Below are 168,475 nucleotides of genomic sequence, written 5' to 3' on the forward strand. Positions count from 1 at the left end.
CCGCGCCGGCACGCCGCCTGCGCCGTCTTCGCGCGGGCCAGCGTCGATTCTTCGCGCGAGAACATGCCGATGAGCTCCATGTTCCCCTGGATGACGTTCAGCAGGTTGTTGAAGTCGTGCGCGACGCCGCCGGTGAAGCGCCCGAGGAATTCGAGTTTCTGCGCCTGCGCCATCGCCTGCTGCGCGCGTTCGCGCTCCATGATTTCGGCCGTGAGCCGGTCGTTGGCCTGCGCCAGCGCCCGCGTGCGCTCCTCGACGCGCGCCTCGAGGTTCGCGTTCAGCGACTCGAGCTGCGCCAGCACCTCGCGCGCCTCGTACTGGCGCCGGCGCGCGCGCAGCGCGGCCCCTGCCGCCGTGGCCAGCGTGTCCGCGCTCAACGGCCGTTCGAGCAGGAGGACGTTGCCGAGGGCGGCGAAGGTCGCCTTCAGTTGCGCCGGCGCGGCGCCGTACCGTTTGGCCAGCAGGACGACGAATGGAAAATCCGACCACGGTTCCTGTTGCGCGAGCCACCCGGCGATGCGCGCCAGGGTGCGCGCCGACAGCGCCTCTTCCGCCACGATGGCCGCCGCCGCGCCCTGCCCGATCGCGTCGACCAGCGCATCGGCACCGGGAACGACTTCGCACCCGACGCCGTCGCGCTCGACGACGCCGGCGATCACGTCGGCGTCGCGCCCGTGCGGGGCGAGGACCAGGACGCGCTGTTCGCGATGATCAGGCATTGGCGTCGGATGCGGCCATCATGGGCGTCGAGCCGCGGTAGGTGGGCAAGCCCGTCAACACGCCTTCGAAGCCTGCGAGCGCGGCACCCACGTCGACGCCGTCAGGACCGAGCTGGAGCTCGTGGATGGTCAGCGCATGGTGCGCCGTCCGGCTCTTGGACACGGTGATCGCGCGGCGCAGCTTGCCGCCGGATTCGAAGTAACGCAGCAGGATCGCCGCATCGCTCAGGTAGCTGAGGTCGACGTCGCGGGCGCCCTCGCCGACGACGCCATGCTCGGCGAGGATCAGCGCCGTCGTCACGCCCTGCTGGTTCAGGTAGGCGAGCAGCTCGTGCATCTGCAGCAGCAGGAATTGCTCGCCGGGCATCGCCTGCAGGTAGGCGTTGAGGCTGTCGATGGCGATGAAGGCGGCACCGTCGATTTCGACCGCGTCGCGCAGCATCTGGGCGAACTGGCCCGGCGCCAGCTCGGCCGGATCGACATGGCGCACCGTCAGCAGCCCGGACTCCAGGTGCGGCGCCAGGTCCAGACCGAGGGTGGCCGCGCGCGTGAAGAACGTCCCCATGCCTTCGTCGAACAGGTAGTACGAGGCCTTCTCGCCCCGCTCCAGCGCCGCCAGCATGCAGCGGACCACGACGGTCGTCTTGCCGACGCCCGACGGCCCGACGAACAGCGTATTGGTCCCGGCAACGAGGCCGCCGCCCAGCAGCATGTCGAGTCCATCCGATCCCGTGGAGCGCGTCACCGGCGTGAACTTCGTGAAGTGTTCCGCCGCGACGAGCCGGGGGAAGATCCGGAGGCCGCCCGTGTCGAGGATGTAGTCGTGGTAACCGCCGCGGAACTTGATGCCCCGCATCTTCATGATATTGACGCGGCGGCGTTCCTTGCCGAACTCCTTCGCGATCTGTTCCAGGCTGATGACGCCATGTGCGATGCTGTGCAGGTGCTGGTCCGACTGGTTGGTCTTGTCGTCCAGCATCAGCACAGTGCACGCGCGCGACGCAAAAAATTGTTTGAGTGCAAGGATCTGGCGCCGGTAACGCAGTGGATTCTGCGCCAGCAGGCGCATTTCCGACAGGCTGTCGAACACGACGCGCACCGGATTGATGCGGTCGACTTCTTCCATCACGCCCCGCGCCGTTTCGCCCAGCTCGATCTCGGCCGGGTGCAGGATCGACTGCTGCGCCTCCGGATCGAGCGCCCCGTCGCTGGCCAGTTCGAAGATCGCCAGCTGGTCCAGCGACCAGCCATGGCTTTCCGCGACGGCATCGAGCTCATCCGCCGTTTCCGACAGGGTGATGTACAGCCCGGCTTCCCCCTTGGCAACGCCGTCGAGCAGGAACTGCATGCCCAGGGTCGTCTTGCCCGTGCCGGGAGTGCCTTCGACGAGGTACACCCGCTCCCCGGTCAGGCCGCCGCCGAGGATGTCGTCCAGCCCGGGTACCCCGGTGGAGACGCGGTACGCGGGTTTGCGTGAAGTGCGGCAGGATGGAAGCGGTTCGGCCATGCGGATACGTCCTGAAAGAATGCGCTCTGGATGAACGCAACGGCAAGACCATTATAGGACGAATCACCCGCCCGACAGCGCCCGGTCCACGAGCTCGATCCAGTGCGTCACCGGCGTCGCCGTCCCGGACTGCAGGTGCGCGATGCAGCCGACGTTGGCCGAGACGTATTCCCGCGCGCCCGTCGCTTCCAGGTTGGCGAGCTTGCGGTCGCGCAGGGCGTGCGCAAGCTCGGGATGCAGCACGGAATACGTGCCGGCCGAGCCGCAGCACAGATGGCTTTCCGCGCACAGCACGACATCGACGCCGGCCGCGCGCAGCACGCCCTCGACCTTGCCGCGGATCTGCTGGCCGTGCTGTAGGGTGCACGGCGGGTGGAACGCGACGCGCTCATGGATGCGGCCCGAAAGAAGCCGCGCGATCTCGCCCTCGAAGTCGCACATGATCTCGGACAGGTCCTTCGTCAGCGCCGAGATGCGCGCCGCCTTTGCCGCATACGCCGCATCGTGCGCGAGCAGGTGGCCGTAGTCCTTGACCGTCACGCCGCAGCCGGATGCCGTCATCACGATGGCCTCGACCCCGCCCTGCTCCACGTACGGCCACCAAGCGTCGACGTTGCGGCGCATGTCGGCCAGTCCCCCGTCCTGGTCGTTCAGGTGGAAGCGCACGGCGCCGCAGCAGCCGGCTCGCGGCGCTTCGACGAGCTGGATGCCGAGCGCGTCGAGCACGCGCGCCGTCGCGGCATTCACGTTCGGCGCCATCGCCGGCTGCACGCAGCCCGCCAGCACGAGCATCCTGCGCGCGTGGTCGCGCACGGGCCAGCGGCCGGGCGCGCGCGCCGGCTGCAGCTTGTCCTGCAACGCGGACGGCAGCAGCGGGCGCACCATCTGCCCCGCCCTGAACGCGGGCTTGAACAGACCGGTACGCGGCAGGAATTCCTTCAGCGTCGCGCGTTTCACCCTGTCCGCCAACGGACGCGCCACGCGTTCCTCGACCACCTTGCGGCCGATGTCGACGAGGCGCCCGTACTTCACGCCGGACGGGCACGTGGTCTCGCAGTTGCGGCACGTGAGGCAGCGGTCGAGGTGCAGCTGCGTCTTGCGCGTGGGCGTCTCGCCTTCCAGCACCTGCTTGATCAGGTAGATGCGGCCGCGCGGGCCATCCAGCTCGTCGCCCAGCAGCTGATAGGTCGGACACGTGGCGGTGCAGAAGCCGCAGTGCACGCAGGCGCGCAGGATCGCGTCGGCCTCGATGCCCTCGGGCGTGCCCTTGATGAAATCGGCGAGATTCGTTTGCATGGTCTCTCAATACATCCGGCCGGGATTGAAGATGCCGGCCGGGTCGAACCCGGCTTTCAGGCGCTCGTGGATGCGGGCGATGGCCGGCGCCAGCGGCTGGAACACGCTTGCGCGCCCGTCGCCTCCGCGGAACAAGGTCGCGTGGCCGCCGCACGCTGCCACGACCGCACGGATGCGTTCCGCCGTCGCCGCGTCACCCGGCGCGCGCAGCCAGCGCTGCGCCCCGCCCCACTCGATCAGTTGCGGGCTGCCCGGCACGATGGCGCCGACCGTCGACGGCACGGACAGGCGCCACAGCGGCATGTCCCCCGCGAAGAACGGATGCTGCTGTTCGCGCAGGCTGGCCCAGAAGCGGGCGCAGTCGGGCATCACGTCGCCGCCGAGCGTGCGGATGGCATTGTCGACGGCGGCATTCGCGCCGGACAGCCGCAGCGCCAGCATGCCGTCGTGCCAGCAGCTGGCGGAGACCGGAAGCGGCTGACCGGCCCATTCGTTCAGGCTGCGGATCGCGTCGACCTCGTTCACGCCCTCGAACACGAGCGTCGCTTCGCGCGGCGCGCGCGGCAGCACTTTTATCGAGACTTCCAGCAGCAGGCCCAGGGTGCCGAGCGACCCGGCCAGCAGGCGCGACACGTCGTAGCCGGCCACGTTCTTCATCACCTGGCCGCCGAACGACAGCACGTCGCCCTTGCCGTCCAGGAGCCTGCAGCCGAGGACGAAGTCGCGCACGGCGCCGCTGTTCGCGCGGCGCGGTCCCGATAAACCGCTCGCGATCGCGCCGCCCAGCGTGGCGTGCGCGCCGAAATGCGGCGGCTCGAACGCCAGCATCTGCCCACGCTCCGCAAGGGCCGCTTCGATCTCCGCCAGCGGCGTGCCGCAGCGCGCCGTGATCACGAGTTCCGTCGGCTCGTAGTCGACGATGCCGGTGTAATCGCGCGTATCGAGGACGTCGCCTTCGAGCCGCTGCCCGTACCAGTCCTTGGTGCCGCCGCCGCGGATGCGCAAGGGGCGCCCGTTGCGCACAAGTTCCTGAAAGTGTTCGACGAGATTCTGCATGGTCAGAAGCGCGGCAGATCGGAAAACGGCAGCACGCCGCCGCTGACGCGCATGCGGCCCAGTTCCGCGCAGCGGTGGAGTGTTGGAATGGCCTTGTTGGGATTGAGGAGCATGCCCGGATCGAACGCGCGCTTCACCGTGAAGAATGCGTCGAGTTCCCTGGCGCCGAACTGCACGCACATCGAATCGATCTTCTCGACGCCGACGCCGTGTTCGCCCGTGATGGTGCCGCCCACTTCCACGCACAGCGCGAGGATGGCGGCGCCGAAGGCTTCCGCGCGATCGAGCTCGCCCGGCTGGTTGGCGTCGAACAGGATCAGCGGATGCATGTTGCCGTCGCCCGCATGAAAGACGTTCGCGCAGCGCAGGCCGAACGTCGTCTCCATCTCCTCGATGCGCGCCAGCACGTGCGCGAGCTGCTTGCGCGGGATCGTCCCGTCCATGCAGTAGTAGTCGGGCGAGATGCGGCCGGCGGCCGGGAACGCGTTCTTGCGGCCGGACCAGAAGCGCAGGCGCTCGGACTCGGTCTGCGACACCGTGATCGCGCTGGCGCCGGCCTCGCGCAGCACCTCCGTCATGCGCGCGATTTCTTCCGCCACTTCGAGCGCCGTGCCGTCGGCCTCGCACAGGAGGATGGCCGCCGCGTCCAGGTCGTAGCCCGCCTTCACGAACGGCTCGACCATGCGCGAGGACGTCCGGTCCATCATCTCCAGGCCGGCCGGGATGATGCCGGCCGCGATCACGCTGGCGACCGCGTTGCCGCCCGTCGCCACGTCGTCGAACGACGCCATGATCACCTGCGCCTGCGCCGGCTTCGGCACGAGTTTCACGGTCACTTCGGTGACGATGCCCAGCATGCCTTCCGAGCCGATGAACACGGCCAGCAGGTCGAGGCCGGGCGCGTCGAGGGATGCGCCACCGAGCTCGATGACGTCGCCTTCGATCGTACAGACGCGCACGCGCAGCACGTTGTGCACGGTGAGGCCGTATTTGAGGCAGTGCACGCCGCCAGAGTTCTCGGCCACGTTGCCGCCGATGGTGCAGGCGATCTGCGACGACGGGTCCGGCGCGTAGTACAGGTCGAACGGCGCGGCCGCTTCCGAGATGGCGAGATTGCGTACGCCCGGCTGCACGACGGCCGTGCGCGCATACGGCTCCACGCGCAGGATGCGGTTGAGCCGCGCCGTCGAGATCACGACGCCGTCCGCCAGCGGCTGCGCACCGCCGGACAGGCCCGTGCCCGCGCCGCGCGGAACGATGGGCACGCCCAGGTCGCGGCATACCTTCAGGATCGCGAGCACCTGCGCCTCGTCGTCGGGGAGCGTCACGACCATCGGCAGCTGGCGGTAGGCGGCCAGGCCGTCGCATTCGTAAGGACGGGTGTCCTCGGCATCGGCGAGGACGGCGCGTGCGGGCAGGACGGCACGCAGTGCGGCGGCCACCTGCCGCCTCCGCCCGGGGTCGACTGGAATCGAGGGAATCATGGAACGATTGTAAGCACAATCCCAAGGATTTGGCGTATGCTCCGGCTATCTTTTTTCGTGGGCAGGATATCAGGATGGGCAATCGACTTTCGAAGATCGCGACCCGCACGGGCGACGATGGCAGCACCGGCCTCGGCGACGGCAGCCGCACCGGTAAAGACAGCGCGCGCATCGCGGCGCTGGGCGACGTCGACGAGCTGAATTCCTTCGTCGGCCTGCTGCTGTGCGAGGAAATGCCGGGCGAGCTGCGCGAGGAACTCGTCACGATCCAGCACGACCTGTTCGACCTGGGCGGCGAGCTGTGCATCCCGGGCTACCAGCTGATCAAGGACGAGCAGGTGGCGCGCCTGGACGCGCTGCTGGAAAAGTACAACGCCGACCTGCCGGTCCTGAAGGAATTCATCCTGCCGGCCGGCTCGCGCGCCGCGTCGCTCGCGCACGTGTGCCGCACCGTGTGCCGCCGCGCCGAGCGCGCCATCGTGACGCTGTCGAAGCTCGAAACGATCAACGCGCAGCCGCGCCAGTACGTGAACCGCCTGTCGGACCTGATGTTCGTGCTGGCGCGCGTGCTGAACCGCCACGCGGGCGGCAGCGACGTGCTGTGGCAGCACGAACGCAAGCGCACCTGACGGAGTGCGGATGACGGCAGCCTTCGACGTCCGCTTCCACGCGAATTCGTTCCACTTCCGGGGCAAGGGCCGGGTCGTCGTCGAACCCGACTTCGTGCTCGTGCGCGGCAAGATCCACAGATCGTTCCGCCTGGCCAAGCGTGCGGAACACCGGCTGCGCATGGTCGACATCGTCAACGTCCAGACGGACGGCGAAAACGTGATGTTCCACGTGCTGGGCGTGCGCGAGAATCTCGTCATCGGCTTTGCCATGAAAGACGCGGCGGCGGCGGTGCAGCTCGCCGCCCTGCTGCCGCAACGTCGCACCGAGGACTTCGCCATCGCCCACGCCGAGCGCGAGGAATTCCACGACCGGATCGATTACTGGAGTCCGTCGACGCCCGTGATCTGGACCTTGCTGGCGCTGAACATCGGCATCTACTTCCTCATGTGGCTCGTGCGCAGCAGCCTGCCCGGCGGCGTGATGGGATCGATGCTGGGCTGGGGCTGGAATTCGAACTACGATGCGGTCCTGCGCTCGGCCCAACTCGTCATCTGGGGCTCGAACCTGGGCGACAGGACGCTGCACGGCGAACCGTGGCGCCTCTTCACGTCGCTGTTCCTGCACGGCAGCCTGCTGCACCTCGCATTCAACATGATCGCGCTGTGGCAGGTGGGCCAGCTCGTCGAGCGCCTGTTCGGCAGCCTGCGCTTCAGCGCGCTGTACCTGGTCGCCGGCCTGTGCGGCGGCATCGCCAGCGTGATGTGGAATCCGCACGTGAACAGCGTGGGCGCGTCCGGCGCCATCTTCGGCATCGTCGGCGGCCTGTTCGCGTTCATGCGGCGCGAGAACAGCGGCATCCCGCCCACCGTCGTCAACGACCTGCGCGGCACGCTGCTGCCGTTCCTGGCGTTCAACCTGGCGGCAGGCTTTTTGTATCCGCACACGGACAACGCGGCCCACATCGGCGGGCTGATCGGCGGCTGGCTGGCCGGCCACCTGCTGGCCCGCTCGCTCCACGTGCCTGCGGAGCAAACCACATGAGCGACAATTTCATCGGCATCTACGACGGCGCCCTCACGCCCGGGCAATGCGCCCACATCCTCGACCGCTTCGAGGCCAGCGACAAGCACCAGCGCGGCCGCACGGGCATGGGCGTGGACGTGGCAAAGAAGGACAGCTGGGACATCACCATCAGCCAGCACAAGGAATGGCACGACGTGTGCAACCTGATGGCGACGGCCGTGCGGCGCCACCTGGTCGAGTACATGGACCGTTACCGCGCCCTGCTGCTGGGCGCCCTCGCGCCGACCGTCGCGCATCCCGCCACGGGCCAGCCGGTGGCGCTCTCGCTGGACAACTTCGACGAATGCGGCCGCCCGCACCTCGATGCGCTGGTCCAGGCGATGTACCGTCTCGGCGCCATCAACCTGCAGAAGTACCTGCGCGGCAGCGGCGGCTACCACCACTGGCATTCCGAGATCTATCCGCAGAACGCGAGCTGCGAAACCCTGCACCGCGTGCTGCTGTTCCAGTTCTACCTGAACGACGTGGCGGAGGGCGGCGAGACGGCATTCCTGTACCAGGGCCGCAAGGTCGAGGCGCGCCAGGGCCGGCTGGTCATCGCCCCGGCCGGCTTTACCCACACGCACAAGGGCCACGTCGCGACGAGCGGCGACAAGGTCGTGGCCACGTCGTGGATCCTGTACCGCCGCGCCGAGGACCTGTTCAAGTAGGGCGGGACGCGCCGGCCAGCGCGTCCCGCAGCGACTCGAGATCGATCGGCTTGACGAGGTGCCTGTCGAAACCTGCCTCCGCGGCGAGCCGGCGGTCGCTGTCCTGGCCGTAGCCGGTGATGGCGACGAGGAACGCGTGCGCGGTGGAAGGTTGCGCGCGCAGCTGCCGCGCCAGTTCATAGCCATCCATGCCCGGCAGGCCGATGTCGAGCAGGCATACCTGCGGCGCCTCCGTGCGCGACCGCTCCAGCGCGTGCAGCGGATCGTGCTCGATGCTCACGCGGTGTCCGGACGCTTCCAGCAGCAGGCCGAGCGTCTCGGCCGCGTCGACGTTGTCGTCCACGACCATGATCGACAGGCCGCGTTCCTGCGCCGCCTGCGCCTCGTCGCACGGCGCGGCCGGCGCGGCGCCTGCCGCGAGGAGCGGCAGGGTCACGGTGAACCGGCTGCCCTGGCCCGGCCCCGCACTCGCGCACGAGACGGTGCCGCCGTGCAGCTCGACGAGGCTCCGCACGAGCGCCAGGCCCAGTCCCAGGCCACCGGAGGCGCGGTCCGACGTGCGCTCGGCCTGGGCGAACAGGTCGAACGCGCGCGCCGCCAGTTCCGGTGCCATGCCGATGCCGTTGTCGACGACGTCCACCACGACCTCGTTGCCCCGCACCCTGGCCGCGAGCCGCAGCCGGCCGCCCTCCTGCGTGTACTTGGCGGCGTTGTTGAGCAGGTTGGCGAGGATCTGCACGAGGCGTTTCGCATCGCCCATCACCGGCATGGACTGCGCGGGGACGTCCACGTCCAGCTGCTGGTGCCGGGTACGGACGAGCGGCATCGCCTGCTCCACCGCGTCGGCCACGATGTCGCGCATGTCCAGCGCTGCCTCGTCCAGCTCGACCTGCCCGCGGGTGACGCGCGACACGTCCAGCAGGTCGTCGATCAGCTCCGTCATGTGGGCGACCTGGCGGCCGATGATCTCGCTCGTCTTGCGCACGAGACCTTCGTCCAGCCGCGCGCGCTGCAGCAGCGCGGCGGCCGCGCCGATGGGCGCCAGCGGGTTCCTGAGCTCGTGCGCCAGCATCGCGAGGAACTCGTCCTTGCGGCGGTCGGATTCCTTCAGCTTTTCCTCGGCCAGCTTGCGTTCCGTGATGTCGCTGGCGGCGCCGATCCATTCCTCGATGTCGCCGCGCGCGTCGAGCATCGGCACCGCGCGCGAATACGTCCAGCCCACGCTGCCGTTCAGGCGGCGCACGCGGTGTTCCAGCTCGAACGTGGACTTGGCGCGGGTCGCCGCGGCGATCGCCTGGTGAACGCGCGCCTGGTCTTCCGCCGGGATGTAGTCGTCGACCCAGTAGCGGCTCGCGTCGGCCGTGTCCTTCAGGAACCCGCGGCCATCGAGCTGGCGCAGCTGGCTCCAGTCGGGGCTCATGCGGTACACGACGTCCGCCGTCGCATTCGTCAATGCCCGGTAGCGTGCTTCGCTCTCGCGGAGTGCGGCTTCCGAACGCACCTGCTCGGTCACGTCGTTGGTCGTGTGCGAGATGCACAGGATGGCGCCGTCCGTGCCGAAGACCGGCGTGCTGACAGCGGTCCAGAACCGTTCCTCGTAGCCCGTCTCGCCGTTCGGCAGGACGACGGGAATCGGGTAGCGCTGGGCCGGCAGCCGGTCCGGCTGGCCCGTCGCCACGACGCGGGCGAGCGAACGGCGCAAGACCGTTTCGCCGGTGTCGGCCGGGTCGTCGGGGTTGCGCGGAAAGGCTTCGAACAGGCTGACGCCGACCAGCTCCTCGCGCGTGCGCCCCGACGCTTTCAAAAACGCGTCGTTGACGGCGAGGATGGTGGCCTCCGGCGTGGGCGACAGCAGGTAATGCCCGCTCGGGGAATGAGTGAAGACGGCTTCGAACAGGGCGGGGGAAAGCATGAACGGTGCTTTCGGAAGTCGATGAAGCGGAATTATAGGCTTCCCGCAACGGACGCGTCGGCCGATTCGCCATAGAAAAAAACGCCACCGCCGGACGGGCCGGGATGGCGTTTTTCAGAGGGGCAAACTGCGCAGGGTCAGGTGTTGTTGACCACCAGGCGCGGTTCGCCGATGCTGAAGCGTTCGCGGATCGACAAGGCTATGCCGTGCGCATCCAGGCCGACGGACGCCAGCAGCAGCGCCGGGTCGCCGTGGTCGATGAAACGGTCGGGCAGGCCCAGGATCAGCAGCGGCTTGGCGATGCCCGCCTCCGCCAGCGCCTCGGCCACGGCGGAACCGGCGCCGCCCATCGTGCAGCCCTCTTCCACCGTCACCAGGTAGTCGTGGTTCTGCGCCAGCTGCTTCACCAGTTCCACGTCCAGCGGCTTCACGAAGCGCATGTCGGCGACGGTCGCGTTCAGGCCGTCGGCCGCTTTGATGCTCGGCGCCACCATCGAACCGAAGGCCAGGATCGCGACGCCCTTGCCTTCGCGCCGCACGACGCCCTTGCCGATCTCGATGACGTCCAGCGCCGGCTCGATGGCCGCGCCGATACCCGCACCGCGCGGATAACGCACGGCGGCCGGGCCGTCGAAACGGTAGGCCGTCGTCAGCATCTTGCGGCACTCGTTCTCGTCCGACGGCGCCATCACGACCATGTTCGGGATGCAGCGCAGGTAGGCGATGTCGTAGTTGCCGGCGTGCGTGGCGCCGTCGGCGCCGACGAGGCCCGCGCGGTCCAGCGCGAACGTCACGTCCAGGTTCTGCAGCGCCACGTCGTGAATCAGCTGGTCGTAGGCGCGCTGCAGGAACGTCGAGTAGATCGCGACGACGGGCTTCATGCCTTCCGTTGCCAGGCCGCCCGCGAACGTCACCGAATGCTGCTCGGCGATGCCGACGTCGAAGTAGCGGTCCGGATATTCCTGGTTGAAGCGGACCATGCCCGAGCCTTCGCGCATCGCCGGCGTGATGCCGACCAGGCGCTTGTCGACATGCGCCATGTCGCACAGCCAGTTGCCGAACACCTCGGTGTACGTGATCCTGGTCGCCTTGGCGGGCTTGATGCCTTCGCTCGGATTGAATTTACCCGTGCCGTGGTACAGGATCGGCTCGGCTTCGGCCAGCTTGTAGCCCTGCCCCTTCTTCGTCACGACGTGCAGGAATTGCGGGCCCTTGAGCTTCTTGATGTTTTCCAGCGTCGGGATCAGCGAATCGAGGTCATGGCCGTCGATCGGGCCGATGTAATTGAAACCGAATTCCTCGAACATCGTGGCCGGGACGACCATGCCCTTCGCGTGTTCTTCCAGCTTCTTCGCCAGTTCCAGCATCGGCGCGGGCAGCATCGTCTTGCCGACGTTTTTCGCGGCCGCGTAGAACTGGCCCGACATCAGGCGCGCCAGGTAGCGGTTCAATGCGCCGACCGGCGGCGAGATCGACATGTCGTTGTCGTTCAGGACGACGAGCAGGTCGACGTCGTCCTCGACGCCCGCGTTGTTCAGCGCCTCGAACGCCATGCCGGCGGTCATGGAGCCGTCGCCGATGACGGCGATGGCCTTGCGTTTCTCACCCTTGATCTTCGCGGCCGTCGCCATGCCCAGGGCCGCCGAGATCGACGTCGACGAGTGCGCGGTGCCGAACGTGTCGTACTCGCTTTCGTCGCGCTTGGGGAAGCCGGACAGGCCGTTCAGCTGGCGCAGGCTCGGCATGCGCTCGCGCCGGCCCGTGAGGATCTTGTGCGAATAGGTCTGGTGGCCGACGTCCCACACGATGCGGTCTTCCGGCGTGTTGAACACGTAGTGCAGCGCGATCGTCAGCTCGACGGTGCCGAGGTTGGACGACAGATGGCCGCCCGTCTTCGACACGGAATCGAGCAGGAACTGGCGCAGTTCATGGGCCAGCGGCGTGAGCTGGGTGCGCGGCAGCTTGCGCAGGTCGGCCGGGTCGTTGATGGTATCTAGCAGTTTCATTTATGCCTTCCGCTGCACGATCAGGTCCGCGATCTCGCGCAGCCGCAGTGCTTGTTCTCCGAACGGCGCGAGCGCGTCGTGCGCCTGCTGCCGCAATTGTTCGGCCAGCGCCTTCGACGGCGCCAGCCCAAGGATCGACACATAGGTCGGCTTGTTGTCGGCGGCGTCCTTGCCGGCCGTCTTGCCCAGCGTGGCCGAGTCGGCGGTCGCGTCGAGGATATCGTCCACGACCTGGAACGCGAGGCCGATGGCGCGCGAGTACGCGCCCAAGGCTTCCTGCTCGTGCGATGCGAGGTCGCGGCCGGCCAGCGCGCCCAGCAGCACGGACACGCGCAGCATGGCGCCCGTCTTGAGCTGGTGCATGCGTTCCAGCTGCTCGAGCGTGAGGCTGAGGCCGACGCTGTCCAGGTCGATCGCCTGGCCGCCGCACATGCCCTTGCTGCCGGCCGCTTCGGCCAGCAGGCGCAGCATCGTGACGGTGCGCGCGGCCGGGACGGTCGTCGTGCCGGCCAGCACCTCGAAGGCCTGCGCCTGCAGCGCGTCGCCCACGAGCAGCGCCGTCGCTTCGTCGTACGCCACGTGCACCGTCGGCTTGCCGCGGCGCAGGGCGTCGTCGTCCATGCACGGCATGTCGTCGTGCACGAGGGAATACACGTGGATCATCTCGACGGCGCTGGCGGCGCGCGCGAGCGCATCCGCATCCGCGCCGAACAGCGCGCCGCTCGCATGCACGAGCAGCGGACGCACGCGCTTGCCGCCGCCCAGCGCCGTGTAGCGCATCGCTTCGTGCAGCTTGGCCGGCACCTGGCTCTCAGCCGGCAGGAAGCGGTCGAGGGCAGACTCCGCGTCGGCCTGCACGGCCTTCACCCAGGCCTGGAAATCCGGCGGCGCGCTCATACGTCGTCCTCGCCGTCGGCGCTGAACGGCTTGAGCATCTCGCCTTCCAGGACCTTCACCTGGGATTCGACTTTTTCCAGCTGGGCCGCGCAATAGCGCACGAGCTCGGACCCGCGTGCATAGGCAGCGACCGAGGCTTCCAGGGGCAATTGCCCACTTTCCATTTGCGTCACGAGTTGGGCCAGTTCGGCCATCGCCTGCTCGAAGGACTCCGGAGGTGCGGGCGCCGCTGCGCTCATCGCGGCGGCCGGTGGTGCGGCGCTCTCCGCGTTTGTTTTATTTGGCATAATGAGTTTGATCGATTCGGGGCTGGGCGACACCATACGCAACCCGTGCGCGGCATGCCAGTCTAATCGCTTATTCTAAACAATCCTGTTTCGACATGAACGGTGCGCCTGTCGCCGCCAACTTGCAAGCAAGGATACATTTTATCGCAAAGCGCCCCGGGATTCATGAAAACGATGCCGTTTAGGCAATTTTTGAACACCCACGTACCACAACCACGAGCCGGCCCGGGACTGGAGGGGCGTTTACAGGCTATAATCTCCGGTTCTGTCTCCGAAATACCGTATTCCGCTCTTTAAAGGAGCGAGAACTCCGAATTTGCGGCAGCACTGTTGGTCGGGATGCGACGCCTCGAGCGCGCCCGCTCGACCACGTTGCTGCTCGCCCTGGAAATCTCGATGCTCCCCTAAAAATACTGGTTCTCGGATTCTTTCTCTTCTTTGGCTGAAATTCTGTAAAGGGGGGTTGGGATGTCCGATCTGGCTACCCACGCCAAGCTGGCGCGTTCGCTCGCCCAGCTTCCGGTAAATGTCTACTTCGACGACGCGCTGTTGCAGCGTGAATTGCAGCAATTGTTTCTCAAGGGGCCCCGCTACGTCGGGCACGAGTTGATGGTTCCCGAGAAGGGCGATTTCGCGACCCTGAAATCGGAGAACGAGGGTCGCATGCTGGTGCGCAACGCACAGGGCATCGAGTTGATGTCGAACGTCTGCCGCCACCGCCAGGCGCTGATGTTCAATGGCCGGGGGAACGCCAAGAACATCGTCTGCCCGTTGCACCGCTGGACCTATGACCTCAAGGGCGAGCTGATCGGCGCACCGCATTTCGCGGACACGCCCTGCCTGAACCTGTCCAGGACGCCGCTGCAGAACTGGAACGGCCTGCTGTTCGAACAGAACGGCTACGACGTGATGGACAAGCTGAAGCACATGTCCGTGACGAAGGACCTGGATTTCTCGGGCTATATGTTCGACCACGTCGAGGTGCACGACTGCGACTACAACTGGAAGACCTTCATCGAGGTCTACCTGGAGGATTACCACGTCGAGCCGTTCCACCCTGGCCTGGGCAACTTCGTCAGCTGCGACGACCTGCGCTGGGAATTCGGTCCGGACTACAGCGTCCAGACCGTGGGCGTGCATCGCGGCCTGCAGAAGTCCGGCTCGCCGGCCTACAAGGCATGGCAGGAACAGGTCTTGAAGTTCAACAACGGCCAGGCACCGAAATACGGCGCGATCTGGCTGACCCTGTATCCGAACATCATGGTCGAGTGGTATCCGAACGTGCTGGTCGTGTCGACCCTGTGGCCGCTGGGTCCGCAGAAGACGCGCAACGTCGTCGAGTTCTACTACCCGGAAGAATTCGTGCTGTTCGAGCGCGGCTTCGTGGACGCGGAACGCGCCGCCTACATGGAGACGTGCGTCGAGGACGACGAGATCGCCCTGCGCATGGACGCCGGCCGCAAGGCGCTGATGGAGCGCGGGGTGACCGAGGCGGGCCCGTACCAGTCGCCGATGGAAGACGGCATGCAGCACTTCCACGAGTGGTATCGCAGCAAGATCGACAATATTCCTCCGGGGATGTGATGGTTAGTCGCTGATGGCCCCACTCTGGATGTTGTTCGCCAGCTTCCTGTTCGCCGCCATGGGCGCGGCAGTGAAGCTGGCTTCCTCGCTCTACTCGACCTCGGAAATCGTGATGTACCGGGGTCTCATCGGCGCCCTGCTGCTGTTCCCGATGATCCGCCTGCAGGGCGGTTCGTTCAGGACCGCCTTCCCGAAAGAACACCTGTGGCGCAGCGTCGTCGGCGTGGTCTCGCTGTGGATGTGGTTCTACGCGATCGCCAAGCTGCCGCTGGCCACCGCCGTCACCCTCAACTACATGGCGCCGATCTGGCTTGCCGCCTACATGTTCGTCACCGGCTGGTGGCGCGGCAAGGGCTTGCCCGAATGGCCGCTGGCCCTCGCCATCGCCATGAGCTTCGTCGGCGTGACGCTCGTGCTGCGGCCGGCCGTCGAGACGCATGAATGGGTCGGCGGCCTCGTCGCCATCGGCTCGTCCGTGATCGCCGCGATGGCCTATATGCAGGTGCGCCGCCTCGGCCAGATGGGCGAGCCGGAATACCGCGTCGTGTTCTATTTTTCCGTCACGATGGGCCTGGCGGGCCTCGTCGGCTCGCTGCTCGGCAACGGCATGAATACGTTCCGCCCGCAATCGTGGCACGGCATGGGCCTGCTGCTGGCGATCGCCGCCAGCGGCCTGGGCGCCCAGATCGCGATGACGCGCGCCTACCGCATCGGCAAGGTGCTCGTCGTCGCCAACCTGCAGTACACGGGCATCGTCTTTTCCAGCCTGTGGGGCATGATGCTGTGGGGCGACGTGTTCGACTGGCATGTCTGGCTGGGCATGGGCGTGATCCTCGTCTCGGGAATCGCCGCGACGTTCTACAATACGACGCGCACGGCGCGCGGCGCCGTCGTCAAGGAAACCGATCCCATCGCCAGCGAATAAAGGAGTGCCATGTCCAGCTTCACGACCCTGATCGAACCCGCCGCACTGGCCGCACACATGAACGACTCGAAGTGGGTCGTCGTCGACTGCCGCCACGACTTGATGAACCTCGCCGCCGGCCGGGACGCCTATGCGGCCGGCCACATCCCGGGCGCCGTCTTCGCCGACATGGAAACGCAACTGTCGGGCGCCAGGCGCGACGCCGCCGGCAATTTCCGTGGCCGCCATCCGCTGCCGGAACAGGACGCGTTCATCGAGCTGCTGCGGGGCTGGGGCGTGGACGACGACACGCAGGTCGTCGCGTACGACGCGCACGGCGGCATGTACGCCGCGCGCCTGTGGTGGATGCTGCGCTGGGTCGGCCATGGCGCCGTCGCCGTGCTGGATGGGGGCCTGCCCGCCTGGCAGGCGGCGGGCCAGCCCGTCGTCACCGACGCGCCGGTCGCGCGCGCCCGCGGCAGCATCGCTTCCCGTCCGGCCCTCGTGACGACGGTCGACGTGAACGCGATCCTGCACAACGTGGAACACGGCGGCAAGACGATCGTCGACGCGCGCGCGCCCGACCGCTTCCGCGGCGAGAACGAAACGATCGACCCGGTCGGCGGCCACATCCCGGGCGCGAAGAACCGCTTCTTCAAGGACAACCTGCAGGCGGACGGCCGCTTCAAGGCGCCGGATCAGCTGAAAGCGGAATTGAAAGTGGCGGTGGGCGATCCGCAGGACGCCATCATGCAATGCGGTTCCGGCGTGACCGCGTGCCACAACCTGCTGGCGCTGGAAGTGGCCGGGATGCCGGGTGCGGCGCTGTATCCGGGATCGTGGAGCGAGTGGACGGCGGATCCGCGGCGGGCGGTGGCGACGGAGACGGCCTGAATGTTCAGCTAAGCCGTCGTTCCCGCGAAGGCGGGAACCCAAGTTTCACGCGTAGTGGCAGCGCTTGCAAAATCGGGCCCCTGCCTTCGCAGGGGCGACGTTCATGGGCCGCGTCAATTAATGACTGAAGTCGTACGGGGCGGGCAAAAAGTCCGCCAGCGTGAACAACACGACCGACAGCACGAGGGCCACGACCACGTAGGCGAAGCGCGACGGCTTGTCGCGCAATGCTGCAATCCATTCACTCAAGAGCTTCGCCATACCGGCCTCCGTTCAGCTAACGGCCCAGCATAGGTCGCAAGGAATCGCCCTGTCAACCGCAGGGCGCAGCGTTTAGTATCTTAATGGCCGTGCGTCAGGACCAGCACGATGACGACGCCCAGGCCGATCAGCAGGACCTGCGGAATGGATTCGCGCACGGTGGCCCGGCGCTGCATCTGCGGCATCAGGTCGCTCACGGCAATGTAGATGAAGCCGGACGACGCGAACACCAGCACGTAGGGAATCAGGTCGCTGGCGCGGTCCAGGGTCGCGTACCCGAGTATCCCGCCCAGCACGGCCAGCAGGCTGCACAACAGGTTGAACACGTAGGCGCGCACGCGCGAGAAGCCGGCGTTCAGCAGCACGATGAAGTCGCCGATCTCCTGCGGGATCTCGTGGGCGATGATGGCCACGCCCGTGACGATGCCCAGTTGCGGATTGGCGAGGAAGGCGGCCGCGATCAGGATGCCGTCCGTGAAGTTGTGCATGCCGTCGCCGATCAGGATCATCCAGCCCGCGCGGCCGGCCTGGCGCGCGTCGTGGCCATGCGCGTGATGGTGCCCATCGCCCTCGTGGTGGTGCGAATGGCGCAGCAGCGCCACCTTCTCCAGCAGGAAGAACGCGAGCAGGCCGCCCAGCAGGGTGGCGAACAGCGCATGCGTGTCGGCCTTCGACTCGAACGCTTCCGGCAACGCATGCAGCAGCGACGTCGACAGCATGATGCCGACCGACAGGCTGACCATGCGTTCGACGACCTTCGACAGCAGCGTAAAGGAAAACACCGCGGCGGCCGTGATGCTGACCACGCCCGCCAGGCCGGTGGCCAGCAGGATGGAGATGAGAATCGGGTCGATCTGGAAGCCTCTTCTTTTTCTGGGGGCGTGCGGACGCACACGCCCCGGGCGCAAACCGTTGATTGTAACCCGACGGGCGTGCCGCCGTCAGCCGACGCCGTGTTCGCGGAACCAGGCCAGCGCGCGCGCGAAGCCGTCGCGGGCATCCTTCGCGTTGTAGCTCGGGCGATAGTCGGCGTAGAAGGCGTGGCCCGCGTCCGGGTAGACGACGATCGCGGAATCGCTGGTCCCCTCACCCAGCGCGACCGTCATCCGTTCGACCGTGGCGACCGGGATGCCCGTGTCCTTCGCGCCGTACAGGCCGAGCACGGGCACGGTGAGCGTGGACGCGACGTGGATCGGGTGCTTCGGCTGGCCCGGCGGATTCGGATCGGCCACCAGCTTGCCGTACCACGCCACGGCTGCCGTCACGCGCGGGTTGTGCGCCGCGTACAGCCACGTGATGCGCCCACCCCAGCAAAAGCCGTTGACGCCGAGCCGGTCGATATCGCCGCCGTTCTCGCCGGCCCACGCGACGCAGGCGTCGATGTCGCCCATCACCTGGGCGTCCGTCACCTTGCGGATGATTTTTGCCAGGATCGTGGCCATGTCGGGGAGCGTGGACGGATCGCCCTGGCGGATGAAGAAGTCGGGGGCCAGCGCGAGATAGCCTTGTTTGGCAAAGCGGCGCGCGACGTCGACGATGTGTTCGTGCAGGCCGAAGATCTCGGACACGACGATCATCACCGGGAGCTTGTCCTGCCCCGCCGGACGGGCGACATAGACGGGCACTTCCTGGCCGCCGACGGCCAGGCGAATGGTGCCGACGGCCAGGCCGTCGGACTCGGTGTGGATCACGGACTGCGCCGCGATGGGTTGGGCGGCCGCCGCGAAGCCGCTTGCGTTGTCGTTCATCGCCTTCCTTCGTTGGGTCTTGAAAGGCTTGCTATCTTAGCAGCGAGGAAAAAACCCCGTGTGACGCCACGCTTCTAGATATGTTTGACAACATAATATGGCTGAGTATTCTGCATGGCACTCACCCACTTGCGAGGACCACCATGAATACTTCCATCACCGTCAACGGCATGCAGATCCACGTGGAAGAACACGGCAGCGGCAAGCCGCTCGTGCTGCTGCACGGCGGGATCATGGCCAGCGAAGCGTTCGGCCCGAACATCGCCGCGCTGGCCGAGGGCCGCCGCGTGATCGCCATCCACCTGCAAGGCCACGGCCACACGCCGGACGTGGACCGCCCGCTGCGTTTCGAAACGCTGGCGGACGACGTCGCGGGCGTGATCCTGGAACTCGGCCTGGGCAAGGCCGACCTGCTGGGGTATTCGTTCGGCGGCGGCGTCGCGCTGCAGACGGCGATCCGGCATCCGGACGTCGTCGACCGGCTGATCGTCGTGTCGGCGGCAGCCAGCCGGGACGGTTTTTATCCGGAAGTGCGCACGGCCTTCGACCACATGGACACGCAGGCCGCGCAGATCGGCGCGCACGTTGCGCAGTCGCCGCTGGGCAAGCTGTATCCGGCCGTGAACTGGGAAACGGCTTTCCGCAAGATGGGGGAATTGCAGAGCCGCGACTACGACTGGATGCCGCAGGTGAGTGACATCCAGGCGCGGACGATGCTGGTGTTCGCGGATGCGGATGCGATCACGCTGGAACACATCGCCGGGTTCTACAAGGCGCTCGGCGGCGGGCAGCGCGACGCGGGGCTGGATGGGTCATTGCGCGCCGCCGCCCGGCTGGCCATCGTGCCGGGGACGACGCATTACAACCTGCTGGCGACGACGGCGGTCGCCCAACTGGCCGAGGAATTTTTGGACGCGTAGGGTGGGCGGCCCTCCGCCCACGCGAACACTGGCGATATGCCAGCGTCACGCGTGGGCACGGGGTGCCCACCCTACTAGTGGGCCTCTTCCCAGTTCGTTCCAACACCGGTTTCGGCCACCAGCGGCACCTTCAGCGTGGCGACGCCGCCCATCAGTTCCGGCAGCTTCCGCTTGACGAGTTCCAGCTCCTCCTGCGGCACTTCCAGCACCAGTTCGTCGTGCACCTGCATCACCATGCGGGTGCGCAGGGCGTCTTTCTCGATCCAGTCCTGCACGGCGATCATCGCCAGCTTGATCAGGTCCGCGGCGGTGCCCTGCATCGGCGCATTGATCGCGGCGCGTTCGGCGCCGGCGCGGCGCGGGCCGTTCGGCGAGTTGATCTCCGGGAGCCACAGGCGCCGGCCGAACACCGTTTCGACATAGCCCCGCTCCTTCGCGAGCAGGCGGGTCTCGTCCATGTAGCGCTTGACACCCGCGAAGCGCTGGAAGTAGCGCTCGATGTAGTTGCTCGCGGCGCCCCGTTCGATGCCGAGGTTCTGCGCGAGGCCGAACGCGCTCATGCCGTAGATGAGGCCGAAGTTGATGACCTTCGCGTAGCGCCGCTGTTCGCTCTGCACTTCTTCCGGCGGCAGGCCGAAGATCTCGGCGGCGGTGGCGCGGTGGATGTCCTCGCCGGCCGCGAACGCGCGCAGCATCGCCTCGTCTTCCGAGATGTGGGCCATGATGCGCAGCTCGATCTGCGAATAGTCGGCCGACACGATCACGCTGCCCGCCGGCGCCACGAACGCTTCGCGGATGCGCCGGCCTTCGCTCGTGCGCACGGGGATGTTCTGCAGGTTCGGATCGTTCGACGCGAGGCGGCCCGTGATGGCGACGGCCTGCGCGTAGTTCGTGTGCACGCGGCCCGTCTTCGGGTTCACCATCTTCGGCAGCTTGTCGGTGTACGTCGACTTCAGCTTGGAGAGGCCGCGGTGCTCCAGCAGGATCTTTGGCAGCGGATAGTCTTCCGCCAGCTTTTGCAGCACTTCTTCGTCGGTGGACGGCGCGCCGGTCGCCGTCTTCTTGATGACGGGCAGCTGCAGCTTGCCGAAGAAGATCTCGCCGATCTGCTTGGGCGAGCCGAGGTTGAATGGGCCGCCGGCCAGTTCGTAGGCCTGCTGCTCCAGTTCCATGATGCGCGCCGCCAGCTCGTTCGACTGCGCCGCCAGCTTGTCCGCGTCGACCAGCACGCCATTGCGCTCGATCTTCTGCAGCACGACGGACGTCGGCAGCTCGATGCTGCGGTAGATATAGTCCAGGCCCTTGTCGCTTTCCACGTGGCCGATCATCGCGTGGTGCAGGCGCAGGGTGATGTCGGAGTCCTCGGCCGCGTACTCCGTCGCGCGGCCCAGCTCCACCTGGTCGAAGCAGATCTGGTTCACGCCCTTGCCGCACACGTCGACGAAGGGAATCGTCGTGTAGCCCAGGTGGCGCAGCGCCATCGTGTCCATGTCGTGCGGCTTGTGCGATTCGAACACGTACGACTGCAGCAGGGTGTCGTGCACGATGCCGCGCAGTTTCACCCCGTGGTTTTCGAAGATGTGGCTGTCGTACTTGAGGTTCTGGCCCAGCTTCGGCTTGTCCGGATTTTCCAGCCACGGCTTCATGCGCTCGAGGACCTCTTCGCGGTTCAGCTGCTCCGGCACGCCGGCGTAGCGGTGCGCGAGGGGGATGTACGCACCCTTGCCCGCCTCCACCGACAGCGAGATGCCGACCATCTCGGCCGTCATCGGGTCGAGCGACGTCGTCTCCGTGTCGACCGACGTCAGCTCGGCTTTATCGATCAGCGCCAGCCAGCGCTCGAACTGCTCCTGCGTGGTCACCGTCTCGTACTCGCCTTTGATGATCGGCATGCCCGGTTGGGTACCCGCCGCGCCTTCCGGCGAATTCAGCGCCGGCGCACCGGACGCGCCGGGCATGCCGTACTTGCCCGCGTTGCCGGGGCCGATCTCGCGCAGCATCGTTTTGAAACCGTAGCGCTGGAAGAAGTCACGCAGCGCGTCCTTGTCCTCGGGACGGCCGATGAGGGTCTCTTCGATCGACACCACGTGACCCGCCAGGTCGCAGTCCGTCTTCACGGTGATCAGTTCGCGGCCTTTCGGCAGCCAGTCCAGCGCGGCGCGCAGGTTCTCGCCGACGGCGCCCGTGATCGACGCCGCGTTCTCGATGACGCCGTCCAGCGAGCCGTGCAGGGTCAGCCACTTGAGGGCCGTCTTCGGGCCGCACTTGGTGACGCCGGGGACGTTGTCGACGGTGTCGCCGATGAGGGTCAGGTAGTCGATGATGCGGTTCGGCGGCACGCCGAACTTGGCCAGCACGCCCGCTTCGTCGAGCTTTTCGTTGCTCATCGTGTTGATCAGCATGACCTTGTCGTTGACGAGCTGGGCGAGGTCCTTGTCGCCCGTCGAGACGACGGTGTTCAGGCCGCGTGCCGTCGCCTGCGCCGCGAGCGTGCCGATGACGTCGTCCGCTTCGACGCCCTCCACCATCAGGATCGGCCAGCCCATGTGGCGCACGACTTCGTGGATCGGCTCGATCTGCCTGGCCAGGTCTTCCGGCATCGAGGCGCGCGTCGCCTTGTATTCGGGATACAGGTCGTCGCGGAAGGTCTTGCCCTTCGCGTCGAACACGCAGGCGATGTACGCGGCCGGGAAGTCCGCGCGCAGGCGGCGCAGCATGTTGACCATGCCGTGCATCGCGCCGGTCGGGTAGCCGTCCGGGCTGCGCAGGTCGGGCAGTGCGTGGAAAGCGCGGTAGAGATAGCTGGAACCGTCGACGAGAAGCAGGGTGTTGTCCATAGGGCAGAGTAAAAAGTGGGCCGCGGCGGCACGGCAAAACGTGCGCCATTATCGCAGAATCGGGAATGGAGAAAAGCTGGGCAGGCGATGTCATCCAGATGGGGACGAAGCCACACTTTTCACAGAGAAGTGGCGCCGTTTGTTACAATGAACTAAACGACAAAGGTGATCATCATGCCGCGTACCCCTATCCACCTCGCCACTTTCGCGCTGTTCCTGACTTGCCAGGCAGGATTGGCCGTGGCCCAGCAGCAGACCACGCAGCCGACCCCGAGCCCGGCACCGCCGAAACTCGAGCGTATCGAGCCGGGCAGCGACGTCCCCGCGACCACGATTCCGCCGAAGCGCGGCACCCAGATCAAGGAAACGCGCGACGGCGGCCAGGTCACCGAAGTCGAAGTCACCACGCCCGGTGGCAGCCATTACTACATGAAACCGAACACCCAGCCCGGCAACGCGCAGACCAATTCGATCCGCGCGCCGCAGTGGAAGGTGGGTGAATTCGACCTGTCGGGCAAGCGGAAAGCCACGAGCGAATCCGGTACCAACGCCCCGACGACGGCCGACGCGCCGCCTCCTCCTCCCATGCCGGCTACCGCCGAGCCAGAGAAGAAGTAACCAGCCCGGTCGCCCGCGGCGACCGCACCCGCGACTTTTCCTACTTACACAATGGCAGTCTTCACCCCGGTCACGCTGGATGACCTCTCCCAGTGGATCAAGCAATTTCCTCTTGGCAAAGCGCTCGCGCTCAAGGGCATCGCGAGCGGTATCGAAAACAGTAATTTCTTCCTGACGACGGAACGCGGCGAGTACGTCCTCACCATCTTCGAAAACCTGAGCTTCGAGCAACTGCCCTTCTACGTGCAGCTGATGCGCCACCTGGCCGAGCGCGGCATTCCCGTGCCGGCGCCGGTGGCGAACGACGCCGGCGAGCTCGTCGTGGCATTGCACGGCAAGCCGGCCGCCATCGTCAGCAAGCTCGACGGTAGCTCGCAGATGGATCCGCAGCCCGTCCACTGCGCCGAAGTGGGCACGATCCTCGCGAAGATGCACCTGGCCGGCCGCGACTTTGCGCTGCGCCAGCCGAACCTGCGCGGGCTGGACTGGTGGGTCGAGACGGTGCCGAAGGTCCTGCCGTTCCTCGACGCGGAGACGGCCGCGCTGTTGCAATCCGAACTCGCATTCCAGCGCGACTTCGCGGCTGGCTCGACGTATGCCGAGCTCGAGCGCGGCCCCGTCCATGCCGACCTGTTCCGCAACAACGTGATGTTCGTCGGCGAACGCCTGTCCGGCTGCTTCGACTTTTATTTTGCCGGCTGGGACACTTGGCTGTTCGACCTTGCCGTCACCGTCAACGACTGGTGCATCGACCTGGACACCGGCCGCCTCGACGAGGCACGCGTCGTGGCGCTGACGCGCGCCTACCACGCGGTCCGTCCATTCACGGCGGCCGACCACGCGGCATGGCTGCCGATGCTGCGCGCAGCGGCGCTGCGTTTCTGGCTGTCGCGCCTGTATGATTATCACCGTCCGCGCGAAGCCGAGATGCTCACGCCGCACGATCCGACCCACTTCGAACGCGTCCTGCGCGAGCGCATCGCGCTAGGCGCCCCCGACCTCACAGCATGAACGATTTACCCGCACGTACCGGATGGGAGTGGCTGAAACAAGGCATGGGCCTGTTCCGCAAACAGCCTGCCGCCCTGACGACGCTTCTCTTCGCCAATATCCTGTTCAGCATCGGCCTGTCGGCCGTGCCGATCCTGGGTTCGGTACTTGCGGTCGTATTGATTCCGTCGTTCACGATGGCGTTCATGCAGGCGTGCCTGATGATCGAGAACGGCGACCGGGTCACGCCGGCCGTGCTGCTGACGGGCTTCCGCCAGCCGGCGCTGGCCGCGCTGTGCAAGCTGGGGCTCGTCTACCTGGCCGTGTCGCTGCTGATGATGGTGATCACCCGGCTGGCGATTCCGCCCGAGGTGATCATGCAGATGATGCCGCGGCCGGACGCCAAGACGCCGCCGAACGTGCAGACGTCGCACATGCTGGCCCTGTTCGGCGTCTTTTTGCTGGACGTGGCCGTGCTGGTGACGCTGTGCTTCGCCGCCCCGCTCACCTACTGGAAGCACATGGGACCGGGCAAGGCCACGTTCTACAGCTTCTTCGCCGTCATCCGCACGGCGCGCCCGTTCCTCGTGCTGCTGGCGGCGTGGTTCGGCATCTTCTTCGGCGTGTGCATCGTCGCCGCGCTGGTATTCGGCGACGCGGCGCTGGGCCGCGTCGTGCTGATGTGGCTGATCTTCCTGTTCATGCTGCTGCTGCAGTGCGCGATGTATGCCGGCTACCGCACCATTTTCGGCAAGCCGATGGAAAAGGCACCGCAGCCTGCGTGATACGTTCGCGTGGGCTCGGGGAGCCCACCCTACGGCTAAAATGGCGATCAGGTAGCCGTAGGGTGGGCGGCCTCCGCCCACGCGGACGTTTGCACGCCGCATACGTCCGCGTGGGCACGTGATCGATGCCCCCGGCATCGATCACCCCACCCAACGACCGGTTATCGGCCGATCCGTTCCAGCTTGGCCACCGACAGGTCGAGCACCTTCATCCCCGCCGCGCCAAAATTGATCTGCGCGCGCGCGTTGCTGCCGCCGCCTTCGATGTTGACGATCACGCCCTCGCCGAAGCGCGCGTGGCTGACCGATTCGCCGATGCGCCAGCCGGTGCCGTTGCCGCCGGCCGACTTTTGCGCGATCTGCCTGGCGATATGATTGTCGCTGCCGCCTTCGCGGAACTCGGCATCGTCCCACGCCGTCGTCGACTTGCGGCCCGCGAACCAGTTCGTCTGCACGCGCGGCGTCAGCCATTTCAGCGCGTGCTCCGGCAGCTCGTCGAAGAAGCGCGACTTCATGTTGAAGCGCGTCTGGCCGTGCAGCATGCGCTGCTGCGTAAAGCTCATGTACAGGCGCCGGCGCGCGCGCGTGATCGCCACGTACATCAGGCGGCGTTCCTCGTCCACGCCATCCATCTCGCGCGCGCTGCTCTCGTGCGGGAACAGGCCCTCTTCCAGGCCCGTGATGAACACGGCGTCGAATTCCAACCCCTTCGCCGAGTGCACGGTCATCAGCTGGATCGCTTCCTGGCCGGCCTGCGCCTGGGCATCACCGGCTTCCAGCGACGCGTGCGCGAGGAAGGCGGACAGCGGCGACATCACCGCCGCCAGCGGCGCATCGCCATCGAGTACCTCGACGCCGTCGCCGTCGACGATCGCCGTGCCGCTCGCCGCGACCGCCTGCGGGCCGAGGTGGGCAGGCGCATGCGTGCCGAAGCCTTCTTCCTGCACGAACTGCGTGGCCGCACCGACCATCTGCTGCAAGTTCTCGATGCGTTCCTGGCCCTCTTTCTCGTTGCCATAGTGCGCGAGCAAGGTACTACGCTCGAGCACGACGCGCACCATTTCCGGCAGCGGCAATTGCTGGGTCTCGAAGCGCGCGCTCTCGATCAGCTTCACGAAGTTGCCGAGCGCCGTGCCGGCCTTGCCCGTCATGTACGGGACCGCCGCGTACAGCGACACGCGGTACGACTCCGCCGCCATCTGCAGCTGCTCGATCGAGCGGGCGCCGATGCCGCGCGTGGGGAAGTTCACGACGCGCAGGAATGCCGAGTCGTTGTGCGGGTTGTCCATCAACTGCAGGTAGGCGATGGCGTGCTTGACCTCGGCACGCTGGAAGTAGCGCAGGCCGCCGTACACGGTGTACGGGAGGCCGGCCGCGAACAGCGCGTGCTCGATCACGCGGCTCTGCGCGTTGGAGCGGTACAGCACGGCGATCTCGCTTTTCGACACGCCTTCGGCCATCAGGCTCTTGGCTTCGTCGATGATCCACTGCGCCTCTTCCAGGTCGGACGACGCTTCGTAGATGCGCACCGGCTCGCCCAGCCCCGCGTCCGTGCGCAGGTTCTTGCCGAGGCGTTTCGCGTTGTTCGAGATGAGGTGGTTGGCGCTGTCGAGGATATTGCCGTGCGAGCGGTAGTTCTGCTCCAGCTTGATCAGGTTCTTCACCTCGAAGTCGCGTTCGAACGCCTGCATGTTGCCCACGTTCGCACCGCGGAACGCGTAGATGCTCTGGTCGTCGTCGCCGACGGCGAACAGGGCGCCGCCGCGCTGCTCGCCGTGGCCCGCCAGCAGCTTCAACAGGTTGTATTGCAGGTCGTTGGTATCCTGGAACTCGTCGACGAGGATGTGGCGGAAGCGCATCTGGTAATGCTGGCGCAGCGGGTGATTGCGCTGCAGCAGCTCATAAGCGCGCAGCAGCAGCTCGGCGAAGTCGACGACGCCTTCGCGCTGGCATTGCTGGTCGTACAAGTCGTACAGCTCGGCCATGCGCTTCTGCACGTGGTCGTATGCCTCGACCTCGTGCGCGCGCTGGCCCCGGTCCTTGGCGTTGTTGATGAAGTACATCAGGTCCTTGGCCGGGTACTTCTCGTCGTCCACGTTCAGCGCCTTCAGCATGCGCTTGATCATCGACAGCTGGTCTTGCGAATCGAGGATCTGGAACGTCTGCGGCAGCGCGGCGTCGCGGTGGTGCGTGCGCAGCAGGCGGTTGCACAGGCCGTGGAACGTGCCGATCCACATGCCGCGCGTATTCACCGGCAGCATCGCCGAGAGGCGCGTGAGCATCTCCTTGGCGGCCTTGTTCGTGAAGGTCACGGCCATGATGCCGGCCGGGGACACCTGCCCGGTCTGGATCAGCCAGGCGATGCGGGTGGTCAACACCCGCGTCTTGCCGGACCCGGCGCCCGCGAGAATGAGGGCGCTCTGGGACGGCAGCGTAACGGCCGCCAGTTGTTCGGGGTTCAGATTGTCGAGGAGATTCATGCGGACATTATAAAACGTCGGGACGCCCTCGGCATCGCCGCGGCAGGATTTTTACTGATGATATATACAGTGTCACTGTTTCCGCAAGGCTCGCGAGCGCCGTGTTCATCACTTTTGACGTACTTTTGACGACAGATGCGGTCCAGCTCCGGATGCGGGCATGGACCGGTTTTGTGTAACGCAAGCGAACGCTATGGCATAAGGAGGTAACAAATGCTGAACCGTGTAGTGACGGTCGCCGCGCTGGCCGTCGGCGGCATGATGCTGTCCAAAAAACTCAAAGGCAATAAATCGGGCATGGGCTCGTCGATCATCGAAACCATCGAGGTCAACGTCCCCGTGCGTACCGCCTACAACCAGTGGACCCAGTTCGAGGACTTCCCGCAGTTCATGGGCAGCGTCCACGAGATCCGCCAGCTGGACGACAAGCGGCTGCACTGGAAGGCCAACGTGGCCGGCGAGGAAAAGGAATGGGATGCCGAGATCACGGAACAGATCCCGGACAAGCGCATCGCCTGGCGCAGCACGAGCGGCGTGCCGAACGGCGGCGTGGTGACCTTCCACAAGCTGTCCGACGACGCCACACGCATCACCCTGCAGATGGATTATGAGCCGGAAGGTCCGATCGAGAAGATCGGCGACGCCCTCGGCGCCGTCCGCCTGGAAGCCCGCGGCAACCTGCAGAAGTTCAAGGACCTGCTCGAGAAGCGCGGCAAGGAAACGGGCGCATGGCGCGGCAGCATCGCGCAGCACTGAGCACGACGCCTCTCATGAGCGCCGCCCGCCGGGCGGCGCTTTTTTTTGGCAGGCGGACGTTGCGGACACGACCGACGGTGCGTTACCTAACACGGTACATGGGCGACCGGGGAGTAGGATGAAACCCTGACGGCATATCGGAATATGCCGGGCAACCGTTGAGGAGAAACCCATGGCAACGACAGACGACCCCGTACGGTCGAGGACGCAGGACGCGTTCCCCGTCGACAATCCCGTTCAGGCCCTGCTGCGCGACCACGACCTGGTACGCAAGCTCGCTGACGCGTACCGGAACACGCAAAGCGCCGACGTCCGGAAGCAGGCGGCGACCCAGCTGATCCAGGCGATCCACATGCACTCGCGCCTCGAGGAAGGCGTGTTCTATCCCGGCGTGCGCCGGGTGGACCCGAACCTGATCGCCCGCTTCGAGGAAGACCACCTCGCCGTCGACGACCTGCTGGCCACGCTCCAGGGCATGTCGCTGGACGAAGCCCGCACCGAGCCGCTGGTACGCGAACTCATCGATGCCGTCCTGAGCCATATCCGCCAGGAAGAAGAACAGCTGTTCCCCGAACTCAAGCAGGCCGCGCTCGACCTGACGTCGATCGGGCTGGAGATGCAGGCCTTCGAGGCCAATCTCGTGCATATGCAGGCGCAGCTGAGCGATCAGGCCTCGCGGCGCTAGCGTCGTCGCCCCCGCGAAGGCGGGGGCCTAATTTATGTGCAAGCCCGCTCAGTACTTGGGTCCCCGCCTGCGCGGGGACGACGTGCTTAAGCCAACAATATTTACCAAACCCTGCAGCGCTTTTCCTTCACCATCGGCTGCCCCGCCTTGCACTGGAACGCCTGCTGGAACTGCGGCATGTTCACCATCAGCCCGTTGACGCGGTAACGCCCCGGCGAGTGCGGGTCCGTCATCGCGCTCACGCGCAGGTTTTCCGGACGATTGTTTTCGCAAGCCCATTGCGCGTAGCCGACAAAGAAGCGCTGCTCCGGCGTGAGGCCGTCGCGCAACGGCTGCGGTTGCGCCTTCTGCGGCATCGCCGCCATCTCCGTTTGCCACGCCATCCAGCCGAGGATCAGCCCGCCCAGGTCGGCGACATCCTCGCCCAGCGTGAGCTTGCTGTTGATCTTGATGTCGTCGACGACCGTGTACTGCGCGTACTGGTCGACGATGCACTGGGCGCGCTCCTCGAACGCCTTGGCATCCTTCTTCGTCCACCAGTCCTTCAGGTTGCCGTCGGCGTCGAACTGGCGGCCTTCGTCGTCGAAGGCGTGCGTCAGTTCATGGCCGATGGTGCCGCCCGTGTTGCCGTAGTTCGGTGCGTCGTCCATCTTCGGATCGAACAGCGGCGGCTGCAGCACGCCGGCCGGGAAGTTGATGTCGTTCATCTGCGGATCGAAGTACGCGTTCACCGTCGGCGGCGTCATGCCCCACTCCGAACGGTCGAGCGGCTTGCCGATCTTGGCCAGCTCGCGCCGTGCCTCGAACCGGTTGCCACGCTCGACGTTGCCGGCGAAATCGCCCGCCTTCACGACGTAGGCGCTGTAGTCGCGCCACTTGTCCGGGTAGCCGATCTTGTTGACGATCGCGGCCAGTTTATTCTGCGCCTGCCGTTTCGTCTCCGCGCTCATCCAGTCGAGTTCGTCGATGTCCTTCTTCATCGCGTCTTCGATCTGGCGCGTCATGTGCAGCGCCTTGTCCTTCAGCTCGGGCGCGAATGCGCGGCCGACGAATTCCTGGCCCAGCGCCTCGCCCAGCTGGTGGTCGACGAGCGCCACGCAGCGCTTCCAGCGCGGTTGCTGCTGCTGCACGCCGCGCAGCGTCCTGCTGAAGAAATCGAAGTGCTCGTTGTCGAAGTTCGACGCCAGCACCGGCGACATGTTGCGCGCCACGTGCCAGCGCAGGTAGGTGCGGGTGGCGTCCGCGCCGTTCGTCGTCCACATCTTGCCGAGCGCCTTGAAGAACGCGGGTTCGGTGACGTTGAACCTGCCCAGGCTGCCCTCGCCCAGCTCGTCGAGGTAGGCGTGCCAGTCGAAGCCCGGCGTCAATGCCTGCAGGCCTTGCGCGTCGACCTTGTGGAACAGTTTATGCGGGTCGCGCTTGTCGACGGCCGACAGCGATGCCTTCGCCAGCGTCGTCTCCATCCGCATCACGCGTGCCGCGTTGCGCTGCGCCACCGCGGGCGTATCGCCCAGCAGCTTGAACGTGTTCGCGATGTGCGCGACATATTTGGCGCGGATTTCCTTCGACTTGGCGTCGGTCTTGAGGTAAGAGTCGCGGTCCGGCAGGCCCAGGCCGCCCGCGACGGCGAACGCGATCACGCGCGAGGAGTCCGCGAAATCCTGGCTCGACGAGAAACCGAAGAACAGGCCCGGATCCGCGAGCGCCAGTTGCAGGCGCGCGAGCACGCGCGGCAGGTCGCGGTTCGACTGGATGGTCGCGATCTCGTCGAAATACGGCGTCAGCGGCGCGGCGCCGCGCGCTTCGATCGCCTTCTCGTCCATGCAGGCGCCGAAGTAATCGCCGATCTTTTGCTGGTTCGCGTTACGGCCATCCTGGCGCTGCGCGAGGTCTTCGAGGATGCCCCACAGGTAGCGGCGGTTGTCCAGCGCCAGCTTGCCGTACACGGACCAGCGCGCCTGGTCGGCGGGGATCGGATTGTTCCTGATCCAGCCGCCGCACGCGTACTGGTAAAAATCGACGCAGGGGTCGGCGCTGCGGTCCATCGAGTTCACGTCCAGGCCCGGCGTGTACGGGAACGACGTGGCGGGACGCTCGGCCGGCGTCTGGGCGGTGGCGATGGAGGCGCATCCGGCCAGGACGGCACAGACGGCAAGACGAAGGGACAAGCGCATGAATATTCCTGGTAAGAATGACCCCTCATGCTGCCATGCTGTGATCATTCATGCAATGCGATATCGCGGATCGCGTAACCCTCCGGCAAGGCGAACGTGGACGCCGGGACGTCGCCGAACTTGAGGTTGTCGACATGCGAGACGATGTCGCCAAACTCCGGCATGTTCAACTGGAGGTACACGACGGTCGCCAGATCGGTCGAAAACCACGTTTCGACCTTGTGCACCAGGGGCTTCTCGTTGCCCTGGGCGCCGGCGGGCACGGTGAATTCCGAACGGCTGCCGTTCGCCTTGACGCCGGCGATCACCTTCTCGCCCAGGTCGGTCGTCGCGCCCGGCGCGACGGGCGGCTGTACGGGCGCCGCTTCGTCCAGCGCGGCCCCCTGCAGGCGCAGGACTTCCTTGCGCTCCGGGCAGACGAGGTAGACCGCATGTTGCGTCGGATCGGCGATGACGATGCGCTCCAGCCCGAACGACGACGACACCGTACGCGAGCGGCCATCCTTGTCGTAAGCATACGACGTCTTCGTTTGCGACTTTTGCGCATTGCCGCCGGCGAGCGCGATGCTCGTGTCCGTCACGTAATCGTAGGTGTACGCCAGCGGCTTGCCGGCGCCGGCAAGGATCCTGAGCCTGGCGACGGCAGCGTTGTACTCGACGCGGAGGCGTTGGGGGCTGAATTGATCGGCATGATGCGCCTGCATGATGCCGGTGACGTCGGGCCGCGTCATGTCGCCAGTCTGGGCAGCGGCGGGCAGGATCTGGCACGCGACCAGCAGGCTGAACAGGATTGCGGAAACTTTCATGGTCTTCCCTTTCGTTGGTAAGCAATCAGCGGCGCACGATTTCGCGCACCGTATAGTCGGCCGGCACGGCAAACAGGGCCGTCGGCGGTTCGAGGCGGTAGAGGTTCCGCACGCGCATCACGCTGTCCCCCATGAACGGGTTGGACATCCTCATCTCGAGGGGAATCCACAGGTCGCGCGCGATCCACACTTCCGTCGTGCTGATCATCGGCTTGACGTTGCCGCTCGCCCCCGCCGGCACGGTCACGGTCGTGTGGGTGCCGGTGGCCGTCAATCCCTCGATCTGCTTCGTGCCGAGCGAACGCGACTGGGCTACCGTGCCCGCCGCGTCGACGTTCAGCGCCGGCGCCAGTTGCTCGGCCACCTTCGCGGCACCGGGCACGGATGCCGCCGGACCGGCGGGCGCCGCGATGGCCATCCGGTAGCCCGTCTTCGTGTCCGGATACAGGCGGTAGCTCATGCCCCCGACCGGATCCTGGATCTGCACGAGCGGCTTGCCATTCCATTCCGATTCGACCCGGGTGCGTCCATCGCTGTCGCGGTACAGCTTCTCCGTGTTGCGCCGGACGATGCGGTTGCCGTCGGCCAGCACCTTGACCGTTTCCGTCACGCGCTCGGCGGAATACGGCAGGCTGCGCACCGTGCAATCGTCGGTACAGCGGGTCGACGCGCTGGTCTGCAGCAGCATCAATTCCAGCGCTTCATTCGCCGCCCCGCCCTGCTGCGCATGGGCCAGCGGCGCCAGCGCAAGCAAAGCGAGGCCGGCGGACAGGAAAGTCCGTTTCATCACTCCTCCTTGGAAAAAACTTCAGTTCACGGCCAGCCGTATCGCCAGCGGTTCGCCCGTCCCCGCCACCAGCAGTTCCGCGTGGACCAGTTCCTGCGGTGCGTCCGCCACGATCGGAATCCCCATCTGCACGAGGGCCGCGCGCGGCAGGTTCGCCTGCTTCAATTGCGGATTCGGCGCGGCCGCCATGCGCTCCGGCGGCACGAGCGGCACGAACCCGACGTCGGCCGCCGCCAGCACGCGCACCACGCGGGGCGATGGCGCTGCCGTGGGCAGCAAACTCATGCCGGCAATGGCCAGCGCACACGCCGCCGCGCCGATGCCGGCCCAGGACGCGACCGCATCGGCGCTCCACCGGCGATACCACGGCAGCGGCGCGTGGCGTTGCCTGAAAGCGCGCAGCAGCGCCTGTTCCACACGGTCCGGCGGCGCCGCCTGCGCGAGCACGCGGCGCGCGTCCCGCCATGCCGGCGCCGGAGCCTTGCCATTCCCGTCTTCGAATTCCAACCTGTTCATGCGATGTCCTTTGCGATGGCCCGGTACGGCGCGAGCGCCTGCGCCAGCGCGGCACGGCCGCGCGCCAGGCGCGATCTCACGGTGCCGATCTCCAGCTGGCAGATCTGGGCAATTTCCTGGTACGACTTTTCGTGCAGCTCGAACAAGATCACCACGTCGCGGTAATGCGGCGCCAGCACGGCCAGTCCGCGCCGCAGCTGCTCGACCGCTTCGTCGTCGAGCAGCTTGCCCAGCGGCCCCGCCGCCGGATCGGCCACCTCCCAGCCGTCGTCCTCGTCGCCGTCGCCCGCGGCCTGCACCCAACGGCTGTTCTGGCGCGCATGGCTCAGCACGAGGTTGCGGGCCACGCCGTACAGGAAATTGGCGAGCATGCCTTTCAACGGATCGAAGCCATAAATGTCGTTCAGGAGGCCCATGAACACGTCCTGTACGACGTCCGCCGCCACGTCCGGCGCGCCGCTGTGCAGCAGCGCGAAACTGTACAAGCCGCTGCGGTGGCGCCGGTACAGGGTCTGGAATGCGGCCTCGTCGCCCTGTCGGATCGCGCGCAGCAGTTGTAAGTCGTCGGTCTCGTTCACGTCGGGTTCGTTCGTTCTTTTCTTTTATTTGAACGGGGCGAGGGAAAAGTTCCAGAATATTTACAGGAAATGAAAATGTAGTATTGCTACTGTTTACTAAGCATTAATTATGTAGTTCAATAACAAGAACAACACCAAGAATGCCCGATGCACATCGCCCGCGACGCCGATCCCGCCCTGCTCCCCGCTCTCGCCGCCGGCGGCGTGCGCTTCGTCTTCGATGGCCCGGCAGACTTGCGCGCCGTCGCGCTGGCCGGCACCTTCAACAGCTGGGTGGGCGATGCCCGCATGCTCGAACGCGTGACGCCGACCCGCTGGACCTGCACCCTGCCGCTGCCGCCCGGCCGCCACCTGTACAAATTCGTGCTGGACGATACGCACTGGATCGCCGATCCCGCCAACCCGTGGATGTCCGAAGATGGGCAGGGCAATTCCTGCGTCACCGTCTGCCTGGACGGCACCGTGTTCCTGCGCCGGCGCGGCCTGCGTGCGGAAGCGCCGGGCGCGCTGTACCGGAATCATCAAGCGTTGACGAGCCTCGCGTGGCTGCCCGACGCCGTGGTCTACCAGCTGTCGGTACGCGCGTTCGGCGGCGACTTCGACGGCGTGCGTGCGCGCCTCGGCCACCTTGCCGACCTGGGCGTGAACACGATCTGGATGATGCCGATCCACCCGATCGGCGTGGCCGGCCGGCGCGGCACCCTGGGTGACCCGTACGCGGTGCGCGACTTCGAGGCCATCGACCCGGCGCTCGGCGACGAAGGCGGCCTGCGGTGGCTGGTGGACGCGCTCCACGCGCGCGGCATGCGCATCGTTATTCGACTGGACGCTGAACCGCAGCAGCGCCGACCATCCGCTGACGGTGACTCACCCCGGCTGGTTCCAGCGCGACCGCGCAGGCAAGGTGATGTATGCCGTGCCGCACCGCGAGTATTTTGCCGGCTTCGATTTCAGCAATCCCGACCTGCGCCGCTACCTGGTCGATACGATGTGCCGCTGGGTCGAACGCTTCGGCCTGGACGGCATGCGCTTCGACGATTCCGACATCACGCCGACGGATTTCCTGGACGAGATCCGCGCCGCGCTGGCCGCGGTGCGGCCCGACATCGCCCTGATCTCGCAGGCCTACGACGAATTCCACCACCTTGCGGCCTGCGACCTCACCTACGAAGGCGGCACGCGCGAGATGCTGCGCCGCGTGGCGCACGGGGAAGCGGGCGCGCGCGAGTTCGCGCAGTACTGGAACGAATCGACGTATGGCTTTCCGCGCGGCGCGCTGCGCCTGCGCTGGCTGGAAGACAAGGAACAGCCGCGCGCCGGCGCCGTGTTCGGCCACGACGCGCACCTGGCCGCGGCAAGCGTGCTGCTGACGATGGACGGCGTGCCGCACATCCTGATGGGCCAGGAATTCGGAGACAGCGGCTGGCGCGACTGGACCGTGTTATTCGAAGACTGGCGCCTCGACTGGTCGAAGTTCGACCACGCCGCATTCGCCCACTTCAGCGCCCTGATCAAGCTGCGCCGGCGCCACCCTGCCCTGCGCCGCGGCGCGACCGACTTCATCGACGACTTGCCGGACGGCGTGATCGGCATGGTGCGCAGCCTGGACGGCGAGCGCATTGGCGTCTATGCGAACCTGGCGTCGACGACGGCCGCCCTGCCGGACGGCATGGGCGTGCCGCTGTACGCCCGCGGCTGGGACCAGGACGCCGGCAGCCTGGATGCCCACGGCTGCCTCGTCGCGCCGCTGCGCTGATCGATTGCACTTGCGGCGCCGGCTGCGCCAGCACGGCGGGATCCCGCACGACATACCGGCCGCACGAAACGCGGAACAGACGGAAGAAACGTGGGCGCTGCCGCCCACGCGGACGTTGGCGGGATCAGAACACCACGACCGACCGGATCGACTCGCCCTTCTTCATCAGGTCGAAGCCATCGTTGATCTGGTCGAGCGTCAGGTGATGGGTGATGAGATCATCGATATTGATCTTGTTTTCCATGTACCAGTCGACGATCTTCGGCACGTCCGTACGACCGCGCGCGCCGCCGAACGCGGAGCCTTTCCACACGCGGCCCGTAACGAGCTGGAACGGACGCGTCGCGATTTCCTTGCCCGCTTCCGCCACGCCGATGATGATCGATTGGCCCCAGCCCTTGTGGCAGCACTCCAGCGCCTGGCGCATCGTCGTGACGTTGCCGATGCATTCGAACGAGTAGTCCGCGCCGCCGTCCGTCAGCTGGACGATGGTGTCGACGACATTCTCGACTTCCTTCGGATTGACGAAGTGCGTCATGCCGAATTTACGGGCCATCTCTTCGCGGCCCGGGTTGAGGTCCACGCCGATGATTTTATCGGCGCCGACCATCTTCGCCGCCTGGATCACGTTCAGGCCGATGCCGCCCAGGCCGAACACGACGACGTTCGCGCCCGCCTCGACCTTCGCCGTGAAGATCACGGCGCCGATGCCCGTCGTGACGCCGCAGCCGATGTAGCAGATCTTGTCGAACGGGGCGTCCGAACGGACTTTCGCCAGCGCGATTTCCGGCACCACGATGTAGTTCGAGAAGGTGGACGTGCCCATGTAGTGGTAGATCGGCTTGCCGTCCAGCGAGAAGCGCGACGTCGCATCCGGCATCAGGCCGCGGCCCTGCGTCGAGCGGATGGCCTGGCACAGGTTCGTCTTTTGCGACAGGCAGAATTTGCACTGGCGGCATTCCGGCGTGTACAGCGGGATGACGTGGTCGTCTTTACGGAGGCTCGTCACGCCCGGGCCGACGTCGACGACGACGCCCGCGCCCTCATGGCCCAGGATGGCCGGGAAGATGCCTTCCGGGTCGGCGCCGGACAGTGTGTAGTAGTCGGTATGGCAGATGCCCGTCGCCTTGACTTCGACGAGCACCTCGCCCGCCTTCGGGCCCTCGAGTTCGACCTCTTCGATCGTCAGCGGTTTCCCTGCCTGCCATGCAATCGCGGCCCTGGTTTTCATGTTTACGGTCCCTGGAAGATGATGAAAGAATGTTCGGCATGATACCAAGCCGGCACAAAACCTACTTTCCCTTCAACCGTCCCGCGAACGCCCCGTGCAGGCCGTTAAGTAATTCCTCCGCCGCCACGAGCTGCTCCGCCACTTCGTTGACCTTGCGCCGGCTCGAGCGCGCATGGTCGCGCAGCACCTCGAACGCCGTGTTGCGGTCCGTCTGGTAGCGCGCCATCAGCAGCCCCACCGCCAGGCTCGTCTCGCGACCCGCCGCCAGCGCGGCGTTCAGGTTCGCTTCGGTGCGGCGCAACTGGCGGATCTCGTCGGCGCGGGCCAGCGCGGATTCGAACGCGGGAATCAGGCGCGCGGCATCGACCGGCTTCACGACGAAGCCGACGGCCCCGTGGCTGGCGGCCTGGCGCGCCGTCTCGGCATCGTCGACCGACGACAGGAACATGAACGCGACCGACGTGTGCTCCCTGAGGCGGAGCGCCAGGTCGAGGCCGGACATGCCGGGCATGCTGATGTCGAGCAGGGCCAGCGCGATGTCGGCTTCGCGCTCGGCCACGCGCTGCAGCGCTTCGACGGCCGATTCGGCCGTCATCGTCTCGTAACCGGAATGGTCCAGTACGGTTTTCAGGTAATCGAGCAGGAGGGGATCGTCGTCGACCAGCAGGATCAGCCGGCGGGGAGGCAGGTACGCGCTCATTGTTATGGTTCTCGCAGCGAGAGGTTGCACGCGACCGTTGCGGCGCGCGGTCGCATGGGCGCCTGCGGCGCGCCAAAAATATAGCACGTTGACAAGCCGTCTCGTCAAAGAAATTCACAATCTCTGCGCTTACGCAACAACTGTTGCGCACGATTGAAATCCGATTGCATATGCATAACTTCTCAAAATAAACTGATTTTCGCTGCCCAATACGGGTAGCGGACAACCAAAAAGCATGCGGTCCACAAGGCCAGCTGCAATACATATTTTCTTAGACGGAGAAAACACCGATGAATCAGAAATACACTCGCGCATCGAAGATGGTCCCGGTCCTCGGGCTGTGCGTGGCGGCCCTGGCCGTCGCGTTCTCGGGCAGTGTGTCGGCCGCGCCCGACACGACCCGCGTGATCGTCGCCTTCAAACCCGGCGCGGCTGCCAACATCAAGTCCGCCGTCGCGGCCGCCCGGGGCACGGTCAAGCAGGACATCTTCAACATGAACGCGATGGCCATCGAAGTGCCGACGGCCGCGCTGCAGGGCCTGCAGCACAATCCGAACGTCGAGTACGTCGAGGAAGACGTGATCCGCAAACCGTTCGCGCTGATGACACCGTCGACCGGCGTACCGTACACGTCCGGCCAGCTGGTGCCGTACGGCATCAAGCAGGTGCAGGCCGACCAGCTGTCCGATGCGAACACGAGCAACCGCAAGATCTGCATCATCGACTCCGGTGTCGATTTCAGCCATGAAGACCTGAAGGACAACGGCGCCAACGTCACCGGCGAATACGATTCCGGCACGGGCTGGTGGTACACGGACGAAACCCACCACGGCACCCACGTGTTCGGCACCATCGCGGGCGTGAACAACGGCCTGGGTGTCGTCGGCGTGAACCCGAACAAGCAGCTCAAGCTGCACATCGTGAAAGTGTTCGGCAAGGATGGCGCGTGGACGTATTCGTCGACCCTGGCCAATGCCGCCAACAAGTGCGGCGCGGCGGGCGCGAACGTCATCACGATGTCGCTGGGCGGCGGTGCCAGGAGCATCACCGAGCAGCGTGCCTTCGACAACCTGCAGACCAAGGGCGTCCTCTCGATCGCGGCGGCGGGCAACGACGGCAATTCGACGACGTCGTACCCGGCCGGCTACACGAGCGTGATGTCGGTGGCGGCCGTGGACGAGAACAAGGTCGTCGCCTCGTTCTCGCAATACAACAAGGATGTCGAGATCGCCGGTCCCGGTGTGGCCGTGCTGTCGACCGTCCCGATGGGCACCGGCGTCGACACCGCGCTGACGGTCGGCTCGACGAACTACGCCTCGTCGGCGATGGAAGGCTCGCCCGTCAAGACCGCGACGGCGCCGCTGGCCGACTTCGGCATCGGCGACACCGTCAACTCGTCCGTCTCCGGCAAGGTCTGCCTGATCCAGCGCGGCACCGTCGACTTCGCGACCAAGGTCGCCAACTGCCAGAACAGCGGCGGCGTGGGCGCGATCGTCTACAACAACGTGGCGGGCGCATTCGGCGGCACGCTGGGCACGACCGTCACGACGATCCCGTCGCTGACCGCCTCCGACACGGACGGCGCCGCGATGAAGGCTCAGCTGGGCCAGAGCGCGACGGTGGCCGTGAAGGCATCGAACTACGCCTACTTCGACGGCACCTCGATGGCCACGCCGCACGTGTCGGCCGTCGCCGCACTGGTGTGGAGCTACTTCCCGACCTGCACGGGCGCCCAGATCCGTACGTCGCTGGACAACAGCGCGCTCGACCTGGGCACGGCCGGCCGCGACACGAAGTACGGCTACGGTCTCGTGCAGGCCAAGGCGGCGTACGATCGCATCAAGGCGCTGGGCTGCGGTAAATAGCCCATCATTCGCGTCTCGTTTGCCGTAGGGTGGGCTCACCGAGCCCACGCTCAGCTATGCAAGATGCGAGCGTCCGCGTGGGCGGCGGGCCGCCCACCCTACAAATTCTCGCCGGCTCTGCCGGCGCAGGCCGTTCGCCGTCATCTATAATGGTCGTTTTCGCATTTTCAGCCCATACAGCCACTACAGCCACATCATGGAATTAGCCAAGTCTTTCGAGCCAGTCGACATCGAACAATTCTGGCGCACGGAATGGGAACAGCGCGGTTACTTCGCCGCGTCAATGGACGACGGCAAGCCGTCGTTCAGCATCCAGCTGCCGCCGCCGAACGTGACGGGCACCCTGCACATGGGCCACGCCTTCAACCAGACCGTCATGGATGGCCTGACCCGCTACTACCGCATGCGTGGCTTCAACACCGCGTGGATCCCGGGTACCGACCACGCCGGCATCGCCACCCAGATCGTCGTGGAGCGCCAGCTCGACGCGCAGAAGATCTCGCGCCACGATCTCGGCCGCGAAGCCTTCGTCGAGAAGGTCTGGGAGTGGAAGGAAAAATCGGGCAGCACCATCACGGGCCAGATGCGCCGCCTGGGCGCCTCGGCCGACTGGAACCGCGAATACTTCACGATGGACGAGCCGCGCTCGAAGACCGTCACCGAAGTGTTCGTGCGCCTGTTCGAGCAAGGCCTGATCTACCGCGGCAAGCGCCTCGTCAACTGGGACCCGGTACTGGGCACGGCCGTCTCCGACCTCGAAGTGGTGTCGGAAGAAGAAGACGGCTCGATGTGGTACATCCAATACCCGCTGGCGGACGGCAGCGGCCACCTGACGGTCGCGACGACGCGTCCGGAAACGATGCTGGGCGACGTCGCCGTCGCCGTCGACCCGACCGACGAACGCTACACGCACCTGCACGGCAAGATGCTCAAGCTGCCGCTCGTCGGCCGCGAGATCCCCGTCATCGCCGATTCCTACGTGGATAAAGCGTTCGGCACCGGCTGCGTGAAGATCACGCCGGCGCACGACTTCAACGACTACGCCGTCGGCCAGCGCCATAACCTGCCGATGCCGTCGATCATGACGCTCGAGGCGAAGATCACGGACGACGCGCCGGCAGCCTACCGCGGCCTGGACCGCTTCGAAGCGCGCAAGAAGATCGTCGCCGACCTCGAAGCGCAAGGCCTGCTGGAACAGGTCAAACCGCACAAGCTGCAGGTGCCGCGCGGCGACCGCACGGGCGTCGTGATCGAGCCGATGCTGACGGACCAGTGGTTCGTCGCGATGAGCAAGCCGGCGCCGGAAGGCACGCACAACCCGGGCAAGTCGATCACCGACGTGGCGCTGGAAAAGGTCGCGAGCGGCGAGATCAGGTTCGTCCCGGAGAACTGGACGACCACGTACAACCAGTGGCTGAACAACATCCAGGACTGGTGCATCTCGCGCCAGCTGTGGTGGGGCCACCGCATCCCGGCCTGGTACGGCCCGAACGGCGAAGTCGTCGTCGCCCGCAACGAGGAAGAGGCGCAGCAGAAGGCGCTTGCCGCCGGCGTCCAGGGTGAACTGAAACGCGACGACGACGTGCTGGACACGTGGTTCTCGTCCGCGCTCGTGCCGTTCTCGACGGTCGGCTGGCCGGAACAGACGAAGGACATGGAGATGTTCCTGCCCTCCTCCGTGCTCGTCACCGGCTTCGACATCATCTTCTTCTGGGTCGCGCGCATGGTCATGATGACGGCGCACTTCACCGGCAAGGTCCCGTTCAAGACCGTGTACGTGCACGGCCTCGTGCGCGATTCGTCGGGCCAGAAGATGTCGAAATCGAAAGGCAACACGCTCGACCCGATCGACCTGATCGACGGCATCGACGTGGAATCGCTCGTCGCCAAGCGCACGACGGGCCTGATGAACCCGAAGGCCGCCGAGAAGATCGCCAAGGCGACGCGCAAGGAATTCCCGGACGGGATCCCGGCCTTCGGCACGGACGCCGTGCGCTTCACGATGGCGAGCTACGCGTCCCTCGGCCGCAACATCAACTTCGACCTGGGCCGCTGCGAAGGCTACCGCAACTTCTGCAACAAGCTGTGGAACGCGACCCGCTTCGTGCTGATGAACACGGAAGGAAAGGACTGCGGCAAGCCGGATGCCGCCGACTACTCGCAGGCCGACCGCTGGATCATCTCGCGCCTGAACCGCGTCGAGCTGGACGTCGCGAAGGGCTTCGAGGACTACCGCTTCGACAACATCGCGAACAGCATCTACAGCTTCGTCTGGGACGAGTACTGCGACTGGTACCTGGAACTGGCGAAGGTGCAGGTCCAGCAGGGCACGGAAGCGCAGCAGCGCGCCACCCGCCACACCTTGCTGCGCGTGCTGGAAGTCGTGCTGCGCCTCGCGCATCCGATCATCCCGTTCGTCACCGAAGCGCTGTGGCAGGCCGTCGCGCCGCTGGCCGGCAAAGGATCGGGCGACAATCGCGACACCATCATGCTGCAGCCGTACCCGATCGCCGACGAGTCGCTGATCGACGCGGATGCGGAAAGCTGGATGGAGCAGTTCAAGAAGGTCACCGACGCGACCCGCAACCTGCGCGGTGAAATGAAGCTGTCGCCGTCCGTGCGCGTGCCGCTGATCGTCGAACCGGCGAACGATGCCGACCGCGCGGCCGCACAAGGCTTCGCGCCGTACGTCGCGCTGCTGGCCAAGCTGTCGGAAGTGCAGATCGTCGACGCGCTGCCGGATTCGCCGGCCGCCGTCGCCATCGTCGGCACGACCAAGCTGATGCTGAAGGTGGAGATCGACGTCGCCGCCGAGCGCGAGCGCCTGAAAAAGGAGATCGCGCGCATCGAAGGCGAGATCGCCAAGGCGAATGGCAAGCTGTCCAGCGAAAGCTTCGTCGCCCGCGCACCGGCAGCCGTCGTCGCGCAGGAACGCGAGCGCCTGGACAACTTCAGTGCCACCCTGGCCAAGCTGAACGAGCAGTTCGCCAAGCTGCCGCCGGCATGATGTCGCACGCTCTTCCATGAACGACGCGCCGGCTCGACACCGGCGCGTTTTTTTTATCGGATCACGCTCATGACGATTTCCCACTTCGCACAACTGGCCACCTACAACGAATGGATGAACCGGAAGCTGTACGCCGCGGCCGCCGCGCTGCCGGCGGAGCGCCTGCATGAGGACCGGGGCGCGTTCTTCGGGTCGGTCTTCGGGACGCTGAACCACCTCGTGATCGCGGACCTCATCTGGTTCAAGCGCATCGCGGCCGGCGTGCCGGGCCTGGCATCGCTGCAGTGCCTGGAGGAGCTGCCCCGGCCGGCGTCGCTGGACGCGCGCCTATGCGCGACCTTGCCCGAACTGGACGCGTTGCGCAGGCAACTGGACGCCGCCATCCTCGCGTTCAGCGCCGAAGTGACGCCCGCCCACCTGGATGGCGCGTTCACGTGGACGTCGATGAAGGGCATCGCGAGCACGAAGCGGCTGGGCGACGTCCTGCTGCACGTGTTCAACCACCAGACGCATCACCGGGGCCAGGCCACGACGCTGTTCTCGCAGATGGGCATCGACGTCGGTCCGACGGACATCCTCCTGCTGTTGCCGGACGTGGCTTGACGCGGATGGCGCTTACGCGGCGGCAGTCCGGCCAGTCCCGGGAAAATCGAACGTGCGACGGCCGACGGCCGTCCACGCAAGCAGTGCAAGAATGCGCTGCGGCGGCATATTGATGCTCGCCGCATAACCTGCGCGCACCTACGCCATCAGAACGTTTCCCACGCCTCGTCCTCCACCGCGGTCGTCCGCTTCACGGCGGACGGCGCACCCGCGCCGGTCGCGCGCCGCGCGGGCGCGGACAGTGCGCGCACCGGGGCGTCCGGCTTCGTTCCCGGACGCGTGGCGGACGCACGATGAAGATCCCGCTGGCCCGGCACCTCGTCCAGCACGAACACGTCCACGACTCCGCTCAGCGCACCGACCTGGTCCAGCAGCGAAGTGGCGGCGGCAGTGGCTTCCTCGACCAGGGCCACGTTCTGCTGCGTGATCGAATCCATCTGGCCGATCGCCTCGTTGATCTGGTCGAGCCCGGAAGTCTGTTCCTGGCTCGCCTGGGTGATTTCGCCCATGATGTCCGTCACGCGCTGGATGCCGCTGACGATCTCTTTCATGGTGACACCGGCCTCGTCGACCAGGCGCGCGCCGCTGTCCACCTTGCTGACGGAATCGCCGATCAGTTGTTTGATTTCCTTCGCGGCGCCGGCCGAGCGCTGGGCCAGGTTGCGCACCTCGGACGCGACGACGGCGAAGCCACGGCCCTGCTCGCCGGCCCGGGCCGCCTCCACCGCCGCGTTCAGCGCGAGGATATTGGTCTGGAACGCGATCCCGTCGATGACGCCGATGATGTCCACGATCTTGCGCGAGGACTCGTTGATCGAACCCATCGTGTCGACCACTTGCGCCACGAGGCCGCCGCCGCGCACCGCCACTTCCGACGCCGATACCGCCAACTGATTGGCCTGGCGCGCGTTGTCGGCGTTCTGGCGTACCGTGCCGGTCAGCTCTTCCATCGACGCGGCGGTCTGTTCCAGCGAACTGGCCTGGCCACAAGTACGTTCCGACAGGTCCATGTTGCCGGCCGCGATCTGGGAGGAGGCGCTGGAAATGGTGTGGGTACTGGTGCGCACTTCCGCCACGATACCGGCCAGGTTGGCTTTCATCTGGGATAGCGCCGCCAGCAAGGTGCCGATTTCGTTGTTGCCGCGCACCTCGATCCGTCCGGTCAGGTCGCCCGCGGCAACGCGGGACGCGATGGCGGTCGCTTCGCCAAGCGGCGCCGAGATCCCGCGGATCATCGCCGCGCCCACGGCGACGCCGACCAGCGCGGCCAGCAACAGCACGCCCCCCGCAAAATACGCGGTGTGGCGCAGGCTGTCGGCGACGTCCGCCTCGTTGGTGGCCGCGCGCGCCTCGGACGCGTGCGTGAGCGCCGCCATGGCTTCGTCACCGACCCGGTACGACGGATTGATCTTCTTGATCAGGATTGTTTCCGCACCGTCCCAGTCACCCGCCCGGATCGCGTCGGACGCCGCCTTGATATGCGCCACGCCCAGATTATCGCTCTTGGCGAACCATTCGTCGGCCAGGCGCTTTTCCGCGGCATTGCTGATCGACCCGCTGTACTTCGTCCACTTCTCGTTCGTGGCGTTCGCCAGGGCGTCGATCTGGGTGAAATGCACGGTCAGCGGGTGGTCATGCAGCTGCGACCAGGACAGCGTCGGGTTATGCTGCAAGGCCTGGAGGATCTGGCTGCGCGCCAGTTCCATGTCGAGGCGGATCGACTTTTGGTCGTACGCGCTTTTCTGGTCCGCCAGGATCACGTGGCGGATCAGTCCGACCGACCGGTCCGCGCCGTACAAGCCCATGACACCAATCACCAGCATCATCGCGACGAGCAAGCTCAATGCCGTCACGACGAGCGTCTTAATCTTCATATTGTTTAACATTTTCATTCCTCGGCGTTCTTAATCGTTTAGCGCGCGGCTCGATACGCCATCGAAGCGGCGGCTGTTGAAAAACTGGTGGATGGACGCGCGCAGCTCCTCCACCTCGTCGAATTCGACGTACGTCACGTCGACCAGGTCCTCGAGTTCGCGGATCAGGGTCGTCTTGATCGGTGCGCCTTTCCACACAAGGAACAGCACCGGGGTGCGCCGTCCCTTGAAGATGTGGTAACTCAGTTCGAAGGCACTGCTTTCGCTCATGCCGACGCGGATGTTGACCATCACGTCCGCGTGGTCCAGCAATCCCAGGCGGTGATTGCGGAAGTTCCGGGGCGTGAACGGCATGTGCTGCTCGCGTTCGAAGGAGTGCTTGAACGTGAGGGCGCTTTCGGCCTGCGTGCCGGTCAGGTAATCGAACGCATGCGGTGCCCCGTTGGCGCTGTCGATCAGGTGCATGATGTCGCTGATCACGCGCTGCTGCCGCGCGTCCGATTCGGTGAACGGCTGGCGGATGAACACCTTCAGCGGCTCGGCACCCGCCGCGCGCTTGCGCTCGTGCCGGCGGCGCTCGGGAATCGTGGCCGCGGCCGCCGTCAGGTCGGCCTCGGTCGGCGCCAGGCGGCCGCGCGCGGACGGCGTCGCGGGGGTCTCGCCGTGCAGCGTACGCAAGGAATACAGGCCATAGTTGTCGATGTGGCGGATTCCCTCCAGCGCCGCTTCGGCGCCGGCGATGGTGGTGTAGCACGGCGCACCGCATGCCAGCGCGGCCACGCGCAGCGCGCTCGACGCGTAGATGGCGGCGCGCTTCTCGTCCACGGTCAACACGACCAGGGCGATCTCGCGAGCGCGCATCAGATCGAGCACCTCGGCGTCGTCCACAGTCGCGACGGGAATGTCGGCCGCCGCGATCACGGTCGCGGTGACGTGGCTGGCGCACAGCGTGAAACCGGCCGCGTGCAACTGACGGGCCAGCGCCACGGCGCGCGCCTGGTCGCCGCGCTTGACGCGCATGAAGACCCGGCCTGCGCGCGGCAGGCGTACGTTGGCCGCCAGTTGCGCCTTGTGGAACGCTTCACCGAACGTGGCTCCCACGCCCATCACTTCGCCGGTCGATTTCATTTCCGGGCCGAGGATGGTATCGACGCCGGGGAATTTCGCGAACGGGAACACGGATTCCTTGACGCAGAAGCGGGACGGGACAGCTTCTGCCGTCACGCCCTGGCTCGCCAGCGACTGCCCCGCCATGCAGCGCGCCGCGATCTTGGCCAGTTGCAGTCCCGTGGCCTTCGACACGAACGGCACCGTGCGCGAGGCGCGCGGGTTCACTTCCAGGACGTAGACATGGTCGCGCAGCCTGCCGTCCACCTTGACCTGCTGGATCGCGAACTGCACGTTCATCAGGCCGACGACGTTCAGGCCGCGCGCCATCCGGGAGGTCTGGCGCTTGAGTTCCGCGATCGTCTCCGGCGCCAGCGAATACGGCGGCAGCGAACAGGCCGAGTCGCCCGAATGGATGCCCGCCTGCTCGATATGTTCCATCACGCCGCCGATCACGACGTCAGTGCCGTCCGCGACGCAGTCGACGTCGCACTCGATGGCGTCGTTCAGGAAGCGGTCCAGCAACACCGGCGAATCATGCGACACCTTGACGGCTTCGCGCATGTAGCGTTCGAGGTCGGCCTGTTCATGCACGATCTCCATCGCGCGCCCGCCCAGCACGTACGATGGGCGCACCACCAGCGGATAGCCGATTTCCTCCGCCATGCGCACGGCGTCAAGCTCGGTACGCGCGGTGCGGTTCAGCGGCTGGCGCAGTTCCAGCCTGTTCAGCAGCTGCTGGAAGCGCTCGCGGTCTTCGGCCGCGTCGATCATGTCGGGCGACGTGCCGATGATCGGCACCCCGTTGGCCTCCAGCGCCAGTGCCAGCTTCAGCGGCGTCTGCCCGCCGTACTGGACGATCACGCCTTCCGGCTTTTCCAGGGCGACGATTTCCAGCACGTCTTCCAGGGTGAGCGATTCGAAGTACAGGCGGTCCGACGTATCGTAGTCGGTCGAGACGGTCTCCGGATTGCAGTTGACCATGATGGTCTCGTAACCGTCTTCGCGCAGCGCCATGGCGGCATGGACGCAGCAGTAGTCGAATTCGATGCCTTGGCCGATGCGGTTCGGGCCGCCGCCCAGCACCATGATCTTGCGCTTGTCGGTGGGTTCGGCTTCGCACTCGTCGTCGTAGGTCGAATACAGGTACGCGGTGCGCGTGGCGAATTCGGCGGCGCAGGTGTCGACGCGCTTGTACACGGGGCGCACGCCCAGCTGGTGGCGGCGCGCCCGGACCTCGTCTTCGTGGGTCTTCAGCAGCGCCGCCAGGCGGCGATCCGAGAAACCCTGTTGCTTCAGCCTGCGCAGGATGGGTTCGTTCAGGGCGCCGAGGCGCTGGGTCTCCAGCCACAGTTCGACCTCGACCAGGTCCTGGATCTGCGCCAGGAACCACGGATCGATGCCCGACAGACGATGCACGTCGTCCAGCGAATATCCCTGGGCGAACGCGTCGCCCACGAACCAGATTCGCTCCGGACCGGGCGCCGCGAGTTCCGCATCGATCACCTCGGTGTACGATTTCCTGCGCCGCAGCCCATCGACGCCGATGTCCAGGCCGCGCAACGCTTTCTGGAACGACTCCTGGAAGGTGCGGCCCATCGCCATCACTTCGCCCACGGATTTCATCTGCGTGGTCAGGCCTGTGTCGGCACCGGGGAATTTTTCGAAAGCGAAGCGCGGAATCTTGGTGACGACGTAATCGATAGCCGGCTCGAACGAGGCCGGGGTCGCGCCGCCGGTGATCTCGTTGCGCAGTTCGTCGAGCGTGAAGCCGACGGCCAGCTTGGCCGCCACGCGGGCGATCGGAAAGCCGGTGGCCTTGGAAGCGAGCGCCGACGAACGCGACACGCGCGGATTCATCTCGATGACGATCATGCGGCCATCGGCCGGGTTGACCGCGAACTGCACGTTCGAGCCGCCCGTGTCGACGCCGATCTCGCGCAGCACGGCGAGCGACGCGTTGCGCATGATCTGGTATTCCTTGTCCGTCAGCGTCTGCGCCGGCGCGACGGTGATCGAGTCGCCCGTGTGCACGCCCATCGGGTCCAGGTTCTCGATCGAGCAAACGATGATGCAGTTGTCCTTCTTGTCGCGGACGACCTCCATCTCGTATTCCTTCCAGCCGACGAGCGATTCCTCGATCAGCAGTTCGGAGGTGGGCGACAGTTCCAGGCCGCGCGCGCAGATGGCGTTGAATTCACGCGCGTCGTGCGCGATGCCGCCGCCGCTTCCTCCCATCGTGAACGACGGGCGGATGATGACGGGGAAGCCCAGCTTGGCCTGCTCGGCCCAGGCCTCGGCCATGTCGTGGGCCACGCCCGAACGGGCCGAGCCCAGGCCGATCTTCGTCATCGCCTCCTTGAACCGGGAGCGATCCTCGGCCTTGTCGATGGCGTCCGGCGTCGCGCCGATCAGTTCCACGCCATGCTCGGCCAGCACGCCGTGGCGATGCAGGTCGAGCGCGCAGTTGAGCGCCGTCTGGCCGCCCATCGTGGGCAGGACGGCGTCCGGTCTTTCGGTGGCGATGATGCGCGCCACGACTTCCCACTGGATCGGCTCGATGTACGTGACGTCGGCCATGTCCGGGTCGGTCATGATCGTGGCGGGATTGCTGTTGACCAGGATGACCTTGTAACCCTCCTCGCGCAAGGCCTTGCAGGCCTGGGCGCCCGAGTAGTCGAATTCGCACGCCTGGCCGATCACGATCGGACCGGCGCCGATGATCAGGATGCTGTTGATATCAGTGCGCTTGGGCATGGCCTGCCTCCATCAGCGAGATGAAACGGTCGAAAAGGGTGCCCAGGTCGTGCGGACCGGGGGAGGCCTCGGGGTGGCCCTGGAAACAGAAGGCCGGCCTGTCGGTACGCTCGAAGCCTTGCAACGAACCGTCGAACAGCGACACGTGGGTTACCCGGCAATTGGGCGGCAGCGTGGCCGCGTCGACCGCGAAACCGTGGTTCTGGGAGGTGATCATGACCCGGCCGCTGGCCAGGTCCTGCACGGGGTGATTGGCGCCGTGGTGGCCGAACTTCATCTTGACGGTCTGCGCGCCCGAAGCGAGCGCCATGATCTGGTGGCCGAGGCAGATGCCGAAGGTCGGCACGCCCCGCTCGATGATGTCGCGCGACGCGGCGATCGCATAGTCGCACGGGGCCGGATCGCCGGGGCCGTTCGACAGGAACACGCCGTCCGGATCGAGCGCCAATACCTCCGCGGCACCGGTTTGCGCCGGCACCACGGTCACGCGGCAGCCGCGTTGGGCCAGCATGCGCAGGATGTTGGCCTTGATGCCGAAGTCGTACGCCACCACGTGGAAGCGCGGCGCATCCTGGACACCATGACCTGCGCCAAGGCGCCATTCCGTTTCGCGCCACTCGTAGCGCTCACGGACACTGGCGACCCTGGCCAGGTCCATGCCCCCCAGGCCTTCGAAGCCGCGGGCCAGCGCGACCGTTTCCTCGGCGGACAAGCCGACGGCGATGGCGCCGTTCTGCGCCCCCTTGCTGCGCAGGATGCGCGTGAGCTTGCGGGTGTCGATGCCGGCGATGGCGACCACGCCCTGGGCCTTCAGGTAATCCGAGAGTGCCTGGGTCGAGCGAAAGTTCGATGCCAGCAGCGGCAGATCCTTGATGACCAGGCCCGCGGCGTGGACCCGCGCTGCGGGACCATTGGACGATTCACCGTCTTCCGGATTGACGCCGGTGTTGCCGATGTGCGGATAGGTCAGCGTGACGATCTGGCGCATGTAGCTGGGATCGGTCAAGATTTCCTGGTAGCCAGTCATCGCGGTGTTGAAGACGACCTCGCCAGTGGTGTGACCGGTTGCGCCGATGCCATGTCCGCGAAAGATGCTGCCGTCCGCGAGGGCGAGTATCGCCCGGGTTTCCGTGCCCGGCACTCGGTCGAGAGGGTGTTTCATGGAGACTCCTCGCATTACTATGTAGTGAAGCGCGCGATGGAAAACCCGCTGCGCATGTGTAGCCTGATGCCAGTTTCCTGCTTTGCAGAAACGACGAGAATCGGAACATTAGCGCAATTTTTTTGGTGCCGCACGGAAATTTTTTTGTAAAACGAAAAAAACGACACTTCGCATATCGATTTACAAGCGTCCTTACGGAACCGTCCGGCTGCGGTTGCCGCCCGATGTGACAATGTGAGTCAATACAGCGCACGCGCTTCGCTATACTCGTCCGGACTTCATCCATCGAGAGGACGCATGAAACGCCGGATCCCGCTGTTGTTCGCCTTTGCATGGCATGTGTCCGCCCACGCGGCCGATCCCCTGCCTGCCCACGTCGCCGGCAGCTGGGGCGCGGCGCAAACCGTCATGTACCTGCAGGCCGACGGCGATGGCCTGATGGCCGGCTCCGCACCGCCGGCCACGGAGGCAGGCAACGCGCGCCCCATCATTGGCTTCCCGGTCCGCGCGGCGCTGGACGGCGACACGCTGCTGCTGCGGCCCTACCTGCCGAAAGGCGCGCCGGCGACGGACGTCGCGATGACCTGCCACTACGACGCGTCCGCGCCCTCCTTCACGTGCACGGGCCCGGACAAGACGCCGTTCGTCCTGCACCGCCTCGGCGCGACACTGCCGCCCGAAGCCACCTCGACGATCGCCGGCCTGAAAGCCCAGCAAAACGGCTCCTGAGGCCACGCTGTCGTTTACCGAACGACCGTGCAGTTTGCTACACTGGCAGAGCACGCAACCATATTCCAACAGGAGACACAATGCGCCATCTCGCCCACGCCGCCATCCTTACGTTTGCCGCCGCTCTCGCCGCCCCGCTCGCCTGGGCCCAGGACGCTTCTCCCGTCGGACTGTGGAAGACCATCGACGATGCCTCCGGCAAGCCGACCGCCCTGATCCGTATCACGGACAACCAGGGCGAACTGCAGGGGAAGATCGAAAAACTGTTCCGCACGCCGGAAGAGGACCAGAACCCGAAATGCACGCTGTGCCAGGGCGCACGCAAGGACCAGCCGATCGTCGGCATGACCATCGTGTCGGGCCTGCGCAAGAACGGCGACGAGTACACGGGCGGCGAGATCCTCGACCCGAAGAACGGCAAGGTCTACAAGAGCAAGCTGAGCGTCCACGAAGGCGGCAAGAAGCTCGAAGTGCGGGGCTATGTGGGCGTGCCGATGTTCGGGCGGTCGCAGGTCTGGCTGCGCCAGGAATAACGACATTCGTAAATACAACAGGACGTGTCGTGCGCGCCACGTCCAGTGCCGCTATGCTAATCTGATGAATGTTTCATTCAACCAATTGGCATTCACATGATCTTCCTGCGGCTCCTGTCGTTCCTGATCGGCATTGTCATCCCGATGGCGCTGCCCCTCGTGCTCTCCGATGTCAGCACCCGCGGCATGCCCGGCTGGCCCGTGCTGGGCGGCCTGTTCGGCATGAGCCTCGTTTCCGGCAGCTTCCTGTACATCGCCCTGCTGGGGTCGCGCATGCGCCGGTCCATCATCCTGCGCATCCTGGGTGGCCTGCTGCTGCTGCTGCCGATGGCCGCCAGCATTGCCGTCCTCCTGACGCGTACCCAGGAAGAGATGCTGTTGGCCGGCGGCGCGCTGCTCGCGGCCGCGGTGCTGATGTTCATCAGCTTCGTCTTCCCGGGCTTCCCTGAAAGCCAGCGCCCCATGCGCAAGCGCGACCGGCAGGAGCCGGCGCTGCCCTGACGTGAACTAGGCAGGCGGGAGGTTGTCCCACAGGTCGCCGGTCGGGCTGATGCGCGGCGCGGCGACGCCGAAATGCCGGTAGGCCAGCGGCGTGGCGATGCGCCCGCGCGGCGTGCGCTGCAGATAACCCTGCTGGATCAGGAACGGTTCCAGCACGTCCTCGATGGTATCCGCCGCTTCGCCGATGGCGGCCGCCAGGTTGCCGATGCCCACCGGGCCGCCGGCGAACTTGAACAGCACCGCTTCCAGCAGCTTCCGGTCCATCACGTCGAAGCCGACCGTATCCACGTCGAGCATGCGCAGCGCGCGGTCGGCCATCTCGCGCGTGATCTCGCCATTGCCCTTCACTTCCGCATAATCGCGCACGCGGCGCAGCAGGCGGTTGGCGATGCGGGGCGTGCCGCGGGCGCGCTTGGCGACTTCGCGCGCGCCCTCTTCGTCGGTCGGCGCCTCCAGCAGCGCGGCGCTGCGGGCGACGATCTTCGTCAATTCCTCGACGTTGTAGAATTCCAGCCGGGCGACGATGCCGAAGCGGTCGCGCAGCGGATTCGTCAGCATGCCCGCGCGCGTCGTGGCGCCGACGAGCGTGAACGGCTGCAGGTCGAGCTTCACGGAACGCGCGGCCGGGCCTTCGCCGATCATGATGTCGATCTGGTAGTCTTCCAGCGCCGGGTACAGGATCTCCTCGACCACGGGCGACAGGCGGTGAATCTCGTCGATGAACAGGACGTCGTTCGCTTCCAGGTTCGTCAGCAGCGCGGCCAGGTCGCCGGGGCGCTCCAGCACGGGGCCGGACGTCTGACGCAGGTTGACGCCCATCTCGCGCGCGATGATGTGCGCCAGCGTCGTCTTGCCGAGGCCCGGCGGGCCGAACAGCAGCGTGTGGTCGAGCGCCTCGCGGCGCTTCCTGGCCGCGTGGATGAAGATTTCGAGCTGGTCGCGGATCTTTTCCTGGCCGACGTATTCGTCCAGATGCTTGGGACGCAACGCGCGCTCGATCGCCTCCTCGTTGGGCGAGGCCGGCGCGGCGTCGATGATGCGCTGCTCGGTGAAATTGTCGGTCTGGATGCTCATTACATTATCTTAAATGGTGCCGGTGTCACGTAGGGTGGGCGGCCTCCGCCCACGCGTTACGTTTGCGGACCGCGGACGTCCGCGTGGGCACGTGGTGCCCCCTGCCAAATTACGCCTTGGACAACGCCTTCAACGCCAGCTTGATGCCGTCGGACACGCTGGTCCCGGCCGGCATGTTCTTGATGGCGATGAGGGCTTCCTTGTCAGAATACCCCAAAGCCAGCAGCGCATTGAGCACGTCTGCCTGCGCATCGTCGTGCGGCGTGCCGGCCGCGACGCCGATGTCGGCGCCCAGCTTGCCCTTCAGTTCCAGCAGCAGGCGCTCGGCCGTCTTCTTGCCGATGCCCGGCACCTTGACCAGGCGCCCTGCTTCCTGCAACGTCACGGCCTGGGCGAGATCGTTCACAGTCATGCCGGACAGGATGGACAGCGCCGTGCGCGCCCCGACGCCGGTGATCTTGATCAGCTGGCGGAACACGGCGCGCTCGTTCGCCGACCCGAAGCCGAACAGCAGGTGCGCATCCTCGCGCACGACGTAGTGCGTGAACAGGGTGACCTTCTCGCCCGTGTGCGGCAGGTTGTAGAACGTGCTCATCGGTACGTCGACTTCATAGCCGACGCCCTGGCAATCGACGAGCACTTGCGGCGGGTTCTTTTCCAGCAGGACTCCGGAGAGACGACCGATCATGGTGACCTTTCAATAATTAGACGAGGCGGCCGCGCTTCATGTGCAGCGTCGGCTTTTTCGGATTGCCAGGTGCGAGCGTGCCGATCAGTGCCAGCGCATCCTGGCTGTTGGCATGGCAGATGGCAATGCCGAGCGCGTCGGCCGCATCCGCGCCCGGCAGGCCCGGCAGCTTGAGCAGGCGCGCGACCATGTCCTGCACCTGCGCCTTGACGGCCTTGCCCGTGCCGACAACAGCTTGCTTGACCTGCGTGGGCGTGTACTCCGCCACGTCGAGGTCGGCGCCGACGAGGGCCGTGATCGCGGCGCCGCGCGCCTGGCCGAGCAGCAGGGTCGACTGCGGATTGACGTTGACGAAGACTTTTTCGATGGCCGCGCAGGCCGGCTGGTAGGTGGCGACGATTTCGCTGACGCCGGTCAGGATGACTTTCAGCCGCGGCGGCAGCGCGCCCTCGGTGCCCGTCTTGATGGTACCGGACGCGATGTAGCGCAACCGGTTGCCTTGCTTTTCAATGACGCCGAACCCTGTCGTACGCAGGCCCGGGTCGATGCCGAGAATAATCATTATCGAATGTTATACCGGCGCGGGTGTTTCGTGGGAAAAATACTGTGCAAAAACACAGGTCGATGGCAAAACCATCGCGTGGGCACAGGGTGCCCACCCTACGATCACCCACCGGCGTAGGGTGGGCTCCCCGAGCCCACGCGAACGTCAACGCAATGCCAACGTCGGCAAATCAGTGGCGGAAGTGACGCGTACCAGTATAGAGCATGACCACGCCACGTTCATCCGCCGCGTCGATCACTTCCTGGTCGCGCATCGAGCCGCCCGGGTGGATGACGCAGGTCGCGCCCGCGTCAACGACGACGTCCAGGCCGTCGCGGAACGGGAAGAACGCATCCGACGCCACGGCCGAGCCCACCAGCGACAGCCCGGCGTTCTGCGCCTTGATCGAGGCGATGCGCGCGGAGTCGATGCGGCTCATCTGGCCGGCGCCCACGCCGAGGGTCATGCCGCCGGCGCAGAACACGATCGCGTTCGATTTCACGTACTTGGCCACGCGCCACGCGAACATCAGGTCCTGCATCTGCTGCGGAGTCGGCTGCTTTTTCGACACGACGCGCAGGTCGCCCATGCCGACGTTCTTCGCGTCCGGCGACTGCACGAGCAGGCCGCCACCCACGCGCTTGACGTCGTACACGTTCTGGCCGTCGCCCAGGGCGATTTCCAGCAGGCGCACGTTCTGCTTGGCCGACATGATCTGCAGCGCTTCGGCCGTGAACGCCGGGGCGATCAGGACTTCCACGAACAGCTTGGCGATGGCTTCCGCCGCCGGGCCGTCGACCGGCACGTTGAAGGCGATGATGCCGCCGAAGGCCGACGTCGGGTCGGTCTTGAGGGCGCGCTGGTAGGCGTCCAGCGCGTCGGCGCCGATCGCGACGCCGCACGGGTTCGCGTGCTTGATGATCACGCAGCCGGCCGGCATGTTGAAGCCGCCCAGCGACTTGACGCATTCCCAGGCCGCGTCCGCGTCGGCGATATTGTTGTACGACAGTTCCTTGCCCTGCAGCTGGCGGTAGTTGGCCAGGCTGCCGGCGGCCGGCACGAGGTCGCGGTAGAACGCGGCCGTCTGGTGCGGGTTTTCGCCGTAGCGCATGTCCTGGACTTTTTCGAAGTGCAGGTTCAGCGTCTGCGGGTAGGCGGCGCGGTTCGTGTGGTCCTTGTCCGGGCCAAGGCTCGTCAGGTAGTTCGTGATGGCGGCGTCGTATTGCGCCGTGTGCGCGAACACTTTCTTGGCCAGGCGGAATTTCGTCTCGTAGCCGACGCTGCCGGCCGCTTCGCCGGTACCTTTCATCTCGGCCAGCACCGGACCGTAGTCGGCCGGGTCGACGATGACGACGACGTCGCGGTGGTTCTTGGCCGCCGAGCGCAGCATGGTCGGGCCGCCGATATCGATGTTCTCGATCGCGTCTTCCAGCGAGCATTGCTCCTTGGCGACGGTGGCCTGGAACGGGTACAGGTTGACCACCACCATGTCGATCTGCGGGATGCCGTGCTCTTCCAGCTTGGCAACGTGTTCCGGGAAGTCGCGGCGGGCCAGGATGCCGCCGTGGACCTTCGGATGCAGCGTCTTCACGCGGCCATCGAGCATTTCCGGGAAGCCAGTGTAGTCTGCGACTTCGGTGACCGGCACGCCATTGTCCTGCAGCAGTTTAGCGGTACCGCCAGTGGACAGGATGTTCACGCCGAGGGCGGACAGCGCACGCGCGAAATCGAGGACGCCGGTTTTGTCGGAAACGGAGATGAGTGCTTGTTTGATCATGGGAGTGGCCTGTTGAAAAAAATCTGGACGGGCTCGCGCACGCCGGACAAAGGGCCCGACGCACGCCTGCACGCCCCGGCCCCTCCGCCGGCGCTTACAGCAGCCCGTGCTCCTGCAACTTCTTGCGTAATGTATTGCGATTAATGCCCAGCATCTGGGCGGCATGCGACTGATTGCCCTCCGCCCGCGTCATCACCACTTGCAGGATCGGTTTTTCGACGGTCAGGAGCATCATGTCGTAGATGTTCGTCGGTTTCTGCTCGCCCAGGTCGTTGAAATAGTCTTCGAGGCTTTTTTGAACGACTTCCTGGATACTTTCTTTGCTCATGGTTTACAGCTTCATCCTGGTTAAATGCTGCTTTTGGCAGCGTTTGTCTCCGACGTTCTTCTAATTGTTGTTTAAAGGAGTCTCGGAAACCGTCGCGAGCGGCAGTAATTTTGTTCGAGAAGCACAGCTGTACGCCAGTACAGCGAGCATCGCAGGACCAAATTGCAACGCGCAGCAGGTTTACGGGCCTCCTTTTAGGCGGCAATCGCGTCATCGTCAGGATGCGCGGGCCGGTATTGTAACCGGTCGCCATACCGGTGTTGCGATTTAAAAAACTCATCGACGGCGGATAATTGTTCAGCGGTCGATTCCAAACGGTTCATGCGCTGGCGGAATTCTTCGCCGCCGGGCAGGTCTTCGACATACCAGCCGATGTGCTTGCGCGCCGTGCGCACGCCCAAGTATTCGCCGTAAAAGGCGTAGTGGGCCGGCAGGTGTTCGTGCATCAGCTCGCGCACCTCTTCGACCAGCGGCGGCGGCAGGTACGCCCCCGTGCGCAGGAAGTAATCGATTTCGCGACAGATCCAGGGACGGCCCTGGGCGGCGCGGCCGATCATCACCGCATCGGCGCCGGTGTAATCCAGCACGAACTTCGCCTTGTCCGGCGTCGTGATGTCGCCGTTGGCCACGACGGGTATCTTCACGGCGGCCTTGACGGCGGCGATGGTGTCGTACTCCGCATCGCCCTTGTAGCCGTCGGCGCGGGTGCGGCCGTGCAGGGTCAGCATCGCGATGCCGGCCTCCTCGGCCATGAGGGCGATCGTCAGCGCGTTCTTGTTTTGGCGATCCCAGCCGGTGCGGAATTTCAGGGTGACGGGCACGTCGACGGCGTTCACGACGGCGTCCAGGATGCGCTGCACGAGGTCTTCGTGCTGCAGCAGCGCCGAACCGCACCAGTTATTGCACACCTTCTTGACCGGGCACCCCATATTGATGTCGATGATCTGGGCGCCGCGCTCGACGTTGAACCTGGCGCATTCGGCCAGGTCGTGCGGGTCGGCACCGGCGATTTGCACGGCCTTCGGCTCCATCTCGCCCGCGTGGTCCGTGCGCCGCGACGATTTCTCGCTGGCCCACAGGCGCGGATTCGACGCGGCCATCTCGGACACCGCATAGCCCGCGCCGAGCGTCTTGCACAGCTGGCGGAACGGACGATCGGTCACCCCGGCCATCGGGGCGACGAAGACATTGTTACGCAGCGTATAAGGACCAATTTGCACGGCAGAAAATTCACGGGAAGCGACGGGAACTCGCTATTTTACCCGAAGCGCTGCTCAATTTATCAGCACATTTTTTTATGGGATTGTTGCGCACGCGCCAGAAAACGCTTGCCAAGCCCACCAGCATGCCTTTTAGGGAAGCTCGTCGAGCACGGCCGGACGCAGGTGATCGACCTCGCCCCAGCTGCCCAGGACGAGGCTGCGATCGGCCGGGTCGAAGCGGAAACGGTTGATGCTGGCGTTGTAGACCTTGAAGTCGCGCGGCGTCTCCAGCGGCAGCCCGCGCGCCAGGCGGTAGGCACATTCCAGCACGCCGCCATGCGCGACGAGCGCGATCGTCTTGCCGGGATGGTCCGCCGCCAGCGCGAGGATGGCGCCGGTCGCGCGGTCGAAGAACGACCGGAAGCTCTCGCCCACGTTGCGGCCCGGCGGCAGTTGCGCATCGACGTCGCGCGCCTGCCAGGCGGCGAATTCACGTGGGAAACGTTCTTCGATCTCGCTGTACAGCAAGCCTTCGAAGCCGCCATAGCCGCGCTCGCGCAGCGCCGGGTCGATGGCCACCGTCAGTCCGCGGCGGTCGGCCACGGCCTGGGCGGTCTGGTGGGCCCGGCGCAAGTCGCTCGCGACGATGAGGTCGAGAGGCTCGCCCGCGAGCGCGCCCGCCAGCAGTGCGGCCTGGCGCTCGCCTTCGTCGTTCAGTGGAATGTCCAGGTGGCCTTGCAGGCGGCGTTCGGCGTTCCAGGCCGTTTCGCCGTGACGGATCAGGAGGATGTCGGTGGGTGCTGCGGATGCGTTCGTTGTCGTCATGCGGATGCGCCGCTCCGCACCGCGGAGCGATCATTCAAGCGTAGCTTGTCAAAAAAATCAGGAAGGCTGGCCGATCAGGTTGCCCGTCACGTCCGGGTTCAGCGAGTACACGCCGAAGATCTTCGCCTCGTCCAGGATGTGCCCCGTGATGGCCAGGCGCACTTCCTTGCCCGTGAAGCGGCCTGCCAGCGGCAGGCGCGGGATGTCGAGGGCGTACAGCGTAAAGACATAGGTGTGCACGCGTTCGTCGTTCCATGGGGGGCACGGGCCGTCGTAGCCATAGTATTCGCCCGCCATGTCGGGATCGTTCGCGAACCAGCCCGTGTAATCGTTGACGCCGTGGCGCAGCTGGTGTTCCGTGCCGTTCTTGATCGTGAACGGCACCAGCGGCCCGCTCTTGCCGCCCGGCGTGACCATGTCCGAGAACTTGCCCTCGGCGAAGGATTTCAGGCACACGGGAATGTCGACGAGGGACCAGTGATAGAAGTCCGTGCGCGGCAGCGCATCGGGCACGCTCCGGCCCTCCTTGTTCACGTCCGTGCCGTCCGTCGGCACGTCGATGTCGTGCACGAGCAGGACCAGCGACTGCGTACCGGCCGGCACGTCGTCCCAAGCGATGTGCGGGCTGCGGTTGGTCGACAGCTTGATGTGGTTGCCGGGGTCCATCTCGGCGAACGCACATCTGGGCGGAATCATGTCGCCCTCGGTAAAGGAATCGCTCCAGATCTTCATGTTCTTTCTCCCTGCATCCTTAGCCTCAGACTCTCGCCGCGGCGCGCGGTTTCCGGTTTCAGTGCGCGACACGGGGTGGATCAATGCGCAGCCAGAACGTCACCGGTCCGTCATTGATCAGCGCCACCTTCATGTCGGCGCCGAAACGGCCGGTTTCGACGATACCGTGACGCTCGCGCGCCTGGCGCACGACATGGTCGAACAGCCGGCGTCCGTCCTCGGGCGCGGCGGCGGGCGAAAACGACGGGCGGGTGCCGGAGCGGGTGTCCGCCGCCAGCGTGAACTGCGGCACGAGCAGCAGGCCGCCCGCCACGTCCGTCACGCTGCGGTTCATCTTGCCGGCGTCGTCGGCAAACACGCGGTAGGTCAGCAGTTTCGCGAGCAGCGCGTCGGCTTCCCGCTCGGTGTCGCCCTTTTCCGCGCACACGAGCACCATCAGGCCGCGCCCGATCGCACCCGTGACCTCGCCGTCGACCGTGACGCTGGCCTCGCCGACCCGTTGCAGCAGGCCGATCATGCGCTCAACGTCACGCGGGCGAACTTGCGCTTGCCGACCTGCAGCACGAACGTGCCGGCCTGCACCTGCAGCGCCTTGTCGGAGACGACCGTGCCGTCGATGCGCACGCCGCCCTGGTCGATCATGCGCATCGCTTCCGAGCTGGAGGCGCACAAGGCCGTCTGGCGCAGCAGTTGCGGCAGGCCCAGCGGTGCGCCCGAGACGGCCACTTCCGGCACGTCGTCCGGAATGCCGCCCTTGGAGCGGTTGACGAAGTCGGCCAGCGCATCCTCGGCCGCCTGCTGCGAGTGGAAGCGGGCCACGATTTCCTGGGCCAGCGCCACCTTCGCATCGCGCGGGTTGCGGCCGCCCTCGACTTCGGCCTTCAACGCGGCCAGGTCCTGGATCGAACGGAACGACAGCAGCTCGTAGTACTTCCACATCATCACGTCCGAGATGCTCATCAGCTTGCCGAACATCGTGTTGGCCGGTTCCGTGATGCCGATGTAGTTGTTCTTGGACTTGGACATCTTCTCGACGCCGTCCAGGCCTTCCAGCAGCGGCATCGTCAGGATGCACTGAGGTTCCTGGCCGTAATCTTTCTGCAGCTCACGGCCGACCAGCAGATTAAATTTCTGGTCCGTTCCACCCAGCTCAAGATCCGCTTTCAAAGCGACGGAATCATAGCCCTGCATCAAAGGATAGAGGAACTCATGGACCGAGATCGGAGTCCCACTCTTGTAGCGCTTGGTAAAGTCGTCGCGCTCCATCATGCGGGCCACGGTGTAGCGCGAGGCGAGCTGGATCATGCCGCGCGCGCCGAGGGCGTCGCACCATTCGGAGTTGTAGCGGATTTCCGTGCGCGCCGGGTCGAGCACGAGCGATGCCTGCTTGAAATAGGTGGTGGCGTTCGCTTCGATCTGCTCGCGGGTCAGCGGCGGACGGGTCGCGTTGCGGCCCGACGGGTCGCCGATCATCGACGTGAAATCGCCGATCAGGAAGATCACCTGGTGGCCCAGGTCCTGCAGCTGGCGCAGCTTGTTCAGCACCACCGTGTGGCCCAGGTGCAGGTCGGGCGCCGTCGGGTCCAGGCCCAGCTTGATGCGCAGCGGGGTGCCGCTCTGTTCCGAACGGGCCAGTTTCTGGGCAAATTCGCTCTCGATCAGCAGCTCGTCCACACCGCGCTTGGTGATGGCGAGGGCTTCCTGGACGGCGTCGCTCAGGGGCAGAGGAGCCGGACCGGCTGCTGGCGTTGCAATTTTTGCATTACCAGAAATTTCTGGAGAAGTCATAAAAAATTTGTAGGAAAAGGACTAAAGCGGTTGTAAGACCCGGTATTTTGATATAATTCGCGATCCCGTCAATCTTGCCGCACGAAAAGTTTCAACGACAACACTAATAATAACGACAAAAAAATCACGGTGTCTTGGGCTGTTCAAGCGGTAAATTTTAACTGATTGCATGAACCCATTACAGAAAATCGCCGGCAAGCGCTGGTTTGGTCTGGCTGAAACGAGCCGCAAAACCCGCATCGTAGCCGGGGGTGCCGCAGCCCTGGCACTGTGCGCCTTCGGCGCCACCGCAGTCGCCCCGATCGCTCCGGACGCGTCGGACATGCCGGTCAAATCAGTCGCGCAAGACCTGCAACTGCCGAACCTGGCAGACCAGATCGCCGCCCTCCAGCAAGACCAGCAGCAATTCATCCACGAAGAACGCATCCGTGCCGGCGACTCGCTCGGCACCGTGTTCAACCGCCTCGGCATCGAAGACCAGCAAGCCCAGGCCTTCGTCCGCAGCGACAAGACCGCCCGCTCCATCCTCTCGCTCAAGACCGGCAAGCGCATCCAGGCCGAGACCGACGAGAACGGCCTGCTGCTGACCCTGCACGCGACGATCGCCGACAAGGACCAGTTCAAGACCGTCACCATCACGCGCAAGGGCGACAAATTCGTATCGAATTCCGCGCCTGCACAGCTCGAGCGCCGCGTTGAGATGCGTTCGCGCAACATCAACAGCTCGCTGTACGCCGCCACCGACGATGCCGTCGACGGCAGCCAGATCCCCGATTCCGTCGTCAACCAGATCATCGAGATGTTCTCGACGAGCATCGACTTCCGCTCGGACCTGAAGCGCGGCGACCGTTTCAACGTCGTCTACGAAACCTTCTGGCTGGATGGCGAGATGGTGCGCACGGGCCGCATCCTGGCCGGCGAATTCGTCAACCGCGGCGTCGCCTACCAGTCCGTCTGGTACGAAGACCCCGTCACCCACCAGGGCGGTTACTACAGCCTGGACGGCAAGTCGCTGAAGAAGGCATTCCTGAAGTCGCCGGTGGCGTTCAACCGCATCTCGTCGGGCTTCTCGATGCGCGTGCACCCGGTGTTCGGCACCTGGAAGAAGCACGAAGGCGTCGACATGGCCGCACCGATGGGTACCCCGATCAAGGCATCGGGCGACGGCGTCGTCGAATTCGTCGGCACCCAGAACGGCTACGGCAACTTTGTCGTGCTCAAGCACTGGTCCAACTACAGTACCGCGTACGGCCACATGAGCCGCTTCGCCAGCGGCCTGCACCGCGGCCAGAAAGTGTCGCAGGGCGACGTGATCGGCTACGTGGGCACGACGGGCTGGGCAACGGGCCCGCACCTGCACTACGAATTCCGCATCGGCGGCCGCGCCACCGACCCGATGGCAATGAAGAACCTGCAGCAGCAGCCGCTGACGCCGGGCGAAATGACCCGCTTCAAGATGGCCGCGGCCGAGATGTCGCACCGCTTCTCGCTGCTGTCGCCGGCCGGTAACGCGATGGCTGCGCGCTGATCCTTCAGCGTCGTTCAACGAACGCCTTGCACGTCGACATGCGTGCAAGGCGTTTTGCTTTCAGGAGTCGATAATGGCATCCACTCTCTACATCGGGCTGATGTCCGGCACCAGCCTGGACGGCGTCGACGGCGTGCTGGCCGATTTCAACGGCCGCGGCATCCGCACGCTGGACGCTGCCTTCACGCCCTTCCCGGCCGACCTGCGCGCCGAACTGATGGCCTTGCAGGCCGCCAGCGCCAACGAACTGGAGCGTGAAGCGCTCGCCGCCAACGCGCTGGCCCGTTGCTACGCCGAGTGCGTCAAGACGCTGGCCGCCGCGGCGCCGGGCCCGGTCCGCGCTGTCGCCGTGCACGGCCAGACGATCCGCCACCGCCCCGAACTGGGTTTTACCCGCCAGACCAATAATCCGGCGCTGCTGGCCGAGCTCACCGGCATCGACGTCATCGCCGACTTCCGCAGCCGCGACGTCGCCGCCGGCGGCCAGGGCGCCCCGCTCGTCCCCGCGTTCCACGAAGCCCGGTTCGGCAAGCGCGACCAGGTGCGCGCCGTCGTCAACATCGGCGGCATCGGCAACATCAGCGTGTTGCACGGCGACGGCCGCGTGAGCGGCTACGACACCGGCCCCGGCAACGTGCTGATGGACTTGTGGATCGCACGCCACCAGGGCAAGGCCTACGACCAGGACGGCGCCTGGGCCGCGACGGGCACCGTCGACGCGCCCCTGCTCGACCTGCTGCTCGACGAACCTTATTTCCGCCAGCCGCCGCCCAAGAGCACGGGCCGCGACCTGTTCCACGCGGCGTGGCTCGATGCGAAGCTGGCGCAGCGGCCGGGAGCCTCACCCGCCGACGTGCAGGCCACCCTGACGCGCCTGACGGCCGTGACGATCGCCCGCGCCATCCAGGCGGAGGCCGACGCGCAAGCCGTCTACGTGTGCGGCGGCGGCGCCTATAACGGCGTGCTGCTGCGCGACCTCGCCGACGCGCTCGGCGGTACTATCCCGGTCGCGTCGACGGCGACGCTGGGCGTCGCGCCGAACCGCGTGGAAGCCCTCGCGTTCGCGTGGCTCGGCTACCGCTTCCTGCGCCGCCAGCCGGGCAACCTGCCGGCCGTGACGGGCGCCGCCGGGCCGCGCATCCTCGGCGCGCTGTATCCGGCCTGATCCCTCAAGAAATTCCTGCGTGGCCCGCCGCCAGCATGTCGATCAGCGCGCGCGAGGCGGCCGACAGGCTGCGGTGGGCCGGATAGATCAGAGAGAATGTCCGCGTGCGCCCGCCCAGGCCGGGCAACACCTCGGTCAGGCGGCCTGCGGCCAGGCTATCCTCGGCAAAGATGCGCGGGCACAGCGCGATGCCCATCCCCTGCTCCGCGAACCACACGACGCCCATGACGTCCGTGGCCACCGTGACGGCGGCCGGCGGCATCCAGTCGATGTCGCGCCCGTCGTCGCGCAAATGCCACGGGATCACGCGTCCGGTGCTGGGACGGATGAAGGCGATGCAACGCTGGCGCGCCAGGTCGGCGAGGCCGCACAACGGTCCCGCCGCCTCCAGGTAGTCCGGCGCGGCGACCAGGCACAGCGGCGACACTTCGAGCGGACGCGCCACCATGCTGCTGCTGGGGAGCGGACCGGAACGGATGGCCAGGTCGAACCCTTCCGCCACCAGGTCGACGTTGCGGTTGCTGATGTCGACCTCCAGTTCGACCAGCGGATAGGCGCGCGCATAGGCGGCGAGCAGCGCGGGCAGGCGTTGCCTGCCGTAGCTGGTGGGCACGCTCATGCGCACCTTGCCGCTCAGTTGCACCGTCGTGCTGCGGATCGTGCGTTCCGCCTGCTCGATCTGCGCGAACGCGCCGCGCACCTCCTCGGCGTAGCGGCGGCCGGCATCGGTCAGGCTCAGGCTGCGCGTGCTACGCCGCAGCAACTGTGCGCCCAGGCGGGTTTCCAGCCGCGAGATGGCGCGGCTCAGTACCGACGCCGTGGTCGACAGCACCACGGCCGCGGCGCTGAATGACCCGTGTTCGATCACGCTGAGCAACACCTCCACATCCGACAAGTGATCGAACTTGCGGGCCATCTTCACCTTTCGCGAACAAATCATTTGCTGATCGCCTAGTTTATTGCACCGCGAGGAGAAAATACAATGTCACCACTCACCACTCATAAGGTCACTCATGGAATTACTGAATAAATTGCAATGGCGCTACGCCACCAAGGCAATGGATCCGACCCGTCCGGTCGCCCAGGACAAGATCGACCGCATCATCGAGGCCGCCCGCCTGGCGCCGACGTCGTCCGGCCTGCAGCCCTACGAGATCCTGGTCATCAAGAATCCGGCACTGCGCGCGCAGATCCGTGAAGTGGCGTGGAACCAGGCACAGGTCACGGATGCGTCGCACCTGCTGGTGTTCGCCGCCTGGGACGACTACACGCCGGAACGCATCAACCACATGTTCGACCTGACCAACGAAGTGCGCGGCTTCCGCAACGAAGGCTGGGAAGCGTACCGCCAGCAACTGCTGTCGACCTATCCGGGCCGCGGCGCGCAGGTGAACTTCGAGCATGCCGCACGCCAGGCCTACATCGGCTTCGGCGCGGCCGTCATCGCGGCGGCGTTCGAGGAAGTCGACGCGACGCCGATGGAAGGCTTCGACCCGGCCGCCGTCGACGCCATCCTGAAGCTGCGCGAGCAACACCTGCGCAGCGTCGTCATGCTGCCGCTGGGCTACCGCAAGGCCGAGCAGGACTGGCTGGTCAACCTGCCGAAGGTGCGCCGCCCGCTCGACCAGTTCGTCACCGAAATCGACTGATCCCGCGGCGGCAGGTCGTTTGTAACAAAACCACGTTCGCCTTCTCAGCGGCACACGGCACTTGTACCATTGCGTTATCCAATGTGCTTAAGAAAGATTTCGCAATGACCTACACGAATTTCACCCGTGCGCTCGCCCTGGCGCTGGCCGCCGCCGCCGTGGTGTCCGTACCCGCTCAAGCCGACAGCTTCGCGTCGTCCGCGTCCAGCGCGGGTTCCGCATCGTCGGGCAGCATCTCCGATTCGATCGGCGGCTCCAGCAACAGCTCGAGCGGCGACAACAAGCGCGCGGAGACCGGCCCGTACCGCGTGATCGACGTCGCCGTGGCACCGGCCAAGGCGGGCAAGGAAGCAAGAACGCGTATCACGCTGCGCGCCGTCGCGGGCGATGCCGCCACCCAGTTCTGGGTCGACGTACCCGACCGCGCGCTGGCCGAGCGCCGCGTCGCCAAGGATGAAGTCGTGCAAGTGAACGAGCGCGTGTACGGCTACGAATTCGCGTACGGCGACACGAAGCAGCCGTTCTTCCTCGCGCTGCAGGACGACTGGTACCGCGACCTCGCGTCGCGCAAAGTGACGATCTGATGTTCCGGCGGTTCCTCGCGGCCGCGCTGCTGCTGTGCGCGAGCGCGGGGGCATCGGCCGGCATCCCGACCTTCTGCGACCGCACCGGCAAGGTCACGGCCGCGGACCAGGACCGCGTGCTGCGCTTCGCCGCCGCGGTGAAGGACGAATTGGCGCGTTCCGGCAGCAGTCTCGCCCTCGTCGCGCGCGCGGGGCTGGACCTCTCCCGCTTCGGCCTGCTGTATTCGCACGCGGGCATCGCGCTGAAAAACAATCCCGGCGGACCGTGGGCCGTGCGCCAGCTGTATTACGCGTGCGACGAATCGCGTCCGCGCCTGTTCGACCAGGGCATGTCCGGCTTCGTGCTCGGCGCCGACGCGCCCACGCATGGCCACGTCGCCCTGCTGTTCCCGCCCGAGCAGGACAGCGCGCTGCTGGAGCAGGCCGCGCTCGACAAGCCGCTGGCCCTCGCGCTGCTGGGCACGCGCTACAGCGCCAACGCGTATGCGTTCGGCACGCGCTACCAGAACTGCAACCAGTGGGTGGCGGAGCTGATCGCATTCGCGTGGGGCCGCCTCGATCCGGCCGATCCCGCGCGCGCGCGCGCACAGGCGTGGCTGCGCGCGCAAGGCTATGCGGACACGCCCGTCCGCATCCCGTCGCACTGGCTGATGTTCGCCGGCCAGTTCGTGCCCCTCGTGCACGTGGGCGACCATCCGCTCGACGACATCCACGCGCTCGCGCTGCACATCAGCGTGCCGACGGCGATCGAGGATTTCGTACGGCGGGAGTCCCCGCATACGCGCCGCGTGGAACTGTGCCACGACGAGCGCCACATCGTCGTGCACCGCGGCTGGGAACCACTGGGGCCGGGCTGCGAGCCGCTGCCGGGCGACGATGTGATCGCCCTCGCGCCCTGATGTAAGATGACGCCTCGTCAACTTATCCGACCACCCCATGTCCAGCCAACTGCTCCGCCACGTCGTCCTGTTCGCGTTCAAGGACGACGCCTCGTACGACGACGTCGACGCCATCGTGACCGGCTTCGCCGCCCTGCCTGCGGCCATCCCCGGCATCACGGCCTACGAATGGGGCACGAACGTGAGCCCGGAAGGCCTGAACGACGGCTTCACGCACTGCTTCACGTTGACGTTCGCTCAAGCCGAAGACCGCGACGCCTATCTCGTGCATCCGGCGCACCAGCGCTTTGTCGAGATGCTCAAGCCTTCTCTCGCCAAATCGCTGGTGCTGGATTACTGGGCCAGATAACGCATATGTCCGCGTGGGCACGTGGTGCCCACCCTACGCGAAATAATGCCCGGTAGGGTGGGCGGCCCTCCGCCCACGCGTGACGTACGCATGATGCCGGCGTCCGCATGGGCACGTGGTGCCCCACCCGACGCGAAACAAAGCCTCGGTAGGGTGGGCGGCCCTCCGCCCACGCGTGACGTACGCATGATGCCGGCGTCCGCATGGGCACGTGGTGCCCCACCCGACTCGAAATAATGCCTCAGTCTTTGTGGACGGCGCTCCAGGTCATCTCCGGCAATGTCACGTCCACCGAGACCGGCAGGTCGTCCGCCGCCTGCCCGAACAGCACGCGGTACGTGCCCGCGCGGACGCGCCAGCTGTTGTCCGCGACCTCGTACGTCGCCAGCAGGCGCGGATCGACGGCCTGCGTGAACGTGTTCGCGCCACCGGACTTCAGATCGAGCTTGTGGAACGCGACGAGACGCTTCGGTGCTTCCCAGCCCGACGCATTCACATCCGCCGGCGCCACATACACCTGCACGACACCCTTGCCCGCGAGCTTGCCCGTGTTGCGCAGCGCGGCACCGACCGTCAGCGCGCCATTGGCGACGCTGGCCTTCGGATCGGCGACCGCGAAGCTCGTGTAACTGAGGCCGTGGCCGAACGCGAATAACGGTTTATACCCTTTCGCGTCGTACCACTTGTAGCCGATCGCCGCGCCTTCGTGATACGTGATGTGGACGGGGATGCCGTCCGGCTTGCCGAAGCCCGGAATCTGCGCATGGGCAAGTTGTAGATTCGATGCGGGGAAGCTGATCGGCAGGTGCCCGGACGGATTCACTTTACCGGTCAGGATGCGCGCGATCGCCTGGCCGCCGCGGATGCCCGGATAGAACGCCTCCAGCACGGCCGGCACCTGCGGCAGCCACGGCATCAGGATCGCACCGCCCGATTCCACGACGACGATTGTCTTCGGATTGGCGCGCGCGACGGCGGCGACCAGCGCATCCTGGTTGCCGTCCAGTTCCAGCTTGCCGTCGAAGCCCTCGCCCATCCACTGCGTCACGAACACGACGGCGACCTCCGATTGCTTCGCCAGCGCGACGGCCGCGTCGATGTCCTTGCCGCTCGCGTACGCAACCTTCGCCTTCGGCAGTTCGGCTTTCAACGCCGCCAGCGGCGCCGACGGCATGTAGATCACGGGGCCGGGCCACTTCGTCGGCTCCAGGTTCGGCACGGCATTGCCGCCGACGGGCGTCACGCCGGACGAACCGCCGCCCGCCAGCACGCCCTTGTCCGCATGGCCGCCGATGACGGCCACCGACTTCACGTTCGCCAGCGGCAGCAAATTGCCCTCGTTCTTCAGCAGCACGAGCGATTCCTCGGCGGCGCGCTGCGCGACGGCGGCGTTTGCTGCGAAATCGATCTTGCCGACTTTCGGCGGATCGTCGAACACGCCGGTCTGGAACAGCGGCCACAGGATGCGCTGCGCCATGTCGTCGAGGCGGCGCATCGAGACGTCGCCCTTGTTCATCGCCTCCTTGAAATTCTTGGCGGAGTAGAACGGGCCGTGGTGGTTGCAGCACGGGTAGCCCGTGAACTGGTCGAGCCCATAGTTGGCGGCGTCCGCCGTCGAGTGGACGGCGCCCCAGTCGGCCATCACATAGCCCTTGAACTTCCAGTCCTGCTTCAGCGTCTTGTTCAGCAGGTATTCGTTCTCGCATGCCCAGCGGCCGTTCACGAGGTTGTACGAGCACATGACGGAGCCCGGTTTCGACAGGTCATTGACGATCTCGAACGCGAGCAGGTCCGACTGGCGCATCGCTTCCGGCGAAATCGTGACGTCGACCGTCGTGCGCTGGCTTTCGTGGTCGTTGACGGCGAAGTGCTTCATCGTCGACACCACGTGGCGCGCCTGGATGCCGTTGATGAGACCTGCCGCCATGCGGCCGGCCAGCAACGGGTCCTCGCCCACGTATTCGAAGTTGCGGCCATTGCGCGGCTCGCGCGCCAGGTTCGCGCCGCCGGCCAGGAACGTGTTGAAGCCGGAGGCGCGCGCCTCGTCCGCGATCATGCGGCCGCCCGCTTCGGAGACGGCCGGGTCGAAGCTGGCCGCCGTCGCCAGCGAAGACGGCAGCGCCGTGCGCTCCATGCCGCCCACGCGCACGCCGATCGACGCGTCGGTCTGCCACTGCGCCGGGATGCCCAGGCGCGGGATGCCCGGCACGTAGCCGGCCGAGCCCTCGATGTGGTGTGCCGCGACGTCGGCCTTGATTGCCGGCGGCACGATATCGTCCGGCTGCTTCGCCAGGTCTTTCTTGTCCGTGTAGCTGACGATCAGCAGCAGTTTTTCGTCGAGCGTCATCGCGGCGACGGCGGCGCGGGCGCGTTCGTCGGCGGATTTCGATTTGTCGAACCACGCGCGGTCCTGCGCCTGCGCGCCCATCGCCGCGCAGGCGAGAAGGACCGCGACCGCAGTTTGTTTCCTCTGTTTCATCATGCTTGTCTCCTTGTTATTTGTGGGGCGCATCGATCACGCGGAATTCGCCGCCGAGATGCATCATGCTCATCAGGTACAGCATGCCGTCGAAGTAGCGCTGCTCGCCGCTGGGCACGGGCGTGGCCCACAACGCGCGCAGGAAGTCGTCGGATGCCTGCCCCGGCGTGGCCGCCAGGCTGCCGACGGCCGCTGCCGCCAGCATGCCGGTCGAGTGGCGGTCGGACAGCGGCTTGCCGTCCAGCGTGTAGCGGTCGGCGAAACGGTCGATTCCCTGGCCCGCGAGGAACGTCTGGACGCGGTCGGAAAGCGCCTGCTGGCGCGGATCCTTGTTCCACCAGCTGCGGTCGACGGACCAGTTGCTGATCGTGCGCCAGCTGTCGTAGCCGAACGACCCCGGGCTGCCGTCCCAGTTCTTCAGCGGCGTGCCGTCGAAGTCGGCGCGGTCGGGGCCGAGGCCCGTCGCGGGGTCGGCCGTCTTCACGAAGAAGTCGCGGCTGACGCTCGCCGCGCGCGCCCAGAACGCGCGGTCCTCGCGCGGGCCCCAGCGTGCCCACAGCTCGTAGAACGCGGGCAGGTGGTAGGACGGGTCGGTGCCGGGGATGAACGTCTCCGGCACGAAGCGGACCATCGCGTGGGCCTCGTCGACCATAGTCCCGACGGTGACGGCGCGCGGCGCGCGGTGCGGACGCTGCGGCGGCCACGGCTTGCCCGCTTTCTGCGCCTGTTCCTGTTCGCGGCGGTTGTTGGGGCTGGGCCAGGGCGTGGCCGGCTCGACGAACGGCTGATCGCCGGGGTGGATGCGGAACGGCGGCGTGGCGGTCACGACGGGGTGGTGGCGCATGCCGCGCAGGATGGTATCCGCTTCTTTCTGGTAGTCGTAGATGCCCTTCCCGTTACCCCAGCGCCGCGCCGCGAAGTACAGCGCCATCGCATAGTATTCCTCGCCGTCCGGCGCGGCCCCGGTGGCGCGCGGCGTGCCGTCCGTGCCCATCGACCACGCGAAATAGCCGCGCGACGGGTTGGCGGGATCGGTCGTGAGCATGTATGTCTTCGACCAGTTCCACAGCGCGTCGAATTCGCGCTTCTTGCCGAGCTGGACGGCGATCATCATGCCGTAGCTCATGCCCTCCGTGCGGGCGTCGTTGTTGGCCCAGTCCGTGATGTACGCGAGCGTGCCGTTGGCGTTGGCGCCCGTCTCGAAGTAGACGCGCTCCTCCTGGCCGTCGCCGTGGAACAGCCGCTGGAAGGCTTGCTCGATCTTCGCGTGCGTCTCCTGCGGGCTGCGCCCCAGGCGTTCGGCGAACAGGTTGCGGTAGCGCTGCGTGCGGTAGGCGCCGGTGCCGTCGTCGGTCGCTGCCATGGTGGTGGCGGCTTTGTCGGTGGATGGTGCTTGCGCTTGGGCGGCACCGGCCCAGGCGAGGATGATAGCGGTAACACGGCAGCGTAAAGTTGGTGCCCTCGACATTGTTTTTCTCTCGTTACAGGGGTTATGTGTCTCCTTGCCGCCACGTTCGTGGAGCGTGGTCAGTGTACTACGCGCGTGACTGTTAGCAATGTTAATGGATTGTCATTACGGCGGCATCCAACACTTCGTACGGACAAAAAAAAACCGCCCCGGCAATGCCGAGGCGGCTTTCGATGTCGAGGCTGGTATCGCTTACATCGAGAACGACGAACCGCAACCGCAGGTCGACTGGGCGTTCGGGTTCTTGATGACGAACTGGGCGCCTTCGAGGTCGTCCTTGTAGTCGATTTCGGCGCCGACCAGGTACTGGTAGCTCATCGAATCGATCAACAGCTGAACGCCGTTCTTTTCCATCGTCGTGTCGTCTTCGTTCACGATTTCGTCGAAGGTGAAGCCGTACTGGAAGCCCGAGCAACCGCCGCCCTGCACGAACACGCGCAGTTTCAGGTCGGGATTGCCTTCTTCCTCGATCAGTTGAGCAACCTTCTGGGCAGCGCTGTCGGTGAAATTGATGGGCGTGGGGATCGTGTCTTGTGCGTTTTGCACTTCGGCGACTGCATTCATGGATAAACTCCTGATTGGATTCGGATTTCGTCCATTATAGACCGTTGGCGCCAGTCATGCTGAAGCCCCTTCGGCCGCCACGCCGAGGTGGAAGACGGGTTCGGCGGCCGCCACCGGCTCGGCGTGATGGGTCAACTTGCCGGTGACGAGGGCACCGCCGTGCATTTCCAGCAGGCGGTAATGGACATCCCCATGTATGCGGCCTTTCGGCTGCAATTCAAGGAGTTCGGACGAATACACCGTGCCCGCGATATACCCGTTGACGACGAGGTTGGAACAGCGCACCTCGCCTTCGATGCGCGCGTGTTCGGAAACGATCAGCACGCTGTCGTTGCCGTCCGCGGCCATCACGTTGCCGTGCACCTCGCCGTCGATGCGCAGCCCGCCGGTGAATACGAGATCCCCTTCGATGCGTGCGGAAATGCCGATCAGGCTATCGATTTCGCTTTTTGCGTTACGACCGAACATGATTGTCCCCTGTGCTTGGCGTTGGTACTGTCCAACGGTCAATGTACCGTTGCCAACACAGGTCGCCTTGATCTGTGTCTTGTGACCAAGCCTTGCGAGAGGACGTGTTTACGGCAGCAGCGCGATCTGCTTCAGGCCGGTGCTTTCCGGCAGGCCGAACATCAGGTTCATGCACTGCACGGCCTGGCCGGACGCGCCCTTCACCAGGTTGTCCTGCACGACGAGGATGACGACCGTGTTGCCGTTGTCCGGACGGTGCAGCGCGATGCGCAGCATGTTCGAACCGCGCGTCGAGCGGGTTTCCGGGTGCGAGCCGAACGGCATGACGTCGACGAATTCCGCATCCTTGTACTGCTCTTCGAACAGGGCTTGCAGGGCTTCGTTCGTGATGTCCTGCGTGAGGCGCGCGTACAGCGTCGAATGCATGCCGCGGATCATCGGCACGAGGTGCGGCGTGAAGATCAGGCCGACCTTCTGGTCCGTGTAGCGCTGCAGCTGGGCCGACGTCTCCGGCGTGTGGCGGTGGCCATGCACGCCATAGGCCTTGAAGTTGTCGCTCGCTTCCGAGAACAACGTGCCGATCTCGGCCTTGCGGCCGGCGCCGGACACGCCCGACTTGGCGTCGGCGATCAGGTTGCCTGCGTCGATGATGCCCGCCTTCAGCAGCGGATAAAAGCCCAGCTGCATCGTGGTCGGATAGCAGCCCGGATTGGCGATCAGGCGCGCCTTGCTGATATCTTCGCGATTCAGTTCCGGCAGGCCATACACGGCCTCTTCCAGCAGGTCTGGCGCGCTGTGCGGGATCTTGTACCACTTCTCGAACGTGGCCTGGTCCTTCAGGCGGAAGTCGGCGGCGAGGTCGATCACCTTCACGCCGGCGGCGATCAACTCGGGCGCCTGGGCCATGGCGACGCCGTGCGGGGTCGCGAAGAACACGACGTCGCACTGCTTCAGGTCGGCCTTGTCCGGGCTCGAGAACGCGATGTCGACGTGGCCGCGCAGCGAGGGAAACATGTCGGCGACGGGCAGGCCGTCTTCCTTGCGCGAAGTGATGGCGGTCAGCTGCGCCTCGGGGTGGGCAGCAAGCAGGCGCAGCAATTCTACGCCCGTGTAGCCGGTGCCGCCAACGATGCCAACTTTGATCATGTCTGTTTCCCCTTGATAAATGGATACGTTCCGTACGAGCCCGCAATTTTAGCAGGCTGTCCTCGCATGTGCTGCATTGCCGCATGGCTAAAGTCTACATTCGGGGTCAGAGCACATTATTTTAAAGATTCGGGGTCAGAGCACATTTCCTGACAATTGCATCAGGGATAATGAATTTTTCTCCCGCAGAGGAGAAACGATCGGGTGACGACATCCGCCGAGGCGCAGAGACCTCGATCCAACACAGCGAAAAAATGTGCTCTGACCCCGAATTTGGGAAACAAAAAAGCCGCCGGCTTTGCAGCGGGCGGCTTTTCGTTTCGGCAGCAGCGCAAAAGCGCTGCAGATCCGATTAACGCTTCGAGAATTGCTTTGCGCGACGTGCTTTGCGCAGACCAACTTTCTTACGCTCGACTTCACGGGCGTCACGGGTGACGAAACCGGCACGTGCCAGGTCGCCCTTCAGGCCTGCGTCGTAGTCGATCAGTGCACGGGTGATGCCGTGGCGCACTGCACCTGCCTGGCCGGACTCGCCGCCGCCATGCACGTTGACCTTGATGTCGAAACGCTCGACGTTGCCGGTCAGTTCCAGCGGTTGACGGATGACCATCAGGCCGGTTTCGCGCGAGAAGTATTCGGCGGCCGGTTTGCCGTTCACGATGATCTGGCCGGTGCCAGCCTTGATGAACACACGGGCCACTGCACTCTTGCGACGGCCGGTGCCGTAGTTGTAGTTACCGATCATGTCAGTTCCTTACTTAGATTTCGAGTGCTTTGGGTTGCTGGGCAGCGTGCGGGTGCGTAGCTTCCGCATACACTTTCAGCTTCTTGATCATTGCGTAGCCCAGCGGGCCCTTCGGCAGCATGCCTTTGACGGCTTTTTCCAGGGCGCGGCCCGGGAAACGCTGTTGCATTTTCAGGAAGTTGGTTTCGTAGATACCGCCCGGGTAGCCCGAGTGACGGTAGTACTTCTTGTCGTTGGCTTTGGTGCCGGTCACGCGCAGTTTGCCTGCGTTGACGACGACGATGAAATCACCGGTATCGACGTGCGGAGTAAATTCCGGCTTGTGCTTGCCGCGCAGTCGGAGTGCCACTTCGCTGGCAACACGTCCGAGGACTTTGTCCGTCGCGTCAATCACGTACCAATCGCGCTGGACTTCATGGCCCTTAGCGGAAAAAGTTTTCATGTTGACTTCCTATGTATAGGGAATTAATGCTCGAATGGTGGTTCCGCGGGCGATGCTACATCGCGGACTCTGCCTTATTGTCTTTTCCCGAGCAAATGGAAAGCCCACGACTATAGCCGATTCCTCACCCGACAGTCAAGCCGCACCAGGCTCGAGCCAACGCAAAGACCTCCGCGCTGAATCATGCAATTTTGCAACTCTTATTTGCAAGAAATATTTGACCACGAAATCGATGTCAAATTAGTATGACCCGCATCGAAGAGGAGACTACTTGTTGAAATCGATCCTGCTCCTGGGCGCATGGCTGGCGGCCACGATCCCGGCCGCGGCGACGCCCGCCACGCCGGCACCAACGCGCAGCTGCCACCTGCCCGGCGTCGAGGAAGCCCTGCGCTGCCTGACCCTGCCCGTCCCGCTCGAACCCGGCAAACCCGCCACCCTGAACCTGCACGTGACGATCGCCCCCGCCCTGCGCCAGGGTGCGCGGCCGGATCCGCTGTTCGTGCTGGCCGGCGGTCCCGGCGAAGCGGGCAGCGACGTGCTCCCCCTGTTGTCCACCGCCTTCAAGCGCGTGCGCGCCACGCGCGACATCGTGTTCGTCGACCAGCGCGGCACGGGGTTGTCCGGCAAGCTGGAATGCCCATCCGACGCCGACGCGGATGCGCAGCTGAGCGATGCCGACGCCGACGCCGCCCTGCGCCGCTGCATCGCGGCCAGCAAGGCGCCGTTCGCCGCGTACACGACGGCCGCCGCCGCGCGCGACATCGAATCCGTGCGCCGCGCGCTGGGCTATGACAGGATCAACCTGTGGGGCGGCTCGTACGGCACCCGCCTCGCGCAGGCGTATGCGCGCGCCTACCCAGCGGGCACGCGCGCCCTGCTGCTCGACGCCGTTGCCGCGCCCGACCAGGTGATCCCGGCCGGGGGCCGCGACAGCCAGGCCGCGCTCGACCAGCTGTTCGCCCAGTGCGCCAGGGATGCCGCCTGCGCCCGCGCCTATCCGAACCTGCGCGGCGAATTCGATGCCCTCGTCGGCAAGCTCAATGCCGCGCCGTTGACACTCAACCTGCCCGACCCGCGCACGGCGCGCCAGATCGACGTCACGATGACGAGCGCGCGCCTGCTCGACACCGTGCGCAACATGCTCTATGCGCCGGCCGACGCGCGCCGCCTGCCGTTCCTCGTGCACAGCGCCAGCGCGGGCCGCTGGCAGCCGTTCGTCGCGCGCCGCAACCTGGCCGCCGACTTTTCCCCCGACGGCTCGCCGGCCACGCTGCTGCACCTGGCCGTCGTCTGCGCCGAAGACATGCCGCGCTTTACGCCCGCGCTGGCCGCGAGCGATGCGAGTCCGCTGACGCGCACCCTGGCCGACCGCCTGCGCGGCCTGTGCCGCGCCATGAACGTGCCGGCGGTGCCGGAGACGCCCCCCACGCGCATCGCCGCGCCCGTGCTGCTGCTGTCCGGCGCACTGGACCCGGTCACGCCGCCGCGCCGCGCCCAGGACGCCGCCCGTTTCATGGACCATGCGCAGCTGCTGACGGCGCCGAACGTCGGCCACGGCGTGTCGCAACTGGGCTGCGCCCCGCGCCTGTTGCGCACCTTCCTCGACCGGCCCGACGCGAAAGTCGACGGCGCCTGCCTGAACGAGATCCCGGCCCCGACCTTCCAGCTCGGCAGCGCCGGACCACAACCCTGAACACAGGCCTCTCCTTATGATCGAAGCACAAGAAGTCCGCAAGCACTTCGGCGCCGTGCAGGCGCTGGGAGGCGTCAGCTTCACGGCGCGCGACGGCCAGATCACCGCGCTGCTGGGTCCCAACGGCGCCGGCAAGACGACCCTGCTGCGCACCCTCGTTGGGATGCTCAGGCGCGACCACGGAACGATTGCCATCGACGGCATCGACCCCGAACGCGACCCGCTCGCCGTGCGCGCCAACATCGGCTTCCTGACCGACCAGTTCGGACTGTACGAGCGCCTGTCCACGCGCGAATACCTCACCTATTTCGGCGAATTGAACGGCATGGACGAACGCGCGCTCGCCGCGCGCATCGACGAGGTCGCGGAAATGCTCGCGATGGACGACATCCTGGAACGCCGCAGCAAAGGATTTTCGCAGGGCCAGCGCATCAAGGTGGCCCTCGCGCGCGCGCTGCTGCACCGTCCGCGCCACCTGCTGCTGGACGAGCCCACGCGCGGCCTGGACGTGATGAGCACGCGCGCCGTGCGCCATGCGCTGTCCACGCTGCGCAAGGAAGGATGCTGCGTCGTGATGGCCACGCACGTGATGCAAGAGGTGAGTCACCTCTGCGACGACGTGATCGTCATCGCCAGGGGCCATACGGTGGCCCAGGGCACGCCGGACGACCTGTGCCGCCGCACCGGCATCGCCAACCTGGAAGACGCGTTCGTCCGCCTGGTCGGCACCGACGAGGGGATCGTCTCATGAACCGCCCGCATCAAAAACTCAAATTCCTGGTCGTCTTCAAGAAGGAATTCCGCGAATCGCTGCGCGACAAGCGCTCGCTCGGCCTCCTCGCCCTGTTCACGCTGATGTACCCGGTGCTGCTGGGCGTCCTGCTGCACCAGTGGATCGACCGCGCGACGAAACCCGAGCGCGAAGGCATCGTGCTGGCCGTGATCGGCGGCGCGCAGGCGCCCACATTGATGGCCCAGCTGAAGCAGAACAACGTCACCGTGCGCGACACGCCGCCCATGGACGAAGCCGCGATCGGCGACCTGCTGCGCGCCCACAAGGCCGCCGCCGTGCTGCGCCTGCCCGGCAAGTACGCGAGCGACTACGCGGCGATGCGGCCCGCGCGCATCGAGCTGTGGTTCGACTCGTCGACCGAGCAGGATGGCCGGCGCGACGTCGAGGACGTGCTGAACGCCTACGGCGCCAACATCGCCAGCGCGCGCCTGCTGGCGCACGGCGTGTCGCCGGCCGCGCTGTCGCCCGTGCAGGTGCAGCGCTACGACACGGGCACGACGGCCGCGCGTTCGGCCGGCGTCATCGGCGGCATCCTCGGCTTCCTGTTCTTCCCCGCGTTCATCTGCGGCCTGTCCGCCGCCGTGGATTCCACGGCGGGCGAACGCGAACGGCGCTCGCTCGAAGTGCTGATGGCGCAACCCGTGCGCACGTGGGAGCTCGTCGCCGGCAAGTGGCTCGCCGCCGCCGCGCTGGCCGTCATCGGCATCACGCTGGAGCTGATGCTGGCGCATGCGATCCTGTCGTGGATGCCGCTGGAAGAAATCGGCATGAGCTGGCGCGTGGGCTGGGGACGGCTGCTGCTCGTCTGCCTCGCCTCCGTGCCGCTGTCGCTGTTCGCGGCGGCCATGCAGATCGCGGTGGCGATGAACGCGCGCTCGTTCAAGGAGGCCCAGAGCGTGCTGTCGATCGTGATGCTGGTGCCGATGCTGCCGGGGCTCGCCGTGTCGATGCTGGAGCTCAAAACGGCGTCCTGGATGTACCTCGTGCCGATGCTGTCGAACCAGACCCTGCTCCGCGAGACGGCGAAGGGCGGCGACATCGGCCTGCTGCCGTTCGTGCTGACGTTCCTGTGCTCCGCGCTCGCGGCGTGGGCGGCCGTCGCATTCGCCGCGTGGCGCATGAAGAGCGAGCGTTACGTGCTGGCCGTCTGAAGCCGCGTCAGCACGGACCGCCGCGCTGGCTTAGAATGGTCGTCTTTACCTGTCAAACGAAGCGGAGAAATCGATGGAAGTCAAAGTCAGCTGGAACGGACCCGCCGGGATGAGCTTCCGGGCCGAAACCGGCTCCGGCCACCTGGTGAACATGGATGGCGCCCCCGAGGGCGGCGGCCACAACCTGGCACCGCGCCCGATGGAAATGGTGCTGCTGGGTACCGGCGGCTGCACCGCCTACGACGTCGTGCTGATCCTCAAGCGCAGCCGGGAAGACGTGCGCGGCTGCGACGTCACGCTGAAGGCCGAGCGCGCCGAGACGGATCCGAAGGTGTTCACGAAGATCCACTTCCACTTCACCGTCACGGGCCGCAACCTCAAGGAGGCGACCGTCGAACGCGCGGTCAACCTGTCGCACGACAAATACTGCTCGGCGTCGATCATGCTGGCCAAGACGGCCGAGATCACGCATTCCTTCGAAATCGTAGAGGGCTGATTTCGCGGCGACGCATGGTGGGCACGGGGTGCCCACCCTACGAAATTGCCGTAGGGTGGGCGGCCTCCGCCCACCATGCATATCGAAACATTAAATGTAGTACGCCGTCGTGGTCATCACCTTGGCCATGGCGCGCATCGCGGCCTTGACCGGCAACGGCATCTCGGCCGCGCCCATTTCCTGCGCCTTCGCACCATGTTCGATCTCGTCGTCGCGCATCTGCGTGACGATCGCGCGCGACTTCGCGTCTTGCGGCGGCAGCTCGTCAAGGTGGCTGTTCAGGTGCGCCTCGACCTGGCGCTCCGTCTCCACGACGAAGCCGAGGCTGACGGCGTCGCCCAGGCGCGATGCAACTGTCCCCAGCGCATAGGCGCCGGCATACCACAGCGGATTGAGGAGGCTCGGCTGCGAACCCAGTTCGGCCAGGCGTTCGGCCGTCCAGGCCAGGTGGTCTTCTTCCTCGCGTCCGGATTTGGCGAACTGCGCGCGCATGGCCTGCGTCGACGCGCGGCGGCCCTGCGCGTCGTACAGCGCCTGGGCGCACACTTCGCCCACGTGGTTCACGCGCATCAGGCCAGCGCTGTGGCGCTGTTCCTGGGTATTCAATTCGCAGTCCGGGGCAGAGACGCCCGGATTCGGCCGCGCGGCCTTCGCCACGCCGCCCACGACGCGCAAGGCCTTGTCGAAGCCGACGATCAGGTGGTCAAGAGGGTTGATGGTGCGGGTTGTCATGAGGGACCTTCTTCCAGCTTGTTGTTCGATAACCCGAATTATATGCCCTCGCCCGTACGCTTCCGCGCCTCCAGCCAGTCGTGCACGGGCCCGTCCACCTCCAGCTTCGAGATGTTCTTCGCGACGCCCAGGTTCAGTTCCAGCAGGAACGGGATCGAATCCGGCGGCACGTCGGTGCACGTCGTCCTGAACGCGGTCATGAAGCGCTCGGATTGCACGACCGGCAACACATCCTTGCCGCTCATGAATTGCAGGACGCTCGTGATCGTGTGTCCGCCGCCGATCGTGTGGTAGATGAACCGGTTGAACTCGCGGTCCACGGTCTTGAAATCGATGGTTTCCTTCGTCATCAGGTTGGCCAGGTAGTACAGGCCGACGGCGACGCGGAACCAGTCCGTCGACTCGGCCCGGGTGCGGCCCTGGCGCGTCACGGCCAGGATGTTGTCCTTGTTGATGAGAGTATCCATAAAGCCATTATGCATGTTCTTGCCCGGCCGGGATATCACCGGCAATGTTGCCAGAATAGACATGAGTCATTCCACGTTGTATGCTGGCCTGCATCCTGCTCCCGCTTTTCTGCACTCTGGACTTGTGAAAACGCCGTGTGTCGCACCGCTGCTGCCGGGTCGGCTCCTTTTTAATACAATGCAACAGTCATGAAATACGTGCATTGTCACGAGCAATGGAGTCTCCATGGAATTACAAATCCGCAACTTGTCCAAGACCTATGCCAATGGCGTGGTCGCGCTGGACAGGGTCTCGCTGAGCATCCCGCCCGGGATGTTCGGCCTGCTCGGTCCCAACGGCGCCGGCAAGTCGACCCTGATGCGGATCCTCGCCACGCTGCAGGAATGCGACAGCGGCTCCGTGTTCCTGGACGACATCGACGTGCTCGACGAAAAGGATGACGTGCGCCGCCTGCTGGGCTATCTGCCGCAGGACTTCGGCGTGTACCCGAAAGTGAGCGCGTACGAACTGCTCGACCATTTCGCGCAACTGAAAGGCCTGTCGCAGCGCCACCGCCGGCGCGAAGTCGTCGACGCGCTGCTGCAGCAGACCAACCTGTTCGAGGTGCGCAACCAGAAGATGGGCACCTTCTCCGGCGGCATGCGCCAGCGCTTCGGCATCGCCCAGGCGCTGCTCGGCGACCCGCAGCTGATCATCGTCGACGAGCCGACGGCCGGCCTCGACCCGCAGGAGCGCGTCCGCTTCCACAACCTGCTGTCCGACATCGGCGAGGACAAGACCGTGATCCTGTCCACGCACATCGTGTCCGACGTGGCCGACCTGTGCGCCAACATGGCGATCATCAACAAGGGCCACGTGCTGCTGTGCGGCGAGCCGGTGCGCCTCATCGAAGGCATCGAGGGCAAGATCTGGGCGCGGGTCGTCAGCAAGGCGGACCTGCCCGCGTTCCAGAAGCGCCACACCGTCATCTCCACGCGCCTCCTGTCCGGCCGCACGCTGATCCACGTGTACGCCGACCGCTATCCCGGCGACGACTTCGAGCCGATCCACCCGACCCTGGAAGACGTCTATTTCGCCACCATCGCCGGCCGCCACAACGACATGGCCGGGAACTGCTGATTCATGGGCGCGCTCCTCGCCATCGCCGGCTTCGAGGCCCGGCAGCGCCTGAAGCTGCTGTCGACCTGGGTGTATTTCCTTGCCTTCTTCGCGCTGGCCCTGCTGTGGATGGCCGCCGCGGGCGGCGTGTTCAAGGAAGCCTTCGTCTCGTTCGGCGGCCGCGTGCTGATCAACGCGCCGCGCCAGATCGCGCTGAGCGCCGCGTTCCTCGGCTCCCTCGGCGTCATCGTCGTCGCCGCGATGATGGGCCGCTCGGTGCAGCAGGACTTCGAATACGAGATGCACCACTTCTTCTTCAGCGCCCCGATCCCGAAGTACGCGTACGTGTTCGGACGCTTCCTCGGCGCGCTGGCGACGCTCGCCGTCGTGTTCTCGGCCATCCTGTTCGGCACCCTGCTGGGGGCCGCGCTGCCCGGCATCGATCCCGATCGCCTCGGGCCGTATTCCGTCGCGGGCTACCTGCTGCCCTACTTCCTCACCCTGCTGCCGAACCTGTTCATCTTCGGCGCCATCTTCTTCGTGCTCGCGGCGCTCACGCGGCGCATGCTGCCTGTCTACGTCGCCAGCGTCGTCATGCTGATCGGGTACATCGTCGCCCCGTCGCTGGCGCGCGACCTCGATTACAAGACGCTCGCCGCGCTGATCGACCCGTTCGGCACGACGGCGCTGATCCGCCTCACCGAGTACTGGAACCTCACCGAACGCAACACGCTGCAGGTCCCGTTCGCAGGCGTCTATCTGATCAATCGCGCCATCTGGTCGCTGTTTTCGCTCGTCGTCCTGCTGCTCGGCTACTGGCGTTTCAGCTTCGTGTCCACGCCGGCCGGCAGGCGCGGCCAGGCGCGGCCCGAACCGGAAAGCGCGCCGCAAACGCCGGCCGGCATGGCCGGCATGCACGAGCCGCCCGACTTCGCCGCGCGCAACCTCGCCGTGCTGCTGGCCAGGTCGAGCTGGATGAATCTGCGCGAGGCGGTCAAGAACGTCTACTTCGCCGTGATCGTCCTGGCCGGCATGCTGACCCTCGTCGTCAGCTCGCTGGACCTGGGCGCGATCTACGGCACCAGGACCTATCCCGTCACCTACATGGTGCTGGAACTCATACGCGACGTGTTCGCGCTGTTCGTCCTCATCGTGACGACGTTCTATGCGGGAGAGATGGTGTGGCGCGAGCGCGAGGCGCGCATGGCGCAGATGATGGATGCGCTGCCCGTCCCGAGCTGGCTGCCGCTGGCCGCCAAGACCATCGCCCTCGTCGGCCTGCAGGCCCTGCTGCTGCTGGCCGCGATGGTGTGCGGCATGGGCATCCAGCTGGCGCACGGCTACCTGACGCTGGAACCGGGCCTGTACCTGACGACGCTGTTCGGCATCCTGCTGCCCCGCTACGTGCTGCTAGCCGTGCTGGCGATTGCCGCCCAGGCCATCCTGAACCATAAATACCTCGCGTACTTCGCGCTGGTCACCTATTACGTCGTCACGCTGTTCCTCGGCGGCTTCGGCTTCGACCACCCGATGCTCGTGTACGGCGCGCTGCCGGACATCACGTATTCCGCAATGAACGGCTTCGGCCACTCCCTGCCGCTGCAGCGCACCCTGCAAATCTACTGGGGCGGCGCGGCGATCGTCCTGTTCACCATCGCGCTCGTGCTGTGGCCGCGCGGCGTCAGCGACAGCTTCGCCGAACGCCTGCAGCTCGCCCGCCAGCGCCTGACGCCGGGCGTGCTCGCCGGCTTCGCGGCCGGCATCCTCGTGTTCGCGGCCAGCGGCGGCCTGCTGTGGTACAGCCTCGTCCACCTCGGCACCTACCAGACCGCATGGCACAAGGAACAGGTGCGCGCCGACTACGAGCTGCGCTACAAACGATTCGCCAAACTGCCGCAGCCGCGCATCACCGACGTCGGCCTGCAGGTCGACATCCATCCCGACACGCGCACGCTGAAGGTGCACGGCTTCTATCAACTGGAAAACCGGACGGCTTCTCCGATCCGCGACATCGTCCTGTACCAGAAGCCTGGCCCCGACTTCCGTCCGCGCTTCGCGCAGGCGGCGCGGCTGCTGCGCGCCGATCCGCAGCACGGCTTCTATCACTACCTGCTGGCGTCTCCCCTGCTGCCGGGCGCGCGCACGGCGCTGGAATTCGACCTGCTGGACGCGCCGGGCGGCGTGCTGGGCCTGGGCCGCGACACGGCTGTCGTCGGCAACGGCACCTTCTTCAGCAATGAGGTGCTGCCGCACGTGGGCTACCAGCGCACGGTCGAGCTGGAAGACGACCGCGACCGCAAGCGCCACGGCCTCGCGCCGCGCGAGCGCATGGCCGCGCACGAGAACGAAGCGGCGCGCGCGAACAGCTACGTCGCCAACGACGCGGACTGGATCCGCTTCGACGCCGTCGTCAGCACGAGCCCGGACCAGACCGTGGTCGCGCCGGGCATGCTGGAACAGGAATGGATGAGCGGCGGCCGGCGCTGGTTCCATTACAAGGCCGACAAACCCGTCCTGAATTTTTATACGTTCCAGTCGGCCCGCTACGAAGTGCGCCACGACCGCTGGCAGGACGTGACGATCGACGTCTACTACCACCCCGGCCACGAATTCAATGTCGACCGCATGATCCGCGGCGCCAAGGCGGCGCTGGAATACGGCACGAAGCACTTCAGCCCCTACCAGAATCGCGAGCTGCGCATCGCGGAATTCCCCCGCTACGCGTCGTACGCGCAGGCGGCGCCGGGCACGATCCCGTTCTCGGAAAGCGTCGGCTTCATCGCCAAGGTCGATCCGGACTCGCGCAAGGACATCGATTACCCGTATTACGTGAGCGCGCACGAGGTGGGCCACCAGTGGTGGGCGCACCAGATCGTCGGCGCCGACATGCGCGGCGCGACCGTGCTGTCGGAAAGCCTGGCCGAATACACGGCGCTGATGTCGATGAAGAACACGCTGGGCTCCAGCAAGATGCGGCGCTTCCTGCGCTACGACCTCGAGGAATACCTGATGGGCCGCGCGCGCGAGAACAAGAAGGAGCTGCCGCTCGCGCAGAACGAGAACCAGAGCTACATCCACTACCACAAGGGCAGCCTCGCGATGTATCTGCTGCAGGACCTGGTCGGCGAGGATGCCGTCAACGGCGTGCTGCACGGCCTGCTGCTGGAGTATGCGTACAAGGGGCCGCCGTATCCGACCGTGACGACGCTCGTCGAGCGCCTGCGCGGCATCACGCCGCCGGACAAGGCCTACCTGATCGACGACCTGTTCGAGTCCATCGTCCTGTACGAAAACCACGTCGACGGCGCGACGGCGCGCCGCCGCCAGGACGGCAAATACGAGGTCGAGATCCGCGCCACGGCCGGCAAGGTGCGCGCCGGCGACCAAGGCCAGGAACAGCCGCAACAGCTGCGCGACTACATCGAATTCGGCGTCGACGACGAGGCGGGCAACCCGCTCGCGCGCGAGCGCAGGCTCGTGACGCAGGCCGACCAGCGGGTCGTCCTGGTGGTCGCCGGCCGGCCCGCACGGGCCGGTATCGACCCCGACAACAAGCTGATTGACAGGAAACCGACAGACAACATGCAGCCTGTCGACATGCACTGAACTTCACGTTATGATCTGGTCACAATATCCTGCTAGGAGACCTTCATGCCTATCGTCGCCGAACTGGCCGCCCAGATCCAGCAACTGTCCGCGCAGGACAGGCACGAGCTGTTGCGTCTGCTAATGGTGGGCAGCGACGACGGCGACCAGGATGCCGACGAAGCGTGGCGCAACGAGATCGTGCGCCGCGTGAAGGCGATCCGCAACGGCGAGGCGGCCATCCGCGCGCTGCAGGACGACTGGCGCGAGTAACACTGGCGCTGGATGTAAAAAAACCGCGATGCCGGATGGGTCGCGGTTTTTTTACGTCGTCATTCCCGCGCAAGCGGGAAACCATACTGAGTTCCGGAACTCGATGCATTCGCAATAAAGCAGATGCTTCGAATTCTGTACGTCAGCATGGGTCCCCGCTTTCGCGGGGTCGACGTGAGGTCTATTCGCCGGCGACCGCCTTCTTGGACGCCGTCGCGCGCTTCGCCGGTGCCTTGCGGGCCGCGGCCGTCTTGGCCGGGGCTTTGGTCGCAGCAGCCTTGGCCGCCGGCTTTGCCGCAGCCTTGCGCGCGGCCGGTTTGGCGGCCGCCGTCTCCGCGCCGCTGTCGGCACCGTCACCCTCGTCCTTCGCCTTCGCGCCCGGCTTGGCCTTGCGCTCCTCGAACTCGAAGCTGATCTTGCCGTCCTTGCCACGCACGAGGAAGGCCTTGAACGACCGGCGGGTGCGCTGCGACACGAAGCCCGGCAGCAGATCGGTCTTGCCGTCGTTCAGCAGCTTGGCCATCTGCTCCGGCAGGATTTCCTGCTGCAGGATGATGCGGCTGCTGCGGAAATCGCAGGTCTTCGGCTTGGCCACCGTGTGCTCGCAGACGTACGCGAGGCCCATCTCGTAGACGTTGCCGGTGCATTTCGGGCACGGGCCGAGCGGCGTCTGGCCGGTGAAGTCGACGCCCTCGCCGTCCTCGCCCTCGTCCTGGTCCTGGCCGAAGTCGAATTCCAGCTTGTAGTTGTGGATGTCCTCGTCGCGCACGATGCGCAGGATCGCGGCGAACGGCCGGCCCATCTTCGAGCGGAAGCCCTGCAGCGGGCCGATCGTGCGGTTGGCCAGCAGTTCCTCGACTTCCTCGATCTCGAACTGGCGTCCGCCCGGCACCTTGCTCATCGAGAAATCGCACTTGGTGCACGCGAAGCGGCGGTAGTTTTCCTTGACGACGCCGCCGCAGTTCGGGCACGGCGTGCGCAACGTCGCGTACTCGCCCGGGATCGTGTCGTTGTTGTACTCCTTGGCGCGCTTGACGATGATCTCGGTCATCTCGGCGATCTCGCGCATGAATTCTTCGCGCGAAATCTGGCCCTTTTCCATCTGCGACAGCTTGTATTCCCACTCGCCCGTCAGTTCCGGCGCCGTGAGTTCGTTGACGCCGAGGCCGCGCAGCAGGGTCATCAGCTGGAACGCCTTGGCGGTCGGGATCAGCTCGCGCCCTTCACGCAGCAGGTATTTTTCCGTCAACAGACCTTCGATGATCGCCGCGCGCGTGGCCGGCGTGCCGAGGCCCTTGCCGGCCATCGCGTCGCGCAGCTCGTCGGAATCGACCAGCTTGCCGGCACCTTCCATCGCCGACAGCAGCGTCGCTTCGTTGTAGCGTGCAGGCGGCTTGGTGACGAGGCCGTTCGCGTTGACCTTTTCGGTGAGCACCTTCTCGCCCTTCGCCACCGGCACGAGGCTGGCGCCGTCCTTGTCGTCGCCCGTCGTGTCCTTGCCGTACACGGCCAGCCAGCCGGGGTTCGTCATGACCTTGCCCTCGGTCTTGAACTGGTGGCCTTCCACTTCCGTGTAGCGGGTCGTGACGAGGAATTCCGCGGCCGGGAAGAACACGGCCATGAAGCGGCGGGTGACGAGGTCGTACAGCTTCTGTTCCGGCTCGGACAGGTTCTTCGGCACGACGCCGGTCGGGATGATCGCGAAGTGGTCCGAGATCTTGCTGTTGTCGAAGATGCGCTTGTTCGGCTTGACCCAGCCCTTGTCCAGGATCTGCTTGGCGAACTGGTGGTAGTTCGAATTGCCTTTCAACACTTCCAGGGTCGACTTGACGGTGTCCAGGTAGTCTTCCGGCAGCGCGCGCGCATCGGTACGGGGATAGGTCAGCACCTTGTGCTTTTCGTACAGCGCCTGGGCCAGGCCCAGCGTGTTCTTGGCCGAGAAGCCGAAGCGGCCGTTGGCCTCGCGCTGCAGCGACGTCAGGTCGAACAGCGCCGGCGCCATCGACGTGGTCGGTTTCGATTCCTCGGTGACATTACCCTGCTTGCCCATGCAAGCGGCGACGATCGCTTCCGCGTCGACCTTCGACCACAGGCGCTCGGCGCGTTTTTCCGGATCGGCGTCGTCCTTCTTGAACTTCGTGTCGAGCCAGCGGCCTTCGTACATGCCGGCCCCGGCGCGGAATTCCGCGCGCACTTCCCAGTAATCGCGCGGGATGAATTTCTTGATCTTCTCTTCGCGCTCGACGACGATCGACAGGGTCGGCGTCTGCACGCGGCCCACGGTCGTCAGGTAGAAGCCGCCTTCCTTCGAGTTGAACGCGGTCATCGCGCGGGTGCCGTTGATGCCGATCAGCCAGTCAGCTTCCGAGCGGCAACGTGCGGCATCGGCGAGCGGCAGCATTTCCTTGTCGCTGCGCAGGTGCGCGAAGCCGTCGCGGATCGCGGTCGGCGTCATCGACTGCAGCCACAGGCGCTTGACGGTCTGCTTGGCCTTGGCGTTCTGGGCGATCAGGCGGAAGATCAGTTCACCTTCGCGGCCCGCGTCGCATGCGTTGATCAGGGTATCGACATCCTTGCGCTTGATCAGCTTGTTCAGCACTTTGAGGCGCGACTCGGTCTTCGCGATGGGATTCAGCGCGAAGTACGGCGGAATCATCGGCAGGTGCGTAAAACTCCATTTGCCGCGCTTGACGTCGTATTCCTCGGGCACCGCGATTTCCAGCAGGTGGCCGACGGCGGACGACAGGACGTATTCGTCGGATTCGAAATACTCATCGTGCTTGGTAAAGCCGCCGAGCGCCTTGGCGATGTCGTTCGCCACGGAGGGCTTTTCGGCAATGATGAGGGCTTTGGTCATAGGGTTCCTAAGTCGGGCGGCAATGTAAGCCGGCCGTTTGATAGCTTATTAGTAACAACTGGCAGATAGCGGCCAATGATAAGCGGGTTGCCGCGCAATCCGCAAGTAGACTCTGCCTGCGTGCGCCTTGATGCAACCCGGTCATGCCGCCTTGAAAAATACGCTTGATCTTGCTTTGCCGCAAGAAAAAACGGGGCCGCAGCCCCGTTTCACTATGTAGATGATAGCACCGTCAATGCAGCAGGCGCGGCGCCGCATCTTCCTCGTCCGACCCGAACAGGTCGTCGAACATCAGCGCGTCCGGCTCCTTGCCCTGGCTCCACAGGAGCATCAGGACGATGATCTTCAGCTTGCCCAGCGTGACAGGCGATTCGTCCAGCGCCAGCGCGCGTTCGATGACGATCTCGCGCTGCGACGCGGTCAACAGGCCGGCCAGCTCCAGGAACTGGATAAAGCCGACGGCGGCACTGCCGAGCGCATCGACTTCCTGGGCAATATAAAAGCGGGTACCGCTCGATTCGAGGGCGGGGTTGGTGGTCCCGGCCATTTCTGTCAGGCCATTCAGCCAGTCCAGTGCCTCGGAAATTTCGACATCGTCGAAACCGACGGCAGACAGCTTGCGTGCCAGGGCAGCCGGCTCAGGGCAGGCATCGGGACGATAATACGTCTCGTAAAGATAGACTAGGATGTCGAACATGGTGACGCTACTGTAGCAGCTAAGCTCCGTGCGGCACAAGTGCGTCACGAACTCCACTTCCACCCGGAATCATCATCGTTGTTTATCGGCCTTATCGGCTTTGCCAGCCGTGTTCCGTGCATTATCGTCTGGATGAGGCCTCCCGGCAGCCGTTCGAGTCGCCCCGACAACTCCAGCACGAGCAGGCGCGCGGCCAGTTCTCCCGGGCTACAGCCGAGGCGCGCCAGCAATATGTCGGGTTCGACGGGGTCGTGGCCGAGGGCGTCCAGCAGCGCGGCGTCCGCCGGTGCGCTGGGATGCCCGGCGGCACTGTTATCGATCTTGGTATCTGTTAACGACATATCTGGCGGGGGTAGCCGGGCCGCTTGCCGGGCCACCAGCGGCGACAGCGCGAGCGCTTCCAGTACGTCCCGCGCCGTGTCGACGAGCTTCGCGCCTTCGCGGATCAGCATGTGGCAGCCCTTGGCCAGCGCGGCGTGGATCGAGCCGGGAATCGCGAACACGTCGCGCCCCTGCTCGGCCGCCTGGCGTGCCGTGATCAGCGAGCCGGACTGTACCGCCGCCTCGACAACGAGCACGCCGGCCGCGAGGCCGCTGATGATCCTGTTCCGTTTCGGGAAATTGCCCGGCAGGGGCGGCGTGCCGACAGGATACTCGCTGACGATGCAGCCTTCGTGCGCGATGCGCTCGCACAGGTCGCGGTTGCGGGCGGGATAGGCAATGTCCGCCCCGGTGCCGACGACGGCGACCGTCCCGCCGCAGCGGCGCAGCGCGCCCTCGTGCGCGGCCGCGTCGATGCCGAGCGCGAGGCCGGACACGATGCACAGGCCGGCACCGGACAACGCTTCCGCGAACGCCAGCGCATTCGCCCTGCCCTGCGCGCTGGCATTGCGGCTGCCGACGATCGCCAGGCACGGTCCATCCAGCACCTGGGGCAGCCCTCTAATATAAAGAAGCAAAGGCGGATCGGGGATCCGGGCCAGCAGGTCGGGATAGCCGGGCTCGCCCAGCGCGACGGCGTGGTGGCCGGGCAGCGCAAGCCAGTCCAGCGTGGCATCGAGCAGTTTGCGGGTGGCATCGGACGGCGGTTGCAGCAGCGCGTGCGCCTGGGCCGCGTTCACGTGGGCGGCCAGTGCCGAATAGTCGGCGGCGAACACCGCGTCCGGGCTGCCGAACGCGTCCAGCAGCACGGCGGCCGTGCGCGGGCCGATGCCGGCGGTGCGCTCCAGGCGGAGCCAGGCTGCCAGGGAAGAGGATCGTGCAGGCGCTGCGGAAAGGTCCGTGTCCTGCACGGTGGATTCACTCCGGTGATCGTGCGACGTCGCCGACCTGCACCGGCTGCGTCACCTGCATGACCAGTCCGTAAGAGACGTGGTCGAAAACCCGGAAGATGAACAGGTCGCCGTATTGCTCGTCCGGGAGCCTCAGTTTCGCCTTGCCGAACCCAAGGAAACCTTTGCTTTCCGGGTCCGTCACGGTCTGCCCGAGATGATAAAGCTGCAGCACGGCGCCGACATCGAGTCCGTCAAACGTGCCCCGGTTGACAGTCACCACCTGGTTCTGCGACGCGTAATTCGATTCGGACGCGAGCGCCATCACGCGCGCCGCCACCGGCCGCGCGGGCGCGTGCGGGACATAGTTGCGCACCGGCGTGGGCGGCGTCGGCAACAGACGATCGCCGACGCCCATTTCCTTCACGGAGCGGGTGACGGCGAACGTGTGGACGTCCGTGCCCGGCCCCGCTTCCTTCACGAGGCGGGCCGTGCCGACATACGCCGCTTCGTGGGCAACGACCTTGCCGGACTCCGGATCGACCAGTTCCTTGCCCGGCCGGAAGACCTGGAAACTGGTGGCGCCGTCGAGCGCGCCGCGCACATAGACGCGGTCGCCCTCGCCCAGGTACAGCCGGTCTTCCTGCGCGGCGACAATGCGCGCGGCATTCGCCAGTGCCTGCGCCTCGACGACGAGCGGCTGGGTCAGGAACGGTTCGATCGCGCCGGCGGGAATCGCGGGCACGGCATTGTCCTGGCCAAGGTTTTCCGTGCGCAATTGCGGTGAGAGACGCACGAGGGGCGGCTGGCCGGCATCCGTGTCGCTGCCCGGCTTGTTCAGGGTCAGGCGGCCGCGGGCGCGGTCGAAATAGACGACCTGGCCCGGATAGATCCAGTGCGGATTGCGGATCTCGTCGCGGTTCATGCCCCACACCTGGGGCCAGCACCACGGGTGCTCGAGGAAGGCGCCGGAAATGTCCCACAGGGTATCGCCCTTGACGACGACGTGCTGGTCAGGGGCATTCGGGCGGAACGCGCAATTCGTGGCGGCCTGCGCGGAACCGGCGGCGCTGGAGACGAAAAGGGCCGCGGCGGCGGCGCGGATCGCGAGCGACCGGGCAACGCCTGTGCTAAAATTTTTCATTGGAGAGTCCGTAAAGTGCCGTATCGACACGGGTGCTACGCCACCTCGGCCGGCAACAACGCAGGAACCAGACGACTCTTCGACCGCGCAGCGGATCATGAAGGGTCGCAATAGTTGCCTTACTGAATCAAATTCTGCCGAGAAATCCCTGAACTAGCAAGACAAACCGCACCCGGCAGCGGGGGCGGCGTGTTGCGTTTATGCCCGCGCGGCCCAATATACCGATTACTGATTGATTTCGAATACACAGCCATGGCCTTACTGAACATTCTCCGCTACCCCGACCCGCGCCTGCACAAGGTTGCCAAGCCGGTCACCGAATTCGGCGACCGCCTCCACACGCTGGTGGCGGACATGGCCGAGACCATGTACGACGCCCCGGGCGTGGGCCTGGCCGCCACGCAGGTCGACGTGCACGAGCGCGTCGTCGTCATCGACGTGACCGAGACCAAGGACAACCTGCTGGTCTTCGTCAACCCGGAAATCGTCTGGTCCAGCCCGGACAAGCAGGTCTATGACGAAGGCTGCCTGTCCGTGCCGGGCATCTATGACGGCGTCGAGCGTCCGTCGCGCGTAAAAGTGCGCGCCGTCGACCAGTTCAACAAGCCGTTCGAGCTCGAGGCCGACGGCCTGCTGGCCGTGTGCATCCAGCACGAACTGGACCACTTGATGGGCAAGGTCTTCGTGGAATACCTGTCGCCGCTGAAGCGCAACCGCATCAAGACGAAGCTGCAGAAGGAAGAACGCGACATGCAGCGCTCGTCCGCCCGCCGCGCATGAGCAGGGAGAAAATGCGGGTCGTCTTCGCCGGCACGCCGGAATTCGCCGCCGTCGCCCTGCGCGCCCTGCTCGACGCGGGATTCAATGTCCCGCTCGTGCTGACCCAGCCGGACCGCCCGGCCGGCCGCGGCATGCAGTTGCAGGCGTCCGCCGTGAAGCAGGTCGCCGTCGCGCACGGTATCGACGTCTTGCAGCCGCTGTCGCTGCGCATGGATGCGAAGGATCCGCAACGCGCGGCCGAAGCGAAGGCCGCGCACGAGCGCCTGCTGGCCACGGAGTACGACGTGATGGTCGTCGCGGCCTACGGCCTGATCCTGCCCCGCTCCACGCTGGACATCAAGCCGTGTATCAATATCCACGGCTCCATCCTGCCCCGCTGGCGCGGCGCCGCCCCGATCCACCGCGCGATCGAAGCGGGCGATGCCGAGACGGGCGTCACGATCATGGAGATGGAAGAAGGCCTGGACACGGGCCCGATGCTGCTGATCGAGCGCATCGCCATCGGCGCTACCGACACGACCGGCAGCCTGCACGACAAGCTGGCCGCGCTCGGTGGCCGCATGATCGTCGAAGCTCTGCAGAAAATGGCGCAGGGGCAACTGGAAGCCGTCCCCCAGCCGCAAGACGGCGTGACCTATGCGGCCAAGATCGGCAAGGAAGAAGCGAAGCTGGACTGGACGCTGCCCGCCGTCGAGCTGGCGCGCAAGGTGCGTGCGTTCAACCCGTTCCCGGGCGCGCATGGCCAGGCGGGCGCGACCACGATCAAGATCTGGAACGCCCAACCGGCGGACGGTCACGGCCAGCCGGGCCAGGTGCTGCAGGCGGATGCGCAGGGCATCGTCGTCGCGTGCGGTACCGGTGCGTTGCGCCTGGCCGAGTTGCAAAAGCCGGGCGGCAAGCGCCTGGCGGCGGGCGAGTTCCTGAAAGGCTTTTCGTTCGACGGGCTCGCGTTCGCGTAACAACCTGCAGCAATAATGAAGAAGGGCATCAACCGGTTCGCGCCGGGTGATGCCCTTTTTGCTTTCTGTCGGATGGCATGCCGTTCCGGCATCAGGTCTGCAAATCAGGTCTGCAAATGAGCGGAGCGCTGTGCCCCGACCATCAGGACATGAGAGGAATCAGTGCTGCTCGCCCTGAGCACGCACGCGATTCGCTTCCATGTATTCACGCAGGACCTGGTTGATGCGGGTCTGGTAGCCGGGGCCAGCCGACTTGAACCATTCCAGCATGTCCACATCCAGGCGGATGGTGACGATTTGTTTCACGCCGGCGACAGCGTGGGTCTTGGCCGGGGTGTTGTCTTCGTTGCGGACTGCCGACTGGTCCCACTCAGGCTCATATTCTTTATTCATTTGCAATTCTTCCCATTTTGGCGGCGGAGCGACGGTCCGCACTTTCCGTTGATTGGACTGATACAGATCAATGAAACCGCGCCAGCGGCGGTCTCAATGGGATTTATTGTCACCTCTGTATGTATCCGGGAAATTGCTAATATGGGACAATTTGTATCCCAATGTAACAATACGACGGTTGAAACAATACGTTACAAGCGTCTTTACATTCGCGTCCGATTTCGAGCGAACCGTAGCCCTTGGGCCGCACCAGGAACAAACTCGGCCAGTAACGGTATAATCACAGACCAGCCTCATATTTATCCAGCCGCTCTCAGGAAAGCCCTACGATGAACACCGCCGCCCACGCCATGTCCCCCGTCGAAGCCCAGCTGCGCGAAGCCCTCGCCCAACGCATCATGATCCTGGACGGCGCGATGGGCACGATCATCCAGCAATACAAGCTCGACGAACAAGCCTACCGCGGTGGCCCGACGGGCCGCTTCATCGATTTCGCCGCACCGGCCGACAGTGGAGCACGCGAGCTGTTCGTCAAGGGCAATAACGAATTGCTGAACCTGACGCAGCCGCAGATCATCCAGGAAATCCACGAACGCTACCTGGCCGCCGGCGCCGACATCATCGAGACGAACACGTTCGGCGCCACCAGCGTCGCCCAGGACGACTACCACATGGCCCACCTCGTGCGCGAGATGAACGTGGCAGCCGCGAAGCTCGCCCGTGCCGCCTGCGTGAAATACTCGACGCCGGACAAGCCCCGCTACGCCGCCGGCGCCCTCGGCCCGACGCCGAAGACGGCCTCCATTTCGCCGGACGTGAACGACCCGGCCGCGCGCAACGTGACGTTCGACCAGCTCGTGACGGCGTATTACGAACAGGTCGATGCGCTCGTCGAGGGCGGCGTCGACCTGCTGCTCGTCGAGACCATCTTCGACACGCTGAACTGCAAGGCCGCGCTGTTCGCCATCGACCAGTACTTCACCGAGCATCCGGAAACGCCGCGCGTGCCGCTGATGATCTCCGGCACCGTCACCGACGCGTCGGGCCGCATCCTGTCCGGCCAGACCGTGTCCGCGTTCTGGAATTCCGTGCGCCACGCGAAGCCGCTGACGATCGGCCTGAACTGCGCGCTGGGCGCCGCCCTGATGCGCCCGTACGCCGAAGAACTCTCCCAGATCGCCGATACGTTCGTCTGCATCTATCCGAACGCCGGCCTGCCCAACCCGATGAGCGACACGGGCTTCGACGAACTGCCGTCCGACACCTCGGCCCTGCTGCGCGAATTCGCCGACGCCGGCTTCGTCAACATCGCCGGCGGCTGCTGCGGCACGACGCCGGAACACATCCAGGCCATCGGCGAGCTGCTGAAGGACTGCCCGCCGCGCACCGTGCCCGAGATCCCCGTCGCGCTGCGCCTGTCCGGCCTGGAGCCGTTCGTCGTCGACGACACCTCGCTGTTCGTCAACGTCGGCGAGCGCACCAACGTCACGGGCTCGAAGGCGTTCGCGCGCATGATCCTGAACGAGCAGTTCGACGAGGCGCTGTCCGTCGCGCGCCAGCAGGTCGAGAACGGCGCCCAGGTCATCGACATCAACATGGACGAGGCGATGCTCGATTCGCAGGCCGCGATGACGCGCTTCCTGAACCTGATCGCATCGGAACCCGACATCTCGCGCGTGCCGATCATGATCGACTCCTCCAAATGGAGCGTGATCGAGGCCGGCCTGAAATGCGTGCAGGGCAAGGCCATCGTGAACTCCATCTCGATGAAGGAAGGCGAAGAAGAATTCCTGCGCCAGGCCTCGCTGTGCCGCCGCTACGGCGCCGCCGTCATCGTGATGGCCTTCGACGAGAAGGGCCAGGCCGACACGTTCGAGCGCAAGATCGAGATCTGCGCGCGCGCGTACAAGGTATTGACAGAGCGAGTGGGCTTCCCGCCGGAAGACATCATCTTCGACCCGAACATCTTCGCGATCGCCACCGGCATCGAGGAGCACGACAACTACGCCGTCGACTTCATCAACGCCACGCGCTGGATCCGCGAGCACCTGCCGTACGCGAAGGTGTCGGGCGGGGTCTCCAACGTGTCGTTCTCGTTCCGCGGCAACGACCCGGCCCGTGAAGCGATCCACACCGTGTTCCTGTACCACGCCATCAAGGCCGGCATGACGATGGGTATCGTCAACGCGGGCATGGTCGGCGTGTACGACGATCTCGATCCGATACTCCGCGAGCGCGTGGAAGACGTGGTGCTGAACCGCCGTCCAGATGCCACCGAGCGCATGATCGAATTCGCCGGCACCCTGAAGGCCGGCGGCGCGAAGCAGGAACAGAACCTCGAGTGGCGCAACGCGCCCGTCGGCAAGCGCCTGTCGCACGCGCTCGTGCACGGCATCACGCAGTGGATCGTCGAGGACACGGAAGAAGCGCGCCAGCAGATCGCCGCGGAAGGCGGCCGTCCGATCCAGGTGATCGAAGGCCCGCTGATGGACGGCATGAACGTCGTCGGCGACCTGTTCGGCCAGGGCAAGATGTTCCTGCCGCAGGTCGTGAAATCGGCGCGCGTGATGAAGCAGGCCGTGGCCCACCTGATCCCGTTCATCGAGGAAGAAAAGGCGGCGGAAGAAGCGCGCACTGGCATCGTCGCGAAACCGAAGGGCAAGATGGTGATCGCCACGGTGAAAGGCGACGTGCACGACATCGGCAAGAACATCGTCTCCGTGGTCCTGCAATGTAATAACTTCGAGATCGTCAACATGGGCGTCATGGTGCCCGCGTCCGAGATCCTCGCGAAAGCGAAGGCGGAGAACGCGGACATCATCGGCCTGTCCGGCCTGATCACGCCGTCGCTCGAAGAGATGGCCCACGTCGCGCGCGAGATGCAGCGCGACCCGTGGTTCCGCGACCGCCGCATTCCGCTGCTGATCGGCGGCGCGACGACGAGCCGCGCGCACACCGCCGTCAAGATCGCGCCGCACTACGAAGGCCCGGTCGTGTACGTGCCGGACGCATCGCGCTCCGTCTCCGTCGGCCAGTCGCTCGTGACCGTGGATACGCGCGACGGCTACGTCGCCGAGATCGCCGAGGACTACCAGCGCATCCGCGAACAGCACGCGAACAAGAAGGCGCTGCCGATGGTGAGCCTGGAGCAGGCGCGCGCCAACAAGGCGCAGCTCGCGTTTTCGCCCGTGAAGCCGAAGTTCGTCGGCCGCCGCGTCTTCAAGAACGTCGACCTGGGTACCCTCGCACGCTACATCGACTGGGGCCCGTTCTTCCAGACCTGGGACCTGGCCGGCCCGTACCCCGCGATCCTGACGGACGAGGTGGTGGGCGAAGCGGCGGCGAAGGTGTTCGAGGAAGGCCAGGCGATGCTGAAGAAGATCATCGACGGCCGCTGGCTCACCGCGAACGGCGCCATCGCGCTGCTCCCGGCGAACACCGTGGGCGACGACGACATCGAGATCTACACGGACGACACCCGCAGCGAAGTCGCCTTCACCTACTACGGCCTGCGCCAGCAGGGCGTCAAGCCCGTCGTCGACGGCGTGCAGCGTCCGAACCAGTGCCTGGCCGACTTCATCGCGCCGAAATCGTCCGGCATCGCCGACTACATCGGCATGTTCGCCGTGACCGCGGGCATCGGTGCCGAGAAGATCGAGAAGCGCTTCGAGGCCGAGGGCGACGACTACTCGTCGATCATGGTCAAGGCCCTGGCCGACCGCCTGGCCGAAGCCTTCGCCGAATACATGCACGAGCGCGTCCGCACGGACCTGTGGGGTTATGTCGCGGACGAGAAGCTGTCGAACGAGGCCCTGATCAAGGAAGAATACGTGGGCATCCGTCCGGCGCCGGGCTATCCGGCATGCCCTGAGCACACCGTCAAGGCGGACCTGTTCAAGACCCTGCAGGCCGACGAGATCGGGATGCAGCTGACGGAATCGTTCGCGATGTATCCGGGAGCCGCCGTGTCGGGCTTCTACTTCTCGCATCCGGAATCGAAGTATTTCGTGGTCGGCAAGATCGGGCAGGATCAGCTCGAGGACATGGCCAAACGCCGCGGCATCGCCAAGGACGAGTTGGAACGCTATCTCGCGCCGAATCTCTGATCGAACTGCGCGTGGGCACGGGTGGGGCCCCCCCCCCCACCCTGCCGTGGCCCGATGCGTAGAGTGGGCTCCCCGAGCCCACGCGTATTCAGCCGCGACGAGGCCGCGACGGTGCGGCTACATCAAGCTGGTTCAGATGGCGTAACGAACCACGGAATCACTCCACTGGAATGCCGACATCTCCAACTCGATCATGTCGTCGCCCGAGATCTGCAGTTCCTTCAAGGTGGGCAGCACGAGTTCCGTGTTTTCGTCGGCCTGCTCGATGCTCTCGGAGAGCTTGAGCAGCTCGCCGAAGAAACCGGCGCGGCCCACGAGGGCTTGCCGCACTTCGTCGCTGACGGGGATTTGTTCGACGATCTCGGTCATCGGGATGCCAAACAGGACGTCCATCAGCGACATGATGCCGACCGTGAACGCGATGTCCGCGACGGCCCGCTGGCCGGGACGCAGGCGCTGGGCCAGCAGCTCCATCAGGCGGCCGCGCGTCGTGGCCAGCATCAGCAACGGCGTCTGGTTGTGGCCGCGCGTGGCCGGCTCCGCATACAACATGATCTGCAGCCAGCGCTGCAGCTGGCGCCGGCCCAGCACGAGCAGGGCCTGGCTGACGGAATCGATGCGCTGCGTCGCGCCCACGGCCGGCGTGTTCACGAGGCGCAGCAGGTTCAGCGCGAGCGTCACGTCGCGCTTGACGGCCTTTTCGATGGCGGCATTGTCCGCGTCCGACATCACGAGGTTCATCAGGTCGACGACGGCCAGCTGCGACGGCGACAGCTTGCGGCCGCCCAGCACGGACGGACGCGCGAAATAATAGCCCTGGAAGTAGTCGAAGCCGAGGTTCATCGCGGCCTGGTAGGTGTCGCGCGTCTCGACCTTTTCCGCGACCACGGTCTTTTCCATGCCGTGCAGGCGGCGCACGAGGTTCGGCAGCTGCGCGGGCGGCACGCTGCGCAGGTCCAGCTTGACGAAGGCGGCCAGCGGCAGCAGGCGTTGCAGGCGCAGGCTGTCGCCGTCGACGCCGTCCAGCGCGAAGCGGAAGCCGTGGCCCTCGAGCGCGCGCATGCGCGCCAGCAGGTCGTCGTCCGGCACGACGTCGGACACGATCTCGAGGATCGTCCGGTCGCGCGGCAGGAAGGCGAAGATGTCGCTCGCGAGGACTTCGGCATCCACGTTCAGGAAGCAGGTGGCGTCGCCGATCGCGCGCGCGAGGCCCAGTTGCGCCGCATGGGCGATCACGGCGGCCGTCGCGGACAGGCCGGTCTCGTCGGCCTCGCCCTGGCGCGCGCTGGTGCCCGCGCCTCGGAACAGCAGCTCGTAGCCGTACAGGGCCTGGTTGCGGTCGAGAACGGGCTGGCGCCCCAGGTAGAAGTCACGCACGCGCAGGGGATAGTTCGCGTGGTCCAGGCTCGCGGCGGTATCGGTCATCATGGACTCTTGTAGCAGGGGAACGTAGCTACTTTAACGCATTCCGCCGCCCGGTGACTATGTGAAAATGATTTCCTGTAAAAAACTTTGTCAGGATTGCGGCAGGCCGTCCACGAAAACCTTCAGTTCACCCGGCGCGAATTCCGTCCACGTTTCGTTGGTCGTGAGCGGCGTCGTGACGATGATGGCCACGCGGTCATTCGGCGTCGTCACCTGGGAAAAATCGACGGACAGGTCTTCGTCGGCGAGGCAGGCGGCCGTGAACGGATACTTGCGCACGACGTAGCACAGCTTCGTCGAGCAGTGCGCGAACAGCGCCGTGCCGTCGGACAGCATCATGTTGAACGTGCCGTGGCGGGCAATGATGGCGACGAGGTCGGCGATGGCGGCGCGCAGCACGGGCATGGCGGGGGGCGTGGCGCCGAAGCGCTCGCGCAATTGCTGCAGCAGGAAGCAGAAGGCCCGCTCGCTGTCGGTATTGCCGACCGGGCGGTACGGCCCGTCGAGGACGGGCTCGAACCCCTTGAGGTCGCCGTTGTGGGCGAACACCCAGTAGCGGCCCCACATCTCGCGCACGAACGGATGGCAGTTTTCCAGCGCCACCTGGCCCTGCGTGGCCTTGCGGATGTGGGCGATGACGTTCAGCGACTTGATCGGGTAATGCTTGATCAGTTCCGCGATCGGCGACGCGATGGCGGCCTGGTGATCGACGAAATGGCGCACGCCGGATCCCTCGAAGAACGCAATGCCCCAGCCGTCGTGGTGCGTGTCCGTGCGTCCGCCCCGATGGGCGAAGCCGGTGAAACTAAACACGATGTCCGTCGGGACATTGCAATTCATGGCGAGTAGCTGACACATGGGTCAAGCTTACCATGCGCGAACACAAAGCCGGTATGGGGAGAATGTGATTGGAATGCGGATGGTGCCCTGCGTCGCCGGCCCGAACAAGGCTGCGTAACGCAGGTGCGGCAGAGCAGTGGCCGGACGTCCTGTCCGGCCCGGGGGGAGACTCAGTGCAGGACGACGGGCTGGCTCATGAGGGTATCGTACGAACCCAGGAAATCGTCGATTTCCTCCATGGTCGGCTCGCTCGCGATCAGGTTGTTGACATCTCGCCGGAACGCTTGCGCCAGTTTGCCGCCGATGAACGCCTCGCGCCGGCCGGACTTGTCGACGATCTCGTAGCCGCCGAAGCGCAGGGCCTCGAGGTTGTGATCGACGCCAAATTCGACAACGCTGTACTGTTCGCTGTTATAGATCATGTTCATGATGACTCCTTCACTCGATCAGATGGGTGCAAGGGCCGCCCGGCGGCGGACGGCTCTTTGCTGGCCTTTCCACTTTCGTTCCACTTCAACTACGAGGTGGGGCCACGACGAACCGAATTCAAGAACCTCTACAACTTGTTACGAATGCCATCAACACGCTGCGGAAGATTCAGGCCTTCAGGTCGGAAGTCAGCCGTAACAGCTGATCGTATGGCTCGGACTGCAACCACGATCGCAACTGATCAAGATGCCCGCTGTCCGCGACACCGATGAAGATACGGCGGGGTCGTTGGCGCAGCAGTCGATTCAATGTTACACGCAAAACGAGATTGCCGGTGCAGCACAGGCAACCGGGCGCGATCCGCGCAAGCGTCTGCCCGGGAGGAAGGTCGTCGAGGGGGGAACTGCCGGACGCGAGGCCTTCAAGGACGATGGCCTGCGAGATGGGATGCACCCGGTCTTCATGCAGATCGGAAAGGTGGGCGGCGATGGCCGCTTCGCGCGCGGCGGCGCCGGGACCGGTGACGAGCGTCAGGACGGTGCGTGCATCGTCCTGGTCGCCGGGATTACTGTGCACTCTTCTTGCCCAGCTTGCCCGGTTCGACGCCGAGCTGCTTGAGCTTGCGATACAGGTGGGTCCGTTCCAGGCCCGTCTTTTCGGCCACGCGCGTCATGGACCCGCCTTCGCGGCCCAGGTGGTGTTCGAAGTACATACGCTCGAAGGCGTCGCGCGCCTCGCGCAGCGGCAGGTCGAACGACAGCGTGTAGCCGTGCGCATGCGCCTCGCCGTTGCTGACCGGACGGGCCATGCCCATCGACGCCCCCATCGCCCCGCCCTGCGGCTGCGGTGCATACATCGGCTGCGCGACGGCGCTCGGCTCCGGCACGGGCGCGGAGACGGAGGCGACGGTCGCCATCGGACGCGGCGCGATCGCCGGGGCGCGCGCCACTTCCTGGCCGCGCTGCAGGCCCTGCTGCACCGCTTTCAACAGTTTTTGCAGGGCGATCGGTTTTTCCAGGAAATTGAGGGCGCCGATGCGGGTCGCTTCCACGGCGGTGTCGATGGTGGCGTGGCCGGACATCATGATGACCGGCATCGTCAACAGGCCGTCGCGCTGCCACTCCTTGAGGAGGGTGACGCCGTCGGTATCGGGCATCCAGATGTCGAGCAGCACCAGGTCGGGGGTGCCCTGCTGGCGCGCCTGGCGGGCCTGCTGCGCGTTTTCCGCCAGCTGGACCGCGTGTCCCTCGTCGCCAAGGATTTCCGAGAGCAGCTCGCGGATGCCCATTTCATCGTCAACTACGAGTATGTTCGCCATCTTGTTATGCCTTTTATGATCTGACTCTCTCCGTGCACGTCGAAAAACCTACTGCGCGTTGCACTGCGGTCCTGCGATGCTCGCTGTACTTTCGTACAGCTGCGCTTCTCGAACCGCATTGCGGCCGCTCGCGACGGTTTTTCGAGGCGCCCGTTCCAGCCAAGATTTTATGCGCGATTCACGCTTCGGCCAAGTTCGCCTCTGGCGCTAACTTTAACAGCAAAATCGATACCGAAGCGCCACTTCCGTCGGCGCGGTTGGCGACGTCGATCCGGCCGCCATGTTCGTCGACGATCTTCTTGACCATCGGCAGGCCCAGGCCGGTGCCGCGCGCCTTCGACGTGACGTACGGTTCGAAAGCCCGCGACAGGATCTTCGACGCGAAACCGGGCCCGTTGTCGACGATCGCCAGGCGCACCGCGGTGCCCGTGCCGCCGTCGGCGCCGACATAGTGGATGGCTTCCGTCACGATGTCGATACGGGGCGGGTCGTCCCGCCCCGGACGGTCGGCCAGCGCGTCCTGCGCGTTCTGCAGCAGGTTGTGGATCACCTGGCGCAGCTGGGTCGCGTCGCCCATCACGCGCGGCAGGCCGGGGGCGAGCGACGGGTGGATCACGTCGGAGCCATCCTCGGACAGGTACAGGTTCAGGATCTCGTCGATCAGGTCGTTCAGGTCCAGCGGGTGCAGCACGGCCGGCGGCGTCCGCGCGTAGTCGCGGAAGTCGTCGACCATGCGCTTCATCGCGGCCACCTGGCTCACGATGGTGTCGGTGGCCTTGTTGAGGAGTGCCGCCGCATCCGGGTCGACGCGGTCGGCCAGCTTCATCTGCAGGCGTTCGGCCGACAGCTGGATCGGCGTGAGCGGGTTCTTGATCTCGTGCGCGAGGCGGCGCGCGACCTCGCCCCAGGCGACCGAACGCTGGGCCGAGATCACGTCGGAGATGTCGTCGAACACGACGATGAAGCCGCTGCCCGCCCCCACCGGCAGGCGCGAGCCGCGCGCGAGCAGGGTGAGGTCGTGGTCGTCGTCGGTGCCGGGGCGGCGCGGGATCTCGATCTGCTGCTGCCAGTGCGCCCGTCCGCGCCCGCGGCCCGCGGCCGATTGCGCGCTCTGCGCCGAGAAGGCGCGCGTGACGGCGCCCGCGAACACTTCCAGCCCCTCGATGGCGTCGAGCGGACGGCCGGCCAGCGACGCGACGTCGACCGGCAGGATGCGGTGCGCGGCATCGTTCGAGTTGACGACGACGCCATCGGCATCCATCACGATCACGCCCGCCGACATGTTGGCCAGCACGGATTCCAGGTGGGCCTTGGCGCTTTCCAGCGCGGCGCGGTTGCGTTCGACGGCGGAGCGCGCTTCGAACAGCTGGCCCGTCATCGCATTGAACGATTGCGTGAGCGTGCCCAGTTCGTCGTTCGTCTCGACGATCGGGCGCGGCGACAGGTCGCCTTCCGCGACGGCGCGCGTGCCCTCGGCCAGCACGAGCAGCGGCTGCGCGAGGTTGCCGGCGATGAGGAACGACGCGCCGATGGCGGAAAAGATCGCGAGCAGCAGGGTCAGGGTGAGCTCGCCGACATACATCTTGTTCAGGCCGCGGCGCGCCGCGAAGCGCTCCTGGTATTCGCGGTAGGCGGTGCGCAGCACGGTGGAATTGGACGCCAGGTTGACGGGCACCGACTGCGTCAATTGCAGGTAGCGCGGTTCCATGCCGGGCGGCTCCGGCACGGCCACCACGACGCGCAAGCGCAGGTCGGTGGCCGCATCGAGGGCGTTGGGCGACTCGTCGTGCGCGTCACGGAAGTCGTCGTCGATACCGCCTTCCGGACGCGCGTAACCGCCCGGCATCGCGGCCTGCTTGAGCATCTGCGGCGTGGGCAGGTCGGCGGTCTCGACGGCACGGCGGTCCTCGGTGGCGCTGGCGACCGGCTTGCCGGCCGCATTCAACAGCAGCGCGCTCTGCATGCCGTCGCTGTCGTCGAGCGCACGCATGAGGATCGTCTGGGCCTCCTGTTCGCCCTGCCCCGCCAGCGTGGCGGCAACGGTGCCCGCGTTGGCGTTCAGGTCGGCCAGCGCCTCGTCGAGGGCGGCGCGGGACAGGTTCAGGCCGGAGTCGAGCGCGGCCTCGATCTTGACGTCGAACCACGATTCGATCGAGTGCGAAACGAACTGCACCGACACCATGAACACGACGACCCCGGGCAGGATGCCGATCCCCCCGAACAGCACCATCAATCGCACCATCAGCCGCGAGCCGAACTTGCCGGCCCTATAGCGCGAATAAAGGCGCCAGAACGCGACCAGCACGAGCACGAACAGCGCGCCGGCGACGACGACGATCAGGCCGAACAGCCAGGCGAAATTGCGGGCGAAGAAGCCCGTGTTGCTGGATGCGGAGGCGAGAAGAAAAACGAGGATCGACGCGATCGCGCTGCCGATCACGAGGGCATAGCGCAGGGCCCGGATCACGGCTTACTCCGCACGGTAGGTGAAGGTCTTCTTGTGCGAGGCCAGGCGCCAGTCGGAATTATTCAGGGCATCGACCTGAAGCGGTTTCAACAGGTATTCGCGGTCCATGAACATGCGCACGGTAACGTTATAGGTCTCGCCCGGCTTCAGCGCCCCCGGCTTGGCGATCAGCCAGCGGGTCGGCCGGCGGATCGCGAGCAACGCCTCGTCGAGCGTGTCGAAATTCTGTTGGATGCTGCCGAGGGCGGACAAGTGATAGACCCGGAACAGCGGGTCGTAGTTCAGCTTGACCGTGCGGCGCGAGGAGACGGCGTGGTCGTCGGTCCACCACCAGCGCGGCCGGGTCAGTTCGATCTCGGTGGTGAACGACAGCGGCACGCCGTGCTGGATGGCCTGCTCGAGGCCGGGCGTCAGGTCGAACGAATAAGCGGCCTTCAGGCGATAGCCGTCGTCGGAGGCTTCGATGCTGGCAAAGGTGATTTCGATCCCGTCGGCCGCCTGCGCCGTTGCGCATGCGAATGCCAGCAAGAGCTGGCAGGCGATGAGGCGGAAAAATCGTACAGTCACTAGGGCCAGAGCCTTAAAAAGCGTTGTCGGGATTGCTCACGCTCCGGCCTTCTGGAACAAGGCGTAGAACAGACCGTCATGATCCTGCCCGGCGCCACTTCGAGGAAGCAGTTGGCCCGGCGCGTCGAGACGGACCGCACCGTGGCGCGCCGCGAAGGCGGCGGCCTGCGCTTCCGATTCCTGCGGCCAGAGCGAACATGTCACGAACAGCAATTTACCATCGGGCCGCAGCATCTGCCAAAGATTGTCGAGTATTTTGCCGGAAAGTGTTGCAAGTTGGTGGGTGTCACTCTTGCGTCGTAACCAGCGGATATCCGGGTGACGGCGGACGATGCCGGACGCCGTGCACGGCACGTCGGCGAGGATACGATCGTATTGACGGCCATCCCACCAATCCGTCGCTTCCGCCGCCCCCGCCTTGACGGTCGCGGACAGCCCCAGGCGCTGCAGGTTCTGGTCCACGCGCACGAGGCGGCGCGCGTCGGCATCCAGCGCCGTCAGGTCGACGTCGGCCGTCTCCAGGATGTGTCCGCTCTTGCCGCCCGGCGCCGCGCACGCATCCAGCACGCGCATGCCGTCGTGGAGGTCGAGCAGCGGCGCGGCCAGCTGGGCACCGGCATCCTGCACGGACACGAGGCCGTCGGCAAAGCCGGGGACCTGCGCCACGTTCACGGCCTGCGCCAGGCGCACGGCGCTTGGCCCCACCTGCTCCGCGCGCATGCCGGCAGCAAGCAGCGTCTTCAGATAGGTGTCGACGTCCGTCTTGCGGCGGTTGACGCGCAGGGTCAGCGGCGGCTGGCGGTTGCCCGCCTGGAGGATCGCCTGCCAGTCGTCCGGGTACGCCGTACGCACCGAGTCGATCCACCATTGCGGGTAATTCCACTGGGCGACCTGGTCGCGCAGCGCGGCGCCGACCAGTTGCTCGCGCTCGCGCAGGAAGCGGCGCAGCACGGCGTTCACCATCGCCCTCGCGTGCGCGAAATCCGGATGGGCGGAGCTGGCGAAGACGGCCTGGTCGACGACCGTGAAGGCTTCATAAGGCGGCTCGCTGCCTTCGGGCGGGTCGAGCAGCGCCAACGCGCATTCCAGCAGGCCGGCCAACATGGCGGGCTCGGGCGCCTTGCTCGTCATCAGGCTCAGCAGGATCTCGTTGCGCCCCAGCTGGCGCATGGCGCGGTAGGCGATGTCCTGGATGGCGCCGCGTGCCTGCGGCGGGGCGTCATACGCCTGGAACACCTCGGCCAGCGCGTGGGGGAGCGCGGTGCCGGCACGCACGCGCGCAAGGCTGCTCGCCGCGCCCAGCAGGGCGAACGCGAGGGAATCGGTGCGCAGGTCGGGACTGTAATCGAGCTGGACGTGGGCCTTGACCTCGTGGCTGTGACGCAGGCGCGCGCCCTCGTCCTTGGGACGGGACGACGCGTAGCCAGCGTCGCGCGGGGCCGGCTCGACCTGTTGCGGGCCGCGCGGCGGCGTGCCGCCGGGGCCGCGCGGGGCGGTCTGCCCCTTGCCAGGTGCGCCACCCGGCCGGGCCGGGCCGGCCTTTTTGCCGCCGTTGCGGCCGCCGGCCTTGGGTTTGAGAGTGAGCGTCGGGCGCTTTTCGGTCATGGCAAATCGATCAATGCATAAAGACGCTCATTGTAACGGTTACGCGTTGCGCAGGCTTAAGCGAGGCTTGTGCCCGTGTCCCCGGATGGTTTGCGCGTTGCGGCAAACCAGTATAATGATCGCTTAGCCTGCCGGTGGCACCGCCACCGCGCCGCACCGACCACGCCGCACCGACCATTATTTTTTCGACCACAGTTCATGCTCGCCCAACAAAAACAAGAGATCGTTGCCCTGTTCCAGGCCGCATTGGCCCCCATTGTCGCCGGCAGCGACCTCAGCCCTAACGTCGTCCTGGAGCGCCCGCGCGATCCGTCGCACGGCGACATCGCCTGCAACATCGCCATGCAGCTGGCCAAGCCGCTGAAAACGAACCCGCGCGACCTGGCCACCCGCCTGGTCGCCGCGCTGCTGGCCGATCCGAAGGCGGCGGGTCTCGTGGAATCGGCCGACGTGGCCGGCCCGGGCTTCATCAACCTGCGCGTGGCAGCCAGCGCCAAGCAGTCGGTCGTGAAGACCGTCCTGCAGCAGGGCGACGCCTTCGGCCGCGGCGACTCGGGCCATGACCACCACGTGATCATCGAATTCGTGTCCGCCAACCCGACCGGCCCCCTGCACGTGGGCCACGGCCGCCAGGCGGCACTGGGCGACGCGCTGTCGTCGCTGTTCGAATCGCAGGGCCACCAGGTCACGCGCGAGTTCTATTACAACGACGCCGGCGTGCAGATCCTGACCCTGGCCAACTCGGTCCAGGCCCGTGCGCGCGGTTTCCGTCCGGGCGATATCGAATGGCCGGAATCGGCCTACAACGGCGATTACATCCAGGACATCGCCGACGATTTCCTCGCGAAGAAGACCGTGTCGGCCAGCGACGGCCAGCCCGCCACCGCCAGCGGCGACACGAACGACATCGAATCGATCCGCCGCTTCGCCGTCACCTACCTGCGCAACGAGCAGGACCAGGATTTACAAGCGTTCGGGGTCAGGTTCGACAACTATTATCTCGAGTCCTCGCTGTACACGGACGGCAAGGTCGAGGCGGCCGTGCAGGCCCTGGTCGACGCCGGCGTGACGTACGAGCAGGACGGCGCGCTGTGGCTCAAGACGACGGACTACGGCGACGACAAGGACCGCGTGATGCGCAAGTCCGACGGCACCTACACGTACTTCGTGCCGGACGTGGCGTACCACATCCAGAAATTCAAGCGCGGCTTCGACCAGGCCATCAACATCCAGGGCAGCGACCACCACGGCACCATCGCCCGCGTGCGCGCCGGCCTGCAGGCCGTGAACATCGGCATCCCGCAGGGCTATCCCGACTACGTGCTGCACAAGATGGTCACCGTCATGAAGAACGGCGAGGAGGTCAAGATCTCCAAGCGCGCCGGTTCGTACGTGACGGTGCGCGACCTGATCGAATGGTCGGGCAACGGCGACGTGACCCGCGGCCGCGACGCCGTGCGCTTCTTCCTCATCTCGCGCAAGGCCGACACGGAATTCGTGTTCGACGTCGACGTCGCCCTCGCCACCAACGACGAGAACCCCGTCTACTACGTGCAGTACGCCCACGCGCGCATCTGCTCGGCCCTCGCGAACTGGGGCGGCGACGTGGCGCAACTGGCCAACGTCGATCTCTCCCCGCTGACGAATGCGCACGAATCCGGCCTGCTGGCCAAGCTGTCGTCGTACCCGGAGATGCTGCAGCGCGCGCTCGTCGAGCTGGGCCCGCACCAGGTCGCGTTCTACCTGCGCGAACTGGCCGGCGAACTGCACAGCTATTACTTCGCGCACAAGTGGCTGCTCGACGACGACGAGCCGACCAAGCTCGCGCGCCTCGCGCTGGCGGCCGCCATCCGCCAGGTGCTGCGCAACGGCCTGGCCCTGATCGGCGTCTCGGCGCCGGAGAAAATGTAAGCGTTTTAACCATACCGTACTACATGACCGCTTTCCGTAATCGCTCGCAATCCTCCTTCACGCGCCAGCGGGGCAGTACGCTCACTGGCCTCATCATCGGCCTGATCGTCGGTCTGGGCATCGCGGTCGCGGTCGCGCTGACGATCACCAAGGGCGCCTCGCCGTTCACCGACAAGACGGTCAAGGCGGGCCGCCCGGCCGATCCGGCGCCAGGCCAGGCCCAGGACCCGAACAAGCCGATGTACGCCAACCGCGACGCCGCGCGCGTGGCGAACAAGGAGATCACGGAAAAGGCGGCCGCGCGTTCCGGCGGCACCGATGCCGCACCGGCACCGAGCGCCAAGCCGGCCGACGTCGATCCGCTGGGCCAGGCGATCGCCGCGATGAAAGAGCCGGCACCGGCCAGGGTCGAGCCGAAGCCGGAGACGCGCGTCGCATCGGCGGCCCCCGCGGCACCGGCAGCCGCCCCTGCCGCCGCCGCCGCCGGCGAGTACATCTACTATCTGCAGGCGGGCGCGTTCCGCGACCTGTCGGATGCGGAAGCGACCCGCGCCAGGCTCGCGCTGCTCGGCTTCGAAGCGGCGATCAGCGACCGCACGAGCGACAGCGGCGTGCTGCACCGCGTGCGCCTCGGCCCGTACAACCAGGTCGAAGCCATGAACAAGGCGCGTGCCAAGCTGCTCGACAGCGGCGTCGACGTCGCCATCGTGCGTAACCAACGATAAGGGGTCGCGATGTCTCTGACGCGCCGTCTGTTCTGCACCGCCCTCCTCGGCCTCGCGGCCGGATCCGCCACGCTGTCGGCATCGGCCGCCGAGCCGCAGGCAGGGTCGCAATACCTCGTGCTGCCTTCCGTGCAGCCGACCGATACCGGCGCAAGAGTCGAAGTCATCGAGTTCTTCGCCTACTACTGCCCGCACTGCTACGCGTTCGAACCCGCGCTCGAAGCGTGGGTCAGGAAGCAGGGCGACAACATCGTGTTCAAGCGCGTCCACATCCAGGGCGGCGCCAGCGTGCTGCCGCAGCAGCGCCTGTTCTACACGCTGGATGCGATGGGCCTGCTGAACCAGTACCACCAGAAGGTGTTCGACGCCATGCACCAGCAGCACCTGCGCCTGTCCAGCGACGAGCAGGTGTTCGACTGGGTGGCGCAAAATGGCATCGACCGCGCGAAGTTCGTCGACACGTACCGCTCGTTTGGCATCCAGGCGAAGCTGCGCCGCGCTGGCGCGATGATGGATTCGTATGGCGTGGACCGCTGGCCGCTCGTCGTCGTCGACGGCCGCTTCGTCACGTCGCCGTCGCACGCGGGCGCGGGCGCGCCCGAGGGCACGACGGAAGCCCAGCAACAGCAGGCGGCCCTGCAGGTGATGGACTTCCTCGTCGCGAAAGCGAAAGCGGACAGGAAATGACCGCGGCGCGGAGCCGCCGGCTGCGCGTATTCATCACGGGCGCGTCCAGCGGCATCGGTGCCGCCCTGGCGCGCGAGTACGCGGCGCGCGGCGCCGTCCTCGGCCTGCTGGGCCGCCGCGCGGATGCCCTGCACGCGCTGCCCTTCTCCGCCGGTCACCACATCTACACCGTCGACGTGACGGACCATGCGGCACTGGCTGCGGCCGCCTTTGATTTCATCGCGCGTGAAGGCGGCGCCGACATCGTCATCGCCAGCGCCGGGGTCTCGGCCGGGACGCTGACGGAACGGCCCGACGACCTGTCCCAGTTCGCCCGCATCTTCGCCATCAACGTGACGGCCACCGTCGCCACGTTCGCGCCGTTCGTCGAGACGATGAAACGCAGGGAAGCCAAGGACCGCGGCCCGCGCCGCCTCGTCGCCATCGGCAGCGTGGCCGGCATCCGCGGCATGAAAGGGGCCGGCGCGTACTGCGCGTCGAAGTCCGCCGTGCACACCTATGCGGAATCGCTCCGCCTCGAATTGCAACCCCACGGTATCCGGGTCGTGACCATCGCGCCCGGCTACATCGACACACCGATGACCCGCCAGAACCGTTTTCCCATGCCCTTCCTGATGCCCGTGGACCGCTTCGCGGCCGCGGCCGCCCGCGCCATCGACGCCGGCACGAGCTACCGCGTGATCCCGTGGCCGATGGGCGTCGTCGCCAAGGTCCTGCGCCTGCTGCCCAACGTCCTGTTCGACGCGCTGTTCGCGCACGCGCCGACCAAGTCCGGCAAGGCGGCGCCATGAACGCCGACCGCATCATGGCGCTGTCGCGCGCCGGCGTCGCCGTCGAGGTGGTGGCGGAAACGGGATCGACGAATGCCGACCTGCTGGCGCGCGCGCCGCGGCTGACGGCACCCGTGCTGCTCGTCGCCGAACACCAAACGGCGGGACGCGGCCGCGCGGGCCGCAGCTGGCTGTCCGAACCGGGTCACTCGCTGACGTTCTCGCTCGCGTGGCGCTTCGCCGGGGGGCTGCGCGGCCTGGCCGGCCTGCCGCTCGCGATCGGTGTCGCGCTGGCGGAAACGCTCGGCCAACTCGGCCAGAGCGTGCAGCTGAAATGGCCGAACGACGTGCTCAAGGACGGCGACAAGCTGGCCGGGATCCTCGTCGAGACGCAGGTGGCGGCGGACGGCGCCGCGTGGACCATCGTCGGCATCGGCGTGAACCTCGTGATGCCGGACGCACTCGAAGACAGGATCGGCCGCAGCGCCGCCGCGATGCCGTGGCTCGCGCGCATGGACCGCGACGAGCTGATGGCCATGCTGCTCGACGGCCTGGCCGAGGCGCTGGCGCTGTTCGCGCACGCCGGGTTCGCCGCCTTCGTCGCGCGCTGGAATACGCTGCACGCGTGGCAGGGCCGGCCGGTCGTCCTGCTCGACCGTGGCGAGGTGCGGCACGAGGGCCTTGCCGCCGGCGTGGACGACACGGGGCGGCTGCTGCTCGACACCGCGGCCGGCCGGGTGACGATCGTGGCGGGCGACGTGTCGCTGCGCACGAAGGATTGATGTCCGGGAGGTCAAATGCTGCTGCTCGTCGATGCTGGAAACACGAGGATCAAATGGGCCATCGCGGCCCCTGACGCCGCGCCGGGCGACTGGACCGCGCATGGCGCCGTGCCGCATGCGGAACTGGAGCGCCTGCAGGCCGCGTGGGCGGGCCAGGGTCTTGCGCGCGCGATCGTCTCGAACGTGGCGGGGCACGCGATGGCCGCCCAGCTGACGGCCCTGCTCGCCCCGCTGCTGCCCGCGCCGCCCACATGGTTCACGTCGCGGGCTGAACTGAAAGGCATGCGCAACCGCTACCGCAATGCCACGCAGCTGGGCAGCGACCGCTTCGCCGCCGCCCTCGGCGCACGCTGCGTCGCCCCCGGCAAGAACCTCGTCGTGGCCACGTGCGGCACGGCGACGACGGTGGACGCCGTCAGCGCCGCCGGCGACTTCCTCGGCGGGATGATCCTGCCGGGCCTGGGCCTGATGCTGGGCGCGCTGGCACGCGGCACGGCCCAGCTGCCGCAGGTCGCGCCGGGTGCCTCTCCGCCGACCTTCGCGGACCACACGAGCGACGCCATCCTGTCCGGCTGCCTGGCCGCGCAGGCCGGCGCGATCGAACGCGCCTGCGCGGCGCTGCCGGCCGACCTGTGCATCGTCTCCGGCGGCGCGGCGGCCAGCGTGGCCCCGCTCCTGTCCGTCCCGCACTGGATGCTGGATAATATTGTGTTGGTGGGCCTGCATGCGGCCGCACCCTTCCTTGCTACCGACTCCGCTCCCGCTTGAGGACATGCTCGTGCTACGACTCGCCTTCTGGTCCCTGCTGTTCCTGAACGCCGCCCTGTTCGCGTATGCCCAAGGCCTGCTCGGCACGGCCAGGAGCAACGAGCACGAACCGACGCGCCTGAAGCGCCAGTTCAACACGGCCAAGATGACCCTGCTGACGCGCGACCAGGCCGAGGCCGCCGCGAAGGCTGCGGCGCCGCCGGCCGGTGGCGATGCGGCGGACGTCACGCCGTCGGCAAGCGCTGCGGCAAGCGCGCCCGCACCTGCCGGCGCGCCGCCGGCCCCGGCCTTCGCGTGCACGGAAATCGGTCCGTTCAATTCCACCGACGCCCGCCGCTTCGAAACGCGCCTGGCCGCGCTGGACCTCGGCGACCGCCAGTCGCGCCAGACCATCCAGGCCCAGGACGTCAGCAGCTGGCTCGTGCACATCCCGACGCAAGGCAGCAAGGAATCGGCCGACCGCAAGGCCGCCGAACTACGCAACCTGGGCGTGACCAATTTCTACGTCTTGCAGGGCGACTCGCCCTTGAAATACGCGATCTCGCTGGGCGTGTTCAAGACCGAGAGCGGCGCCCAGGCGATGCTCGCGCAACTGGGCAAGCAGGGCGTGCACTCGGCGCGCATCGCACCGCGCGGGCCGCAAACGACTCACTACGTCTACCGCGTACGCAGCCTCGATGCCGCGACCCGCAAGCGCATCGAAGGCTATGCCGAGCGTTATGACGGAGCGGACGTCAAGAGCTGCGGGTAAGCGCGGACGCATCGCGGGATGACTGTCCCGCCTGCTCGCCCCCCAGCACCTTCACCGCCCGCTCGAGCGTCTTGATCTTTTCCCGCATTGCCGACAGGTTGCGCAGCAGCGCCGCGTTGCGTTCCCATTCCGCATTCGGCGCCATCGGATAAAACCCCGTGTAGCGCCCCGGTGCCGTGATCGAGTTCGGCACCAGCGTGCCGGCCGTGACGTGGACGTTGTCGACGATGTCGATGTGGCCGTTGATCATCGCGGCGCCGCCGAACGTGCAGTGCCGGCCGATGTTGGCGCTGCCCGCGACGCCCACGCAGCCGGCCATCGCCGTGTGCGCGCCGATGCGGCAGTTGTGGCCGATCTGGATCAGGTTGTCGAGTTTTACGCCGTCTTCGATCACCGTGTCGTCCAGCGCGCCGCGGTCGACCGCCGTGTTCGAGCCGATGTCGACGTCGTCGCCGATGACGACGCGGCCCGTCTGCGGAATCTTGATGTAGACGCCGCCGTCCACCGCGAAGCCGAAGCCGTCGCCCCCGATCACGGCGCCGGAGTGGACGATGCCGCGCGCGCCGATGACGCAGCGCGCGTGGAAGGTCACGTTGGCGAAGAAATGCGTGCCCTCGCCCACGCTGGCGTCGCGGCCGATGTAGCAGCCCGCGTCGATCACGGCGCCGGGCCCGATGGCCGCGCCCTCCTCCACCGTGACGTGCGGACCGAGAAAGGCAGTCGGGTCCACGCGCGCGCCCGGGTGCACGGCGGCTGTCGGGTGGATGCCCGGCACGGGCGTATGTCCGGGCGCGCACAGGTATTGCGCCGTGCGCGCGAAATACGCGTACGGGTTGTTCGTGACGATGCGCGCGCCGGCGTACGTGGCCGCAACCGCCGGCTCGTCGAGCGGCGCCAGGATCAGCGCCGCCGCGCGGCTGTGCGCGGCCACGGCGCGCAGCCGGCTGTTACTGAGAAAGCTGATGTCCGTGGCGCCCGCGCGGTCCAGCGGGGCGATGCGCGCCACTTCGATGTCCGGGTCGCCTTCCAGCCGGCCGCCGAAGCGCGTGACCAGCTCCACGAGTCGTGCCCCCATCCCCTGCCTCCTGTCGCGTCGTTGCGTCGATATGCGGTTCGACAGGGACGCCAGGCCGGCAGTTCCGGACCCTAGGGGGAAAACGGAAGCGGTGTGAGCTACCGCAAAAGAAAAAGCCCCGCTTGCAACCGGCGCGTTGCATGCCGGTCGAAAGCGGGGACAGGGGACGTAGAAGGTACTGCCGCGCGGTCAGAACTTGCCGCGGATGCCCAGCTGGAAGGTGCGGCCCGGATCGAACGACGTGAACTGTGCGTTCGGGAACTGGAAGTAGCCTTCGCGCTTGGCCTTGTTCAGGTTGACGATGTCGAACGTGATCGTCGGCCAGTTGTCGCGGTTCAGCACTTCTTCCAGGTCCACGCTGGACGAGAAGTCGGCCTGCTTGTACGAGCGGCCGTACAGTGCCGCCAGCGTCACGCCGCTCTGGTTCGCGTTGGCGCTCTGGCTCCCCTGCTGGTACTGGTGCGAGATGCGCGCCATGTAGCCGTGGTTCTCGTAGTAGAAGCCGAAGTTGTTGCTCTTCTTCGGCACGTTCAGCGCCACGAAGCCGTTGGTGCCCTCGCCGCTCGCGCTCTGGTTGATCAGGGTCGCGGTCTCGCTGAAGCCGAAGCCCTTGATCGGCAGCAGCTTGTCGAGCGGCTGGACCCAGCCGATCTCGAGGCCGCGCACGGTCAGGATGCCGCCGGCGTTGCGTTCCTGGCTCATCACGACGGTGGCCACGTCCGGACCGCCGCGCGAGTTGATCGCCACCTGCTGCGTCGGGATCAGGTTGTTGTACGTGATGCCGTAGGCGGCCAGGGCGGAGAACGGCATCGTCAGGTTGTCGATGACGGTGAAGCCCTTCACCTTTTTCTGGAACACGGTCAGGCTCACATAGCCTTCGCGGCCGGTGTACCAGTCGATGCCCAGGTCGATGTTGTTCGACAGGTAGGGCTTCAGTTCCGGGCTGCCGATCGTGCCGACGTCGGCCGACGTGCCGCTGAAGTTGATGCCCGGACGCAGCGAGTTCGGATTCGCACGGGTCATCGTCTTCGACGCCGCGATGCGGGCCACGATGTCGCTGCGCAGCGTGATGGCCGCGGTGGCCGACGGCAGCGTGTTGTTGTAGGTCGTGTCCTGATAGACCCACTCGGTCTGGTTCGGGTACTTCGAACCGTTCAGCGTCAGGTTGGCGTTGCGCGGGTCGCTGAACGAGTTCAGGGAGCCCACTTCCTGCTTGGTGCGGACATAGCGTACGCCGGCGTTGTAGCGGACCGGGAAGCTGAACAGCTTGGTTTCGCCGTTGAGCTCGGTGTAGAAGCCGGTGGAGCGCTCGCGCACATAACCCGAGCTGGCGCCCGTCGACGAGCTCGTGGAATCCGGCGCGCTCGAGTTGTATGCGTCGTAGTTCGAATCCTTGCGGAAGCGGTCCCAGTCGACGACGAGGCGGTCGTGCGGGCCCTGCACCAGGTAGGAGGCCAGCTTGTTCAGCGGGATCAGCGAACCCTGGTAAGTAAGCGGTGCCGTCTGGCCGGCCGTGTAGCCGGTGCCGTAGCCCGGGTACAGCGCGGCGGCGCTGGCGCCCGGCGTGCTGGCGCCGTCGCACGGCGGCGCGCCGTTCGGTCCCTGGATGAAGACGCTCGGGTTGTTGCCGCAGACGGCGGCCTGCCACGCGGCCGAGTTGTCCTGGCCACGGATGCGGCGGTCGATGTCGTCGTAGGCGAGACCGGCCTTGACGCTCAGCTTCGAATCGCCCCACGTCAGGTCGGTGTGGAAGCCCTTCGTGCTCGTTTCGCGCAGCTCGTTCTGGATGTTGACGCGGCCGCCGGCCCAGACGAAGTTCGCCGGGTCGTTGACGTCCTTGTTGAACGAAATGCTCGGCACGCCGCCGTTGTTCTGGAACGTGGTGACGAGGCCGCTGCCGGCTGCCGTGATCGGCATGATGGTCGGTGCTTCGTGCGAGAACGTCGACTTGGTGGCGTTGGCCTGGGCTTCCAGTTTCAGGGTCGGGGTGATCTTCCACTCCATGCCCGGGTTGATGCCCTTCAGGTCGGTACGGTCGCGGCGCGGGCCGAATTCGATGAAGTAGGTCGAGTTGGCGTACGTGCCCGACGTGACCGTGCAACCCGTGGTGCAGTCGCTCTTGTCGACCTGCATGTTCAGCGGGATCGCTGCATTGTTGCGGACCGCCCAGGTGTAGGCGATGCGCTGCATGTCGTCGTCCTTCTTGCTGTACAGCGTGTCGACGTAGAAGTGCAGGTTTTCCAGCGGACGCCATTCGGCGCTGAGGATGGCCGAGCCCTTGTCGCGCGTGCCGAAGTAATCCATGAAGCGGCCCAGGCGCGGCACGAGGGCGTTGTCGATCTGGTCGATCGTCAGGCCCGGGTTGTGCGCCAGCAGGAACGCCTGGTCGATCGGCGTGCCCGCCACGAGGCCGGCACCGGCGCCGGCCGGAACGGTGGCCGGGATCGTCCAGTTGCCGCCGCCGGTGCTGTTGCGGGTCGGCGAGGAGCTCTGGGCTGCCGTCAGGTTCGGGTTCGTCAGGCCGACGGTCTCGTAACCGGTCGTGCGCGACTTCTGGCGGTTGACGGCGATGCCGGCCAGGATACCGAACTTGTCGCCCCAGGTCTTGCTGGCCACGATGGAGCCGCGGCCGCCGACGCCGTCGGCGATTTGCTGCTTCTGCGCCGTGCCGCTGTACGAAACGTGGGTGCCCGGGTTGTCGAACGGGCGCGCGCTGCGCATGTTGACGACGCCGGCGGCGCCGCCTTCGATCAGGCCGGCCGTCGGGCTCTTGCTGACGGTCAGCTTGGTGAACAGGTCGGTCGGCAGCAGGTCGAGGTCGACTTCGCGGTTGGTGCTCGCGCCGTCGATCGGGCCGGACGACGCCACGGCGATCTGCGCATTGTTCAGCAGGATCTTGGTGAAGCTCGACCCCAGGCCGCGGATCTGGATGTTCATGCCCTCGCCCGTCACGTCGCGGGCGATTTGCACACCCGGCACGCGGCTCAGCGATTCAGCGATATTCTTGTCGGGGAATTTACCGATGTCTTCGGCGCTGATGGTGTCCTGGAAACCAACGGACTCCTTTTTATCCTTCGCCGACGAAAGCAGACTGGCGCGGTAGCCGGTCACCTTGACGACGGCGGTATCGGCCTGGACGGCCGGCGCGGCCTGGGCCGGCGCCGCGGTATCTTGCGCATATGCTTGCTGGATAAGGCCTGCGAGCACGCTCAGGCCAAGCACGACTTGCCGGCGCTGGCGGCGCCGTTGTACGGACTTCTCGATCATTGCTGTCTCCTGTGTTTTTCTATGCCTGGGACGTCCCGACGGGCCGTCTTTATGGCTGGCAAAATCAGTGTAGGAGCACAATGTTAACGGTGTCAATCCCGCAAACATAAATGTTATGCGCAAACATCGGCAGGAACTTTGCATTTATCAGGCAGTTTTCGATAAATTGCCTTTTTATGTTTGGGAAGATCACGAATTGCGTGCGCAAAAAATGGTAGCGCATAGCAAAACCAAGAACGTTGTAGATGTCTGACATCTGATGATAAAACATGCAGAAAGCATTGCTTTAGGCCATTCCCGCACAAAAATACAGCATGTGACATGAGAAATTGTCGGGATTACGGGAAGAACTGCCATGGACATTGATCAGACGTTTGATGTCTATGGAAGCTGGGCAGTAGACGCGCGCGGCCTACCCTGCCGCTCAGCGCCGTACGACGATGGGTTTCAGGCCGAGTCCAGCCGGCAGCGCACGCGCCGCTTCCTGCGCGAGGGCGCGGGATTCGAAGGGGCCGCCGTACAGGCGGTTGACGCTGCCCGAACGGACGACTTCGACCGCCAGGTCGACGCCGGCCTGCTTGAGCTTTTCACCCATTTCCTCGGCCTTGCCGTAGCGTCCGTAAGCGCCCAGTTGCAGATAGAAACCTGGCGCCAACGCAGCCTTGTCGGCCGAGGCCGAAGCCGCTGTCGAGGCCGAAGCCGCTGTCGAGGCGGCAGGCGCCTGTGCGCGCGCGACGGCGGCGCTGTCCATGTCGACACGGTCTTCCAGCATGAGGGCGGCGATGGCGGGCGGTGCCGGCACGGCCTGCGCCTCGGATGCGGCGGCGCGGCGCGCGGACGCGAGCTGCATCACGTCGCCCGGGAACAGACGCTCGACCTGGACCTGGTGGCTGCCCTTCCCCAGCAGCCCCAGCTTGAGGGCGGCCGTGTACGAGACGTCGATCACGCGGTCGGAGTGGAACGGTCCGCGGTCGTTGATGCGCACGACGACGGACTTGCCGCTCTCCAGGCTCGTGACGCGCGCGTACGAGGGAATCGGCAGGGTCGGGTGCGCGGCCGTCATCTTGTACATGTCGTAGGCTTCGCCCGACGACGTGCGCTGGCCGTGGAACTTGACGCCATACCAGCTGGCCACGCCGCGCTGGGTGAACGGTTCGTCGTTGATGAGCGGGGTGTAGGTCTGGCCGAACACGGAGTACGGCTTGTTGGCGAACTTGGCGTAGGGCTCGTACTTGACGACGGCGTCGGGGGTGTCCAGCAGGCCCGGCGGCGGATTCGCGCCGGGGCCGTCGTCCTGGTAGTAGCCGCCGCGGCCGGAACCGGCCGGCGGCAGGTTCGGAAGCTTCGGATCCACGCGGGTGACCTTGTGCTTCCACGGCAGGGGGATCAGGCTTTTGTGTTCGCCGTTCTGGTCCGTGGTACTGCACCCCGCCATCATTGCCAACATCGCAATGACCGCTGGGAGCGACCTCGGAACGGCCTTCGCGTTCTCTTGCATATCAGGTCTGCACCAGTTTGCGGTGTCGTTGAATACTCATCAATATACCACTGCAGAGGCCCAAAGTAATCAGCGCGGTTCCGCCATAGCTCATGAAAGGAAGCGGAACTCCGACCACGGGCAGGATGCCGCTGACCATGCCCATGTTGACAAAGGCATACACAAAAAACATCATCGCGACCGATCCGCCCAGCAGGCGCGTGAACAGGTTCGGTGCATTGGCCGCGATCATCATCGCGCGCCCGATCAGCAGCAGGTACAGGAACAGCAACACGAGATTGCCGACCAGACCAAACTCTTCGGAATATACCGAAAAAATGAAGTCGGTGGTACGTTCCGGAATGAATTCCAGATACGCTTGCGTCCCCTTCATATAGCCTTTGCCGGTCAAGCCGCCCGAGCCGATCGCGATGGTCGACTGGATGATGTGGAAACCCTTGCCGAGCGGATCGGACGTGGGATCGATCAGCGTCATCACGCGTTCGCGCTGGTAGTCGTGCATCATCGACCACGCCACCGGCAGGCCCGCGCAGCCGGCCGCGAACAGCGCGCCGAGCGCCTTCCACGACAGGCCGGCCAGGAAGATCACGAAGAAGCCGGAGCCGCCCACGAGCAGCGCCGTGCCGAGGTCGGGCTGCTTGGCGATGAGGCCGAATGGTATCAGGAGCAGCAAGGCCGCCACCGCGAACGACTTCCAGTTGAGGATGCCCGCCCGGGTCTGGAAATACCAGGCCAGCATCAGCGGCGTGGCGATCTTCATGATCTCGGACGGCTGGATGTCCACGCCCACGTGCAGCCAGCGCCGCGCGCCCTTCTTGATGATGCCGACGGTCGCCACCGCGAGCAGCAGCGCGACGCCGAACGTATAGACCGGCACGGCGAGGCGCAGCAGGGTCTGCGGGGGGACGATCGCGGCGGCCCACATGAACACGAAGGCCGCGATGATGTTGCGGATCTGGCCTTCCAGGCGGCCGGGGAAGTCGTGGCCGGCCGAGGACAGCGTGACGAGGCCCGTGCACAGCAGCAGGAACAGGATCAGCGACAGGGCCGGATCGAAGACGGTGAAATACGGTTTGAGGCGCCGGCTGAGCGAGCGGCGTTCGGGAAAATGCGCCATGGTTCAGTCCTTGTTGCCGGGGGTCTCGCCGCCCGGCCTGAAATCGGCGCCGGCCGTGGGCGCCACCTGGTCTTCGTCGGCCGGGACCGGGTCGACGGGTTTCGGCGCCGGCTTGTCCGCGTCGCCCGGACGCTTGCCGAGCAGGTAGTAATCGAGCGCCTTGCGTGCGATCGGTGCCGCCACCGCCGCGCCGAAGCCGGCGTTCTCCACGACCAGCGCGAGCGCGATGCGCGGATGGTCGGCCGGCGCGTAAGCGATGAACAGCGCGTTGTCGCGCAGGCGTTCCGGGGTCGCGGCGGCATTGTACTTCTGGCCCTTCAGGCCCACGACCTGCGCGGTACCCGTCTTGCCGGCCACGGTGTACTGCACGTTGCGGAACGGGATGAAGGCGGTGCCGCTCTGGTCGGCCGTCACGCCGACCATGGCGCGCTTGACGACGTCGATGTTCTCCTGCTTGAGCGGGATGCGGCCGGATTGCTTCGCCACCGTCGGCGTGCGTGCATGGTTGCCGCCGTCCTCGAGCAGCTTGACGAGGTGCGGCCGCATGATGACGCCGTCGTTGGCGAGCGTCGCCACCGCGTGCGCCATCTGCAGCGGCGTATAGCTGTTGAAGCCGTTGCCGATCGAGATCGAGATCGTGTCGCCGCCGACCCACTTCTGCGCCGCGCGGTTACGCTTGAAGCGCTCGCGCTTCCATTGCTGCGACGGCAGCACGCCCGTCTTCTCGTGTTCGAGGTCGATGCCGGTCTTTTCGCCGAAGCCGAACGGCTGCATGAAGTCGTGCAGGCGGTCGATGCCCATCTCGTTGCCGAGCTGGTAGTAGTAGGTGTCGCACGACATCACGATCGACCGGTACATGTCGATGTAGCCGTGGCCGCCGCGCTTGTCGTCGTTGAAGCGGTGCCCGCCCAGCATGAAGAAGCCGGGGTCGTTGATGCCGTACTCGGGGCGGCGCAGGCCCAGCTCCAGCGCGGCCAGCGCCATGTACGGCTTGAACGTGGAGCCGGGCGGGTACGTGCCCGACAGCGGACGGTTCATCAGCGGCTTGTCGAGCGACGTGTTCAGCTCCGTCCAGCTCTGGGTGTCGATGCCGTCGACGAACAGGTTCGGGTCGAAGCCGGGCCGCGACACGTACGCGAGCACGTCGCCCGTCGCCGGCTCGATGGCGACCAGCGCGCCGCGGTAATCGCCGAACGCCTGCTCGACGACTTTCTGCAGCTCGATGTCGATCGACAGGATCAGGTTGTTGCCCGGCGTCGGCGGCGTGCGCGACAGGGTGCGGATCGCGCGGCCGCCGGCCGAACGCTCCACTTCCTCGTAGCCCGTCTGGCCGTGCAGCTGGCGCTCGTAGCTCTTTTCCAGGCCTTCCTTGCCGATATGGTCCGTGCCGTTGTAGTTGGCGGCATCGTCGCTGGCGTCGATGACCTTGGCCTCGGCCTGGTTGATGCGGCCGATGTAGCCCAGCACATGCGAAGCGACTTCGCCCAGCGGATACTGGCGGAACAGGCGCGCCTGCACTTCGACGCCGGGGAAGCGGAAGCGCTGCGCGGTGAAGCGCGCCACCTCGTCGTCGGTCAGGCGGGTGCGGATCGGGACGCTGGAAAAATTCCTCGACTCTTCCATCAGGCGCTTGAAGCGTTTGCGGTCTTTCGGTTCGATCGTGACGAGCTTCGCGAGTTCGTCGATGACGGAATCGAGGTTCGCTTCCAGCTTGGACGGCGTGATCTCGAGCGTGTAGGCGGAGTAGTTGCTGGCCAGGACGACGCCGTTGCGGTCGACGATCAGGCCGCGGTTCGGCACGATGGGAACCAGCGCGATGCGGTTGTCCTCGGCCTGCGCCATGTACTGGTCGTGCTTGACGACCTGCAGCCAGACGAAGCGCGCGACGAGCAGGCCGAAGCAGATGAAGACGAACAGCACCATCGCCGTCAGGCGCATCCGGAACAGGTGGATCTCGCGATCGCTGTCTTTAATCTCGGTCATTCGGGGAGGCGATGAATAAATGCTTCAGATCGGACGCGTATGGTCCTTGTCGACCGCGCGGCGCTGCGGCGCCAGCAGCAGCCACGTGATGACGGGCCACAGGGCGACGGCGATCACGCTTTCGATGAACACGAGCGCGCCGGGGAATCGGCCCGTGACGAAGAAGCGCACCATCACCTGGATCGCCTGCGTGAGCAGCAGCAGCGGGAACACGTGCATCGCCTGCGTGACGAGCGGGAACCACAGCACGCGGCGGTGGATCATGATCGCCAGGTACGACAGCAGCGTGTACGCGAGGGCGTTCTCGCCCAGCAGCGTGGCGTCGTGCACGTCCATCAGGAGGCCCATGCAGAACGCGATGCCGATGCCGACCTTGCGCGGCTGGTGGATGCCCCAGAACACGAGCACCAGCGCGACGAAGTCCGGCGCGCCGACCCAGCGGCCCCACGGCAGCAGGTTGAGCATGAACGCGCAGACCAGGCTGAACGCGATGAACAGCGGGCTGACCGGCAGCAGGATGTAGTGCGGACGGTTCGTCGTCGGCATCAGGTGCCCTCCTTCGGCCGGGCTGCGGTGTTGGCTGCGGCCGGCGCTCCGGCGGCCGGCACAGGCGCGGCCTGGGTCGGCGCGGCGGTGGCCGGCGCCCGCGTGGCGGCCTGTGCGGCGGTGGCCGGTGCGGCGGTGGCCGGCGCCCGCGTGGCGGCCGGCGCGGCTGCGGCCGGCGCGGCGGTGGCCGGCGCCCGCGTGGCGGCCGGTGCGGCTGCGGCCGGCGCGGCGGTGGCCGGCGCCCGCGTGGCGGCCGGTGCGGTCGCAGCCGGGCTGCGCGTCGCGGATGCAGCAGCAGCGGGGTTCGCACGCGCGGGCGCGGCCGGGTTCTGGTTCGCAGGCGCCGTGGCCGGACGCGCACCGGCGGCCGCGGGCGGCGCGACGGCAGGCGCCAGCGGTTGCGGCGGCAGCGGCAGCGGCGGCACGGGTTCCATGCGCGGCAGATTCTTGCGGGACGTGGTGTTGGCGTTGGCCTTCGGCGCTTCCGCGGCCGGGCGCGGCGGCAGCGGCTGGTCGGACATCACGATCAGCAACTGACGGTGGCGGTCGATGCCGGCCAGCGGCTGGCACACGACGCGGCCAAAGGCGCCCTGCGCCAGGTTCTCGACCTGGATGACTTTCGCGACCGCGAGGCCGGCCGGGTAGATGCCGTCCAGGCCGGACGTCACGAGCACGTCGCCGACCTGGATGTCGGCATTCGGCGCGACGAAGCGCAGGTCGAGAAGGCCCGACTGGCCGCGGCCGTACGCGACGCTGCGCAGGCCGTTGCGCAGCACCTGCACGGGGATCGCCTGCTCCTTGTCGGTGAGGAGCGTGACTTCGGACGTGAACGGGAACACGCGCGTGACCTGGCCGACGACGCCGGCGTTGTCGATCACGGGCAGGCCGAGCTTGACGCCGCTGCGGGTGCCGCGGTCGAGCACCACGCGGCGCGTGGACGGGTCGCGCGCGTCGTACAGGATCTCGCTCATCTGGGAGCGTACGGGCAGGTGCTCGCGCGCGTCCATCAGGCGGCGCAGTTGCGCGTTCTCGGCCATCTGGAGCTGCGCCTGCTGCATGACCTGGGCCATCGCGACCTGCTGGCTCTTCAGGTCGCGCACTTCCTTCTGCAGCGCGGAGATCGAGGAAAAATACGTGCCCATGTTGGCCAGCGCGTCGCGCGGGGCCAGTGCGGCCATCTGGAACGGGTACAGGACCGTTGCCGCCACCTGGCGCACGGCGGTGAGCGCGTGCAGGCGGGCGTCGACCACGAGCAGCGCGATCGACAGGAGAGCGAACACGGTCACCTTGACCCTTGCGGGGGCGCCTTGCTTGAACAGCGGCGGAGGACTGTATTCCATGACTTCCAATAATGCGGGGCCTGTGGCGCCCGCGTCAATCCAGACGCCCGCAGCGGGATGGCGACAAACGGGCGACACCAAACGCGGACGGCGCGTGCCATCCCGGGATCGCCGGAACGGTCACACGCCCTGTCCGCGCAGCCACGGCCGGGTTACTCGTACGAGAAGATCGAGCCCAGCTTGTCCATGCGCTCGAGCGCCATGCCCGAACCGCGCACGACGCACGTCAGCGGATCCTCGGCCACCAGCACCGGCAGGCCGGTCTCTTCCATCAGCAGGCGGTCCAGGTCGCGCAGCAGTGCGCCGCCGCCGGTCAGCATCATGCCCTTCTCGGCGATGTCCGCGCCCAGTTCCGGCGGGGTCTGCTCGAGGGCGTTCTTGACGGCCGAGACGATGTTGTTCAGCGGGTCGGTCAGCGCTTCCAGGATCTCGTTGCTCGAGATGGTGAAGGAACGCGGGATGCCTTCCGACAGGTTGCGGCCCTTGACCTCCATCTCCTTGACTTCGGAGCCCGGGAAGGCCGAACCTATTGCCTTCTTGATCGACTCGGCGGTCTGTTCGCCGATCAGCATGCCGTAGTTGCGGCGGATGTAGTTGACGATGGCTTCGTCGAACTTGTCGCCGCCCACGCGCACGGAGCCTTTATAGACCATGCCGCCCAGCGAGATGATGCCGACTTCCGTCGTGCCGCCGCCGATGTCGACGACCATCGAGCCGGTCGCCTCGGACACCGGCAGGCCCGCGCCGATCGCGGCCGCCATCGGTTCTTCGATCAGGTAGACCTGCGACGCACCGGCGCCCAGCGCCGATTCGCGGATCGCGCGGCGCTCGACCTGGGTCGAACCGCACGGCACGCAGATGATGATGCGCGGCGACGGACGGAAGAACTTCGAGTCGTGCACCATGCGGATGAACTGCTTGAGCATCTGCTCGGTGACGGTGAAGTCGGCGATCACGCCATCCTTCATCGGACGGATCGCTTCGATGTTGCCGGGAACCTTGCCGAGCATTTGCTTGGCTTCCTTGCCGACCGCCTGGATCGTCTTTTTGCCGTTCGGACCGCCTTCCTGGCGGATCGCGACGACCGAAGGCTCATCCAGCACGATGCCCAGGCCGCGCACGTAGATCAGCGTGTTGGCGGTACCCAGGTCGATGGCCAGGTCGTTCGAGAAATAGCTACGTAAAAAACCAAACATGTGTGTCCTGATATGCGCAATAGGGTGCGCCTAACATTAATCGGGGAATCCTCGCCGCGACTGCCGAATCCGCCTCGCGGGCTTTTCATGCGTGGAAGCGGGGCTGGTTTCGCCCGGAGAACGCATTAGCCCGCCATTCTACCTTATAATTTACCGATTAAACGCTGAAAAACGGGTGGTTTCGTGCCCATATCAGCCTGTGAGATCGACGGTATTAGAAAGCTTTTATCAGCTTTAGCGCGCCGTTGTCCAAATTTCATTATCTACACACTCATCTTTTAACGCGGTGCCGAGCCGCGCCTTTTGCCATGTCCCTGACACTTTCAGACGTAAAACGGATCGCCAACCTGGCCCAGCTCGATATGGACGAGGCCCATGCCGAAATCGCCTTGAACGAGCTGAACGGGATCTTCGCCCTGGCCGACCAGTTGCAGGCTGTCGACACCACGGGTGTTGCGCCGTTGTCGCAACCGCTGGCCAGCGTGCTCGCCCTGCCCCTGCGCCTGCGCGAGGACGTGGTGACGGAAGACAACCACCGCGACGATTACCAGGCCCCGGCCCCGAAGACCCAGGACGGCCTGTACCTGGTGCCGAAAGTCATCGCCACCGAATAACCCGCAGCGAACGTCGACCATCATGATGCATCAAAAAACCATCAAGGAGCTGTCCACGCTCCTGCACTCGAAACAAGTCTCGGCGACGGAGCTGACCCGGCACTACCTCGACCGCATCGCCGCCAGCCAGCATAACGCGTTCCTGGACGTGAATCCGGACCTGTCGCTCGCGCAGGCGCAGGCCGCCGACGCCCGCATCGCGGCAGGCAACGCCGGCCCGCTGACCGGCATTCCCATCGCCCACAAGGATATCTTCGTCACGCAAGGCTGGCGCTCGACTGCCGCCTCGAAGATGCTGGGCAACTACGTCAGTCCGTTCGACGCGACCGTCGTCACGAAATTCGCGGACGCCGGCATGGTCACGCTGGGCAAACTCAACTGCGACGAATTCGCGATGGGCTCGTCGAACGAGAACTCCGCGTTCGGCGCCGTGAAAAACCCGTGGGACGCGCTGGCCGTGCCGGGCGGTTCGTCGGGCGGCTCGGCCGCCGCCATCGCCGCGCGCCTCGCGCCGGCCGCGACCGGCACCGACACCGGCGGCTCGATCCGCCAGCCGGCCGCGTTCTGCGGCATCACCGGCATCAAGCCGACGTACGGCCGCGTGTCGCGCTTCGGCATGATCGCGTTCGCCTCGTCGCTCGACCAGGGCGGCCCGATGGCCCGCACGGCGGAAGATTGCGCCCTGCTGCTGAACGAGATGGTCGGTTTCGACGAGCGCGATTCGACGAGCCTCACGCCGGAACAGGGCAACGCGCGCGAAGACTTTACGCGCGACCTGAACCAGCCCCTGACCGGCCTGCGCATCGGCGTGCCGAAGGAATACTTCGGTGAAGGCCTGGCCGCGGACGTCGAGCAGGCCGTGCGCGCCGCGCTGGACGAATTCGTGAAGCTGGGCGCGACGCTGGTCGAGATCTCGCTGCCGAAGACGTCGCTGTCGATTCCCGTGTACTACATCATCGCGCCGGCGGAAGCGTCGTCGAACCTGTCGCGCTTCGACGGCGTACGCTACGGCTACCGCGCCCCGGAATACACCGACCTGCAGGACATGTACAAGAAGACGCGTGCGCAAGGCTTCGGCAAGGAAGTCCAGCGCCGCATCATGGTCGGCACGTACGTGCTGTGCCACGGCTACTACGACGCCTATTACGTGCAGGCGCAGAAGATCCGCCGCCTGATCGCCGACGATTTCCAGGCCGCGTTCCGCGACAAGTGCGACGTGATCATGGGCCCGGTGGCCCCGAGCGTCGCGTGGGACCTGGGTTCCAAGGCGAACGACCCGGTGGCGAACTACCTGGCCGACATCTTCACCTTGTCGACGAGCCTTGCCGGCCTGCCCGGCATGTCGATCCCGGTCGGTTTCGGCCAGGGCGAGAAGCATGCAAAACGCCCGGTGGGCCTGCAAATCATCGGCAATTATTTCGCCGAGGCGAAGCTGCTGAACATCGCGCACCAGTACCAGCAGGCGACCGATTGGCACAACCGCGCACCGGAAGGTGTGTGATGCATACGCGTGGGCACAGAGTGCCCACCCTACGGCAGGCGACAACATCGTAGGGTGGGCTCCCCGAGCCCACGCGTGACGCACGAACGAACGACAAGAGAGAACACTATGCAATGGGAAGTCGTCATCGGTCTTGAGAACCACGTCCAGCTCACGACCAACTCCAAAATCTTCAGCGGCAGCTCGATCAAGTTCGGCGCCGAGCCGAACACGCAGGCGAGCCCCGTCGACCTGGCGCTGCCGGGCGTGCTGCCCGTGATGAACAAGGGCGCCGTCGAACGCGCCATCTGCTTCGGCCTCGCGGTCGGCGCGAAGATCGCGCCGCAATCCGTCTTCGCGCGCAAGAACTATTTTTATCCCGACCTGCCGAAGGGTTACCAGATCAGCCAGTTCGAAGACCCGGTCGTGCAAGGCGGCAGCCTCACGTTCGCGTTCGAGAAGGACGGCAAGCTGGAGACGAAGACCGTCAACCTGACCCGCGCCCACCTCGAGGAAGACGCCGGCAAGTCGCTGCACGAGGACTACCACGGCATGAGCGGCATCGACCTGAACCGCGCCGGCACGCCGCTGCTGGAGATCGTCTCCGAGCCGGAAATCCGCAGCGCCGCCGAAGCCGTCGCCTATGCGAAGGCGCTGCACGGCCTCGTGATGTGGCTGGGCGTCTGCGACGGCAACATGCAGGAAGGTTCGTTCCGCTGCGACGTCAACGTGTCCGTGCGCCCCGTTGGCCAGCAGGAATTCGGCACCCGCTGCGAGATCAAGAACCTGAACTCGTTCCGCTTCATGGAAGAAGCGATCCACTACGAAGTACGCCGCCAGATCGAGTTGATCGAGGACGGCGGCAAGGTCGTGCAGGCCACGCGCCTGTGGGACCCGGACCGCAAGGAAACGCGCGAGATGCGCACCAAGGAAGACGCGCAGGATTACCGCTACTTCCCGGACCCCGACCTGCCGCCGCTCGCGATCTCGCAGGACTGGATCGACCGCGTGAAAGCCGGCATGCCGGAACTGCCGGCCGCGATGCGCGAGCGCTTCATCGGCGACTACGGCCTGCCGGAATACGACGCGCTGATCCTGACCTCGTCGCAGGCGATGGCCACGTATTACGAAGCCGTCGTCGCCAAGGCCGGCAAGGAAAGCGCCAAGGCGGCCGCGAACTGGCTGATGGGCGACGTGTCGTCCGCGCTGAACCGCGCCGACGTCGCGATCGAGAACTCGCCGGTCGAAGCATCGCAACTGGCCCTGCTGCTGAAGCGCATCGCCGACGGCACGATCTCGAACAACGCGGGCAAGAAGGTCTTCAGCCTGATGTGGGAAGCGCAGTCGGGTGACGAAAACCTGGCCGATACGATCATCGAGCGCGAAGGCCTGAAGCAGATCTCGGACACGGGCGCGCTGGAAGCGATCGTCGACGAAGTGCTGGCCAACAACGCGAAGTCGGTCGAGCAGTACAAGGCCGGCAAGGAAGCCGCGATCAACGCGCTGATCGGCCAGTGCATGAAGGCGTCGAAGGGCAAAGCGAACCCGGCGCAGGTGACCGAGCTGCTGAAGAAGAAGCTGGCGGCCTGATCCTTTTCCCCCAACGAAAAACCGGAGCACGCTCCGGTTTTTTTTCGCCCTCCAATTGCCTAGAACCGGGGTCAGAGCCCGGTTTTGGGCAAAGTTTGCCGGGAAATTGCCAAAAAAAGGGCTCTGACCCCGGTTTTATTCGTAGCGAAGCGCGTCGATCGGATCGAGCCGCGCCGCCTGGCTGGCCGGGACGACGCCGAACACGACGCCCACGCCGCCCGAGAACAGCACGGACAGCGCCACCGCCCACCACGGCACGACGGCCGGCGGGAAGTCCGGGATCATCGCGGCAATGCCGACGCCCAGCGCGTAGCCGATCACGAGGCCCAGCAGCCCGCCCAGCAGCGACAGGGTGACGGCCTCGATCAGGAACTGCAGCAGGATGTCGCGGCTGCGCGCGCCGATCGCCTTGCAGATGCCGATCTCGCGCGTGCGCTCCTTCACCGACACCAGCATGATGTTCATGATGCCGATGCCGCCCACCAGCAGCGCGATGCCGACCACGCCGCTCATCACGAGCGTGACGGTACCGCTCAGCTTCTCGAACGATTTCGCGATCTGGTCGGCCGATTCGATCTCGAAATCGTCCGTGTCGTCGGGCTTCAGGCGGTGCGCCTGGCGCATGACCATGCGGATGTGGCTGCGGGTCGCGTCCAGCCGGCCCAGGTCGCGCACGGCCACGGTGATCTGCAGCTGCGGGCGCGTGTTGTTGCCGATGATGCTCTGCCCCGTCTTGAACGGGATGATCATGTAGTTGTCCTGCGACATACCGAAGATCTCGCCCCGCTTTTCCATCACGCCGACGATCTTGAACCACTCGTTCGCGTACAGGACGAATTGCCCGACCGGGTTCGGCGGCAGGTGCAGGTCCTCGATCAGCTTCTCGCCGATGACGGCCACGCGGCGCGCGCCGGCGTCGTCGGACGCGCTGAGGAACCGCCCCAGCCGCGCATAGCGGCCGTTCACTTCCTGGTAGCTGGCCGTCGTGGCGAACACCTGCGCCGTCGCCGACATGCCCGTGAAACGCACCTCGGAAAAGCCGGGCGTGAACACGGGACTGAGGTTGCGGATGCCGTCCACGCGCAGGCGCAGCTGCTCCACGTCGTCGAAGCGCAGGTAGTTCACCTTGCCGCGCATGACCTCCTTGAACTCGTTGTGCGGCCGCACCGTCAGTCCGTTGCCGCCCAGCCCCTCGAACTGGTCGGTGACGCTTTTCGACAGGCCCTGGATCAGCGAGATCACGGTGATCACCGACGCCACCCCGATGATGATGCCGAGCGACGTGAGGAAGCTGCGCAGCCGGTGCGCGCGGATCGATGCCAGTGCCGAGCGCAGGCTTTCGAGAAACAGGTTCATGCCGCGTTCTCCGCATCATTCCTCGTGTCCGACACGATCCGCCCGTCGCGCAACCGCACGACGCGCCGGCACTGCGCCGCGATCTCGGGCTCATGCGTCACCATGACGACCGTCTGCCCGCCCGCATGCAGTTCGCGGATCAGCGCCAGGATCTCTTCGCTGGTGGCCGAATCGAGGTTCCCCGTCGGTTCGTCGGCCAGCAGGATCGACGGCTTGCCCACGAGCGCACGGGCGATCGCGACGCGCTGCCGCTGGCCGCCCGACAGTTCGTTGGGCCGGTGATGCAGCCGTCCGCCGAGGCCCACGCGCTGCAAGGCCTGTTCCGCCAGCGCGAGACGTTCCTTCAAGGGGATGCCGCGGTAGATCAGCGGCTGCGCCACGTTGTCGAGCGCACTCGCGCGCGGCAGCAGGTGAAAGCTCTGGAAGATGAAGCCGATCTCCTGGTTGCGCACGCGCGCCAGCTCGTCGCCGGACATCGTCGCGACCTCGCGGCCGTTGAGCCAGTACGCGCCGCTGCTGGGCCGATCGAGGCACCCGACGATGTTCATCATGGTCGACTTGCCGGAGCCGGACGCGCCGATGAACGCGACGAATTCATTGGCCCGGATGTGCAGGTCGACGCCCTGCAGCGCATGTACGGTCTGGTCGCCCATCGTGTACTGCCGCGTCACGCCTTCCAGCCGGATCACGGATGCGCTCCTTCCGCGACCTTCACGTCGGCCTTCTTCGCGACCACGGCATCGCCGTCGTGCAGCTCGCGCAGCAGGCGCGCGGGGCCCACGGCGATCGTCTGGCCGGCCGCCACGCCCTTCGTCACTTCCTGGTTGGCGTCGTCCGACAGGCCCAGTTCCACCGTCGTCTTTTTCACTTTCCCGTCCTGCACGACGAACACGTAGCTGGTGTTCTTCACCTTGTCCTTCGCGCCCGGGATTTCCTCGCTCAGCACGGCCTGGATCGGCACCGCGGCGCGCGCGGCACCATTGCCGACGACGATCTCGACACGGCACGTCATCCCCGAGCGCAGCGCCAGTTTCGCGTCGTCGAGGCGCAGCTTGACGACGTAGCTGCGGCCCTGCGTCTGCGCGCCGAGGACGGTCTTCGGCGCCATCGCCACGCTTTCCACGCGGCCCGTCACGGGCTGGTCGGGGAACGCGGCCGGGAACACCTTCGCCTGCTGGCCGACGCCCACGCGCGCGATGTCCGCTTCGTCCACGTTCACCTCGGCCATGATGGAGCCGACGTCGGCGATCGTCATCAGCGACGATCCCGCGATGCCGGTGGCGCTGGCGACAGCCGTCTCGCCGATCTTGATCGGCACGGCCGTCACGGTGCCGTCGATGGGCGCGCGCACTTCCGTCTTGGCCAGGTGCTCGCGCGCCTGCGACAGCAGCGCGCTGGCCTGCTCGAGCGTCTCGCGGCTGGCGCGCAGCTCGACCTTGGCGAGATCGACCTGGTGCACGGCGTCGTCGTACTTGGAGATGTCGATGTACTTCGCCTTGTACAGCTGGCCCGTGCGGTCCAGGTTGCGCTGCTGGTTCGCGAGGTTGATCTGGGCGCGTTCGATCGCGATGGCGGCGTTGCGGCGGTTCGCTTCCTGCTGCGCCACCTCGGCCAGGTACACGGTCGGATCGAGCCGCAGCAGGATATCGCCGCGGGTCACCTGGTCGCCTTCCTTCACGAGCACGCCGGCCACCTTGCCGATGACCTCCGCCGACAGCTGCACCTCCTGGCGGAACACGAGGTTGCCGGTCGCGAGGATGGCCGGGTGGATGGCCAGCTTTTGCACGGTCGCCAGCTCGGCCTCGCGGCGCGTCTGCTTGCCCGCGAACTTCACCGCCACGGGGACGATGAAGAACGCCGCGACGACGGCCGCGCCTATCAGTTTCTTCTTCATGCGCTTATCCGAGGAAGGCGATCTTCGCGGCCCAGATGCCGTAGACGACCGCGTACGGCAGCACGGCGACCGTCACGCAGGCGGCGGTCGAGCGTCCCGTCCAGGCCTTCAGGCCGAGCACGGCCAGCGCGATGGACCACACCGACGTCAGGTCGAGATTGGTGGCGAAGCCGAACCAGGGACTGGACATGGGCACGTGCAGCAGCAGGTAGTTGAGCGACACCATGTTCATGTCTTCCGGCGCCAGGCGGCCGCCCGACGTCAGGATCTGCAGCACCGACAGGGGTACCGTCAGCAGGCGCGGGATACTGGTCCAGACGGCGAAGCCGAACCACTTGCCGTAGCCGATGCCGGTGCCCATCGCCTTGCCCGCCAACAGGTAGTACAGCGCCACGACGGCGCAGATGAGCGGCGTGCCCACCACGGCACCGATGCCGGAGCTCCACATCATCGTCTTCGGCGTCATGAACTGCGCCATCGCGGCGCGCGCTTCCGGTTTCATGGGGCCCTGCGCCGCCAGCATGTGCTCGCGGAACCAGGCGAAATCGAGCGACGAGACGTACCAGCAGCTCACGGCCAGCGTCAGCAGGATCAGGACGAGCAGGGGGATGAAGGGGCGAGGCTTGTCCTTCAGCCGTGCGAAGGTGGGCGAAGGCGCGAGGATGACGTTTCCGATGTCGAAGAGCGGCTGCGTGGCCATGTGTTGACTCCCTGATTATTGTGATCGGGTAGCACCTGCTACCCGGTGCCAAGCAGTCTAGGGTGTTTACGCCGCGAAAAACTCACCAATTGTCATGACACCGGGGGCACGCCCGAATTTATACGCGGCGTTTACATCGCTTCCAGCAACGCCAGCGCCTGCGTCCTTGCCGCCGCCCGTAGCGAGCGGCGCAGCGCCGCATCGTCCGTGGTCCGCGCCAGCACCATCCCGCCCACGCACAGCGCGACGATGGCCTGCGCGCGCTGCTCGCCGTCGGTTTCGTGCTTGAGCGCGCCCGCGTACACGTGCACGAGATTGCGGATCAGCTGCGTGTACGCCTTCTGCGGCGACAGCCCCGCGCGCGCCACGTCGCCCGGCAATGCGTACAACGGACAATGCGCCTCGATGTTGTCGAACACCTCGTCGCTCAGGTAGATGTCGACCAGCATGCGCGCCAGTTCGCGCGGCGCGGGCGGCGGCGAGTCCTTGAAATCGGGCTTGAACGGATTGCACGTGCTGAAGCTGGCGACGGCCGCCGCGTACAGATCGTCCTTGCTGTCGAAGTGGTGATAAAAGCCGCCGCGCGTGAGGCCGGCCTCGGACATCACGCGGTCGATCGACACCTGTTCGAAGCCATGGCGGTTGAACAGCCGGCGCGCCGCATGCACGATGCGTTCGCGGGTCTGGGCCTTGTGTTCGCTACTGTAGGGCATTCGCGTCTCCTTTCGAGAACGGCATTATGCGCGTATTCACATTATGTTCTTGAACATATTATGTGGCCGCGTATTCTGGTTTCCATTCACCACAAGGAGACGACACATGTACACGCTGACCACCTTCCGTTCGGTTCCCTCGTTTGCCGTGGGCCACGTGCGCGACCTGCGCGTGCGCTGGGCCCTCGAGGAAGCGGGCCAGTCCTACGACCTGCGCCTGATCGGCTTCGAGGAGAAGGAAGCGCCCGCCTACCGCCGCGAGCAGCCGTTCGCCCAGGTGCCCGTGCTGCACGACGGCGACCTGGCACTGTTCGAAACCGGCGCGATCCTGCTGCACCTGGGCGAGCGCCATCCCGTCCTGCTGCCGCGCGATCCGGCCGCGCGTGCGCAGGCGACGATGTGGATGTTCGCCGCGCTGAATTCGGTCGAGCCCTACGTGGGCAACCTCGCCAACCTCGTCGCGTTTTCCATGGACCAGCCGTGGGCCGAGGCGCAGCGTCCCGCGCTCGAGGAGATCGCGCTGAAGCGCCTGGGCCAGGTGGACGACTGGCTGGAAGGCCGTGATTTCCTCGCCGGCGAGTTCGGCGCGGCCGACATCCTCATGACGACCGTCGTGCGCCTGCTCGACGGCATGGGCTACGTCGAACGCTTCGCCCGCCTCGCGGCCTGGCGCGACCGCTGCACGGCGCGCCCCGCCTACCGCAAGGCGCTGGCCGCGCAGGTGGCGCAGTACGTGGTCGCGCCCGCGGTCGCCTGATTCAGTCGGTCGCGGGTACCAGCGGTATCGTGGCCGGCCCGCGCCGGCGCGCGAAGTCCGACGCGATGCCGGCGCGGATCGCTTCGAGCCGGCGGCCGTCGCGGTACAGCAGGTTGTAGCTTTCGAACGGAACGAGGCGGCCGTCCGGCAGCGCGAAGTGGATGCACGATTTCTTCAGCGCGCGCACGTCCAGCGAATACGCATCCATGAACTGCACGATCAATACGCGGAACACGTTGTCGTAGCGAAGCGCGGACGGCGCGCTGACGAGCGGCAGGCAGCACATCAGCTCCGACAGGCAATTGGCCTGCGATTCCGGCGAGTGGTTCGTCGAGAACAGTTCAAAGATGCGGTTCTTCACGGCGCCGTGCAGCGCGGGGTCGCGTTCGAACACGATCGTGTTGCCGCTGCCTTCGACGAGCGTCTGCGGATCCAGCCAGCGCGTCAGCGGCACGGTGCCCTCTTCCGTCTTGATCGCGTACGCCATCGCCAGCGTGTCCGGATTGCACGGCACGGGCACCACGTCCTCCAGCGTGAACAAGCCGCTTTGCTCGGCGATGCGGCGCCGGATCTCCGACACCGTCAAACGGTGCAGGCGCGGATCGTAGTCTTCGACGCGGCCGGCATCCTGGATCGGCTGCAAGGTCACGCCGCGCACGCAGGGCTGCTGCAGCGCGAAGTCGATGATCGCGCCGATCTCGCCGTCGTTCAGGCCTTTCTTGAGCGTGACGACGAGCGTCGTCGACAGGCCGGCTTCATTGAGGTTGTCGAGCGCTTGGCGGCGGATGCGCGTGAGGTCGGCGCCGCGCAATTCGCGATGCACCTCCGCGCGCAGCGAATCGAACTGCAGGTAGACCTCGACGCCGGGCGCGTAGCCGGCGAGGCGCTGCACGAAGCCCTTGTCCCGCGCGAGCACGATGCCGTTCGTGTTGATCATCACGTGCTTGATGGGGCGCGCTTTCGCGGCGTCGAGGATGTCCCAGAACTCCGGATGCAGGGTGGGCTCGCCGCCGGACAGCTGCATCACGTCCGCCTCGCCTTCGTTGGCGACGACGGCGTCGAGCATGCGGATCACTTCCACCAACGGACGATGCCGCTCGCGGTGCGTGCCGCTCTCCGCATAGCACACGGGGCAGTTCAGGTTGCAGTTGTCCGTGATCTCGACGACGGACAGGCAGGAGTGCTGCATGTGGTCCGGGCACAGGCCGCAGTCGTACGGGCAGCCGTACTCCATCTTCGTGTTGAACCGCTGCGGCATCTCCGGGTGCTTGACGAAGACTTCGCGGCACAGGCGGTAGTACGCGACGTCGTCGCTGACGAGCACGCGCTCGGTGCCGTGCGCGCCGCACCATTTGTCCATGTAGACCTTATCGTCCTTGAACACGATCTTCGCTTCGACCGGGTGCAGGCAGGTCGAGCAGACGGAGGTCGTCGTGTCGTAGAACAGGTAGGGGCGGGATTTGCGGGTCATGCGACCTCCCTGCGTAATTGTGCGAAGACGAGCGGCAGGTAGCACGCCAGCGCCACGATGCACACCCACTGGATGCCCGACAGCCCGAACGCATACGCATACGGCACCGGCTTGATGCCATCGACGACGAGCCGCCAGGCCAGGTAGGACGCGAGATACAGCTTGAACGCGAGCCCCGGACTGCGCGCGAGCGGCGCGCGCCAGCGCCACAGCAAGCTGCCCACACCCAGCACGAACAGCATGTCGTAGACCTGCGTGGGATGGCGCGCGATGCCGTCGCCGAAATCGACGCCCCACGGCAGCGCGGTCGGTACGCCGTACGTCCCGTCATGCAGGCCCGCGAGGAAGCAGCCGATGCGGCCGACGACCGTGCCGGCGACGAGGGGCAGGATGAACTGGTCGCCCGTCGAGCGGCGGATACCCGTGAGCTTCTTGGCGATCTCCACGCCGATGAGGCCGCCCAGCAGTCCGCCGACGATCGACTGGCCCGACGCGATCAGGCGCCAGTCCGGCACCATGCCCTGCCACAGGTGCGGCATCTCGATCCAGAACACGAGCTTGTTGCCGATGGCGGCACCGAGGATGCAGCCGACGACGACGGCGAAGGAGCCCGGCTGCAGCAGCGCGGGTTGACGGGCGCGCCGGCGCTGCCAGCGGTACAGCTGCACGCCGCCGGCGAGGGCCAGCCATTCGAATACGAGGTGAACCCACTGCGCGGTCGCAGCGGACAGGACGGGACCCTTCATGCGCCGCCGGGCGGACGCTTGCGCCACAACCTGATGACAATCCAGCCGCACACGAAGGCGATGCCGAGCCCGATCAGGCCGAAAACGAGCGCGACCGACGAGAAGTTCTCGGGCCCGGGCGAGGACAGGCCGGCCAGCCCGCTGAAAGTGCCGACGGCGCCGCACAGGCCGAAGCCCGCGAGCGCCAACGAGAGAATGGCAGTCAGAAACCCGCGCGCGACGTTGTTCATGGCAGCTCCCAAATAGTTGCCGCCATTACATCACATTCCGCCGGCTCAGGCCACGCCGTATTGCTCGCGGTACGCCGCGACGGCATCCTTGTGCTGGGCCAGCGACGGATCGGCCTCGAGGTAGCCGAACAGGTCGGCCAGGCTGGCGATCGAGATCACGGGGATGCCGTAGGTCTGGCTGACTTCCTGCACGGCCGACAGCGGCGACAGCACGCCGTCCTTGCCGCCCCGTTCCATGCGGTCGAGCGCGATCAGCACGGCGGCCGGTTCGGCGCCGGCGGCGCGGATCATCGCCACCGATTCGCGCACCGAGGTGCCGGCCGAGATCACGTCGTCGATGATGACGACCTTGCCCGCCAGTTTGGCGCCGACGATGGTGCCGCCTTCGCCGTGGTCCTTGGCTTCCTTGCGGTTGTAGGCGAACGACGTGTTGCGGCCTTTCGCGGCCAGCGCCACGGCGGTCGCGGAGGCGAGCGTGATGCCTTTATAGGCCGGGCCGAACAGCATGTCGAATTCGAGGCCGGAATCGAGCAGGGTCTGGGCGTAGAAATCGGCCAGCTTGCCGAGCGTGGCGCCGTCGTGGAACAGGCCCGCGTTGAAGAAGTACGGCGACTGGCGGCCCGCCTTGGTGATGAACTGGCCGAACTTCAAGACTTCGGCTTCGACTGAAAACGCAATGAACTGTTGGCGCAGATTGTCCACGACACGACCCTCGAACTGTGAAAACCGGTATTGTAATCCGCCCCGCCCCCGCCCGCGAAGCCGGTGTTCCACCACCCGCGTGAGACGGTGCAGGCGCCGTTCCGTGCGCGGCGCCCGCAGCGCCCGGCCGACCATGGCGAGGAATGCGTCCTCGGCGCGGCGGACGCCGTCCAGTTCGGCCTGCATGCGCACGTGTTCGGTCGTGTCGCGCACGAAGCAGCGGGTGTAGCGCAGGCGGCCGTCCTCGAAACAGGCGTTCGCGCGGATGACCACGTGCCGGATCGAACCGTCCTTGCAGCGCAGGCGCGCCGGCTGGTCCACCACCGTTTCGCCGGCCGCCAGCCGCGCCAGCATGTCGGCGGCGACGGCCGGATCGGCGTGGAACCGGGCGGCATGGTGCCCGACGTATTCTTCCCAGCGGTAGCCGAGCATCTGCAGCTCGGCCTTGTTGGCCCACAGGATCGTGCCGTCGGTGCCGACCTGGTGCAGTCCTTCGGCCGCGTTCTCGACCATGTCGGCGAACTCGCGTTCGCGCCGCAGCAGGTCGCGCTCCGCCCGGCGCCGCCGCGCCGCCTCCGCGTGCAGCGCATGCACTTTCTGCTCGAGCCGGACCAGGTTGATGTCGACGGGTTGCCCGGACGGCAGCGGCGCCGCCACGTCGGCGCAGGCGTGGTCGTGCCCCGCGCAGACCTGGCGGAACACGTGCGCCGCGTCGGACGCGGGAAACAGGGTCCAGGGATAAGCGCAGAACAGCGAGAAGTCGAGCTTGCGCGCCAGCTCGTTCCACAGCCGCTCCAGGTGCAGGGCCGCGTCGTAGCGGCCGCGCGCGCACAGCAGCGCCACCATCTCGCCGAACGCGTGGACGGGCGCGCCGCCGGCGCAGGCTTCGGCCACCACGCGACCCACCTCGTACTCGAAACGGGCGCGGTCGGGCCAGCCGTCGACCATCAGGCGCGCCAGCGTCGTCTCGGCGTCGAACCACGCGACGTCGCGCGACGGCGGGGCGGAACGCCCTTCCGCGCGCGCCAGCTCGTCCAGGCGCCGGCGCAGCGCATCGGTGTGCGCGCCGGTGGCGATGACGATGGCCCGTCCCCGCGTCCGCAATGCCCGCTCGATGAAGAACGCAACCTCGTCGAGCAGCGTGTCGCTGTCGTCGTAAAAGCGCACGAAATGCCCCGTCTTGCCGTGTTTGCCGGACAACAGGTCGTCGGTCTTGATCAGCATGGGGGTTTCTAATGGATGAAAGATGTAATTCTATCCACATCAAGCGCGATCAAGACGGCGGCGGCTGTTCATGTCACAGTTGTATTGACATAAATCAAAACGTCAGACGTTTAGTCGGTGCCCGCAGCCAACCGCACGACGAGATCGGGATTGACCGGTTTGACGAGATGCGTATCGAAACCGGCCCGGGCGCTGTGCTCGCGGTCGGCGGGCAGGCCGTAGCCGGTCAGGGCGACGAGCCGGCACGGGTGGCCGTCCAGCAGCGCGCGCAGGCGGCGCGCCACCTCGTAGCCGTCGAGCACCGGCAGCCCGATGTCCAGCACGGCCAGGTCGGGCAGGAAGTCCGGCGCGGCGGCCAGGGCGGCCACCGGTTCGTGGAAGACCCGCACGTCATGGCCGTGCGCGGCCAGCAGGCGCGCGAGCGTGTCGGCGCCGTCGACGTTGTCGTCCACGACCATGATCCGCCGCCGGACGGCCGCCGGCGCGTTCGCAGGCGGCGCCACGTCCGGCATGGCGCAGGCGGCCGGGGTACGCCGGGGGAGCAGCACGACGAATTCGCTCCCCATGCCCGGCCCGGCGCTATGCGCTTCCACGTGGCCGCCATGCTGGCCGACGATGTTCCTGACGAGCGCGAGTCCAATGCCCAGGCCGCCCTCGGCGCGGTCGATGGCGCGCTTTCCCTGGAAGAACAGGTCGAATACCTGGGCGCGCAGTTCCGGACTCATGCCGATGCCGGTGTCGCTGACCGCGAGGCGCACCCGTTCGCCGTCCACGCCATGCGCGCGCAGCACGACGCGGCCGCCGGGCGGCGTGTAGCGCGCCGCGTTCGTCAGCAGGTTCGACACCACCTGGGCCAGGCGCATCGGATCGCCCTCCCAGGCCAGGTCGGGTTCGATGTCGACGTCGAGCCGGTGGCGGCGCTGTTCCAGCAGCGGCCGGGCCATCTCGATGGCCTTGCCCAGGGGCTGCGCGAGGTCAACCCGTTCGCACTGCAGCTCCACCTTGCCGCGGGTGACGCGCGAGATGTCCAGCAGGTCGTCCACCAGCCGCACCAGGTGCTGCACCTGGCGTTCGATGATCTCGCGTTCGCGCGCGAAGCCGGTCTCGCCGCGCATGCGGATCAGTTTCAGCGCGCTGACGATCGGCGACAGCGGATTGCGCAGCTCGTGGCCGAGCATGGCGAGGAATTCGTCCTTGGCCCGGCTGGCGGCCGTCAGTTCGGCCAGCAGTTCGGCGCGCTCGGCGTGGGCGTGCTCGATCTCCTGGCGGGTGCGCACGTGCTCGGTGACGTCGACGGCCACCACGATCATGCCGCGTTCCTCGCCCTCTTCGACCGCCAGCGGTTCGACGCTGAACTTGAGATAGCGCCCATGCACGTGCAACTCTTCCACGCGGGCCGCGCGGCCGGTGGCGTGGACGTGTTCGAGCAGATGGTGGATCTCGCCGCCGCGCAGTTCGGGAAAGGCACGCAGCAGCGGCTGCCCTTCGATGCCGTCGCGGCCCACCAGTTCGCGGTAGCAGCGGTTGGCCAGGCGGAACACGAAGTCCGGCCCCATCAACAGGGCCGCCGCCACCGGGGCGTCGAGCAGCATGCGGTCGCGCTGCTTGAGCGCGATGTCGCGCTCGCGCCTCTCGGTCGCGTCGCGCGTGAAGCAGCGCGTGTAGCGCAACTGGCCGTCTTCGAAGCTGCCGTTCGAGTGGATCAGCACATGCCGGATCGAGCCGTCCTTGCAGCGCAGCCGGGCCGGATAGTCGTACAGCGTGTCGCCGCACGCGAGGCGGGTGACGATGTCGTCGATGACCGGGCGGTCGACGTGGAACTCGGCGATGTTGTGGCCGACGTATTCCTCCCAGCCGTAGCCGAGCATCTGCAGCTCCGCGCGGTTGGCCCACAGGATGGTGCCGTCGGCGCCGACGCGGTGCAGGCCTTCGACCGCGTTCTCGACGAAGTCCGCGAGTTCGCGCTCGCTGCGGCGCAGCACCTGTTCATTGTCCTTGTACCTGCGCACCTCCGCGCGCAGCGCCCGGACCTCCTGCTCGAGCCGGATGCGGCCGATGTCGGCGTCGCCCTCGGCCGGCAGGGCCAGCGCCGTGTCGGCGCAGGCATGATCGTGTTCGGCGCACACGCGGCGGAACGCCTGCGCCAGCTCGGGCGTGGGGAACGCATCCCAGGGATAGGCGCAGAACAGCGAAAACACGTGGCGCCGCGCCAGGTCGTTCCAGAGTTCCTCGAGCCGCAGCGCCGCATCGTGGCAGCCGCGCGCGCACAGGAGCGCCACCATTTCGCCGAACGCATGGACGGCGGTGCCGCCGGCGCAGGCCGCGGCCACCGCGCTGCCCACCGCGGTCTCGAAACGCGCCGGCTCGGGCCAGCCGTCGACCATGAACTGCGCGAGCACGGCGTCGGCGTCCATCCACGCGACCCGCACGGCCGCCGCCGGACCGAGGCGCCGGCGCAGCACGTCGATGTGGTCCGGCGTGGCGATGACGATGCCCTTGCCGCCCATATGCACGGCCTGCGCGAGGAACGTCGCGACTTCGTCCAGCATGACGTCGCCCTCGTCGTAGAACCGTACGAAATGTCCACTCCTGCCGTATTTCCCCGACAGCAGATCATCCGATCTGATCAGCACGTCAACTCCTTGTGCGGGGTAAAAGCGCCCGGCCCCCGGGCACAATGGACCAGTTTAACATACCGGACCGGGCGTTTAACGTTTGTTTAACCGCCATGGATGTGTTGATGGAAGTCAAAACGAGCTACACTATCGCCCTTGGCCCACCGCACTTTTGTCCAGATCCATGCCACGAATTATCTCCGCCAACCTGAACGGCATCCGTTCCGCCCACAAGAAGGGTTTCTTCAACTGGATGGCCAGCCAGGACGCCGATTTCATCTGCGTCCAGGAGCTGAAAGCCCAGCAGGCCGACATGACCGAGGAATTCCTCGCGCCGCACGGCTACCACGGCCATTTCCACTATGCCGAGAAAAAGGGTTACTCGGGCACGGGCGTCTACAGCCGCACGAAGCCGGATGCCGTCAGGACGGGCTTCGGCTGCCTCGAATTCGACAACGAAGGCCGGTACACCCGCGCCGACGTGGGCAACCTGACCGTCATTTCCGTCTACTGCCCGTCCGGATCCTCGTCGCCGGAGCGCCAGGAAGCCAAGTTCCGCTTCATGGAAGTGTTCCTGCCGCACCTGCAGGAGCTCAAGGCCGAGGGCCGCGAGATCGTGATCTGCGGCGACTGGAACATCGCGCACAAGGAAATCGACCTCAAGAACTGGAAGGGCAACCAGAAGAATTCCGGCTTCCTGCCGGAAGAACGCGCCTGGATGACCCGGATCTTCGACGAACTGGGCCTCGTGGACGTGCACCGCGGCATCGACCAGCGCCCCGAGCAATATACGTGGTGGAGCAACCGCGGCCAGGCGTGGGCGAAGAACGTCGGGTGGCGCATCGATTACCACGTCGCCACCCCGGGCATCGCCGCCAAGGCGCACGCCGTCTCGATCTACAAGGACGAACGGTTTTCGGACCATGCGCCGCTGATCATCGATTACCACCTCTGATAATTCCCCCCGGCAAGGGGGAATCCAGCCAGATATGTCGTAAAAACATCAACTTACCCACTTCCAAGGTGGGTTTGTTGATATGATCGTTTACTAAGTTTTCCTTGTGGAATCTTTTTCCACGACGTCAAACACTGTCCGCGAACGATCATGCCCACCCAGACCCCTCTTTCCTTCGTGCCGACGTTACTGGCGCCCCCTACGCCAATCTTCACGCCGGGCCACATGAGTATTACCCTGGATTTCAGCACCGACATGGCGGCTGGGAGCGGGTCGGTCATCATCACGGACGGTGCCATACAGACCGTGATCGACCGCGTCACGGGCGAGCCCACGCTGCGGGTGGTCGGCGCGACCGACACGCACACGATATCGGCATCCAGCCTGGACATCACGGGCACCCAGGTCAAGCTCGACGTGGCCGGGCTGCTGCCCGATCACACCTACAGCCTGGTCATGGGCGCGGATGCGCTGCAGTCGATAGCCCATGTGGCATTCGGCGGCGTACGCTCGACTTCGCAAGTGCCGATCATCACGCCGGACGCGCCGGACACGCTCGGCCCGCAGTTACTCAAGATCGGCACCGACGGCAGCGTCCTGAAAGCGGGGGGCAGCATCGTCGTCACGTTGACGTTCTCCGAAGCCGTCGACGACCTGCCGGCGGATGCGTTGAGCGCGCAGCACGCGGAGATCACCAGCCTGGCCAGGAGCGACGGTGGCCTCACGTGGACAGTGCTTCTGACCGCGCCGAAAGACGCCACCACGGCGCCCGGCAACGTCCTGAGCCTGGACATGGCCAAGGTGCTCGACGCGGCCGGCAACCACGGCAGCGGCACGAGCAACCTCGCCAGCTACACGGTCGACACGCAGGCCCCCACGGCCACCGTCACGCTGGACAACGCGCTGCTCGGCGGCGGCCACGATGCCGTCGCGACCATCACGTTTTCCGAAGCCGTCACGGGCCTCACGTCCGCCGCGCTGAACGCCGGCCACGCGACCGTCTCGAACCTGCACACGACGGACGGCGGCACGACCTGGACCGCCACGCTGAGCGGCACCGCGGCCACCAGCGCGGGCGGCAACGTCCTCGCCGTCGACCTGGGCCAGGTGAAGGACCTGGCCGGCAACGCGGGCAGCGGCAGCGCGGTGTCGGCGGCCTACACGGTCGATACGCAGGGACCGAACGCCGTCGCCATCGCCCTCGACGGCGCCACGCTCGCTGCCGGCAAGCCCGTCCATGCCACGTTCACGTTCGCGGAACGCGTGCAGAACCTGGCGCCGGAGGCGATCACGGCACCGCATGCGACGGTGTCCGATCTCGCCAGCAGCGACGGCGGCAAGACCTGGACCGCGACGCTTACCGCGGACGGCACCGGCACCTGGACCGGCAACGCCGTCAGCGTCGACCTGGCCAAGGTGGCCGACCTGGCCGGCAACGCGGGCAGCGGCACGATCGCAAGCAGCGCCTACGCCGTCGACACGCAGGGGCCGACCGCCACCTTGGCACTGGACGGAACGGCCGTGCACACGGGCGGCACCCTGGGCCTGACGCTGCATTTCAGCGAGGCCGTGAAAGACCTGACGGCGGCCGCGCTGCAGGCGCCCAATGCGGCGCTCGCCAACCTGCAGCACTCCGGCGACTACCTGACGTGGACGGCCACGCTCACCCCGCAGGGCGGCGTCACCGACGCGACCAATGCCGTCATCCTCGATCTCGCGAAGGTGCACGACGCCGCGGGCAATGCCGGCAGCGGCGGCACGGCCTCCGGAAACTACGCCATCGACACGCACGGCCCCGGCGCCGTCGCCATCGCGCTGGACGGCGCCACACTTGCCGGCGGCAAGAGCATCCACGCCACGTTCACGTTCGACGAAGCCGTGCAGGACCTGCCGCTCGCCGCGATCGGCGCGCCGCACGCGCACGTGGCCGGCCTCGCGAAGGCCGACGGCGGCAAGACCTGGACCGCGACCCTGACCGCGGACGGCAGCGGCACCTGGGCCGGCAATGCCGTCTCCGTCGACCTGACGCAGGTGAAGGACCTGGCCGGCAACGCGGGCAGCGGCACCTTCACCGGCGCGGCCTACGCCGTCGACACGGAAGGCCCGACCGCCACACTGGCGCTGGACAGCACGACCCTGCACGGCGGGAGCAGCGCCACGCTGACGATCCGGTTCAGCGAAGCGGTGACGGACCTGACCGCGGCCGCGCTGCAGGCCCCGAACGCGACGCTCACGAACCTGCAGCATTCGGGCGACGGGCTGACGTGGACGGCCACGCTGACGCCGGCGAGCGGCATCGAGAATGCGGTGAATACCGTGACCCTCGACCTCGCGAAGGTGCACGACGCGCTCGGCAACGCGGGCAGCGCCAAGGCGACCTCCGACAACTACGCCGTCGACACGCAGGGCCCGACCGCTACGCTGGCGCTGGACAGCACCGTGCTGCACAGCGGCGGCGGCGCCACCCTGACGATCCGGTTCAGCGAAGCCGTGACGGACCTGACGGCGGGCGCGCTGCAAACACCCAACGCAACGCTCACGAACCTGAAGCATTCGAGCGACGGATTGACGTGGACGGCCACGCTCACCCCGCAGGGCGGCGTGACCGAGGCGGACAATGCGGTCAAGCTCGACCTCACGAAGGTGCACGATGCGCTCGGCAACGCCGGCCGCGACAGCGCCATCTCGACCGCCTACAAGGTCGACACCGTGGCGCCGACCGTGACCCGCATCGATCTCGACAACACGAACCTGGACGCCACCCACGGCGCCACGCTGACCATCCGCTTCAGCGAAGCCGTGGCCGGCCTGGACACGGACGCCATCAGCGCGCCGCACGCGGCCGTCAGCGGCCTGCACATGGCGGACGGCGGCCTGACGTGGACCGGCACGCTGGCCAGCAACGACCTGGCGCCCAGCAGCGGCAACGTGCTGTCCGTCGACCTGACCAGGGTGCACGACCTGGCCGGCAACGCGGGCAGCGGCAGCGCCCAGTCGGAGGGCTATGCGGTCGCGGGCATCGCCAACACGCTCGCCATCGCCCTCGACGGGACGAGCCTCGACGCGGCCCACACGATCCAGGCCACGTTCACGTTTACGCAGGCCGTGCCGAACCTGCCCCTGGCCGCGATCTCGGCGCCGCATGCGAGCGTCTCGAACCTGGTGGGCAGCGCAGACGGCAAGACCTGGACCGCGACGCTGTCGGCCAACGGCAGCGGCGACTGGACCGGCAACGTCGTCGGCGTGGACATGAGCAAGGTGCTGGACGCGAACGGCCATGCCGGCACCGGCAGCGCGTGGAGCGCCCCATACGCGGTCGACACGATCGGCCCCGCCGGCGCGACGATCCTGCTTGCCGCCGGCATGCTGAACGCGGGCGGCACGATGGACGTGACCTTCGCGTTCGCCGAGAGCGTGGGCACGCTGCCGGCAACCGCGATCAGCGCGCCCGGTGCCACCGTGAGCAACGTGCACGCGGCCGACGACGGCAAGACGTGGATGGCGACGTTGACGGCCCAACCCGGCGTGGAGACGGGCGGCCTGCACGTCGTGCTCGACCTGGCCCAGGTCGTCGACGCCCACGGCAACCGGGGCGGCGGCTCCGTGGCCAGCACGGCCGCGTACGCGATCGACAGCAAGGCGCCCGTGGTGGCGGACATCCTGTTCGACGACACGACGATCGGCCCGTCGCACGGCATCGGCTTTTCGATCTCGTTCTCGGAAAGCGTGAGCGGCCTCACGGCCGCCGCGCTGCAGGCCCCGCACGCGACCGTGAGCGGCCTGGCGATGGCGGACGACGGCAGGACGTGGACCGGCACCCTGAACGCCGAGGCCGGCGCCGAGAGCAGCACGGGCAACCAGCTGCGCGTGGACCTGACCCAGGTGCATGACGCGGCCGGCAACGCGGGCAGCGGCAGCGCGGCGTCGCTGTCGCACTACAGCGTGAACACGGATGCGCTCACCGCCACCGTCGCGCTGGACGGCGGCGCGCTGGTCAGCGGCGGCAGCGTCGGTCTCACGGTGCGCTTCTCGGCGGCGGTGACGGCGCTCGACGCCGCGGCCCTCGACACGCCGCACGCCGCGCTCACGAACCTGCACCACTCGGACGACTACCGGACGTGGTATGCGACCCTGTCCGCGGCCGACGCGGGCATCGTCGACAACACCAATACCGTCGGCGTCGATCTGACGAAAGTGCACGACACGCTCGGCAACGCGGGCAGCGGCACGGCCAGCTCCGGCAACTACACGTACGACACGACGGTGGCGGCCTATATCTCCGGGATCTACATCAGCGACCAGGGACCGTACGAGGACGACGGCATCACGAACAGCGACGGCGATTCCGTTGCTGGCTATTTCATCGGCTCGCTGACCGGCACCCAGCACGTGAAGGTCACGCTCGACGGACAGGACGTCGAGGTGGTTGTGAACTCACCGGAGGGCAGTCTGACGTACTGGTATAACCAGACCGATGCCCGCCTGTCCCCGGGCGTGCACACGTACACCGCGAGCATCGTCGACGCCGCCGGCCATGCCAGCGCCACGGTGTCGAAGCAGTTCACGATCGACCTGACGGCGCCGAACGTGACCAGTTCGCCCGACGGCAGCACGGCGTTCGACATCGCGGGCGACCTCGTCCTCACGTTCGACAAGCCCGTGTACTGGACGAACGGAGAGAGCAGCTCCGACGGCGTGCAACTGTACGACCACGACGGCGCCAGCATCTACATCGGCCTGACGGAAGCGAACTTCTCGAGCGACCACAAGACCCTCACGCTCGCTGCGGACGAGCTGCACCTCGGCTCGGGCAACGACTATTCCCTCTACCTGCCCTACGCGCTGACCGACCTGGCCGGCAACCAGGTGGCGGAGCACAGTATCGTCTTCCACACGGCCGGCACCTACGTCGACGTGACGGCGCCGCGGGCGATGAACCTCCGGGCCGACGTGAGCGGAGGCGACTACGGCGTCGGCGCAACCATCGGGATCCGCGTGACGTTCAGCGAACCGGTCGACGTGCGCGGCGACCCCGGCCTCGAACTCAACAACGGCGCCGTGGCCCGGTTCCGCGGCATGAGCGACGACCACCGCAGCGCGCTGTTCGAGTACACGGTGGCGGCCGGCGACAACGACGTGGGCGGTCTGAACTTCGTCACGAAGGACAACCTGGCGGACCATTTCGCGGACGGCGCCGGCAACGTGCTCGACCTCGCGCACATCACGTACGGCTCCCTCGGCGACTCCGACGGCTACGGCGGCACGATCCGGATCGACACGCACGCCCCGGACGCCCTGCCCGCGCCGACGCTCGCCGCCGCATCCGATACCGGCACCGCCGGCGACAACGTCACGAGCGTCGTGGCGCCCACCTTCACGGGCAGCGGCGCCGATGGCTGGGCCCAGATCGAACTGTACGTGGGCGACCGCCTGGTCGGCAGCGGCTGGGCCGACGGCAACGGCCACTGGAGCATCGACGACGTCCTGCTGGGCACCAACGGCACCTACACGGTCAAGGCCGTCCAGTACGACGCCGCGCACAATGCGAGCGCGCCGTCGCAGCCGCTGACGATCACCGTCGCCGGCTCGACCGCCGCGGGTGCGACGTTCGCGCCGGGCTCCGACAACGGCCTGTCCTCCAGCGACACCATCACGAGCTTCGCCGCGCCGGGACTGACGGGCACCGTGGCCGCCGGCACCGAGGTGACAGTGTGGGACGGCGACAAGATCCTGGGTTCCACCACCGCCGGCGACAACGGCGTATGGCAGTTCTCGCCCCTGTGGGACCTCGCGAACGGCCAGCACACGATCACGCTGGAACTGCAGGATACCGGGGGCAACGTGACGCCGCGCGACCTGTCGGTCCCGTTCACGTTCACGGTCGACGCCATCGAACCGGACGCCCCGGGCCAGCCGGTACTGGCGGCGGCGAGCGACACGGGCGTCTCGTCCTCCGACGGCATCACGAACGACACGATGCCCACGCTGACCGGCCTTGCTGCCGAAAGCGGCGGCCGGATCCTGGTCTACGACGGCGCGTCCCTCGTGGGCGGGGCCGACGTCGGCAATAACCGGAGCTGGACGGTCACGCTCGGCGGCGGCGGGCCGCTCACGGACGGCGTGCACACGTTCACCGTGGTCCAGGAAGATGCGGCCGGCAACCAGGGCGCCGCATCCGCGCCGTTGTCGGTCACGATCGACACGACGGCACCGACGGTGGCATTGACCCAGTCGACCAGCAAGGCGGGGGCGAACTGGCACAGCCTGACGTTCAGCGAAAAGATCGTGTTCGCGCAGAACGGCACGGTCGACGTGCTCGACAGCGGCAATCACGGGCGCTCGCACCACGCGTGGGACGTGTTGACCAACTGGGACATCGCGCACGGGAACACGCTGGAACTCAACCTGGGCACGCTGCACGGCGTCTACCACCTCACGGTGAACGGCAGCGCGATCGAGGACGTGGCGGGGAACGTCGCCATCATCGGCAACTCCACCTTCGACGTCGGACTGACGGCCTGACGTCTCGACCCTACGCCGTTCCCGCGAAGGCGGGATGCCGCTCTGCGTCATCCCCCCAAGTCTTGCTTGCGTCGCCGCAGCTTGACGAACTTGGGCCCCGGCCTTCGCCGGGGCGACGGTTTCAAGCCGGCCACTCCAGCGCGCGGCCGCTTGCGAAGCTGCGTGCTGCTCCCGTGAGAGGATCGTCGAACGCGATGGACCGCGCCAGCAGTTGCAGCGGCGCGGAGAAATCGTCGCCCTTGCACGGCAGCGCGACGGGATAGAAGGCGTCGTTCAGGATCGGCACGCCCAGCGACGCCATGTGCAGGCGCAGCTGGTGCTTGCGGCCCGTGTGCGGATGCAGGCGGTAGCGCGCGACGTCGCCGCGCGTTTCCAGCAGCTCGACGAACGTCTCGGAATTCGCCTCGCCCTCTTCTTCCCGCATCACGAAGAACTTGTCGCCGTCGACCATGCGGCTCCGGTAGGTGAACGGGAAGTCGCGCCCGTGCAGCACCGGTGCCAGCGCCTCGTACACCTTGCGGATGCTGCGCTTCTGGAACATCGACTGGTACGTGCCGCGCGTGGCCAGGTTGTGCGAGAAGATGACGACGCCGGCCGTCTCGCGGTCGAGGCGGTGGATCGGCGTCAGGTGCGGCAGGTCGAACTTCTGTTTCAGCCGCACGAGCAGGGTCTCGCGCAGGAAGCGCCCCGTCGGGATCATCGGCAGGAAGTGCGGCTTGTCGACGACGAGCAGGTGCTCGTCCTGGAAGATCACGCTTTCCTCGAACGGAATCGGCGTCTCGTGTTCCAGCTCGCGGTAATACCAGATGCGCATGCCCTGGCGTACGTGGCTTTCCGCCTGCAGCGGCGTGCCCTGCGCGTCGACGACGTCGCCGCGGACGAGGCGCTCGGCCCAGGACGGGCCGGCGATGGCGGGAAAACGCGCCTCGAGGAAGGCCAGCATGCCGCCGGTCCGGGTTTCCGTGATCCACAGATAGCTGGGCGCCACGCCGTCCCGCACCGGCAGCGGCACGACGGCGTTGGCCGCGGCCTGGTGGCCCTTCCTGACGAATCGTGCCATCCCGCCTCTTAACGCTGCGCGACGTTGCTGCGGTAAGGCGGCAACCGGTTGACCGACACGCCCTTGCTGCGCGCATACAGCGGCAGCAGCACGTTCATGTGGCTGTCGATCTGCTCGATGCGCTCGCTGCCGCCCGGGTGCGTGGACAGCAGCTCGATCGGCGCGCCGCTCTGGTTCAGCGCCGCCATCTTGTTCCACAGCGCGATGCCGGCGCGCGGGTCGTAGCCGGAGCGCGCGGCGATGTCCAGGCCCACGAGGTCGGCCTCGCGTTCCTCGTCGCGCGAGAATTTCAGCACGAGGAGCTGGCCGGCCGCGTTGGTCGCGCCGCGCACGTCCACGCCGAGCCAGGCCGACAGCGCGGCGCCGCCCAGCTGGCTCGCGAGGCCCGTCGCCGCCGCCTTGCTCTGGCGGTCGCGCCCGTGCTCGCGCAGCGCGTGCGCGATCTCGTGGCCCATCACGGCCGCGATCTCGTGGCCCATCACGGCCGCGATCTCGTCGTCCGTGAGGCGCAGCTTGTCGATGATGCCCGTGTAGAACGCGATGCGCCCGCCCGGCATGCAGAACGCGTTCACCTCGCCGGACTGCAGCAGGTTGACCTGCCACTTCCACTGCTGCGCATCCGGGTTCCAGCGCGCCGTGTTCGGGATGATGCGTTTCGCGATGGCGCGCAGGCGCTGCACGCGCGGGTCGGATTCCGGCACGAGCGCGCCTTCCTGCTTCGCCTTGCTCATCAGCGCCAGGTATTGCTGGGCCGACTGCTGGTTGATGGCTTCCTCGGGCGCCGCGATGTCGCGCCACACGCCGCCGATCGAATTGCGTTTCAGTGGCTTGACGGCGATGCCGTCCTGCACGACCTGGTCCTGGTTCGGGCGGTCGTCCTGGGCAGCCGTGGCGACCGCGCCGTGCGTGGCGGCGGAGAGGGCAAGCAATACGGCCGCGCCATGCTTGTAGAGTCGATTCATGGTGTTCTCCTGCTGGGTTCTGGACACATGATGCCCGCGCCGCGTTCGTAAGTACAACACGATACGCATAAGCGGGCAGCGACTTGTCAGGCCTTGCTCACGAGATCGCGCTTGCGCAGGCGGAACACCGCCAGGCTGCCGCGCAGGTTCGGCAGGAACGACACCGGCTTGCCCTCGGCCAGCGCGACGTATTCCAGCACTTCGAGGCCGCATTTCTCGGCCAGTTCCTTGAAATCGTAGATCGTCGCGCAGCGCAGGTTCGGCGTATCGAACCACTGGTAAGGCAGGGTGCGCGACACCGGCATGCGTCCTTTCAGCAGCGCCACGCGGTGCGGCCAGTACGCGAAGTTCGGGAACGACACGATCGCTTCCTTGCCCACGCGGACGATGTCGCGCAGGCGCGCCTCCACGTGCTGCATCATCTGCAGCGACGACAGGCACAGGACCATGTCGAACGCGTCGTCCGCGAACAGGTCGAGGCCCTGCTCCATGTCGTGCTGGATCACGCTGATGCCGCGCTGCGTGCTTTCCAGGACCTTGTCGTCGGCGATCTCGACGCCATAGCCGGTGCAGCGCTTGGCCTGCTCCAGGTAGCGCAGCATGGTGCCGTCGCCGCAGCCGACGTCCAGCACGTGCGCGCCGTCGCCCACCCAGTGGGCAATGAACGCGAGGTCGGACCGCAGGGTCAGGTCTTCGTATTTCATGCCGCCTCCTTCTGCTCGCCGGCGATGCGCTCGAAGTAGGCACGGACGATATTCATGTAGCGCACGTCTTCGAGCAGGAAGGCGTCGTGGCCGTGCGGCGCGTCGATCTCGGCATAGGTCACCTTGCGGCGGTTGGCCAGCAGCGCTTCCACGATCTCGCGGCTGCGCTCCGGCGAGAAGCGCCAGTCCGTCGAGAACGACGCGACGAGATATTGAGCCTGCGTGTTTTCCAGCGCCTTGGCGAGGCTGCCGCCATGCTCGCGCGCCGGATCGAAATAGTCGAGCGCCTTGGTGATCAGGAGGTACGTGTTGGCGTCGAAGTATTCCGAGAACTTGTCGCCCTGGTAGCGCAGGTACGATTCGATCTCGAAGTCGATGCCGAAGTCGAATTTGTAGTCGTTCCTCTCGGCCGCGTTGCGCAGCTTGCGGCCGAATTTTTCCGCCATGTCGTCGTTCGACAGGTACGTGATGTGGCCGACCATGCGCGCCACCTTCAGGCCGTTCTTCGGCACGACGCCGTGTTCATAAAAATCGCCGCCGCGGTAGTCCGGGTCGGTGAGGATCGCCTGGCGCGCCACGTCGTTGAACGCGATGTTCTGCGCCGAGAGTTTCGGCGTGGACGCGATCACGATGCAGTGGCGCAGGCGCTCGGGGAACATGATGCTCCACGCGAGGGCCTGCATGCCGCCCAGCGAACCGCCCATCACGGCCGCGAATTGCCGGATGCCGAGACGGTCGGCCAGCAGCGCCTGCGCAGCGACCCAGTCTTCCACCGTCACGACGGGGAACGTCGCGCCGTACGGTTTTCCCGTGGCCGGATTCGTGTGCATCGGGCCCGTGGACCCGAAGCAGGAGCCGAGGTTGTTGACGCCGATGACGAAGAAGCGGTCGGTGTCGACCGGCTTGCCCGGCCCCACCATGTTGTCCCACCAGCCCGCGCTCTTCGGCTGGTCGGCGTAGTGGCCGGCGACGTGGTGCGACGCGTTCAGCGCGTGGCAGATCAGCACCGCGTTCGATTTGTCGGCATTCAGCGTGCCGTACGTTTCATACATCAGCGTGTAGTCGCCGATCGCCGCGCCGCTTTGCAGGCGCAACGGTTCGGCGAAGTGCATCGCCTGGGGGGAGACAATTCCGATCGATCCCATGAAGACTCTTAAGTTGTAACTAGACGGACTGCAGCTGCTCCACCGCTTCGGCGATGGCCGCCGGTTCCATCGCGCGCAGGATGCGCTTGGTGCGCGGCACGAGCCGCGCCAGGTCGCTGGACAGGATTTCCTGCTTGACGGCCAGGAGCTGGGCCGGATGCATCGAGAACTCGCGCAGGCCCATGCCCAGCAGCAGGCGCGTGAGCTTGACGTCGCCCGCCATCTCCCCGCACACGGCGACGTCGATGCCGGCCTTGTGCCCGGCCTCGATCGTCATCGCGATCAGGTTCAATACCGCCGGGTGCAGCGGATTGTACAGGTGCGCCACCTCGTAGTCGACGCGGTCGATCGCCAGCGTGTATTGAATCAGGTCGTTGGTGCCGATGGACAGGAAGTCCAAACGCTTGACGAACATCGGCAGCGCCAGCGCGGCGGCCGGGATTTCGATCATCGCGCCGACTTCCACCGCCTCGTCGTACTTGATGTTCTGCTCGCGCAGCTGGGCCTTGGCCTGCTCGATCATGCCGAGCGTCTGGTCGATCTCGAACGCGTGCGCCAGCATCGGGATCAGGATGCGCACCTTGCCGAATGCCGACGCGCGCAGGATCGCGCGCAGCTGCGTGAGGAACATCTGCGGCTCGGCGAGGCAGTAGCGGATCGCGCGCAGGCCCAGTGCAGGGTTCAGCGCCGTGTGTTCGGTCTGGTCGAGCGGCTTGTCCGCGCCCACGTCGAGCGTGCGGATCGTGACCGGACGGCCCTTCATCGCCAGCACGGCCTTGCGGTACTGCTCGAACTGCTCGTCCTCGCCCGGCACTTTCAAACCCTGCGCGCCGCGGCCCATGAACAGGAATTCGGAACGGAACAGGCCCACGCCGACGGCGCCCGCCTCCAGCGCCGGGCCGCAATCGTCCGGCAGCTCGATGTTGGCGAGCAGCGTGATCGGCGTGCCGTCCTTCGTCACGGCCGGCGTCTTCTTGAGCTTGAGGAGGCGTTTTCTCGCCTTCATCAAATTGGCCTGGCGCGCGCGGTACTGCTCCATCACGAGCGCGCTCGGATTGCAGATCACGACGCCGGCATCGCCGTCGACGATCACCCAGTCGTCCTGCTCGATCAGGCGCGACGCCTGGCTCATGCCGACGGCGGCCGGGATGTCGAGGCTGCGCGCGACGATCGCCGTGTGCGAGTTCTGGCCGCCCACGTCCGTGACGAAGCCGACGAACGAGCGGTCGCGGAACGCGAGCATGTCGGCCGGCGAGATGTCGTGCGCGACGACGATCATCTGCGGCTGGAAGTGGTCTTCGCCGACCGGCGGCGGGGCCGGCAGCGCGGTCCCCATCAGCACCTTCAGCACGCGCTCGGCCACCTGCTGGATGTCCTGCTTGCGCTCGCGCAGGTACTCGTCCTCGATCTCGTCGAACTGCGCGGACAGCTCGTCGATCTGCGTGACGAGCGCCCATTCCGCGTTGTAGTGGCGCGAACGGATGATGTCGAGGGGCGCCTCCGAGATCATCGGGTCGGACAGGATCAGCACGTGCACGTCGATGAACGCGCCCAGTTCCGTCGGCGCTTCCTTCGGCAGCTCGGTCCACAGCTCCTGCAGGTTGCGGTGCACTTCGGCGATCGCATCCTGCAGGCGCTTCACTTCCGCCTCGACCTGCTCTTCCGGCACGAGGTAGTGCTTGACGTCGAGCGCGGCCGGCGTGAGCAGGTGCGCACGCCCGATCGAGATCCCGCGCGAGACCGGAATGCCGTGCAGTGTGAACGATGCCATGGAAATTCCCAGATGACGGCCTCGGCTATCCGGCATTACTCGCCTTCGCCGAATTTATCGTTGATGAGGCCGGTGAGCGCGGCGATGCAGTCCTGTTCGTCGGGGCCGTCCGCTTCCAGCGTCACCTTGGCGCCCTTGCCGGCGGCCAGCATCATGACGCCCATGATCGACTTGGCGTTGATGCGGCGACCGTTGCGGGTGAGCCAGACGTCGCTCTGGAACTTGGCGGCCAGCTGGGTGAATTTGGCGGATGCGCGGGCGTGAAGGCCCAGCTTGTTGATGATCTCGAGTTCCTGTTGAATCATATTTTAATTGTCGTTTCTCTCGTTCATCTGTCCGGTCAGGTGCCGACCCGGATGCGGTTGTCGACCCGGACGGCGCCGTTCTGCGCGCCGGCCAGGGCCATCTCGACCACGACGTCCAGCGTGTCGCGCCGGTACGTGATCGCGCGCAGCAGCATCGGCAGGCTGATGCCCGCGATGACTTCCACGCGCCCGGCCTCGGCCAGCGTGTTGCAGCAGTTCGACGGCGTGCCGCCCTTGATGTCGGTGATGACCAGCACGCCATCGCCTTCGTCCAGGCGCTGGATCGCACTCTTGGCCAGTGCATGGATCTCGTTCGTGTCCTGGTCCGCCGTCACGTCGATCGCTTCGAAGCGCTCGGTGGGGCCGCGGAACACGTGCGCGACCGCGGCGATGAATGCCTGGCCCAGCGGAGCGTGGGTCATCAGCAGGATGCCTACCATGTCTTTAATTTCCTGTTACCCGTTTCTCGACGGCGTCGATGAACATCGCCGCAACGTCGAAACCGGTCTGGTCGGTGATCTCCTGGAAACACGTGGGGCTGGTGACATTCACCTCGGTCAGGAAATCGCCGATCACGTCCAATCCTACCAGCAACAGGCCACGGGCCGCCAGAATCGGGCCCAGACTTTCGGCGATCTCGCGGTCGCGCTCGGTCAGCGGCTGCGCGACGCCGGTGCCGCCGGCCGCCAGGTTGCCGCGCACTTCTCCGGCCTGCGGGATGCGCGCCAGCGAGAACGGGACCGGCTTGCCGTCGATGACGAGCACGCGCTTGTCGCCCTTGACGATGGCGGGAATGTATTTCTGCGCCATGATCGTGCGCGCGCCGTTTTCCGTCAGCGTCTCGATGATGGAGCCGAGGTTCAGGCCATCGTCCTTGACGCGGAAGATGCCGGCGCCGCCCATGCCGTCCAGCGGCTTGAAGATCACGTCGCCGTGTTCGGCGTGGAAGGCGCGCAGGCGCGTGCCGGACGACGACACGAGCGTGGGCGACGTGAACTGGCTGAACTGGGCGATGGTCAGCTTTTCGTTGTGGTCGCGGATCGCCGAGGGTTTGTTGAACACGCGCGCGCCCTGGCGCTCGGCCAGTTCCAGCAGATACGTGCCGTACACGTATTCCATGTCGAACGGCGGGTCCTTGCGCTCGATGACGGCGTCGAACGCGGACAGGGGCACGGTATCGGTGTCGCCTTCGCGGTACCAGTCGTCCGGGTCGCCGGTCAGCTGGATCTCGGTGGCCTCGGCCGTCACGACGCCCTCTTCCAGCACCAGGTGGCGCTGTTCGAAGGCATAGATCCGATGGCCGCGCCGCGCCGCTTCGCGCATCATCGCGAACGTCGAGTCCTTGTAGATTTTGAAGCCGGACAGCGGATCGGCGAGAAAAGCGATTTTCATGATGGTCCCAATGAAGGCAATGCCACGATTTTAGCCGGAAACGCGGATGTACGCGGAAAGGCGGCCGCGTCCGGCGGACGAGTTATCGGGGCATCTTCCTGTTGGCAAAACGTCATCTATTCAATCTGCATTTGCGAACCGTCAAACGTGCCGTCGGACCAGTTGGGAAGATGCGACGCAGGAGGGCACTATGAGCGACCAAGCCGAGCAGGAACGCATCAACCAGGTCTATCGCCAATGGACTGGCGGCGCCGCGTTGGCGAAACACGCCTGGCACCGGCCCGACATCGTCCGCCAGGCCGCGGCGCGGGCGCGCGTGCTGGCCGACCTGCTGCCGCTGACGGTGGGCCGCGACCTGTCCGCCGTGCGCGCGCTGGACGTCGGCTGCGGCGGCGGCGGCTTCCTGCGCCAGCTGATCGACTGGGGCGCCACGCCGTCCCACCTCGCCGGCACGGAGCTGCAACCCGACCGCCTGGAGCAGGCCCGGGCCCGCACGGCACCCGGCGTGCGCTGGCACCTGGGCCAGCTCGACATCTTTCCCGACGCGAGCATGGACCTCGTGAGCGCGCACTCGGTGTTTTCGGCGCTCCTGGACGAAGACCTGCGGCGCGGCCTGGCCGCCGAGATGTGGCGCGTGCTGCGTCCGGGCGGCTGGACGATGATCTTCGATTGTCGCTACGGCAGCGCGCGCAACGCCCACGTGCGCAAGGTGACGGACGTCGAACTGCTGCGCTTCTGGCCCGCCGCCAGCCGCCACTACCGCACACTGGTGCTTGCTCCGGCGCTGGGCCGCCCCCTGGCCGCCCTGCCCTGGCTGATTCCGGAAGCGCTGGCGACGGTGCTGCCGCCGCTGCGCTCCCACTTCATCTACATGGCGCGCAAGCCGGAGACGGACCGTATCGTGTGAATCAATAGATTTCCGGATCCGTACGCTCCAGCCGTAGAGTGGGCTCCCCGAGCCCACGCGGATGTTTGCGATATGTTGGCGTCACGCTCCAGCCGCAGCCAATGACATTAATAGATTTCGGGATCCGGATCGGTCCGCTCCAGCTCCAGCGACGCCGCCAGCAACGCAAGACGCGCCACCACGCCGTACACATAGAACCGGTTCGGCGCGGCGGTGCCCGGCTTGGCCTTCAGGTCCGGCACGGCGTGCTGCTGCGCGAACGCGAGCGGCACGTATTGCGAGCCCGGCGCGTTCAGGTTCTGATCAACGCCGCGCTCGGCATGCACGCGGTAGAAGCCGCCGACGACGTAGCGGTCGATCATGTACACGACCGGCTCCGCCACCGCGTCGTTGATCGACTCGAACGTGGGCACGCCTTCCTGGATCATCACGTCGGTGACGGTGACGCCATCCTTGATGACCGACATCTTGTTGCGCTGCTTGCGGTTCAGGTCCTTGACCTCGCTCGCATCCTTGACGGTCATGATGCCCATGCCGTACGTGCCGGCATCCGGCTTGACGATGACGAAGGGTTTCTGGTCCTTCATCCCGTATTCCTTGTACTTCTTCTTGATCTTCGACAGCAGCGCCGACACGTTATCGGCCAGGCATTCCATGCCCACGTCTTCCTGGAAATCGACCTCGCCGCATTTGCTGTGCAGCGGGTTCACGAGCCACGGGTCGATGTCGATCAGCTTGCCGAACTTCTTGGCGACCTCGTCGAACGCCTTGAAGTGATTGCTCTTGCGGCGCACGGCCCAGCCGGCGTGCAGCGGCGGCAGCAGCGACTGCTCGTGGACGTTTTCGAGGATGCTCGGGATGCCGGCGGACAGGTCGTTGTTCAGCAGGATCGTGCACGGGTCGAAGTCGGCCAGGCCCACGCGGCGGCCGTTGGGCGAGCGCACGAGCGGTTCCACGACCAGCATGTTCCCGTCCGGGAGCGCGAGCGGCGTCGGCTCCGTCACCTCGGGCGACAGCGAGCCCAGGCGCACGTGCAGGCCCGTCTGGCGGAAGATCTGCATCAGGCGCTGCACGTTCTGCAGATAGTACGGGTTGCGCGTATGGCTTTCCGGGATCAGCAGCAGGTTGCGGGCGTCCGGGCAGTATTTGTCGATCGCGGCCATGGCGGCCTGCACCGTCAGCGGCAGCATCTCGGTCGACAGGTTGTTGAAGCCGCCCGGGAACAGGTTCGTATCCACCGGCGCCAGCTTGTAGCCGGCATTGCGCAGGTCCACCGAGCAGTAGAACGGCGGCGTGTGCTCCTGCCACTCGAGGCGGAACCAGCGTTCGATGGCGGGCGTGGCTTCGAGGATCTTCTTTTCCAGGTCCAGCAGGGGACCGGTCACGGCGGTGGCAAGGTGGGGAACCATAAAAATGACGTCCTTCGGGCTTCTTGGCGATATGGTAAGCCGAGATTGGGGTGTTCGAACGTTTTTTAAAGACCTATATTCAATTAGGAAATAAAAAAGCGCCCCGGAGGGCGCTTTAGCGTATTAGCAACCTGGCAATCAGGAGTGATAAGCCTGCTCGCCGTGGCTCGTGATGTCCAGGCCTTCGCGCTCTTCTTCCTCCGGGACACGCAGGCCGACGACGACGTCGACGATCTTGTAGGCGATGAACGAGACGATGGCCGACCACAGGATGGTGGTGCCGACGGCTTCCGCCTGCACGAGGACCTGGTGGCCGATCGAGTACGGGTCGGCGGACATCTTGTTGGTGACGTAGTCGAAGATGCCCTGGCCGCCCAGTTGCGGTGCCGCGAACACGCCGGTCAGCAGCGCGCCCAGGATACCGCCCACGCCGTGGACGCCGAACACGTCCAGCGAGTCGTCGGCGCCGATCATGCGCTTCAGGCCGTTCACGCCCCACAGGCAGACGATGCCGGCGACGAGACCGATGACCAGGCCGCCCATCGGACCGACGAAGCCGCAGGCCGGGGTGATGGCGACGAGGCCGGCGACGGCACCCGAGGCGCCACCCAGCATCGACGGCTTGCCCTTGGTGATCCACTCGCCGAAGACCCACGACACGGTTGCGGCGGCGGTGGCCAGCAGGGTGTTGACGAAGGCCAGCGCGGCGACGTCGCCCGCTTCCAGGGCCGAACCGGCGTTGAAGCCGAACCAGCCCACCCACAGCAGCGAGGCGCCGATCATGGTCATGGTCAGCGAGTGCGGGGCCATCGATTCACGGCCGTAGCCGACGCGCTTGCCGATCAGGATCGCACCGACGAGGCCGGCGATAGCGGCATTGATGTGCACCACGGTGCCGCCCGCGAAGTCGAGGGCGCCCTTCTGCCACAGCCAGCCGGCCTTGGCGGTCTCGGCATCGATGGTCGCGGCGGTGAACGCATCCGGACCGGTCCAGAACCAGACCATGTGCGCGACCGGCAGGTAACCGAACGTGAACCACAGCACGACGAACAGCAGCACGGCGGAGAAGCGGACGCGCTCGGCGAACGCGCCGACGATCAGGCCGCAGGTGATGGCCGCGAACGTGCCCTGGAACGCCACGTAGATGAACTCGGGGATGACGACGCCCTTGCTGAACGTGGCCGCGGTCGAGAACGCTCCCTTGACCGGATCCCAGATCCCGTTCAGGAACAGGCGGTCGAAGCCGCCGATGAACGCGGTCTTCTCGGTGAACGCCAGCGAGTAGCCGTAGATGCACCACAGGACGATGATGACCGCGAAGATCATGAACACCTGCAGCAGCACGGACAGCATGTTCTTGGAACGGACCAGGCCGCCGTAGAACAGGGCCAGGCCCGGGATCGTCATCATGATCACCAGCAGCGTGGCGACCATCATCCAGGCGGTGTCGCCCTTCTGCGGGGTCGGTGCGGCAGCCGGCGCAGCGGCCGCTTCCGGTGCGGCGGCAGCGGCGGCTGCCGGGGCGGCCGGTGCGGCGGCGACCGGTGCGCTGGCGGCCGGTGCGGCCGCGGGTGCTGCAGCTTCCGCAGCGGCTGCCGGTTTGGCGGCATCCTGGGCCATGGCCGGGGCGGCTGCAGCCAGCGCCACGGCGACGGATACGCCTGCGATCAGTTTTGTAATGGTGTGGATCATCGGATTCCCCTTACAGCGCTTCGTTGCCGGTCTCGCCGGTACGGATACGGACTACCTGCTCCAGGTTGGAGACGAAAATTTTGCCGTCGCCGATCTTGCCGGTGCGCGCGGCGCTCTGGATGGTGTCGATCACCTGGTCGACGATGGCATCGTCGACCGCTGCCTCGATCTTGGTCTTCGGCAGGAAATCGACGACGTATTCCGCGCCACGGTAGAGCTCGGTATGGCCCTTCTGGCGACCGAAACCCTTCACTTCCGTCACGGTGATACCCTGGACGTTGATTTCCGAGAGGGCTTCACGCACCTCGTCGAGCTTGAAGGGTTTGATGATGGCGGTGATCATTTTCATGTGATTGCCTCTTCAGAAAGTTTTTGAAACCGTGAGCAGGGCCGCGGACTTGCCCAGGTTTTCCGCGGACGGGCTCACGTACGCGCTGGTGTCGGCCTTGATCCAGGACAGGGCCACGGAGCAGATGCCCAGGTCCTTGGTGACGCCGAGCTTGTAGTCGGTGTACGAGAACGAACCGTTGTGGCGCACGTTCTGGCGGCCGGCGTGCAGGTTCAGCGTGAAGCCGCTGCCGACGTCGACGTTGGCGCCGATGTCCAGGTAGCCGCTGCCCTTGCTGTCGGCCGTGCCGAACAGGTTCGTCAGCGAATGCGAGTACTTGACGTACGCCGGGCCGAAACCGAGCTGGCCGTACAGTTCGAACGTGTTGGCATTCGGATGCAGGCCATTGCTCGGGTAGAAGTAGTACAGGCCGCCGACGTCATAGGTGATGTCGCCCGTGAGGTTGCCGCGCTTGCCGCCGTACAGATCCCACTCGACGTCGCCGCTGCCGCCCAGGTCCTTGGTCCACTTGATGGTGGACAGCCAGGTGCCCGCGTACAGGCCGGTCGGGTTGTGCGTGTAGTCGGCGCCGCCCTGCAGTGCGGGGTCGAGACGGGACTGGGAAATGCCGCGGTAGCGATAATCGCTCGTGACCGCCGCGTTGAAACTCACTTCATTGTCCGGCTTTTGCTCTTCGGCGCCGGCCAGCCCGATGTGAAGGCTCCACAGGCTTGCTGCGAGTACTGCGGCGTGGGACCAGTTGCTGTTACGACGCTTCATACGACACTCCCTTTAGTTGAACATGTTCTTGGGTTGCGGTTTACAATCCGGGATTGCGACCTCTTATGGTTAATGGTTGATTAGCAGGATGCGTGCCACCCCCATGCCGGGCGGGTTCCCGCTTGTTTTTCACCCCTTCCGCCCCCAGTTTTTTACTTTCAAAATACAAACGGGACCAGGACGCGTGCGCCGTCGCGGTGCACGCACCAAATCAGGTATGTACGCACCTTCTTGGTGCAGCATGCCGACTCAAGGACTAGTGTGAAATGAACAATTTTTTCAATGATTTGCAGGGCAAGATCAATCAGGCGATCGAAAACTCGCCCGCCAAGGACATCGAGCGCAACGTCAAGGCGATGATGACCCAGGGCTTTTCGAAGCTGGACCTGGTGACGCGCGAAGAGTTCGACATCCAGGCCCAGGTGCTGGCCAAGACGCGCGCCAAGCTGGAGGCGCTGGAACTGCGCGTGGCGGAACTGGAAGCGAAGCTGGCCGCCACCGACGCCAAGGCTTGACGCCTACGGGCGGCCGCGCACCCTCATCCGCACCTTCGCCCGTGCCATCATCCGCCACAGCGCGAACAAGGCCGCCCCGCCCAGGCTGACCGCAAACACGATCGCCACCATCCAGCCCATCGGATTGGTCAGCCCGAGACTGTCCGCGCCGAAGACGAGCGCGGACGCCAGCGCCACCTGCGCGATCCACACGGCCCGCAGCGGCCGGAACGCGTCGAGATCCCCGCGCTTCCACAGGCGCAGCGCAACCCACGTGACGGGTCCGCACAGCAGGCAGAACAGCACCGCGAGGGCGAGCAGGGTCAGGATCAGTCGGGGCATGCGTGGACAGGAGAAGGCGGAGCCCGCTACATTACCAGACACCTCGCAGACCCGACGCGAAAAAAGTTCGGCATACAGGCCTGTCCCCTCTCAACAGGCATCGTCTCCGCTTGCCTAAGATGAGGCCTCGCCCACCGTCGAAGGAGTCCGATGAGCCTCGCCGTCCTCAGAAGCCGCGCCCTGGCCGGCATGGAAGCACCGGCTGTCAGCGTCGAAGTTCACCTGGCGAACGGCCTGCCGGCGATGAACATCGTGGGGTTGGCGGACGCCGAGGTGCGCGAATCGAAAGACCGCGTGCGCGCCGCGCTGCAGAACTCGGGCTTCGAGGTTCCCAGCCGGCGCATCACCATCAATCTTGCGCCGGCCGAGCTGCCAAAAGAATCCGGACGGTTCGACCTGCCGATCGCGCTGGGCATCCTCGCGGCGTCCGACCAGATCCCATCCGGCGCGCTGGACGGCTACGAATTCGCCGGCGAGCTGTCGCTGTCGGGAGAATTGCGCCCCGTGCGCGGTGCGCTGGCGATGAGCTTTGCCATGCTGCGCCAGCACGCCGACGAGGACACGTCCGCGCGCGCCTTCGTGCTGCCGTGGGCGAACGCGGACGAGGCGGCCCTCGTGACGGACGCCGTCATCTACCCTGCCCGCTCGCTGCTGGACGTGTGCACGCACTTCGCCGCGAAGTCGGACGAGGCGCGGCTCGCGCGCTACCGCCCCGTGCCATCGGCCGATCCGCCCGTGTACCCGGACTTCGCCGACGTCAAGGGCCAGCAGCAGGTCAAGCGCGCGCTCGAGGTAGCGGCCGCGGGCCTGCACTCCGTGCTGCTGATCGGACCGCCGGGCGCCGGCAAGAGCATGCTCGCGTCGCGCTTCCCCGGCCTGCTGCCGCCGCTGCGCGAGGAGGAAGCGCTGGAGACGGCCGCGCTCCAGTCGCTCGCGGGCAGCTTCGCCATCGAACGGTGGAGAAAGCGGCCGTTCCGCAGTCCGCACCACACGAGTTCCGGCGTGGCGCTCGTCGGCGGCGGACAAGTGCCGCGTCCCGGAGAAATTTCGCTCGCCCACCACGGCGTGCTGTTCCTCGACGAGTTGCCGGAGTTCGACCGCAAAGTGCTGGAAGTCTTGCGCGAGCCGCTGGAAACGGGCGCCATCACGATCTCGCGCGCCGCGCGCCAGGCCGACTTCCCCGCCAGTTTCCAGTTGATCGCGGCGATGAATCCATGTCCGTGCGGCTGGCTCGGCCACCCGTCGAGCAAGTGCCGCTGCACCACGGACGCCGTGCAGCGCTACCAGGACCGCATCTCCGGCCCCCTGCTCGACCGCATCGACATCCAGGTGCCCGTGGCGGCCATGACGCCGGACACGATGGCGCAACTGGCCGACGGCGAGCCCAGCGCCGCCATCGCCGCGCGCGTCACGCAGGCGCACGCGCGCCAGTTGTCTCGCCAGGGCAAGGCCAACCGGAAGCTGACGACGCGCGAGATCGACCACCACTGCCACCTGGACACCGCCGCCGCGCGCCTGCTGGGCGACGCCATGCAGCACCTGCACTGGTCGGCGCGCGCCTATCACCGCGTGCTGAAGGTGGCGCGCACGATCGCCGATCTCGCCGGCGTCGATACGGTCAACGCCCAGCACGTGGCCGAGGCGATCCAGTACCGGCGCGGCTTATGTGACCATTAAGCGGCGACCACTAATCCACGCGCCTGCCGGCGCCGCTCGATGACGAGCACGAGCACCAGGGCCAGCACCTCGAAACTGCCGCCGACCCAGCCCACGACACCGGGCGACGCATGCGCCACCGTGAACCCGCCCGCCAGCACGCCCAGCGAGAAGCCGGCGTACTGGAACGATGCGTTCAGCGACAGCACGACGGGCGCCAGCGCCACGCCGCCGCGGTTGACGAGGCTGTTCTGCTGGGCCGGATAAAAGCCCCACGTGGCGAGGCCCCACAGCACGACACCCGGCAACAGCAGGCCGAGCGGCCAGTGACCGAAGCCGGCCATCGCGGCGAGGTAGTAGAACGACGCGGCCAGCAACAGCAGCGCGGGCACGACGACGTTGAAGGATCCGAAACGGTCCGTCGCGCGTCCGCCCACGGCCAGGCCGACGGCGGCGTCGAGTCTCGCCTTCAGGCTGACGGGCGGCGCGCCGGCACCGAGCGACTTCGGCAGGCCGATCGCTAGTGCCACGGCGGCGAAAGCAGGCCCGCGATCATGAAGCTGTCGGTGCCGATGGCGAAGGTGCCCAGCGCCAGCGTGAAGAGAAGGCCTCTGGGCAGGGAGGTGGGTTCGGTGGACATCGTCGACTCCGTTCTGGTTGCCTGATGCAGGCATCTTTTCAGAACGGAGGACGAAGCGTGGGTCCAATAACCCTCGATTCAGGCCATCGGATCCCTATCGAAGGATCAGGCGAGGCCCGTGGTCTGCTGTTCGCGGGCCGCGCGCTTGATGGCCTGGGGCGGCTGGCCGAAGGCGCGCAGGAAGGCGCGGCGCATGCGCTCGGGATCGGAAAAACCGGTCTCGCGCGCGACGACGTCGATCGAGTGGTTGCTGCCCTCGATCATGGCGCGCGCCGCTTCCACGCGCAGCACCTCGATCGCGCGGGCCGGCGACTGGCCCGTCTCGATGCGGAACGTGCGGCTGAACTGGCGCGTGCTCAGGTTGGCCGCCTCGGCCAGCTCGTCCACGGACAGCGGCTTGCGCAGGTGGCGCTTGGCGTACGACAGCGCCTGCTGGATGCGGTCGGACTTCGGCTCCAGTTCCAGCAGCGCGGAGAACTGCGACTGGCCGCCGCTGCGGCGGTGGTAGACGACGAGCTTGCGGGCGATGTTGCGCGACAGCTCGATGCCGTGGTCGCTCTCGACGAGGGCCAGGCACAGGTCGACGCAAGCCGTCATGCCGGCCGACGACCACACCTTGCCCTCGTTGATGAAGATGCGGTCTTCCTCGACGCGCACCTTCGGGTACATGCGCTGCAGGTCGCGCGCCAGCGACCAGTGGGTGGTGGCGCGCTTGCCGTCCAGCAGGCCCGCCTCGGCCAGCAGGAAGGCGCCCGTGCAGATGCTGCCCACGCGGCGCGACTGCACGCCGGCCTGGCGCAGGATCTCGACGAAGCCCGGCGACGACGGACGCCGCGGCGCCATCTGCCCCGCCACGAGCAAGGTGTCGTAGTCGTAGCGCGTGACGGCTTCCGTGAGCACGCTGATGCCCGAGGAACTGGTCATCGCGCCGCCGTGCTCCGACAGCATCGTGACCTCGTACATGGATTCTTCCAGCAAGGTATTGGCCAGTTCGTAGACCGTTGTCGCCATGAGATCCAGGACCTGGAAGCCGGGTGGCAGCAAGAGTCCGATTCTGCGTTTCATGTTGTCCTCAGTGATGATCAGGTTCGCCGGAGAGTCCGGCGCCACAGCGTCTGCTGCAGTGCATGATGGTAATCATACGACAACCGCTCCGGTCCAACCAAAAACAACTGACAAAGTAGATAGGCTTCCGGATATATGTGCATACGCACACTTTGTCCTGATTCGAGGGTTCTTTGTCATTCAGGGCAGACATGTTTGCGCCAACATTGATCCCAGAAGACAACATCTTCCACACCCCTGATAACCAGAACGGAGAATCACCATGCAACTCACGAACAATACCATCTTCATCACCGGCGGTACCTCGGGCATCGGCCGCGGGCTGGCGGAAGCGTTTCATGAACTGGGCAACCAGGTCATCATCGGCGGCCGCCGCAAGGCCCTGCTCGACGAGGTGACGCGCGCCAACCCGGGCATGCGCGCCGTCGAGCTGGACATCGCGGATCCGGCCAGCATCGAACGCGCCGCCGCGGCCCTGATCGCCGAGTATCCCGCGCTGAACGTCCTGATCAACAACGCCGGCATCATGCCGTTCGACGATCCGTCCGGCACGATCGACGACGCCACGGCCGTGTCCACCATCGAGACGAATCTGCTCGGTCCGGTCCGCATGACGTCCGCCCTCGTCGGCCACCTCAAGAAGCAGCCGCGCGCGACGATCATCAACAACACGTCGGTACTGGCCTACGTGCCGATCGCCACGAACGCGGTGTATTCGGCCACCAAGGCCGCGCTGCACTCGTACACGCTGTCGCTGCGCTTCATGCTGCGCGCTACCGGCGTGACGGTGCAGGAAATCGCGCCGCCGTGGGTCAACACCGACCTGATCCACAAAGGCGACGACCCGCGCGCCATGCCGCTGGACGCCTTCATCGCCCAGACCATGCAGGCCCTGGCCACGGACCGCGAAGAAGCGCTGGTCGACATCGCCGTCCCGCTGCGCAACAACGCCGGGCCGGACGAGCACAAGCTGGTCCACGAGTTCAACGCCCACATCGCGGAGAACCCGATCCCGGTCGCCTGAACCGTCCGGCCCTGTTACCATGTCGTCATGACAAGACGACGCTTCGCGGCCCTCGTGGCCGCGCTCGGCCTGCTTCTGGCGGCCTGTTCCCCCAAGTACAACTGGCGCGACTATGCAAGTCCGGACGCGCCCTACCGCGTCATGTTCCCGGCGAAACCGGCGACGTTCACGCGCACCATCGACCTCGACGGCATGCAGGTCGCGATGACGATGACGGCGGCCGAGGTCGATGGCGCGACGTTCGCCGTCGGCGCGGCCGAAGCGCCGGACGCGGCGCGTGCCCAGGCCGCGCTGGAAGCGATGCAACTCGCGCTGGTGCGCAACATCGGCGCCACCGTCACCAGCCAGAAGGCGACCGCGGACACGGACCGCGCCACGCGCGACGTCGACGCCAGCGGCATCCGCAACGGCGAGACCATGCACCTCGTCGGCCACTTCGAGGCGCGCGGCAAGCGCTTCTACCAGGTGATCGCGATCGGCAAGAAGGATGCGCTGCCCGCCGAACAGGTCGAACAATTCATTACGTCTTTCAAACTGCCCTGAGATGAACAGCGAGTCCCCTGCCCTGCGCCTGTCCGGCCTGCGCAAATCCTTCGGCCGGCCCGCCGTCGACGGCCTCGACCTGACCGTGCGGCGCGGCGAACTGTACGCGCTGCTGGGCCCCAACGGCGCCGGCAAGACGACGACCTTGCGCATGGTCACCGGCCTGCTGGCCCCGGATGCCGGCGACGTACAAGTGCTCGGCATCGACCTCGCGCGCGATCCCGCGGGCGCGAAGCGCGGCATGGCCTATCTTCCGGACGACCCGCTGCTGTACGGGAAACTGCGGCCGACGGAATACCTGGAATTCGTCGCCGGCCTGTGGGGCATCCGCGCGCAGGACGCCGAACCGCGCGCGCGCCGCCTGCTCGACTGGCTCGACCTCACGAAGCACGCGCACGAGCTGACGGAAGGGTTTTCGCGGGGGATGAAGCAGAAGCTGGCGCTGGCCGGGGCGCTGATCCACGAGCCCGAGCTCCTGATCCTGGACGAACCGCTGACCGGCCTCGATGCGGCCGCCGCGCGCCAGGTGAAGGACCTGCTCGCGTCGCACGTCGAGCAGGGCGGCACCGTGATCCTGACGACGCACATCCTCGAGGTGGCGGAACGTCTCGCGCAGCGCATCGGCATCATCCGCCAGGGCCGCCTGATCGCCGAGGGCACGCTCGCCGAACTGCGCGAGCGCACGCAGGGCGGCAGCCTGGAAGACGTATTCCTGCACCTGACCGAAGGACAGCCAGGGTGAGTGCCGCGCCCGGAAGCATCCGCTGGCTGCTGGGCCACGAGCTGCGCCTGGCCTGGTATGGCGCGACCATCAACAAGGGCGGCAGGCGGCGTCCGGGCTGGCCCGCCATCGCCGTGTTCGTGATCGGGTTCATCGGATTGCACCTGATCGCGTTCGCGCTGCTGCGCGCACTGGGCCGCGACGGCATGGGCGACGCGCTGCTCGCGATCCCTGTCAGCCTGCTGGTGGTCGTGTGCTCGACCTTCATGCTGTCGAGCAGCCTGCGGGCCTGCGTGCTGGCGCTGTTCGAGCGCGGCGACCTCGATCTGCTGCTGTCGTCGCCCCTGCCCTCGCGCAGCGTCTTCGCGGTGCGCCTGCTCGGCATCGCGGCCGCCACCGCCCTGCCCTACGTGTACCTGGCCGGCCCGTTCGCCAACGTCGCGCTGGTGCTGGGCCATCCCGGCTGGCTCGGCCTGTACGTGACGATCGCCGCCTGCGCGACGCTGACGGCCTGCGCGGGCATGCTGCTGACGCTGGGCCTCGTGCGCGTGCTGGGCGCGCGCCGCACGCGCGTGGTGGCGCAGGTGCTGGGCGCCATCGCGGGCGCGCTGATCTTCCTGCTGTCGCAGGCATATAACTTCACGCGCCATGACGGGACCGTGGGGCCGCGCATCATGGAGATGATGACGCACCAGTCGCTGTTCGGGCCGGACAGCGTGTTGTGGCTGCCCGGCCACGCCGTCCTCGGTGCGCCGCTGCCGCTGCTGGGCGCCGTCCTGCTGGCGGGACTCGCGTTCATGCTGACCCTGGTCCGCACGCACCGCTTCTTCGTCCATGGCCTGCAGCAGGCCGCCGGCATGGGCCGCGTCCGCGCCCGCCCGGCCGGCGCGCTGCGCTTCGGTTTCCGCGCCAGCCTGTTCGACACGGTCGTCATCAAGGAATGGCGCCTGATCGCGCGCGACCCGCACCTGATCGCGCAGGTGCTGCTGCAGCTGGTCTACCTCGTGCCGCTGCTGTTCCTGATCCTGCGCGGCGACTCGGCCGGCCCCGCGCTGGGCGCCGGCCTCACGCTGCTGTGCAGTTCGTTGACGGGTAGCCTGGCGTGGATCGTGATCTCGGCCGAAGATGCGCCCGACCTGCTGCTGTCGGCTCCGGCGCCGCGCCGCACGCTGCAACTGGCCAAGCTGGCGGCGGCGACGATGCCGGCCCTGCTGCTCGTCGCGCTGCCGCTGCTATGGCTCGTCGTGCGCACGCCGCGGACGGGCCTGCTCGTCGCGTTCCCGGTCAGCGCGGCCGTGCTGAGCGCCGGCCTGATCGTGCAGTGGACGGGTCGCCCCGCTCCCCGCAGCGATTTCAAGACGCGCGGCAAGGAAAATTTCCTGTGCACGATGCTGGAACTGGTCAGCAGCCTGTGCTGGGGCGGGCTCGGCTGGCTCCTCGTCGCGCTGGCGGCGGACGGACCGGCCTGGATGCTGCCGGCCGCGGCGGCGGTGCTGGCGGCGGGGCTGCTCGTGCTGCTGCTGGCCCGCGCAATGCGGCGGCGCCCGGTGTGAGAGGTAGCCCACTGACCTCCAGGCCCGACTCGTGATATCGTTGGGCTACTCACAATAGAATGAGACAACTATGTTAATCACCTTTAAATCCAAGGCTTACCCGAACGTCATGATGTACCAGGACCACGCCAAGCGGATCCTGGACCTCCTGCACAAGGACAGTGAACGCGGTGTCATCACCGCCGAAGAAGCGACGCAAGCCGTCAGACTGCTGGAAAACGAGATCGAAGAAAGCCGGAAGCACCAGGCCACCGACGAGATGGAACAGGACGTCAAGGCCCATCAAGGCGAAGAGGACGCGGAACACCAGCCGATCGAGACCGTGACGTTCTCGACCCGCGCGTTCCCGCTGCTGGAAATGCTGCGCGCCTCGCGCGACCAGCAGACCGACGTGCTCTGGGGCGTCTGACCCCGTCCAATCGGGACGCTTCCCGTTCCAGCGCTTCCGCCACCGGCGCGACGCGGCCCTGGTCCGCGCGTGCCGGCAGGTGGACAGGGTCCTGCAGTTCATACGGCCACTGCAGGGCCACGCCGATGCTCGCTTCCACCTGCATGTCCCCGCTCGCCAGTTTGTACGGACGTACCAGCAGGGTCGAGCAGGACATGCGCTTAATCCTCGGCATTTTTGTCGTAGAAAAGCAAAAAGCCCGCTCAGTGCGAGGATTGGCAGTGCCAATCCGGGCGAGCGGGCTTCGTTTTTCCAAAACGAAAAACCCCGTCGAGATCACTCGACGGGGTTTTCTTAA

146 protein-coding genes and 2 pseudogenes (1 of these 148 running past the window's edge) are annotated in these 168,475 nt (G+C 66.3%); 57 read left to right on the top strand and 91 right to left on the bottom strand.

Annotation, left to right across the window (positions count from 1 at the left end):
• The 5 genes from ACL58G_RS31340 to ACL58G_RS31360 all read right to left on the bottom strand — a co-directional run.
• A protein-coding gene (locus ACL58G_RS31340; RefSeq protein ID WP_440964440.1) for an ATP-binding protein crosses the window boundary here: on the bottom strand, positions 1 to 719 show its beginning. Its footprint begins 931 nt before the window's first position; 719 of the gene's 1,650 nt are visible here — the first part of the coding sequence; the start codon lies at positions 717 to 719; the stop codon falls past the left edge of the window.
• Positions 712 to 2,226, bottom strand: a complete 1,515-nt coding sequence (locus tag ACL58G_RS31345; RefSeq protein ID WP_440964442.1) for an ATPase domain-containing protein — start codon at positions 2,224 to 2,226, stop codon at positions 712 to 714. The genes ACL58G_RS31340 and ACL58G_RS31345 overlap by 8 nt, the downstream gene beginning before the upstream one ends.
• 63 nt (positions 2,227 to 2,289) lie before the next feature.
• A complete protein-coding gene (gene glcF / locus ACL58G_RS31350; RefSeq protein ID WP_440964444.1) occupies positions 2,290 to 3,522 on the bottom strand; it encodes a glycolate oxidase subunit GlcF in 1,233 nt (410 codons plus the stop codon).
• Between the two features lie 6 nt (positions 3,523 to 3,528).
• On the bottom strand, positions 3,529 to 4,578 hold the full coding sequence (glcE, locus tag ACL58G_RS31355; protein WP_440964446.1) for a glycolate oxidase subunit GlcE: 1,050 nt from the start codon (positions 4,576 to 4,578) through the stop codon (positions 3,529 to 3,531).
• Between the two features lie 2 nt (positions 4,579 to 4,580).
• Entirely contained in the window at positions 4,581 to 6,062 is a 1,482-nt protein-coding gene (locus ACL58G_RS31360) for an FAD-linked oxidase C-terminal domain-containing protein (protein ID WP_440964448.1), read from the bottom strand.
• 74 nt (positions 6,063 to 6,136) lie between these two features.
• Between ACL58G_RS31360 and ACL58G_RS31365 the strand changes: the two genes are divergently transcribed.
• From ACL58G_RS31365 to ACL58G_RS31375, 3 genes are read left to right on the top strand one after another with little or no spacing between them, the layout of a single operon-like run.
• On the top strand, positions 6,137 to 6,691 hold the full coding sequence (locus tag ACL58G_RS31365; RefSeq protein ID WP_413339609.1) for a cob(I)yrinic acid a,c-diamide adenosyltransferase: 555 nt from the start codon (positions 6,137 to 6,139) through the stop codon (positions 6,689 to 6,691).
• A gap of 10 nt (positions 6,692 to 6,701) precedes the next feature.
• Positions 6,702 to 7,715, top strand: a complete 1,014-nt coding sequence (locus tag ACL58G_RS31370) for a rhomboid family intramembrane serine protease (protein WP_440964450.1) — start codon at positions 6,702 to 6,704, stop codon at positions 7,713 to 7,715.
• Positions 7,712 to 8,407 (top strand): 2OG-Fe(II) oxygenase, encoded by a 696-nt coding sequence (locus ACL58G_RS31375; RefSeq protein WP_413386763.1) that lies wholly within the window; start codon positions 7,712 to 7,714, stop codon positions 8,405 to 8,407. The genes ACL58G_RS31370 and ACL58G_RS31375 overlap by 4 nt, the downstream gene beginning before the upstream one ends.
• On the opposite strand, the gene ACL58G_RS31380 is transcribed toward ACL58G_RS31375, so the two are convergent.
• The 4 genes from ACL58G_RS31380 to ACL58G_RS31395 form a co-directional block, all read right to left on the bottom strand.
• Complete coding sequence (locus ACL58G_RS31380) at positions 8,400 to 10,319, bottom strand: PAS domain-containing hybrid sensor histidine kinase/response regulator (RefSeq protein WP_413386761.1); 1,920 nt, start codon at positions 10,317 to 10,319, stop codon at positions 8,400 to 8,402. The two genes, ACL58G_RS31375 and ACL58G_RS31380, sit on opposite strands and share 8 nt — an antisense overlap.
• 137 nt (positions 10,320 to 10,456) lie before the next feature.
• Entirely contained in the window at positions 10,457 to 12,325 is a 1,869-nt protein-coding gene (dxs, locus tag ACL58G_RS31385; RefSeq protein ID WP_413386759.1) for a 1-deoxy-D-xylulose-5-phosphate synthase, read from the bottom strand.
• Positions 12,326 to 13,222 carry a polyprenyl synthetase family protein gene (locus tag ACL58G_RS31390; RefSeq protein WP_413386757.1) on the bottom strand — a complete coding sequence of 299 codons (897 nt, stop codon included), beginning with the start codon at positions 13,220 to 13,222 and terminating at the stop codon, positions 12,326 to 12,328.
• Entirely contained in the window at positions 13,219 to 13,509 is a 291-nt protein-coding gene (locus ACL58G_RS31395) for an exodeoxyribonuclease VII small subunit (protein WP_413386755.1), read from the bottom strand. Before ACL58G_RS31395 ends, ACL58G_RS31390 begins: the two co-directional genes overlap by 4 nt.
• A 468-nt stretch (positions 13,510 to 13,977) precedes the next feature.
• Here ACL58G_RS31395 and ACL58G_RS31400 point away from each other — a divergent pair, with 468 nt between their 5' ends.
• The 3 genes from ACL58G_RS31400 to ACL58G_RS31410 are packed head-to-tail and all read left to right on the top strand — an operon-like array spanning position 13,978 to position 16,891.
• Positions 13,978 to 15,093 (top strand): aromatic ring-hydroxylating oxygenase subunit alpha, encoded by a 1,116-nt coding sequence (locus tag ACL58G_RS31400; protein ID WP_413386753.1) that lies wholly within the window; start codon positions 13,978 to 13,980, stop codon positions 15,091 to 15,093.
• 13 nt (positions 15,094 to 15,106) lie between these two features.
• Positions 15,107 to 16,018, top strand: a complete 912-nt coding sequence (locus tag ACL58G_RS31405) for a DMT family transporter (protein WP_413386751.1) — start codon at positions 15,107 to 15,109, stop codon at positions 16,016 to 16,018.
• A gap of 9 nt (positions 16,019 to 16,027) precedes the next feature.
• On the top strand, positions 16,028 to 16,891 hold the full coding sequence (locus ACL58G_RS31410) for a sulfurtransferase (protein ID WP_413386749.1): 864 nt from the start codon (positions 16,028 to 16,030) through the stop codon (positions 16,889 to 16,891).
• A 117-nt stretch (positions 16,892 to 17,008) separates the two neighbouring features.
• Here the strand turns inward: ACL58G_RS31410 and ACL58G_RS31415 are convergent, their stop codons facing one another.
• The 3 genes from ACL58G_RS31415 to ACL58G_RS31425 all read right to left on the bottom strand — a co-directional run bounded on the left by ACL58G_RS31415 (position 17,009) and on the right by ACL58G_RS31425 (position 18,900).
• Positions 17,009 to 17,152, bottom strand: a complete 144-nt coding sequence (locus ACL58G_RS31415; protein WP_156403652.1) for a hypothetical protein — start codon at positions 17,150 to 17,152, stop codon at positions 17,009 to 17,011.
• Positions 17,153 to 17,232: 80 nt separating this feature from the next.
• Positions 17,233 to 17,934, bottom strand: coding sequence for a ZIP family metal transporter (locus ACL58G_RS31420; protein WP_229411932.1), 702 nt, complete (start codon positions 17,932 to 17,934; stop codon positions 17,233 to 17,235).
• Positions 17,935 to 18,093: 159 nt separating this feature from the next.
• Entirely contained in the window at positions 18,094 to 18,900 is an 807-nt protein-coding gene (locus ACL58G_RS31425) for a dienelactone hydrolase family protein (RefSeq protein WP_440964456.1), read from the bottom strand.
• A gap of 143 nt (positions 18,901 to 19,043) precedes the next feature.
• Between ACL58G_RS31425 and ACL58G_RS31430 the strand changes: the two genes are divergently transcribed.
• Positions 19,044 to 19,820, top strand: coding sequence for an alpha/beta fold hydrolase (locus ACL58G_RS31430; RefSeq protein WP_440964458.1), 777 nt, complete (start codon positions 19,044 to 19,046; stop codon positions 19,818 to 19,820).
• Positions 19,821 to 19,894: 74 nt separating this feature from the next.
• Here ACL58G_RS31430 and polA read toward each other — a convergent pair whose 3' ends face one another.
• Complete coding sequence (polA, locus tag ACL58G_RS31435) at positions 19,895 to 22,657, bottom strand: DNA polymerase I (RefSeq protein ID WP_440964460.1); 2,763 nt, start codon at positions 22,655 to 22,657, stop codon at positions 19,895 to 19,897.
• A gap of 174 nt (positions 22,658 to 22,831) precedes the next feature.
• On the opposite strand from polA, the gene ACL58G_RS31440 reads away from it, so the two are divergent.
• The 3 genes from ACL58G_RS31440 to ACL58G_RS31450 are packed head-to-tail and all read left to right on the top strand — an operon-like array spanning position 22,832 to position 25,050.
• Complete coding sequence (locus tag ACL58G_RS31440) at positions 22,832 to 23,275, top strand: DUF2782 domain-containing protein (RefSeq protein ID WP_413386741.1); 444 nt, start codon at positions 22,832 to 22,834, stop codon at positions 23,273 to 23,275.
• Between the two features lie 51 nt (positions 23,276 to 23,326).
• Positions 23,327 to 24,286: a homoserine kinase gene (locus ACL58G_RS31445; protein WP_413386739.1), complete on the top strand. Its 960-nt coding sequence runs from the start codon at positions 23,327 to 23,329 to the stop codon at positions 24,284 to 24,286.
• On the top strand, positions 24,283 to 25,050 hold the full coding sequence (locus tag ACL58G_RS31450; RefSeq protein WP_413386737.1) for a BPSS1780 family membrane protein: 768 nt from the start codon (positions 24,283 to 24,285) through the stop codon (positions 25,048 to 25,050). The genes ACL58G_RS31445 and ACL58G_RS31450 overlap by 4 nt, the downstream gene beginning before the upstream one ends.
• Positions 25,051 to 25,211: 161 nt before the next feature.
• Here ACL58G_RS31450 and ACL58G_RS31455 read toward each other — a convergent pair whose 3' ends face one another.
• Entirely contained in the window at positions 25,212 to 27,530 is a 2,319-nt protein-coding gene (locus tag ACL58G_RS31455; RefSeq protein ID WP_413386735.1) for a UvrD-helicase domain-containing protein, read from the bottom strand.
• A gap of 213 nt (positions 27,531 to 27,743) precedes the next feature.
• Between ACL58G_RS31455 and ACL58G_RS31460 the strand changes: the two genes are divergently transcribed.
• Complete coding sequence (locus tag ACL58G_RS31460; protein WP_413339763.1) at positions 27,744 to 28,286, top strand: SRPBCC family protein; 543 nt, start codon at positions 27,744 to 27,746, stop codon at positions 28,284 to 28,286.
• A 172-nt stretch (positions 28,287 to 28,458) separates the two neighbouring features.
• The gene (locus ACL58G_RS31465; protein ID WP_413386733.1) at positions 28,459 to 28,971 is read left to right on the top strand and encodes a hemerythrin domain-containing protein; all 513 of its coding nucleotides are present in this window, start codon (positions 28,459 to 28,461) and stop codon (positions 28,969 to 28,971) included.
• Positions 28,972 to 29,072: 101 nt separating this feature from the next.
• Here the strand turns inward: ACL58G_RS31465 and ACL58G_RS31470 are convergent, their stop codons facing one another.
• From ACL58G_RS31470 to ACL58G_RS31490, 5 genes are read right to left on the bottom strand one after another with little or no spacing between them, the layout of a single operon-like run.
• Positions 29,073 to 31,145: a M13 family metallopeptidase gene (locus tag ACL58G_RS31470; protein WP_440964464.1), complete on the bottom strand. Its 2,073-nt coding sequence runs from the start codon at positions 31,143 to 31,145 to the stop codon at positions 29,073 to 29,075.
• Between the two features lie 44 nt (positions 31,146 to 31,189).
• Entirely contained in the window at positions 31,190 to 31,951 is a 762-nt protein-coding gene (locus ACL58G_RS31475; RefSeq protein WP_440964466.1) for a hypothetical protein, read from the bottom strand.
• A gap of 25 nt (positions 31,952 to 31,976) precedes the next feature.
• Entirely contained in the window at positions 31,977 to 32,738 is a 762-nt protein-coding gene (locus ACL58G_RS31480) for a hypothetical protein (protein ID WP_413386727.1), read from the bottom strand.
• Positions 32,739 to 32,759: 21 nt separating this feature from the next.
• Positions 32,760 to 33,254 carry a hypothetical protein gene (locus ACL58G_RS31485; RefSeq protein WP_440964468.1) on the bottom strand — a complete coding sequence of 165 codons (495 nt, stop codon included), beginning with the start codon at positions 33,252 to 33,254 and terminating at the stop codon, positions 32,760 to 32,762.
• Complete coding sequence (locus tag ACL58G_RS31490; protein WP_413386723.1) at positions 33,251 to 33,832, bottom strand: RNA polymerase sigma factor; 582 nt, start codon at positions 33,830 to 33,832, stop codon at positions 33,251 to 33,253. Before ACL58G_RS31490 ends, ACL58G_RS31485 begins: the two co-directional genes overlap by 4 nt.
• A gap of 288 nt (positions 33,833 to 34,120) precedes the next feature.
• On the opposite strand from ACL58G_RS31490, the pseudogene ACL58G_RS31495 reads away from it, so the two are divergent.
• Positions 34,121 to 34,591 (top strand): annotated as a pseudogene (locus ACL58G_RS31495) (alpha-amylase family glycosyl hydrolase); the annotation flags it as partial.
• A 103-nt stretch (positions 34,592 to 34,694) separates the two neighbouring features.
• Positions 34,695 to 35,588 carry a DUF3459 domain-containing protein gene (locus ACL58G_RS31500; RefSeq protein WP_440964470.1) on the top strand — a complete coding sequence of 298 codons (894 nt, stop codon included), beginning with the start codon at positions 34,695 to 34,697 and terminating at the stop codon, positions 35,586 to 35,588.
• Between the two features lie 124 nt (positions 35,589 to 35,712).
• On the opposite strand, the gene ACL58G_RS31505 is transcribed toward ACL58G_RS31500, so the two are convergent.
• Entirely contained in the window at positions 35,713 to 36,819 is a 1,107-nt protein-coding gene (locus ACL58G_RS31505) for an S-(hydroxymethyl)glutathione dehydrogenase/class III alcohol dehydrogenase (protein ID WP_371766092.1), read from the bottom strand.
• Between the two features lie 61 nt (positions 36,820 to 36,880).
• Positions 36,881 to 37,519 (bottom strand): ANTAR domain-containing response regulator, encoded by a 639-nt coding sequence (locus ACL58G_RS31510; RefSeq protein ID WP_440964473.1) that lies wholly within the window; start codon positions 37,517 to 37,519, stop codon positions 36,881 to 36,883.
• A gap of 290 nt (positions 37,520 to 37,809) precedes the next feature.
• Between ACL58G_RS31510 and ACL58G_RS31515 the strand changes: the two genes are divergently transcribed.
• From ACL58G_RS31515 to ACL58G_RS31525, 3 genes are all read left to right on the top strand, one after another.
• A complete protein-coding gene (locus tag ACL58G_RS31515; protein WP_440964475.1) occupies positions 37,810 to 39,384 on the top strand; it encodes a S8 family serine peptidase in 1,575 nt (524 codons plus the stop codon).
• Positions 39,385 to 39,580: 196 nt separating this feature from the next.
• On the top strand, positions 39,581 to 42,391 hold the full coding sequence (locus ACL58G_RS31520; protein ID WP_440964477.1) for a valine--tRNA ligase: 2,811 nt from the start codon (positions 39,581 to 39,583) through the stop codon (positions 42,389 to 42,391).
• 69 nt (positions 42,392 to 42,460) lie between these two features.
• Positions 42,461 to 42,994 (top strand): DinB family protein, encoded by a 534-nt coding sequence (locus tag ACL58G_RS31525; RefSeq protein WP_440964479.1) that lies wholly within the window; start codon positions 42,461 to 42,463, stop codon positions 42,992 to 42,994.
• A 146-nt stretch (positions 42,995 to 43,140) separates the two neighbouring features.
• Here the strand turns inward: ACL58G_RS31525 and ACL58G_RS31530 are convergent, their stop codons facing one another.
• From ACL58G_RS31530 to carA, 3 genes are read right to left on the bottom strand one after another with little or no spacing between them, the layout of a single operon-like run.
• Positions 43,141 to 44,868 (bottom strand): methyl-accepting chemotaxis protein, encoded by a 1,728-nt coding sequence (locus ACL58G_RS31530; RefSeq protein ID WP_440964481.1) that lies wholly within the window; start codon positions 44,866 to 44,868, stop codon positions 43,141 to 43,143.
• Positions 44,869 to 44,898: 30 nt separating this feature from the next.
• Positions 44,899 to 48,732, bottom strand: coding sequence for a carbamoyl-phosphate synthase large subunit (gene carB, locus ACL58G_RS31535; protein WP_440964483.1), 3,834 nt, complete (start codon positions 48,730 to 48,732; stop codon positions 44,899 to 44,901).
• Positions 48,716 to 49,894 (bottom strand): glutamine-hydrolyzing carbamoyl-phosphate synthase small subunit, encoded by a 1,179-nt coding sequence (gene carA, locus ACL58G_RS31540; protein ID WP_413386707.1) that lies wholly within the window; start codon positions 49,892 to 49,894, stop codon positions 48,716 to 48,718. Before carA ends, carB begins: the two co-directional genes overlap by 17 nt.
• Positions 49,895 to 50,191: 297 nt before the next feature.
• Between carA and ACL58G_RS31545 the strand changes: the two genes are divergently transcribed.
• From ACL58G_RS31545 to ACL58G_RS31555, 3 genes are all read left to right on the top strand, one after another.
• Positions 50,192 to 50,623: a hypothetical protein gene (locus ACL58G_RS31545; RefSeq protein WP_440964485.1), complete on the top strand. Its 432-nt coding sequence runs from the start codon at positions 50,192 to 50,194 to the stop codon at positions 50,621 to 50,623.
• Positions 50,624 to 50,703: 80 nt separating this feature from the next.
• Positions 50,704 to 51,156, top strand: coding sequence for a DUF2147 domain-containing protein (locus tag ACL58G_RS31550; protein ID WP_413386702.1), 453 nt, complete (start codon positions 50,704 to 50,706; stop codon positions 51,154 to 51,156).
• A 96-nt stretch (positions 51,157 to 51,252) separates the two neighbouring features.
• Positions 51,253 to 51,657, top strand: coding sequence for a hypothetical protein (locus ACL58G_RS31555; protein ID WP_413386700.1), 405 nt, complete (start codon positions 51,253 to 51,255; stop codon positions 51,655 to 51,657).
• A gap of 6 nt (positions 51,658 to 51,663) precedes the next feature.
• Here ACL58G_RS31555 and ruvB read toward each other — a convergent pair whose 3' ends face one another.
• From ruvB to tyrS, 10 genes are all read right to left on the bottom strand, one after another.
• Entirely contained in the window at positions 51,664 to 52,731 is a 1,068-nt protein-coding gene (ruvB, locus tag ACL58G_RS31560) for a Holliday junction branch migration DNA helicase RuvB (protein WP_056122374.1), read from the bottom strand.
• A gap of 109 nt (positions 52,732 to 52,840) precedes the next feature.
• Positions 52,841 to 53,419 (bottom strand): Holliday junction branch migration protein RuvA, encoded by a 579-nt coding sequence (ruvA, locus tag ACL58G_RS31565; RefSeq protein ID WP_036235449.1) that lies wholly within the window; start codon positions 53,417 to 53,419, stop codon positions 52,841 to 52,843.
• 16 nt (positions 53,420 to 53,435) lie between these two features.
• Positions 53,436 to 53,981, bottom strand: a complete 546-nt coding sequence (gene ruvC / locus ACL58G_RS31570) for a crossover junction endodeoxyribonuclease RuvC (RefSeq protein WP_413338757.1) — start codon at positions 53,979 to 53,981, stop codon at positions 53,436 to 53,438.
• Between the two features lie 172 nt (positions 53,982 to 54,153).
• Positions 54,154 to 55,740, bottom strand: a complete 1,587-nt coding sequence (purH, locus tag ACL58G_RS31575) for a bifunctional phosphoribosylaminoimidazolecarboxamide formyltransferase/IMP cyclohydrolase (RefSeq protein ID WP_413386697.1) — start codon at positions 55,738 to 55,740, stop codon at positions 54,154 to 54,156.
• Positions 55,741 to 55,834: 94 nt separating this feature from the next.
• Positions 55,835 to 56,068 (bottom strand): helix-turn-helix domain-containing protein, encoded by a 234-nt coding sequence (locus tag ACL58G_RS31580; RefSeq protein ID WP_036235444.1) that lies wholly within the window; start codon positions 56,066 to 56,068, stop codon positions 55,835 to 55,837.
• Between the two features lie 194 nt (positions 56,069 to 56,262).
• Positions 56,263 to 57,288, bottom strand: a complete 1,026-nt coding sequence (gene dusB / locus ACL58G_RS31585; protein WP_440964490.1) for a tRNA dihydrouridine synthase DusB — start codon at positions 57,286 to 57,288, stop codon at positions 56,263 to 56,265.
• Positions 57,289 to 57,420: 132 nt separating this feature from the next.
• The gene (locus tag ACL58G_RS31590) at positions 57,421 to 58,095 is read right to left on the bottom strand and encodes a histidine phosphatase family protein (protein ID WP_413338763.1); all 675 of its coding nucleotides are present in this window, start codon (positions 58,093 to 58,095) and stop codon (positions 57,421 to 57,423) included.
• A gap of 57 nt (positions 58,096 to 58,152) precedes the next feature.
• Positions 58,153 to 58,827, bottom strand: coding sequence for a YbhB/YbcL family Raf kinase inhibitor-like protein (locus tag ACL58G_RS31595; protein WP_413386691.1), 675 nt, complete (start codon positions 58,825 to 58,827; stop codon positions 58,153 to 58,155).
• Between the two features lie 58 nt (positions 58,828 to 58,885).
• Positions 58,886 to 59,344, bottom strand: a complete 459-nt coding sequence (gene dtd / locus ACL58G_RS31600; RefSeq protein ID WP_413386689.1) for a D-aminoacyl-tRNA deacylase — start codon at positions 59,342 to 59,344, stop codon at positions 58,886 to 58,888.
• Positions 59,341 to 60,615: a tyrosine--tRNA ligase gene (gene tyrS, locus ACL58G_RS31605; RefSeq protein ID WP_413386687.1), complete on the bottom strand. Its 1,275-nt coding sequence runs from the start codon at positions 60,613 to 60,615 to the stop codon at positions 59,341 to 59,343. The genes dtd and tyrS overlap by 4 nt, the downstream gene beginning before the upstream one ends.
• Before the next feature lie 169 nt (positions 60,616 to 60,784).
• Between tyrS and ACL58G_RS31610 the strand changes: the two genes are divergently transcribed.
• Positions 60,785 to 62,143: a M23 family metallopeptidase gene (locus ACL58G_RS31610; protein WP_413338768.1), complete on the top strand. Its 1,359-nt coding sequence runs from the start codon at positions 60,785 to 60,787 to the stop codon at positions 62,141 to 62,143.
• 73 nt (positions 62,144 to 62,216) lie between these two features.
• Positions 62,217 to 63,308, top strand: coding sequence for an anhydro-N-acetylmuramic acid kinase (locus tag ACL58G_RS31615; RefSeq protein WP_413386683.1), 1,092 nt, complete (start codon positions 62,217 to 62,219; stop codon positions 63,306 to 63,308).
• Positions 63,309 to 63,312: 4 nt separating this feature from the next.
• On the opposite strand, the gene ACL58G_RS31620 is transcribed toward ACL58G_RS31615, so the two are convergent.
• Entirely contained in the window at positions 63,313 to 64,248 is a 936-nt protein-coding gene (locus tag ACL58G_RS31620) for a LysR family transcriptional regulator (protein ID WP_413340731.1), read from the bottom strand.
• 73 nt (positions 64,249 to 64,321) lie between these two features.
• On the opposite strand from ACL58G_RS31620, the gene ACL58G_RS31625 reads away from it, so the two are divergent.
• The 4 genes from ACL58G_RS31625 (at position 64,322) to ACL58G_RS31640 (ending at position 66,789) form a co-directional block, all read left to right on the top strand.
• Positions 64,322 to 64,957, top strand: a complete 636-nt coding sequence (locus ACL58G_RS31625) for an NAD(P)H-dependent oxidoreductase (RefSeq protein WP_413340729.1) — start codon at positions 64,322 to 64,324, stop codon at positions 64,955 to 64,957.
• A gap of 104 nt (positions 64,958 to 65,061) precedes the next feature.
• On the top strand, positions 65,062 to 65,541 hold the full coding sequence (locus ACL58G_RS31630) for a hypothetical protein (protein ID WP_440964495.1): 480 nt from the start codon (positions 65,062 to 65,064) through the stop codon (positions 65,539 to 65,541).
• Positions 65,541 to 66,440, top strand: a complete 900-nt coding sequence (locus ACL58G_RS31635) for a DUF2145 domain-containing protein (protein WP_440964497.1) — start codon at positions 65,541 to 65,543, stop codon at positions 66,438 to 66,440. Before ACL58G_RS31630 ends, ACL58G_RS31635 begins: the two co-directional genes overlap by 1 nt.
• Positions 66,441 to 66,477: 37 nt before the next feature.
• Positions 66,478 to 66,789 (top strand): Dabb family protein, encoded by a 312-nt coding sequence (locus ACL58G_RS31640; RefSeq protein ID WP_413340723.1) that lies wholly within the window; start codon positions 66,478 to 66,480, stop codon positions 66,787 to 66,789.
• 241 nt (positions 66,790 to 67,030) lie between these two features.
• Here ACL58G_RS31640 and ACL58G_RS31645 read toward each other — a convergent pair whose 3' ends face one another.
• From ACL58G_RS31645 to rplM, 7 genes are all read right to left on the bottom strand, one after another.
• The gene (locus ACL58G_RS31645; RefSeq protein ID WP_440964499.1) at positions 67,031 to 69,271 is read right to left on the bottom strand and encodes a beta-glucosidase family protein; all 2,241 of its coding nucleotides are present in this window, start codon (positions 69,269 to 69,271) and stop codon (positions 67,031 to 67,033) included.
• A 13-nt stretch (positions 69,272 to 69,284) separates the two neighbouring features.
• Positions 69,285 to 70,631, bottom strand: a complete 1,347-nt coding sequence (locus tag ACL58G_RS31650) for a glycosyl hydrolase family 8 (protein ID WP_413386671.1) — start codon at positions 70,629 to 70,631, stop codon at positions 69,285 to 69,287.
• 297 nt (positions 70,632 to 70,928) lie between these two features.
• Positions 70,929 to 71,300, bottom strand: coding sequence for an iron-sulfur cluster insertion protein ErpA (gene erpA / locus ACL58G_RS31655; RefSeq protein WP_056122323.1), 372 nt, complete (start codon positions 71,298 to 71,300; stop codon positions 70,929 to 70,931).
• Between the two features lie 54 nt (positions 71,301 to 71,354).
• Positions 71,355 to 71,768: a bactofilin family protein gene (locus tag ACL58G_RS31660; RefSeq protein ID WP_413340718.1), complete on the bottom strand. Its 414-nt coding sequence runs from the start codon at positions 71,766 to 71,768 to the stop codon at positions 71,355 to 71,357.
• Positions 71,769 to 71,876: 108 nt separating this feature from the next.
• Positions 71,877 to 72,914, bottom strand: a complete 1,038-nt coding sequence (gene argC, locus ACL58G_RS31665; RefSeq protein ID WP_413386669.1) for an N-acetyl-gamma-glutamyl-phosphate reductase — start codon at positions 72,912 to 72,914, stop codon at positions 71,877 to 71,879.
• A 352-nt stretch (positions 72,915 to 73,266) separates the two neighbouring features.
• Positions 73,267 to 73,659: a 30S ribosomal protein S9 gene (gene rpsI / locus ACL58G_RS31670; RefSeq protein ID WP_028102305.1), complete on the bottom strand. Its 393-nt coding sequence runs from the start codon at positions 73,657 to 73,659 to the stop codon at positions 73,267 to 73,269.
• A 13-nt stretch (positions 73,660 to 73,672) separates the two neighbouring features.
• Positions 73,673 to 74,101: a 50S ribosomal protein L13 gene (gene rplM / locus ACL58G_RS31675; protein WP_036235400.1), complete on the bottom strand. Its 429-nt coding sequence runs from the start codon at positions 74,099 to 74,101 to the stop codon at positions 73,673 to 73,675.
• A 271-nt stretch (positions 74,102 to 74,372) separates the two neighbouring features.
• On the opposite strand from rplM, the gene ACL58G_RS31680 reads away from it, so the two are divergent.
• From ACL58G_RS31680 to ACL58G_RS31695, 4 genes are all read left to right on the top strand, one after another.
• Positions 74,373 to 75,797 carry an alpha/beta hydrolase gene (locus ACL58G_RS31680; protein WP_413386667.1) on the top strand — a complete coding sequence of 475 codons (1,425 nt, stop codon included), beginning with the start codon at positions 74,373 to 74,375 and terminating at the stop codon, positions 75,795 to 75,797.
• Positions 75,798 to 75,813: 16 nt separating this feature from the next.
• The gene (locus ACL58G_RS31685) at positions 75,814 to 76,548 is read left to right on the top strand and encodes an ABC transporter ATP-binding protein (RefSeq protein WP_413386666.1); all 735 of its coding nucleotides are present in this window, start codon (positions 75,814 to 75,816) and stop codon (positions 76,546 to 76,548) included.
• Positions 76,545 to 77,741 carry an ABC transporter permease gene (locus ACL58G_RS31690; RefSeq protein WP_413386664.1) on the top strand — a complete coding sequence of 399 codons (1,197 nt, stop codon included), beginning with the start codon at positions 76,545 to 76,547 and terminating at the stop codon, positions 77,739 to 77,741. The genes ACL58G_RS31685 and ACL58G_RS31690 overlap by 4 nt, the downstream gene beginning before the upstream one ends.
• Positions 77,742 to 77,814: 73 nt before the next feature.
• A complete protein-coding gene (locus tag ACL58G_RS31695) occupies positions 77,815 to 78,237 on the top strand; it encodes an OsmC family protein (protein WP_413386662.1) in 423 nt (140 codons plus the stop codon).
• A 90-nt stretch (positions 78,238 to 78,327) separates the two neighbouring features.
• Here ACL58G_RS31695 and coq7 read toward each other — a convergent pair whose 3' ends face one another.
• Positions 78,328 to 78,969: a 2-polyprenyl-3-methyl-6-methoxy-1,4-benzoquinone monooxygenase gene (gene coq7, locus ACL58G_RS31700; protein WP_413386660.1), complete on the bottom strand. Its 642-nt coding sequence runs from the start codon at positions 78,967 to 78,969 to the stop codon at positions 78,328 to 78,330.
• 38 nt (positions 78,970 to 79,007) lie between these two features.
• Positions 79,008 to 79,436, bottom strand: coding sequence for a hypothetical protein (locus tag ACL58G_RS31705; protein WP_440964506.1), 429 nt, complete (start codon positions 79,434 to 79,436; stop codon positions 79,008 to 79,010).
• Positions 79,437 to 79,662: 226 nt separating this feature from the next.
• Here ACL58G_RS31705 and ACL58G_RS31710 point away from each other — a divergent pair, with 226 nt between their 5' ends.
• The 3 genes from ACL58G_RS31710 to ACL58G_RS31720 are packed head-to-tail and all read left to right on the top strand — an operon-like array spanning position 79,663 to position 84,393.
• Positions 79,663 to 80,556, top strand: coding sequence for an ABC transporter ATP-binding protein (locus tag ACL58G_RS31710; RefSeq protein WP_440964508.1), 894 nt, complete (start codon positions 79,663 to 79,665; stop codon positions 80,554 to 80,556).
• A gap of 3 nt (positions 80,557 to 80,559) precedes the next feature.
• Entirely contained in the window at positions 80,560 to 84,141 is a 3,582-nt protein-coding gene (locus ACL58G_RS31715; RefSeq protein ID WP_440964510.1) for a M1 family aminopeptidase, read from the top strand.
• 45 nt (positions 84,142 to 84,186) lie between these two features.
• On the top strand, positions 84,187 to 84,393 hold the full coding sequence (locus ACL58G_RS31720) for an addiction module protein (protein ID WP_440964512.1): 207 nt from the start codon (positions 84,187 to 84,189) through the stop codon (positions 84,391 to 84,393).
• Positions 84,394 to 84,574: 181 nt separating this feature from the next.
• Here ACL58G_RS31720 and ACL58G_RS31725 read toward each other — a convergent pair whose 3' ends face one another.
• The 4 genes from ACL58G_RS31725 to ACL58G_RS31740 form a co-directional block, all read right to left on the bottom strand.
• Complete coding sequence (locus tag ACL58G_RS31725) at positions 84,575 to 87,250, bottom strand: DNA topoisomerase III (RefSeq protein ID WP_440964514.1); 2,676 nt, start codon at positions 87,248 to 87,250, stop codon at positions 84,575 to 84,577.
• Positions 87,251 to 87,482: 232 nt separating this feature from the next.
• On the bottom strand, positions 87,483 to 87,947 hold the full coding sequence (locus ACL58G_RS31730; RefSeq protein WP_413337619.1) for a DUF494 family protein: 465 nt from the start codon (positions 87,945 to 87,947) through the stop codon (positions 87,483 to 87,485).
• Positions 87,948 to 87,991: 44 nt separating this feature from the next.
• A complete protein-coding gene (dprA, locus tag ACL58G_RS31735; protein ID WP_413386650.1) occupies positions 87,992 to 89,239 on the bottom strand; it encodes a DNA-processing protein DprA in 1,248 nt (415 codons plus the stop codon).
• Positions 89,240 to 89,246: 7 nt separating this feature from the next.
• Positions 89,247 to 90,362 (bottom strand): LysM peptidoglycan-binding domain-containing protein, encoded by a 1,116-nt coding sequence (locus tag ACL58G_RS31740; protein ID WP_440964517.1) that lies wholly within the window; start codon positions 90,360 to 90,362, stop codon positions 89,247 to 89,249.
• A gap of 252 nt (positions 90,363 to 90,614) precedes the next feature.
• On the opposite strand from ACL58G_RS31740, the gene def reads away from it, so the two are divergent.
• Both def and fmt read left to right on the top strand, forming a co-directional pair.
• On the top strand, positions 90,615 to 91,142 hold the full coding sequence (gene def, locus ACL58G_RS31745; RefSeq protein WP_413337622.1) for a peptide deformylase: 528 nt from the start codon (positions 90,615 to 90,617) through the stop codon (positions 91,140 to 91,142).
• 11 nt (positions 91,143 to 91,153) lie between these two features.
• Positions 91,154 to 92,101, top strand: a complete 948-nt coding sequence (gene fmt / locus ACL58G_RS31750; RefSeq protein ID WP_440964520.1) for a methionyl-tRNA formyltransferase — start codon at positions 91,154 to 91,156, stop codon at positions 92,099 to 92,101.
• A gap of 159 nt (positions 92,102 to 92,260) precedes the next feature.
• On the opposite strand, the gene ACL58G_RS31755 is transcribed toward fmt, so the two are convergent.
• Positions 92,261 to 92,494, bottom strand: coding sequence for a BrnA antitoxin family protein (locus ACL58G_RS31755; protein ID WP_413337623.1), 234 nt, complete (start codon positions 92,492 to 92,494; stop codon positions 92,261 to 92,263).
• A 350-nt stretch (positions 92,495 to 92,844) separates the two neighbouring features.
• Here ACL58G_RS31755 and metH point away from each other — a divergent pair, with 350 nt between their 5' ends.
• A complete protein-coding gene (gene metH, locus ACL58G_RS31760) occupies positions 92,845 to 96,600 on the top strand; it encodes a methionine synthase (RefSeq protein ID WP_440968176.1) in 3,756 nt (1,251 codons plus the stop codon).
• Positions 96,601 to 96,732: 132 nt separating this feature from the next.
• On the opposite strand, the gene ACL58G_RS31765 is transcribed toward metH, so the two are convergent.
• The 8 genes from ACL58G_RS31765 to rsmB all read right to left on the bottom strand — a co-directional run bounded on the left by ACL58G_RS31765 (position 96,733) and on the right by rsmB (position 105,251).
• Entirely contained in the window at positions 96,733 to 98,025 is a 1,293-nt protein-coding gene (locus tag ACL58G_RS31765; protein WP_440968178.1) for an EAL and HDOD domain-containing protein, read from the bottom strand.
• Between the two features lie 90 nt (positions 98,026 to 98,115).
• Positions 98,116 to 98,883 (bottom strand): class II glutamine amidotransferase, encoded by a 768-nt coding sequence (locus ACL58G_RS31770; protein WP_440964522.1) that lies wholly within the window; start codon positions 98,881 to 98,883, stop codon positions 98,116 to 98,118.
• A gap of 152 nt (positions 98,884 to 99,035) precedes the next feature.
• Positions 99,036 to 99,293, bottom strand: coding sequence for a BTH_I0359 family protein (locus ACL58G_RS31775; RefSeq protein ID WP_036235350.1), 258 nt, complete (start codon positions 99,291 to 99,293; stop codon positions 99,036 to 99,038).
• Positions 99,294 to 99,462: 169 nt separating this feature from the next.
• Positions 99,463 to 99,870, bottom strand: coding sequence for a GTPase (locus tag ACL58G_RS31780; RefSeq protein ID WP_413337626.1), 408 nt, complete (start codon positions 99,868 to 99,870; stop codon positions 99,463 to 99,465).
• A complete protein-coding gene (locus tag ACL58G_RS31785) occupies positions 99,860 to 100,612 on the bottom strand; it encodes a response regulator (protein WP_413337627.1) in 753 nt (250 codons plus the stop codon). The genes ACL58G_RS31780 and ACL58G_RS31785 overlap by 11 nt, the downstream gene beginning before the upstream one ends.
• A gap of 178 nt (positions 100,613 to 100,790) precedes the next feature.
• Complete coding sequence (locus tag ACL58G_RS31790; protein ID WP_440964525.1) at positions 100,791 to 103,079, bottom strand: ATP-binding protein; 2,289 nt, start codon at positions 103,077 to 103,079, stop codon at positions 100,791 to 100,793.
• Between the two features lie 3 nt (positions 103,080 to 103,082).
• The gene (locus ACL58G_RS31795) at positions 103,083 to 103,646 is read right to left on the bottom strand and encodes a DUF4390 domain-containing protein (RefSeq protein ID WP_413344664.1); all 564 of its coding nucleotides are present in this window, start codon (positions 103,644 to 103,646) and stop codon (positions 103,083 to 103,085) included.
• Between the two features lie 36 nt (positions 103,647 to 103,682).
• Positions 103,683 to 105,251 carry a 16S rRNA (cytosine(967)-C(5))-methyltransferase RsmB gene (gene rsmB, locus ACL58G_RS31800; RefSeq protein WP_440964527.1) on the bottom strand — a complete coding sequence of 523 codons (1,569 nt, stop codon included), beginning with the start codon at positions 105,249 to 105,251 and terminating at the stop codon, positions 103,683 to 103,685.
• Between the two features lie 198 nt (positions 105,252 to 105,449).
• Between rsmB and argS the strand changes: the two genes are divergently transcribed.
• The 7 genes from argS to ACL58G_RS31835 are packed head-to-tail and all read left to right on the top strand — an operon-like array spanning position 105,450 to position 111,645.
• A complete protein-coding gene (gene argS / locus ACL58G_RS31805) occupies positions 105,450 to 107,162 on the top strand; it encodes an arginine--tRNA ligase (protein WP_413386638.1) in 1,713 nt (570 codons plus the stop codon).
• Positions 107,163 to 107,185: 23 nt separating this feature from the next.
• Positions 107,186 to 107,887, top strand: coding sequence for an SPOR domain-containing protein (locus ACL58G_RS31810; protein ID WP_440964528.1), 702 nt, complete (start codon positions 107,186 to 107,188; stop codon positions 107,885 to 107,887).
• A gap of 9 nt (positions 107,888 to 107,896) precedes the next feature.
• A complete protein-coding gene (locus ACL58G_RS31815) occupies positions 107,897 to 108,574 on the top strand; it encodes a thiol:disulfide interchange protein DsbA/DsbL (protein WP_413386634.1) in 678 nt (225 codons plus the stop codon).
• Complete coding sequence (locus tag ACL58G_RS31820) at positions 108,571 to 109,365, top strand: SDR family oxidoreductase (protein ID WP_440964529.1); 795 nt, start codon at positions 108,571 to 108,573, stop codon at positions 109,363 to 109,365. The genes ACL58G_RS31815 and ACL58G_RS31820 overlap by 4 nt, the downstream gene beginning before the upstream one ends.
• The gene (locus ACL58G_RS31825; protein ID WP_440964530.1) at positions 109,362 to 110,126 is read left to right on the top strand and encodes a biotin--[acetyl-CoA-carboxylase] ligase; all 765 of its coding nucleotides are present in this window, start codon (positions 109,362 to 109,364) and stop codon (positions 110,124 to 110,126) included. The genes ACL58G_RS31820 and ACL58G_RS31825 overlap by 4 nt, the downstream gene beginning before the upstream one ends.
• Before the next feature lie 15 nt (positions 110,127 to 110,141).
• Complete coding sequence (locus ACL58G_RS31830) at positions 110,142 to 110,894, top strand: type III pantothenate kinase (protein ID WP_413386628.1); 753 nt, start codon at positions 110,142 to 110,144, stop codon at positions 110,892 to 110,894.
• Between the two features lie 10 nt (positions 110,895 to 110,904).
• The gene (locus ACL58G_RS31835; protein ID WP_440964531.1) at positions 110,905 to 111,645 is read left to right on the top strand and encodes an SPOR domain-containing protein; all 741 of its coding nucleotides are present in this window, start codon (positions 110,905 to 110,907) and stop codon (positions 111,643 to 111,645) included.
• Here ACL58G_RS31835 and lpxD read toward each other — a convergent pair.
• From lpxD to ACL58G_RS31875, 8 genes are all read right to left on the bottom strand, one after another.
• Positions 111,629 to 112,720, bottom strand: a complete 1,092-nt coding sequence (lpxD, locus tag ACL58G_RS31840; RefSeq protein ID WP_413386624.1) for a UDP-3-O-(3-hydroxymyristoyl)glucosamine N-acyltransferase — start codon at positions 112,718 to 112,720, stop codon at positions 111,629 to 111,631. The genes ACL58G_RS31835 and lpxD overlap by 17 nt on opposite strands.
• A 189-nt stretch (positions 112,721 to 112,909) precedes the next feature.
• Positions 112,910 to 115,987: a TonB-dependent receptor gene (locus ACL58G_RS31845; RefSeq protein ID WP_440964532.1), complete on the bottom strand. Its 3,078-nt coding sequence runs from the start codon at positions 115,985 to 115,987 to the stop codon at positions 112,910 to 112,912.
• A gap of 424 nt (positions 115,988 to 116,411) precedes the next feature.
• On the bottom strand, positions 116,412 to 117,434 hold the full coding sequence (locus tag ACL58G_RS31850; protein ID WP_440964533.1) for a septal ring lytic transglycosylase RlpA family protein: 1,023 nt from the start codon (positions 117,432 to 117,434) through the stop codon (positions 116,412 to 116,414).
• A gap of 52 nt (positions 117,435 to 117,486) precedes the next feature.
• Entirely contained in the window at positions 117,487 to 118,602 is a 1,116-nt protein-coding gene (gene rodA / locus ACL58G_RS31855; RefSeq protein ID WP_413386618.1) for a rod shape-determining protein RodA, read from the bottom strand.
• Positions 118,603 to 118,605: 3 nt separating this feature from the next.
• Positions 118,606 to 120,585: a penicillin-binding protein 2 gene (gene mrdA, locus ACL58G_RS31860; protein ID WP_413386616.1), complete on the bottom strand. Its 1,980-nt coding sequence runs from the start codon at positions 120,583 to 120,585 to the stop codon at positions 118,606 to 118,608.
• A 24-nt stretch (positions 120,586 to 120,609) separates the two neighbouring features.
• Complete coding sequence (mreD, locus tag ACL58G_RS31865; protein ID WP_025511654.1) at positions 120,610 to 121,131, bottom strand: rod shape-determining protein MreD; 522 nt, start codon at positions 121,129 to 121,131, stop codon at positions 120,610 to 120,612.
• Positions 121,131 to 122,471 (bottom strand): rod shape-determining protein MreC, encoded by a 1,341-nt coding sequence (mreC, locus tag ACL58G_RS31870; RefSeq protein WP_440964534.1) that lies wholly within the window; start codon positions 122,469 to 122,471, stop codon positions 121,131 to 121,133. Before mreC ends, mreD begins: the two co-directional genes overlap by 1 nt.
• A 152-nt stretch (positions 122,472 to 122,623) precedes the next feature.
• Positions 122,624 to 123,667, bottom strand: coding sequence for a rod shape-determining protein (locus ACL58G_RS31875; protein ID WP_025511657.1), 1,044 nt, complete (start codon positions 123,665 to 123,667; stop codon positions 122,624 to 122,626).
• A gap of 308 nt (positions 123,668 to 123,975) precedes the next feature.
• Between ACL58G_RS31875 and gatC the strand changes: the two genes are divergently transcribed.
• The 3 genes from gatC to gatB all read left to right on the top strand — a co-directional run bounded on the left by gatC (position 123,976) and on the right by gatB (position 127,351).
• Positions 123,976 to 124,281: an Asp-tRNA(Asn)/Glu-tRNA(Gln) amidotransferase subunit GatC gene (gene gatC, locus ACL58G_RS31880; RefSeq protein ID WP_371765932.1), complete on the top strand. Its 306-nt coding sequence runs from the start codon at positions 123,976 to 123,978 to the stop codon at positions 124,279 to 124,281.
• A gap of 25 nt (positions 124,282 to 124,306) precedes the next feature.
• Positions 124,307 to 125,782, top strand: a complete 1,476-nt coding sequence (gene gatA, locus ACL58G_RS31885; RefSeq protein ID WP_440968180.1) for an Asp-tRNA(Asn)/Glu-tRNA(Gln) amidotransferase subunit GatA — start codon at positions 124,307 to 124,309, stop codon at positions 125,780 to 125,782.
• A 75-nt stretch (positions 125,783 to 125,857) separates the two neighbouring features.
• A complete protein-coding gene (gatB, locus tag ACL58G_RS31890; RefSeq protein ID WP_440964535.1) occupies positions 125,858 to 127,351 on the top strand; it encodes an Asp-tRNA(Asn)/Glu-tRNA(Gln) amidotransferase subunit GatB in 1,494 nt (497 codons plus the stop codon).
• 135 nt (positions 127,352 to 127,486) lie between these two features.
• Here gatB and ACL58G_RS31895 read toward each other — a convergent pair whose 3' ends face one another.
• The 5 genes from ACL58G_RS31895 to ACL58G_RS31915 form a co-directional block, all read right to left on the bottom strand.
• Entirely contained in the window at positions 127,487 to 128,707 is a 1,221-nt protein-coding gene (locus ACL58G_RS31895) for an ABC transporter permease (protein WP_413338664.1), read from the bottom strand.
• Positions 128,704 to 129,396, bottom strand: coding sequence for an ABC transporter ATP-binding protein (locus ACL58G_RS31900; RefSeq protein ID WP_413386609.1), 693 nt, complete (start codon positions 129,394 to 129,396; stop codon positions 128,704 to 128,706). The genes ACL58G_RS31895 and ACL58G_RS31900 overlap by 4 nt, the downstream gene beginning before the upstream one ends.
• Positions 129,393 to 130,601, bottom strand: coding sequence for an efflux RND transporter periplasmic adaptor subunit (locus ACL58G_RS31905; RefSeq protein ID WP_413386607.1), 1,209 nt, complete (start codon positions 130,599 to 130,601; stop codon positions 129,393 to 129,395). Before ACL58G_RS31905 ends, ACL58G_RS31900 begins: the two co-directional genes overlap by 4 nt.
• Positions 130,602 to 130,605: 4 nt before the next feature.
• A complete protein-coding gene (locus ACL58G_RS31910; RefSeq protein ID WP_413386605.1) occupies positions 130,606 to 131,301 on the bottom strand; it encodes a YIP1 family protein in 696 nt (231 codons plus the stop codon).
• A gap of 131 nt (positions 131,302 to 131,432) precedes the next feature.
• A complete protein-coding gene (locus ACL58G_RS31915; RefSeq protein WP_413338672.1) occupies positions 131,433 to 132,014 on the bottom strand; it encodes a TetR/AcrR family transcriptional regulator in 582 nt (193 codons plus the stop codon).
• Positions 132,015 to 132,120: 106 nt separating this feature from the next.
• On the opposite strand from ACL58G_RS31915, the gene ACL58G_RS31920 reads away from it, so the two are divergent.
• Entirely contained in the window at positions 132,121 to 132,771 is a 651-nt protein-coding gene (locus tag ACL58G_RS31920; protein ID WP_413386603.1) for a glutathione S-transferase family protein, read from the top strand.
• A gap of 1 nt (position 132,772) precedes the next feature.
• Here ACL58G_RS31920 and ACL58G_RS31925 read toward each other — a convergent pair whose 3' ends face one another.
• From ACL58G_RS31925 to ACL58G_RS31950, 6 genes and pseudogenes are all read right to left on the bottom strand, one after another.
• Positions 132,773 to 134,242, bottom strand: a complete 1,470-nt coding sequence (locus ACL58G_RS31925; RefSeq protein ID WP_440964536.1) for a radical SAM protein — start codon at positions 134,240 to 134,242, stop codon at positions 132,773 to 132,775.
• Positions 134,239 to 134,988 carry a prolipoprotein diacylglyceryl transferase gene (locus tag ACL58G_RS31930; RefSeq protein WP_440964537.1) on the bottom strand — a complete coding sequence of 250 codons (750 nt, stop codon included), beginning with the start codon at positions 134,986 to 134,988 and terminating at the stop codon, positions 134,239 to 134,241. The genes ACL58G_RS31925 and ACL58G_RS31930 overlap by 4 nt, the downstream gene beginning before the upstream one ends.
• Positions 134,985 to 135,218: a hypothetical protein gene (locus tag ACL58G_RS31935; protein WP_413338682.1), complete on the bottom strand. Its 234-nt coding sequence runs from the start codon at positions 135,216 to 135,218 to the stop codon at positions 134,985 to 134,987. Before ACL58G_RS31935 ends, ACL58G_RS31930 begins: the two co-directional genes overlap by 4 nt.
• 45 nt (positions 135,219 to 135,263) lie before the next feature.
• Positions 135,264 to 135,920: an orotate phosphoribosyltransferase gene (pyrE, locus tag ACL58G_RS31940; RefSeq protein ID WP_413389060.1), complete on the bottom strand. Its 657-nt coding sequence runs from the start codon at positions 135,918 to 135,920 to the stop codon at positions 135,264 to 135,266.
• A 183-nt stretch (positions 135,921 to 136,103) separates the two neighbouring features.
• Positions 136,104 to 137,144 (bottom strand): annotated as a pseudogene (locus ACL58G_RS31945) (MEDS domain-containing protein); the annotation flags it as partial.
• Positions 137,145 to 137,254: 110 nt separating this feature from the next.
• Complete coding sequence (locus ACL58G_RS31950) at positions 137,255 to 139,777, bottom strand: ATP-binding protein (protein WP_440964538.1); 2,523 nt, start codon at positions 139,775 to 139,777, stop codon at positions 137,255 to 137,257.
• 166 nt (positions 139,778 to 139,943) lie between these two features.
• On the opposite strand from ACL58G_RS31950, the gene ACL58G_RS31955 reads away from it, so the two are divergent.
• Entirely contained in the window at positions 139,944 to 140,714 is a 771-nt protein-coding gene (locus ACL58G_RS31955; protein ID WP_413386593.1) for an exodeoxyribonuclease III, read from the top strand.
• Positions 140,715 to 140,939: 225 nt separating this feature from the next.
• The gene (locus ACL58G_RS31960; protein ID WP_440964539.1) at positions 140,940 to 147,236 is read left to right on the top strand and encodes an Ig-like domain-containing protein; all 6,297 of its coding nucleotides are present in this window, start codon (positions 140,940 to 140,942) and stop codon (positions 147,234 to 147,236) included.
• Positions 147,237 to 147,357: 121 nt separating this feature from the next.
• Here ACL58G_RS31960 and ACL58G_RS31965 read toward each other — a convergent pair whose 3' ends face one another.
• The 8 genes from ACL58G_RS31965 to gshB form a co-directional block, all read right to left on the bottom strand.
• Complete coding sequence (locus ACL58G_RS31965) at positions 147,358 to 148,296, bottom strand: RluA family pseudouridine synthase (protein WP_440964540.1); 939 nt, start codon at positions 148,294 to 148,296, stop codon at positions 147,358 to 147,360.
• Between the two features lie 8 nt (positions 148,297 to 148,304).
• Positions 148,305 to 149,258 (bottom strand): M48 family metallopeptidase, encoded by a 954-nt coding sequence (locus ACL58G_RS31970; RefSeq protein ID WP_440964541.1) that lies wholly within the window; start codon positions 149,256 to 149,258, stop codon positions 148,305 to 148,307.
• 86 nt (positions 149,259 to 149,344) lie between these two features.
• Positions 149,345 to 149,962, bottom strand: coding sequence for a methionine biosynthesis protein MetW (gene metW / locus ACL58G_RS31975; RefSeq protein ID WP_413386585.1), 618 nt, complete (start codon positions 149,960 to 149,962; stop codon positions 149,345 to 149,347).
• Entirely contained in the window at positions 149,959 to 151,107 is a 1,149-nt protein-coding gene (metX, locus tag ACL58G_RS31980; RefSeq protein WP_413386583.1) for a homoserine O-succinyltransferase MetX, read from the bottom strand. Before metX ends, metW begins: the two co-directional genes overlap by 4 nt.
• A gap of 19 nt (positions 151,108 to 151,126) precedes the next feature.
• The gene (gene ptsP / locus ACL58G_RS31985; protein WP_413386581.1) at positions 151,127 to 152,878 is read right to left on the bottom strand and encodes a phosphoenolpyruvate--protein phosphotransferase; all 1,752 of its coding nucleotides are present in this window, start codon (positions 152,876 to 152,878) and stop codon (positions 151,127 to 151,129) included.
• A 35-nt stretch (positions 152,879 to 152,913) separates the two neighbouring features.
• Positions 152,914 to 153,183 carry an HPr family phosphocarrier protein gene (locus ACL58G_RS31990; protein WP_258853052.1) on the bottom strand — a complete coding sequence of 90 codons (270 nt, stop codon included), beginning with the start codon at positions 153,181 to 153,183 and terminating at the stop codon, positions 152,914 to 152,916.
• Positions 153,184 to 153,218: 35 nt separating this feature from the next.
• On the bottom strand, positions 153,219 to 153,623 hold the full coding sequence (locus ACL58G_RS31995) for a PTS sugar transporter subunit IIA (protein WP_371765950.1): 405 nt from the start codon (positions 153,621 to 153,623) through the stop codon (positions 153,219 to 153,221).
• Positions 153,624 to 153,627: 4 nt separating this feature from the next.
• Positions 153,628 to 154,575: a glutathione synthase gene (gshB, locus tag ACL58G_RS32000; protein WP_440964542.1), complete on the bottom strand. Its 948-nt coding sequence runs from the start codon at positions 154,573 to 154,575 to the stop codon at positions 153,628 to 153,630.
• 190 nt (positions 154,576 to 154,765) lie between these two features.
• Here gshB and ACL58G_RS32005 point away from each other — a divergent pair, with 190 nt between their 5' ends.
• On the top strand, positions 154,766 to 155,482 hold the full coding sequence (locus ACL58G_RS32005; protein ID WP_413386577.1) for a class I SAM-dependent methyltransferase: 717 nt from the start codon (positions 154,766 to 154,768) through the stop codon (positions 155,480 to 155,482).
• Between the two features lie 107 nt (positions 155,483 to 155,589).
• Here ACL58G_RS32005 and gshA read toward each other — a convergent pair whose 3' ends face one another.
• The 4 genes from gshA to ACL58G_RS32025 form a co-directional block, all read right to left on the bottom strand.
• A complete protein-coding gene (gene gshA / locus ACL58G_RS32010; protein ID WP_036235279.1) occupies positions 155,590 to 156,891 on the bottom strand; it encodes a glutamate--cysteine ligase in 1,302 nt (433 codons plus the stop codon).
• Between the two features lie 138 nt (positions 156,892 to 157,029).
• Positions 157,030 to 158,583, bottom strand: coding sequence for an ammonium transporter (locus tag ACL58G_RS32015; RefSeq protein ID WP_413386575.1), 1,554 nt, complete (start codon positions 158,581 to 158,583; stop codon positions 157,030 to 157,032).
• A 10-nt stretch (positions 158,584 to 158,593) separates the two neighbouring features.
• Complete coding sequence (locus tag ACL58G_RS32020; RefSeq protein WP_025511601.1) at positions 158,594 to 158,932, bottom strand: P-II family nitrogen regulator; 339 nt, start codon at positions 158,930 to 158,932, stop codon at positions 158,594 to 158,596.
• A 12-nt stretch (positions 158,933 to 158,944) separates the two neighbouring features.
• On the bottom strand, positions 158,945 to 159,691 hold the full coding sequence (locus ACL58G_RS32025; protein ID WP_413386573.1) for a TorF family putative porin: 747 nt from the start codon (positions 159,689 to 159,691) through the stop codon (positions 158,945 to 158,947).
• A gap of 266 nt (positions 159,692 to 159,957) precedes the next feature.
• On the opposite strand from ACL58G_RS32025, the gene ACL58G_RS32030 reads away from it, so the two are divergent.
• Complete coding sequence (locus ACL58G_RS32030; RefSeq protein WP_440964543.1) at positions 159,958 to 160,206, top strand: accessory factor UbiK family protein; 249 nt, start codon at positions 159,958 to 159,960, stop codon at positions 160,204 to 160,206.
• A gap of 3 nt (positions 160,207 to 160,209) precedes the next feature.
• Here ACL58G_RS32030 and ACL58G_RS32035 read toward each other — a convergent pair whose 3' ends face one another.
• On the bottom strand, positions 160,210 to 160,527 hold the full coding sequence (locus ACL58G_RS32035) for a hypothetical protein (RefSeq protein WP_440964544.1): 318 nt from the start codon (positions 160,525 to 160,527) through the stop codon (positions 160,210 to 160,212).
• A 150-nt stretch (positions 160,528 to 160,677) separates the two neighbouring features.
• Between ACL58G_RS32035 and ACL58G_RS32040 the strand changes: the two genes are divergently transcribed.
• Entirely contained in the window at positions 160,678 to 162,204 is a 1,527-nt protein-coding gene (locus ACL58G_RS32040; RefSeq protein WP_440964545.1) for a YifB family Mg chelatase-like AAA ATPase, read from the top strand.
• On the opposite strand, the gene ACL58G_RS32045 is transcribed toward ACL58G_RS32040, so the two are convergent.
• Positions 162,201 to 162,713 carry a hypothetical protein gene (locus ACL58G_RS32045; RefSeq protein WP_440964546.1) on the bottom strand — a complete coding sequence of 171 codons (513 nt, stop codon included), beginning with the start codon at positions 162,711 to 162,713 and terminating at the stop codon, positions 162,201 to 162,203. The genes ACL58G_RS32040 and ACL58G_RS32045 overlap by 4 nt on opposite strands.
• A gap of 215 nt (positions 162,714 to 162,928) precedes the next feature.
• A complete protein-coding gene (locus tag ACL58G_RS32050) occupies positions 162,929 to 163,888 on the bottom strand; it encodes a GlxA family transcriptional regulator (RefSeq protein WP_413386566.1) in 960 nt (319 codons plus the stop codon).
• A gap of 262 nt (positions 163,889 to 164,150) precedes the next feature.
• Between ACL58G_RS32050 and ACL58G_RS32055 the strand changes: the two genes are divergently transcribed.
• The 5 genes from ACL58G_RS32055 (at position 164,151) to ACL58G_RS32075 (ending at position 168,138) form a co-directional block, all read left to right on the top strand.
• On the top strand, positions 164,151 to 164,912 hold the full coding sequence (locus ACL58G_RS32055; protein WP_440964547.1) for an SDR family oxidoreductase: 762 nt from the start codon (positions 164,151 to 164,153) through the stop codon (positions 164,910 to 164,912).
• 27 nt (positions 164,913 to 164,939) lie between these two features.
• Complete coding sequence (locus ACL58G_RS32060; RefSeq protein WP_413386563.1) at positions 164,940 to 165,455, top strand: hypothetical protein; 516 nt, start codon at positions 164,940 to 164,942, stop codon at positions 165,453 to 165,455.
• A gap of 1 nt (position 165,456) precedes the next feature.
• The gene (locus ACL58G_RS32065) at positions 165,457 to 166,197 is read left to right on the top strand and encodes an ABC transporter ATP-binding protein (RefSeq protein WP_440964548.1); all 741 of its coding nucleotides are present in this window, start codon (positions 165,457 to 165,459) and stop codon (positions 166,195 to 166,197) included.
• Entirely contained in the window at positions 166,194 to 167,729 is a 1,536-nt protein-coding gene (locus ACL58G_RS32070) for a putative ABC transporter permease subunit (RefSeq protein WP_440964549.1), read from the top strand. Before ACL58G_RS32065 ends, ACL58G_RS32070 begins: the two co-directional genes overlap by 4 nt.
• Positions 167,730 to 167,799: 70 nt before the next feature.
• Complete coding sequence (locus tag ACL58G_RS32075; protein WP_413386561.1) at positions 167,800 to 168,138, top strand: DUF1840 domain-containing protein; 339 nt, start codon at positions 167,800 to 167,802, stop codon at positions 168,136 to 168,138.
• The last annotated feature ends 337 nt before the right edge of the window (positions 168,139 to 168,475 follow it).

Source organism: Massilia sp. GER05, assembly GCF_052056005.1.
Classification (GTDB): domain Bacteria; phylum Pseudomonadota; class Gammaproteobacteria; order Burkholderiales; family Burkholderiaceae_D; genus Telluria; species Telluria orientalis.

Coding starts and splice junctions, on each gene's coding strand:
- ACL58G_RS31345 (WP_440964442.1), bottom strand. CDS start 2,226: ATGGCCGAACCGCTTCCATCCTGCCGCACTTCACGCAAACCCGCGTAC.
- glcF (WP_440964444.1), bottom strand. CDS start 3,522: ATGCAAACGAATCTCGCCGATTTCATCAAGGGCACGCCCGAGGGCATC.
- glcE (WP_440964446.1), bottom strand. CDS start 4,578: ATGCAGAATCTCGTCGAACACTTTCAGGAACTTGTGCGCAACGGGCGC.
- ACL58G_RS31360 (WP_440964448.1), bottom strand. CDS start 6,062: ATGATTCCCTCGATTCCAGTCGACCCCGGGCGGAGGCGGCAGGTGGCC.
- ACL58G_RS31365 (WP_413339609.1), top strand. CDS start 6,137: ATGGGCAATCGACTTTCGAAGATCGCGACCCGCACGGGCGACGATGGC.
- ACL58G_RS31370 (WP_440964450.1), top strand. CDS start 6,702: ATGACGGCAGCCTTCGACGTCCGCTTCCACGCGAATTCGTTCCACTTC.
- ACL58G_RS31375 (WP_413386763.1), top strand. CDS start 7,712: ATGAGCGACAATTTCATCGGCATCTACGACGGCGCCCTCACGCCCGGG.
- ACL58G_RS31380 (WP_413386761.1), bottom strand. CDS start 10,319: ATGCTTTCCCCCGCCCTGTTCGAAGCCGTCTTCACTCATTCCCCGAGC.
- dxs (WP_413386759.1), bottom strand. CDS start 12,325: ATGAAACTGCTAGATACCATCAACGACCCGGCCGACCTGCGCAAGCTG.
- ACL58G_RS31390 (WP_413386757.1), bottom strand. CDS start 13,222: ATGAGCGCGCCGCCGGATTTCCAGGCCTGGGTGAAGGCCGTGCAGGCC.
- ACL58G_RS31395 (WP_413386755.1), bottom strand. CDS start 13,509: ATGCCAAATAAAACAAACGCGGAGAGCGCCGCACCACCGGCCGCCGCG.
- ACL58G_RS31400 (WP_413386753.1), top strand. CDS start 13,978: ATGTCCGATCTGGCTACCCACGCCAAGCTGGCGCGTTCGCTCGCCCAG.
- ACL58G_RS31405 (WP_413386751.1), top strand. CDS start 15,107: ATGGCCCCACTCTGGATGTTGTTCGCCAGCTTCCTGTTCGCCGCCATG.
- ACL58G_RS31410 (WP_413386749.1), top strand. CDS start 16,028: ATGTCCAGCTTCACGACCCTGATCGAACCCGCCGCACTGGCCGCACAC.
- ACL58G_RS31415 (WP_156403652.1), bottom strand. CDS start 17,152: ATGGCGAAGCTCTTGAGTGAATGGATTGCAGCATTGCGCGACAAGCCG.
- ACL58G_RS31425 (WP_440964456.1), bottom strand. CDS start 18,900: ATGAACGACAACGCAAGCGGCTTCGCGGCGGCCGCCCAACCCATCGCG.
- ACL58G_RS31430 (WP_440964458.1), top strand. CDS start 19,044: ATGAATACTTCCATCACCGTCAACGGCATGCAGATCCACGTGGAAGAA.
- polA (WP_440964460.1), bottom strand. CDS start 22,657: ATGGACAACACCCTGCTTCTCGTCGACGGTTCCAGCTATCTCTACCGC.
- ACL58G_RS31440 (WP_413386741.1), top strand. CDS start 22,832: ATGCCGCGTACCCCTATCCACCTCGCCACTTTCGCGCTGTTCCTGACT.
- ACL58G_RS31445 (WP_413386739.1), top strand. CDS start 23,327: ATGGCAGTCTTCACCCCGGTCACGCTGGATGACCTCTCCCAGTGGATC.
- ACL58G_RS31450 (WP_413386737.1), top strand. CDS start 24,283: ATGAACGATTTACCCGCACGTACCGGATGGGAGTGGCTGAAACAAGGC.
- ACL58G_RS31455 (WP_413386735.1), bottom strand. CDS start 27,530: ATGAATCTCCTCGACAATCTGAACCCCGAACAACTGGCGGCCGTTACG.
- ACL58G_RS31460 (WP_413339763.1), top strand. CDS start 27,744: ATGCTGAACCGTGTAGTGACGGTCGCCGCGCTGGCCGTCGGCGGCATG.
- ACL58G_RS31465 (WP_413386733.1), top strand. CDS start 28,459: ATGGCAACGACAGACGACCCCGTACGGTCGAGGACGCAGGACGCGTTC.
- ACL58G_RS31470 (WP_440964464.1), bottom strand. CDS start 31,145: ATGCGCTTGTCCCTTCGTCTTGCCGTCTGTGCCGTCCTGGCCGGATGC.
- ACL58G_RS31475 (WP_440964466.1), bottom strand. CDS start 31,951: ATGAAAGTTTCCGCAATCCTGTTCAGCCTGCTGGTCGCGTGCCAGATC.
- ACL58G_RS31480 (WP_413386727.1), bottom strand. CDS start 32,738: ATGAAACGGACTTTCCTGTCCGCCGGCCTCGCTTTGCTTGCGCTGGCG.
- ACL58G_RS31485 (WP_440964468.1), bottom strand. CDS start 33,254: ATGAACAGGTTGGAATTCGAAGACGGGAATGGCAAGGCTCCGGCGCCG.
- ACL58G_RS31505 (WP_371766092.1), bottom strand. CDS start 36,819: ATGAAAACCAGGGCCGCGATTGCATGGCAGGCAGGGAAACCGCTGACG.
- ACL58G_RS31510 (WP_440964473.1), bottom strand. CDS start 37,519: ATGAGCGCGTACCTGCCTCCCCGCCGGCTGATCCTGCTGGTCGACGAC.
- ACL58G_RS31515 (WP_440964475.1), top strand. CDS start 37,810: ATGAATCAGAAATACACTCGCGCATCGAAGATGGTCCCGGTCCTCGGG.
- ACL58G_RS31520 (WP_440964477.1), top strand. CDS start 39,581: ATGGAATTAGCCAAGTCTTTCGAGCCAGTCGACATCGAACAATTCTGG.
- ACL58G_RS31525 (WP_440964479.1), top strand. CDS start 42,461: ATGACGATTTCCCACTTCGCACAACTGGCCACCTACAACGAATGGATG.
- ACL58G_RS31530 (WP_440964481.1), bottom strand. CDS start 44,868: ATGAAGATTAAGACGCTCGTCGTGACGGCATTGAGCTTGCTCGTCGCG.
- carB (WP_440964483.1), bottom strand. CDS start 48,732: ATGCCCAAGCGCACTGATATCAACAGCATCCTGATCATCGGCGCCGGT.
- carA (WP_413386707.1), bottom strand. CDS start 49,894: ATGAAACACCCTCTCGACCGAGTGCCGGGCACGGAAACCCGGGCGATA.
- ACL58G_RS31545 (WP_440964485.1), top strand. CDS start 50,192: ATGAAACGCCGGATCCCGCTGTTGTTCGCCTTTGCATGGCATGTGTCC.
- ACL58G_RS31550 (WP_413386702.1), top strand. CDS start 50,704: ATGCGCCATCTCGCCCACGCCGCCATCCTTACGTTTGCCGCCGCTCTC.
- ACL58G_RS31555 (WP_413386700.1), top strand. CDS start 51,253: ATGATCTTCCTGCGGCTCCTGTCGTTCCTGATCGGCATTGTCATCCCG.
- ruvB (WP_056122374.1), bottom strand. CDS start 52,731: ATGAGCATCCAGACCGACAATTTCACCGAGCAGCGCATCATCGACGCC.
- ruvA (WP_036235449.1), bottom strand. CDS start 53,419: ATGATCGGTCGTCTCTCCGGAGTCCTGCTGGAAAAGAACCCGCCGCAA.
- ruvC (WP_413338757.1), bottom strand. CDS start 53,981: ATGATTATTCTCGGCATCGACCCGGGCCTGCGTACGACAGGGTTCGGC.
- purH (WP_413386697.1), bottom strand. CDS start 55,740: ATGATCAAACAAGCACTCATCTCCGTTTCCGACAAAACCGGCGTCCTC.
- ACL58G_RS31580 (WP_036235444.1), bottom strand. CDS start 56,068: ATGAGCAAAGAAAGTATCCAGGAAGTCGTTCAAAAAAGCCTCGAAGAC.
- ACL58G_RS31590 (WP_413338763.1), bottom strand. CDS start 58,095: ATGACGACAACGAACGCATCCGCAGCACCCACCGACATCCTCCTGATC.
- ACL58G_RS31595 (WP_413386691.1), bottom strand. CDS start 58,827: ATGAAGATCTGGAGCGATTCCTTTACCGAGGGCGACATGATTCCGCCC.
- dtd (WP_413386689.1), bottom strand. CDS start 59,344: ATGATCGGCCTGCTGCAACGGGTCGGCGAGGCCAGCGTCACGGTCGAC.
- tyrS (WP_413386687.1), bottom strand. CDS start 60,615: ATGACTTCTCCAGAAATTTCTGGTAATGCAAAAATTGCAACGCCAGCA.
- ACL58G_RS31610 (WP_413338768.1), top strand. CDS start 60,785: ATGAACCCATTACAGAAAATCGCCGGCAAGCGCTGGTTTGGTCTGGCT.
- ACL58G_RS31615 (WP_413386683.1), top strand. CDS start 62,217: ATGGCATCCACTCTCTACATCGGGCTGATGTCCGGCACCAGCCTGGAC.
- ACL58G_RS31620 (WP_413340731.1), bottom strand. CDS start 64,248: ATGATTTGTTCGCGAAAGGTGAAGATGGCCCGCAAGTTCGATCACTTG.
- ACL58G_RS31625 (WP_413340729.1), top strand. CDS start 64,322: ATGGAATTACTGAATAAATTGCAATGGCGCTACGCCACCAAGGCAATG.
- ACL58G_RS31630 (WP_440964495.1), top strand. CDS start 65,062: ATGACCTACACGAATTTCACCCGTGCGCTCGCCCTGGCGCTGGCCGCC.
- ACL58G_RS31635 (WP_440964497.1), top strand. CDS start 65,541: ATGTTCCGGCGGTTCCTCGCGGCCGCGCTGCTGCTGTGCGCGAGCGCG.
- ACL58G_RS31640 (WP_413340723.1), top strand. CDS start 66,478: ATGTCCAGCCAACTGCTCCGCCACGTCGTCCTGTTCGCGTTCAAGGAC.
- ACL58G_RS31645 (WP_440964499.1), bottom strand. CDS start 69,271: ATGATGAAACAGAGGAAACAAACTGCGGTCGCGGTCCTTCTCGCCTGC.
- ACL58G_RS31650 (WP_413386671.1), bottom strand. CDS start 70,631: ATGGCAGCGACCGACGACGGCACCGGCGCCTACCGCACGCAGCGCTAC.
- erpA (WP_056122323.1), bottom strand. CDS start 71,300: ATGAATGCAGTCGCCGAAGTGCAAAACGCACAAGACACGATCCCCACG.
- ACL58G_RS31660 (WP_413340718.1), bottom strand. CDS start 71,768: ATGTTCGGTCGTAACGCAAAAAGCGAAATCGATAGCCTGATCGGCATT.
- argC (WP_413386669.1), bottom strand. CDS start 72,914: ATGATCAAAGTTGGCATCGTTGGCGGCACCGGCTACACGGGCGTAGAA.
- rpsI (WP_028102305.1), bottom strand. CDS start 73,659: ATGATCGGTAACTACAACTACGGCACCGGCCGTCGCAAGAGTGCAGTG.
- rplM (WP_036235400.1), bottom strand. CDS start 74,101: ATGAAAACTTTTTCCGCTAAGGGCCATGAAGTCCAGCGCGATTGGTAC.
- ACL58G_RS31685 (WP_413386666.1), top strand. CDS start 75,814: ATGATCGAAGCACAAGAAGTCCGCAAGCACTTCGGCGCCGTGCAGGCG.
- ACL58G_RS31690 (WP_413386664.1), top strand. CDS start 76,545: ATGAACCGCCCGCATCAAAAACTCAAATTCCTGGTCGTCTTCAAGAAG.
- ACL58G_RS31695 (WP_413386662.1), top strand. CDS start 77,815: ATGGAAGTCAAAGTCAGCTGGAACGGACCCGCCGGGATGAGCTTCCGG.
- coq7 (WP_413386660.1), bottom strand. CDS start 78,969: ATGACAACCCGCACCATCAACCCTCTTGACCACCTGATCGTCGGCTTC.
- ACL58G_RS31705 (WP_440964506.1), bottom strand. CDS start 79,436: ATGGATACTCTCATCAACAAGGACAACATCCTGGCCGTGACGCGCCAG.
- ACL58G_RS31710 (WP_440964508.1), top strand. CDS start 79,663: ATGGAATTACAAATCCGCAACTTGTCCAAGACCTATGCCAATGGCGTG.
- ACL58G_RS31715 (WP_440964510.1), top strand. CDS start 80,560: ATGGGCGCGCTCCTCGCCATCGCCGGCTTCGAGGCCCGGCAGCGCCTG.
- ACL58G_RS31720 (WP_440964512.1), top strand. CDS start 84,187: ATGCCTATCGTCGCCGAACTGGCCGCCCAGATCCAGCAACTGTCCGCG.
- ACL58G_RS31725 (WP_440964514.1), bottom strand. CDS start 87,250: ATGACCAAAGCCCTCATCATTGCCGAAAAGCCCTCCGTGGCGAACGAC.
- ACL58G_RS31730 (WP_413337619.1), bottom strand. CDS start 87,947: ATGTTCGACATCCTAGTCTATCTTTACGAGACGTATTATCGTCCCGAT.
- ACL58G_RS31740 (WP_440964517.1), bottom strand. CDS start 90,362: ATGAAAAATTTTAGCACAGGCGTTGCCCGGTCGCTCGCGATCCGCGCC.
- def (WP_413337622.1), top strand. CDS start 90,615: ATGGCCTTACTGAACATTCTCCGCTACCCCGACCCGCGCCTGCACAAG.
- fmt (WP_440964520.1), top strand. CDS start 91,154: ATGCGGGTCGTCTTCGCCGGCACGCCGGAATTCGCCGCCGTCGCCCTG.
- ACL58G_RS31755 (WP_413337623.1), bottom strand. CDS start 92,494: ATGAATAAAGAATATGAGCCTGAGTGGGACCAGTCGGCAGTCCGCAAC.
- metH (WP_440968176.1), top strand. CDS start 92,845: ATGTCCCCCGTCGAAGCCCAGCTGCGCGAAGCCCTCGCCCAACGCATC.
- ACL58G_RS31765 (WP_440968178.1), bottom strand. CDS start 98,025: ATGACCGATACCGCCGCGAGCCTGGACCACGCGAACTATCCCCTGCGC.
- ACL58G_RS31770 (WP_440964522.1), bottom strand. CDS start 98,883: ATGTGTCAGCTACTCGCCATGAATTGCAATGTCCCGACGGACATCGTG.
- ACL58G_RS31775 (WP_036235350.1), bottom strand. CDS start 99,293: ATGAACATGATCTATAACAGCGAACAGTACAGCGTTGTCGAATTTGGC.
- ACL58G_RS31785 (WP_413337627.1), bottom strand. CDS start 100,612: ATGGCGAACATACTCGTAGTTGACGATGAAATGGGCATCCGCGAGCTG.
- rsmB (WP_440964527.1), bottom strand. CDS start 105,251: ATGACCGAAAAGCGCCCGACGCTCACTCTCAAACCCAAGGCCGGCGGC.
- argS (WP_413386638.1), top strand. CDS start 105,450: ATGCTCGCCCAACAAAAACAAGAGATCGTTGCCCTGTTCCAGGCCGCA.
- ACL58G_RS31810 (WP_440964528.1), top strand. CDS start 107,186: ATGACCGCTTTCCGTAATCGCTCGCAATCCTCCTTCACGCGCCAGCGG.
- ACL58G_RS31815 (WP_413386634.1), top strand. CDS start 107,897: ATGTCTCTGACGCGCCGTCTGTTCTGCACCGCCCTCCTCGGCCTCGCG.
- ACL58G_RS31820 (WP_440964529.1), top strand. CDS start 108,571: ATGACCGCGGCGCGGAGCCGCCGGCTGCGCGTATTCATCACGGGCGCG.
- ACL58G_RS31825 (WP_440964530.1), top strand. CDS start 109,362: ATGAACGCCGACCGCATCATGGCGCTGTCGCGCGCCGGCGTCGCCGTC.
- ACL58G_RS31830 (WP_413386628.1), top strand. CDS start 110,142: ATGCTGCTGCTCGTCGATGCTGGAAACACGAGGATCAAATGGGCCATC.
- lpxD (WP_413386624.1), bottom strand. CDS start 112,720: ATGGGGGCACGACTCGTGGAGCTGGTCACGCGCTTCGGCGGCCGGCTG.
- ACL58G_RS31845 (WP_440964532.1), bottom strand. CDS start 115,987: ATGATCGAGAAGTCCGTACAACGGCGCCGCCAGCGCCGGCAAGTCGTG.
- ACL58G_RS31850 (WP_440964533.1), bottom strand. CDS start 117,434: ATGTTGGCAATGATGGCGGGGTGCAGTACCACGGACCAGAACGGCGAA.
- rodA (WP_413386618.1), bottom strand. CDS start 118,602: ATGGCGCATTTTCCCGAACGCCGCTCGCTCAGCCGGCGCCTCAAACCG.
- mrdA (WP_413386616.1), bottom strand. CDS start 120,585: ATGACCGAGATTAAAGACAGCGATCGCGAGATCCACCTGTTCCGGATG.
- mreD (WP_025511654.1), bottom strand. CDS start 121,131: ATGCCGACGACGAACCGTCCGCACTACATCCTGCTGCCGGTCAGCCCG.
- mreC (WP_440964534.1), bottom strand. CDS start 122,471: ATGGAATACAGTCCTCCGCCGCTGTTCAAGCAAGGCGCCCCCGCAAGG.
- ACL58G_RS31875 (WP_025511657.1), bottom strand. CDS start 123,667: ATGTTTGGTTTTTTACGTAGCTATTTCTCGAACGACCTGGCCATCGAC.
- gatC (WP_371765932.1), top strand. CDS start 123,976: ATGTCCCTGACACTTTCAGACGTAAAACGGATCGCCAACCTGGCCCAG.
- gatA (WP_440968180.1), top strand. CDS start 124,307: ATGCATCAAAAAACCATCAAGGAGCTGTCCACGCTCCTGCACTCGAAA.
- ACL58G_RS31895 (WP_413338664.1), bottom strand. CDS start 128,707: ATGAACCTGTTTCTCGAAAGCCTGCGCTCGGCACTGGCATCGATCCGC.
- ACL58G_RS31905 (WP_413386607.1), bottom strand. CDS start 130,601: ATGAAGAAGAAACTGATAGGCGCGGCCGTCGTCGCGGCGTTCTTCATC.
- ACL58G_RS31910 (WP_413386605.1), bottom strand. CDS start 131,301: ATGGCCACGCAGCCGCTCTTCGACATCGGAAACGTCATCCTCGCGCCT.
- ACL58G_RS31915 (WP_413338672.1), bottom strand. CDS start 132,014: ATGCCCTACAGTAGCGAACACAAGGCCCAGACCCGCGAACGCATCGTG.
- ACL58G_RS31920 (WP_413386603.1), top strand. CDS start 132,121: ATGTACACGCTGACCACCTTCCGTTCGGTTCCCTCGTTTGCCGTGGGC.
- ACL58G_RS31925 (WP_440964536.1), bottom strand. CDS start 134,242: ATGACCCGCAAATCCCGCCCCTACCTGTTCTACGACACGACGACCTCC.
- ACL58G_RS31930 (WP_440964537.1), bottom strand. CDS start 134,988: ATGAAGGGTCCCGTCCTGTCCGCTGCGACCGCGCAGTGGGTTCACCTC.
- ACL58G_RS31935 (WP_413338682.1), bottom strand. CDS start 135,218: ATGAACAACGTCGCGCGCGGGTTTCTGACTGCCATTCTCTCGTTGGCG.
- ACL58G_RS31955 (WP_413386593.1), top strand. CDS start 139,944: ATGCCACGAATTATCTCCGCCAACCTGAACGGCATCCGTTCCGCCCAC.
- ACL58G_RS31960 (WP_440964539.1), top strand. CDS start 140,940: ATGAGTATTACCCTGGATTTCAGCACCGACATGGCGGCTGGGAGCGGG.
- ACL58G_RS31965 (WP_440964540.1), bottom strand. CDS start 148,296: ATGGCACGATTCGTCAGGAAGGGCCACCAGGCCGCGGCCAACGCCGTC.
- ACL58G_RS31970 (WP_440964541.1), bottom strand. CDS start 149,258: ATGAATCGACTCTACAAGCATGGCGCGGCCGTATTGCTTGCCCTCTCC.
- metW (WP_413386585.1), bottom strand. CDS start 149,962: ATGAAATACGAAGACCTGACCCTGCGGTCCGACCTCGCGTTCATTGCC.
- metX (WP_413386583.1), bottom strand. CDS start 151,107: ATGGGATCGATCGGAATTGTCTCCCCCCAGGCGATGCACTTCGCCGAA.
- ptsP (WP_413386581.1), bottom strand. CDS start 152,878: ATGGCATCGTTCACACTGCACGGCATTCCGGTCTCGCGCGGGATCTCG.
- ACL58G_RS31990 (WP_258853052.1), bottom strand. CDS start 153,183: ATGATTCAACAGGAACTCGAGATCATCAACAAGCTGGGCCTTCACGCC.
- ACL58G_RS31995 (WP_371765950.1), bottom strand. CDS start 153,623: ATGGTAGGCATCCTGCTGATGACCCACGCTCCGCTGGGCCAGGCATTC.
- gshB (WP_440964542.1), bottom strand. CDS start 154,575: ATGAAAATCGCTTTTCTCGCCGATCCGCTGTCCGGCTTCAAAATCTAC.
- ACL58G_RS32005 (WP_413386577.1), top strand. CDS start 154,766: ATGAGCGACCAAGCCGAGCAGGAACGCATCAACCAGGTCTATCGCCAA.
- gshA (WP_036235279.1), bottom strand. CDS start 156,891: ATGGTTCCCCACCTTGCCACCGCCGTGACCGGTCCCCTGCTGGACCTG.
- ACL58G_RS32015 (WP_413386575.1), bottom strand. CDS start 158,583: ATGATCCACACCATTACAAAACTGATCGCAGGCGTATCCGTCGCCGTG.
- ACL58G_RS32020 (WP_025511601.1), bottom strand. CDS start 158,932: ATGAAAATGATCACCGCCATCATCAAACCCTTCAAGCTCGACGAGGTG.
- ACL58G_RS32025 (WP_413386573.1), bottom strand. CDS start 159,691: ATGAAGCGTCGTAACAGCAACTGGTCCCACGCCGCAGTACTCGCAGCA.
- ACL58G_RS32030 (WP_440964543.1), top strand. CDS start 159,958: ATGAACAATTTTTTCAATGATTTGCAGGGCAAGATCAATCAGGCGATC.
- ACL58G_RS32035 (WP_440964544.1), bottom strand. CDS start 160,527: ATGCCCCGACTGATCCTGACCCTGCTCGCCCTCGCGGTGCTGTTCTGC.
- ACL58G_RS32040 (WP_440964545.1), top strand. CDS start 160,678: ATGAGCCTCGCCGTCCTCAGAAGCCGCGCCCTGGCCGGCATGGAAGCA.
- ACL58G_RS32050 (WP_413386566.1), bottom strand. CDS start 163,888: ATGAAACGCAGAATCGGACTCTTGCTGCCACCCGGCTTCCAGGTCCTG.
- ACL58G_RS32055 (WP_440964547.1), top strand. CDS start 164,151: ATGCAACTCACGAACAATACCATCTTCATCACCGGCGGTACCTCGGGC.
- ACL58G_RS32060 (WP_413386563.1), top strand. CDS start 164,940: ATGACAAGACGACGCTTCGCGGCCCTCGTGGCCGCGCTCGGCCTGCTT.
- ACL58G_RS32065 (WP_440964548.1), top strand. CDS start 165,457: ATGAACAGCGAGTCCCCTGCCCTGCGCCTGTCCGGCCTGCGCAAATCC.
- ACL58G_RS32075 (WP_413386561.1), top strand. CDS start 167,800: ATGTTAATCACCTTTAAATCCAAGGCTTACCCGAACGTCATGATGTAC.